The organism is Antarctobacter sp. (genome assembly GCF_034670325.1).
GTDB lineage: Bacteria > Pseudomonadota > Alphaproteobacteria > Rhodobacterales > Rhodobacteraceae > Antarctobacter.
The window spans coordinates 388,307-611,496 of sequence record NZ_JAXMNR010000001.1 but is presented as its reverse complement, the minus strand read 5'-3'; the positions used below and the strand labels follow the sequence as shown (position 1 = coordinate 611,496).

Genomic DNA, 223,190 nt, shown 5'->3' with positions numbered 1-223,190 from the left:
GGGGTAGATCGAGATAAATTCGTTGCGCCAGCCATAGTGCCGGATGACCGCCCATTTCGGATTGTCCGAGGTCGACCGCAGGTCCGCCGCCTCTGCCTGCAGGTTCGAGGTGTCGAACTTGAAATAGGGCGGCCAGCCCCATCCGGTGTCCTCGTTCCGATAGACCATGATCGAATCGTTGGCGCGCCGGGTCTGGATAAAGAACACGTCGCGCGGGGCCAGAGGATCGTCGCCGGTATCGGCCTGTGTCCAGAACCAGCGGTTCTCACCCGGATTCACGCGGGTTTCATAGGTATCGGTGATCCGCACCACGTCATGTTGCGGCAGCGTGTAGTGCAAAAACCCCGCCACAAGCGTCCAGAACAGAACGATCAGGGTCCATTTCACGTATTTCATGCGTGCGGCGCCTCTTAGTTGAAGTTGGTCAGATACACGATGAGGGTCACAAGGCAAAGAGGCACGATGTAGACCAGCAGCACAAGCATCCGATGCCGCCGCTTGTCGTGGTCTTCCAGACCGTCGCGCACGTAATCGTCCTGACTTCGGGTCTCGGACGGGTCGGCGGCCCAGTCGATTTCCAGCAGATCGCGCCGCCGCGACCTCAGGTAGAACCACAGTGATCCATAGACCACCGTAAGCACGACCGCCGCCATGATCAGGAACCGCGCCAGTGCGAACATGCCCCACCTCCTGTTATTGACGTGATACGGGTGGCGGCAAAAATCAACGGGGAATGCGGCGAAAGCCGTACAGCACGGCAGACTGGCGCAGACGGGTCACCAGACGGCGGTCTTCCAGCGGCGCGGCGCGGTGGTGACCACCAGCAACAGGATCGGTGCCCAGATCAACGCGGCACGGCCCCCCAGCCGCAGGAAATGCCCCGCAGAGGCGGTGGGCGCATCCCCCAGCAGCGTCAGAATCCGCGCGTCCTCTTGAACATACAGCAGGGCAAACCCGGCCGAGGCCAGCCCCCAGCACAGCAGCGCCGAGACCAGCGCCATCGCGGCAAGGCCAACCAGGGATTCCGGCACCAAAACCTCGACCCCGCGGGCGACAAGGACGGCCAGCAGCATCAGGCCCAAGGCGGGCAAAAGGAGATCTGCGATCATATTCTGAAGCATGGGGGCTGAATGCCGCCAATTCAACGGCAAGGCGATACCCGACCTTGCCTGAGTGCTGGCGTGTCTGACAGGATGGCCGGAGACATTCCAAGTAAGGAGATTTCCATGACCCGTGTTTTTGCCGTTCTGATGCTGTCCACGTTGGCCCTGCCAGCGCAGGCCGACGATGTGTCCGACCTGATGGAATCCGCGCTCAAGGCCTATCAGGATGGCGACATCCAATACGCCCTTGATGAGCTGGACATGGCGCGCCGCGCGCTGCTGGACATGAAGATCGCCAGCCTTGGCAGTTTTCTGCCCGAGGCCCCCGAGGGCTGGACCCGCGAGGTCAACACCGAGATGAGCACCGGGCTGGCGATGATGGGTGGCGGTGTCGGCGCAGAGGCCACCTATACCGACGCGGGCGGCGCGCGAGTCAAGATCACGCTGATGGCGGACAATCCGATGGTGATGAGCATGTCGGGCATGATCGCCAATGCCGCCGTCATGGGTATGAAGACAGAGCGCATCCAGCGTCAGAAATTCGCCATTCAGGACAAGCAGATGATGGCCTTGGTGGCGAACCGTATCCTAGTGCAGACCGACGGCGACCCGGACCAGACACGGCCCCTGCTGGAGGCGATGGACTTCGCCGACATGGCGAATTTCGGTCTGTAACTTTGGGCTTTCGTCGGCGCGGCCGGTGGCGGTGGGTTGAAAACCCACCCTACACCCGCCCGCGCCGACGGTGGCGGACCTAGCCGACCACGTTGAAATCCGGTCCGTAGGGGTAGCCGGTGATGTTTTCGTTGCCGTCTTCGGTGATGATCAGGATGTCGTGTTCGCGGTAGCCGCCCGCGCCGGGCGCACCCTCTGGGATTGTCAGCATCGGCTCCATGCTGATCACCATGCCCGGTTCCAGAACCGTGTCGATATCCTCGCGCAGCTCCAGACCCGCCTCGCGCCCATAGTAATGCGACAGGATGCCAAAGCTGTGGCCGTAGCCAAAGGTGCGGTATTGCAGCAGGTCACGTTCCGCGAAGAATGTGTTGATCTGCTCTGTCACCTCGGCACAGGACACGCCCGGTTTCAGCAGGCTCATGCCGTATTCATGAGCGGCCACATTGGCCTCCCATATCGCACGGCTGGCACCATCGACCTCTTGCACAAACAGCGTGCGTTCCAGCGCGGTGTAATAGCCAGAGATCATCGGGAAGGTGTTGAGGCTGAGGATATCTCCGCGCTGCAATTGGCGGGACGTGACCGGATTGTGCGCGCCATCAGTGTTGATACCGGACTGGAACCAGACCCATGTGTCGCGGTATTCGGCCTCGGGAAAGCGTGTGGCGATTTCCAGTTCCATCGCGTCACGGCCCGCCATGGCCACGTCGATTTCCCGCACGCCGGGTTTGATCGCCTCGCGGATCGCGTACCCCCCCACATCGGCCACCTGCGCGCCGTGGCGGATCAGGTCGATCTCGGCGGCGGATTTGTGCATCCGCTGGCGCATGGTGGCGGGGGCCACGTCGATTGCGCGGGTGGGGCGCAAGAAGTCATCCATCAGCGCCTTTTGCGCCAACGTCATGTGATCGGCCTCATATCCCAGCGCCTTGTCCGGGCCGGTGACAGAGGCAATCGCCCGCCAGTAATTGTTCCGCTCCCAGTCGGTGTAGGTGATGTTATCCCCGTGCCCGCGCCGCCACGGCTGCGCCGCGTCGATGCCAGCGCTGATGGTCACGCTGTCGGTGGGCGTCACGACAAGGGCGTAGGGACGGCCAAAGGCGCAATAGAGAAAGCCCGAGAAATAGGCGATGTTGTGCATCGAGGTCAGCACAACCGCATCCAGCCCCGATTGTGCCAAAGTCTGGCGCAGGCCCGTCAGCCGGGCGTCATACTCTTGCGGCGTGAAGGGGAGAACACGCTGCCCCTGATGAAAGCGGTGGAATTGCGGACGGTGCATGATGATCCTCCTGAGGCGCGGCAAATCTTTCCTCGCCGCGCTGGCAAAGTTAGATCCCGGCGTTCAGGACGGAATAGGGGCGCACAAGTGGCGACGCCATCGCCGGCCCCCGCGCAGAATGTCGGGATGCGGGCAGGCGCGCAAGTCTGTCAGCGGCGCGCGGGCGTCGTTTTCAGGAGCGAGGGGCCAGCCCCTCGCGCTCCCCGGGATATTTTCAGACAGAAGAAATTGATGAAAAAGAAAAGATCTGTCGGTTGCCGGGGGGCGGGTCTAGCTGCCCGCTGTCCTGAGCCAGATCTTGTAGTGCAGAACCGCCCCGTCCCGGCGCGCCCAGCCCAATTTCCGTTGCAAGAGCGCATAGGCCCGTTGCGGATCGCGGTGGTCGTCCCAGTTTTGACCCTCGGGGTCGTCGCCCAGGATTTCCCAGGACACGTCACGGGGCGGTTCCCGAAAGCGGGGGGCGATGGCCTCCATCATATGGACGCCCTCGCCGAATTTCAGCGCGTAGCGGGCCAGCGCATCGGCCTGCGCCGCCTTGAGCCAGGGCGATCCTTCGCCTTGGCGGGCGTCCTCGCGCCATGCCGCAAGATCGCGTTGCGACGGGCCGGTATCGGGCGCGAGGAGGCCGTTCATCACACGCTCATGCAGATGTATTTCATCTCAAGGTAGTCCTCTATGCCGTGGTGGCTGCCTTCGCGGCCAAGGCCGGATTGCTTGACGCCACCAAAGGGCGCGACCTCGGTCGAGATGATGCCGGTGTTCACCCCGACGATGCCGTATTCCAGCGCCTCGGCCACTTTGTAGACGCGGCTGAGGTCGCGGGCGTAGAAATAGGAGGCAAGGCCAAAGATGGTGTCATTGGCCATCCCGATCACTTCGTCCTCATCCTTGAACCGGAACAGCGGTGCCATCGGGCCAAAGGTTTCTTCCTGTGCGACCTTCATGTCCTGCGTGACGCCGGTCAGAATGGCGGGCGTGATGAAGGTGCCCTCCTGAACCTCGCCGCCGCACAGCAGGGTGCCGCCATGTGTGGTCACATCGGCGATATGCTCGCGCACCTTGTCGACAGCGCCCTGATTGATCAGCGGCCCCAGATCGGTGCCCGCCTCCAGCCCGTCGCCAACCTTAAGCTTGCCCACCGCCGCCGCCAGTTTCTCGGCGAAGGCGTCATAGACGCCGTCCTGCACGTAGATCCGGTTGGCGCAGACGCAGGTCTGGCCGTTGTTGCGGAACTTGCACAGGATCGCACCTTCGACGGCGGCATCCAGATCGGCGTCGTCAAACACGATGAAGGGCGCGTTGCCGCCCAGTTCCATCGAGCATTTCATCACCTGATCGGCGGCTTGCTTCAGCAGGATGCGCCCGACCTCGGTCGAGCCGGTGAAGGTCAGTTTGCGGACCTTGGGGTTCTCGCAGAATTCCTTGCCCACATCAGACGAGCGAGACGAGGTTACGATGTTGAACACCCCTGCCGGGATGCCCGCACGGTCTGCCAGTACGGCCAGCGCGGTGGCCGACAGCGGGGTTTCAGCGGCCGGGCGACCGACAAAGGCACAGCCTGCCGCCAGCGCCGGGGCGGCCTTGCGGGTGATCATCGCGGTCGGAAAATTCCACGGCGTGATGCTGGCGGCCACGCCGATGGGCTGTTTCAACACGGTGATGCGTTTGTCGCGCTGGTGGCCGGGGATTGTCTCACCGTAGATGCGCTTGGCCTCTTCGCCGAAGAATTCGACAAAGCTGGCGCCATAGGCGATCTCACCCTTGGCCTCGGCCAGCGGTTTGCCCTGTTCGGCGGTCATGATGGTGCCAAGGTCGTCCTGGTTTTCCATCATCAGGTCGAACCATTTGCGCAGGACAGCGGCGCGTTCCTTGCCGGTCCACTTGGCCCAGTCCTTTTGTGCAGCATAGGCAGCGTCCACGGCGCGCGCCACGTCCTCGCGGCTGAGGTCCGCGACCTCGGCGATCACGTCGCCGCGCGCCGGGTTGGTGACGTCAAAAGTGGCATCGCCGTTCATCCATGTGCCGTTGACGTAGGCACGTGGCTCCAGCAGGCTGGGGTCCTTCAGAAGGCTCTTGAGATTGGTCGCATCGTCGCGCATTCGATTAATCCTCCGTGCAGGTCTTGCCCAAGGCAAAACACCCGTTGCAGAGGAAGTATAGGGCCAAAATGGAGAAAGTGATGGACCTGACAGACGCCTACGCCAATGCGGCCCATATCCCGGGTAGTGACGCCTATCCCCCGCGCTGGGCCGCCGCCGCCGAGACCTATCGCAAGCGGCTGTCGGTCGCGGGACGGGCGCGTCTTGGGCTGATGTACGGTCATGGAACGCGCTGCGCGCTGGATTTGTTCCTTCCGGATGCGACTCCGAAGGGGGTCGTGGTCTTTGTGCATGGTGGGTACTGGCTGCGCTTTGACCGGTCCAGCTGGTCCCATCTGGCCGAAGGCGCGCGGGCGCAGGGCTGGGCGGTGGCGATGCCGTCTTATGACCTCTGCCCGAGGGTGCGCATTTCCGACATCACCCGGCAGGTCGCCAGTGCCGTGACCGTGGCGGCGTCTGAGATACCGGGGCCGGTGCGGCTGACCGGGCATTCGGCGGGCGGGCATCTGGTGGCGCGCATGGCATCGGCGCTGGAGCCGGATGTGGCCGCGCGTCTGGCCCATATCCTGCCGATCTCGCCGCTGTCGGACCTGCGGCCCCTGATGCAAACCGCGATGAACGCGGACCTGCGCATCGACGCCGCAGAGGCCCGGGCCGAAAGCCCGATCTTCTCGCCGCCGCCTGCCTGTCCGGTGACGGTCTGGGTCGGGGCCGACGAACGCCCCGCCTTGCTGGATCAGGCGCGTAAACTGTCCAAGGTCTGGGAGAGCGGGCTGGTGATGGAGGCAGACAAACATCATTTCGATGTGATCGACGCGCTGGCAGACCCCAACAGTAAGATGGTGGCGCGGCTGTTGTCCGACTGAGCCGCCTGTGGCGCGGTAGGATTGAGTATTTGGACCAAGAAGAAGCGCAAAGACAGGCGCAGATTTCGGCGGCGCGGTGAATACGCGAAAAAACTTGGTAAGGTATCCAAGGATTGCGGATCGGGGCGCGTCTCACTCATGTGATGCGCATGGAAGTCAGCGACGAATCCCTTGCCCGCGCGGCAGCAGACGGTGACCGGCAGGCCTTTGCCCTGCTGGTGGGCCGCGTCTATGACCGTGTCTATGGCTACGCGGTAAAGCTCACCGGCAGCCGGACAGAGGCAGAGGATCTGGCGCAGGACATCTGCGCCGCCTTGCCGGCCAAGCTGCAAAGCTATCGGGGTGAGGCCAAGCTGACCACATGGCTCTATCGCATCACGGTGAATGCCGCCCGGGACCGGTTCCGGCGCCACAGCACCCATGCCCGCGCCGCTGATGGCTGGGGCGACTGGGAACTGGCGCGCCGGGCCGAAATCTCGGAAACGGCAGAGCGGGTGGATTGGTTGATGGAGGCGATGAAAAGCCTCACGGTCGATCTGCGCGAAACCGTGGCGCTGGTTCTGGATGGGGTGACCCATGCAGAGGCGGCGCAGATCCTTGAGGTGTCCGAGGGGACCGTCAGCTGGCGGATCTCGGAGGCCAAGAAGAAACTGAAGGCGATGCAGGAGGCCGAGGCATGAGCGACGATCTGGACGATCTCAAGCGCGCATTCGACGCGGGCCTGCCCGGCCCCGACCCGGACAAGCGTGCCGCCGCCATTGCGCTGGCGATGAAAAATTTCGACCGTGCCCAAGAAACCGCCGATCTGGCGCGTCAGACCTCTGAGCCCACCGAGAAGGCGGGCATTTTCAGAGGAGCCAAAATGATGTTTGCCAAGATTTCAAACCGCGGACTTCTGACCGCAACCACGGCCATTGCTGCCGTCGCCATGGTGGCGTTGATCCCGGTATTGCAGGACAGCCAGCCGCCAGAGATTGGCCTGATCCCGGCCAGTAAGCCCGAGGTCACGCCGAAAGCCAAACCGGTCGTCAAACCTGTCGTCACGCCGGATGCCAAACCCGATGCTGCCCTCGATACCGTCATCGCCGCCGAGATCGTAGAGGAATTGAGCGATGACCTCGCCTTGGACGCCCCGGTTGCCTTGCCCGGTCGGACCGATGGCTATGCGCTGCCTAAGGGTCGTGAGGCCAAGATCGGCCGCCCGATGATGGCCCCCTCGCCGCAACCCGCGCCGCCCGCAGGCGACATGCGCCTGCGCTCGCTGGGGCCGACCTCGCTTGGCGCGGGCTCTGTCGTGATGGAAGGCGGCCCCCGGCTGGACCTGTCGCACAGTGCACCCAGCCCGATGCCGATGCCGTTTCCCGCCGATCCCATGATCATCGCGCCCGAACCCAACACAGAGGCCTTTCCGGAGGCAGAGGACAACCCGATCAAGGTCACCGCAGAGGCCCCGGTTTCGACCTTTTCCATCGACGTGGACACCGCGTCGTGGTCGATGATCCGCAACTCGCTCAGCCGGGGCATGCTGCCGCCCGAAGGCGCCGTGCGGATCGAGGAGATGGTGAACTACTTCTCCTACGACTACCCCGCGCCAGAGGGCGACGCGCCTTTCGCCACCCATGTCGGCGTGACCGACAGCCCGTGGATCGAGGGCACGCAGATTGTCCACATCGGCCTGCAAGGCATGTTGCCGGACACCCGTCCGCCGATGAACCTTGTATTCCTGATCGACACTTCCGGGTCGATGAACAACCCGACCAAACTGCCGCTGCTCAAGCAGAGCTTTCGGCTGATGCTGGGCCAGTTGGGGGAAAACGACACCATCGCCATTGTCACCTATGCCGGCAGCGCCGGTCTGGCGCTGGAGCCGACCAAGGCGACGGAACGCGACACCATCCTTGCCGCGCTGGAGTCGATGCACGCAGGTGGGTCGACTGCCGGGCAGGCCGGTCTGCAACAGGCCTATGCCACCGCCGCCAAGATGGCAAAGGACGGCGAAGAGGGGGCCGTCAGCCGCGTGATCCTTGCCACCGACGGCGATTTTAACGTCGGCATCAGCGATCCCGACGCGCTCAAGGATTTCATCGCCGATAAGCGCGATGAGGGCACCTATCTGTCGGTGCTGGGCTTTGGCCGGGGCAATCTGGACGACGCCACTATGCAGGCGCTGGCACAGACCGGCAACGGCATCGCGTCCTACATCGACACGCTGGCCGAGGCGCAAAAAGTGCTGGTGGACCAGTTGACCGGCGCGCTGGTGCCCATCGCCAATGACGTCAAGATTCAGGTCGAATGGAACCCGGCGCTGGTCGCCGAATACCGCCTGATCGGCTATGAAACCCGTGCGCTGAAGCGTGAGGATTTCAACAACGACAAGGTCGACGCCGGTGAGATCGGCGCAGGCCATCAGGTGACGGCGATCTATGCGATCACGCCGGTGGGCTCGCCCGCCCGCATGACTGACCCCCTGCGCTATGCCGCTGGCGACGCAGAGCCGATACCGGATGAGACCGGCGAACTGGGCTTTCTCCGCCTGCGCTACAAAACGCCGGGTGAGGACACCAGCAAGCTGATCGAAACCCCGATCAAGGCGGATGCCGCCCCGCTCTCCGAAGGCAACTGGGCGCTGGCCATCGCCGGTTTTGGCCAGATCCTGCGCGGTTCTGACCTGATCGGCGACTGGAGCATGGGCGACGCCATCGCATTGGCACAGGCCTCCAAGGGCGATGACCCCTTTGGCTATCGCCAAGAGGCGATCACCCTGATGCGCCTGACCGAAAGCCTGAAAAAGTGATCCACGCGCCCCGGGCTAGACCCGGGGCCTCACCCCCCCGTCACCTTTTAACCTTTCCGTCACATCTCCGTCACGCCCCTGTTACGTCCCGGCGTCACTGCCCCGAGTATTCACAAACTGGGGGACCCCATGCTTTTCCGCACCCTTTGCCTGACTTCGGCGCTGGCTCTGACCGCCGGCACCGCGATGGCAGACATGAACTTCAACCGCATCGCCTCGTTCGCGACCTACCTGAACATGGCTGATGGCGAAGACACCGCCCGCGAAACCTCGGCCGAGATCATCGCCGCCACCGCGGACGGCATGACGCTGGTCTACACCGACAGCCCGCTGGGCGTTCTGGGGCGCATCGACATCACCGACCCCGCCAACCCGGCCCCACTGGGCAACGTGGCGCTGAAGGGTGAGCCGACCGCCGTGGGCATCGTCGGCAGCACAGCCTATGTCGGCGTGAACACCTCGGACAGCTACACCGACCCCAAGGGCCACCTTGCCGTGGTCGACGTGCTGACCGGCGATATCACCGCCACCTGCGACCTCGGCGGCCAGCCGGATTCGGTCGCCGTGTCCAAGGACGGCACCCGCATCTCCATCGCGATCGAGAATGAGCGCGACGAAGACCTTGGCGATGGCCGCGTCGGCCAACTGCCCGCCGGTTTCCTTGTGATTGGTGAAATCAAGGACGGCGCGCTTGCCTGTGACGACCTCAAGACCATCGCCATGACCGGCCTCGCCGACATCGCCCCCGAAGACCCCGAACCCGAATTCGTCGACATCAACGCGCTGGGTGAAACCATCGTCACGATGCAGGAAAACAACCACCTTGTCGTGGTTGCCGCTGACGGGTCCATCCTCAACCACTTCTCCGCCGGTGCCGTCGACCTCGACCGGATCGACACGCTGGACGAACGCGGCGCGCTGAACTTTGACAAGTCACAGCCCGCCCGCAAGCGCGAACCCGATGCCGTCAAATGGATCGACGACACCCATTTCGCCATCGCCAACGAGGGTGACATGGACGGCGGCTCGCGCGGCTGGACCATCTTCAACAAGGACGGCACCGTCACCTACGAATCCGGCGCCTCGTTTGAGCACGCACTGATTCAGATCGGCCACTACCCGGACAAACGCTCTGACGCCAAAGGCGTCGAACCCGAATCCATCGAAACCGCCATTTTCGATGGCACACCGATGGTCTTTGTCGGGGCCGAGCGCGCCTCTGCCGTAGGTGTTTACGACGTGACCGACCCGACGGCCCCGGTGCTGAAACAGATCCTGCCCTCGGGCATCGGACCCGAAGGCTATGTCGCCATTCCGTCGCGCAACCTGCTGGTCTCCGCCAATGAGACCGACCTGATCGAGGACGGCGGCGTGCGTGCCCATGTCATGATCTTCGAATATCAGAACGCCGACGCGATGTACCCGACGCTGACCTCTGCAGGCGCGGACCGCCTGATCGGCTGGGGGGCCATCTCTGGCATGGTGGCCGACAAGGACGGTATCGTCTGGGCGGTGAACGACAGCTTCTATGGCTTCCAGCCGACGATCTTCAAGATCGACACCACGCAGACCCCGGCCCGGATCGTCGATGCCATCGTTGTGCACCGCGCCAACGGCGACCCGGCGCAAAAGCTGGATCTCGAAGGCATCACGCTGGATGGCAACGGCGGCTTTTACGTCGCCTCCGAAGGCCGGACAGAGCGCGGCATCCCGCACGCCATTTACCACGTCACCAAAGACGGGCTGATCAAGACCAACTCCGCCGAGATCATGATCCCGGCAGAACTGACCGCCGTCGAAAAACGCTTCGGGTTCGAAGGGATCACCAAGATCGGCGACACCCTCTGGATGGCCGTTCAGCGTGAATGGAAGGACGACCCCAAGAACCACGTCAAACTGGTCTCCTACAATATCGAGACCAAAGAATGGGGCGCAGTCCTCTACCCCAAGGCGGAACCGGCCAAAGGCTGGGTTGGATTGTCAGAGATCGTGGCTCATGGCGATTTTGTCTACGTGGTCGAGCGTGACAACCAGATCGGCGCGAATGCGGTGACCAAGAAAATCTACCGCATCCCCGTGGCCGACATGACCCCCGCCGCGCTGGGCACCGATTTGCCCGTCGTGACCAAGGAGGAAGTGCGTGACCTGATCCCCGACCTGAAATCCTACGGCGGCTATGTCGTGGACAAGGTCGAAGGTCTGGCCATCTTCGAGGACGGTACCGTCTGGGTCTCCACCGACAATGACGGCGTCGACGACAGCTCGGGCGAAACCTTCTTCTGGTCCTTCGGCAAGCTATAAGCTGCCTTCGCCCTGAAAACTGCGCCTCGCGGGACACTGCGGGGCGTTTTTCTGTATTCGGCCCCAATGCTTCTTCTGTCCAAAAATATCGCGGGAGGGGCGACCGCAGGGAGACAGAGGTCATGCTGCAAGCATGCCCTTGGCATGACGTCCCCATTACTTCGGTTGATGCAAAAGACCCGGCAGCGTGTCGGCCAACAGTTCCCAAACGATGCGCACTCGCGGGCTGGTCCGCAATTCGCGGTGCGCTACCAGCCAGACGGGATAGCGAAAGCGGACATCGGGCAGAACGCGCCGCATGTCCGAGGCCGCATCGCCCATCCCACAAGGCACCGTACCCAGCCCGATCCCGGCTCGAGCCATCTCCCAATGCACCGCATGGGAGGAGGCCAGCACCGGAAAGCTCGCAGGGGTCACCGGGATTCCACGTTTCCGCAGCGCCTCGGCAAAGTCCTCATTGTCCTTGAAGCCGATGAAATCGGCCCGCGCCAGATCCGCAGGTCCGGTGATCGCGCCAAGCCGGGACAGGTAGTCGAACGAGGCGTAAAACGTCCCCTCATCCTCGCCCACCATCTTGGCGATCAGGTCCGGTTCCTCGGGGCGGGCATTGCGGATGGCGATATCGGCCTCGCGGCGCTTGAGGTCGCGAATCTCGTTTGAGGCGACGACCTCCAGCGTGATGCCCGGCGCGACCTCGCGCAGGCGACGCGCGATCTGCGGCAACAGCCAGCTTGAATAGATTTCCGAGGCGGTGACCGCCACATGCCCCGATGCGGCCTGCGCCTGACCGGAGGCTGCCAATGAGACGCCCACCGCCGCCTCACCCATGGCGCGGACATGGCTCATCAATTGGGTGCCTGCCTGCGTCAGGACCAACCCCCGCCCGACACGTTCGAACAGGATCAGTCCCAGTTCTTCTTCCAGCGCGGTCACCTGACGGCCCAGCGTCGGCTGTGTCATGCCCAAGGCACGCGCCGCAGCCGACAACGACCCCTCCTCGGCAGTGACAAGGAAGGCCCGCGCGCGGTTCCAGTCAAAGGTAACAGAGCGCCAATCCATACGGCGATGCATGGACACCCCGCCGCCAAAGTCAATTGCTCATGCAAAAAGGCCCCGGAAAAACCGGGGCCTTGCGTTTCATGTCGCGCATCCAAGGACGCGCAATCGCGTCAGTTGACGGTTTCGGCGTCAACCACATCCTTTTGCACCGCCACGGCGGCCTGCGGACGCGCAATCGCGATCCGGCGCGGTTTCAGCGCCTCGGGGATCTCCCGCTTGAGGTCGATGTGCAGCATGCCGTTCTCATGCACCGCGCCTTGCACCCGGACGTGATCGGCAAGGTGGAAGCGGCGTTCAAACGCGCGCGTGGCGATGCCGCGATGCAGGAACGCCTTGGGCTCTTCGGCGTTCTCACCCTTGCGGGCAGAGACGACCAGCGCCTGTTCCTTCACCTCGACGAACAGTTCGTCTTCGGCGAAACCGGCCACCGCGATAGAGATGCGATATGCGTCGTCGGCGGTCTTCTCGATGTTGTAGGGGGGATAGCCCGGCTGCGCGGTCTCATTGGCAAGAACGCGGTCCATCATGTCGGCCATCTGGTCGAAACCGACAGTCGCACGGTAGAGTGGGGCAAAATCGAAATGTCGCATGGAATCCTCCGTTGAGCGATACCTTGAGTCTGTGCGCCTTCCCATCCGGGACAGGCACCTGATCAACCGGGACCCTGTTGCAGGCGTCCCGATGACATTGAATTTGGAAAGCGTGGGCGCGGATTCAAGACCCTCAGGGACGGACAAAACGCGCGCCGGTGCCGCTGCGGTCGCCCACACGCACGCGCCGTGCGCCGGTCCCGGCCTGCGGCTGGGCCTCTTCGCGCCGCAGACGGCTGCGCAGCCGCGCCACCTGATCGGGCAGCACCATGCCGTAGGCGCGCTGTTCCCCCGACGAGTCGGGCGCGATGGCCGAGATCACCGACAGGATGCGCAACCGCCCGTCGACCTTGGCCAGGACCGGCGATCCCGAAGAGCCGAATGTCACGTCGCAGTCGAACTCCAGCACCCCGCCCGTCATCCGGTTGGTCAAATCGCAGCGCCGCTGCCGCGACAGCACATCGGCGCGCCCCTCGCCATAGGACACCACGCTGACCGCGCTCTCTGCGATGGGGGTGTCATGGACAACCAGCGGGTCCGCCTCGGCGGCGTGAATGTCCCGGTCCAGTTGCAGCAGCGCCACGTCTCTTGCGATCATGAGCCCGCTCAACTTTCGTCCGCCGCCGCCGCGATACCCCTCGGCCACCACAAAGCGCCGGACACCCCGCGCGGCGATCTCTGTGCCCCGGTGATACCCGGCACGAAACCGCAGCCGCTCTGTCGGAACCTCTGTCCCGTCGCGGTCAAACACGCAATGCGCGGCGGTCAGCACCAGATCGCGCGCGATCAGCGTTCCGGTGCAGAAACTGCGCCCGGTGTCGATCCGCCCGACCGCTTCCCAGCCCAGCAACTCACCGCGCCGGTCCATCACGTCAAAGGCGGTCTGCGCCGCCGCCGGGGCGGCCAGCACTATCAAGAGCCATACCGCCAGCCGTCTCATGGGCGCACGAACTTGGCGCCGGTCTCGCGCCGCGCTCCTGCGGCCAGCCGGTCCAGCCCGGCACCGGGGTCGCGGTCCGCAGACAGCGCGCCGCGCAGGTCGTCCAGCGGCTCCTGCAACCGCGTGGCCAGCGCCACCGGCGCGCCATTGGCCTGCGCCTTTGACGAAACGACAGAGATAATCCGGGGCCGCCCATCCGGGCCAATGCGGAACACCGGCGATCCCGATGCGCCAAAGTCCACCGAACAGGACAGCACCAGCATCCCGTCCTGATGCGCCAGCACCTCGCAGGTTTCCTGCAACGACGGTGCCTCGGACCGGTCATGCGCGTAGGAGACCACGCCAACAGTATCGCCCTGTTCGGGACCGATGTCGGTGTCAAAAGGGGTGATGGTGGTGTTGCGGATCGGATGTTGCAGCTCGATCAATGCCAGATCGTAACGCACCCGGTCTTCGCCAGCCTCGCGGTCATAGACAAACCCCGGATGCGGCACCGCCTTGCGCACGCGCCGATAGGCCGCCGCCCGCCCGTTGCGCCACCCGGCAAGGAACTGCATCTGGTCCACCGGCACCCGCGCGCCGGTTTCCGGGTCAAACAGGCAATGCGCCGCCGTCACCACCAGACGCGGCCCGATCAGCGCGCCGGTGCAAAAAGAGGTGCCGGCAATCTCGATCCGACCGACCGCCTCCCATCCGCGACCGTCCTGGGCCGAGTCCATTTTGAACAGGCTCTGGGCCCCCGCCGAGGTGCCCAGCAGCCAGAGAGAAACAACCAAAAAGAGCCGCACGCGAAATCCCTATGCCTTTGAATATAAAATTCTCACGGCATCTGGGCAAAATTGAGGCAAACCCGCCGCAAGGACAGTCTGTTCTTGTCAGGTCAACGATCGCGGCTTTGGCCCACCCGTGGCCCAGTCCAGCAACTCGACCGTATGCACCACCGGCACCTCTGTCCCGCCGCCGATCTGCATCATGCAGCCGATATTCCCGGCGGCGATCACATCGGGCTTTTTCGCCTCCAGAGTCTGCACCTTGCGCGCTTTCAACTGCTTGGAAATCTCCGGCTGCATCAGGTTGTAGGTGCCTGCGCTGCCACAGCACAGATGGCTGTCCGCAGGTTCCACCACCTCGAAACCGGCGCGCTTCAGCAGGTCCTTGGGCGCGCTCTTCACCTTTTGCCCGTGTTGCAGCGAACAGGCGGCGTGATAGGCGACGCGCAGCCCCTTGGGCGCGCCTGCGGGGATCTCCAGTCGCGACAATAGCTCGCTGATGTCCATCGCCATGCCCGCCACCTTGGCGGCATCCCCGGCCAGCGGGTCCTGCGCAAACATGTGGCCGTAATCCTTGACCGTGGTGCCGCAGCCGCTGGTGTTGATCACGATGGCGTCCAGCCCCTCACCCGCCATCTCCGCCGTCCATGCGTGGATGTTCTTGGCCGCCGAAGCATGGCTCTCGTCGGTCTTGCCCATGTGATGGGTCAGCGCGCCGCAACAGCCCGCGCCTTTGGCCACCACCACCTCACAGCCCAGCCGCGTCAGCAGGCGGATCGTGGCATCGTTGATGTCGGTGTTCAGCGCCTTTTGCGCACAGCCCGTCATCAGCGCCACACGCATCTTTTTCTCGGTCTTGGGCGCAAAGCTTTGCGGGTCGTCGTTGCGGCTGACCGGCGGAATGGTATCCGGGGCCATGTCCAGCATGGCCCGCAGCCGCACATCGGGAATGAACCTGCGGAACGGCTTGCCGATCTTTGCCCCCAGCAGCGCCAGCCGGAACCGTCCCGGATAGGGCAGGATCTTGGCCAGCATCCAGCGCAGCGCCTTGTCGTGCCACGGACGGTCATAGTTCTTTTCGATGTATTCCCGCGCGTGATCGACCAGATGCATATAATGCACCCCCGACGGACAGGTCGTCATACAGGCCAGACAGGACAGGCAGCGGTCGATGTGCTTGACCGTGCGTTCGTCCGGCACCCGCTCATTCTCCAGCATGTCCTTGATCAGGTAGATACGCCCGCGCGGGCTGTCCAACTCATCGCCAAGGACCTGATAGGTCGGGCAGGTCGCGGTGCAGAACCCGCAATGCACACAGCTGCGCAGGATTTGGTTGGCGCGCGCGGTGCCCGCGTCTTTCAGTTGCTCTTCGGTAAAAGTCGTCTGCATGTCAGTCCATCATTTGGGCCGTGGCAAGGCCGAACCAGGGGAGGGGGGCGGCCATCAGCGCCCCCAGAAAGATCAATCGCCGGGCAGAAGGGCCGGGCAGGCGGCGGCGCAGGGCCTGCGCCACCATCGCCACGGCCACAACCCAGCCGAACCAAAAGGAGATCAGCGATCCCAGCGGGCTGCGGCTTTGCAACACAACCGCCAGCGCTGCCGTGCAGATCACCGCCAGAGACAGCGCCACCAAGACCGCCAAGGTCGCGGGCAGGCGTAACAACGCCGCCACCAGCAGCGGACCGGCCACAAAAGCCACCGCAAAACCGATGAGCGCCGGATGCCCCATCAGGCCATGATTCCGGGGTTCAGCACGCCTTTGGGGTCAAATCGCGCGCGGATGCCCTGCGTCAGGGCGGCAACAGCGGGCGGTTCGGGCTGAAACACCGGCAAGGTCAGGCGGGTCTCTTCCGATGCACGGATCAACGTGGCGTGCCCCTTGAACCCCTTGGGACGCAGGTCCGTCCCCGGCGCGCATTCCACCCAGATCAACCCGCCGGCCCAATCGTACAGCACCCGCGCAATGTCATGCCGCGCCCGCAGATCGGCCACCAGACCGGGCGCCTCGCTTGGCCGAACCGATAGCCGCCAGACATCACCATCCGAACCCTGCATCATCTCCACGTCGCGGACCCACCGCCAAAGCGTTGCCACATCCTCGGGGTCCGTCTTGATCCGCACCGCGTGGTCGTTGAACATCTCCTGCAACCGCCCCATGCGATAGCTGACCGACCCGGCAAACCCCTCGATCCGCAACAAGGTCAGCGGCTGTTCTCCCGGTCCCTCCGGCGCATGGGCCGCCCCGGTGATCTCGTAAGGAGAGGTGATCGCCCGGCTCATCGCCTTTTGCGCCTCTACTTCGGTCAACCCGTCGATCATCACGCAGGCAGAGGTGCTGGGCTGTGGCAGCACCTTCAGGCTGACCTCCGTCAACACCCCCAAAGTGCCCCAACTGCCGGTCATCAACTTGACCAGATCATAGCCGGTGACGTTCTTCATCACCCGCCCGCCATTCTTGACGATCTCGCCGGTGCCATCGACAAACCGCACCCCCAACATAAAGTCGCGGCAGGCCCCCGCCTGCACCCGGCGCGGCCCGCTGACATTGGCAGCCACAACGCCCCCGATCGTCGGCTCCCCGTGGGTGCCCAGCAATCCGCGGTGGTCCATCGGCTCAAACGCCAGCCGCTGCCCCTCGGCGGCCAGCGCCTCCTCGATCTCGACCAGCGGCGTCCCCGCCCGCGCCACCAGCGTCAAAGCGCCCGGCTCATACAGGGTGATCCCGGACAACTTGCCGGTCTTCAGCACCTTCGGCGCGGTGGTCACCCCGATCGCCCGCGTCCCGCCCCCCCGGATATGGAACGGCTCATGCGCCCCGGCAACCATCTCCGCCAGTTCCGCTTCGCTCTCAGGTTTCATGCGCCACGCTCCTGGCTTCTTCTTGGGTAAAATACTCCGGGGGAGTCGCCCTCAGGCGACGGGGGCAACGCCCCCACCGATTTTTCGCAGAAAAATCGTCTCTCATTCCGCCGCCATCCGCAGAACGCGCCGCCCCTCGGACGAGGCCAGCGGGAACACCTTGGCCGGGTTCAGCAGCCAGTCGGGATCAAACACATCCTTGATCGCCATCTGCGCCTCAAGGTCCGCCGTCGCGTATTGATCCACCATCAGGTCGCGTTTTTCGATGCCCACGCCGTGCTCACCGGTCAAACAGCCGCCCACCTCGACACACAGCTTCAGGATCTCCGCCCCGAACTGTTCGCACAATTCCAGATCGCCGGGCTTGTTGGCGTCGAACAGGATCAGCGGGTGCATATTGCCATCTCCGGCGTGGAACACATTGGCCACGTCCAGCCCGAATTCCTTGGACATCTCGCCGATCCGCTTGAGCACATAGGGCAGTTCGGTCACCGGGATCGTCCCGTCCAGACACATGTAATCGTTGATGTTGCCCATCGCGCCAAAGGCGGATTTACGCCCCAGCCAGATGCGCCCGGCCTCATCCGCATCCTTGGCCTCGCGCAGCTCCACCGGGTTGTGCTGCCGCGCGATCTGCAGGATCAGGCCCAGTTGCTCGTCGATCTCCGCAGGGCTGCCCTCGACCTCGACAATCAGCAGGGCCTCGCAATCGGGGTATCCCGCCTGCGCAAATTCCTCTGTTGCGCGAATACAGGGCCGGTCCATGAACTCGATGGCCACCGGCAAGACACCCGCCTTGATGATGTCGGACACACAGGCCCCCGCCACCTCATTGGAATCGAACCCCATCAGCACCGGCCGTGCCCCCTCGGGCTTGCGCAGGATGCGCAGCGTCGCCTCTGTCACCACGCCCAACTGGCCCTCGGACCCGCAGATCAGCCCCAGCAGGTCCAACCCGCCCGCGTCCAGATGCGCGCCGCCAACCTCGACCACGGTGCCGTCCATCTGCACAAGGGTCACGCCCAGCAGGTTGTTCGTCGTCACGCCGTATTTCAGGCAATGCGCCCCGCCAGAGTTCATCGCGATATTGCCCGCAATCGCGCAGGCAAGCTGCGAGGACGGATCAGGCGCGTAAAAGAAATCGTCTTCCTCGACCGCGCCGGTCACGCTCAGGTTGGTGCGCCCGGTCTGCACCCGGATAATGCGGTCGGCGTAGTCGACCTCCAGCACCTCGTTCATCCGCGCCACGCCCAAAATCACCGAATCCGCCGTCGGCAGCGCGCCCCCCGCCAGCGATGTGCCCGACCCGCGCGGCACCACTGGCACGCCCTCTTCATGGCAGATCTTCAAGACGGCAGAGACCTCCGCGGTCGTTGACGGCAACACGGCGGCCAGCGGCGGACAGCGATAGGCGGTCAGCGCATCGCATTCATAGGCGCGCGTTTCGGCCTCATCGGCAATCACCCGGTCGGCCGGCAGCACACCCCGCAGCCTCTCGACAATCCGGTCCTTGCGGGCAAGAACGGCCTTGTTCGGCTCTGGCATCTGCATGGGTTTTTCTCCTCTGCACGCAGCGATACGGGTCGATTGGTAAGAATATATAACCAAAATGCCGATTACGCCACCACGAATCCACTGGTGTCGGCGCGGCATCTTGCCATTTTATCGCCTAAAGGGTCAGGTGCGGACATGAATTGGGTCAAGATCATACACCTCCTGTGCGTCATGGGATGGATGACCTCCATCTTTGCCGTACCGCGCGCGCTGATCTACTGGAAGCGCGAACACGCACGGCTGGGCGAAAACGGCCCGCTGGGCGATCTCACCTATCGGCTGTACCGCTTTTCCGCCGGTCTGGGTGTGATCGCGGTTGCAACCGGGCTGTGGTTGGCGTGGGACTGGGGCTTTCCGGTCTGGACCCACGTCAAGATCGCGCTCGTGGCGCTGCTTGCGGGGCATTATGTCTGGACCGGGCGGCTGGTGGCGCGGGCAAAACACGGCACTTTCCGCGAAAGCGACATGTTCCTGCGCATCTTCAATGAGGTCAGCGTGTTCGGCGTCATCGCGATCCTCTGGGTCGTCGTGGTCAAACCCTTCTGATGGACTGGGCGACCCTCAGCGCCGGTTTCACCCTTTGGGATGTCGCCGCCCTGACACTGCTGGCGCTGTCATGGGCCGGGGCCACCCGCCTGATCGAACATCCGCCGAAAAACCGCCCCTCGACCTCTGTCCTGATGGCTGACTACCGGCGCGCATGGATGGAGGTCTTTATCACCCGCCAGCCGCGCATCTTCGATTCGCAGATCGTCGCCAGCTTGCGGCAGGGAACTGCCTTTTTCGCCTCCGCCAGCATGATTGCCATCGGCGGCGGCTTTGCCCTGCTGGGCAATGCCGACCAGTTGCGCGGCGTGGCGCAGGATCTGTCGCCCAGCGTCGACCCGGTGGTGGTGTTCGAGATAAAGCTGATGTTGATGCTGCTCTTCGCGGCCAATGCTTTTTTGAAGTTCGTCTGGTCGCATCGGCTGTTTGGCTACACGTCGGTGCTGATGGCGGCGGTCCCCGAAGACCCCGACGATCCGGCAACCCTGGTGCGCGCGCGCAAAGCCGGTGAAATCAACGTCACCGGCGGGCGCAGCTACAATCGCGGCCTGCGCTCGGTCTATTTCGGCATCGCGGCGGCGGGCTGGCTGTTGGGACCGTTTGTGCTGATGCTGACAACGCTGGTCACGCTGGCGGTGATCCTCCGGCGCGAGTTTGCCTCGCAGTCGCGCGCCGTCCTGCTGGAACCCGGCGACAAACCGCGGTTTGAGGCCTGACCGTCTCCCCTGCTCCGCCCTTCGTGTTCCCGACAGGCGGGGCGGTCTGCTAATCTGTCACCATGAGATACCTGATTCCCCTGCTGCTCCTCGCGGCCCCGCTCCACGCCGAAGCGCCGATGATCGAAGGGGCCACTGCCCAGCCCAGCGGCGACAGTTGGCGCGTGTCCGTCACCCTGCGCCACCCGGACACCGGCTGGGATCACTACGCCGATGGCTGGCGGGTAGAACTGCCGGATGGCACGGTGCTGGCCACGCGGGTTCTGGCGCATCCGCATGAAACCGAACAGCCGTTCACCCGCTCGCAATCTGGCATTCGTATCCCCGCAGGGACGACAGAGGTGCGCATCCGCGCCCGCTGTCTGGTGGATGGCTGGTCAGAGGAAACGCAGGCTCTGAACTTGCCGTAGGGCGGGGTTCACCCCGCCGCACCACCGTCGTGCTTTGGTGGTCATTTCCTAACGATTGGTAAAACCGTCTCTGCAACCCATTGATATTACGTGACCGGGAGGCTGTCCACACGTGGACACTCCCAAACCGTAGGCCGGGCTTCAGCCCGGCACACCCCCGTTTCAAAGGCCGTCAGCTCCGCCCCTCACGCAGCCAAGCCCCCACGATCAACCCCGCCGCCAGCAGCAGAACCAGCCATTCCGGGGCCAAGGGCGTCTGCCTCACATCCAGCGTCTGATAGGCCTCGCGCGGGGTCAGACCGATCCATCCCCGCCCCGCCGCAGGCCGCCCGGCCCGCACCTCACGGATCGAGGGCAGACCCTCTTCCAGCCGCATCACCCCGCCGCGCAGACCCTCGATCAAGGGCGTCAAAGCCGCTCCGCTGGCGATGGTCTGGATGAACTCACGCGGTGCCGAGGGGCCAAGGCCCACAACGGCTGACAGGGCGTTTTCCTCAAGCCGATACAGCCCGATCTCCGGGCCATCATAGATCGCTTCATAGCGGCCCGGACTGACCTCTTCCAACGGCACCTCAACCTCATCGCCCGAGGGCGTGATCACCGTCACAGAGCCGACAAACTCATTCAACGTCCGCCGAATGATCCGCATGGATTGCCCCGCAGGCTCGGCCCAGAGCGCCTCTTCCTCAAGCTCCGGCTCTTTCATCATCCAATGCGCCAACCGCCGCAGCAGGTCCAGCTGTGGCCCGCCGCCCTCATAGCCACGGTTCCACAGCCACGCCTGATCCGACGCCAGCAGCGCCACGCGCCCCTCGCCCACACGGTCGAGCACCAGCAGGGGGCGCTCATCGACGCCGGACATGACCACATCGCCCTTGATCGGCTCCACCTCGATCTGCCGCAGCCAGCGGCCCCATGTGTCCGCCCCCTGCAGGCCAGAGGTCACCGGATGGCGCAACCCAAGGTCCGTGACGGCAGGGCGATAGCCCTGATCCACCACGCGCGCCGTCGGCTCTGCCGGCAGGATATCCGCCAGCGGTGAGCGATAGATCGAATCCGCCGAGGCAAAATCAGGCCCCGCAGCTACCAGTACCGCGCCGCCCTGCTCGACATAGTTGCGCACGTTGTCGAGGTAGATCGCAGGCAGGATTCCGCGCCGTTTGTAGCGGTCAAAGATGATCAGGTCGAAATCGTTGATCTTTTCCAGAAACAACTCCCGCGTCGGGAAGGCGATCAGCGACAGCTCGTTCACCGGCACGCCGTCCTGCTTTTCCGGGGGCCGCAGGATGGTGAAATGCACCAGATCGACGCTGCTGTCGGATTTCAGCAGGTTGCGCCACGTCCGCCCGCCAGCGTGCGGCTCACCTGAGACCAGCAGCACCCGCAGCCGGTCGCGCACGCCATTGATCTGGACCAAGGCCTTGTTGTTGCGGTCGGTCAACTCGCCGGTCGCCTCTGGCACGGTGAATTCGATCACGTTGAGCCCGCCGTGGGGCAGGGTGATCGGCAAGGTCAGATCCTCGCCAATCGGGACCGTGTAGGCGTCCGGTGCCTCCCCATCGATCGAGATCAGGATTTGCGTGCTGCTATCCCCCGGCGACGCGCCGTCATCCTCGATCCGCAAGGTCAGTTCGACCTCTTCGCCAAGGATCGCAAAGGCAGGGGCGTTGCGCACGATCAGCCGCCGGTCCCAGTCCTCTTCCAGCCCTGTCATCAGCAGATGCATCGGCGCGGGCAGGTCGGGCGCGCGTTCAAGGTCATGCAGACGGCCATCGGACAACAGAACAACGCCCGCGATGCGGCCCCGCGGTTCCTCTGCCAGGGCATTGGACAGGGCCGTCATCAACAGCGTCCCGGCATCGCCTTCGCCATCGCGGACGGGGATGCGACGCACCTCTGTGTTGGGGCGGGCCAGCAGCCGCGCCTCCATCGTGTCGGCGGCCTCTGCTGTGATCTGCGCGCGTTCGGCCAGCATCTGAGAGGCGGTTTCATCCACCAGCATCAACACGATATCGGCGAGCGGCGCGCGGTCTTCGATCTGGTAGGACGGCTGCGCCAGCGCGCCGACCAGCACGATCCCGGCCAAAAAGCGCAGCGCCCAGCCCGACAGCCCGCGCCACAGCGCCAGCCCGGTGCCGATCAACGCCAGCGCCGCCAGCACGGCGATCACCGCCCAGGGCAGCAGCGGGTCGAATACGATCTGTCCGTTCATCTCTGCTCTCGCTTATTGGCCCAGTTTTATTGACCCAGGCGGTCAAGAAGGGCGGGGACATGAACCTGGTCGGATTTGTAGTTTCCGGTTAGCACATGCATCACAAGGTTCACACCAAAGCGGTAGGCGATCTCACGCTGGCGTTCGCCGGTAAAGCCGCTGCCCAGCGGCACCAGCGGGTTACCGCGCTCGTCCATCGCCCAGGCGGCGGCCCAGTCGTTGCCGCCGATCACCACCGGCGTCACGTTGTCGTTGAGATCGCGAAACGGCATGCCCTCGATCAGCTCAGCGTCCGGCGGCGCGGCCTCGACCCAGACCTCACGCCCGACGTAGCGGCCCGGGAAGTCCTGCAACAGGTAGAAGGTGCGGGTCAGGACGTGGTCCTCGGGCACCGGCTCCAGCGGCGGGATGTCCAGCGGGGCGGCCAGTTGTTGCAACTTGCGGCCCTGCGGGGTGGCAGCACCAAACCCGGCGATATCGGCGTCGCGGGTGTCGAACACGATCATGCCGCCGGTGCGCAGGTAAGTGTTCAGCTTGGCATATGCCTCACGCGAGGGTGTCGGCTGGCTGGCGGTGATCGGCCAGTAGATCATCGGGTAAAAGGCCAGTTCATCGGTTTCAAGGTTCACGCCCACGGGCGTATTCGGCTCGACCGAGGTGCGGAAATACAGCGTTTCCGACAGACCGCGCAGCCCGGCGAGGGACAAGTCGTCGACCGTGTCGTCGCCGGTGATCACATAGGCCAGCACCACCTCCGAGGTCGCGGCGATGGCAGCGCGTTCCTCGGCGGTTTGCGCCTGTCCGTCCTGCGGCACCAGCATCAGCGCCGCGAGGACAATCCCCGCCGACACCGCGCCGCGCAACCGGCCCGACAGCGCCAGAGAGGCGATCACATCGGCCAGCAGCAGCGCAATCGCCCCGGCCAGCAGCCAACCGGCCAAGGGTTTCTCCTGCGGGCGGGCGATGCCCTGCACCGGGATGCGTTCGGGCCAGACCATCGGGGTCAGTTCGGTGTCTGCGGTCACCACGTTGCGGGCAAGGCTGCGGTCCTCGCCCTGATAGACACCGGGGCGCAGGTCGGGGCCAAGCGGGGCCTCGATCAGGGCGGGACCATCGACGCCGGGTAGGGTGCCGGCCTCACGCGGGCGGCCAAAGGCGTCCAGCACGCGGATCGGCTGCCAGACGGTGCCTTCCATATCCTCTATCTCTGGCTGTGCGGCGGCGGACGACACGGCAAGCCGCTCCAGCATCTGCACAAACAGGCCAGACAGCGGCAGGGTCGACCATTCGGCGTTGGCGGTGACGTGGAACAGGACGATCTGCCCTTGGCCCACGGCTTTGCGCGTCACCAGTGGGGTGCCGTCCGACAGTTGCGCGGCCACGCGGGAGGCCAGCGTCGGGTCGGGCTGCGCCATGACCTGACTGTTGACGGTGACGTCCGTGGGCACAGGCAGGCCGAAAAACGGGCTTTCGGCGGGGAAGGGGGCCAGCGACTTGGGCTCTCCCCAGCTCATCGCGCCGCCCACGGTGCGGCCTCCGGCGCGCAGGCGCACCGGCATCAACGGGTCTTCGCGGTCGCGGCTGATGTCCGACGCCGCAAGGCGCGGCCCGGCAAACCGCAACAGCATCCCGCCCTTGTCCAGCCATTCCAGAACGGCGTCTTCCTCTGCTGCCGAAAGTGTCGCCACATCGGCCAGGATGATCACCTCCGGGTTGGCAGGAAGGATGTCCAGCAAAGCACCGTCCAGCAGGTCGGCGGTGGGGACCAGCGCCTTTTGAAGGTAATGCAGCGGCGACAGCAGCTCCAGCCCCTCACGGTCGGTGCTGCCCGCGATCAGGGCGACCTCACGGCGGCGCAGGCTGTCGTCGGGCAGGGTGACGGCCCCGGCGCTGCGGGTGCCTTCGATCTCAAACCGTTCGATGCGGGCGCGCAGTTCAGCGGGCAAGGCGATTTCGGTCGTCGTCTCCAACATCCCCGCCTCAAAAGTCAGCGTGTTGCGGGTCAGGACCGCCGGGTTGCCCGCCGGGTCCTTGCCGTGCCCGGCCAGCGTGACCTCGGTCGTACCGCCATCACGCAGGCGGCGCGCGGTGATCAGCAGATTGCCCTCTGACACCTGCGCCGGTTCCAGCGCGTAGAGCGTGCGGGGGGCCTCGAACACCGTAACGCGACCCTTGGACTCCAGCGCGTCCAACAGCGGTGCGCGGCCTTCGCGGTCCAGCGCATCGGACATCCAGTAGGTGTCAAAGCGTGTTTCGGGCAAAAATCCGATGGCGCGTTCGGTGCTTTCGGCATCGGGCTGCCACGGCTCTGGTTGAATGCCTGACAGGCGGGTGCGCAATACATCGGCGCTGAGGAATTGCACCGGCGTCGGGTCCGTCAGACGCATCAGCGCCACGGGGCGCGTGTCGCGCCCGGCCTCAGCCAGCAGCCCGTCCAGCGCGATCATCCGCCCGCGCCAATCGGCGGCAGAGGCCCAACTGGCATCCATCATGACCAGTAGCGGCGCATCGCCCGCGACCTCTCCATCGTTGTCCGGGTTCAGCACAGGCCCCGCCAGCCCGATAATCACCGCCGCAACCGCCAGCATCCGCAGCAACAATAGCCACCAGGGCGTGCGATCCGTGACCTGTTCCTCATCCTTGAGGCCCAGGAGCAACACCACGCCGGGAAACATCCGCCGGATCGGCGCGGGCGGCACCGCCCGCAGGATGATCCACAGGATGGGTAAGGCCAAGAGGCCCAACAGGAGCCAGGGCGTCGTGAAACCGATTAGACCGAAAAGCGTCATCCTTGGCTCCCGTCCAGTGCGCGATACACCCACAGAAGGGCCGATTGCGCGGTCTGGTCCGTGTGATGGGTGAAATGCTGCCAGCCGGTTACGCGACAAATCGCGTCCAGCCGCGCCTTGCGTTCGGCCAACCGTTGCAAATAGGTCTCTCGCAGGTCGCCCGCTTTTAGCGTTTCATGGCGCATCGTCTTGTTCACGCTTTCAAAGATGGTGCGCCCGTCAAAGGGGAACCCCTCTTCGGTCGGGTCGAGGACCTGCAACAACACGCCGCGCACACCGCGGTCTGCCGCCTTGGTCAGCGCCGCCTCGACGGGTTCTACATCGCTGAGAAAATCCGACACAAACAGCGCCTTGGCGTTGGGCAACATACCGCGCGCCTCGGGGGCGGCGTAATCGTCTTCGCCGTCTTCGGCGAACATCTCGGCCAGCCGCAGGGTCTGCAAATCGCCGCGCCGCGGCGGTAGTCGCCAGCCCGTCAGGCCGACGCGCTCCCCGCCCCGGATCAGCAGGATCGAGGCAGCCAGCGCCACCAGACGCGCACGGTCGGCCTTGGTCGGTAGGTTCTTGTGGCTGGAAAAACGCATCGAGGCACCGGGATCGACCCAGATCTGCACGCTTTGCGCGATCTGCCATTCGCGTTCCCGCACAAATTGCTCATCCCCACGGGCGGAGCGCCTCCAGTCGATTGACCGATAGCTATCGCCCGCCTGCAACGGGCGATACTGCCAGAAATCGTCACCCAGACCAGAGCGCCGCCGCCCGTGTTCGCCCAAAAGGACGGTGCCGGCCAGATGTTCGGCACGGGCCAGCAGCGCGGGAAAGCGTCCGGCCTCTTCTTGGGCGCGGGTGCGCAGATGGGCGACGGTGGCTGTCACGCTGCGGCCTCAGCCGGGCGCAGACCTGCGGCAACCTCGTCAATCAAAGCGCCCAGATCCTCCCCCCGCGCACGGGCCGAGAAGGACAGCGCCATCCGGTGCACCAGAACGGGTTTGGCCATGTTCAGCACATCCTCGGGCGAGGGGGCCAGACGCCCTTGCAACAGGGCGCGGGCCCGTACTGTCAGCATCAGCGCCTGCGCCGCACGCGGACCGGGGCCCCATGCGACGATGTCCCTGACCCGGTCGGGCGCAGAGGGATCATCCGGGCGGAACGCGCGGACAAGATCAAGGATCATCTCGACCACGGCATCGCCCACCGGCATCCGCCGCAACAGATGTTGCGCGGCGATCAGTTCCGGCCCGGTAAAGACGCCATGCGACTGCGCCTCTTCGGTGCCGGTGGTGGCCAGCAGAATGTCTCGCTCTGTCTCGCGGTCGGGATAGGCGACGTCGATCTGCACCAGAAAGCGGTCCAGCTGCGCCTCGGGCAGCGGATAGGTGCCCTCTTGTTCGATCGGGTTCTGGGTGGCCAGAACGTGGAACGGGGCCTCCAGCGTGCGGGTCTGACCGGCCACAGTGACCTGCTTTTCCTGCATCGCCTGCAATAGCGCCGATTGCGTCCGGGGCGAGGCGCGGTTGATCTCATCTGCCATCAGAAGCTGGCAGAAAATTGGACCTTGTATGAATTTGAATGTGCGGGTGCCGTCGCTGCCGGTCTCCAGTACCTCAGAGCCCAGAATATCGGCGGGCATCAGGTCCGGTGTGAACTGAACGCGGTTGCCATTCAGGCCCATGACCGTCGACAGCGTTTCCACAAGCCGCGTCTTGCCCAGACCGGGCAGGCCGATCAGCAGGGCGTGGCCGCCACACAGCAGGGCGGAGAGGGTCAGGTCGACGACCCGTTCCTGACCGATAAAGCGCGCGGTGATCGACTGCTTGGCGCGGGCCAGCTTGTCTTCCAGCGCCTCGATCTCGGCGACCAGATCCTCGGTCGAACCGGCGTGATCGGACATGTCATCTCTCCACTTCATGCTATCTCTTTGGGTAAGTATGTATCTACTGCGAGGAGAATGGCAAAAACTATGAGTGGACAAAATCTCGTGACCCCATCGGCAGAGGGCCTTGCAGCCTCCGCGCGCGCAGCCGGAAAAGGCAAGGGACTGCCGCCCGTTCACAAGTGGAATCCGCCCTTTTGCGGCGATCTGGACATGCGGATCGCCCGCGATGGCACCTGGTTCTACCTTGGCACGCCAATCGGCAGATTCGGGCTGGTGCGACTTTTCTCATCGATCCTGCGCAAGGATGGCGACGATTATTTTCTGGTCACGCCGGTCGAAAAGGTCGGAATTACCGTCGAGGACGCGCCTTTTGTCGCCGTGGATTTCGAAGCAGAGGGGACAGGTGAGTCGCAAATTCTGACATTCGAGACCCATGTCGGCGACTTTGCCGCCGCTGGTCCGGATCATCCGATCCGGGTAGTGCGCGATCCTGAGACAGGGGAGCCGTCGCCCTATGTGCTGGTCCGGGCCAATCTGGAGGCGCTGATCGACCGCAAGAGCTTTTACCGGCTGGTCGAGCGCGGCGCGCATCATGACGGATGGTTCGGGGTCTGGTCGGGCGGACAGTTCTTTCCGATCATCCCGTCCGCTGAGTTGGACTGACAGTCGGGCAGGAGGTCCCGGATCAGGTCCGGGACGGCGGCGCGCGGCCCGAAGGGTCAGTCGCCCAGCTTGGCGTGAACCTCGTCCAAGTCGATCTCTCCGACGGGCATCTTGTTGCCGGGATTGTCGAAATCGTATTTGAACAGGTCGAAATCGCGCCCGTACATTTCCTTGATCAGATGCATCGACATGTCGTCGAAGTAATCTTCGACCGGATGTGCGCGTTTCGGCCCGTGTCCTTCGGATTCGTTGAATCGGGGGATCACCGACAGGTCGACAGGATGCCGCGTCTGGATATTGTCCAGCACCTGCTGCATCCCCTCGTCAAAGGCCTCTGTCCAGACGATCTTGTTGTAGCGGCCGCCGTTGACGATGAAGGTGCCGACATGGCCGGACATGCCGGACCAATGAATGTCTGGCTCCATCGGGCGGCGCCAGCGGACAGTGTCGCGGGCGAACAGCAGGAACCGACGAAAACTGCGAATCTGGTCAAATTCGAAATCCGGGGCGTCGCCCACCTCGATCCCGTATTTCTGGATCAACAGCGGGACAAGGTTGCCGCGATAGCGTTTGCCGTTGCGCTGGATGCCGCAGATCTTGTCGAAAAAACTGGACAGGACGCGGGTGTATGGGTTGCGCACGCAGGTAAACGCATAGGCAGAGCGCGTCTTGACGTTGGCGCTGATGATCGGCTGGCTGGGCTCCAGCGCCCATTTGTGCAGGCCCTGTTGGGCGTCATGAATGTCGCCGTCGAAAAACGATCCGTGGTCGGAATAATAGAGAATCTGCCCGATCGTTGAACAGGCACATTTCGGCACCACACGGTACACAACGCTTTCACTCTCGGTCATCCAGGTGCCGGGAAATCCCATTTATACTACCCTTTTGGCCCCCGCTGCCGGTGAGACGGGGAAAAATTCCCGGCAAAGCAGGTTTATTCAACAGGTCTTCATCACTATCAACATAAACAATCGGGCTAAATTGGGGCGATTGATCACAACAATGGCAAAAATTGCCTTCATCCTGCTATGCCACAAGGATCCTGACGCCATCATCAAGCAGGCGCAGAGCCTGACCGCCGTGGGCGACTATATTTCGATCCATTTCGATGCCCGCTCTGGGTCAGAGGGATTTGGCCGCATCCGCAGCGCGCTGAAGGACAACCCAAATGTGGTCTTTGCCAAGCGGATCAAATGCGGCTGGGGCGAATGGAGCCTTGTGCAGGCGACCCTGAGCGCGGTCGAGGCGGCGGCGGATGCCTTTCCGCGCGCCACGCATTTCTACATGATGTCGGGCGATTGCATGGCGATCAAATCGGCGGAATACGCGCACAGTTTTCTGGACCGACGCGAATGCGACTATGTCGAGAGCTTCGATTACTTCAACTCGGATTGGATCAAGACTGGCTGGCGCGAAGAGCGGCTGGTGTATCGCCACTGGTTCAACGAGCGCACACAGAAGCGCCGGTTTTACGCAATGTTCGAGGCGCAGAAACGGCTGGGCCTGACGCGCGAGATCCCCGACGACATCGAGGTCATGGTGGGCAGCCAGTGGTGGTGCCTGCGCCGCCGCACCATCGAGGCGATTCTGGATTTTGTGAAAAAGCGCCGCGATGTTGTGCGGTTCTTCGCCTCTACATGGATTCCCGATGAGACGTTTTTCCAGACGCTGGTGCGCCATCTGGTCCCCGGCCCGGAGATCGAAAGCCGAACACTGACCTTTCTGCTGTTCACCGACTACGGGATGCCGGTGAATTTCTACAACGATCACTACGACCTTCTGCTGAGCCAAGACTATCTTTTTGCACGTAAGATCAGCCCGGAAGCCTCCGAATTGCGCCGCCGTCTGGGGGTGCTCTATGCCGCTGAAAAAGCGCAGTTCCGCATTTCGAACGAAGGGCGGTCCTTGTTCAGCTTTCTGACGGAACGTGGCCGGACCGGGCGGCGGTTCTCGCCGCGTTTCTGGGAGACCGAAAGCTCGCTGGGGCGCGAGCGTGAGTTGCTGATCGTGATCTGCAAGAAATGGCACGTCGCAAAGCGCCTGACCGATCGCATCCGGCAGATGACCAATATCCCGTGCATCGAATACCTGTTCAATGAGGACAGTTGCCCCTTGCCTGATCTGGGCGGCATTCAGTCGACCATGGGCAAACGCCATCGCCACCGGCGCGCGCTGATGCGGATGCTGTACGACTATTATGAAAGCGACAGGCTGGTGATCTGTCTGGACCCCGGCAGCCTTGACCTGCTGGAGGACTTTGCCCGCGATCGGGCACAAAGCCGGATGCTGGAAATCGAATGCCATTTCTCGGACGATTACCTTATCGGGCACGCGATGCGGTCCGGGCTTGCGGGGGACCGCACTCCGGCGGACACGCTGGCGCGATTGTTGCCGACGGTGCGCAACGACCTGCTGCATGAAAGTGACCGCATCCGGGACGCCAAGTTCGACAACCACTCCAGCCTGCGCGAGACCGACCCGCGCGAGGCCCATGCGCTGGCGGTCGAACACTTCCTGTCCGTGCCTGCCGCCGTGGCTCAGGACATCGTGTCGCTCGATCATCTGTTTGCCGACTGAAAGACAGGTCGCCGCCCACGATTCGGGTGGCGTTTCGCGCTGCAAAGGCTATGCCACGGGCGAAGCCCGCCCCGACGAGAGGGGCGTGGCGCAGAACAGCTCGGAGCGGTGCGGCATGGCCTATACCTACGACCCAAAGAACATCTTTGCGAAAATCCTGACCGGGGACATTCCCAACAAGACAGTGCTGGAGACCGAGCATACGCTGGCGTTTCGCGATATCTATCCGCAGGCTCCGGTGCATGTACTGGTGATCCCCAAGGGGGCTTACGTCTGCTACGATCATTTTGCGCAAGAGGCCTCGGACGCCGAAATCCTCGATTTCACCCGCACTGTCGGTGAGGTCTGCAAGATGGAGGGGCTGGAGGCGGACGGGTTTCGTCTGATCGCCAATGCAGGCGTGAACGGCGTTCAGGAAGTGCCGCACATGCATGTGCATATCCTGTCGGGCCGTCCGTTGGGCCGGATGCTGGAAAAAGCGTAATCCCATAGAGCGCCTTGCGGCGCGCAGGGTGACTTACCCTGCGGCCTCTGGCCTGCGGGTTCGGGGGAGTAGAGAGGCGATGCCCCACTGGGTGGGGTGCGCCGCCGGTTGGCCGGATATTGGAGTATTTGACCCAAGAAGAAACCCGATTGGTCGGTGTTTCGCCATCAGGCGGCGGTGCTGCGGGTCAGCGCGAGAAAGACATCCTCCAGATCCGGTTCCTCTGTGCGCAGATCGCGGATGCGGATGCCGGCTGCCTGCACGGCGGCAAGCACGTCTTCGGCGCTTGTCCTCGTCGAGCGGTAGGTCAGCGCGAGGCTGCCGTCAGGGCGGGTCGTGGTTTCGATCCCCGGGGCGTCGGGCAGAGTGACCGGGGTGGCGTCAGGCTGGATCACCATGGTGCGCGCATCAAGGCGGCCCAGCAGGTTCGCCGTGCTGTCCTGCGCCACCTTTTCGCCGTGGTTGATGATAGCGATCTCATCGCACATCTCTTCGGCCTCTTCGAGGTAGTGGGTGGTCAGGATGATGGTCATGCCGCGTTCGCGGTTGAGTTTGCGGACGTTCTGCCACAGCATCTGGCGCAGCTCGATATCGACCCCGGCGGTGGGTTCGTCCAGCACCAGCACTTGGGGACTGTGCACCAGCGCCTTGGCCAGCAGCAGACGTCGGCGCATCCCGCCCGACAGCGTGCGGGCATAGGCATTTGCCTTGTCGGTCAGGCCGACCATCTCAAGGATCTCGTCCGAGCGGCGCTGTGCCTTGGGCACACCGTAGAGACCGGCCTGCACCTCCAGCGCGTTGCGCGGGCTGAAGAACGGGTCGAGGTTCAGTTCCTGCGGCATGACGCCGATGGCGGCGCGGCTTTGCCGTGGATTGCGGTCCTGATCCCAGCCCCAGATGTCCACCTTGCCGCCTGTCTTGATTACCAGCCCTGCGAGGATGTTGATAAGTGTCGACTTGCCCGCGCCATTGGGGCCGAGCAGGCCAAAGACCGATCCGGCAGGCACGGTCAGATCGATCCCCTTCAGCGCCTGCTTGCCGCCTGCATAGGTTTTGGTCAGCCCCTCGATGCGGATTGCTGCGTCGCCCTGTCTGCTGTCCAACATCTTGCCCCCTTTAGCTGCATTGGTCATAAGGCAGATAGGCCAGAGCATCTCGAAAGGGAACCAGATGACGACCCAAGCGCCCGAGACGAAGATTGTCGAGAGCTATCGCATTGCCTGTGATGGTGGCGACGGCGCCCTTGGGCATCCGCGGGTCTGGTTGCAGATCCCGCATGAGGCCGGCTTTGTCGAATGCCCCTATTGCGACGCGAAATACGTTCACACGGATTTCGAAGGCAAGGTCTGACCGACCTCGCTTGGCGAAAATGTGACGGCGCGCACCATGGCTGTGCGGCGATGGCGCTTGGGCGGGGCGCTGTGACGCTCTATCTTTTGGCAAACGTGAACAGGAGTTTGCCATGACGTTTCGACCAGTCAGATCACAGTCGCACGCGCAGCCCACGATGGAGGGGGCCGGCGTGCATTTGCACCGCGTCTTTGGCTTTGGCGATCCGGGCGAGACCGATCCTTTCCTGATGATGGATGATTTCCGCAACGACGACCCGGCGCAATATGCGCGGGGGTTTCCGTGGCATCCGCATCGCGGGATCGAGACGATCACCTATGTCCTTGAGGGCGAGGTTAGCCACGGAGATTCGCTGGGCAATGAGGGCGTGCTGGGGGCCGGGTCGGTGCAGTGGATGACTGCCGGGTCGGGCATCCTGCATCAGGAGATGCCGCGCGGGAATGCCGCCGGGCAGATGCATGGCTTTCAGCTTTGGGCGAATTTGCCCTCCTCGCTGAAGATGACCGGCCCGCGTTATCAGGACATTCAGGGCGCGGATATTCCGGTGATCGTGGACGATGACGGCACGCGGGTAAAGATCATCACCGGCGCGTTCTGGGGCAAGCGTGGCCCGGTGGACGGGATCGCAGCCGATCCGTTGTATCTGGACGTGTCTGTGCCGCCGGGGGTGACCAAGGTGCTGCCGGTGGACACGCGGGCCAATGCCTTTGCCTATGTCTTTGCCGGGGCCGGGCGCTTTGCCGAGGCATCGGACCCGATGGGGGTGCGCGTCGAGAAGGAGTTTGGCGGGCAGGAGGTGAACATCCGTGACCTTTCGGGCAACCGGACGCTGGTGAAATTCGGCAACGGGGATGAGGTCAAGGTGACCGCCGGACCAGAGGGGGTGCGGTTCCTGCTGGTGGCGGGGCGGCCCATTCAGGAGCCTGTCGCATGGCACGGGCCGATCGTGATGAACACCCAGGCAGAGCTGATGCAGGCGATGAAGGACCTGCGCAACGGCACCTTTATAAAGCCCGCGCATTAGGGCTGTCCACGTGTGGACAGCTTTGCGTGATATAAAAATCAAGGGGTTACAGAGACGGTTTTACCTCTCTGTAACCTTTTAACCCGCATCCGGCCCCCCTGTGTGCGCGCGGTCACGACTTGCTTACCGTTTCGTGCCAAGCTGTTGAAATGACAGCCCGCTGCTATACCCTGATGATATGAGCGATCAAGGTCACACACCGCCGGTACCCATCACCGCCCCGCCGCGCGATTACAGCGCGGCGGAACTGACCAGCGACATGATCGTGCATCTGGCCGCGCTGGTGCTGGCGCTGGGCGCGGTGCCGGTGCTGATCACCCTGACGGCGGTCTGGCGCGGCGATGCCGCCGGGATTGTCGGCGTGTCGATCTACGGCGCGACGCTGATCGTGATGCTGACCGCCTCCTTGCTGTACAATCACGTCGGGCGACCGCATCTGTCGGACCTGTTCCGCCGGATCGACATGTCGGCCATCCACCTGAAAATCGCCGGCACCTATACGCCTTTTGCGCTGCTGACCGGCACCAGTTGGGGCCTGCTGACGGCAATCTGGGGGGCGGCGGCAGGCGCGGCGGCGGTCACGCTGCTGAACCGGCGGCTGCCCACCGGGGTGGCGGTGGCCATGTGCCTTGCCTCCGGCTGGGCCGTGGTGATCGGGGGGCGCGACCTGATGGGGGCGCTGCCGCTGTCGGTGATCGTTCTGATGGTGGTTGGTGGGGTGCTGTACTCTGCCGGGACGCCGTTTCTGCTGGCCTCGCGTCTACGGTTTCATAACACGATCTGGCATTCCATGGTGGTGGCCGCCTCTATCGTCTTTTTCGTCGCGGTGTTTTTGTGTGCTGCCATGCCGGGCGTTGTGGTGGCGTCGGGTTAATCCCCCGTCCGCCATTGCGCAGGAACCGGATCGCCCAGGCCGGGTCGCTTCCGCCAAGATCACAGCAGTTTCCATGAACGGAGAGATGCTGTGACCATTGCCAGAGGACTGACCAAATCTGAGGCTTTCGCCTATCGCGGCGGCGCGCCGGATGCCTATGGAAACGCGCCGGAACGGCTGGTGTCGGACGGCGTGGGGTTTCCCTGTCGCTGCTGCCTGCGCTACGTCCCCGCGGGGCAAGAGGTGTTGCTGGTCGCGCATCGCCCTTTTGATGCGTTGCACCCCTATGCCGAAACCGGCCCGATTTTTCTGTGTGCGCAGGAGTGCGCCCCTGATGACGATGCCCTGCCAGAGGTGCTGTGCAAGGCCCCGGACTATTTGCTCAAAGGCTATGATGCGGCGCAGCGGATCGTTTACGGCTCTGGCAAGGTGGTGCCGCAGGGCGATCTTGGCGGCTATGCCGAAACGCTGTTGGCGCAGAAGGGAATCGCCTTTGTCGATGTTCGGTCGGCGCGCAACAATTGCTGGATTGCGCGGATCACGACGGGCTGATCCCGCTGCCCGGTCTTGCGCAAAAGGACAACTGGCAAGATGATCCTGTTCATGGCAAACCGCTGCGAAACGGGAAGAAGGTGGGACAGTTATGGCGGACACATTCGGCAAGGGATGCCACCTGCATCTGATCGACGGATCGGCCTATATCTTTCGCGCCTTCCACGCGCTGCCGCCGCTGACACGCAAATCCGACGGGCTGCCCATCGGGGCGGTTTCGGGATTTTGCAACATGCTGCACCGCTATGTCGAGGGCAACACCGGCCCGGATGCGCCGACCCATGTGGCTGTTATCTTTGACAAAGGCAGCCATACCTTTCGCAACGACATGTACGATTTGTACAAGGCCAACCGTGAGGCGATGCCCGAGGATCTGCGCCCGCAGATCCCGCTGACGCGCCGCGCGACAGAGGCGTTCAACATCGCCTGCAAGGAAATCGAGGGCTTTGAGGCCGACGACATCATGGCGACGCTGGCGGTTCAGGCGCGTGAGGCCGGTGGGCGGGTGACGATCCTGTCGTCGGACAAGGATCTGATGCAGCTTGTGGGCGACGGCGTGGAAATGCTCGACCCGATGAAGAACAAGCGCATCGACCGCGAAGGGGTGATGGAGAAGTTCGGCGTTGGCCCGGAACGGGTGGTCGACGTGCAGGCGCTGGCCGGGGATTCGGTCGACAACGTGCCGGGCGCGCCGGGGATCGGGATCAAGACGGCGGCCTTGCTGATCAACGAGTTCGGCTCCCTTGAAGAGTTGCTGGACCGCGCCGAAGAGATCAAGCAGCCCAAGCGCCGCCAGACCCTGATCGAAAAGCGCGCGCAGATTGAGCTGTCGAAAAAGCTGGTGCAACTGGATGAGGGCATGGAGTTGCCCTTTACGCTGGACGACCTAGAGGTGCGTGACCCGGTGGCGGAGGACTTGTTGGGGTTCCTGTCAGAGATGGAGTTCCGCACCCTGACCAAACGGATTGCCGATGGTCTGGGCGTGGATGCGCCGGTGATGCCCGACACCACGCCAGAGGGGGCAAATCCCCGCACTGAGGACCCGGATTGGCCCGCCATCGACCCTGACCGCTATGAGACGGTCGCTGATCTGGCGGCTTTGCAAAAGTGGATTGACCGCGCCAATGAACGCGGCACCGTGGCGTTCGACACCGAAACGACGGGCCTGAATGAGATGACCTGCGATCTGGTGGGGCTTTCGCTGTGCGTCGATCCGGGGCACGCCTGTTACATCCCGCTGATCCACCGGGCCGAGTCCGGTGAGGGGCTGTTCGGCTCTGACGCGCTGGCCGAGGGGCAGATTCCGCTGGATCAGGCCTTGGCCGCGCTGAAGCCGCTGCTGGAAGACCCAGCGGTGATGAAGATCGGCCAGAACATGAAGTACGATGCCAAGGTCATGGCGCGGTACGGGGTTCAGATTGCGCCGATAGATGACACGATGCTGATGTCCTACGCGATGAATTCGGGCCTGCACAATCACGGGATGGACGCGCTGGCGGAACGCTATCTGTCGCATACGCCGATCCCGATCAAGGAGATCATCGGCACCGGGAAGAGCCAGATCACCTTTGACAAGGTGCCGATCGACAAGGCGACGCGCTATGCCGCCGAGGATGCGGATGTGACCCTGCGGCTGGCGCGGGTGTTCAAGCCGCAACTGCATGTGGCCCGCGTGACGCGGGTATATGAGGGGCTGGAACGTCCGCTGGTGCCGGTGCTGGCGCAGATGGAGATGACCGGCATCAAGGTGGACCGCGACGTGCTGAACAGCATGTCCAACGCCTTTGCGCAGAAGATGGTGCAGCTTGAGGAAGAGGTTCACGAGCTGGCGGGGGAAAAGTTCAACGTCGGCTCGCCCGCGCAACTGGGGGAGATCCTGTTCGACAAGATGAGCCTTGAGGGCGGCAAGCGCGGCAAGAACGGCAAGTATTCCACCGGCGCGGATATCCTGGAGGATCTGGCGACGGAGCATGAACTGCCGCGCCGGGTGCTGGACTGGCGGCAGTTGTCCAAGCTGAAATCGACCTACACCGACGCCTTGCAGGAGCATATCAACCCGGACACCGGGCGGGTGCATACGTCTTATGTTCAGACCGGTGCGAACACCGGGCGTCTGGCGTCGACCGATCCGAACTTGCAGAACATTCCGGTGCGGTCTGAGGAGGGGCGGCGCATCCGGACGGCGTTTATCGCGCCCGAGGGGCATGTGCTGGTGTCGCTGGACTATAGCCAGATCGAGTTGCGGATTCTGGCGCAGATGGCCGATATCGACGCATTGAAACAGGCGTTCCGCGAGGGGCAGGACATTCACGCGATGACCGCGTCGGAGATGTTCAACGTGCCTTTGGATGAGATGACCCCGGATATCCGGCGGCAGGCCAAGGCGATCAACTTTGGTGTGATTTACGGGATTTCCGGCTTTGGTCTGGCGCGGAACCTGCGGATTCCGCGGGCCGAGGCGCAGGGGTTCATTGATCGGTACTTTGAACGGTTCCCCGGTATCCGCGCCTACATGGATGCCACGGTGGAATTCGCCAAAGAACACAAGCGGGTAGAGACTCTGTTCGGGCGGCAGATCCACACGCCCGAGATTGCCGCCAAGGGGCCGCGTGCAGGCTTTGCCAAGCGCGCGGCGATCAACGCGCCGATCCAAGGGACGGCGGCGGATATCATCCGGCGCGCGATGATCCGGATGCCCGACGCCATCAAAGGGCTGCCCGCCAAGATGCTGTTGCAGGTCCACGACGAACTGCTGTTCGAGGTCGAGGAAGGCGCGGTGGATGACCTGATCGGCGTCGCGCGCGGGATCATGGAGAACGCCTGTGAGCCGGTGCTGAAACTGGATGTGCCTCTGGTGGTGGACGCCGGGCAGGGCGCAAACTGGGCCGAGGCGCACTGACGTGTCGGCCCGGCTCACCGGGCCGACAGCAGCCGTTCAGAACATGCTGGCCGAGGGGGCCTGCACCAGCCCGTGACCCCGGTCCAGCGGATCGGTTCCCGGGTTCAGCGGGGCCGTCACGGCGCTGGCGCGCAACCGCGCCTTTACCCCGTCAGAGGTGGCAGGCAGGGGCGCGGCGTTCAGCGCCTCCCACCAGAGCGCGGTCACACCGGCCACATGCGGGCAGGCCATCGAGGTGCCATTGAGCGCCCGCAACCCGCCGCCGGACCGGGCAGACACGATGTTGACGCCCGGCGCGGCAAGCACCGGATTGGTGTTCGAGAAATTCGCCACCGTCAGCCCGCCTGCGCCCTCACCCAAGGCCCCGACGGAAAACACGTCGAAGGCGGCGGCAGGAATGGAGGCGCTGACCTCAAAGTTCGGGTCGATCTGGCGACGGCTTTCGTTGCCCGAGGCGGCGCAGACCACCGTTCCGCCGTCAAAGGCCGCCTGCGCGCGGAACATGTCCATCAGCGCGTCGAACATGCGCAGGTTCATCCGGTAGGCCTCTAGCGCGATGGAGGTTGCCAGCAGCGGCGGGAAACCGTCCTGTTGCAGGCGTTCCCCCAACCCGGGGAAGTCGAAGCCAAGCGACATCGAAATCACCTTGGCATTCTCATCCGCGCACCAGCGCAGCGCCTGAAACAGCATTTCCGAACTGCCGGACCCGTCGTTGCCCAGCACCTTGCCGATCAGCGCATCGGTGACGCCGCGCGCCACGCCGATCCGGGTGCCGTCCACGTCGCGGCCAAAGATGGTGCCCGCGCAATGGGTGCCGTGGCCGTGGCCGTCATGGATACCATCACCGGAAAAGTCGTTTGTGTTTAGCGTGACCCCCGCGAAGGCGGGGTGCGCCTCATCTATGCCGGTGTCCAGCACGGCGACACGCACGCCGCTGCCGGTGGCATTGGTGGCCTCTGCGCCCACTGCGGTGATGCCCCATGTTGGGGTGGCGTCGGCGGCCCCGGCCTCTGGTTCCACCAACTTGGTCGGCATACTGCGCGCGATCACCCGGATCGACGGATCACGGGCGGCATCACGCAGATCGCGGGGGGCCAACTCTTCGGTGTCCAGTTGCGGTGCTGGTGGCACGTCAGAGCGCGGTGCGTCCAAAGACAGGGGCGACAGGCCCCGGGTGGTCACGCTGGCCATGGGACCGGTGCGAAACACGTCGTTTCTGTCCCGCAGAATTATGAATTTTGACATTGAAATGCTCCTGAAAATTGCGGTGCCAACACGCACCGCAAGTTCAAGAATACACCTTTTGAGAGATTATTTATATAGGTTAGCAACCTCTGGATGTTTATGCCCAGCCCCGTATTTTGATCAAGATATGGCAATGTTCCGGGTCGTTCGGACAAATAACCTATGTTTCGCAACACTTTACGCGGTTTGGATGGTCGCAGACCTGCTGGATGGCTCCGAACCGATCTTTAGTCCAGCTTGCCCATCGGTGCCTGCACCAGACCGCGTCCGCAATCGATGTAGGAGGCGCGCGGGCTGAGGGGGGCGTGGGTGGCGGTGCGGATCAGCTTGGCCGCCAGCGTCTGCGCGGTCACCGCCGTGTTGTCCTTGCGCATCTGTTCGACCCAGAGCGCGGCAATCCCAACCGCATGGGCCATCGCCATCGAGGTGCCGTTCAGCGTGCGCAGCCCACCGCCCAGACCGGCGGAAATGATGCCGACACCGGGGGCCACCAGCGCGGCCCCGGCATTGGTGAACGGGGCGGGGGTCAGCCCGTCCTCATCGGGTCCGCAGGCCCCGATCGCCAACACGCCCGCAGCCGAGGCCGGGGCAGAGGGGCCGGTTTCAAATTCCGGGGCGATGGTGCGCAGACAGTCGTTGCCAACCGCCCCCAGCAACAGGGGCACCTGACCTTTGCCAATCATCTGCAACAGCATCTCGCAGATCCGCAGGTTGCCGCGATAGGCATGTACGGCGGCCATCGTCGCCTGCGCGGCGGGGTAGCCTTCGCCGATCAGTGCCTCGATCTGTGCGGGCGTGTCGAACGCCAGCGCAAAGCCGATGATGTCGGCCTTGCCGCGCAGCGCCCATAGCACCGCGCGCAGGAAATCCTCGGATCGCCCGTGGCCGTTGTCGGCCAGTGCCTTGCCGACCAGCAGATCGGTTACGCCGCGCGCCACCCCGATCCGCGTGCCACCCAGATCACGCCCCAGAACCGTGGCGGAGATATGGGTGCCATGGCCATTGGCATCCGCGATGCCGGTGCCGGCAAAATCGCGCGCCTTGACGGAGACTCCGGCAAAGGCGGGGTGGCGGGCCTCGATGCCGGTATCGAGAAGGGCGATCCGCACACCCGCGCCGCTGACCGGCGTGTCGTCCGCCCCCGTCGCGCGCAAGCCCCAGCCGGGCACCGCATCGGCGGCGCGCAGTTCGTCCATCGGTTCGGGGGCGATCAATCGGGTCGGCATCGTCGGTTGGATGGTCAACAGCGTGCGGTCACCGGCGGCCTCGCGCAGATCTTGGGGGGACAGGTCGGCGACCTCAATATGCGGCCGGGCGGCGGCATTCGGGTCCTCGGGCGCGATGCCGCTGGCCAGCGGCACAGAGGGGCGGCGCCAGTTTCCGGCCTTGTCGCGCAGAAGGATGTAACGCGTCATGAACCGCTCCGAACCGACCACCGCACCTTGCAAGGCTAGCGCCGAGGCGGTGGGATCGGAACGGGGACAGCGTGAATGCGCCGTGAAATCGCCATGAAAACAAGGTGAAAACCGACCGCCTGCGCGGCGGTCGGCGGTGCGTGGCCTCAGATCAGGCCCTGAGCGCGGAACAGATCCTGCAGGTTTGCCTCTGGGCGCGGGCCCATGTGGCTGATGACCTCACGCGCCGCAACGCTGCCCATGCGGGCGGCTTTTTCCATGTCCGCGCCGGTGATGAGACCGTATAGGAATCCAGCGGCGAACTGGTCGCCCGCGCCGGTGGCGTCCACCGGCACGATCTTTTCGACGCTGACGTCGGCGCGCGTGCCCTCATGCAGGACGGACACGCCGTCACCGGACCGGGTGCAGACCACCAGCGGGCAGATCGCGCCCACGGCGCGCAGATCGGTTTCCAGATCGTCATTCTGGTAGAGCGAGCGAATTTCGGCCTCATTGCCGATGACAAAGTCCATCTCATTCTCGATCAGGGTGAGAAAGTCGGCGCGGTGCCGTTCGACGCAGAACGGGTCAGAGATCGCGATGCCGGGCTTGCCACCCGCCGCCTTGCAGGCGCGCGCGGCCTTCAGAAACGCCTCTTTGCCCTTGTCCTTGTCGAAGAGATAGCCCTCAAGGAACAGGATTTCCGCCTCACCTGCCACGTCTTCGGACACGTCGTCGGTGCCCAGTTCGGCGGAAATCCCGAGGTAGGTGTTCATCGAGCGTTCGCCGTCGGGCGAGACAAAGATCATGCTGCGCGAGGTGGGCAGTTCGCCGCCCGCCACCGGCGGGTTGACGAAATCGGTGCCGTCCTCGGCCATTGCGTCGGCATAGAAGCGGCCAAGCGCGTCGTCATGCACCCGGCCGATAAAGGCGGTGCGCAGGCCAAGGTTGCCGATCCCGGCAAGGGTGTTGGCGACAGAGCCGCCCGGCGCCTCGATCCGGCCTTCCATCGCGCCGTACAGGGTTTCCGCCCGGTCGCGTTCGACCAGTTGCATGATGCCTTTTTGAATGCCCATGTGGTCGAGGAAGGTATCCTCGGAACGGGTCAGAACGTCGACGATGGCGTTGCCGATACCGACAACCTGATATTTTTTCATGTTGTCTTTTCCTCGAAGGGGCAGAGATCGTTAATGATGCAGGCCTTGCACTTGGGTTTGCGCGCCACGCAGATATAGCGGCCGTGCAGGATCAGCCAGTGATGGGCGTGCTGCTGGAAATCGACCGGGATGTTGTCCTCTATCGCGCGTTCCACGGCGACGACATCCTTGCCCGGGCAGATGCCGGTGCGGTTGCCGATGCGAAAGATATGGGTGTCGACGGCCTGCGCCGGATAGTGCCACCACATGTTCAGCACGACATTTGCGGTTTTGCGCCCCACGCCGGGCAGGCCTTCCAGCGCGGCGCGGGAGTTGGGCACCTCACCGCCGTAGTCGTCCACAAGGATGCGCGCCATCTTGATGACGTTCTTGGCCTTGTTGCGGAACAGGCCAATGGTCTTGATGTGTTCGGTCACGCCCTCTTCGCCGAGGGCCAGCATTTTGGCGGGCGTATCGGCGATCTGGAACAGCTTTTCGGTGGCCTTGTTCACGCCCGCATCGGTCGCTTGCGCAGACAGGGCGACGGCCACCACCAGCGTATAGGCGTTGGTGTGGTTCAACTCGCCCTTCGGTTCCGGCTCGGACTCCTGAAAGCGCGTAAAGATCTGTCGGATCGTATGATAGTCAAGCTGCTTGGCCATGCGCCCCCTATGCCCGCAACGCCCATTTGCTGCAAGTCACGAGGCCTTCCAATCCGCGAGGCATTTTATCGCCGCGCGGTGTCGAGGATGAATTGGCATGGCCCGGAGTGAGGTCCGTCAGAGCGGACGGGGACCGCGCCTGCCCGGACGGCAAGCGGACTTCTCGCTGCGTTCCGAAAGCAGAACCCCCGGCGCGGGCGGCGCCGGGGGCTGATGCGTGGGTTTGCGACAGGCTCAGACGGCGTCGTCCAGCGTCTCTTCGGTGATCCCCAACCGCAGGCGCAGCGCCGGAGGCAGTTGGCGCTTGGCGGAGATCCGGGGCAGGTCCATTTCCGGGATGATCCGCTCTGTTCCGTAGGTCTCCAGGTATGCGCTATGGTTGTCGTATTTCGACCGGCCCAACACATCGCAGAAGCTTTCCGAGGCTGCGCCTTCGGCCAGCAGCGCCTCATGGCGCTCTGTCTCGACGTGGTAAACGGTGATCAGGTCGCCCATGTCCGAACGCGGCACAAAGCTGATCGTGCCGCCGTTGACCAGCGCACTGGCATTGACCAAGGCCCCGTCCAGCACCACTGCATGGTCGCCGGTCAGCACCAGATCGCGTTTCGGCAGGCCGTGGCCAAGCGCACCTGCGCTGATCCGCACCATGGTCAGGCTGCGCGCGAAACGGTGGTCGATGGTTTGTTTGCCCAGCCAGCGGACCGGTTCCAGACGGCCATCCGCCGTGCGCACCAGGTCGCCGGGGGCCAAGTCCTGCACCTCGGTCTCGCCGTGCTCTGTTGCGATGCGGGTGCCTGCGGAAAAGCAGTAGGTATACGTCGTCTCGACAAGATCCGGGTTAAAGTCGAAAGACGCCGGGAAGGTCGGTGTGGACAGATAGGTCGGAACCACGACGAGGATATTGCTGGCATCGGTAACCGGGTATGAGCCTGCCCCCGTGATCACAGGGTAGAGCACGCCACCGATATCAATCTGGCCGATGTAATGGTTGCCACCGCCTGTGACATCTTCGCCGACTTCGAAATCGTCATCGTTGTCGGCACCGGTGAATGGCCCCAACGCACCGACGTCATTGCTACCGTCGCCGATGACAGCATTGAAATTTCAGCCGCCGCTGGCAAAAGCGTCGTACTCTTTCCCCATAGTGATGCTTAAGGACATGCAGAGACCCTTTTCTCTATGACAGTTTTTATTTTTCTAAAAAGCAGGGTTTCAGGTGTCAAACATAGTTAACAGTCCGTTGTCGTCCCATCTTTGGTGTTGCTTTTGCGCATTTGCGCAACATTCGGATCGCATGCGATAATCGACAGGGCTAGTTTTCGGGCAAGGAGACGCACAATGCCCAAAGACGACGATCAGAGCTATCACTACCAGGTCATGGGCCGCGCCATCGAGGTTGTCGACCGGCTGGGCCCGCAGGCCACGTTGGAGCAGATCGCCGCAGAAATGGGCATGAGTGCTGCGCATTTTCAGCGTCTGTTTTCGCAGTGGGCCGGGGTCTCTCCCAAGCGGTATCAGCAATATCTGACGCTGGGCCACGCCAAGGCGCTGCTGGCCAGTCGGTTCACAACGTTGGAGACCGCGCTTGCCACCGGGCTGTCGGGCGGCGGGCGGCTGCACGACCTGTTTGTGCGCTGGGAGGCGATGAGCCCCGGCGATTATGCCCGCGCGGGGGAGGGCCAGACAATCTATTGGGGCTGGTTCGACAGCCCCTTTGGTCTGGCGCTGGTCATGGGCACCGACAAGGGCCTGTGCGGGATCGGCTTTTGCGCGGAAACCACCGAAGAGGCGGCGATGCAGGATCTGGTGAGCCGCTGGCCCAAGGCAGAGTTCGTCGAGGCTCCGGACCGGTTGCGCCCGTGGGTGCAGGCCGCCTTTGGCGTCAAGGCAGAGGGGCCGGTGCCGCTGTACATGATCGGCGCGCCGTTCCAGATCAAGGTTTGGGAGGCGTTGATGCAGATCCCGTCGGGCCATGTCACCACCTATTCGGAGATCGCGCAGGCCATCGACCATCCCAAGGCAGTGCGTGCCGTGGGCACGGCGGTGGGCCGCAACCCGATCAGCTACCTGATCCCCTGCCACCGGGCGCTGCGCAAATCGGGCGGGCTGGGGGGCTATCACTGGGGGATTCCGGTCAAGCGGGCGATCCTTGCATGGGAAGCCGCGCGGCTGGAGGCCTGAGGGGTCAGGCGCTGTAAACCGGAGGTGTTTGACGCCTGCCGCCGAGCCTCCGTGAGGTCATGCGCGGAGCTTTGCCGATTTTCCCCATGACAAGGCTGGGCGTTTGGCGGATGTTATTGCATATCGGCAGTGAAAGACCCCAATCAACTGGGGCAAACATCAAAAGAGGCTCATCATGATCCGGGCGAAATCCCCCATTCTTCTTTCCGTCGTGGCCGTTGTCGGGCTTAGCGCCTGCACCACGGGCCCGATGGTCAGCGACAACGACCCGAACAAAAAGGCCAAGCAGGGCGCGTTGATCGGTGCCTTGGGTGGTGCCGTCGCGGGCCGCCTTGCAGGCGGCAGCGATGTCGGTGAGCGCAACCGCGCCACGGTGGCCGGTGCGCTGGTCGGCGCCGCCGCCGGCGCCGCCATCGGCAACCAGCTGGACAAGCAAGAGGCCGAACTGCGCCAGCAGCTGGGCGACAGCGCGACGATCCGCAACACCGGCGACCGCCTGATTGTCACCATGCCGCAGGACATCCTGTTCGCCACCGACAGCGCGCAGTTGCGCTCGACGCTGGTGTCGGATTTGCGTGACGTGGGTCAATCGCTGCTGGCCTATCCGAACACCACTTCGCAGGTAATCGGTCACACCGACAGCGACGGCACGGCGGCCTACAATCAGGACCTGTCGCAGCGTCGCGCGCAGGCGGTGGCCAACGTGCTGCTGTCCGAAGGCGTGCCGCGCAGCCGCGTCTCTGTCATCGGTCGCGGTGAGGACCAGCCGATCGCGTCGAACCTGACCGCCGAGGGCAAGGCCCAGAACCGCCGGGTTGAGATCGTGATCCTGCCCAACGGCTGACCGGGCCGGGCGGGCCTGACCAAAGACCCGCACAGTTTCGCAAATCAAAGCGCCGCGCCTTGCCGCGGCGCTTTTTTATTGTAGGTCGGGGTATAGCAGAACGGAGACAACCGATGAGTGAGATGAACCTGGTGGGCCTGTGCGGGTCGCTGCGTGCCGAGTCGAGCAACCGCAAGCTGATGTTCGAGGCCGCCCGCCTGTTCGCGCCAAAGAGTTTCGCCGAGATCGACCTGCGGTTTCCCCTCTACGATCAGGATTTGCAGGACGCCGAGGGCCTTCCGCCCGCCGTGCAACAGGCCGCCGACCAGATCGCGGCGGCGGATGCGGTGTTGGTGGTGACGCCAGAGTACAACAAGGGCCTTTCGGGGGTTCTGAAAAACGCGCTCGACTGGATTTCACGCACTGAAAACAAGCCGTGGCGGGACAAGCCCGTGGCGCTGATGTCGGCGGCGGCAGGTCGTGCCGGCGGTGAGCGGGCGCAAAACATGGCGCGGCTGTGCCTGAACCCGTTCCGGCCGCGCCTGCTGACAGGCCCCGAGGTCATGTTGGCGCAAAGCCGCAAACGGTTCGATGAGGATGGCCGCCTGAACGACGATCAGGCGCGGGGATTCTTGCAGGAACTGATGGATGAATTGCGCGCCGATGTCCGGCGGATGGCGGGCTGAGCCGCACTCAGACCCGGTTGGAAATCTCGATCAGGGTGCCGTCCGGATCGCGCAGGTAGATCGACAGAATCGGCCCTGTGGCCCCGGTGCGGGCAACCGGGCCTTCCTCAATCCGGATACCCTGTGCGTCCAGATGCGTCTGCCAGACGGCCAGCGGCGTATCGCTGAGAAAACACAGGTCTGCCGATCCGGGGGCGGGGTTTGCGGCCTTGGGGTCAAACTCTTGCCCGGCGACGTGCAGATTGATCTTTTGCATCCCGAAGGTCAGCGCCCAGCGTGTGCTGCCGTCCGCCGGTTTGAACGACGTGGCCCGCATGCCAAGACCCCCCTCGTAGAAGGCCCGTGTCGCGGACAGGTCGGCGACGGTCAGCACCAGATGATCGAGCGACTGGACGGCGGGCGACATGGCTGGAATAACTCGCGCAAATTATAGGAGAAGCCCATGCAGAATGGCGTGCAGGCGGAGCGTCGTCAAACCGATGTAATGGACCCGGATCGGGCAAATGCGCTGGCGGTTGCGCTGGGCCTTGGGCGGGGGGTCGACGCGGGCGACGCCCTGCCGCCGTTCTTTCACCAGATCTATTTCTGGGAGGCGCAGCCGCCCGGTCTGCTGGGCCGCGACGGGCACCCCAAGGTCGGCACCGGGCTGATCCCGGATCTTGGCCTGCCCCGGCGGATGTGGGCCGGAGGGGCGTTGCACTTTCATGCCCCGCTGCGCGCGGGGTCTATGGCGGAAAAACGCTCTCGGGTGGCGGATGTGACGTTGAAACAGGGGCGCAGCGGGCCGCTTGGCTTTGTCACGCTGGCGCATGAAATCTGGCAGGGCGGGCAGCTTTGCGTGACCGAACGGCAGGACCTGGTCTACCGCGAGGATGCAGCGCCGGGGGGCACCCGGCCTACGCCGCCCAAGGCGCGCGACGACGAAGAGACCCGCCGCGCGATGGCGTTTTCCTCGACGCTGTTGTTTCGCTATTCGGCGCTGACTTTCAACGGCCACCGCATTCACTATGACATTGAATATGCGCGCGCGGTCGAAGGCTACGGTGGACTGGTGGTGCATGGGCCGCTGTTGGCGCAGGGTCTGCTGCTGATGGCCGAAGACGCCGCACCGGTGCGTGCGTTCACGTTCCGCGCAACCGCGCCCTTGATGCATGATGAGGCGGCGACTCTGTGCCGGTCCGGAGAGGACATGTGGGTGCGCGGGCCGGACGGGCGGCAATGTATGGTCGCGACCGTCGAACAGTGAGCGGGTTTGGACACGAGGCCCCGGCACGGAGGCCCGGGCGGGGTCAGCCTAGCAGCCGGTGCCGCGCAGCACCACGCGCACCGTCTTGAACAGCACCCGCAGGTCATTGAACAGAGAGAGCTGTTCCAGATAAGCGGTGTCGAACCCGGCGCGCTGGGCAAACGAGCTTTCGTTGCGCACAGACACCTGCCAGTAGCCGGTGATCCCCGGACGCATCGCGTAATAGGCGGTGCCTGGATAGATATCCCGCTGGCACGGCATCATCGGGCGCGGGCCGACCAGCGACATGTCGCCCTTGAGCACGTTGAACAGCTGCGGCAATTCATCAATCGAGGTTTTGCGGATCAGCCGCCCGATGCGGGTGATCCGTGGGTCATTGCGCAGCTTTTGCGCGCGATCCCATTCGGCGCGCGCCGCCGGGTTGGCCGCTAGGTGTTCGCTGAGCCGTTTGTCGGCGTCAGGCACCATGCTGCGCAATTTCCAGATGTCAAAGCTGCGCCCGTTCCGGCCGAGCCGTTTCTGGAAGTAGAACGGTGAATGACCGTCGCGCGCGATAATCAAGGAGACCAGACCGACGATCAGCAGGGTGGGCAGTGCCGCGACAAGCACAATCGCGATATCCAACGCGCGTTTGAACAGGTCACGATACAGGGTTGGCCCGGATTGGACGGTAAGGGCCTCTGTGATCAGCTTTTCGATCCGAGCCGATGGCAGCGGCTGGCGCAGATGCATTGTCACGATGACCTCCTGACGTCATGCGTTGACGAGAGCATGGAAAAGCGCGCGGATGCGTTTTGTAATTCGGACATAGCTTTGCCATGGCACGCAAATCGCGTGTCCCCCCAGATGGCGGATGGGCCGAAGCCCGGAACAATGTCACTGAATCTTTATTCGCAGATACCGCCGCAAACTTAACCAGATACTCCCAACGTGGAAGCACCAACCCCCAAGTGCCGTGTTAACCAGAATACGCCCAAATTGAGGCGGACGCATTCCACAAACAGGTTATGACGTGGTTGGGGTGGCTCCGTCAATGAGCGTGACGAGGCACAACTTAAAGATGAAAATCACGCGACAAGCGCAGGTTGCATGGCGTGTCAGCGGCCTGTCGGGGCGGCATCGGTTTGGATTTTCCCCGTGCGGAAAGTGCGCGATTGTGACTGGCAGGGGGACAGACTCAAAGCCTGTGCAGCGGCGTTGGCACCGCTGAATTTCGTGAAACAATTTTCCCAAAACATTGCGAAAATTGTTTCCAAGCGGGCGACAGTCCCTAATGAATCGTAAAACAATGCCAAAAGATTGTCCGATTAGATCGGCGGATCCCCGCGCATGAAAGGGCTGGATCGAACGCCGGAAACAATAGCGGGCAAGTGTCCGCTTAGCCGATCCCCGGTTTTGGGCGCTGAATCGCACAATGGCGCGCATTGAGGTGGTTGGCTGACCAAAGGGAATGCCGCGAGGTAATCTGAGAGCGCTCCGACAATCCTAGGGGGAGTCCCTGAGTTCACGGAATGTTTCAAAAGTGAGGAAAACGCGAGCGAGAAGCCATAATCCCGCCCGAATCGGGGCGTGATCCTGTCACCGATTCGCCCAATCGAGCCCCTGATTTGCCGCATTTTGGCCTTCAACCCACGAATTGTGGCCCGACGGTGGCGCAGGGCGGAGTTGAAAGCCACCGGGTGCGCGGATATGTCGGGCCGGTAAGACGGAGCGGAAAAAGGACGGATCGTGACAAATTATCTGTATCAGGGCGATTTGCCGGACGATCTGGATCTTGGGCCGGTGGTTGCCATCGACTGCGAGACCATGGGGCTGAACCCGCACCGGGACCGGCTGTGCCTCGTGCAGCTTTCGGGAGGCGACGGCAACGCGCATCTGGTGCAGGTCGCCAAAGGCCAGACCAAGGCACCGAACCTCGCGCGGCTGCTGACCGATCCGGAGGTGCTGAAGCTGTTTCACTTTGGGCGGTTCGACATCGCGGCCATGTACCATGCCTTTGGCGCGCTGGCGGCCCCGGTCTATTGCACCAAGATCGCCAGCCGTCTGGTCCGCACCTATACCGACCGGCACGGGCTGAAGGCGCTGACGCAGGAACTGCTGAGCGTCGATATCTCCAAGCAGCAGCAGTCAAGCGATTGGGGCGCGGCCGAGTTGACCGATGCGCAACAGGACTACGCCGCCTCTGACGTGCTGTACCTGCACCGCCTGCGCACCGCGCTGAACGGGATGCTGGAGCGCGAAGGCCGGAGCGACCTTGCGCAGTCCTGTTTCGACTTTCTGCCGACCCGGGCGATCCTCGACCTTGAGGGATGGCCGGAGACCGACATCTTTGCGCACGTCTGAGCCGGGGTAGGCCATGAGACGGGGCGACGGATTGTATTCACGGGTGATCGCCTGGCTGAAGATCCTGCTGCCGCTTGCCGCCCTTGCCATGCTGTCGACCCTGTTTCTGCTGTCGCGGTCGACCGAGCCGTTGCAGAACATTCCCTTTGTGGAGGAGTTGCAAAAGAGCGCCGCCGACGAACGGGTCAGCGCGCCATTTTTTGCCGGAACGACGCCACGGGGCGACGTACTGAGCGTGACCGCCAAAAGCGTGCGGCCCTTGGGCGGTGGCGAGATCCAGGCCGATGACCTTGCTGCACGGATGCGGCTGTCGGATGGCAGCGAGATATTGGTGGATGCCGTCGAGGCGATGCTGAACGACGGCGACGGGCAGGCGCTGATGCAGGGCGGGGTGCGGATCGAAAGCTCTCAGGGGTATGTGCTGTTGACCGAGGGGCTGGTGTCGAGCCTTGACCGGATCGAAGCCGAGAGCCTTGGGCCCGTGCAGGGAGACGGACCGCTAGGCCGGTTTGAGGCCGGACATTTGCGGATAGCCCCGGTCGGAGAGGACGGCGCGGTGCAATTGATGTTTTCCGGCGGCGTAAAGCTGGTATATCAACCGCCAGAACAAGAAAGTGCTGCCGAATGATCCGTTGCCTGTCTGTCGCCGTCCTGTTGTCCCTCGCGCCGCTGGGCGTTGCCGCACAAGGGGCGGAGGTCGCGTTTGGTGGAATGCGGCAGGATACCAGCGCCCCGGTCGAGGTGACCGCCGATGCGCTGCAGGTGAACCAGTCGGACGGCACGGCGCTATATACCGGGAACGTGTTGATCGCGCAGGGCCAGATGCGGCTTGCCGCGCCGCGGGTGTTGGTGGTCTATGCCCAGCAGGCCGGACGGATCAAACGCATGGAGGCCACTGGCGGCGTGACGCTGGTCAGCGGCTCTGAGGCGGCAGAGGCACAGCGCGCCGATTACGATATCGAGGGCGGCAAGGTCATCATGTCCGGCAACGTCCTGTTGACGCAGGGCCCCAGCGCCCTGACGGCGGAACGCATGGTCGTCGACCTGAAAGACGGCACCGCGCAGATGACGGGCCGCGTGCGCACCGTGTTGCAGCAAAGCCCGGACGGGACCGCGCCGCAGGGGCAACCGTAATGGCGCGTCCCGACCTGAGCGTGACCGAGGGCGACAGCGGCCTTCGGGTCAATCACCTGCGCAAAAGCTATCGCAAACGCGTGGTGATCCGCGACGTGAGTTTGCGGGTGGATCGCGGCGAAGTGGCGGCTTTGCTGGGGCCAAACGGATCAGGCAAGACCACCTCGTTTTACGCGATTGCGGGGCTGGTGAACCCGGAAGGCGGGCAAGTCCTGATCGACGGGCACGACGCGACCTTTCTGCCGATGTACCGCCGCGCGCGTCTGGGTATCGGCTATCTGCCGCAGGAAATGTCGATCTTTCGCGGGTTGAGCGTCGAGGACAATATCGGCGCCGTGCTGGATATCGCCGAAAAAAACGTCCACCGCCGCCGGGAACGGCTGGAAGAACTGTTGGGCGAATTTTCGATCGAGCATCTGCGCCGCGCCCCGGCGTTGGCCCTGTCGGGCGGTGAGCGGCGGCGGGTCGAGATCGCGCGCTGCCTTGCGGCCAATCCCAAGTATCTGCTGCTGGATGAGCCTTTTGCCGGGGTCGATCCGATCAGCGTGGGCGACATTCGCCACCTTGTGTCCGATCTCAAGACGCGGGGCATCGGCGTGCTGATCACCGATCACAACGTCCGCGAAACGCTGGAGATCGTCGACCGCGCCTATATCCTGCATGACGGTCAGGTGCTGATGTCCGGCACGCCAGAGGAAGTTGTCCAGAATGAAAACGTACGCCGGGTCTATCTGGGCGAAAACTTTCGCTTTGGCTAAGCGTCTGTGGGTGCAGACAAAGGTGGTCAGCAACACTTTGTCGCCAGATGTCTTGGTTTCCCGTAGCGGTTTCCATTGACAGCACCGGCGGTTTCCAAGTCAAATATCACTATGGTGCTTTGTAACGCGGCATGGCGACTTTGCGGGCTCCTCGGTTTCGAGGCTCTCTGCACGCATTCCGGGGCAATGCGCCTTCCCTGAACCTGTGACGTCGCGGCGGGGCCCGCTCCCCGTGTCGGCGTTCGGGTGCATAAGAAAAGGACAAATGATGCGCTATCAGATCACGGGAAAACACATCGACATCGGCGAGGCACTTCAGGTGCATGTCACAACCGAGCTGGGCAGCGTGCTGGACAAGTATGGCCAGCGCCCGACCGATGCGACGGTGGTTTTTTCGAAGGCGGCTCATGAATATAATTGCGAAGCGATTGTTCACCTGTCGAGCGGGCTGAACGCGGCCGCCAAGGGAAGTGCGACTGAAATTTATGCGGCGTTCGAGTCCTGCGCCGAAAAAATGGACAAACAGCTCCGTAGGTACAAACGCCGGTTGAAGGACCATCACAAGGATCGGCCCGACCCTGTTGAACATTTTGGGGCAGCCTCGTATATCCTCGCCACCGAAGCGGATTCGGGGGACAACGAGCCCGAGACGCTTCAGCCGATGATCGTGGCGGAGATGCAAACACAGATCCCGTCGCTGTCGGTTGGGGAGGCCGTGATGCAGATGGAACTGGCCGGAGCGCCGGTCCTTGTGTTCCGAAACGAAAAGAAGGATGGCGTGAACGTCGTATACCGGCGGGATGATGGCAACATCGGCTGGATCGATCCATAAGGATCACCCCACCGGACCCCGATCCGCGCGACGAATGCGCCTCAGACACAGGCAAGACCCATGAAGTTTGTCGATCTCATCAAGCCGACTGCTGTGAAAGTCGTATCTGCGACCTCCAGCAAGAAACGCCTGTTGCACGATGTCTCGGACCTTGCTGAAAGTGCCTATGGTCTCAGCGCCCCGCGTATCCTTGAGGCGCTGATGGAGCGTGAGGCACTGGGGCCGACAGGTGTCGGCCACGGTGTCGCGCTGCCGCATGCGCGGATCAACGGGGTGGAAGAGGTGACCGGGGTCTTTATCCTACTGGAACGGCCCATCGACTTTGACTCGGTCGATCGGCAGCCGGTGGATATCGTCTTTGGGCTGTTCGCGCCCGAAGAGGCCGGGGTCGAACATCTCAAGGCACTGGCGCTGGTGTCGCGCAGCCTGCGCAACCCCGGCTTGTGCGCCAAGCTGCGGGCCAATCCGGTGCCGACCACGCTGTACACTATCCTGACCGCTGCCGAGGCCGAAAAGGCCGCCTGAGGCATCGGGGCCACAGCGCCCCACAGGTCTGGAATTCCCCCGTTGGCGTTACGGTGCCAGCGGGGTATCCACTTGGCACACAGTCACACCCGATATCAGAAGGAGGGCCGCAGATGACCGCTATTCACATTGACGCCATTTCCTTGGATCGTCGGGGCCGCTGACCGTTCCGCCCTGCGGGGCGTTTTTCCAGCCCATCTGACGATCCGTCTTGCGGTCTTTTCGGCCGCTCATCTCTGCATGAGAAAGACGGAGCTATGGGCAATTTCCCCATTCAGACACCCGTGGGTGTCGCTGAATTCTATTCTGATGACGCCTGGATCGAAGGCCGGGCGGTCGATCAACTGCACGATGTTGCGGGCTGGCCCGGAATGCGCGCCGTGGCGGGGTTTCCCGACCTGCACCCGGGCCGTTTTGGCCCGGTTGGCGGGGCGTTTCTGGCCGACCGCCTCTACCCGCAACTCATCGGGCCGGACATCGGCTGCGGCATGGCGCTGTTCCGGCTGGACCTGCCACGCCGCAAGCTGAAGCTGGACAAGGCCGCGCGGCGGCTGGAGGCGCTTGAGACAGGCGTCGACGCCGACACCGGGGCCGCCGCGCTTGCCGGCACCTGCGCCGCGCAACTGGATGCTTACGGGCTGGGCACGCTGGGTGGCGGCAACCATTTCTGCGAGGTTCAGGTTGTCGACAAGATCACAGATCCCACGGCGGCCTCCGGTTTGGGAGTGCAAGCGGGGGACCTCTGCCTGCTGGTTCATACCGGGTCGCGCGGGCAGGGCGCGGGCGTGTTCACGGGCATCAGTGACACCTGGGCCGACGGCTTTTTGCCGGGAAGCGACGCGGCTGAAAGCTATGTGGCCTTGCACACTGCGGCACAGATCTGGGCGCGGGTGAACCGGGCGCTGATCGCCGGGCGCGCGGCAGAGGCGCTGCGCTGTGAGGCGCGGCTGATCTGTGACGCGCCGCACAACCATCTGGAACGTCGGCCCGACGGCTGGCTGCACCGCAAGGGGGCCGCTGCCCCGGACCGGGGGCTGGCCCCGCTGGCCGGATCGCGCGAGAGCCACAGCTATCTGATGGCGGTGCCAAAGGGCCCGCCGGAGGCGCTGGGCTCTGTCTCGCACGGGGCGGGGCGTCGGTATGACCGCGCCGCGATGCACGGGCGCATCCGGCGGGTGAAGTCAGAGCTGGAGGCGATGCGCAAGACCCGCTTTGGCGGGCGCGTGATCTGTACCGACCGCGATCTGCTGATCGAAGAGGCGGGCAGCGCCTATAAGGATGCAGGTGCCGTGCTGCGCGACCTCGAAGCCTTTGGTCTTGCCCGTGCGATCGCGGCCTTTGCGCCATTGCTCACCTTCAAGACCAGCAAAGGAGGCCGGGGATGACGACGCTATTGATCTCCAGCGGGAACGGCCCCGGAGAATGCCAGCAGGCTGTTGCGCATGTGCTGGCGCGCATGGCGCAAGAGGCCGCAGAGCGGGGCGTCACGCTGGATCTGGTTTGTCGCGCCGGGCGGAACGGGCCGGTCTCTGCGGTGGCGGTGCTGTCGGGGCGGTGCGCAGATGCGCTGGCCACGCGCTGGCAAGGCGCGCTGCTGTGGCGCTGCGCCAGCACGCTGCGGCCCCGGTACAGGCGCAAAAGCTGGTTCGTGCAGGTGTTCCGCCTGCCGGACGCGGCGGGCGGAGCGGCGATTGACCCGCGCGAGGTCGAGATGGTGGCGATCCGCGCCGGGGGGCCGGGAGGTCAGCACCAGAACAAGACCTCTAGCGCGATCCGCGCGCGCTGGGGCGATTATGCGGTTGTGGTGCGGGACGAACGCTCGCAGCACCAGAACCGTCGGCTGGCGCTTGCGCGCCTTCAGGCGCTGGCCGATGCAGATGCCGCCGAAGCGCAAGCCACCCGCGACGGGCAGGCGCATTGGTTGCATCATCAGGTGCAGCGCGGCGATCCGCTCCGGACCTTTGATGGGCCGGATTTTGTCGAACGGGGCAGCGCGTAGTTCAGGCCCAGTCGTCGAAGCCGAACATCACATAGTCGCGCTGATAGGCCTCGCGCCCCAGCGCCTCGATCTGGTTGTCGTAGATCTCCGCCAGTGAAAACGGCGCGCTGTTGGGGACGGCGACGGGGTCGGGCGGGTTCTGATGCCCGACCTGCAGGGCGAGGGCGGGCAGATATGCCTCCATCTCATCCTCGCGGACGATCATGTCGGGCAAGGTGAACTCGGCCATGCCCTCAAGGCACTGGGCCTGCGTGGCCCAGTGGCCATCGACGCGCAGCGCGGTCTGGCCGTTGAGGTTGGCCCGGACCCACGAAAGCCAGGCGGTGAAAGCCTCGCGGTGGGCATTCACGTCATAATCGGCCCCCGGCTCTCCCTCCGGGATGGGAAAGCTGTGGGCGCGGCGCAGCACCTTGCGGATGCCCGGAAAGCTGCCCTTTTCGGTGGTCAGGATCTTGGAGCAAAACGCATCATGCGCGCGCGCCAGAGGGTGCCGGATCACGGTAAAGCTGCGGTGGCCGGGGCGGTCACGTTTCCAGCCGCGCAAAGACCCTTGGGTGAACTTGTCAGACAGCTTGCCCGGCTTGACGCCGTCCAGCGCGGCCAGCCACTGACGGACCGCCCGTTCTGGTCCCGACCGGATCGGCATGTACAGCAGCGGGGTATCCTGTGCGGCGACATAGGTCGGGACCACCGGGCCGCGCCGGGGTTCAAAATTCGGCGTGCGAGACAGGTTGAACCGATCCAGCCGCGCCAAAGAGGCGGACATCTCGGCGTAGTTTTCGACCTTTTCCGCCGCCGGTTGCGGGTTCTGCCGTTTCAGCGCGGTGTTCAGGCTGTCCAGCCGCGACGAGATCCCCAGCCATTGCGCCAATCCGTTCATGACGGCGACGTCCTGCAAATCCTCATAAGCGACGTAAAAGGCGGTTTGCCCGTTGGTTTGCAGCGCGCGCAGCAGGGTCACCTGAAAGTCCTGAAGGGCAGCCAGATGCGCCTCAAACTCCGCAGCGTCAAACCGCGCCTGCGCATCCTTGCGCCGCTTGACGTTGGTCAGTTTCCACTGGCCGGTGGCCTGCGCGATCTTTTTGCTGACATAGCTGTCGACCGGATTCCGGGTCAGCACGATCTTGGCGGTGCGCGGGTTTTCCAGCAGCAGTTCCAGAACGCGGGGATCGTGGTCGTGAAAATAGCGAAACCCGCCCAGCCCCTCTGGCGTGCCGGTGCGGATGCGTTCCAGCAGCGCGGCGGGATTGCGATCACGCTCTTCCAGCGTGACATCAAGGATATGATCGGTGTTGGGATAGCCGATGAAATGCGGGTTGAACGCCTCACCGTGGCAGGTCAGTCCGTCAAAGGCGTTGAGATTGGCCTCTAGGAAATTCGACCCGGTCCGCATCTCGGCAAAGATCACGAAACAATCGAAACGCTGGGACATGGGGGATCATTTCCTGACGAGATAGGGTTTTCGGGATGTGCCGGGGCGGCTGTGTGGAACAGGGTCCACCGGGAAGTCGCCCATCAGATAGGGGTGCATCCCCTGATTCTTGAGGTCCTGAAGGAACTGGCCAAATCCGGTCAGGTCCACCATGCGCGGCGCCTCGGCCAGACGGCGGGCGTTCTTTTGCCCGATCTCGTCGATCAGGGTTTGCAGCGGCTCCATTGGGGCCTCGATGAAATCGGCCATCGTCCATGTCCGGATGCGCGCCTTGGTGTCGGGCCTGCGCAACTCATCCAGCATCTTGGCCTCTATCCGTTGCAGGCGCGCGGCCTCGGCCCGGATTTCCGCGAAGTCCGCCTTGGATTGATAGAGCGGCACCGCCCAAGCGCCCGAGATCACGCTGATCTGGGCGTTGGGGTCCAGCGTCATGTGTCGCAGCACGTCGGGGTTGTCCGATGGTCCGTATTGAAAGCACTGGCGCTCACCGCGCGTGTTCCACAGCAGGTTTGTCAGAAACGCCTTGGGATTGGCATCGCGCAACAGCGCATTGTCCGACAAGGCCCCGGCGACAACCGCTTCGCGGCCCGCAAATTCGGCCCGGTCGGGGGCATAGAGGTGGCCGTGAACCTGCGCCCCGGTCGACTTGGCCAGCCAGTTCTCAAACCCAAGAAACAGATCGGCAAAGCCCTGAAAAACAGAGTATTTTCCTGCCGTTACCCCGTTTTCCCAGCCAAGGCGCGGGAACCGGCTTTGCATGTACAGGCCGGGGCGGCCCCGGGTCCGGCGGTCCACCGCCTTGGCAAAGATGCGGTCAATCTTGCCCGGGTTCGGTTCCTGTCTCTGCTGGGCGCTGTTGGGATCGGTCAGGAACGCCTCATAAAGGCGGTTGGCGCGCGGCCAGATCTTGCGCGCGACAAAACAATCGGACCGGCGCAGGAGTTGCAGGTGATCGTCGTAGAAGATGTGCGGTTTGCCCTGAAAGTCGAACTTGGACAGGGTCAGCGAGCGGCTTTCGATCTGGGTCGAATAGAGCCGCGCAAGGGTCTGGAAATAGCTTTCGTCCGGAATCCAGACATGGCGGAAATAGCGGTCGTGGCGCGGGCGTTCCGGGTCTTTGAGAATGGCGGACAGGGTTTGGCGCGTCAGGCACCACCATTGGCTGCCCATATGCGGCGTCAGCCCGGCGGGGATGCGGCGGGCATAGCCAACGGCGCGTTGCAGATCGACGAATTTATCGAACAGGTAGCGGTGTTTGCGCCATGAAAACGGGAATTGCAGGGTAAAGCGTTCATGATCCAGCCCGCCCACGGTCCAGGGCACATCGGCAGTTGTCGCGCTTTCGATGAAGTCGGTGCGTGGGCGGTCGGCAAGGTAGTCGCACAGTTCGGCCACCGGACGCAGCGGCAGGCAAGAGCCGGAGGACAGGTAGACGTGGCGCACATCGGGAAACCGGTCCAGCATCAGTTCGGACGCGTCCTGACTGGCGGCGACCAGCCCCCAAGTCCCCCATTCGCAGCGGTGGCGTTTGGAAAACAGCACATCGGGCAGATCGGCAAGCGCCTGTCTGAAGGCCCGGAAACGGTCCTTGGGCACCTTGGCGTCGACATGGATCACCACCGGACAGCCGCCCTGCGCCCAGTGCCGGGCGGCCTGTTCGGCGCGGTCAAAGGCGGTGTGGACCAGCATGACGACTCCCACGCTCATGCCCAGTTGCCTTTCGACATCAGGCCAAGGATCTCAAGCTGGCGCCAGTTGATGTATTTCTCGGACCATTTGCACCACAGGTCCGGGTTGTCCTTCACCGCCTCGGCGTAGGCGATGTATTCGCGGCTGGCCCCATAGTGCTGGCTGCGGCTCAGTTCTTCTTCGGCTTTTTCGGTGAAGGTCGACAGGAACTTGGTGTGCAAAAGGATGCCGCTGGCCTTTTCGCCGCCCCATTCGTCATAAACCTGATTCAGCCCGCGTGGCAGCAGGTTGTGGGTAGAGGACACATAGGCATAGCGGCGGTCCCATTTCACCAGCGGAACCTTGTTCAGGGCCGGGGCAAGCTTGGGCTTGTCGGCAAAGAACACCCGCGCGCGCGGCCCGCCCTGAATCCACAGGTTGCCGAATTGCGGATTGCGCTGGATCGAATAATTGCCCGCGTCGAACCAGCTGGCGATTTCCAGCGGGTCCTGACCGGCGCGATAGGAATGCAGGTCGATCCGTCCTTTGGGGTACATGTCCAGCAGCATGGCCGAAAACGATTTGATCGACGAGGCATCCAGCCAGTCGGTCAGCGCGCTGAGCGGGCGGGTGTCGCAGAACGGGTACAAAAAGAATTCGTCCGGGTCGACGGTCAGTGCCCAATGGCCATGGGCGTGTTGCATCAGCAGCCAGTTCAGCCAGTCGACGCCAAACCGCGCGCGTCTATAGCTGGCCCGCGTGGTCCAGACCGAAACATCGGGCTGGTCGGCAAGGTAATTGAGTGAGCCATCCGTGCTGTCGTTATCGACAAAGAAAAAGTGGCTCACACCCATGTCGCGGTAATAGCGCAGGAAATAGGGCAGGCGGATGCCTTCGTTCCGTTGGGTCGAAAACAGCAGGATATCCGATGGGCGGATCAAATCGGTGCGGTTGGCGACCGGACGCAATTCACGCCGCTTGCGGAACGCGCGGATGCGCCAGCGTTTCCGCTGCATCCTGAGACGGTATGCCTGCCATGCGCCCAAAGATTTGCCTCTTGCCCCGCGCCGCATGGACGCCTTGTGCCGGTGTCGGCTATCAGGTCAGGGTTAAGACCACCTTGAAATGCGCCTCCCATGTGGGCGGGGCAAAGCGCGGTGCCTGTTCCGCGCGGGTCTGACCTGTCTGGTGATCCGCAGCCATCCGGTTGATTTGTTTGCGCCAAAGATAGCGGTCGGAGACATTTGCGTAAACGGGAATGTCGCCCAACACTTCGCGATAAATCGGCAGATCGTTTGCCAGAACCGGCACATTCAGCGCGGCGGCCTCGACCGGGGGCAGGCCATAGCCTTCGGCGAGGCTGGGAAACAGCAATCCGGCGGACCCCTGCAAGAGCGCGGCGACCTGCCCGTCGTCCAGCCCCGGCAGTTCATGAACGCGGGGCGGGCGGCTGTCGAGGCGGTCAAAGACGGCGTGGTTTTCCCAGCCGCGGCTGCCGCAGATCAGCAGGTGGGTCTCGGGGATGTCATCCCAGAGATCCAGCAACAAGGCATGGTTCTTGCGCGGCTCTATGGTGCCAAGGGTCACGAAATAGGGGGCGGTCCACGGCCCCTGCGGAGCCTGTGTCGGTTGCATCAGGTCAAGGCCAAGGGGGGCCGAGATCGTGGACGGCAGGCGACCGCCAGCCAGATGGCGCGCAAGATCGGCCTCTGTCTGGTGCGAGTTGCACAGGATCAGGTCGGCGTGCTGTGCCGTTCGCATCAGGAAATGGCGGAACCGTTCGACCGTGCCGGGGCGCTGGAACTGCGGCATGTCCAGCGGGATGGTGTCGTGGACAAAGACGGAAATGCGCGCGTCGATGCCGCGCAGCGCCGACAGCACACGGTCGGTCAGGTTGGTGTGGCCGGTGTTCACATAGGTCAGGTCGCGCGGCAGGTGGCGGCGCAGCATGGCCGACAGGCGCAGGGGCAGACACCGCGCGACACAGAGCCTGCGCAGGTCGGCCTCTGCCCGCGCGCGCATCGGGTCCAAGCCCCGCTTGATGCGCGACAGGCGGTCCGCCGGACCCCAGTCCTGCGACAGCAGTTTGTCCCGAAACGCGGCGCAGCCTGCGGCGTCCAGCAGCACGTACCCAAGCGAAGTTCGCACCAGCCCCCACAGCGGCCCGTGCCGCAACATATGAGTCAGATAGGCAAATTCGACACGGTCGACCCCCGTAAGGGGGCGGCCCGCCCGGCTGGTCAGCCGGGTCAGGTCCAACAGGCGGTTACGTCTCGTAGTGCCCATTATTGTGCCAGCGCCATGCATCGGCGATCATCTGCGGCATCGTCGAGCGGTGCGGCTCCCATCCCAGTTCTTCGCTTGCGCGACTGGAGCCGGAGACCAGTTTGGTCGCATCCCCGGCGCGGCGCGGGCCATCGGTGCAGGGCACGGCCATATTGGTGACATGGCCCGCCGCCTCGATCACCTCGCGCACGGAAAAGCCGCGCCCGGTGCCAAGGTTGAAGACCCGGCTGCCCTTGCAGTCCCGAAGCCATTTCAGGCCCAGAACATGCGCGTCCACCAGATCCATTACATGCACATAGTCGCGAATGCAGGTGCCGTCGGGCGTGTCGTAATTGGTGCCATGTACGGTCAGGCCGGGGCGTTTACCGTCAATCGCCTCCAGCATGACCGGGATCAGGTGGGTTTCCGGGCGGTGATGCTCACCTACCTCGCCGTCGGGGTCGGCGCCCGCGACGTTGAAATAGCGAAAGATCACCGATTTCAGACCGTGCGATGCGCCGAAGTCGCGCAGGATGTCTTCCACCGCGCGTTTAGAGGCACCATAGGCGTTCAGCGGTTCCTGCGGGGTGTTTTCGTCCAGCACGACGTTGTCATGCTCGCCGTAGGTGGCGCAGGTCGAAGAGAACACGAAGTTTAGGCAGCCTGCAGCGCAGGCAGACTCGATCAGGGTCAGCGAGCCTTCGACGTTGTTGCGCCAGTAGAGGCCGGGTTTGGCCATCGCCTCGCCGACCTGACTGAGGGCGGCGAAATGCATCACCGCCACCGGCTGCCATTTGGCAAAGACCTCATCCAGACGCGCGCGGTCTGACAGGGCACCCTGTTCGAAGGGGCCGAATTTGACCGCGTCCTGCCAGCCGGTGACAAGGTTGTCATAGGTGACAGGCGTATAGCCCGCCGCCCTCAGCGCCTTGCAGGCGTGGCTGCCGATATAGCCAGCCCCGCCCGTTACCAGAACATGCGACACGGCCCTTATTCCACCGCCTTGCGAGAGATCGCCAGTTCATCCAGGTAAGCGCCAAGATCGTCCTTGAGTTCGTCGCGGGCCAGACCGAAGGCCACGGTGGCCTGTAGGAAACCGGCCTTGGACCCGCAGTCGAACCGCTGGCCGTTGAAGCGGTAGCCATAGACGCCGCTGGCGTTGATTTCCTTGTCGATCGCGTCGGTCAACTGGATCTCGCCGCCGGCCCCGGTCTGCGGGTTTTCTAGGTGTTTGAATACCTCGGGTGTCAGGATGTAGCGGCCGATCACCGCGAGGTTGGACGGTGCCTTGTCGGCGGGCGGCTTTTCGACCATGCCCTTGACCTTGACCATCTGGCCCATGTCCTCTGAGATATCCAGAACACCGTAGGCGCTGACACGATCCTGCGGCACCTCCATTGCGGCGACCATGCAGCCGCCGGTCTGCTCATAGGCCTCGACCATCTGCTGAAGGCAGGGTTTCTCGGCGGCAATTACGTCGTCGGGCAGCATGACGGCAAAGGGTTCATTCCCGACCAGACGGCGTGCGCACCAGATGGCGTGGCCAAGGCCCAGCGCCTTGTGCTGGCGGATATAGGCGATTTCACCGCTGTCCATGTTGGTCGACAACAGAATGTCCAGCAGTTGATCCTTGCCCTTGCTGCGAAGTTCTTCCTCAAGCTGTGGGGCGACGTCGAAATAATCCTCAAGCGCGCCTTTGCCGCGCGAGGTGACAAAGATGAATTCCTCAATCCCGGCGGCGCGGGCCTCATCAATTGCGTATTGCACCAATGGGCGATCGACCAGCGTCATGATCTCCTTTGGAACGGATTTGGTGGCCGGAAGAAAACGGGTGCCAAGCCCTGCTACAGGAAAGATCGCCTTGGTGACCTTCTTTGTCATTTAAGTCTCCATCTGTTCTTGCCTTTTGGCCCGTTCGGCCGCCATTTGCGGTGGCCTTATCGCACGGGATGGCAAAAAACTTAGGTAAAGTTGTGTTCCCAATATGTCGTCGTGACGGGTTTGCGACCCGCAGAGGCGCACTAACCGCGCACTTTCTGCACTCGCATAATCTCTGATGCGAGGCGAGAAGAAAAGCGCCGCATGCGGATCACCGGACCGTTCCGTAGGCTCTGCCCAAAAAGCCCGCCGGATTGCTGCCATATCCCTTCGGAGGTGAAACCTACCCGGTGGCGTCGGGCGGTGGGGGCAAAGAGGAACAGGCTGACGATGGCACCTTCCGACGCGGCCCGCGCGGCCTTGGCGCGCAAGCGGGCGGCCTGCCATGGCCTGCCGGCCATGTGCTGGCGCGGGGCGTCGGGGCGTCCGGGGAAGGGGTGAAAGCCCTGTTGCGGCGCGGGCAGGGCAGGGGTTGCCCCAAAGGCGCGGGTGGTGCCGTCCTTGGCACCCCGTCGCAGTCCGCGCATCAGCCGCGCCACATCCAGCGGGTCCAAGGGGCCGCGTTGCAGGAACCGCAACAAACGCGCGCGCTGCCCGGCCTCAAAGGTGCGCCATGCGGTGTCGCGGTCTGGTTCTGGACAGTGTTTGCACAGGAAAACCATCTGAGAGGCCGCGATTTCCGTCAGATCGCGCGGGCTGCGGTCGCGGTTGCGGCGCATGCTTTCGGCGAAACCGTGATGGACCTGTGCCAGCGGCACCAGCGCGGTGCGATGGCCCGCAGCGGCCAGCCGAAGGTTCAGATCGGTCTCATCCAGATAAAAGCGGAACGCTGGGTCAAATCCGCCGAGCGCGGCCAGCACCTCACGCCGCACGGCCATGTTGGTGCCTTCGGTTTTGACGGCGTGGCCTTTGGGCGGTGTCGGAACCGCTGGCGCATCGCCGGTCAGGTTCAGCGGATGTGCCGCGCCGGTCCGGTCCACGCTGCGCGATGTCCACTGGAAGGAAATGCCATTGCGTCCAATCACGTAGCCGCCCGCGCAGGCGATCTGCGGGTCGGCAAATGGCGCGGTCAGGTGCCGCAGCCAGAGCGGCTCTGGCACCGCGTCATCGTCGATAAGGGCCACGACCTCGCCCGCCGCAGCGGCAATGCCAAGGTTGCGCGCGGCCGAGATATTGGCCTCATCATAGCGGATCAGCTTGATATGCGCGGCATCGGGTCGGGCCGCCGTGGCGTCGGCACCTGCGGGGCAGGCGACAACGATGACCTCAAAGGGCGCGTAATCCAGTTGGGCCACCCCGGTCAGGCATCGCATCAGGGCCGCCGGGCGGTCCCGGCTGACGATGACGATGCTGACCGGCGTGGTCATGGGCGGATTCAACCCTCTTTCAGATCCACACCCGGAGCGTAGGCGATGAAGAAGGGGTTGGCGAAGCCTTCCTTGCCGTAGGCCAGCGCGGTGTGATCGTCAAAGCGCACCACGCGACCGCCCGCGCCATGCAGAACCGCGTGACCGGCGGCGGTGTCCCATTCCATCGTGCGGCCAAGGCGCGGGTAAAGATCGGCCTCGCCGGTGGCGACAAGGCAGAATTTCAGCGACGACCCGGCGCTGGTCATGTCCTTGACGTCATACTTGGCGATGTAATCGTCGGTGGCCTGATCGCGGTGCGATTTCGACGCCACGACCATCAGTGCCGCGTTGTCGGGATCGGTGACTTTGATCGGCGTCGTTTCTCCGCGCGTCTCAAGGTCGAATGGGCCGGTCTCTTCGACCGACTTGCCGACGCTGTCGGTGTAGAACATGCGGCCCTTGGCGGGGGCGTAGACGACGCCGCGTGTCGGCACGCCATCCTCGACCAGCGCGATATTGACGGTGAAATCGCCGCGCCGCTTGATGAATTCCTTGGTGCCGTCCAGCGGGTCGACGATCAGAAAGGTCATGGCAGACACGTCATGGCTGTCGGACTGTTCCTCTGTCACCAGCGCCGTATCCGGAAACGCCGCGCGCAGACCCTCGGAGATCAGCGCATCGGCGGCCTGATCGGCAACGGTGACGGGGCTGTCGTCGGATTTGACCATGACCTCGAAATCGTCGGAGTTGTAGATCTCCATGATCTTCTCTCCGGCTTCCAGAGCCAGACGGCGCATCACGGTGGTCAGTTCTGAATAATTCATTGCAACGCTCCAAGACGCGCGGCCTGCGCGGATTTATTGATTTGAAAGCTCGCGCGCCTTATGGTGCCGGACAACAAGAACAGCAAGTGTGCGGCCTGTCGCGGGCACGCATCCGGAGCAGGCAGCATGTTTCAGGTTACTCGACCCCGGTCCCGGCTGGAATCCTTCGTCTATATCCTCGAACTGATTTATCACAATTCGGTCCGTTCGGTGCGCAAGACGCATGGCAACGCCTTCATGGCGATCTTCATGAACATGTTGCAGACGATCATCTTTGTCCTCGCCTTCTATTTCATGTTCCAGATCCTCGGGATGCGCAGCGCCGCCCTGCGGGGCGATTTCATGGTCTACATCATGACCGGCGTGTTCCTGTTCATGACCCATACCAAGACGCTGGGCGCGGTGTCCTCGTCCGAGGGGCCGGCCAGCCCGATGATGCAGCACGCGCCGATGAACACCGCCATCGCCATCATTTCGGCCATGGTGTCGACGCTGTATATCCAGATCCTGTCGCTGGTGGCGATTCTGTTTGTCTACGATGTGGCCTTCAACCCCTTCGTGATGGAGGACATTCATGACCCCATCGGCTGTCTGGCCATGGTCATCCTGTCGTGGTTTTCCGGCGCCGCCATCGGGCTGGTCTTTCTGGCGGTCAAACCGTGGTTTCCGACGCCTGTCAGCATCATCTCGACCGTGTACCAGCGGGCCAACATGATCGCCTCCGGCAAGATGTTCGTCGCCAACACGCTGCCCAGTTCCATGCTGGTCATGTTTGACTGGAATCCCCTGTTCCACACGATCGACCAGTCGCGGGGATACGCTTTTGTGGATTACAACCCCCGGAATTCCGACTGGGAATATGCATTTTATCTGAGTATCATTCTGGTGATGATTGGTCTCATGGGTGAGTTCTACACCCGCAAGCACGCCTCGGCCTCGTGGAGCGCGCGCCGCTGACGCGCCCGCTCTCCCCGCGGTTTTCCGGCGGATTTAGGGAAGAGTGAGAAGAGTGAAATGAATAAATTTGCAGCACTGCTTATTTGCCTCGCAGGGGCGGCTTCGGCGCAGGAATTTCCGGCGCTTTACCATGTGACTGGCGTCGACGAGGGCGATGTCCTGAACATGCGGACACGCCCCACAGAAAACGGCACCGTGATCGGCGCGCTGGGATTCGACGCCAAACATGTGGAGGTCGTCGAAGAGGATGACGGCTGGGGCCGGGTGAACGTTGAGGGCCTGTCCGGCTGGGTTCCGCTGGAGTCGATGGAACGGCAAGAGGGCACCGAACTGCCCACCGGGTATCAGTTCAAATGCTTTGGGACAGAACCGTTCTGGAGCGCGACCGTGGTGGGCGAAAACCTGACATTCACCCGCCCCGACGATGACGACAAGGCGTTCAAGGTGGGCGAACTGGCGACCGCGATCAGCCGCGACGCGCCACATGCGCTGCTGGGCAGCAAACTGGGTGAAAACGTCACGCTGGTGCTGAACCACACGCAATGCTCGGACGGAATGTCGGATTATGTCTTTGGCTTTTCCGGCTCCGTGGTGATCGGCGGGTATGACACGCAGGTCTACACCGGCTGCTGCTCTCTCGACATGAAGTGATCGGAGTGGTGGGGGTGTTGCGCTGTTTGTGTGTTCTGCTGCTGCTTGGCACCGCCGCCGCAGCCCAAAGCGAGTATCCGCGCCTGCACGATGTTGCAGGCGTGGCCTCAAACGACGTGCTGAATGTGCGCGCGGGTCCGGGGGCCAGTCATCCGATTGTCGGGGAACTGGCCTATGACGCCCGCGCGGTCGAGGTGATCCGGGTCGAAGGCAACTGGGGTCTGGTCAATGTCCCCGAAGCTGCGGGCTGGACCTCGATGCGGTATCTTGCGCCGCGTGTGGATGGCGACATCGGCAATGTGCCGCGACTGATCTGTGGCGGGACAGAGCCGTTCTGGGACATCGACATCCGGCAAGGCCAGAGCGCCACGGTCAAGACGCCTGTCAATTATGAGATTGGCGACATCTTTACCGTTGGACTCTTGCAGCGGGCATATAATCCGCTGGAGAAATGGGTTTTGCAGGGGGCGGACGGTGCCCGTGATCTGTCAGTGGTGGTGGTCCGGAGTTACTGCGACAACGGCATGTCCGACAATGAATACGGGTTTGACGCGACGGTCATCGTAACCGGGCCAGAGGGATATGTGTTGTCCGGGTGTTGCGAATTGTCGGAATAACGCACGGGGGCGGTGGCGGCCAAGCCGCATTGAAACGGCCTTTGTCTCAAGTCACCACCCGCAGTGTCAGGTTAATACGCCCGCCATTTGGCAGCAATGTCGATGATCCGAACCGGATTCGGTCGACGCCGTGATGCGCCAGCCGCGCAGTACCCCCCATAACCACCACGTCACCGGATTTCAGCCAGATCGATTCCGTCCGCCCGCTGCGCGCGATATTGCCCATGCGGAACAACCCGTCATCGCCCAGCGACACAGACACCACCGGGCAGGACAGGTCAGCCTCGTCCTCATCGCGGTGCAGGCCCATGCGGGCATCGGCGCCGTACCAGTTGATCAGACAGCACTCGGGCGCGCGGGCGCAGCCCGACACGGCCTGCCAGATCGCTGACACCTCGTCGGGGATCGGCGGCCATGGCGTCCCGTCCGGGTGCTGCGTGTCATAGCGATAGCCGCGTGCGTCGCTGATCCAGCCATACTTGCCCGCCGCGCTCATCCGCACCGACATCGGCCCGCGTCTTGTGCGCGGTATGAACAGCGGCGCTGTGGCCAGCACCTCGCGCAGCCGCACCACCAGTGCCTCCTGCGCCGCGCGGTCCAGAAAGCCGGGGTGGATGACAAAGCCTTTTTGCGTGATCGGTGCGGTCATAAGGCGGTTGTCAAGGATTGCCCTGTAGATGCCAAGCGGCCAGAGACAGAAAACCCGAGAATTGCCGCCATCACGACGCTTGCAGCCTCAAGGACCCCTCCTTATATGTCCTCCGAACGCCGGGCACGCCCTTTGCGGAGTGCCCAGCGACAATCCTTCGGGGCTGGATGCCGTAACGGGTCTGTTGCCTCGTGATATCGCCTTGAGAATGAAAGGGATCGAAACATGGGAAAAGTGATCGGTATTGACCTCGGCACGACGAACTCCTGCGTCGCCATCATGGACGGCAGCCAGGCACGCGTGATCGAAAACGCCGAAGGTGCTCGCACCACCCCATCCATTGTCGCCTTCACCGAAGATGAGCGACTGGTAGGCCAGCCGGCCAAGCGTCAGGCTGTGACCAACCCCGAAAATACCGTCTTTGCGGTCAAACGCCTGATCGGTCGCCGCGTGACCGACGGCGAAGTCACCAAGGATAAGGACATCGTTCCTTACAAGATCGTCGATGGCGGCAACGGTGACGCATGGGTCGAGATCCGTGGTGAGAAATACTCGCCCTCGCAGGTCTCTGCCTTCACGCTGCAAAAGATGAAAGAAACCGCCGAGAGCTATCTTGGTGAGGAAGTGACGCAGGCGGTCATCACCGTTCCTGCCTACTTCAACGACGCCCAGCGTCAGGCCACCAAAGATGCCGGCAAGATCGCCGGTCTTGAGGTGCTGCGCATCATCAACGAGCCGACAGCCGCTGCGCTAGCCTATGGCCTCGACAAGAAAGAAGCCAAAACCATCGCGGTCTATGACCTTGGCGGCGGTACATTCGACGTGACCATCCTTGAGATCGACGATGGTCTGTTTGAGGTCAAATCGACCAACGGCGACACCTTTCTGGGTGGTGAAGACTTTGACATGCGGATCGTCAACTATCTGGCGACCGAGTTCAAAAAAGAGCATTCGGTTGACCTGACCAAGGACAAGATGGCCCTGCAGCGCCTCAAGGAAGCTGCGGAAAAGGCCAAGATCGAACTGTCGAGCGCAACCCAGACGGAAATCAACCAGCCGTTCATCTCGATGGGTGCAAACGGTCAGCCGCTGCACATGGTCATGAAACTGACCCGCGCCAAACTGGAAAGCCTTGTCGGCGACCTGATCAAGGCCTCGATCAAGCCGTGTCAGGCTGCGCTCAAGGATGCCGGTATCTCCAAGGATGAGATCGACGAGGTTGTCCTTGTCGGTGGTCAGACCCGGATGCCGAAGGTCATGGAAGAAGTGACCAAGTTCTTTGGCAAGGAGCCGCACAAGGGTGTGAACCCGGACGAAGTGGTTGCCATGGGTGCGGCCATTCAGGCCGGTGTTCTTCAGGGTGACGTCAAAGACGTCGTGCTGCTGGACGTGACCCCGCTGTCACTGGGTATCGAAACGCTGGGTGGCGTGTTCACCCGCCTGATCGACCGGAACACCACGATCCCGACCAAGAAGTCCCAGGTCTTTTCGACTGCCGAGGACAACCAGTCGGCCGTGACGATCCGCGTCTTCCAGGGTGAGCGTGAGATGGCTGCCGACAACAAGATGTTGGGCCAGTTCAACCTTGAGGACATCCCGCCCTCGCCGCGCGGCATGCCGCAGATCGAAGTGACCTTTGACATCGACGCCAACGGCATCGTGTCGGTTGGCGCCAAGGACAAGGCAACCGGCAAGGAACAGCAGATCACGATCCAGGCTTCGGGTGGTTTGACGGACGACGACATCGACCGCATGGTCAAAGAGGCGGAAGAGAACGCCGAAGGCGACAAGGCCCGCAAGGAACTTGTCGAGGCCAAGAACCAAGCCGAAAGCCTCATCCACTCGACCGAGAAATCGATCGAAGAGCATGGCGAGAAGGTCGATCCGTCGACCGTCGAGGCGATCGAACTGGCCTTGGCCGCGCTGCGTGACGACCTTGAAAAGGACGATGTGTCCGCTGACAAGCTCAAGGGTGGCATCCAGAACGTGACCGAAGCCGCGATGAAGCTGGGCGAGGCGATCTACAAGGCGCAGGCCGACGAAGGCAGCGACGAACCGCATGGGGCCGATGCATCTTCGGGTCCGGCGGGCGACGATGACATCGTCGACGCGGACTTTGAGGATCTCGACGACAACAAGCGGGCCTGAGGCCATCGCCCTCGGAACCAATCTGGGGCCGGTCCGGACACCGGGCCGGCCTTTGACGTTCCGCAATGAGGAGGACAGCCATGTCCAAACGTGACTTTTATGAAGTGCTCGGCCTCTCGCGCGGCGCCTCGGCGGATGAGCTCAAGAAAGCCTATCGCGCGAAAGCCAAAGAACTGCACCCCGACCGGAACGCTGACAAGCCAGAGGCGGAAGCGCAGTTCAAAGAAGTGAACGAAGCCTATGAGGTTCTGAAAGACGCTGAAAAGAAGGCGGCCTATGACCGCTTTGGCCATGCCGCCTTTGAGGGTGGCATGGGCGGTGGTCCGCGTCCCGGCGGCGGGGGCATGGGCGGCAATGGCGACTTCGCCAGCGCCTTTTCCGATGTGTTCGACGATCTGTTCGGCGATTTCATGGGCGGACGGCAGGGTGGACGTCAGCGCGCCGCGCGCGGGGCTGACCTGCGGTATAACCTGCGCGTCTCGCTGGAGGATGCCTTTAACGGTCTGCAAAAGACCATCAAGGTGCCGACCTCGATTCAATGCGATGAGTGTCACGGATCTGGCGCGGAAGGCGGGGCAGAGCCCACAACCTGTCCCACCTGTTCCGGGCTGGGCAAGGTGCGCGCGACACAGGGTTTCTTTACGGTGGAACGGACCTGCCCGACCTGTTCGGGCCTTGGTCAGATCATCAAGAACCCCTGTAACGTCTGCAGCGGCGCGGGCCGTGTGCAGAAGGAACGCGCCCTGTCGGTTAACATCCCCGCAGGTGTCGAGACGGGCACTCGCATCCGGCTTGCCGGTGAGGGTGAGGCAGGGATGCGCGGCGGGCCTCCGGGCGATCTGTATATCTTTATCGAGGTCGAGCCGCATAAGATCTTTGAGCGCGACGGCGCGGAGTTGCACTGCCGTGTGCCGGTCTCGATGACCGTTGCGGCGCTGGGGGGTGACATCGAGGTGCCGACAATCGACGGCGGCCGCAGCCGGGTCAAGATCCCCTCGGGCAGCCAGTCGGGCCGCCAGATGCGCCTGCGCAACAAGGGCATGCCCGCGCTGCGTGGCGGAGCGACGGGTGACATGTTCATCGAGCTGGCGGTCGAAACGCCGGTCAACCTGACCTCCAAGCAAAAGGAACTCCTGCGTGAGTTCGAATCGCTGGCCGAGGACAACAACCCGGAAAGTTCGAGCTTTTTCCGCTCGGTCAAAAGCTTCTGGGACTCGATGAAGGGGTGAATTGACGAACCCGCGCCTCTTCGGCGCGGGCAAAACCTCCAGCGGAGGTTTTGGTTCATTCACGGGCGGAGCCCCGGGCCGAAGGCAATTGACGAACCCGCGCCCCTTCGGCGCGGGCAAAACCTCCAGCGAAGGTTTTGGTCAGTCCACGGGCGGTGCCGCGGGCCATGCGTCCGATCCCACGTTAACCTGCTGTTCACCATGACGGGCCACGATGTCACCATGACACGTGGCCCGCATTTTTCCGACTCACAAGCCGCCCTCTTCGATCTTGATGAGGCGGCGCGCCCTGCTGTGTCGGGCGCGGAAAAACTGCCATCCTACATTCGTGACCACCGCGCGCGCCTGCGTGAACGGTTCCTGATCGGCGGGGCGGATGCCCTGCCGGATTACGAAATGCTGGAACTGGTGCTGTTCCGGGCCATCCCGCGGCGCGACGTCAAACCGCTGGCGCGCCACCTGCTGGAAACCTTCGGGGACTTCAACGGCGTGCTCTCTGCTCCGCCGCATAGACTGCGTGAGGTCAAAGGCGTCGGGGACGCGGTTCTGACCGAACTCAAGATCATCGAGGCCGCCGCGCACCGGCTGGCGCAAAGTCGCATTCTGGGCAAACAAGTGCTTAGCAGTTGGGACGCATTGCTGGACTATTGCCAGACCACCATGGCGCACCGCGACACCGAACAGTTTCGCATCCTGTTTCTGGATCGCAAGAACGTGCTGATCGCCGATGAGGCGCAGGCGCGCGGCACGGTCGATCATGTGCCGGTCTACCCGCGTGAGGTGGTCAAACGTGCGCTGGAACTGAACGCCTCTGCGATTATCCTCGTGCACAATCACCCTTCGGGAGATCCGACGCCCAGTCAGGCGGATATCGACATGACGGCGCAGATCCAAATGGCGGCGGATGCCTTGGGGATCACCCTGCATGACCACCTTGTCATCGGAAAATCTCAGGAACTCAGTTTCCGCTCCGAAGGTCTGCTGTAGGCGGTTACTGCACCCAGACCTCGACCCGGCGGTTCACCTGTCGGCCCCATGCGCTGTCATCGCAGGCCATCGGCAGTGCCTCGCCAAAGGCCTCGACAGCGATGTCGATCCGGTCCAGATCGGCGGTTTCGGCGGCGGTCTCCACCGCGGCGCGCACGGCCTCGGCCCGCCGGTCAGCGATATCGAGGTTGGTTGACGCAGGTCCAACCCCATCGGAGAACCCGATAAACACCAGCCGCCGCCCGTCGTAGATCCCCGCCTCCATCGCCCGCGCCAGAGCCAGAACGTTTGACCGGGACTGCGCATCCAGCCGGGCAGAGCCCGCCTCGAACCGGAAGGTCACGGTCAGGCGTCGCATTGGGGCCAGCGCCTTGACCATGCCCTGCAACGCCGCCAACCCCTCTGGCCCTTCGGCGACGGCCACCGCGTTGGTCAGCCGGTCCCCCTGCAGGTCCACGGCGATCTCTTCGGGCGATTGATCGACGAAACCGGCTCGGCGGATCACGATCTGCGCGGGCGGGCTGTGGGTGTAGGTCAAAAACTCGCGCGCCAGCCTGGGCAGTCGCCGCGCCGGGACATAGAGGAACATCGGCGCGGTCAGCGGGTAATCTTCGGTCTTGATGCTGCGCCGCGCCGCGCGCAGCCGGAACCCGCAAGGGCCCGTCATCACCAACGGTTTGGTGTTTCCGATCTCTGAATAGCTCGCCATGCCCAGCCCGAAAGGATCATGAGCCACCGCGCGAATGAGATCGGGGTTGCTGTCATGCCGCAGCGCGCCATCAACCAGCGTGCGCCCCGAGGGGCGCAGCAGGCGGTCCTGCAACCCCTGCACCACGCCAGAGCCCTCGTCGCGCAGATGCACGGTGATTGGCGCATCTGGACCGCCAAGCGCCTTCCAGTTGTCGATGCGCCCGGACAGGATGTCGACCAGCTGGACGATTGACAGCGTCCCGACGGGGTTGTGGGAGGACACGATGGGCACCATGGCGTCCAGCGCCAGAACCCGCGAGCGGTTGGGCTGCGTCAGGTCACCTAACCCGGCGTTTTTGGCGGCGGTCACTTCGTCAGCGCGGATTTCGCGCAGGGCCATGACAATATCCGCCTCGTCGGCGACCAGATCGGCAAAGCCCTTGTCGGTGTTGGAGACGTGAAAGGTGAATTCGCCCACCAGCGGCCCGCCACCAAGTTCGCGCAGGGCGTAGACCGGGTCGCCATTGGGGCCGGTGGTGCGCTTGGCTTCCAGTCCGTTGCGCAGGGCAAAGCCCTCGATCAGCGCGGGCATCAGGATGCGGCCCAGCGTGGCGGACCCCGAGATGGTCACGCGCGCGACATAACCTGTCAGCGAGGGGCAGCCGACGCCGCTGCAGGACACGCCAGAGCCGTCCACCGTCAATTCGCCGAACCGCGTTTCGATGCGGTAGAATTCGCCGTCGAACCCCAGAAGCGTCCCGCTGAGCGAGATCGTTCCGTCACGCGATTTCAGCGTGATGTCCTGTGCAAAGGCGAAACCGGCCTGCACCGCAAAGAAAAGTGCGGCGAAAACCGCCGCACGCCCATTCCACATGAAGTCCCCGTCACCGCTTTTTATCTTGCAGCGATAGTCAGGTCTTCGACGAGGTTTTTCAACACCAGAAAGTCACCGACCGCGTCGCAGGCTGGCATATCCAGTGTCAGATCATGGGTGCGCAGGGGGCCGCCGCTGAGGATTTGCAGCGTCTGCGCCTCAACAGCCGCGCCGCAGTTCTTGGCCGTCACCTCGGCCTCGACCGAAAGCAGCACCTCGCCGCTGCGCCGTGCGGTTCCTGAGGGGAAAGAATAGACTTCGACGACAAGTGCCTCGGGGGCGTCCATCTGGCCGAGACGGGTCAGGAACCCGCCTTCGCCCTTTGCGGCGGCGGTCAGGTTGCCTGCGCTTGCGGCCCAGATGTGGCCTTGGGTGAAATACTCGGCCGAAAATTCGCGTGCGTGCAGTTGCAGACCCGCCTCGCCTTTCCACTGGACCGCCACGCGGTCGTAGAACGGCAGTGAACTGACCTCTGTTGTCGCCATCGCACCGTCGCCGCCCGCGAAAGAGGCGATAAAGATCGCCTGTTCGGCAAGCGCCGGAATGTCGATCGACAGCGTGCCGTCGGGTTGCATCACGTCGCTGAACATCATGCCTTGATGGTGCAGCGTCACCCGCTCGCTGGCGTGGCAGGGGGCAGACAGCGCCAGGTCGACCATGGCCCCTGCAATTGGTTCTGCGGTCATGGTGATGTCGCAGGCAAAGCCGGTTTCCTCCGGGGATTCGGGCAGTTGCGTCTCTGGCACATCGGTTTCAAAGGCGGCTTTGACCTCGACCGGCGCGTCGGGCAGGGGGTCTGCCATCGGCTGATCGGTCGGAAGCAGCGGGACCACCAAGGCCGAGGAGGTTGGCGTGATCGACGAAATCTCTAGCTGGACGTCCGCCGCCGGGCGCGCATTCGATTGCGGCAGGCCAAACCCGTACTGCATGACGTAGCCGGTCCCAAGCGCGCAGACCAGCGTCGCGCTTCCGAGAATGTAGCTGGTTAGCCGGGCCATGACGGACTCCTGTTGCGAAAAGCTTGGGTCGTAATCTGCACAGGAAACATGGCGCGCGTGGGGCGCATCCGGGGAGTCATTTGGGCCAATCCGCGGCGGGGATACGCAAAAAGCGACGCAGGCCACTGGGCTTGCGTCGCGCTATTCTGTACGCGGTTCATCGCGACGAGGTCAGCTGAGCCGACCGTGGCAATGCTTGAATTTCTTGCCGGACCCGCAGGGGCAAGAGTCGTTGCGACCGGGATTGCCCCAAGTTTCCGGATCGTTTTCGTCGAACCCTTCGGCGGCGACGCTCTCTGGGGCAACCGTCTCCCCCGCCGGAGCGGGAGCGGCGGCGGCCTGTTGCAAGTTGCGCTGCATTTCTTCCTGCTGACGGCGCATTTGCTCGACCATCGCCTTTTGTTCCTCTTCGGACATCGGGCGGACCCTGCTGAGCTGTTCGGTCACAGTCTCCCGCAGGCTGTCGAGCATGTTCTCGAACAGTTGGAAGGATTCGTTCTTGTATTCGTTCAGCGGATCACGCTGGGCGTAGCCGCGAAAGCCCACGACCGACCGCAGGTGTTCCAGCGTCAGCAGGTGGTCGCGCCACTTGCCGTCAATGGCCTGCAACAGCACCTGCTTTTCGATCTGGCGCATAGTGTTGGGGCCAAAGGCCTCGGTCTTTTCGTCCATCAACTTGTCGCTGGCCTCAGCAAGCCGTTCGCGCAGCACGTCCTGATCCACGCCATCCTCATCGGCCCAGCCGATGATCGGCAGGTCGAGGTCCAGCTTTTCCATCGCTGCGGCATAGAGCCCCGGCATGTCCCACTGGTCGGCATAGGCCTTGGGCGGCGCGTAGGCATCGACCAAATCGTCGATCACCTCATGGCGCATATCGGTGGTGATTTCGCTGACGTCCTTCGATTCCATGATCTCGCGGCGCTGGCTAAAGATCACCTTGCGCTGGTCGTTCATCACGTCGTCGAATTTCAACAGCTGTTTGCGGATGTCAAAGTTGCGGCCTTCGACCTTGGCCTGCGCGCGTTCCAGCGACTTGTTCACCCAAGGGTGGACGATGGCCTCTCCCTCTTTCATCCCAAGGCTGGACAGCACCTTTTCCAGCCGCTCAGAGCCGAAGATGCGCATAAGGTCGTCTTCGAGGCTGAGGAAGAAGGACGACCGACCGGGGTCCCCCTGACGGCCGGACCGGCCGCGCAACTGGTTGTCGATGCGGCGGCTTTCGTGGCGCTCGGTGGCCAGAACAAACAGGCCGCCAGCGTCCTTTACCGCCTGCTCGTCGCTCTTGTGCTGCTCTTCGATCTCCGAACGGATCTCATCGGGGTGGCGGTCGGGATTGGCGGTGATGGCCTCCATCACCTTGAACTCGACATTGCCGCCCAGTTTGATGTCGGTGCCGCGACCGGCCATGTTGGTGGCGATGGTCACCGCGCCCAACTTGCCCGCGTCAGCGATGATCTGCGCCTCCTGTTCGTGCTGGCGCGCGTTCAGGACGTTGTGCTTGAGCCCCGCCTGCGTGAGCATCTGGCTCAGCATCTCGGACTTTTCGATAGAGGTGGTGCCGACAAGAACCGGCTGGCCCTTTTCGTGTGCCTTGTGGATTTCAGTAACGATGGCGGCGTATTTCTCGGCGCCGGTGCGATAGACCGCGTCGTCGTCGTCGATCCGCGAAATCGGTACGTTTGTCGGCACTTCGACCACACCCAGGCCGTAGATCTCACCGAATTCCTCGGCCTCGGTGGCGGCGGTGCCGGTCATGCCCGACAGCCTGTCATACAGGCGGAAATAGTTCTGGAAGGTCACGCTGGCCAGCGTCACGTTTTCGGGCTGGATGTCACAGCCCTCTTTGGCTTCGATCGCCTGATGCAGACCGTCCGACAGGCGGCGGCCCGCCATCATGCGGCCGGTGAATTCGTCGATCAGCACAACCTCGCTGTCGCGGACGATGTAGTCCTTGTCCCGCGTGAACAGCTTGTGCGCCCGGATCGCCTGATTGACGTGATGGACGATGGTGGTGCTTTCCGGATCGTAGAGGCTCTGCCCCTCTTCCAGCAGGCCGCGGCCCTGCAACTGTTCTTCCAGAAATTCGTTGCCTTCATCGGTAAAGGACACGTTCCGGGTCTTTTCGTCGACGGTATAGTGCTCTTCGGTCAGGGACGGGATCAGCTTGTCGACGGCGACATACAGTTCCGACCGGTCCTGCGACGGGCCAGAGATGATCAGTGGTGTCCGCGCTTCGTCGATCAGGATCGAATCGACCTCGTCGACGACGGCGAAAAAGTGATCGCGCTGGAAAATCTGGTTCAGCTCGGACTTCATGTTGTCGCGCAGATAGTCAAAGCCCAGCTCATTGTTGGTGGCATAGGTGATGTCGCAGGCATAGGCCTGCTGCTTTTCATCATCGGGCTGGCGCGGGTAGATCACGCCTGTCGTCAGACCGAGCGCGCCGTAGACGTTGCTCATCCACTCGGCGTCACGCTTGGCGAGGTAGTCGTTCACCGTGACGATATGCACGCCTTTGCCGGTCAGCGCGTTCAGGTAGGCCGGGAAGGTCGCGACCAGTGTCTTGCCTTCGCCGGTCTTCATCTCGGCGATGTTGCCCTGATGCAGAAAGATGCCACCCATCAACTGCACGTCAAAGGCGCGCAGGCCCAAGGCGCGGCGGGCGCCCTCACGGCAGTTGGCAAAGGCCTCCGGCAGGAGATCATCCAGCCGCTCGCCTTTTTCGATCCGCTCTCTGAATTCTTGTGTCTTGGCGATCAGCCCGGCGTCGTCGAGCGCTGCGAACTCCGGCTCCAGCGCGTTGATCTTTTCCACCAGCGGGCGGACCGCTTTGATCTTACGGTCATTCGGGGAGCCGAATACCTTACGCGCGATTTTTCCGAGCATGGTCTGATGTACCTGTTTCCAGCGTCAAGTGCGGCATCTGCTTGCCCGCCTCGCACATGAGCCATATGACGGAACGAAAAGACCGGCCTCGCAGAGCCTTTCGGGCATGTAAGGGGACGGCCGAACAGTGTCAACGCCGCCCAGGGACGCGGCACCGATCAAGAGGAACTACCGATGTCGAAAACCCTCATGAAACTCTCCGCCGCAGCCCTTGCGCTGTGCGTCGCTTTTCCGGTGCAGGCCCAGGATACGCCCGCCGAAATCACCGTCGATACCGTGATCGCAACGGTCAACGGCACGGATATCACCTTTGGCCACATGCTGATGGCCCGCGCCTCATTGCCGGAACGGTTCAAGGGCGCGCCGACCACGGAACTGTGGGAAGGCCTGCTGGAACGTCTGATCCAGTACGAGGCGCTGTCGCAGTCCGACAAGGCCGAGGAAACTTACCGGGTCGCCCTGGCGCTGGACAACGAAAAGCGTGAGTTGATGGCCGCAGAGGCGATGCAGACCATCGCCGACGGTGCCGTCAGCGACGCCGCCATCGCCGAGGCCTACAAGGCCGGCTATGTCGATGCGGTGCAGGGCGTTGAATACAACGCGTCGCACATTCTGGTCGAGACCGAGGAAAAGGCCAAAGAACTGGTCGCAGAGCTGGAAGGCGGCGCCGATTTTGCCGAACTCGCCCGCGGGAACTCGACCGGCCCGACCGGCCCTAACGGCGGTTTGCTGGGCTGGTTCGGCAAGGGACGCATGGTTGCGGCCTTCGAAGAGGCTGTCGTCACGATGGAGCCGGGCGATCTGTCCGCCCCGGTGCAGACCCGCTTTGGCTGGCACGTTATCAAGCTGAACGAGACCCGCGCCGTTGACGCGCCGCCGCTCGAAGAGGTCCGCGCGCAGCTTGAACAGCAGATCAAGCAGGACGCCGTGCAGGCCTACATCAAGGAGCTGGTCGAGGGTGGCGAAGTGACGCGCCTCGACTACAAAGAGATCGACACCTCGATCCTCAACAACCTTGGCCTGTTGGCGGACTGACCAGATGCCCCCCCGGTCACCGCTTGCCCCCGCCGAATTTCCCGCGCTCCCGGTTATCGGGGGCGCACGGTTTGCCATTGCTGAGGCCGGTGTCCGCTACAAGGGCCGTCCGGATGTGATGCTGGCCCTGCTCGATCCGGGCAGCGTGGTGGCGGGGGTCTTTACCCGCTCCGCCACGCGGTCCGCCAACGTGCTGGATTGTCAGGCCAAAATCGGGACTGACAGCAGTGCCGGGGCGGCCATCATCGTCAATTCTGGCAACTCCAACGCCTTCACCGGTCGCGCCGGTGAAGGCTCTGTCGCGGCCATCTGCGAGGCTGTCGCCGAACAGACCGGCCTGCCCGCGACACGTGTGTTCACCTCCTCTACCGGGGTGATCGGCGAGCGCCTGCCGCACGACCGCATCACCGCCAAGCTTGAAGAACTGACCGGCAAGCTGGACGCCGCGACGCTGCCAGATGCGGCCCGCGCGATTATGACCACCGACACCTTCCCCAAGGCCGCCACGGCCCAAATCGAGGTGGACGGCAAGCCAGTCCAGATCGCCGGGATCGCCAAGGGGTCAGGCATGATCGCCCCGGATATGGCAACGATGCTGGTTTACATCTTCACCGACGCCAAAATCGCACGCGCCGATCTTCAGGCGCTGGTTTCGGAACTCAACGCCAAGACCTTCAACAACATCACCGTGGACAGCGACACCTCGACCTCTGACACGCTGCTGATGGCCGCGACGGGGGCCTCTGGCGTTGACGTGGCCTGGAACGCCGAGTTCACACAGGCGCTGTACGGCGTCATGCTGGACCTTGCGCACCAAGTGGTCCGCGATGGCGAGGGGGCGACGAAATTCGTCACCGTCCACGTCACCGGTGCCGCGTCAGAAGACGACGCACGCACCCACGCGCTGTCGATCGCCAATTCACCGCTGGTCAAGACCGCGCTGGCCGGTGAGGACCCGAACTGGGGCCGCATCGTCATGGCGGTTGGCAAATCCGGTGCCGCCGCTGACCGCGACACGCTGTCGATCAGCTTTGGCGAGCTATTGGTGGCGGAAAAGGGCTGGGTCGCGGAAAGCTATCGTGAAGAGGACGGGGCCGCCTATTTCAAACGCCCCGAGATCGAAATCCTCGTCGATATCGGTTTGGGGCAGGGGCAGGCCACCGTCTGGACCTGCGACCTGACCCACGGCTACATCCAGATCAACGCCGACTACCGGTCCTGACAGGGGCCAAGGCAGGGACGATTTTTCGTCGAAAAATCGTCCCTTGCCCCCCGGGAGCACATCCATGAAGATCATTCTCGTTTCTGCCGTGGCCCTCATCGACGCGGATGGCCGGGTCCTTTTGGCGCAACGCCCCGAGGGTAAGAGCATGGCGGGCCTCTGGGAGTTTCCCGGCGGCAAGGTCGAACCGGGAGAGACCCCGGAGGCCGCGCTGATCCGGGAGTTGCACGAGGAACTGGGGATCGAGACGTGGTCCAGTTGTCTTGCGCCGCTGACCTTTGCCTCTCACGCCTATGACGAGTTCCACCTGCTGATGCCGCTCTTTGCCTGTCGCAAATGGGGCGGCATCGTGCAATCGAACGAAGGGCAGGCGCTCAAATGGGTGCGCAAGCAGGAACTGCGCGACCACCCGATGCCGCCGGCCGATATTCCGTTGATCCCGATTCTGAGGGATTGGCTGTAGGCAATAGGCTCGCATCACGATACCCCGAAAATTCGCGGCCAAACTGCCGGATGCCAAAAATTAGAGCGGCGTTTCACGAAGTGTGATTGAATTTTGGTCAAAAGACAGGCGGGGAATCGTGGAATTGTTTCCAATACCGAATTAAGCTGTACGAAATTGAGACATTCAGGGGGAAAAATGCTCAAGACCATCGTAATCGGCAGCTGTGTTTCCGTTCAGGGACTGCTGGAAAAGACCTTTCCGGACGGTCGCGTTTCGGTCCGTGTCGGCAACGACGTGTTTGTCGGCAAACCGGCCTGACCAGGCGCCGCTGAACTCTGGGCAACCCTTTTTGCGGGTTCCAGTGTTCGCACGCACTCTCAGTGGTCCCGTAAAGATCCACAGAAAAAGGCCGGTGCATCGCACCGGCCTTTCTCTTGTTCAGTCTTTAGCGAGGGATCAAGAGAGCGACCGCTCGATCTCTTGCCGCTCAAAGATTTCGATGACGTCGTCGGGACGAATGTCGTCGTAATTCTCAAAGGCCATACCGCATTCCTGACCGGACTGCACCTCGGCCACCTCGTCCTTGAAGCGTTTGAGCGTCTTCAGCGTGCCTTCGTGGATCACCACGTCGTCGCGCAGCAGGCGCACACCGGCGGACCGGCGGGCGATGCCCTCGGTGACAAGACAGCCAGCAACCTTGCCGACGTTCGACACCTTGAAGACTTCCTTGATCTTCGCGTAACCGATAAAGTTCTCGCGGATTTCGTTCGACAGCAGGCCAGAGGCCGCCGCTTTCACATCGTCCACAAGATCGTAGATCACCGAATAGTAACGGATCTCCACGCCTTTCTGGTTGGCGCTGTTCCGTGCCGGCGCGTTGGCTCGCACGTTGAAGCCGATGACAGGGCAACCCGAGGCTTCGGCCAGGCCAACGTCGGTCTCGGTGATGGCGCCCACACCGTAGTGGATCACCCGCACGCGGACCTCGTCGTTGCCGATCTTTTCCATCGCTTGAACGATGGCCTCGGCAGAACCCTGCACGTCCGCCTTGACGACAATCGGCAGCTCGGAGACGTTTTCGTCTTCCTTGGCCTTTTGCATCAACTGGTCCAGCGTGGTTGCAGCACCGGCCGCGGCCCGCTTTTCCTTGGCCAGATTCGCACGGTATTCCGCGATTTCACGCGCCTGCGCCTCTGTTGCGACAACGTTCAGAACGTCGCCCGCCTCGGGGGTGCCGTTGAGGCCAAGAACCTCGACCGGAACCGACGGACCGGCCTCTTTGACACGGTCGCCCTTGTCGTTGATCAGCGCGCGGACCTTGCCGAACTGCTCACCGACGACAAAGATGTCACCCTGCTTCAGCGTGCCGTTCTGCACCAGAACCGTTGCGACAGGGCCGCGACCCACGTCCAGCTGCGCCTCGATCACGGCGCCTTCGGCGGCGCGGTCGGGGTTTGCCTTCAGTTCAAGGATCTCGGCCTGAAGCGCGATGGCCTCCAGCAGTTCATCAAGGCCCTGACCGGTGACGGCAGAGACTTCGACATCCTGCACGTCGCCCGAGAGTTCCTCTACGATCACCTCGTGTTGCAGCAGATCGGTGCGGACCTTGGTGGGGTTCGCACTGGGCTTGTCCACCTTGTTGATCGCAACGATCATCGGCACCTTGGCCGCCTTGGCGTGGTTGATCGCTTCGATGGTCTGCGGCATCACAGCGTCATCCGCCGCAACCACCAGAACCACGATGTCCGTCACCTGAGCACCACGAGAGCGCATCGAGGTAAAGGCCGCGTGGCCCGGCGTATCGAGGAAAGACAGCACCGCGCCGTTGTCGGTTGTCACCTGATAGGCACCGATATGCTGGGTGATGCCACCGGCCTCGCCCGCGGTCACCTTGGCATTGCGGATCGCATCCAGCAGCGAGGTTTTGCCGTGGTCGACGTGGCCCATGATCGTGATGACCGGCGGGCGACCAACGAGATCTTCGGGCTTGTCCTCGACCTCTTTGATCACGTCCTCGACGTCCGCATCCGACACACGGGTCACGCGGTGACCGAATTCCTCGATCACCAGTTCCGCCGTATCTGCATCAATCGACTGGTTCTGCGTCGCCATGATCCCCGCGTTCATCAGGGATTTCACAACGTCACCCACGCGTTCGGCCATACGGTTGGCCAGTTCGGCCACCGTGATCGCCTCGGGCAGTTTGACCTCGCGGACAACCTTTTCACGCTGCTGAACGCCGCCCATGGCTTTTTGCCGGGCGCGCTCTTGCTTGCGCTTCATCGCTGCCATCGACTTTTGCCGACCGCCTTCGCCGCCGGTCAGCGCCTGATTCAGGGTCAGCTTGCCAGAGCGGCGGGCACCATCGTCACGACCGCGACCACGGTTGCGGTTCTGATCGTCACGTTCCGGGGCGCGGCGCGGGGCCTCACCCTTTGAGGGCTTCGCACGTGCGGAATCATCTGCCTTGGGCGCAGGTGCCGCGGCTGCCACGGCGGCCGCCTTGGCGGCATCCTCGGCTTCGCGTTTGGCAAGCTCCTCGGCTTCGGCCTTGGCCTTGGCGCGCTCTTCGGCCTCGCGCTGTTCGCGCTCTTTGAGTTCCTTTTCGGCGCGCATACGATCGCGCTCTTCGGCACGTTCCTTTTCCTGCGCTTCGCGCTTGGCGGCTTCTTCGGATTCGCGTGCCTTTGCCGCTTGCAGCGCCTTCAGGCGACGCTCCATCTCGGCATCAGAGATGCCCGCCGGACGTTTGCCGCCCGACCCGCCAACCGAACCGCCCTTACCGCCGCCCGCAGCGCCACCGGCGCCGGGTTTGGGCACGACCACCCGCTTGCGCTTGGTCTCCACCACGACGTTCTTTGTGCGCCCGTGGCTGAAGCTCTGCTTCACGCTGCCCGAACGGGCCCCGCCACGCACACCCAATGTCTTTTTACCGTCGTTATCGCTCATGAAGTTTCTTCATCCTTTCCGGTGGCCCCTGCCACCGCGATCCGCGTCTGACACGACGCGTACACCCTTCAAGCGTTGGGCTTCCTCTACAATACGCGGCACCAGACCGCCAGAGCCAAGCGCGGCGTGTATCACAGTTTGTCGGCCAAAGGCCATGCCCAGTTCATCTGCCGTCAGCCATCCGATGTAGTTGCCACCGTATGGCGTCGACAGTTTCGACTTTCCGCGGCCAGATCCGTCTTCAGCCTGGATCAGGACCCGGGCCTCTTCGGATTGCAGCCAAGACTTGACCTTCTCATAGCCCGAGACGGCCTCGCCCGATTTCCGCGCCAGAGAAATCAGGTCCACAACCCGTTTCACCAGCATTTGCTCGATCAGATCGGCCAACCCGTCCGGGGCTTTCACGGGCTGTTTCATGGCCCGGCTGAACAGCCCCTTTGCAACGGCCTTTTCAATAGCCGCGCGGTTGGCGGCTACATATAGGCCGCGTCCTGGCAATTTACCAGCCAGATCCGGCACCATGCGACCGTCAGGACCCAGCACAAAGCGGATCAGCCCATCCTTGGGCTGAACTTCGCCCGAAACGATGCACTTTCGTTCCGGTCCGTCCGAATGATCCTTGGCCTGTCCGCCCCGCGTCATGCTGGTGTCACGCCTCCTGCTCGTCGTCGTCGGTCAGGTCTTCGCCCGCCTCTGCGTCGGCCTCTTCGGCTTCCAACTCGGTCGGATCGACCCAGCCCAGCAGAACGCGTGCGGTCATCACCATGGTCTGCGCCTCTTCGAGGTCGACCTCGAATTTCTCCAGCAGGCCGTCGTCCTTGACGCGCTTGCCGCCTTCGGTGGTCCAGCCGCCGGCCAGTTCCCAGTCCGCGCAGGTGGCGAAGTCCTCAAGCGTCTTGATGCCGTCCTCGGCCAGCGCCTCCAGCATCTGCGGCGTCAGACCTTCGAAGTTCACAAGGCTGTCGTCCACACCCAGTTCGCGCGCGTGCTCCAGCGCCTTGCGCGCCAGTTCTTCAAGGTTCTCGCGGGCCCGGGTCTGCAATTCTTCGGCGGTGCCTTCGTCAACACCGTCGATCACCAGCAGTTCGTCCAACTCGACGTAGGCCACCTCTTCGAGGTTGGTAAAGCCTTCGGATACCAGCAATTGAGCAAAGAATTCGTCGACATCCAGCGCGTCCATGAACAGCTTGGTGCGCAGTTCGAACTCGGCCTGACGGCGCTTTGATTCTTCTTCTTCGGTCATGATGTCGATGTCCAGCCCGGTCAGCTGTGACGCCAGACGCACGTTCTGACCGCGACGGCCGATGGCCAGCGACAGTTGCTCATCGGGAACGACAACCTCGATCCGCTCGGCGTCCTCGTCCAGAACAACCTTGGACACTTCGGCCGGTTGCAGCGCGTTCACCAGGAAGGTCGGCATGTCCTCGTTCCACGGGATGATGTCGATCTTTTCGCCCTGCAACTCGTTCACCACGGCCTGCACACGGCTGCCGCGCATACCCACGCAGGCACCAACCGGGTCGATGCCGCTGTCGTAAGAGACAACGCCGATCTTGGCGCGCGAGCCGGGGTCGCGGGCGACGGCTTTGATCTCGATGATGCCGTCGTAGATTTCCGGCACTTCCATCTTGAACAGTTCGGCCATGAACTGGGGGTCGGTGCGCGACAAGAAGATCTGCGGGCCACGGGCCTCGCGGCGCACGTCCTTGATGTAGCAGCGGATGCGGTCGCCGGGGCGATACGATTCGCGGCCGATCTTTTCGTTGCGTCGCAGGATCGCCTCGCCACGGCCCACGTCGACGATGACGTTGCCGTATTCCTCACGCTTGACGACACCGTTGATGATGGTGCCTGCGCGGTCCTGAAATTCCTCGAACTGGCGGTCACGCTCTGCTTCGCGGACCTTTTGCAGAATCACCTGCTTGGCCGACTGCGCTGCGATTCGGCCCAGTTCCACCGGCGGAACCTCTTCGGAATAGACATCGCCGATCTGCGGGTCGGCCATGTACTGCTTGGCCTGCTCGACGGTCAGTTCGGCCTGATAGTTCTCAAGCTCTTCTTCCTCGACGACGGTGCGAACGCGGGTAAAGGTCGCCTTGCCGGTGCGGCGGTCGATGCTGACACGAATGTCCATCTCCGCGCCGTAGCGGGATTTCGCCGCGCGGGCGAGGCTCTCTTCCATCGCTTCGACGACCAGACCGGGGTCGATCATCTTCTCGCGCGCCACCGCCTCGGCGGTTTGCAGGAGTTCCAGCTGGTTTGCAGAGGTGATTGCCATTGGTCTTAGTCCTCCTCGCGAGACGCATCGGCCTCGGTCTCGATTTCATCGAATTTCTGTTCGTCCAGCGCGGCCGCGTTCTTGCGCGCCTTCAGCATCTCACGGATCAACTCATCGGTCAGGACCAGTTTGGCGTCGGTGAGCCAGTCGAATTCCAGCCCGACGGTGCCTTCGTCCAGATTGACCAGAACCTCATTGCCCTCGACCCCGGCCAGCACGCCGCGAAAGCGTTTGCGCCCGTCGATCATCTCGGTGGTTTCCAGCTTGGCCTCGTAGCCTTCGTAGGTGTCGAAATCCTTCAGGCGGGTCAGCGGACGGTCGATGCCGGGGCTGGACACTTCCAGCGTGTAAGCGTCAAGGATCGGATCCTCGACATCCATCACCGCGCTGACGGCGGTCGAAATCTCGCCGCATTCATCGACCTCGATCCCGCCCTCGGGACGCTCGGCCATGATCTGCAACGTGGGCGTCTGTCCGCCCATCAGGCGGATGCGCACCAGCTCGAATCCCATGTCCTCGATCACCGGTTGGACGATCTCGGCCAGTCGGCGATCCATGCCGGTCTTGGCGATCAGCTCGTTCATTGGTCTCTTGCCTTTCGGGCACAAAAAAACGGGCCAGCGGCCCGTTGTCGAAAGCACGATGGGCGCCAGGGTCAGACCCTAACGCGCCGCTGTTAAGGGGCGTATAGGCGAGCATGGGACCGGACGCAAGCGGATTCGCGACACCACGTCCATGCACAAACCGTATGCATGGTTTGTGCATGGTCTGTGCATGCGGTGTGCATGCCGATTTCGGCCTGTCAGGTCATGACATCGGGCGAGGCACGCCCGGTCCGTTCGGACAAACCTGTCAGCGCGTTCACAGCCTTGGCCAAATCGACCAAGGCGGCCTGAGTCTCGCCCTCCAGATCACCGTCCGCGGGCTCATAGCGTTCCAGATAAACCCGGACCGTTGCGCCCTCGGTCCCGGTGCCGGACAGGCGCATCACCGCGCGGCTGTCATCGGCAAACAGCAGGCGCAGACCCTGATTGTTGCTGACCGATCCATCCACCGGATCAGTGTAGGAAAACTGGTCGGCGGCGGCGATGGTCTTGGGCGGATTGCCCACCTGTGTTCCGGGCAGATCGCCCAGACGCGCGTTCATATCCGCCATCATGGCCTCTGCGGCGGCGGCATCGACGGCCTCGTAGTCGTGCCGCGAATAGTAATCGCGGCCGTAGGTCCGCCAATGGTCCTTCAGGATGTCTTTTACGGAAACCTTGCGCTCTGCCAATATGTTAAGCCACAGGATCACGGCCCAAAGCCCGTCTTTCTCGCGCACGTGGTCGCTGCCTGTCCCGGCGCTTTCCTCACCGCACAGCGTCGCCTTGCCCGCATCCAGCAGGTTGCCAAAGAACTTCCATCCCGTCGGAGTCTCAAAGCTGGCGATGCCCAGCTTTTCTGCCACACGGTCCGCTGCGCGGCTGGTCGGCATCGACCGCGCCACGCCCGCCAGACCGCGTTTGTAGCCGGGGGCCAGATGCGCGTTCGCCGCCAGCACCGCAAGACTGTCCGAGGGGGTCACGTAAACGCCTTTGCCCAGAATCATGTTGCGGTCGCCGTCCCCGTCAGAGGCGGCCGCAAAGTCCGGTCCATCCTCGGACATCACCAGATCGACCAGCGGTTTCGCCCAGATTGGGTTCGGGTCCGGATGCCCCTTGCCAAAGTCCACCGACGGCGTGCCGTTCATCACCGTCCCTTCGGGCGCGCCCAGCATCCCTTCGAGGATCGCCTTGGCATAAGGGCCAGTGACCGCGTGCATCGCGTCGAACCGTAGGGTAAAGCCGCCTGCGATCAGGTCGGAAATCGCCTTGAAATCAAACAGTTCCTGCATGAGCGCGGCATAGTCTGTCACCGGGTCGACGATCTCGACCGTCATGCTGCCCAGCGCCACCTCACCCAGTGCCGACAGGTCCAGATCGGCACTGTCCAAAGTGGTGTATTCCGACACCGACTGCGTTTGCTCAAACATCGCCGCCGTCACGCTCTCAGGTGCGGGGCCACCGTTGGAGATGTTGTATTTCAGCCCGAAATCCGCGTCGATCCCGCCCGGATTGTGGCTGGCCGACAGGATCAATCCGCCATCCGCCTTGCGCTGGCGGATCAGGTTCGATGCAGCAGGTGTGGACAGCAACCCGTTCTGACCAACGATACAGCGCGCAGCCCCCTGCGCCGCCGCCATGCGCAGAATGGTCTGGATCGCTTCGGCGTTGAAGAATCGCCCGTCGCCGCCAACCACAAATGTCTTTCCGGCGACTCCGCCAATGGCGTTGAAGGTCGACTGCACAAAGGCCTCAAGATAACCTTCCTGCATGAAAACACGGGTCTTTTTGCGCAGGCCAGAAGTGCCGGGCTTTTGCCCTTCGAAGGGCGTCAGGGGGCGCGTGATGGGCGTCATTGGGTCGGTCCTTTCTGATCGGCGCTGCGGTCTGCGGGCATGAAAGCGCGGATGCGGTCTTGGGGCAACGCCTCTGACAGGCGTTCGACGGTGACGGGCAGGCGGCGGCGCCAATTGGGATGCTGGTCTATCGTCCCGGGCAGGTTCTGCGCCTCAAGCCCGCCCAGAAGGTCGTCCAGTTGCAGCGCCACCAGCGCCGAAGGGGCCGTGCAAAGCTGCGCCTGCACAGATTCGGCGATCTTCTCGGGCGTGGCCAAGGGCGGCAGGGTGCACATTGTGCGCAATCCCTGTCGCTGGCGCGCGCGCAGGTCGTGCCGCGCGCGGGTTTCTCCGCCCGACAGCCAGCCCATGCGCTGCCACCACGCGATGTCCTGACCGTACCAGAACCCCTTGAGCGTCGGCGTATCATGGGTGCCAAAACAGGCCAGCGCAAAGGGCCGCAGATCGCGCGGCGGGCAAAGCTGTCCGTCGCCGGGTGTCTCATATTGCCAGACCGCGTAGCTGAGCAGCCCTGCGCCGTTCAGCCTTTCGCGGAACCCGTCGGGCACAAGGCCCAGATCCTCACCCACAACCACACAGCGCGCCTGCGTCGCCTCGATCGCAATGACGGCCAGCAGGCTGTCAAAGGGCTGTGAGACATAGCCGCCGGGGCTGCCATCGTCGGGAATCCAAAAGCTGCGCAGCAGGCCAAGGGCGTGATCCACCCGCAGGATACCCGCCTTGGCCATCAGCTTGCGCAGCATGGCGCGCAAGGGACGGTATTGCGCAGCCCGCAACCGTGCAGGCGCGTGCGCGGCCAGGTTCCATGACTGGCCTTCGGGGTTCAGGTGATCGGGCGGCGCGCCGATGGTGACGCCTTGGGCGATGGTATCGCGGTGCATCCAGACCTCGGCCCCGCCGGGGCGCGCGCCCACGGCAAGATCAAGGTAGAGGCCAAAGTCCATCCCGGCACCCAAGGCCGCAGCCTGTGCGGCGTCAATCTGGGTCTCCGCCCGCCATTGTAGCCACTGGTGAAAGCCCACATCGCTGGATGCGGCCCGCGCCGCCTCTGCGCCGGGTCTTTGCAATGCCTTGGGCCACTTTCGGAAATCCTCGCCGTGGAGGGCACTTAGCGCCTCATATTGCGCGAAGGTATCCAGTACCGGACCACCTTGGGCGCGGTACACTTGAAAAGCCTTGCGTTCCGGTGCAGGCGCGGCGTCGAACCCGGCGTATTCGGCGCGCAGCGCGCTGCGCTGTCGGCGTCGAAATGTCGGGTAATCGACAAGATCGCCCTTGGGCGTCGGACCCAGCCCGGCGCGGGGCGCGATGTGATCGGTGCTGAAAAAGCCCCGGTGCGTAGGCGAATATGGGCTGATCATCTCATCGGCGGCCCAGCCGAGCGCGTGGATCGGGTTCAGGCCAAAAAACTGCGCGCCGCTTTTGGCCAGCGCGCGCAGGGCTGCGGGCAGATCGGCATAGCTGCCCAAGCCGCCGTTGTGTCCAGACCGCAAGCCGTACAGTGTCCCGCAAACGCCCCAGCCTTTGGCGCGCCCGGTCACATCCGGAACGGTCGGCGCATGGTGCGGTGCCGACAGCACCAGCGATTCGGTCCGGCGGTCCGGCGTGGCGGCGTGCAATGTGAAATACCCGACTGGCAGCGGTTCCATGTCGATGGTTTGCTCTGCGCGGCCTGCCATCACCTCGGCGCCGGTTTCATCCAAAACCAGCCAGTCGCAGGGCGCGGTGACCGGCAGGGTCACGCGAGTGCCAGCCTTCGCGATGATTTCCGCGGGCAGTTGCGTCTCATCCCGATGCGCGCGGGTCTCTGCCAGCGCCTCTGTCACGGCGGCGGGGGTCGTTGCGTCGACCCCCATCCCCCCCAGCAGCGCCCGCAGCGTTTCGGGCGAAGCGCCATGTTCCGTCCCCTGCAGATCGTGAAATCCCAGGTGAACTCCGTAGGCCTGTGCCAACTGGCGCAGATCGTCATGGGGGGCGGTCATGTCGTGCTCTCCGGAAAGCGGACAAAGCCCGCGACACTGAACGCGGCGACCGTCACGGTCGCCTCGGTGATCTCAGTCGGGGTCTGCTCTATTGTCGAGGTGTCGATCTCGCGTCGCCACGTGCCGGCCTCTGGCGTGGGCAGTTCAAGCGACTGGGCCGTGCCCTCGCGGTTGAAGGCCAGCAAGACCTCTTCGGCATCGGCGCAGCCCGCGGGGCTTTCGGCGCAGCCGCGCAGCAGTAGGCACAGGCTGGACAGGCCCGGGTCGCGCCAGTTCAGCGCGCTGCCGTCAAAGGCGCGCCACTCGACATCGGGCTTGCCGTCCTTGCGTTCGACCCCGTGCAGGAACCGCGTCTGGCGCAGCGCGCCATGCGCTTTGCGAAACCGCGACAGGGCAGCCGTGAACTCAATCAACTCCTCGTCCATCGTGTCCCAGTCGAGCCAGCTGATCTCATTGTCCTGACAATAGGCATTGTTATTGCCGCCCTGACTGTTGCCGCCTTCGTCCCCGGCAAGGATCATCGGCGTTCCCTGCGACAGCAGAACGGTTGCCAGCATGTTGCGCCGACGCTGGTGGCGCGCAGAGAGGATGTCGGGGTCGTCCGTCTCTCCCTCGGTGCCGAAGTTGTCGGAATGATTGGCGTGATGGCCGTCGCGGTTGCCCTCGCCGTTGGCCTCATTGTGGCGCAATGCGTAGGAGGTGACATCGGCCAGCGTGAAACCGTCATGCGCGGCGGCAAAGTTGACAGAGGACCACGCGCGCCGTCCCCGGGTGTCGAACAGGTCGGCGGTGCCCAGCAGGGCCGACCCAAGGTCCTGCGCCGCATGGCCGTCCCCGCGCCAGAACCGGCGCAGCGTATCTCGAAACCGGTCGTTCCATTCGGCGAATTCCGGCGGAAACTGTCCAAGGCGATAACCGCCGGGGCCAAGGTCCCAAGGTTCGGCAATCAGCTTGACCTGACTCAGCACCGGGTCCTGCCGTAGCGCATCCATGAACCCGCCATGCCGGTCAAAGCCATGCTTTTCGCGCCCAATCGTGGTGGCAAGGTCAAAGCGGAACCCATCGACGCCCATGCATTCGACCCAGAACCGCAGACTGTCCAGAACCATCCGCAGCACAAAAGGATGCTGCACGTTCAGCGTGTTGCCAGTGCCGGTGTCATTGACGTAGAACCGGGGCTGCCCTTCGACCAGTCGGTAGTAGGACGCATTGTCGAGCCCGCGAAAGCAGAAGGTCGGGCCAAGGTGGTCGCCCTCGGCGGAGTGGTTATAGACCACGTCAAGGATCACCTCGATCCCGGCGGCGTGAAACCGTTCGACCATGGCGCGGAACCCGGCCACGCCTGTGGGGCCAAGGTAGCGCGGTTCCGGGGCGAAAAAGGCAGCGGTGTTGTATCCCCAGTGGTTGACCAGCCCGCGCGCGGTCAGCGCATTCTCTGAGCGGATCGCCTGAACCGGCAGCAATTCCACCGAGGTGACACCCAGCCGCGACAGGTGGTCGAGCATTGGCTGCGAGGCCAGTCCTTCGTAAGTGCCGCGGATGTCTTTGGGCACATCGGGGTGTCGGATCGTGCTGCCCTTGACGTGGGTCTCATAGATCAGCGTGCCGTCCCAGCCGCGCTGCAACCCCTTGGCGTCCGGGGGAAAGTCGGCGGGATCCCAGACCACGGCCTTGGGGACATGCGGCGCGCTGTCGGAGGTGCTGAGCGACAGATCGGCCTCACTGGTGCCGACCGAATAGCCGAAGGTCGCGGGATGGGTGGTGAATTTGCCGTGCAGGATTCGCGCATAGGGATCCAGCAACAGCTTGTTGGGGTTGAACCGGTGGCCACGCTCGGGCGCGAAGGGGCCGTGAACCCGGTAGCCATACAGGGTGCCGGGACGCAGGCCGGGCACGTATCCGTGCCAGACCTCGCCGCTGCGTTCCGGCAGTGTCAGGCGCTGGATTTCCTCGGTCCCGTCATCGGAAAACAGACACAGTTCGACCCGATGCGCATGATCGGAAAACAGGGCGAAATTTGTACCTTCGCCGTCAAAGACCGCGCCCAGAGGGGTTGGCCGTCCTGACAGGATTTCATGAGGACCGGGGGCCTTCGAGGTCATGCAATCAGCGTCTCGTACATCTGGACATATTGGCGGGCGGAATCTTCCCAACCCACCTGTTGGCGCATCGCGGACACCTGCATTTTGCGCCACAGTGCGCGGTCCCCGTAGGCATCAAAGACCCGTCCAAGAACCGCTTCGATCCCGGCGACCGACACGTCGTCGAAAACGAACCCTGTGGCAACTCCGGCAGAAAGAGCCGCGTGGTTGGCATCCACGACCGTATCGGCCAATCCGCCCGTCCGCGCAACCACCGGCAAGGTGCCGTAGCGCAAACCGTAGAGCTGGGTGAGCCCGCAAGGTTCAAACCGCGACGGAATCAGGATGGCGTCTGACCCCGCCTGAATCAGGTGCGAAAACGCTTCGTCATAGCCGATGTGCACACCGACCTTGCCCGGAAACCGCTTGGCGGCCTGTTGGAATGCTTGTTCCAGTATCGGATCGCCCGACCCCAGCAATGCCAGTTGTCCGCCTCCTTCGACCAGCTTGGGCAGAACTCCTGCCAGCGCATCCAGCCCTTTTTGCAGGGTCAGCCGGCTGACAACGCAGAACAGCGGGCCGTCGTGATCTGGGTCAAGGCTCAGGCGCTTCGCGACCTCAGCACGGTTCTTGGCCTTGCCGTCCAGCGTTTTCGGGCCGTAGGGCGCAGCCAACGCCGGGTCCGTCATCGGGTTCCAGATGTCCACATCGATCCCGTTCAGAATACCCGATACATCGCCTGCGCGATTGTTGAGCACACCTTCCAGCCCCATGCCGAACTTGGGCGTCAGGATCTCTTGCGCATAGGTCGGGCTGACCGTCGAGATGCGGTCGGCATAGACCAACGCTGCTTTCAGAAAGCTGACATCGCCGTAATATTCCAACCCATTGGGATGGAACCAGTCGCTGCTCAGTTGCAGATCGCCCATGACATGCGGGCCGAACCGGCCCTGAAAGGCAATGTTGTGGATCGTGATGACCGACGCGGGCGGCCTGCGTCCGTCCTGTTTGAGATAGACAGGGGTCAGACCGGCCTGCCAGTCGTGCGCATGCACAACGTCCGGCACCCAGCCTGACAACCCGTCAAAGCTGATCCGGGCAGCGGCCTGCGACAAGGCGGCAAACCGGGCGTGATTGTCCGGCCAGTCCTTGCCGTCGGGCCCCGTGTAGGGCGCGCCGGGTCGGTCGAACAACTGCGGTGCGTCCAGCAACAACATGGTCACGCCCTCTGCCTTGACCTCGACCAGCCGTCCGGGACCGCCCGGAAGATCGCCAAAGCTGGCCACCTCTTTGCCCTGCGCCAGCAGCGGAAACAGGTCCGGGTAGGCGGGCAGGACGGTCTTGACCTCCACCCCCAGCGCCGCCAGTGCGCCCGGCAGAGCGCCCGCAACATCTGCAAGCCCGCCCGTCTTGATGAAAGGCGCGCACTCCGAGGTGACCATCAGCACCTTCATGTCACGACTCCAGCTTCTGGATCATCTCGTTGGTGATCAGGCAGATGCCGTTTTCGGTGCGTCGGAACCGCTTGGCGTCTAGCTCCGCGTCCTCACCCACGATCAGCCCCTCGGGGATTTTCACGCCACGGTCGATGATGGCGTTCTTGATGCTCGCGTGGCGGCCGACCTCTGCATAGGGCAGGGCGACAACACCCTCCATTTGGGCATAGGAATGGGTTTTGACCCCGGTGAACATCAGGCAGCGTTCCAGTGATGACCCGGAGATGATGCAGCCACCGGACACCATTGAGGACACGGCCAGCCCGCGACGGCCCTCTTCGTTGTGGATGAACTTGGCCGGGGCGGTCAGCTCTGAATAAGTCCAGATCGGCCAGTTGTTGGCGTAGAGGTCCAGCTGCGGTTCAAAGTCGGTCAGGTCGATGTTGGCCTGCCAATAGGCATCCAGCGTGCCGACATCGCGCCAGTAGGGTTTCTTTTCCAGCCCCGACATAACGCAGGACCGCCCAAAGGGATGCGCCACCGCGTCGCCGGTGGCCACCAGACCGGGGATGATGTCCTTGCCGAAATCATGGCTGGAGTCCGGGTTCTTGGCATCGGCTTCCAGCAGATCACACAGAAACTCTGTCTCGAAGACATAAATGCCCATCGACGCCAGCGACCGGGTCGGATCGCCCGGCATGGTGGGCGGCTCTGCCGGTTTTTCGACAAAGTCGAGGATCTTGTCGGTGTCGTCCACCGCCATGACGCCAAAGCCCTTGGCCTCTTCGCGCGGCACCTCGATACAGCCCACGGTCACCTTGGCGCCCGAGCTGACATGCTGTTCGATCATGAACGAGTAGTCTTGTTTGTAGATATGGTCCCCTGCCAGAATCAGGATGTATTTCGGACCGTATCCCCGAATGATCGAGATGTTCTGGGTGACCGCATCGGCGGTCCCCTTGTACCAGTTCTCTTCGTCAAGCTGCTGTGAGGCGGGCAGGATATCCAGCCCCTCGTTCCGTTCGGCCCGGAAGAAGGACCAGCCACGCTGCAGGTGACGGATCAGGCTGTGCGCCTTGTACTGGGTCGCCACGCCGATCCGCCGGATGCCGGAGTTGACCGCGTTCGATAGGGCAAAGTCGATGATCCGTGTCTTGCCGCCGAAATAGACTGCGGGTTTGGCGCGGATATCGGTCATCTCCTTCAGCCGCGACCCGCGACCGCCCGCAAGCACATAGGCCATCGTTTGCTGGGCCAGCGTGAACCTGTCGTTCTGCATGTGATCCTCCCCCGTGATCAGTTGTCCGATTATTTTTCTCCGGACAGTTTGAAAAATACCGTCGCCAGCGGCGGTACGGTGATCTCAATCGAATGGGCGCAGCCATGTGACGCCACAGGTTCAGCGGTCACGCCGCCACCGTTGACTTGGCCGCTGCCGCCGTAGACCGGCGCGTCGGTGTTCAGACGTTCCTGCCAATGACCGGCGGCAGGCACCCCGATCCGGTAGCCGGTGCGCGTGACAGGCGTAAAATTCGACACCACAAGGACGGGTGCCGCATCCTCTTCGCCCGTACGGACCCAGACAAAGATCGAATCCGCCGCGTTGCCGCCATCTATCCAGCGAAAGCCTTCGGCCTTGCTGTCCAATTGATACAGCGCGGGGGTCTCGCGGTAGAGCCCGTTCAGATCGCGCACAAGGTTTTGCATCCCCTTGTGAGGCTCTTGTTCCAGCAGATGCCAGTCAAGGCTCTGGTTGTGGTTCCATTCTTCGGGCTGGGCGAATTCGCAGCCCATGAACAACAGTTTTTTGCCCGGATGCCCGAACATGAAACCGAAATAGGCCCGCAGGTTGGCAAACCGCTGCCATTCGTCACCCGGCATCCGTCCCAGAAGAGAGCCTTTGCCATGAACAACTTCATCATGGCTGATCGGCAGCACAAAGTTCTCGGAGAACGCATAGTGCAGGCCGAACGTCATCTTGTCGTGGTGGTATTTGCGGTTGATCGGGTCCTCGGACATGTAACGCAGGGTGTCGTTCATCCACCCCATGTTCCATTTGAACCCAAAGCCTAGCCCGCCATGTGAGGTCGGCGCGCTGACACCCGGAAAGGCGGTGCTTTCCTCGGCCAGCGTCATCACGTCGGGATGCATGCCATAGACCTGCTCATTCATGCGTTGCAGGAAGGAAATCGCCTCTAGGTTCTCGCGCCCGCCGTGTTCGTTGGGCACCCATTCGCCGTCCTTGCGGGAATAATCGCGGTACAGCATCGAGGCCACGGCATCGACGCGCAGACCGTCGATGTGGAACTCTTCCAGCCAATAGCGGGCATTGGCGATCAGGAAATTCGACACCTCGGAGCGGCCATAGTTGTAGACCAGCGTGTTCCAGTCCGGGTGGTAGCCTTCCTTGGGGTCGCTGTGTTCATACAGGGCGGTGCCGTCAAAGCGGGCCAGCCCATGCGCATCGGTCGGGAAATGGCCCGGCACCCAGTCGATGATCAGGCCAAGACCCGCATCATGCGTCGCTTCGACCAGTGCGCGGAAATCGTCCGGCGACCCGAACCGTGACGTTGGTGCATACAGCCCGACAGGTTGGTATCCCCACGATCCGCCAAAGGGATGTTCGGACACCGGCGTCAATTCAATATGGGTAAAGCCCATGTCAGCGGCGTAGCTGACCAGCTGCTCTGCCATTTCGGTGTAGCTGAGAGAGCGGTTGTCGTCTTCCGGAACACGCCGCCAGCTTTCCAGATGGACCTCGTAGATCGAGACGGGCTGGTCGATCCGGTGTTTCTGCCAGCGGGTCGCCATCCAGGCGTGGTCCTGCCATCCGTATTGGGTCAGGTCGCGCACCACGGAGGCGGTGAGCGGCGGCACCTCAGAGCCAAAGCCAACCGGGTCGGCCTTCAGCGGCAAAAGCTGTCCGCTGGAGTCCAGAAGTTCATATTTGTAAACAGCGCCTTCGGCGACGCCGGGCACGAAAATCTCCCAGATGCCGGTGTCACCGCGGCGGCGCATGGCATGGCGTCGCCCGTCCCAGTCGTTGAAGGTGCCGACCACGGACACGCGGGAGGCATTGGGCGCCCAGACCGCGAAATGCACACCAGGCGCGCCGCCAAACGCAGTCAGATGCGCCCCTAGGGCGCGCCACAACTGGCCATGCGTGCCTTCGCCCAGCAGGTATTCGTCCATCTCGCCCAGAATTGGGCCATAGGCGTAGGCGTCTTCCTCTTCCCAAGTCGCGTCGGCGTTCGACAGGCGCAGGCGATAGTCGTAGCGCCCGACGACGCCGGGCAGGACACCTTCGTACAGGTCCGGTGCCCCGTCGACCGGGCTGAGTGTCCCCAAGACCATGTCGCTGCCACTGGCCAGCACCTCAACCAAGTCCACGTTTGGGCGAAAGACCCGTACGGATTGGGTGCCATCGGGCAGCGTATGCTGCCCCAAAACCGAAAAAGGGTCGCCGTGGCGTCCTTCGACGATTTGCCGTGCGGTCGAATGATCTAGGGGGGCTGTCATGCACTCTGCTCCAGTTCGCCGTCAATTGCGCTGCCAACATTCCAGATGTCGCGGGCGTAGCCACGAATCGTCCGGTCCGACGAGAACCAGCCGACGCTGGCGGTATTTGTCAGCGCCATTGCGGCCCAGGTTGACGGATGCGTAAAGGCCTGGTCGGCGCGGCGCTGGGTGTCGAAGTAGGTGTCGAAATCGCAGGACACGAGGAAGTGGTCGTGATCCCAGAGGTTGCCGACGATCCCGTGATAGCGACCGGGTTCCTCGGGAGAGAAACGGCCCTCGGCGATCTGGGCCAGAACCTTTTGCAAGCGCGGGCTTTTTTCGATGGCGGCGCGGGCATAGCCGTGGTGGCTGCGCCGTTCCGTCACCTCTTCGGCGGTCAGGCCGAACAGGAAGAAGTTTTCGGCCCCCACATGTTCGCGGATTTCGACATTGGCGCCGTCCAGCGTACCGATGGTCAGCGCGCCGTTCAGGGCGAACTTCATGTTGCCAGTGCCAGAGGCCTCTTTGCCTGCGGTCGAAATCTGCTCTGACAGGTCGGCGGCGGGGATCAGCATCTCTGCCATCGTCACGTTGTAGTTGGGCGGATAAACGATCTTGAGCAGGTCCTTGGTCACCGGGTCGTTGTTCAAAACCGTTGCCACATCGTTGATCAGGCGGATGATCTCCTTGGCGACGTGATACCCCGGGGCCGCCTTGCCACCAAAGATCTTGACCCGGGGTGTCCAGTTGCCGTTCGGGTTGGCGTGCATTTCATTCCAGAGCGCGATGGTCTCCAGAATGTTCATCAGCTGGCGCTTGTATTCGTGGATTCGCTTGATCTGGACGTCGAACATGGCATCGGGGTCAATCGCGATCCCGCAGTGTTCCTGCACCCAGTTCGACAAACGTTCCTTGTTAACCCGCTTGGCGGACATGAATTCCTGCAAGAACCCCTGATCGCCGCTGCGGTCGCGCAGGCGGCCAAGCTGGTCCAGATCCGCGGGCCAGGCATCGCCGATCTCACGCGTGATGAGCTGCGACAGGGCGGGGTTACACTCATACAGCCAGCGGCGCGGGGTGATCCCGTTGGTCTGGTTCACGATGCGCGTCGGGTGGATGCGGTGCAGATCGGCAAAGACGGTAGATTTCACCAGATCGGTGTGCAACGCCGAGACGCCGTTGACCTTGTGCGCCATGATAAACGCAAGCTCACCCATGTTGACGTTGCCGTGGTCAAGGATGCGCGGGCTGTCAGGGTGCTGCGTCTGCTGGCTGTCCTCGATCGACCGGATGATTTCCAGATGGCGGGGCAGGACACGGCCCAGCAGCCATTCAGGCCAGCGTTCCAGCGCCTCTGGCAGCAAGGTGTGGTTGGTATAACCGAGGCAGCGGCGGGCCAGTTCGATTGCCTCGGCCATCTCCAGCCCGTGGATATCGACAAGGATACGGACCAGCTCCGGCCCCGCGATGGCGGGGTGCGTGTCGTTCAACTGGATCGCAGCGGCATCCGGCAGCGCGCGGATATCGTCATGATCGATAAAGAACCGGCGCAGAAGGTCGTGGATCGAGGCAGCGGTAAAGAAATACTCTTGTTTGAGGCGCAGTTCCTTGCCGCTTTCGGTGGTGTCGTCCGGGTAAAGGACACGGCAAATGGTGCGCGCCAAAGCCTCGGACCGGCTGGCGGCAAGATAATCGCCGCGGTTAAAGCTGGCGAGGTCGAATTCCTTTTGCGGACGCGCCGACCACAGCCGAAGCGTGTTGCCCCAGCGGCCCTGCCAGCCGACGACCGGCGTGTCAAAGGCGGTGGCGATCACGGTCTCATGCGGGTGCCATTTGGTCTTGCCCTCATGGTGGTGAACATGCCCGCCAAAGCCGACCTTGTAGCGGACTTCGGGGCGCTCAAATTCCCAGGCATGGCGCTGTTCCAGCCATGTCTCGGGCTTTTCGATCTGCTGGCCTTCCACGAAATCCTGCTCAAAGAGGCCGTGCTCATAGCGGATGCCATAGCCCATCGCCGGGATGCCCAGCGTGGCCAGGCTGTCCATGAAACAGGCGGCAAGACGGCCAAGGCCACCATTGCCCAGCGCGGCGTCGGGTTCGTCATGAACCAAGGCGTCATAGTCCTGACCCAGTTCCGTCACCGCTGCGCGCGCTTCGTCCGTCAGGCCGATGTTGGCGGCGACGTCCTCGACCAGACGGCCGATGAGGAACTCCATCGAGAGGTAGTAGACCCTCTTCTTGTGACCGGCATAGCTGGTCCGGGTACTTTGGTACCACGAATCCACCATTCGGTCGCGCAGGCTAAGCGAAAGGGCCATGCGCCAGTCGTAGAGGGAGGCGTGTTCGGCATCTTTGCCGAGCGAGTAGCGCAGATGCGCGAGAATTTCGTCTTTCATAGGGTCGGTCCTGTCCTGTCTATCGGGCCGCGTGGCGCGCGCCGCCGACCGGTCCTCCCGCTGACCGGGCCGCGCATGTTATCGCTAACGGTAAAGATCAACCAAAGGCCAGACCCGACGTCAGTTTACTGTAACCCGTGCATTCGCTGTTGCAAGCGGGTGTCAGTGGGCGGCTGCCTTTCCCGTCGGGAAGGGGCGGCCGCCGCTGTTTCATGCCGCGACCTTGGGCGTGAGCTGTTGCTCTTCGATCGGCGGCGGTTCCATTGCGCCGGTCATGATCGCGACCGCGTCGGACATCGAGATTTTGGCCGGATCGACCACCGCATGCCGCTTGCCCAGACGGTGGATATGGACGCGGTCCGCCACCTCGAAGACGTGCGGCATGTTGTGGCTGATCAGAATGATCGGGATGCCCTTGGACCGCACGTCCTGGATCAGTTCCAGCACCCGGCGGCTTTCCTTGACGCCCAGTGCGGCCGTCGGCTCATCCATGATGATGAACTTGTTGGCAAAGGCGGCGGCGCGGGCCACGGCCACGCCCTGACGTTGACCGCCCGACAGGGTTTCCACCGCCTGATTGATCGACTGGACGGTCATCAGGCCCAGTTCGGTCAGCTTGTCGCGGGCGAATTTCTCCATCGCCTTCTTGTCGAGTTGGCGAAAGACCTTGCCCATGAAGCCGGGTTTGCGCAACTCGCGCCCGGCGAACATGTTGTCGGCGATGGACAGGGACGGAGACAGCGCAAGCTGTTGATAGACGATCTCGATTCCCATTTCGCGGGCTTGCAACGGCGAGGTGAAGTGTACCGGCTTGCCCTCGATCTTGATTTCGCCTTCGTCGGCTTGCACCGCGCCGCAGATCGCCTTGACGATGGACGATTTGCCCGCGCCGTTGTCGCCGATCACGGCCAGAACCTCACCGGGGTACAGGTCAAAGTCCGAGTGGTCGATGGCGGTCACGTGGCCATAGCGCTTCACGATACCGCGGCCTTGAACGATTGGTTGCACAGACATTATCCCGAAACCTTTCTGATCCATTGATCGACAGAGACCGCCGCGATGATGAGTACGCCAATCAGCAGGTAGGTCCATTGCGCGTCCGCCCCCATCAGGCGCAGACCCAAGGTGAACACGCCGACAATCAGCGCCCCGAAAAGAGACCCCAGAACAGAGCCGCGTCCACCGAACAGAGAGATGCCCCCGATCACCACGGCGGTGATGGATTCGATGTTTGCAAGCTGGCCAGAGGTCGGTGAAACCGATCCGATGCGCCCGATCAGGGCCCAGCCGGCAAAGGCGCAGATGAGACCGGACAGGGCGTAGACCGACACCAGAACCTTGTTCGCTTCCATACCCGAAAGCTCTGCCGCTTCCTTGTCGTCGCCCACCGCATAGACATGTCGGCCCCATGCCGTCTGTGTCAGCGCATAGGTTAGCACCGCGAACAGCAGCAGCATGAAGATGATACCATAGGTCAGGCGGGCGCTGCCAATTTGCAGCGTGGTCCCGAAGAATTGCAGGATCGCCGCGTTCTGCTCGATGTCCTGCGAGCGGATGGTTTCGTTCGCCGAATAGAGGAAGTTGGCCGCCAGAACGATCTGCCACATGCCCAGCGTCACGATGAAGGGCGGCAGTTTCATCCGCGTGACCAGAAGGCCGTTGATCGCGCCGATGGCGGTGCCCACGGCCAGTCCGCACATCACAGAGATGAACGGTGGGATGCCATAGCGAAAGGTGAACTGACCCATCACGACCGAGCTCATGACCATGATCGCGCCGACCGACAGGTCGATGCCAGCGGTCAGGATCACAAGGGATTGGGCGGCTGCCACAATGCCGACGATCTGAACCTGTTGCAGGATCAATGTCAGCGCAAAGGGTGAGAAGAATTTCGATCCCAGCAGTACACCAAAAACAATGATGGACAGGACCAGAACGATGAGCGGGACAAGCGCGGGGTTCGTGTGCAAAGCGTTTTGAAGCTTATGAACAAAGCCTTGCGGCTTTTCGAACTCGGCAACCTGATTGGTGGCCGCGGACAACGACGATTCGTAGTCCTGCCCCTTCGAGGCAGACTCGGTCATGTGGGATCCTCCCGATTGATTTGGGTGCGTTCTGATGCGCGTTTTGGTCCAGCCTAAGCGACAAGGTGTCCGCGCGTCCATAGTGAAGGGGCGGTGCCCGCCCCTTCAGATTTTCTAGACCTTTGGGGTTAGCCCCAGCAGCGGTCGGTGCCTTCCTGGACACTGATCGAGTCGACGCCGTCGACCGGCTGATCGGTGACCAAAGACACGCCTGTGTCGGTGAAGGCTTTGCCCTCGGTCGGCTCCGGCTTGACGCCTTCATCGGCCCATTTCTTGATGGCTTCGATGCCCAGCGACGCCATGAGCAGCGGGTACTGCTGCGAGGTCGCACCGATCACACCGTCGGCCACGTTCTTGATGCCGGGGCAACCGCCGTCGACCGAAACGATCAGAACGTCGTTTTCGCGGCCGATCGATTTCAGCGCCTCATAGGCACCGGCAGCGGCGGGTTCGTTGATGGTGTAGACCACGTTGATCATGGGGTCCTGCGCCAGCAGGTTCTCCATCGCGCGGCGGCCGCCTTCTTCGTTGCCTTGCGTCACGTCGTTGCCGACAATGCGCGGGTCGGTTTCGTCGCCCCACTTGTTCGGGTCGCCCAGATCAATGCCAAAACCCTGCAAGAAGCCCTGGTCGCGCAGAACGCCGACGGAGGGTTGCGACACGGCCAGATCCAGCATGCCGATCTTGGCGTCGGCTGCGGCATCGCCCAGCTTGCCCGCGGCCCATTTGCCGATCAGCTCACCGGCGAGGAAGTTGTCGGTGGCAAATGTGGCGTCTGCGGCGTCGATGGGCTCCAGCGGCGTATCCAGCGCGATGACAAGGATGCCCGCGTCGCGCGCCTGCTGTACGGCGGGAACGATCGACGACGTGTCGGAGGCGGTCAGCAGGATGCCTTTGGCGCCGTCCGCGATGCAGGTTTCAATGGCCTGAACCTGAGTTTCGTGGTCGCCGTCGACCTTACCGGCAAAGGATTTCAGTTCGATGCCCAGCTCTTCGGCCTTGGCGGTCGCGCCTTCTTTCATCTTGACGAAGAAGGGGTTTGTGTCAGTCTTGGTGATCAGGCACGCGCTGAACGAATGGCCGGCGGCGTTGGCGCCGGTCGACACTGCGGCGGCGGTCAGAGCAATGGCCGTGCCAGTCAGAAACTTTTTCATGGTATCCTCCCAAAATCCGCGGGGTCCAACGCGGCAGTTCTAGCAGACCCAAGAGCCGGGATGAATTCCGACCCTTCGACGTCTAGAAACCCGATTCGGCCTATTCTTGTCAACATAAATCATTCCAGTTTATTTATTATTGACATGAGGCGTCGGAAAGAGAAATCTGCCTATAGAAGACGCGCGACACCAAAGCGTCTGGGAGGAACATGATGGACAGCACTCACAGAGGCGGTGACCCGGCCAACCTGCCGTCAGACAGCGTGCGCGGCTCTAATCAAAGCGGTGTTCGGGCACATAACGAACGGCTGGTTCTGTCGCTGGTCCGGCAATACGGACCGCTCCCCAAGGCCGAGATCGCCCGGCTGACCGGCCTGTCGGCGCAGACCGTGTCGGTCATCATGCGCGCCCTTGAAAAAGAGGGTCTGCTGAAAAAGGGCGAGCCGGTGCGCGGCAAAGTCGGCCAGCCTTCCGTGCCGATGAGTCTGGCGCGGTCAGGGGCATTTTTTCTGGGTCTCAAGGTGGGGCGTCGGTCGTTGGATCTGTTGCTGACCGATTTCAACGGACATGTCGAAGGGCGCGTGCACCTGTCCCATCGTTATCCCACCCCCGACAGCGTGGTGAAATTCGCAAACGGGGCGATTGCGCAACTGCTTGACCAGCTGTCGCCAGAGCATCGCGCCCGCGTCGCCGGATTGGGCATCGCCACGCCCTTCCGGATCTGGGATTGGGCGAAACCGCTTGGCCTGCCGGCCTCGGAATTAGAGGCGTGGCGCGACCGAAAAATCGCAGATGAACTGGCCGAGGCATGGGACTTTCCGGTCTACCTGCGCAATGACGGCTCTGCCGCGTGCGGGGCTGAACTGGTCTTTGGCGACCAGAACAAACCGCGCGATTTCCTGTATTTTTTCATCGGGTTCTTCGTGGGTGGCGGTCTGGTGATCGACAATACGCTGTTCACCGGACGCACCGGAAACGCCGCCGCCTTGGCGTCGATCCCGATTGGCATCAAGGGCACAAAGGTCAACCAACTGGTCGATGTGGCCTCGATCTACACGCTGGAACGGCTGGTAATCGATGCGGGCGGCGACAGTGGTATGATCTGGGACAATCCGGCCCAATGGGATTTGCCCGAAGGCGTTCTTGACGCTTGGATATCTCGCGCCGCCGAAGGGTTCGCCTATGCCATTCTGTCCGCGACCTGCCTGATCGATTTCGAATGCGTGGTGATTGACGGATGGCTGCCGGACCCGGTGCGCGCTGCGCTGGTCTCACGGACCGCGCAACGCCTGAATGAAATCCGGGTGGCGGGGATCGAGGTGCCAGAGCTTCGCGAGGGCAGCATTGGCCGGGACGCGCGCGCGCTTGGCGCGGCCAGCCTGCCTTTGTCGGACAAGTTTCTGGTCGACCGGAACGCGTTTCTCAAGGGCTGACAACACTCCGACCGCGCCCGGTCGGCGGTTGCTCCGCTTGTCGGAGAGCGTGATGCGCGCGTCCCATTTGCCATCGTTCACCGTTCCCAAGACAAGGCGCAAACTGACCTGGCGCGCCGCTTCGAGGGCGTTGGTCGCATTGCGGTCCGCAAGTTTGCATAAGAACAGCGTTCGGTTCAACGCGGGTGAGATAATCGGGCGCGAATGCAATTGACCGCTGTCGATCATTTCGCGCGCAAACAGATGAATTCATATAGCACAGCCCAAACCCTCGGCCAGAGTACCTAAAATCCCCCGAGCAAAGTAATGGTCAGGACCCATCGCTCCCGGGAAGCTGCATGATTCACCGCTGGAAAAACGAGCGATGACATGTCTGATCTTTTCTGGTTGAGCGATGCGCAGATGGCGCGTCTGGAACCTTTTTCCCGAAGTCCCACGGCAAGCCACGTGTCGACGACCGACGCGTGCTGAGTGGGATTATCGTCATCAACCGCAATGGTTTACGGTGGCGTGATGCGCCGTGGGAGTACGGTCCTTACAAGACGCGCTACAACCGTTGGAAGCGCTGGAGCGATAAAGGCATCTTTGCGCAGATAATGGTTGGTCTGGCTGCCAACCACGGCGAAGAGAAGACCGTGATGTTCGACGCAACCTATCTCAAGGCCCACCTGACAGCGACCAGCATGGGCGTAAAAAAGGGGGGCGTGGACGCCTGATTGGCCGGACCAAAGGCGGCATGAACACCAAGTTGCACGCCATCTGCGACAGTCAGGGGCGGCCACTCAACTTGTTCGTCACCGCTGGACGGTCAGCGACTAGATCGGGGCACGGGCCTTGCTGAGCAGCTTGCCCAAGGTCGAATGGTTGCTTGGGGATCGAGGCCATGACGCCGACTGGTTCAGAGACGCGTTGAAAGACAAAGGGATAAGATCATGTATCCCCGGTCGGAAACAGCGCAAGATCCCTGTCAAATATGACAAGCGCCGCTACAAACGCCGGAACCGGATCGAGATCATGTTCGGCAGTCTCAAAGACCGGAGACGCGTGGCCACACGATACGACAGAGGCCCCAAGGTTTTCCTCTCCGCAATCGCACTCGCCGCCATGGTCATCTATTGGTTATGAGTCCGGAGCCTAGTGGTGCACGATTTCACGCCGGGTTATGCCCTCAGGCGTCCGCCGAGTGGCATAGACCTTGGTTCTCTCATCAACTCGCATACGTTTAAAAGATACCCGGTAGAAGGCGACGTTGGCTTGCCGATAGCCATCTCGGTTCAGACCCATCCGGTTTGTCTTGCCGCTGGACACCGAGATCGGGCAGACACCACATTGGAGCTGCCCCGATTTTGTCCCGGTCGTCCCCGCGATTTATTCGGATCTGAACGGATACTTGGGCTGCGGACCGGCATGATAAGATGAGGTGGGAGATATTCCAGGCAGGATACAATTGGCGTCGACGTTCCCAAGACCATGCTTGATGCGTTTGGCTCATTGATAAGGTGAACACTGGAAATCCCGGTAGGCCCAGCGGTTTGCACAAGCCATCAGGCGTGTAGCCAAGACGGACAGAATCGACACCGAGATGCTTGCCAGGATGGCAGTAGCACTGCAATTCGAGCCGAAGGCGGTGCTTTCGGAAGGCGTCGTCCGCCTACGTGAACTGTTGGTGTTTCGCTGTGTCCTGATCAAGGATAGCACTGCGGCAAAGACGCGCCTCAAGACCGCTATTCGGGCCATGCAGTGGTGGCTCCTCGCGCAACGTCAGGCGATCGCACGATGGATAATCTTCGGAATTGCCCGTTCGCTCAAGCGCTGTGGTCTGGAAAGTCGAAACGCGCCTGGCACCGCTCGCCGCAAGGTGGGCAGAAAGGTGGATTGGAGGTCGAAAGAAACACTTTTTTCCCATTTTTACAGATGCTTGTGGGAATTTAGTGGTGCCCAGGAGAGGACTCGAACCTCCACGGCCTTGCGGCCACTGGCACCTGAAGCCAGCGCGTCTACCATTCCGCCACCTGGGCTCAGGTGCGTGAGGAGGGCATTTACGCTTGCCTGCGCGGGGTGTCAACGCGGTTTCTCAAAGATTTTTCGCGCGGCAAACGGGCGCCTTGCCGGGGCGGCTTTGGCCCGGTATTCCTGCAGCGCAAGCTTGGCTACAGGAGAGCCCCCCATGTCCAAACTCGTCACCATCTACGGCGGCTCGGGATTCGTCGGGCGTTACATCGCCCGCCGCATGGCCAAGGAGGGGTGGCGCGTCCGCGTCGCTGTCCGACGCCCCAACGAGGCGATCTTTGTGCGCCCCTACGGCGTTGTCGGCCAGGTAGAGCCGGTTTTCTGCAACATCCGCGATGATGACAGCGTGCGCAGCGTGATGCATGGCGCGGATGCGGTGGTGAACTGCGTCGGCACCTTCGACAAATCCGGCAAGAACAACTTCGACGCGGTCCAGAACGAGGGCGCGGAACGAATCGCCCGCCTCGCCACTGAGGAGGGAGTCGCCCGGTTGGTGCATGTTTCGGCCATCGGTGCCGATACCGAAGGCTCCAGCCTGTACGCCCAGAGCAAGGGCAAGGGCGAAGAGGGCGTTCTGCAGAACTTTCCGCAGGCCGTCATCCTGCGTCCATCGGTGATTTTCGGCCCCGAGGACCAGTTTTTCAACCGGTTCGCCGGGATGACTCGTCTGGGACCGGTCCTGCCGGTCGTCGGGGCGGATACCAAATTCCAGCCGGTCTATGTGGATGACGTGGCGCTTGCCGCCGTCAAGGGCGTGCTGGGAACGGCACAGCCCGGCATCTATGAACTGGGTGGTCCGGACGTCATGACCTTCCGCGCCTTGATGCAGTTGATGCTGAAAGTGATCCGCCGCCGCCGCCTGATCCTGAACATCCCCTTCTTTGCGGCCTCCGTGATCGGGTCGGTGTCGGATCTGGTGCAAAGCATATCACTGGGACTGGTTCCGGCGCAGATCACCGCCGATCAGGTCCGCAGCCTGCGCCACGACAATGTGGTATCGTCAGAGGCCAAGGGCTTTGCCGATCTGGGCATGACGCCCACCGCGGCGGCGGCGGTGCTGCCTGACTATCTCTGGCGCTTCCGGCCCTCGGGTCAGTACGACGCGATCAAGGAATCGGCCCAGAATTTGCGCCCACACTGATCCCCGCCGGGCAGCCAGCCGGACATTGGCTGCCCGCGATTAGACCAATAGACACTACTCACAAAAACGCCCTGCCGGACGGGCTTTAGACGCGCCGCCTCAGGTCCGTCAGAATCGTGCTGTTACAACAGCCCGGCGGCGGCGACGGGGTCAGGGTGGTCTGTTCGGCCAGCCAGTTCTCACAGGCCGCGACCAAGGCGCACCCCCGGCAGCGGGTGACCATGCCCGCATAGGTGTCGGGCGCAAGACTGCCGGTGTTCATTGCCGCGTTCAGGTTCAGGCCCATGACGCGCGCGACGCTGCGCGTCATGAAAAAATGCCGGGCGGGATCGCCAAGCGTCAGGGTCATCATATCTCTCCTAGGGCGCAGGATCTTGCATCGCGTCCTTCAACGTGGCAAGCCGTTTGCGGTTGATACAGGTGTCCGGCAGGGGCCGGTCGTCCTCTACCGGGGCGTCCAGCCAGCGCCCACAGCCATCGGCCCATGTGCAGCCTCGGCACCGGGTCACGATTCGCGCCCAGTCAACTTGCGTCAGCAAACCGTCTTCGACGGCGCGAACAAGGTCCACGCCAGTGGCCTTGGCCATCCGTTGAACAAGCCAGTAATGCTCAACCTCATCGCCAAGGGGCTTCGGGGCGGGTGGACGCGAACCGGTCATGGATCACTCTTGCTCCATGGCGCGAAACAGGGCCGCGTTGCGACAGTACTCTGGCACATCCGGGGCCGGGTCGGTCTGCGTTTTCAACCAGTGTTCACAGGTATCGGCAGAGGTGCAGGCCGTGCACCGTAACACCGCGTCCTCCAGTTCCGAGATCGTCAGCTTGCCGCGCAGCATCTGCTCTTCAAGATCGACGCCGCGGGCCTGTGCCATATTATCGACCAGCGCCGCGTGCCGTTTGAGTGTGGTCTGACTTTGCATGAGTCCGTCCCCTTGGTCCTGATCCGATAGCGGTCAGGATGACGGTTCGGGGCGTGGGTTGCCTTGATACAGGTCAACGTCGCGTCAGCAGGCCTATTGCGCGGCCAGCGCCTTTGCGGTGTCAGCCACGATCCGCAGGCGGGCGGCGTTGGGCGGGTGGCTGCCAAGGAACCTGTTGCCCGGATCGGGGATGCGGGCAAAGAAAGCCGCGCCGTTCACCGGGTCAAAACCCGCGCGATAGGCGATGATGGTGCCCAACTGGTCGGCTTCCAGCTCAAACTCCTTGGAATAGGTGCGCGCTCCGACGGCAGCCCCCAGCTGTTCGGCATTGCGCACCGCCTCGGCCTCTGCTCCGCTGATGGCTGCGATCCCGGCAAAGACCACAGCGCCGATGGTGGCGCTTTCGCGGGTCTTGGCCAGATGGTCCTGAATGTGATGCGCCGCCTCGTGCCCCATGACAAAGGCCAGTTCGTCGGCGTTGCGGACCGAATTGATCATGCCGATGTTGAACGCCAGAATCGGCCGCCCGAACCGGTCCACCGTCTGAAAGGCGTTGGGTGCAAGGTCGGCCCGGTCGTCGATGACGATCTGGAAATCGCAGTTCATCCCCGTGGTGCGCTTGCGGCACTCGCGTTCCGCCACCGGCTCGACCGTCTGGACAACCTCGACAAACTGCCGCGCGGCGCGATTGGCGCGCAACTGCGCCTCTGATCCACCGGCGACTGAGGGCGCAGGAGTCGGCAGAGACATCGGCGCGCAGGCAGAAAGCAGCGCAAAAGCGAAAAGCAGGGTCAGGCGATACATGAACGGTCCAGACAACGAAGAGTGCTAGGAATACGTAGGCTGCATTCGCCCCCTGCGCCAGACGGTCACGTTCACTTGGCGGTGTTGCGCCGGTGCCCTACGTCTACGGCATGACCGAAAAGCTCACCGTCATCTACAACGATACCTGCCCGATCTGTTCGCGTGAGGTGGACGGCTATCGCCGCATGACCCCGCGTGCGGGGGCAGAGATCACCTATTGCGGCCTCTCTGGCACGGGTCAGGCGGATCACGGCCTGACAGAGGACGCGGCGGCGCGGCGGTTTCACGTGATCCATGACGGCGCGTTGCTCAGCGGGATGCCCGCCTTTGCCGCGCTCTGGGATCAGATGCCGCGCCTGCGCTGGCTGGCATGGCTGGTGCGGCGACCGGGCCTGCGCCAACTGACAGTGGGCCTGTATGATCACTTGGTGGGCCCAGTGCTCTACCGGATGCACCTGCGCCGCACGCGCCGTCAGAATTCGGTTTCCGGCCCCGCCGGGTCGCGATAAGCTGCACATATGTTCAGTGTAGAGCACGATTTCGACGCCACCGTGGTGACCCTTGTGGATGAGGGCAAAGCGCCTCTGAAAGAGGACGTTGTCATCTCCAGCTTTGAGGAATGTGTGACGGTCGAACAATACGACCCGCGCACTGATCGGGTGGAAAAGATCACCCTGTCGATTTCCCAGATGCACGACCTTGTCGCTGCCGTCAGCATGCCCGAAGGGGTCTACCGCCGGGACGAGTGACAGCGTCAGTCCGCGATCCGGAACAGCTTGTCGCGTGAGGTGTCGCCGCGCACCAGCTCCAACCGGCTTTTCGGGACGCCCAGCGCCTTTGCCAGCAGCTTGATCACCGCCGCGTTGGCCTTGCCGCCTTCTGGCACGGTGGTCACGGTCACGCGCAGCCCGGTGTCGTCGCGCAGGACGCCATTGCGCGCCGCCTTGGGCGTGACGCGCACGGCAATTGTGGTGCCGGGAATGGCGAGGTCGCTCAGATCGGGCAGTTTCATGGCCCTTCGCATACAGGCTGTGTGGCGATGCGCAAGAAAAGCGGTTGAATCCCGCGCCGCGCGGCCTGACATAACACGCGAGTGACCGAAGGAGACGCCATGCCCACCCCAAATCCTGCCGCGATGGAGTTTCTGCTCAGCCGCCGCTCACGCCCTGCCAAGACGCTGACCGGCCCCGCCCCGGACGACGCGGCGCTGATGCCGCTGCTGACGGCGGCGGCACGCACCCCCGATCATGGCAAGCTGGAGCCTTGGCGCTTTATCGTGCTGCGCGAGGGCGCGCTGCGGCGGTTGGCGGGGGAGGTCGCGGCCTGCGGCGAACGGCTGGGCAAAAGCGCCGAGGACATCGCCAAGGCGCGCGATGCCTATGACCGCAGCCCGCTGGCCGTGGTGGTGGTCGAGGTGCAGGTGGACAGCCCCAAGATCCCGCCGTTGGAACAGACCTATTCCGCCGGGGCCGCCTGTCTGGCGCTGCTGAACGCGGCGCTTGCCTCGGGCTGGGGGGCGAACTGGCTTTCGGGCTGGGCAAGCCACGACCGTGGCTTTGCCGAGGGCGCGCTGGGTCTGGCCCCGCATGAGAAAATCGCAGGCCTGATTCATATCGGCACAGAGGGGTCGGCACCGCCCGAACGCCCGCGTCCGGATATCGCGGCCATCACCACATGGGTTTCGGAATGATCTTCGACGCGGTGTCGCGGGCCATCGCGCAATTGCCGGACCCGCGCTTTCGCGGTGTGCTGATCCGCGGGATCGGCATTACCCTTGCGTCCCTGATCGCGGCGATTTTCGTGGTTTTTCAGGTGGTCGGCTGGCTGATCGGCGACAACCCAAGCCTGCCATGGATCGGCAGCGTGTCCTGGCTGGACGATGCCGCCAGTTGGGCCTCTGTGCCGGTGATGCTGGTGTTCTCGGCTTTCCTGATGATCCCGGTCGCCTCGGCTATCACCTCGCTGTTTCTCGAAGAGGTCGCGCAGGCCGTCGAGGATCGCCACTACCCCGGCCTCGGCCCCGCCTCCCCGGTCAGCTTTGCCGACGGGTTACGCGATTCGCTGGGGTTTCTGGGCACACTGATCGTGGCCAACCTGCTGGCGCTGGTGGTCTACCTGCTCTTTGCCCCGCTTGCGCCGTTCATCTTTTGGGCGCTCAACGGCTTTCTGCTGGGGCGGGAATATTTCACCCTCGCCGCCATGCGCCGCGTGGGCCGCGCCGAGGCCCGCAAGCTGCGCCGCCGCCACATCGCCGCGATCTGGGCGACCGGGGTGATCATGGCCGTGCCGCTGACCATCCCGGTCGTCAACCTGCTGGTGCCGGTGCTGGGCGCCGCCGCCTTCACCCATGTCTTTCACCGGGTGACCGCGCGCTGACGCCCTTTGTCCTCACTTGACGTGAGAGGTGCCGTCCATCCGGTTGAACATCCAGCTGTCGATGTCGCGCACCGTCACCACCTCGAAAATGATGATCGAGGCCACAACCGCCCAGATCACCGCCGCAATGCCGGTGGTGATCCATGCCTTGCGCTTGAGGTTGTGAACCTCGGGGCTGCCGGCATGGGTGCCGGGCACCACTTCGCCCATGTCGCCTTGGGTCTTCAGCCGGATCGGGATCGCGACCAGAAAGGTCATGAACCAGATCACCGCAAACAGAACGATCCCCGAGGTAATGCCCATCAGACCTGCTCCAGCTCGACAAGGCAGCCGTTGAAATCCTTCGGGTGCAGGAACAGCACCGGCTTGCCATGCGCGCCGATTTTCGGCTCGCCGGTGCCCAGCACCCGCGCGCCGGTTTCCTTCAGGTGGTCGCGTGCGGCGATAATGTCATCGACCTCGTAGCAGACATGGTGAATCCCGCCCGAGGGGTTCTTTTCCAGAAAGCCGTTGATCGGAGAGTTCTCTCCCAGCGGATACAGCAGCTCGATCTTGGTGTTGGGCAATTCGATGAAGATCACCGTTACGCCATGATCCGGTTCGTCCTGCGGCGCGCCCACCTTGGCCCCCAGAGCGGTGCGATACTGCGCTGCGGCGGCGTCAAGGTCGGGTACGGCGATGGCCACGTGATTCAGGCGTCCGATCATCTCAATTACTCCATGGCAAGTGTTGCCAGAGGTTATGGCGCTAAGGCCACCACCGGACAAGACGGTGCGACCCTTAACCGCTTGTTCACCGTGTCACGCCAATCTGGTGGACGACTCGGATAGGAGCGCCTGCCATGGACGACACACAAAAGCTTTCACCACACTTGCGTCCCACCGCGACGCGACCCCTGTTGGGGCTGACGATCCTCGTGGTTGAGGACAGTCGATATTCCTGCGATGCGATGCGCCTGCTCTGCTTGCGCTCGGGCGCGCGCATCCGGCGGGCGGATTGCCTGAAATCGGCCCGCCGCCATTTGCAGGTCTACCGCCCCAGCGTGGTGGTCATCGACCTTGGCCTGCCGGACGGATCGGGGGCCGAACTGATCGCCGAACTGGGCGTCGCTTGTCCGCGTGTCGATGTGATCCTTGGCACCAGCGGCGACATCTTTGCCGAAGAGGTGGCGCTGGCCGCCGGGGCGGACGGGTTCCTGGCCAAACCGGTGTCCTCCGTCGTCGCCTTCCAGAACGCGATCCTCAGCGCGCTGCCGGTCGAACGGCGGCCCACCGGCCCGCGCCTTGTCTGCGATGAACCTGTTCTGCCTGATCCGTTGGCGTTTCGGGACGACATGGTGCATGCCGCCGACGTGCTCTCGGTTGCGCCGGGCGATGACCGCAACCTTGCGTACCTGACGCAATTCCTCGCCGGGGTGGCCCGCAGCGCGGGGGACGGCGTTCTGCAAAAGGCGGCAGAGGATCTGGCTGATGCCCGCGCCGCTGGGCAGCCGGTCAAATCCAGTCTCGCCCGGATCTCTGCGCTGGTGCAGGACCGCGTCGCCGACCGCATCGCGATCTGATCCGCCGTAATGGCAACAGCCCCGTGTCTTCGCCGATGTCCAGACTGGGAAAGATCGTGGTCTCCAGCGCGTTGCGCGCGACCCCGTAGAGACTGCGTACCAGCCACGCCAGATGCGCCCGCAGGTCGCGCGTCGGCATGACATCGCGGCGCTTGTACAGCGCCGCCTCGTCCAGTCCGGGCCAGTCGGCGATCACCCGTCCGCTGCGCATCGCACCGCCCGCCAGCACCATCACCCCGCCAGTGCCGCGCCGGGCCTCTGTCGGTCTGTTCCGGTCATCATGCCGCCGCCATAGGCCTTGCCCATCACGGTTTCCGGTCCCGGTTCCGCCAGCGGCGGGCGAAACACGGTGCCCGCCTGTTCGGAAAACACCAGCCCGGTCAGCAATTCCGCCAGTTGGCGCACGTCTCCTTGGGTATATGGCGCGTCGACGCCAAAAGTGTGCAGTTCCAGCAACTCCCGCGCGAGGTTTTCGCACATGCCTGTCTTGCCGGGAAACCGCCGCGCCTGTGGAGGATTCGGCCCGGCAGAGGCCTGCTGATCAAGGGAGTGCAGCATCAAGGGGCGGATGGCCGATTCGAGTTACGGAGAGGTCGCCACATGCATCACGCTGGCTTTGCCTTGTGCGGTGATCCGGGGGAAACGACCGCAGCCAAACCGGATAGCGGCAAGTACGGGATCAACCATGGGTCTGCCTCAACGCTGTTGCCATCCGTGTTGAGGATGCGGGGCAAAGATGCATTGCCCCGCAAGTCAGTGTGACCGTCGTGTCGGCGGAAGGGTGCCTTGGGTCGCCATCAATCCTGAGGAATGACGCGTAGCCCCAGTTCCATCAACTGCTCCGAGGACGGATCGGAGGGCGCGCTCATCATCAGGTCTTCGGCGCGCTGGTTCATCGGGAACATGATGACCTCACGGATGTTCGACGTGCCCGCCAGCAGCATCACGATCCGGTCGATGCCCGCAGCACAGCCCCCGTGCGGCGGCGCGCCGTAGTGGAAGGCGTTGAACAGTGCACCAAACCGCGATTTGACCTCATCCGAGCCGTAACCGGCAATTTCGAACGCCTTCAGCATCACTTCGGGCTTGTGGTTACGGATCGCGCCGGACACCAGTTCATAACCGTTGCAGGCCAGATCGTACTGGAAGCCTTTGACCGCCAGCGGATCGGCCTCCAGCGCCGCCATCCCGCCCTGCGGCATGGAAAACGGGTTGTGCTCGAAATCGATCTCGCCTGTTTCCTCGTCCTTTTCGTAGATCGGGAAGTCCACGATCCACGCAAAGGCAAAGCGGTTCTCGTCGATCAGCTTTAGCTCATGGCCCAGCGTATCCCGCGCCTTGCCCGCCACCCGCTGGAACGCCGCCGGTTTGCCGCCAAGGAAAAACGCCGCATCGCCGACCCCAAGGTCCAGCTGTTGACGGATCGCCTCGGTCCGTTCCGGGCCGATGTTCTTGGCCAGCGGGCCTGCGGCCTCGATGCCCTCGCCCTGATCGCGCCAGAAAATATACCCCATCCCCGGCAGACCCTCTTTCTGGGCCCATGCGTTCATGCGGTCACAGAACTTGCGGCTGCCGCCCCCCGGCGCGGGAATGGCGCGGATCTCGGTGCCGTCCTGCTCCAGCAGCTTGGCAAAGATGGCAAAGCCGGAACCTGCGAAATGCTCGGACACAACCTGCATCTCGATCGGGTTGCGCAGGTCGGGCTTGTCGGTGCCGTATTTCAGCGCCGCCTCAGCGTAGGGGATCTGCGGCCAGCTTTCAGGCGCATCCACCGACTTGCCGCCGCCGAATTCCTCGAACACACCGGCAATCACCGGGCTGACCGTGTCGAACACGTCCTGCTGGGTGACAAAGCTCATCTCCATGTCCAACTGGTAGAAGTCGGTCGGAGAGCGGTCGGCGCGCGGGTCCTCGTCGCGGAAACAGGGCGCGATCTGGAAATACTTGTCGAACCCGGACACCATGATCAACTGCTTGAACTGCTGCGGGGCCTGCGGCAGGGCGTAGAACTTACCCGGCTGCTGGCGCGACGGCACCAGAAAGTCACGCGCACCCTCGGGCGATGACGCGGTGATGATCGGTGTCTGATACTCGCGGAAATCCTTCGCCCACATCCGCTTGCGGATGGACGCCACAACATCGGACCGCAGCGTCATCGAGGTCTGCATCGCCTCGCGGCGCAGGTCCAGATAGCGGTACTTCAGGCGGGTTTCCTCGGGGTATTCCTGATCGCCGAACACGATCAACGGCAGTTCATCGGCGCTGCCCAGAACCTCCAGTTCGCGCACGAAGACCTCGATCTCGCCGGTGGGCAGGTTCGGGTTCACAAGGCTGGCGTCACGCGCCAGCACGTTGCCGTCGATACGGATACACCATTCCGAGCGCACCTTTTCCAGTGCGGCAAAGGCCGGGCTGTCCGCGTCGGCGATCACCTGCGTGATGCCGTAATGGTCGCGCAAGTCGATGAAAAGCACGCCGCCGTGGTCGCGGATGCGATGAACCCAGCCTGCCAGGCGGACGGTCTCGCCCACTTGGTCCTTGGTCAGGTCGGCGCAGGTGTGGCTGCGATAGGCGTGCATGTCGGGCCCCTTTGGATATGCGCAAAAGACAGGCGCGATACATCCCGAGGGGCGCAGGAAGTCAAGGGAGCAGGCTTTAATTGGCGAGAATCAGAGGGCCCTTCCCCCCGCGCGGACCGGCGAACAGGCCGCAAAAGGCGCAAAACCGGCGCCGACCCGGCCGGATCAACGGCCCCCTAGAACGGGCGCACCACGTTGCCCGAATAGAAAAAGACACCCAGACCCAGCGCAAACAGGATCACACCGGACAGCGAGTGCAGCACAACCGCCTCGGCGAAACTGCCGCGCCGCTCATAGGCCCATGCAAAGATCAGCCCACCGGAAAAGGTCATCGCCGCGACGATCCAGTTCCAGTACATCAGATGCGCAAAGGAAAAGAGCGCGGCGTTCAGCACCAGCGGGGCCCAGTCACCGCGTGGCAGCAGCCCGCCGTAGCGGCGAAAGAACAGCGGCCGGAACACCAGTTCCTGCGGCAGCGCCGACAGCACCGGATACAGCAGCGCAATCATCAGCATCAGCAGCGGGTTGATGCGCAGCAGGGCAAAGGCCGCCTCTGGCGCGGTCAGCAGGACCACGGCCAGCCCGATTGCGGTGGTGGCCGCGCCGAACCCCGCCACCAGACGCCAGTCGATCCGGCCCGCACCCAGGGCCAGTGACCGCCATTCAAATCCCGGCGTCAGATGCAGCAGAACCAGACCCAGCGCGGTAAAGCCGAACAACAACGGAAACATCACATTCGGCGGAAAGGCCACGGCGATCACCAGCGGGATCACCGCAAACAGCCCGATGAACTCGACCCACAGCCGCAGCCGCCGCAGGGCGGGGTCGCTTTCGTCTGACACAATGGACACGCGGGCCGCTCCTTGCTCTGGTCGCCTGCCACAGATAGGTGCGACGCTGCGGCGTACCACCCCGTTCGAGGCTTGCGCTCGAAGGCGCGCCGCGTATAACGCCGACAATTTGCCACGTGACACCCCCCGCGACCCCCGCATCCCGGGGCTAAAATGGAGCGCCCGATGCCCAAGAGAACTGACATCCAGTCCATCATGATCATCGGAGCCGGCCCTATCATCATCGGGCAAGCCTGCGAATTCGACTACTCGGGCGCACAGGCCTGCAAGGCGCTGCGCGAAGAGGGCTACCGGGTCATCCTCGTGAACTCGAACCCGGCGACGATCATGACCGACCCCGGTCTGGCCGACGCCACCTATATCGAACCGATCACCCCAGAGGTCGTCGCCCGCATCATCGAGAAAGAGCGCCCCGACGCGCTGCTGCCCACGATGGGCGGTCAGACCGGCCTGAACACCTCGCTCGCGCTTGAGGAAATGGGCGTACTGGAGAAATTCGGCGTCGAGATGATCGGGGCCAAGCGCGCCGCCATCGAGATGGCCGAGGACCGCAAGCTGTTCCGCGAGGCGATGGACCGCATCGGCCTTGAGAACCCCAAGGCCACCATCGTCACCGCCCCCAAGAACGCCAAAGGCAAGTTCGATCTGGATGCCGGCGTGTCGATCGCGCTGGAAACGCTGGAATATGTCGGCCTGCCTGCCATCATCCGCCCCGCCTTTACCCTTGGCGGCACCGGCGGCGGTGTGGCCTACAACCGCGAGGACTACATCCACTACTGCCGCACCGGCATGGATGCCTCACCCGTGGGTCAGATCCTCGTGGACGAGTCGCTGCTGGGCTGGAAAGAGTTCGAAATGGAGGTCGTCCGCGACAAGGCGGACAACGCGATCATCGTCTGCGCGATTGAGAACGTCGATCCGATGGGCGTCCACACCGGCGATTCGATGACCGTGGCCCCGGCCCTGACGCTGACCGACAAAGAATACCAGATCATGCGCAACGGCTCGATTGCCGTCCTGCGTGAGATCGGCGTGGAAACCGGTGGCTCCAACGTGCAGTGGGCCGTGAACCCGGAAAACGGCCGCATGGTGGTGATCGAGATGAACCCGCGTGTGTCGCGCTCCTCGGCGCTGGCCTCCAAGGCAACGGGCTTTCCCATCGCCAAGATCGCGGCCAAGCTGGCCGTGGGCTACACGCTGGACGAGCTGGACAATGACATCACCAAGGTCACGCCTGCCAGCTTTGAACCGACCATCGACTATGTTGTCACCAAGATCCCGAAATTCGCGTTCGAGAAATTCCCCGGCTCCAAGCCCTATCTGACCACCGCGATGAAATCCGTGGGTGAGGCGATGGCCATCGGCCGCACCATCCACGAATCGCTGCAAAAGGCGCTCGCCTCGATGGAATCGGGCCTGACCGGTTTTGATGAGGTCGAAATCCCCGGCGTCGGCGTCGATGCATGGACCCTTGCGCCTGACAAATCCGCCGTCATCAAGGCCATCGGCCAGCAGACCCCCGACCGGATGCGCACCATCGCGCAGGCCATGCGCCACGGCCTGACCGACGACGAAATCCACGGCGTCACCATGTTCGACCCGTGGTTCCTTGCCCGCATCCGCGAGATCGTCGAGGCCGAGGGCGAGATCCGCACAAACGGCCTGCCGCAGGACGCGGACGCCATGCGCACGCTCAAGATGATGGGCTTTACCGATGCCCGCCTCGCCAAACTCACCGGGTTTGCCGAAAAGGACGTCCGCAGCCGCCGCCACGCGCAGGGCGTGACGGCTGTGTTCAAACGCATCGACACCTGCGCCGCCGAGTTCGAGGCGCAAACCCCCTACATGTACTCCACCTACGAAGAGCCCATGATGGGCGAGGTGGAATGTGAGGCCCGCCCCTCTGACCGCAAAAAGGTGGTCATCCTTGGCGGTGGCCCCAACCGCATCGGGCAGGGGATCGAGTTTGACTATTGCTGCTGCCACGCCTGCTTTGCGCTGACCGACGCGGGCTATGAAACCATCATGATCAACTGCAACCCCGAAACCGTGTCGACCGACTACGACACCTCGGACCGGTTGTACTTTGAGCCGCTGACCTTTGAACACGTCATGGAAATCCTGCGGGTCGAGCTGGAAAACGGCACCCTGCACGGCGTCATCGTCCAGTTCGGTGGCCAGACCCCGCTGAAACTCGCCAACGCGCTAGAGGCAGAGGGCATCCCGATCCTCGGCACCACGCCCGACGCCATCGACCTTGCCGAAGACCGCGAGCGTTTTCAGGCGCTGGTCAACCAGTTGGGCCTGAAACAGCCGCGCAACGGCATCGCCTCGACCGACGCGCAGGCGCTGGCCATCGCCGAGGACATCGGCTTTCCCCTCGTGATCCGTCCCTCTTACGTCTTGGGTGGCCGCGCGATGGAAATCGTCCGCGACATGGACCACCTGCGCCGCTACATCTCAGAGGCGGTTGTGGTCTCGGGCGACAGCCCGGTGCTGCTGGACAGCTACCTGTCCGGTGCCGTGGAACTGGACGTTGACGCGCTCTGCGACGGGCAAAACGTCCACGTCGCCGGCATCATGCAGCACATCGAAGAGGCGGGCGTGCACTCGGGCGACTCCGCCTGTTCCCTGCCGCCCTATTCGCTGGACAAGGCGATCCTGAAACAGATCGAAGAGCAGGCCCACGCGCTGGCCAAGGCATTGAACGTCGTCGGCCTGATGAACGTGCAGTTCGCGATCAAGGACGGCGAGATCTACCTGATCGAGGTGAACCCAAGGGCCAGCCGCACCGTGCCTTTCGTCGCCAAGGCGACCGACAGCGCCATCGCCTCCATCGCCGCCCGCATCATGGCCGGAGAGCCGCTGTCCAACTTCCCGCTGCGCGCGGGCTATGCCGAAGACACCGACTACGACACCGATGTGCCGATGGCCGACCCGATGACGCTGGCCGATCCCAACATGCCGTGGTTCAGCGTCAAAGAGGCGGTGCTGCCCTTCGCCCGCTTCCCCGGCGTCGACACGATCCTTGGCCCGGAAATGCGCTCGACGGGGGAGGTCATGGGCTGGGACCGCTCCTTCCCGCGCGCCTTCCTCAAGGCGCAGATGGGCGCGGGCAACGATCTGCCGACCTCTGGCGCGGTGTTCTTTTCGATCAAGGACGACGACAAGACCCCCCAGATCGCCGAAACCGCGCGGGTTCTGGTGGACCTCGGCTTCACCATCGTGGCGACCCAAGGCACCGCCAGCTTCCTTGAGGCGCACGGGATCACCTGCGAACTGGTCAAAAAGGTCTACGAAGGCCGCCCCAACGTGGTCGACCTGATGAAGGACGGCGGCATCCAACTGGTGATGAACACCACCGAAGGCGCCGCCGCCGTGGCCGACAGCCGCGAAATCCGCTCTGTCGCGCTCTACGACAAGATCCCCTACTACACGACTGCAGCGGGCGCCCATGCGGCCGCGCTGGCAATGAAAGAGCGTGAAGAGGGTGAGTTGGTGGTGAAGTCGTTGCAGGGGTAAGCGGTACTAACTATCCTGCCTAGTAACGTATTAAAGTCGGGGGAAACAAAAGGGAGGGCAAGGCGTGCACTTACTCGGTTTCCTTCTGACTTCCATAGTCGCACTTCTTCTTGCACAGCGCATGACTTACAGGGAGGCGTCTGCATTGATCCGAAACCAACGCGCCCTGCCTCAGTTTAAGCGCGCTGTTGTTCGGGCTATGCTCCGCCGAACGTTTATTCTCAATTTCATCGGAAACGTGTTGTTCCTCTTTGTGTTGGTATTCACGGGTGACGGCTGGTTCTTTGTTGCCTTGCCTGAAATTGCTCTCGTCGCGATATTAGTGCTTGCTTTGCTGTGTGTTCCGGCGCTTGTGCTGGCAGTGTTCTTGGCCAGGAAAATTGCTTGGGAAATCCGTTTCGGAGAGTAGATCTGATTTTGGGATCCAACACCCTGAATGCTTGGCTCCCACACCCAAACTTGGTTTCAAATGATGGCGGCCACACCAAGCGAATGGCGATGCCAAAGGCGAGACGGGCAGGCGCGCACTCGGCTCCTTGCTCCCTCCGTAGGGCGGGGTTCACCCCGCCTCCCGCCGAAACCTCTGCACCCCCCAGATCATCGCCAAATTCGCCACGCCAAACCCCACCGGCGGCACCAACATCGACGCCATTGCCAATGGCAAACTCACCCATCCAATATGCGGCAAGGCCCATGCCTCGACCGCGTAGCGCAGCCAGATCGACAGGGTAAAGAACGACACCGCTGCACAGATCATCAGGATCACCGACACCACCCGCACCCATCGCGGCAAGGGACCGGCCTTGGGTCGGACGCGCGGTTCCGGCGCTGCACTCTCCACCCGTCGGGCCTTTCGCCAGCGCGGCACCATCGGCACGATCAAGCATCCGGCAAAGAACAGCAGGAACATCCACGCCAGCGCCATGCTCCGGCTTTCGAACAGCGGGTCCACCAAGACGGACTCGGGATCGTCTGGCAAATAGCGCAGCGGTATGCGCGCGCCCGGCTCCACCGACCTCAGGAAATCCCGCGTGACCTGCGTCTCCACCGTCATCCTGCGCCCTGCTGCCTCAAACCGGACCGTGGCGAAATACCGAAGGCGGGGCGGCTTGTCCGGTTGCGTGTTGGTCCGCTGCGTGCGCCCGGACACAAAGACCGCTGTCGTGTCCACCCCGTCCCGCTCAAACCGCGCGGCGCGGGTCGAGGCGCTGTAGATCAGCGCCACCAGCACAAGCAACAGCAGCGCGATCAGCCCGGTCACGATCAGCGGGATCGGTTTGCGCGTCTCCATCAAACGGTCCTGTTGCGGGTCTTTGGAAAATCGGATGGTCTGGCGTCGGCCGGTGACCGCTGCCAGACTATCAACGAAACCGGTGAAATCCACCAATGCCGGGTGGCAAATCGCCGCCCAAATCCTAACGCTTTGTAAATTCGTCTCTGTAACCCATTGATTTTGCGTGTGCGCGCCCTTGTCCACGCGTGGACAGCCGGGATGTTATCCCTCTCCACATCTGATCGCCGCGCTGCTAAACCGATCCCAGCAGCATTTCCGGAGGGCCATCCCATGAAACCCGTCATCCTCACCATTCTCGACGGCTGGGGCCTGCGCGAGGACGCGGCCAACAACGCCCCCAAGCTGGCCAATACCCCCACGATGGACCGCCTCACCGCGACCTGCCCGCATGCCACGCTGATCACCCACGGCCCCGACGTCGGCCTGCCCACCGGCCAGATGGGCAACTCCGAGGTGGGCCACACCAATATCGGCGCGGGCCGGGTGGTTGCCATGGACCTCGGCCAGATCGACCTCGCCATCGAGGATGGGTCGTTCTTTCAGAACAAGGCCATCTTCAGCTTTGCCCAGACGGTGAAACAGGCGGACGGGACGGCGCACATTATGGGGCTGACCTCGGACGGCGGGGTTCATTCCCATAGCAGCCACGCCCTTGCCGCCGCCAAGGCGCTGACCGACCAGGGGTTGCGGGTGGCCGTCCACGTCATCACCGATGGCCGCGACGTGGCCCCCACCTCTGCCGCAGAGCAGGTTGCCGCCTTTGAGGCCGCCCTTCCCGAAGGCGCAAGCATCGCCAGCGTCACGGGGCGTTATTATGCGATGGACCGCGACAACAGGTGGGAGCGGGTTGAGAAAGCCTATCGCAGCATGGTCGAGGGCGACGCCCCCGCCCAGCCCGACGCCGTGACCGGGATCAAGGCCAGCTATGCCGACGACAAGGCGGACGAATTTATCCTGCCCTTCGTTGTCGATGGCTATAAAGGCGTCGCGCCCGATGATGGCATCTTTTTCCTCAACTTCCGCGCCGATCGCGCGCGTGAGATCCTTACCGCCATCGGCGCGCCGGAATTTGACGGCTTCACGCGTAAGAAAAAGGACCTCTCGGCGCTGCTGGGCATGGTCGACTACTCCAAGGAACACGCCGCCTACATGACCACCGCCTATCCCAAGCAGACCATCGTCAACACGTTGGGCGAATGGGTGGCGAAGCAGGGCAAGACGCAGTTCCGGCTGGCGGAGACAGAGAAATATCCGCATGTCACCTTCTTCCTGAACGGAGGCAAGGAAACGCCGGAGCCGCATGAGGACCGCTTTATGCCCAAGTCGCCAAAGGTGGCGACCTATGACATGCAGCCAGAGATGTCGGCGGGTGAGGTGACGGAGAAATTCCTTGAGGCCATCGACCACGGCTATGACCTGATCGTTGTCAACTACGCCAACCCCGACATGGTCGGTCATACCGGTGATCTACAGGCCGCGATGAAGGCCTGCGAGGCGGTGGATGCAGGGCTGGGGCAGGTGGTGGCCAAGCTGGAACAGACCGGCGGCGCGCTGCTGGTCATCGCCGATCACGGCAACTGCGAAACCATGGTGGACCCCGAAACCGGCGGGCCGCACACAGCGCATACCACCAACCTTGTGCCGGTGGTCCTGTTCGGTGCGCCCGACGGCACGGCGCTGCGGGACGGACGGCTGGCGGATGTTGCGCCGACGCTTCTGCAATTGATGGAGCTGCCGCAGCCCGAAGAAATGACCGGGGTGAGCCTGATCAAGTGAAACGCCTTGCGCTGATCCTTGGGCTATGGGCTGCACCGTTGACCGCACAGGACGCGGGGGCGCAGGCGCGTGCCGCGGCAGAGGCGTTGGAGGCGGCCTCTGTCCTGCTGGGCACGGCCGAAGAAGCACAGGACCGCGTGGCGGCGCTGACCGACACGGTCCGCGCCTATGAGGACGGCATGGCGGCGATGCGCGAAGGTCTGCGCGCCGCGACGATCCGAGAAACCGAACTCAGCCGCAAGCTGGCCGCGCAAGAGGCCGAGGTGGCCCGCTTGCTGGGGGCGCTTATGGCCGTGGGGGACAGGGCCGCCGCGCGCACGCTTGTCCATCCCAGGGGGCCGCTGGGCGCGGCGCGCTCTGGCATGTTGGTGGCCTCTGTCACGCCGGGGCTGGCCGACAAGGCCGCCACCCTGCGCGCCGACCTTGAAGAGGTCACCGCCTTGCGCGCCTTGCAACAGAACGCTGCCGACACGCTGCAAGAAGGGCTGACCGGCGTACAGGCCGCCCGCACCGCGCTGAGCCAGGCCATTGCAGACCGAACCGACCTGCCGCGCCGCTATACCGACGATCCGATCCGCACCGCGATCCTGATTTCGGCGACCGAGACCCTTCAGGGATTTGCCTCTGGTCTGGCGGAAATCTCCGAGGACGATGGCGCGCCACCGTTGCCGCCGATCGAGGACCGCAAAGGCACGCTGCCGCTGCCGGTACGGGGGGTGGTCCTGCATGAGGCGGGGGACCGCGATGCCGCCGGTGTGTCGCGCCCCGGGATCGTTCTGGCCACGCGCCCCGGTGCGTTGGTCACAACGCCCACCGCCGCGACGATCCGTTATGCCGGCCCGCTGCTGGACTACGGTCTTGTCGTGATCCTTGAACCGCAGGCCGACCTGATGTTTGTTCTGGCCGGACTGGATACGACATTTGGCGAAATCGGTCAGGTCCTGCCCGGCGGGTCACCGGTCGGGCTGATGGGAGGGGCGGCAGGCAATAATATGTCACCTTCAGGTGAGGGGGCTGGCGCAGGCCGGTCCGAAACGCTCTATATAGAGGTCAGAGAGGGCGACGTGCCCGAAGATCCACTGCGGTGGTTCACAACCGACAAGGGATGATTGAGGTATGAAGAAATTCGTGATGGCCGCGGTGGGCGGCACTCTGGCGTCCGTCGTGGCGACCACCCAATTGGTGGGGCCGCTGCTGGCGCAGGAAGGGGCCCGCCCGCAAAGCGTCTATGAGCAGCTCGACCTGTTCGGCGATATCTTTGAGCGTATTCGCGCGCAATACGTCGAGGAAGTCGATGAAAAGGACCTGATCGAGGCGGCGATCAACGGGATGCTGACCTCGCTTGATCCGCACTCGGGCTATCTGGCCCCCGATGATGCCGCCGACATGCGCGTGCAGACACGGGGTGAATTCGGCGGTCTGGGCATCGAGGTCACGCAGGAAGACGGTTTCGTCAAAGTGGTCTCGCCGATGGACGGCACCCCGGCGGACGCGGCAGGCATGGAAGCGGGCGATTTCATCACCCACGTCGATGGCGAAAGCGTGCTGGGCCTGACATTGGACGAAGCCGTGGACATGATGCGCGGGCCGGTCGGCTCTGAGATCGTGATCACCGTGGTGCGCGAAGGCGTCGATGAGCCTTTTGACGTCTCGATCATCCGCGACACCATCAAGCTGACCGCCGTCCGCTCGCGGACAGAGGGTGAGACCGTGGTGCTGCGGATCACCACCTTCAACGATCAGACCTTTCCCAACCTTGCGGACGGACTGGCCAAGCAGGTCGAAGAAGCGGGCGGGATCGACAAGGTCAACGGCTTTGTCGTCGATCTGCGCAACAACCCTGGCGGTCTGCTGAATCAGGCGATCATGGTGTCGGATGCGTTCCTTGACAAAGGTGAGATCGTGTCGACCCGGGGCCGCGATCCGGCCGATGGCGACAGGTACAATGCCCAGCCGGGCGATCTGGCACAGGGCAAGCCGCTGGTGGTGCTGATCAACGGTGGCTCTGCCTCGGCCTCCGAGATTGTCGCAGGTGCGTTGCAGGATCATCGCCGCGCCATCGTCGTGGGTACGAAATCCTTCGGGAAAGGCTCTGTCCAGACGGTGATGCCGCTGCGTGGCAATGGTGCGATGCGCTTGACCACCTCGCGCTACTACACGCCCTCGGGCCGGTCGATTCAGGCGCTGGGCGTCTCGCCCGATATCGTGGTCGAACAGCCCCGCCGCGACCCCAACGCAGAGGTTGAAGAGGAACCGGCGAACCCTTTCCGCCGCTCCGAAGCGGACCTGCGCGGCAGCCTCGACAACGATTCGCTGACGCCTGAGGAGATCGAACAGATTGAGGCCGACCGGGCCAAGGCAGAGGCCGCTGCCAAGCTGCGCGAAGAGGATTACCAGTTGGCCTACGCCATCGACATCCTCAAAGGCCTTGCCGCACTGGGCCCAAAGGACTGAGGCGACATCTCAGAACATCTGGAAACCGGCGGCCCCTTGGGTCGCCGGTTTTGCTTTGCCCGCAGGGGGGGGGGCGGACGCGCGCCGCTGGACGCGTTACGTGCGCCCCGAAGTGGGGTTTCGAACAACGCGCCCCTGCGCTAGCTTTCACTCAGATCAACCCGACAAGGCCCGCCATGACACCGCAAGAGATCGCCGCCCTGCCATACCGCCGCAATGTTGGCGTCATGCTGGTCAACGCCGACGGCCATGCCTTTGTCGGCCAACGGATCGACAGTGAGATCCCGGCATGGCAGATGCCGCAAGGCGGGATCGACAAGGGCGAAGACCCGCAAGAGGCCGCGCTGCGCGAACTCGAAGAGGAAACAGGCGTGTCCCGCGATCTGGTCACCGTCGAGGCCGAGACCGACGGCTGGATCGCCTACGACCTGCCGCATGAGATCGTGCCAAGGATCTGGAAAGGCCGCTACAAGGGGCAGGAACAGAAATGGTTCCTGCTGCGCTTTCACGGGACCGATGATCAGGTGCGGCTGGACGCGGACGACCATCAGGAGTTTTCCGAATGGTGCTGGCTGCCTGCAGATGAGGTTGTCTCGCAGATCGTCCCGTTCAAACGCACGGTCTACGAACGGGTGATTGACGCGTTCCGGGGACATCTGTGATGCGCTGGCTGGCTTTTGCGCTGACCTTTCTGGCAAACCCGGCACTGGCGCTGTCCTGCCTGCCGCCGGACCCGGTGCGGGACTTCCAGGCGGCGGAGGCGGATGATGCCCGATGGGGCATCGCGGTTGGGCGGCTGGACTTCGACGAGGGGCGCGTGCCCAAGGTTGACTGGAACCGTCAGGACGCCGTGCCGCCGCAGACCGATCTGCGGGCGACGATGGTAGGCCACGCGCTGGACCCCAGCGGGTACAACACGGTGTTTCAGGCAAATGTAACCCTGCGGGTGCTCTGCTTTGGCCCGTGGTGCGCCAGCCCCAAAAGCGGCGCGCGCTACCTTGCCTTCATCAAACATGAGGGCGGCAAACGTGTGGTGCAGGCGGACCCCTGCGGCAACTGGCTGTATATCAATCCGCGGCGTGAGGATCTGGACCGGGTTCACAAATGCCTTGTCGGGGGCCCCTGCAAAGAGCGGGGCTTTCCGCTCCCCTGAGTGGCGCGAGCGTGCCGGTTTCTTCTGTCCAAAAATATCCCGGGGGGTCCGGGGGGCAGCGCCCCCCGCCGGATCGCCGGGCCGCAGGCACGGCGAACGACTTATCGCAGCCGCTTCAGGATGGCAGGTGAGGCATAGCCGTCCGGCACAAGCCCCTTGGACCGCTGAAAATTGCGTACCGCCTCGACGGTAAGCGGGCCGATCTTTGCGTCGATCCCTTCGGTGTCAAAACCAGCGGCGGTCAGACGTTTTTGCAGCTCAACCCGCTCTTCAAAAGTCAGCGCCCGGTCCGCGCGTGGCCAGCTTCCCTTGATCGGCGCGCCGCCTGCAATCCGGTCGGCCAGATGGCCAACCCCGATCACGTAGGCGTCGGCGGTATTATAGGTCTCGATCACCTCGAAATTGTCGAAAATCAGGAACGCAGCCCCCTGATGCCCGGCCGGCAGCAGCACAGAGGCGGGACCAAAGTCCTTGACCGGCTGGCCGTCCAGTCCGACCACCCCTTTGCGCGCCCAGGCCGAGGGCAGCCGGGTGACTTCCCGCTTGGCCTCAAGGTAGTCGAATCCCTTTGGCAGCGTCACCTCGACACCCCAGGGCACGCCGGTTTTCCAGCCGTTCGATTTCAGGTAATTCGCGGTCGAGGCCAGCGCGTCGGCGGGATCGTCGTCCCAGATGTTGCGCCGCCCGTCGCCGTTGTGATCGACGGCAAGCCGCTGGAAAGAGCCAGGCATGAACTGCGTGTGACCCATGGCCCCGGCCCATGATCCTTGCAGCTTGTCCGGTGTCGTGTCGCCCTGTTGCAGGATCTTCAGCGCGTCGATCAGCTGCTCCTCAAAGAATTCCCCACGTCGCGCGTCGTAGGCAAGGCTCGCCATGCTCTGAATCACCGGGGTCGACCCGCGAAAGGTGCCATAGGCCGACTCCAGCCCCCAAATCGCCACGACGATCTCTTTCTGGACGCCGTAATCCGCCTCGATCCGGTCCAGCAGCTTGGCGTTCTTGCGCAGGGCCGCCTTGCCGTTGCGCACCCGCGCGTCCGAGGCGGCACTGTCGAGGTACACCCAGATCGTCTTGGTGAACTCAGACTGGTTACGGTCACGTTCCACCACCTTGCGGTTGAAATCGACGCCTTTGAACGCCCGATCAAAGGTTTCGGCGCGGATGCCCTGTTCCAGCGCGCGGGGGCGAAAGTCTTTGACCCAGGCGCGGAAACCGGCCTGCGTGCCGGTGATCTCTTTCGAAAACAGGGCCTCCACCTTGACGCCTGCGGGGCGCAGCGTCGGGCGCAGCGACAGCGTCGGGGCCAGCGCGCTGGTTGTCAGGGTGGCCGCGCGGGCGACCACCTCTTCCTCTACCTCGGGCGGGGGATCTGCGGGCGTCAGGCGCGTCTCACCCCGGGCCACCGGGCGCAACGAGGTGTCCACCGCCTCTGCCGCGGCCGCATTGGCCGTCAGAAGCAGGGCGATCAGCCCGGAAAACGCGCGACACATCATGGTTACGATCCTGCTGCTCTTTTGTTTTACAGCAGATTAACGCGGGCAAGGCGGCTTGCGAAGTCGGAACACGCTCGGTTCGCGGTTTCCTGCCGCACCTGACCCGTGCGCCACAGCGGTTGGACCAGAACCTTTGCCAACTGTTCGCGGCCTCACCCAAAAATCGACCGCGAAAACCGGTCCGCAGCGTGTCAGGTCACATTTGCAACGGTTCAGTTCTTTTCCCGTCGCTGCCGCGTCACCTTACGCTTGGTCTTGGCGTCCTTGGCCTTGGCCTTGGCCAGTTTGCGGCGGGGCGAGGTCCCCGGCTTGCCACGCCCGCGTCCGCGCGCCTGACGCCCGCCCTGCACGCTCTGGTATTCCTCATCGTCGAGTTCCAGCAGTTCAAAGGCAATGCCACCGGTCACGGGCGCGGCCTCGACCAGTTTCACTCGCGCGCGCATCCCCAGACCGATGATCCGCCCGGTGCTGCCGCCCATAAGCGTGCCTGCGTCGCGGTCAAAGTGGAAATACTCGTTGCCCAGCGTACCGATGGGCACCAGACCGTCAGCGCCGGTTTCGTCCAGTTTGACGAAAAGGCCGAACTTGGCGATGCCCGACACCCGTCCGGTGAATTCCGCCCCCACCCGATCTGACAGGTAGGCCGCCAGATAGCGGTCGGTCGTGTCGCGTTCGGCCATCATCGACCGGCGTTCCGTATCGCTGATGTGCTGCGCGGTGGCGTCCAGCCGATCAATGTCCTGCACGCTCAGGCCATCGTCGTCCCATTTGTGCGCGCTGATCAGGGCGCGGTGCACGATCAGGTCCGAATAGCGCCGGATGGGAGAGGTGAAATGCGCATAGTTTTGCAGCGCGAGCCCGAAATGGCCAAAGTTCTTGGGGCTGTAGTAGGCCTGCGTCATCGACCGCAGGGTGGCGATGTTGATCAGTTCCGCCTCGCCGGTCTTGGCGGCCTGATGCAACAGCTGGTTCAGATGGCGGGTTTTCAGCACCTGCCCCTTGGCCAGCGTCAGACCAGCGGCCTCTGCGGTGTCACGCAGCGTTTCCAGTTTGTCGACGGGCGGTTCCTCGTGGACGCGGAACAGCAGCGGCGTGTCCTTGGCGATCAGGGTTTCGGCGGCGGCGACATTCGCCAGCACCATGAATTCCTCGATCAGCTTGTGCGCGTCCAGACGGTCTGCAAAATCGACCGATGTGACATTGCCGTCGTCATCCAGCTTGATCTTGCGTTCCGGCAGGTCGAGGTCGAGCGGCTGGCGCCGTTCACGCGCGGACCGCAGTGCCGCATAGGCGGCGTAGAGCGGTTGCAAGACCGGCTCCAGCAGCGGGCCACATTTGTCGTTTGGGGTGCCGTCGATGGCCTCCTGCACCTCCGCGTAACTCAGCGAGGCGGGTGAGCGCATGAGGCCGCGATAGAACCTTTGACCCAGCTTGTTGCCCTCGGCGTCGATGCGGATTCGGGCGGCGATACAGGCGCGCGGCACGCCTTCGTGCAGCGAACACAGGTCGCCCGACAGCCGGTCGGGCAGCATCGGCACAACCCGGTCGGGAAAATAGGAGGAGTTGCCGCGGGCCTTTGCCTCGCGGTCCAGAGCAGAGCCTGGGGTGACGTAATGGGCCACATCGGCGATAGCGACCCAAAGGATATGACCGCCCGCGTTCTGCGGGTCCTCGTCCGGTTCGGCAAAGACGGCGTCGTCGTGGTCGCGGGCGTCGGATGGATCGATGGTGATCAACGGCAGTTCGCGCAGGTCCTTGCGGCCCTTGAGGCCTGCGGGCTTCATCCCGTCGGCCTCGGCGATCACGTCTTCGGGGAAGTCGTCGGGGATGCCGTGCTGATGGATCGCGATGAGGGACACGGCGCGCGGTGCGGTCGGGTCGCCCAGCCGCAGCACGATCCGCGCCTTGGGCAGGCCCAGGCGGCCGCGCGCGGGGCCTGCCTGTTCGGCCTCGACCAGTTCGCCCTCTTGCGCGCCGCCGGTGGCATCGGGGGCCACCATCCATTCCTTGTCCGCGCCTTTGTCGAGGGGCAGGATGCGTCCGCCCTCGGCCCCCTTGCGAAAGATCCCCACGACGCGGCGCGGTGCGGTGCCGATGCGGCGGATCAGGCGGGCCTCGTAGTTGTGATCGGCGTGGTGGACCACCTGCAGGCGGGCGAGGATGCGGTCGCCTTCGCCCAGCGCGGGGTCGCTGGCGCGGGCGATGATCAGGACGATGGGTTCCACGCCTTCGCCGTGCCATTCCAGCGGGCGGGCGAAGAGGTCGCCATTGGCGTCGGGGGCCTTGATCTGCAGCACGCTGACGGGCGGCAGGCGGTCGGGGTCGCGGTAGGTCTTGTGGCGCTTTTCAAGGTGGCCCTCGTCCTCAAGCTCGCGGAGGATGCGCTTGAGATCGATGCGGTCAGCCCCCTTGATGCCAAAGGCCTTGGCGATGTCACGTTTCGAGGTGAGGGTCGGGTTCGCGGAGATCCAGTCGAGGACATCCGCCTTGGTGGGCATCTGGCTCATGGGGATGAGGTAGCACGGGCGTGTGGCGGCGTCATGTCGATTCCGCAGAAGGGCCAAAAGTGGTGTCCACGCGTGGACAGCGTTGCGGGTGTTATAAATCAATGGGTTACAGAGGCGTTTTTACCATTCGTCAACACTTTGACGTTTCGCGGACGGAAGGTCAGCGGTGGATTTCCGCACGATTTTGCGCCCCCGGCGATCCGGCGCGGTGCAGGTCGGTGGCGGTGTCCACATCCCGAAGCCTGTCCACAAGCGCGATGCGTGCGTCGGGGATCGAGGCGATTGTGTCCGCCAGCGCGTGTTTGGTGGACCAGCGTACGCCGTCGAACAGCGTGGCGGGGACTTGGGCCGCGTTGCGTGATCCGACCAGCCAGTAACCGCCATCCTCTGCCGGGCCAAAAACCGCGTCGGCCCCACCTAATGCGCGAAAGGCGCGCCAGATGGCGGGCCGGGTGACGGCGGGAATGTCCGCGCCGATGACGCAGACCGGGCCGGGGGCGGTGGCGCGCATGGCGCGGGCCATGCGGTCACCCAGATTGCCGCCGCCCTGGGCCACGCGCGGCAGATCAGCAGGCCACACGCGGCTGGCAAGCGCCGCGCGGTCGGGGCTGACCGCCAGCACCAGATGCCAGCGCGGATCGCGCAGGCGGCGCAGCAAGCGTGCGGTTTGGTGGCGGAACCACCACGCGGCGGCGACGGTGCCGATGTCGCGCGCCAGCCGGGTTTTCACCCGACCGGGGCGTGGTTCCTTGACCATGACGATCAGGGTGGGTTTCACACCTGCGCCCGCATGTCCTGATGCGGGATGCCCGCGTCGTCATAGACCGGGCCAAAGGCGGCAAAGCCGAGTTTCTCGTAGAACGGCAGCGCGTGGCTTTGTGCGCCCAGCACGACAGAGGTCACGCCGGGCTGGCCCCTGAACCAGTCTACCCCGAACCGCACCAGCGCCGCGCCAAGGCCGGTGCCGCTCGCCTGTGACAGCACGCAGACCCGTCCAATGCGGCCTTCTTCGCCCAGCTGCCGCAGGCGGGCGGTGCCAAGCGGGGTGTCATCGACATAGGCCAGCAGATGCACCGACTGCGCGTCCAAGTCATCCCATTCATCTGCCTCTGGAATGCCCTGTTCGTCGATAAACACGGCGCGCCGCAGCGCGTGACAGGTGGCAAGGTCGGTGGTCTGTTCGATCCGGATCATGCGAAATAATCCTGAAGGATGCGGGTATAGATCGCCTTGAGCTGATGCACATGGGCGATTTCGACCCGTTCGTCGACCGCGTGCATCCGTTTGCCCACAAGGCCAAATTCCACCACCGGGCAGTGGTCTTTGACAAAGCGCGCGTCGGATGTGCCGCCGGTGGTGGACAGTTCCGGCGTGATGTTGGTTTCCAGTGCGACGGCGCGTGAGACCAGATCGGACAGCGGGCCGGGCGGGGTGAGAAAGCTTTCGCCCGAAATCTTGATCTGCACCTCTGTTGTGGTGCCGTATTCGGCGTCCACCTTGGCCGCCTCGGCGCGCAGCCAGTCCGACAGGGCCGCGCCGGTGTGGGTGTCATTGAAGCGAATGTTCACGGTGGCGCGGGTTTGCGCCGGGATCACGTTGGTGGCGGGGTTGCCGGTGTCGATGGTCACAACCGCCAGCGTCGAGGGATCAAAATGGTCGGTGCCCTCGTCCAGCGTGTGACTGGCGAGGCGGTCCATCAGGCGGGCCATTGCGGGCATCGGGTTCAGCGCGCGGTGCGGATAGGCGGAATGACCCTGTTTGCCGGTCACGGTGAACCACGCCGACAGCGACCCGCGCCGCCCGATCTTGATCATCTGGCCCATGTGGTCGGGGGAGGTCGGCTCTCCGACCAGACAGTCGGTCATCTGTTCGCCGGTCGCGGCCATCCAGTCCAGCAGGGCGGTGGTGCCGTCCACGGCGTCGCCCTCTTCGTCGCCGGTGATGGCAAGGATCACGGCCCCGTCGGGCGGTGTGTCGCGGACAAAGTCGATAGCGGCGGCGGCAAAGGCGGCGACGCCGGATTTCATGTCGGTCGATCCGCGCCCGTAGAGATAGCCATCGTCGATTTCCGCGCCGAAGGGATCAAAGGTCCAGTCGTCGCGGTTGCCGATGGGGACCACATCGGTGTGGCCGTTAAAGCCAAAGGTGCGGGCGTGGCCCTTGTCGCCCCAGCGGGCAAACAGGTTGCAGATGCCGCCCCGGTCGACGCGGAAGCAGGTGAATCCCGCGTTATCCAGCAGTTCATGCAGCAGGATCAGCGCGCCGCCCTCTTCGGGTGTGACAGAGGGGCATTGCACAAGGCGGGCGGTGAGGTCGACCGGATCGGTCATTGGCGGCTCCTGAGGTGGCGGGCGTTTTGGTAGGGCTAGCGCGCCTTGGGACGCTTGGCAAATGGCGCAGGGGCAAAGGGCGTGCTAGGCCTGTGCGAACGGTAAGGGGTGCGGGGCAAGATGGGCTGGATTGCGGTATCGGGGGCGGGCGCGCATTGGGTCGATCCGGACTGGGCGGCGGGGGCGGCGGACCGTTTGTTGCCGCGCGGCACCGTGATGGTCGAGGCCCGTTTGGCGGGCGGTGCGCGGCCAGAGCGGCTGGTGTCGATTGACCGGGTGACGCCCTGGCCCGGCAGCCTGTCTTTGACGATGGTGTCAGGGCAGGGGCTGGCGCTTGTGATCTCCCAAGGGGCGGATGTGTTCCAGAGCGTATTGCCCCTGCCCGCCGAGCGGCGCGAAGAGGTGCTGCGCATCAGCTTTGCCTGGGACAGTCCGGCGCGGCGCGGGCGTTTCGCGGTCGAGCGGGCGGACGGCACCGTGCTGGCGCTGCAAGAGACCGCAGCGCCACCGCCGCTGACCGGGGGCGATGTGCTGGCCTTGCAGGGCGCGGGGTGTTGCGCGCTGTCGGATGAGGTCGAGCCGCTGGGGCCGGTGCCGACGCTGGCGGGGGATACGCAGGTGGTGACGCCGCAGGGGCCGCGCCGGGTGGCGGACCTGCGCTGCGGCGACACGGTTGTGACCCATGCGGGCGCGGTGGTGCCGGTGCTGGCGCAGGTGTCGCGGCGGGTTCCGGCGCAGGGGACGTTCCGGCCGGTGCGCTTGCAGGTGCCGTACTTTGGGCTGCGTGAGGATCTGATCGTGGCCCCCGGTCAGTGCCTTGTCGTGGCCGGGGCGGACGTGTCCTACCTATTTGGATGCGAGGCAGTGCTGGTGCCTGCCGCCGGGCTGGTGAACGGACGCGCGGCGGTGTTCGAGGACAGCGGCCCGCTGGTCACATGGCATCAGGTGCTGTTGCCGGGGCACGAGGCGCTGGTCTCGGCGGGCGCGGGCATCGAGAGCCTGTATGTCGGGCGGTTGCGCCGTCGCCGCGACTTTTTGCGCGATACGCTGCTGGCGGATGTACCTGCGGGGCTGATGCCGGAACACGGCGGCACCGCGCTGAAGGTGCTGGCCCCGTTCGAGGCGGTGACGCTGGCCGAGAGCCGCGCCGCCTGAGCGCGCCGCGCGTCAGTCGTTGAAGGGCGTCACCTGAGCGACGATCACGGCGTTTTCCGCCCGCGCGCGGTCCATCAGCGCGGCCTCTTCGTCGTCGATCTCGTGGCCTTGGGCCTCACGCTCTTCGCGGGTGCCGTAGCCGGTGACGTCCAGCGGGGCCATGTCGGCCTGTTTCAGGATCGCCACGGTTTCGCGCACGGCCTCTGCCTCATCCACGCCGGAGGCATAGCACATCAGCGCCGCCCCGGTGGATTTGGCGGGCAGGCCATCGCCGGTCTTGCGCCCGACCTCGACCAGCAGGGTGTAGACCTGTTGCGGCTTCTTGTCGGCTTTGGGCTTTTTGTCGGCCATGGCGGCACCCCCTTTGGTTGCGGCGAGAGCGATGCGCTTTTGCGCCCCAGCTGTCAAGCGGGCTGCGTGGCATATCGGCCACGGGCGGTGGCGTCGGGAATTCCCGACTTGGCGCGAATCGGGGTTGGGCCGTATCAGGCGGCACCCAGAGAACCTCAGAGGAAAGGAGGGCGACGATGACGAACCATACGCAACCAGACGCCCTTCGCGGCGTCCACGGATAACCCCGCCCGCCCCAGACACGGGGCCGATTTCCCAAGAGCGGCGCCATGCGCGCCGATGGATTTATGGACAATTTCCTGAGCGATATGCTCACCCGCGCGGTGGGCAGTGATTTCTTTGCCGGTGGTCTGGCGCTGGGCGTCTTCGGTGCGGCCATCGGTGTGTTGCGGATGGTCTACGGGCTGGCCCGCGCGCAGGCGCAGCGCCGGTGGGCGGTGTCGCTGACGGTCGACAACCGCTCTGACGCGTATCGGCACCTTTACCTGTGGCTGGACCACAAGGGCGCACTGCGGCGCATCCGGCAGGTGCAAACCACCGGCGTGACGGCGGGCGGGGCCGAGATATTTGCCCCGGTCGAGGGGCGGCACTGGTTCTTTCACGGCGGGCGGCTGTGCGCGTTTGAGCGGACGATGCGAGAAAAGACCCGCGTCGGCGGTGGCGGTGGCCCGTTGGAGGTGCTGACCCTCACCATGCTGTTCGGACGAACAGAGCGGTTGCGCGCGTGGATCGACGAGGGGGCCGCCCTGTGTGCCGTCGAGGACGAAGAGGCACCGGACCTGTATGTGCTGAAAGGCGACTGGTGGGATCACGTCTGCGATCTGTCCCGGCGCGGGCTGGACACGATCGTGGCCGAGGACGACCGGATCACCCGGCTGCGTGACGACATGGCGTGGTTCTACGCCAATGAGGATTGGTATCGCACGCGCGGCGTGCCGTGGCGGCGGGGCTATCTGCTGTACGGTCCGCCGGGCACCGGAAAATCCAGCTTGATCCGGGCGCTGGCCTCTGACCTTGGCAAGGATCTGGCCAGCATCAGCCTGACCAGTGCGGGCCTGAGCGATGAGGATCTGCGCAGCGGGCTGTCCTCTGCCCCCAAAGGCGCATTCCTTGTGCTGGAAGACATCGACGCCGCTTTTGCCGGGCGGTCCGAGGGTGAGACCAAGACCGGCATCAGCTTTTCCGGCCTGCTGAACGCCATCGACGGGGTGGCGGCGCAGGAGGGGCGGGTGCTGGTGATGACCACCAATCACCCCGACAGGCTGGACCCGGCGCTGATCCGACCGGGCCGCGCCGATCTGCATGTCGAACTGGGGCCGGTCCCGGCGCGGGTGGCGGCAGAGCTGTTCCTGCGCTTCTTTCCCGGTGAGGACGCCCACGCGCACCGCTTTGCCGAGGCGCTGGGCGCGCGGCGCATGGCCCCCGCCGCGCTGCAAGGCTGGTTGCTGGCGAATGCCCAAGACCCGCAGGCCGCCGCGACGGCGGCGGGCCTGATACAAGAGCCAGTGTCGGCAGTGGCCGCCGAGTAACGCCCGGCGGCCACGAATTTCTGGAATTGTGACGGTCGGCATAGCCGAAGGGCAACTCTTTTGATATCGCACGGATTGAATGTTGCCTGTCCTGTGTATGCTGTGGCAAATGCGTTCGCCCGGCGGTTCGCCAGGGATCGCGCAGTCCGGAGAAATGATGACCGCAATGTTCCGTAGCTTTGCCCTGTTCCTGACGCTGCTTCTGATGCCGGTGTCCGCCGGAGCGCAGACGCTGGTGTTTTCCACCGTAGAGCGCCCGCCGTTTTCGATTGGCTCCACCGAGCATGACGGATTCAGCATCGCGCTGATGCGTATGATTGCGGAGCGGCTGGGCCAGGACGTCGAGTTCGAGACTGCGACAAGTTTTGGCAAAATGCTGGAGCGAGTGCGGGACGGTGAAGTTGACGGGGCCATCGCCAATATCTCGATCACCGCCGTGCGCGAGGCGACGATGGATTTCACCCTGCCGATTTTTGAAAGCGGGGTGCAGATCATGGTCGCCGGCACCGCCGAAAACTCTTTCTGGCAGCAGATTTTCACGCTGGAGGTGGCGGCCTACGTGCTGTTGGCCTTTGCCGTTCTGTTTGGCGGCGGGATGCTGATGTGGGTCTTTGAGCGGCGCGCCCAGCCCTATTTCGAGCGGCCTGCACGGGAATCGATGTTTCCGAATTTCTGGTGGGCGCTGAACCTTGTGGTGAATGGCGGGTTCGAAGAGCGGATGCCGCGGTCGGCCTTTGGTCGCGTGCTGGGGGTGGTGATGGTGGTGGCAAGCCTGTTTGGCGTGTCGATATTCGTGGCGCGGATCACCGCCGCCATGACCGTGACCGCCCTGACCAGCACCATCGATTCGATCAGCGATCTGGACCGGCGACGGGTGGGCAGCGTGGAAGGCTCGACCGCCGCGCTGTTCCTGGAGGGGCGCGAAGTGCGCCACAGCACCTATCCCGGCTTTGCCGAGATGATCACCGCCTTCGAGGAAGGCGAGGTCGAGGCGCTGGTCTTTGACGGGCCGTTGCTGAAATACTACCTGCTGCGGTCGCCGCACAGCGATGCCTACCTGCTGGACCGGGTGTTCCGGTCTGAGGATTACGGCATTGCCCTGCCCACCGGCAGCCCGCTGCGCGAATCGATCAATCAGGCCATCCTGCAACTGCGCGAATCCGGCGAATACGGTGCGCTGGTGGATGCGTGGTTCGAGGATCGCTGAAGGGACGGGGGCGCAAGGCCCCCGCCGCTTGGATTTGTCGTGGATCAGTCGCGCAGCAGTTCGTTGATGCCGGTTTTTGAGCGGGTCCGCTCATCCACGCGTTTCACGATCACGGCGCAATACAGGTTGATGCCGTTCTTGGAGGGCATGGAGCCTGCAACCACGACGGAATAGGGCGGAACCTCACCATACATGACTTCGCCGGTTTCGCGGTCGACGATCTTGGTCGACTGGCCGATGAAGACGCCCATGCCAAGCACCGATCCTTCGCGGACGATGCAGCCCTCGACCACTTCGGACCGGGCGCCGATAAAGCAGTTGTCCTCGATGATGGTGGGGCCGGCCTGCATCGGTTCCAGCACGCCGCCGATGCCGACGCCGCCCGAAAGGTGGACGTTCTTGCCGATCTGCGCGCAGGAGCCGACGGTGGCCCAGGTGTCGACCATGGTGCCCTCATCGACATGGGCGCCGAGGTTCACAAACGACGGCATCAACACCACACCGGGCGCGATGTAGGCGGATTTGCGGACGATACAGTTGGGGACGGCGCGGAAACCGGCGGCCTTCCACTGGTTGTCGCCCCAGCCCTTGAACTTGCTGTCGACCTTGTCCCACCAGCCCGCACCCTGCGGGCCGCCGTCCTGCTGTTCCATGTCCTTGATGCGAAAGCCCAGCAGCACGGCCTTTTTCGCCCACTGGTTGACGTGCCATGTGCCATCGTCGCCGCGTTCGGCCACCCGCAGCTTGCCGCTGTCGAGCGCGTTCAGCGTGTCCTCGATGGCGTCGCGGGTCTCACCTGTGGTGGCTGGCGTGATCTCGGCGCGGTTTTCCCAGGCGGCCTCGATGGCGGTTTCAAGCTGTGCGTTGGACATGGTGCCCTCTCCCCTCGGGTTGTCGGTTGGGGTGGGCTATAGCGGTCCCGCCCCGGGCCGACAATGGTCCGGCGCGCCGAGGCGAAGATTGACAGGGCGCGGCGCGGCGGGGAGGCTGCACACCTGTAGGGTTGATTCGACGTTATCGTTTACACGTATTGGTATTTTCATAGAGGAGGCGCGTATGGCGGGCCAGCGCAAGAACATCCTGTTGATCATGACGGATCAGCAGCGGGCCACGGAATTGTTTCGCGAAGAAGAGATACTGGACCTGCCGGCGATGCGGCGGCTGCGCAAGCACGGGCTGAGTTTCCGAAACACGGTGTGCAACAGCTGCATGTGCTCGCCCAGCCGGTCGACCCTGTTTACCGGCACCTATCCGGCGACCCACGGGGTAACACAGACGCTGAGCTATGGCGGGATCTACGCGGTGGGGCAGCATTCGCTGGACCCGTCGTTGCCGAACATGGGCAATATCTTTGCCAAGGCGGGATATGATGTGCAGTACCGGGGCAAGTGGCATCTGTCCAAGGCAAAGAACCACCCGGAAAACCCCAATGCGCTGACCGCGGCGGAGGTGGCCTTGTTCGGGTTCAAGGGGTGGATACCGCCCGATGCGGGTGAGGACGCGGAGCCAGAGCATTTCGGCGGCGGCTGGCCCGATCAGGACGCGCGCTATATCTCGGAGGCGCGGGCGTGGATCGAGGCGTATCGCGACAGCGGGCGGGACGATCCGTTCCTGATGGTGCTGTCGCTGGTCAATCCGCATGACGTGCTGGCCTACCCGTCGCGCTGGGAATACGGCTATACGGTCAAGGATTTCCACAAGGGCCGGGTCGAGCTGCCCGCGACGGTGCATGAGGATCTGCGCACCAACAACAAACCCACAGCACAGGCGCAATTGCTGGCGGTGTCGGCGGTGGGGCTGGGGCCGTTGGAGACGGACGCCAAGCGCGAGAACTATCTGCGGTTCTACGCCCATCTGTGTGAAAAGATCGACGGCCAGATCGACGGGTTGCTGGATCTGTTCTTTGACGGCGACGACCCCAACGACCTGTTCCGGGACACGATCATCATCCGCACCTCGGATCATGGTGAGATGGGGATGAGCCACGGCGGCCTGCGGCAGAAAGCCTATAACGTCTACGAAGAGACGATGCGCGTGCCGATGATCTGGGCGAACCCCGAGTTGTTCGAAACGCCCGCCGTCACCGATGAGCTGTTTTCATTGGTGGACGTGCTGCCGACACTGGTCGGCTCACAGCTGGGCTGGGCGATGGAGGCCTATACCAAGGGCAGCTTTGCCGGGACCGATTGCAGCGCGCTGCTGGACGATCCCAAGGCCCGTGTGCAGGAAAACGTACTGTTCACCTTCGACGACATTCGCGCCTCATCGGCCACGCAGGAGGTGGTGGTCCATGCGCCAGACCGCATCCGCTGTGTGCGTGGCAAGCGCTGGAAATACGCCGAGTATTTCAGCGCCGATTCCAGTTATGCGCCGCAATTTGAACTGTATGATCTGGACACGCCGGTGCCGGTGCCCGGCACCGACAAGACGGCGATCGAGTATCACAACCTGTATTACGACAAGGACGGGAAAGAGAACCCGGACCCCGACGTGCAGGATCAGATCGCCCGGATGCGCAAGGAGTTGCACCGGCAGATGACCGAAAAGCTCTGGACCTGAGCACTAGCCCAGCGGATCGGGGGCGATGTTGCCCCCACAAAGCAGCACCGCCACCCGTTCGCCGGGGGCGGGCACATAAGCGCCGCTGGTCAGCGCGGCCAGCGCGCAGGCCCCGGCGGGTTCGACCAGCAGGCGGTGCGCTTGCCACAGCAGGCGCTGGGCGTCGGTGATGGCCTCGTCGGTGACGGTGACGACCGGCGTGGTCTGCGCCTGCGCAAGGTCAAAGCAAATCTGACCGATGCGGCGCGCGCCAAGCGCGTTGGCGGCCACGCCAGAGACACTGACATCCACCGGCGCGCCTGCGGTCAGCGCCGCGCCCAGCGTGTTGCAGGCGGCGGGTTCGACAGCGACGATCTTGCGTCTGCCCATGGTCCATGCCAGCGCCCCGCCGATCAGCCCGCCGCCGCCCACGGCGATCAGCACGGTGTCGGCCTCCAGCCCCTGCGCCTCCCATTCGCGCATGAGTGTGCCCTGACCTGCGACGGTGTGCGGGGCGTCGTAGGCGTGGACCTGCATGGCGGCCTGCTCTTGCTCATAGCGTTTGGCCATGTCCAGCGCGTCGGCATATTCGCCCGGCACCACCGTCAGGTCGGCCCCGGTGCGTTCGATCAGAGCGATCTTGGCCGGGCCTGCGATCTCTGGGACGAAGATGCGCGCCCGATGACCCAACCTGTGCGCGGCATAAGCCACCGCCGCGCCGTGGTTGCCGCCCGAGGCCGCCACCACCCCGCCCGTCGGCACCTGAAGCGCGCGCAAGGTGTTGAACGCGCCGCGCGCCTTGAAGCTGCCTGTGTGCTGGAGCTGCTCCAGCTTCAGCGCGACAGGATGCGTCCACAGCACGTCCGAGGTCATGACAGGGGTTGTCACGGTATGGCCGCTGATCCGGTCGGCGGCTTTGTCGATCTCGGTTTTCCAATTCATAGGCGTGTCCTGCGGTGATGGCGCGCGCGTGTATGCGGCAACTGGCGCTTTGGAGCGGCACGCTATAGTCCTGAGGAAAGGCGAACAAGGAGCCGCGACATGAAAGACGACCGCCGCAGCCCGCTGCGCAACGCGCATACGGACCGCGATACCGCAAAACAGATTCCGGAAACCCCGCAGACGTTGTCACCCAGCTATCGGCTGGCCTTTGCGGATGATGAATTTCTGTACCGGGATGAACTGCGGCCGGTGCGCCTGCAACTGGAACTGCAAAAGTTCGAGATGCTGATGGACGAGCACGGCATCGATTCGACCATCGTGCTGTTTGGCGGGGCGCGTATCCCCGCACCTGCGGACAAGGAGAAGGCGCGGACCAAGACGCTGGCCGATCTGTCGCGGTTCTACGATGAGGCGCGGGAATTTGCACGGCTGATGACGATCAAGTCCAAGGCCAGCGGCAACCGCGAGTTTGTCATCGTGACCGGCGGGGGGCCGGGTGTCATGGAGGCGGGCAACCGCGGTGCCCATGATGAGGGCGGCAAGTCGGTCGGGTTGAACATCGTGCTGCCGCACGAGCAGGCCCCGAACCCCTATGTGACGCCGGATCTGGCCTTTAACTTTCACTACTTCGCCATCCGCAAGATGCACTTTCTGATGCGGGCGCGGGCGATCTGCGTGTTCCCGGGCGGGTTTGGCACGCTGGATGAGTTGTTCGAGACGCTGACCCTGATCCAGACGGGACGGATGCAGCGGGTGCCGCTGCTGCTGTTCGGGCGTGAATTCTGGGAAAAGATCATCAACTGGGACGCGCTGGCGGATGCCGGGACGATCAGCCCGGAAGATCTGGACCTGTTCCGCTATGTCGAAAGCGCGGCAGAGGCGGCGGATCTGGTCGAGAACTGGGGGCCTGCGGTTGCGCGGACCGATTTGCCGGACCGCTGAAGACTGAAGGGCGAGGCGAATTTTCGGCGAAAATTCGTCTCAGCCTGATGGGTCAGCTGGACTGGGCCGCTTCGTCCAGTTCGGCCTGTTCGACCCAGCGCGAAATCACCGCGCGGGCCGCGCCCTCATCATGGGTCTCGATCGCTTGCCGCAGGTCCTTGAGCGCCGTGGCCATCTCAAACTCCGACAAAAAGCTTTCCTGCGCGCGCAGGATCTTGGTGTGCGGCGTGGTCAGCATGTCGGGGGAAATCAGCAGTTCTTCGTGCAGTTTCTCACCGGGGCGCAGACCTGTGATCTGAATCTCGATCTCGCCATTGGGGGTGTCGTCGTCGCGCACGGCGAAACCGGCGCCTTCGATCATCTGGCGCGCCAGTTTGCGGATCGGCACCGGGTCGCCCATGTCGAGCACAAAGACATCGCCGCCACGGGCAAAGGACCCGGCCAGCAGGACCAGCCGCGCCGCCTCGGAGATGGTCATGAAATAGCGCGTGACCTGCGGGTCGGTCAGCGTCACCGGGCCGCCGCGCAGGATCTGTTCCTCAAACAGCGGAATGACAGAGCCGGACGACCCCAGCACATTGCCGAACCGCACCATCGAAAACCGGGTGCCGGGGGTGCGCGCGGCAAGGTCCTGAATCACCAGTTCGGCGAGCCGCTTTGATGCGCCCATCACATTGGTCGGGCGCACCGCCTTGTCGGTCGAGACAAGGATAAAGCGATCCACCCCGGCGGACCGGGCGGAATCGGCAAGGATCTTGGTCCCCAGCACGTTGTTGCGCAGCCCGGAAAGCACGTTGGTTTCGACCAGCGGCAGATGTTTGTAGGCGGCGGCGTGCAGCACGACGTCGATGTCGTTTGCAACCAGCACGTCGCGCATCAGGCGTTCGTCCAGAACCGAACCCAGCACCGGCACGATGTGCAGCCCGTCGCCGATGTCGCGCAGCTCCTTGTCGATGTTGTAGAGCGCCAGTTCCGAGTGATCGACCAGCACGACGCAGTCGGGCTTGCACGCGATCAACTGGCGGCAGAGTTCAGAGCCGATAGAGCCGCCCGCGCCGGACACAAGGATGCGGCGGCCGGAATAGACATGGCTGACGCCGGGCAGTTCGCTTTCCAGACGGCTGCGGCCCAGCAGGTCCTGAATCGAGACGGGGGTGACTTGTTTGCGGATTTCGCCCTCACCGACCATGGCGGCGAAGGAGGGCAGGGCGTGGACCTCACAGCCGATATGGCGCAGCTTATGCGCGATGCGCGCCAGCGCGGGCTGGCTGATCGAGGGCATGGCCAGCACAACGCGGTCGATGTCCTTTTCCAGCACCAGCTTTTTGAGGCTGGAGGGCGCGTGGACACGCAGGCCAGAGACGATCAGGCTTTGCAGGGTGGGGTTGTCGTCGATGAAGGCCACCGGCAGGATCGCATCGTCATGGCGCAGCGCGGCGACAAGCTGTTGGCCGGTCTGCCCGGCACCGTAGATCAGCACCCGCATCCGGTCCTTGCCGTGACGGTAGATGTTCAGCGTGACCTGTCGCAGGATGAGCCGCCACGCAGCGGAGACAACCAGCAAGAGCAGCGCGAAGATCACGAAGGCCCCGACTGGCAGTCCGATTCCCATGACCATATTCAGGGCAAGCCCCAGAACCCCCAGAAGCGCGGCATAGGTCGCGGTGCGGATCACGCCGCGCATTTCGTAGGCGTTCAGCGTGATGCGCGTCAGCCCCAGCCACCAGCCAGCGCCGACAGCCGTGCCGGTCAGCAGGATCATCATGGGCATGATGGCAAGGAGGGCCGTTCTGTCCGTGGTGCCCGGCGCCAACAGCGCCAGCGCGGCAATCATGGTAAGGGGAACCACCGTGGCATCCATCAGGATGAAAAGCATCTGCTTTTGCGTCCGGGACAACGCCATCACGAGTTTGTAGAACATTCAGCCTTGTCCCTCGCAGATACTATGCGGGAGCTTGTCCGCAGGAAAACGAAACGTCACCGGTCTTGCGCCAACCTGATCGTTTTGCCCCTTTGGAATGCTCCGCTTCATCATGTCTTAGGTTAATCAACCGCAAGCAGGCAAGCCGCTTATTTCTGCGGTTGCGAGTACCGGCGGATTACCACCGGGGCAAGATGCCGAAAAATAGAGCGGAATTGAGCGTGAACCGGGCGGTTTGCCCGTTGAAGCGGCGGTATCGAACCGAATGGGGGCTTTCGTCTATGCTGCGCCTGCGATAAGAAACGCGCCATTCCGCTGGCCGCGCGATCCGCGTGTGGGTGGCGGCGCAACCCCTAAGGAGGGCCATATGGGCTACCGTATTGTCGTCGTTGGTGCCACGGGCAACGTGGGCCGCGAAATGCTCAACATCCTCGCCGAACGGGCATTCCCCGTCGACGAGATCGCCGTACTCGCCTCGCGCAAATCGCTGGGTACAGAGGTGAGCTTTGGCGACAAGACCCTCAAGACCAAAGACCTTGCCACTTTTGACTTTACCGGCTGGGACATGGCGCTGTTTGCCGTCGGCTCTGGCCCGACGAAAGAGTTTGCGCCCAAGGCCGCTGCTGCGGGCTGTGTGGTGATCGACAACTCTTCGCTGTATCGCTACGACCCGGACGTTCCGCTGGTGGTGCCAGAGGTGAATGCCGACGCGGTCATGGGCTACACCAAGAAGAACATCATCGCGAACCCCAACTGTTCGACCGCGCAGATGGTTGTCGCGCTGAAGCCGCTGCATGACCGCGCGCGGATCAAGCGCGTCGTCGTCTCGACCTACCAGTCGGTGTCGGGTTCGGGCAAAGAGGGCATGGACGAGCTGTGGGAACAGACCAAGGCCGTCTATAACCCGACCAAGGACGTGCCGCCGAACAAGTTCACCAAGGAAATCGCCTTCAACGTGATTCCGCACATCGATGTCTTCATGGAAGACGGCTCTACCAAGGAAGAGTGGAAGATGGTGGCGGAAACGAAAAAGATCGTCGACCCCAAGATCAAGGTCACGGCGACCTGTGTGCGGGTGCCGGTCTTTGTCGGTCACTCCGAGGCGATCAATATCGAGTTCGAAGACTACCTTGACGAGGACGAGGCGCGCGACATCCTGCGCGAAGCGCCCGGCGTCATGGTGATCGACAAGCGTGAGGACGGTGGCTACGTCACCCCCAAGGAATGCGTTGGCGATTTTGCCACCTTCATCAGCCGCATCCGGCAGGACAGCACCATCGACAACGGCCTGAACCTGTGGTGCGTCAGCGACAACCTGCGCAAGGGCGCGGCACTGAACGCCGTTCAGATCGCCGAAGTGCTGGGCCAGAAGGCGCTTAAAAAGGGCTGATTGCCCGCATCCGCGCGCCACAGCGGCGCGACGTGAGACTGACCTGCAACAGGCCCGCGCCCCCCGGCGCGGGCCTGTTACCGCTTTACGGGAAATCCTTACCAAGGGCGCGAGGCTGCCGCAGTTTCGCCGCATTTGCGTGCCACGCTTGAAAAATCGGTAAGGAGGCGGTGATGCTTCATGCTGCAATTTCCCAGGCCAATTGGCCAAATGTTCCCAAAACATCGGGCCTTCCAAGGCCACTCGATAGCGAGGCGCTTGCGCTGTTGCGGCTGTTTCTGTCGCCGATCCTTGAAGGGGCCAAAAGCTGGCAAACCCTGTCCGAGCAATTGGCGCGCAAGGGGTTTCGGGTGACGTTCCGGCTGGGCCATATGGTGATCCTGAACGATACTGGCGAAGGGCTGTGTACCGGCAGTGATCTGGGCGTCCCGCTGGCCCGGTTGGCGGAACGCATCGGTCGGCCCCGCGTTCGGGCGCACCGCGAGGGGCAGGCCGGTGAGCTTGCGGCTGCAGGTCGAGGCGGGCGGTCCTAAAACCGCTCGGCGCGCACTACCTCGCAATCGCTGATCGACACCACGCCGATCTGCCGTTCAACGACGGCAAACACATGTTCGAGCAGTGGATCCAGCTTTTCCGGGCGAATGAGGCACACCACCTGAACCAGCCCGGTCCCCCGGCTGATCTGGCCTTCGCGGCTCCATTCTCCGGACCGGCCTGATCCACCAAGGATCGGCAGAACGGACCATCCTGTCACGTCGGCGCGTTTCATCGCCTCTGTCAGGCGGTGTTCCATTACCCGTTCGATGATGATCTCGACGCGTTTTGCCTTGTGGGTCTGCATGGTCAGCCTCCGGTCATGATCCGGGCGGTCGCCAGATACAGCGGCAGGCCCAGAGTGAGGTTGAAGGGAAAGGTCACCGCCAGCGACAGGGTGAGATAGATCGACGGATTGGCCTCTGGAACAGCGACACGCATTGCTGCGGGCACGGCGATATAAGAGGCCGAGGCCGACAGGGTCATCATCAGCATCACGCCCCCGGTGGACAGCCCAAGAACCAACCCGGCACCAAGACCGGCGGCGGCCCCGATCAGGGGCATCACGACGCCAAAGACGACGGCCCCGCGATCCAGCACCCCAGCAGAGCGCAGCCCCCGACCGGCGATCAGGCCCATGTCCAGCAGAAAGATGCACAGCACGCCCTGAAACGGACTGACGATAAAGGGGGCGATGCTGTCCAACCCATCCTGACCGGTTGTCATGCCTATCAGGAACGCGCCCAGCAACAGCACGATAGACCCGTTGAGCAGGATCTCACGCCACAGGTCGCTGTCCATATTGGTATTCTGGTCCCCGCGCGACAGCAGCCATAGCGCCGAGAGAATCGCGGGGGCCTCCATCGCAGCGGCGACGGCCACCATGTAGCCTTCGGCGGTCAGGCCAGCGTTGGCCAACAAGGTTGTCGCGGCGACAAAGGTTACAATCGAGATCGAGCCATAGTGCCCGGCCACGGCGGCGGCATCGACACGGGACATGCCTGACAACACGCGCAGCAGCCCGAAGGCCGCAAAGGGCAAGGCAAAGGACAGCACCAGACCGGCGAGGATTGTTGCGGCAAGGCGCGGTTCGAACCCATGCGCCGCGACCCCGGCGCCGCCTTTGAAACCGATGGCGAAAAGCAGGTAGAGCGAGATGCCCTTGGCCACCGCCTCTGGGACCGAAAGGTCAGATCGGGCCAGCGCCGCAAACAGCCCCAGTACAAACGACAGCACGATTGGCGACAGCAGGTTATTGGCGGCAAGGTCCAGCATGGCATCCCTCTGAGCAAGGTTTGGATCGCTGGATCTCTATTTTATGAACAATCGTTCAGTTATCAAGGCGCGGCTTTGCAAAAACTGCGATTCCGGGAGCGTTTTGTGCCAGAACGCCCCCTGAAATCGCTTTAGATTGCAACAAATGCCCCGGTCTTGCCGTCCAGCGAGTGTAGGCCGCCTTCGCCGATGTCGACCCAAAGGCCATGCAGGCTAAGCTGGCCGGATTCGACCGCCTCGCGCACAAAGGGAAAGCTCATGAGGTTGCGCAAAGAGACCGACACCGCCTCTTTTTCCAGCGCGTGCGGCATGTCCGCGTGGCCCTTCACCGCCTCATAGCCGGGGCGCAGGATATCCATCCAGCGGCCCACAAAAGAGGCGGTTTCCTCCAGTTCCGGCGCGCGACCTTCGCACATGTCCAGACAGCCCTGCACACCACCGCAGTTAGAGTGGCCCAGCACGATCAGATGCGCCACTTTCAGCGCCATGACCGCATATTCCACAGCCGCCGAGGTGCCGTGGTGCTGGCCGTCGGGTTCATAGACCGGGACAAGGTTGGCGATGTTGCGGTGAATAAAGAACTCGCCCTGATCGGCACCAAAGATCGAGGTGACATGCACGCGGGAATCGCAGCACGAAATCACCATTGCGCGGGGACGCTGGCCCTCGCTGGCAAGGCGGCGATACCATGCGCTGTTTTCAGCGTGGGTCGTTGCTTTCCAGCCGTGGTAGCGTTGTGTTAGAAAGCCGGGCAAGGGGCGAGCGAATTCCATCTAAGTCTCCGGTCGTCTGGTTGGGTTGCCCCAAGTACGACGAATTCAGAGGAAATTCGAGCGAAAACACCACCCTGGGATAACCTTTTGGGAACCCGCCCAGTTCATGTTGCCCCTGCGTGGGAGCACATGAATGGGGTGAAACGTGAAAGAGGTTACGTATCTGGCACCGGCCGAACGTCCAGCGATGGACACGGCCCAGATAGAGACGCTGTGTACCGATCTGGGACGGAATGCCGCCGAGGGTGTGGTTTGCCGTGCAATGGAAGAATTGGCCCAGCGGATGTGCCAGTTGCAGGCGCAGGCGCTGTCCGGTCCGCGCGAAGAAATGCACAAGGGATTGCGGGCGCTTGCGGCCATCGCGGACCAGATCGGTCTGTGTTCACTCAGCAAGGTGGCGCATGACGTGACAGCCTGCATTGAAATGGGCGATGCGGTGGCCGAGGCGGCGACACTGGCCCGATTGGCGCGCATCGGCGAACGCTCGTTGACGGCGCTTTGGGACATCAATGAGTTCTCTGTCTGAGCCGCCGGGATGGCGGGCGGTGAAATCCACTTGCGGCGGGGCGTGCAGGCAATACGGTAAAGGCACCCTGTCAATGGAGCCTTCATGTCCGCCAGTTTCGCCGCCCCCGACTCGCCCGCCCTGCCACTGCACCTGATCGAACCCGATGGGCTGGAAATCTGGCTGGACGGGCAGGATGCGCGGGTGCGCGCCTGGGTCAAAGCCAGCGGGTTCACCGGAGCGCTGAACACGGCCCTGATGGTGCCGGGGGCGGATGGCACGCCCGAGGCGGCGCTGGCGGGGTATGGAACAGCGGCGCAGCGCGCGCGCCAGAGATTTGTGCTGGCCGGGGCGCTGCCCGGGCTGGCACCGGGGACCTACCGGATCGCTTCTGGCCTGCCGGACGACTGCGCCGAGACTGAGTCGCTGGGCTGGTTGCTGGCGGGCTATCGGTTCACCCGCTACGTCGCGGACAGTGACGTGACCAAGCTGCTGGTCGCGCCCGAAGGCGTGGATGCGACGCGAATCGAAACGCTGGCCGAGGCCGAGGGGCTGACCCGCGATCTGGTGAATACACCGACATCGGACCTCGGACCCGAGGAACTGGAGGCGGTTGCACGGGACCTCGCCCAGAGGTTCGGCGCGTCGATCGAGGTGATCACCGGCGACGCCTTGCTGGAACGGAACTTTCCCATGATCCATGCAGTCGGGCGCGCGGCAGAACACGCGCCGCGCCTGATTGATCTGCGCTGGGGCGATGCGGGGCCGACGCTGACGCTGGTGGGCAAGGGGGTCTGTTTCGACACCGGCGGGCTGAACCTCAAACCTGGCGCGTCGATGGGGCTGATGAAAAAGGACATGGGCGGCGCGGCGAATACACTGGGTCTTGCGCAGATGATCATGGCGCTGGGCCTGCCGGTGCGGTTGCGGCTGCTTATCCCGGCGGTGGAAAACAGCGTGGCGGGCAACAGTTTCCGCCCCGGCGATATCCTGACCTCGCGCAAGGGGCTGACGGTTGAAATCAACAACACCGACGCCGAGGGGCGGTTGGTGCTGGCCGATGCGCTGGCCTACGCCGATGAGGAAACGCCCGATCTGATGATCTCGATGGCGACGCTGACGGGGGCGGCGCGTGTGGCGGTTGGTCCCGACCTTGCGCCCTTCTACACCGACGCCGAGGATTTCGCCGCCGCCTTGTCGCAGGCGGCACCCGGCGCTGCCGATCCGGTCTGGCGGATGCCGTTTCATGACCCCTACGAGGCGATGATTGAACCGGGGATTGCCGATCTGGACAACGCGCCCTCCGGCGGGTTCGCCGGGTCGATTACCGCGGCGCTGTTCCTGCGCCGCTTCACCGGGCAAGCGGCGCGTTATGCGCATTTCGACATCTACGCATGGCAACCCGCCGCCGCCCCGGGCCGCTCCAAAGGTGGTCTGATGCAGGGGCCGCGCGCGATCCTTGCGGCGCTGCCAAAGGTGCTGGGCCTATGATGGACCGGCGTTTGCTGCGCAGCAACGGGCGGGTGGCGCACGACAGCCTGCGCGAGCAGGTAGAGGCCGATATCTTTACCCCGGGCATCCGCCACCGCGCCAACCTTGGCGTGGTTGATATGCTGGACGCACCGGGGGGAAAACGCGACTGCCAGTTGCGGCTGGGTGAGGCCTTTGTCGTGCTCGAGACCACAGACGACATGGCCTTCGGCTTTGCGGAACGCGACGGCTATGTGGGCTGGGTGGCGGCTCCGCTGCTGCGAGAGGACCGCACGCCGCCGACGCACAGGATCAGGGTGGCGCGCAGTATCGGGCTGGACAACCGGGACGTCAAACAGCCCGGGCACCCGGAAATCCTGTCCATGGGCAGCCTTGTCCGGCTCGCCCGGCAAGACGGCGACTGGTGCAACATCCACCTGCGCATGGCCCACATGGGCGTCAACAAATGGATACGCACCGCGCATCTTGTGCCGATGGACCAGACCGAAACGGACCCGGTCGCCGCCGCCGAACGGTTGATCGGCACCCCCTATCTCTGGGGCGGCGATTCTGCATTTGGCATTGACTGTTCCGGGCTGGTTCAGATCGCGCTGCATGCCTGCGGGCAGTCCTGCCCGCGCGACAGCGACATGCAAGAGGCGCTGGGGACGGCGCTGCCCACCGGCACGCCGCCACAGCGCGGCGACCTGTTGTTCTGGAAAGGCCATGTGGCCTGGGTCTCGGACCCCGACACCATACTACACGCCAACGCACACGCCATGGCGGTTGCCTTTGAGCCGATCAATCAGGCCATCGACCGTATCGAAAAACAGGGGGACGGGCCGGTCATTCGCCACGCGCGCCTGTCTTCTTCTGTCTGAAAATATCCCGGGGAGCGCGAGGGGCTGGCCCCTCGCACCCGCAACCGCAGGAGCAAGCCTTGTCTGATTCCTTCTTTCATCCGGTTTCCGGGTTCGATCTGCCGCGTTTTGCCGGTGTGCCGACCTTCATGCGCCTGCCCTATGTCCCGGCGGATCATCCCCGGTTTACGGAGGTGCAGGTGGGGCTGATCGGCGTGCCTTGGGACAGCGGCACAACCAACCGCCCCGGTCCGCGACATGGCCCTCGCCAGTTGCGCGATGCCTCCACCATGATCCGCGCGCAACATGCGGCCAGCGGGATGCGCCCGTTTGAGGCGGTCAATTGCGCCGATCTCGGCGACGTGGGGCCGAACCCGGCGGACATTCAGGACAGTATGGCGCGCATCACGGCGTTTTACGATCAAGTCGTCGCGGCGGGCATCCGGCCGCTGACGGCGGGCGGCGATCACTTGACCTCGCTTCCGGTGCTGCGGGCGCTGGCCAAGGACGGGCCGTTGGGGATGATCCATTTCGACAGCCACACCGACCTGTTCCACAGCTATTTCGGCGGCACCATGTACACGCATGGCACACCCTTTCGGCGCGCGGTGGAAGAGGGCCTTCTGGACCCGAAACGGGTGATCCAGATCGGCATTCGCGGTACGATGTACGACACCGAGGATCGTGATTTCGCCGCCGCCAACGGCATCCGCATCGTGACGATCGAAGAGTTCTTTGAGCGCGGGATTGCGGATGTGATGCAAGAGGCGCGCACCATCGTGGGCAGCGCTCCGACCTATGTCAGCTATGACATTGATTTCGTCGATCCGACCTTTGCGCCCGGCACCGGCACGCCGGAGGTGGGTGGGCCGAACAGCTATCAGGCGTTGCAGGTGTGCCGCGAACTGAACGGGGTGAACATCGTCGGCGCGGATCTGGTCGAGGTCTCGCCGCCCTTCGACCAAAGCGGCAACACCGCCTTTCTGGGGGTGTCGATCATGTTCGAGATTCTCTGCGCGATGCTTTCCCCGGCGAACGGTTGATGGGGGCGCACGACTGACCGGTGGGGCGATTTTTCGTCGAAAAATCGTCTTTCACTGCACCGAGCGGATCAGCTTGCGTTCCAGCACACGCAGCACTGCGCGCAGGTCGTGCCCGCGTTTCAGCACCTGCCCTTCCATGCCGAAAATCGCGTATTCGCCCTGTTTGCTGCGCAGTTTGGGGCGTTTCTCAATCCGGTACAGCGGGTTCTCGGCGGTACGGCGGAAGATCGAAAACACCGCAACCTCGCGCAGCGAGGAGATGCCGTAGTCGCGCCATTCACCGGCGGCCACCATGCGTCCGTAAAGCGAGAGAATGACGTTGAGCTCGGCCCGCTGAAAGGCTGTCACCTCTGGCGCGGGCCCCTGACCGGGGAAGGGCGTCAAGCTGTTCATGACCTCAGAGTTGCGCTCTTCGGCCCATAAATCAAGGGGGTAGAGGAGGGGTTTCAATTTACTTGACCGCGCGGTCGGTTTTAGGCAGTGTCGCGCCATCGAGGGAGGAGCAAGATGACACCGCAGGAACGCGCCACACGCGCGGCAGAGGCCATGTGGGCCGGTGACGCCGCAAGCCAGCAGATGGGCATGCGCATCGAAGAGATCGCGCCCGGTCGAGCCGTCCTGTCGATGGAGGTGCAGACGCATCACCTGAACGGGCACAAGATCTGCCACGGCGGTTTCATCTTTACCCTTGCCGACAGCGCCTTTGCCTTTGCCTGCAACAGCTACAATCGCTTGACCGTCGCGCAGGAAAACCAGATCACCTTTCTGGCCCCCGGCCAGCCGGGCGAGCGGCTGACTGCGACGGCGCAGGAACAGGCGCTGACCGGGCGGTCCGGTGTCTATGACGTGACCGTGACCGGCGGCGACGGGCGCAAGGTGGCGCTGATGCGCGGCCTGTCGCGCACCATAAAGGGCCAGCTGTTCCCCGAAGACGAATCGACCCTGCAAGACGGCGCTTGACGCGCCCGCCGTTCCCATCCCGGAGGAGACCCGATGGAAGACCTCACCCCGTCCAAGGAAAGCCTTGATGCAATCGAGATTGCCTCGCGCGATGAAATTTCCGCCCTGCAACTGGACCGCCTGAAATGGTCGCTGCGCCACGCCTATGACAATGTCGCGCATTACCGCGACAGCTTTGACGCGGCGGGGGTGCATCCGGACGACCTGACCAGCCTCGCGGATTTGGCGAAGTTTCCCTTTACGGTGAAATCCGACCTGCGCGCGACCTATCCCTTTGGCATGTTTGCCGTGCCGCGCGATCAGGTGCGGCGCATTCATGCCTCCTCCGGGACCACAGGGCAACCGACCGTTGTGGGCTATACCGCCAATGATCTGGACAGTTGGGGCACGGTTGTTGCCCGGTCGCTGCGGGCGGCGGGTTTGAAACCCGGCGATGTACTGCACAACGCCTATGGCTATGGGCTGTTCACCGGCGGCATGGGCATCCATCTGGGCGCGGACAAGCTGGGCCTTGCCACGGTGCCGATTTCTGGCGGCATGACACAGCGTCAGGTGCGCCTGATCGAGGATTTCGGGGCGACGGGCATCACGGTCACGCCGTCCTATTCGCTGTCGATCATTGATGAATATGTGGCGCAGGGGCTGGACCCGCGCAAATCGCCGCTCAAGGTCGGGATCTTCGGGGCAGAGCCCTGGACCAACGCCATGCGGCTGGAGATCGAAGACGCCTTTGATATGCACGCGGTCGACATCTACGGATTGTCAGAGGTGATGGGGCCGGGTGTTGCCAGCGAATGCGTCGAGACCAAGGACGGCCTGCACATCTGGGAGGATCATTTCTACCCTGAAATCATTCACCCTGAAACGGGTGAGGTTCTGCCGGACGGCGAATTGGGCGAATTGGTCTTTACCTCTCTGACCAAAGAGGCGTTTCCGGTGATCCGCTACCGCACGCGCGATCTGACGCGGCTGTTGCCGGGGACGGCACGCACGATGCGGCGGATGGAAAAGGTGACGGGGCGGTCAGACGACATGATCATCCTGCGCGGCGTCAACGTCTTCCCGACCCAGATCGAGGAACAGTTGATGACGGTGCGCGAACTGGCCCCGCACTTTCAGCTGGAACTGAACCGCGTCGGTCACAAGGATGAAATGCGCGTCAAGGTCGAGACCTTGCCCGACACGGTCGAACTGGGTGATCAGGCGGGCCGCGATCTGGCGGCGCGGGTCAAGCAGGTGGTCGGTGTCTCGATCAAGGTGGATGTGGCCGCGCCGGGTGGCGTGGAACGCAGTCAGGGCAAGGCCGTGCGGATCGTGGACAACCGCCCCAAGGAATAAGCGATCGGCGCCCCGCAGACGGGGCGCCGGAACCCTTGTTCAGCGGAACTCCTCGGGAACGGATGTGCGGGCCTTCTCCAGCAATTCGGCCTCGTCCCAGCCGGTTAGGCGCGCCAGCGTGCGCGCCTCATCCAGCACGCGGGCGCGGGTGCGCAGGACATAGTCCTTGCCCGCCTCGCAGGTGGTTTCCCCGGTGTAGGGGTGGTTCATCACATAGCGCCCTTGAAAGTTCTGCCGGTCTTCGGTGGCGCGAAAGAACACGTCTTCGGCCATCTGGTCGCCCTCATAGCGGGCGTGCAGTCGCGTGACATAGACGTTTTGGCCGGACAGCGGCCCGGTCCCGGTCTCTTCGGGCAGCCAGTCGACCCCCAGTTCCGCCAGTTGCGCATTGGTCAGCGGATCGGCGGCGCAGGGGTCGCACCATGCCATGTCCCATGCGTATTCGACCACGATCCCTCCTTCATCCGGCGCGGCCTGCGCAAAGAGCGCGCGGTAAAACGCGCCAAACTCTTCTTCGACAAACAGCGGGACATCCATGTTGCTGGGCAGTTGGACGGGGACATAATTCGTCGGCACCACACGGCCCGTGCGCGACAGCATGAAGAACAGCGCATCCTGCGGACCGTCGGCGTTCAGCTTGCCCAGTTGGATCGGCAGCATGAAATCCTTGGAGGTGAATTCAATCTGGAGCGGCGGCAGTTCCTTGGTGTCGGCGGCCTCATGCCGTTCAAGGTTCACTCCGGCGACAAAGAATTTCATCCCGCCGTCGATGTACTGCTGAAGCGTGGCTTCGCCGCCCTCGGGCATGTTGTAACCCTCTGCGGTCAGGAAGGTGACCAGCCCATCTGATTGTTCAGCGCCAAGGATCAGGATGTCATAGGTGCCGACAGCGTATTCCGCCTCGATCGTCACGCCCAGTGCGCGGGCGCGCACGGCCAGCGGCGGCGCGGCCTCATTCACGACGGCGGTCATGGAGATCATCGGCAGCGGGACGGGCGAGCACGGGTCGCGGTCGTGATATTCGACAAGGCGCGGTGCGGTGTAATCGTCCAGATGTTTGACGGTTTCCGCCTCGACGGTGCGAATCTGGTCGCGCAACAGGACGCGGGGCGTGGGCACGATCAGGGCGAAATCCTGAGGTTCACCGCGATAGTCCGAAGACATGGTGATCACGGACCGGTCGCCGTCGCGGACAAAGACGACCTTTGAGCTTTCGTTGAACAGCGATCCATCCGCCTTGGCGACGTAAAAGCCGCAAAAGGCCTGCGCCGAGGCGGCAAGGGTTGAGAACAATAGGGCAAGAAAAATGCGTGTCATGAAGACCTCCGGGAAGGGCATAGGACCACAGCCTAACACAAGAGCCGCGTTCGATAAGGGATTCGCTGATGGCGTGCCCGGACGGGCGGTTTGTTTCCGATGCGCGTCGCGCGTGGGATGCCGGTGCTGGAATCCGACGCAATGGGCCCGGAATCCGACGTGAATCCGACTTGCCGCCACGTGGGCCGTGGCGTAGATGCGTCCGTGGGACACCCCTCCCCAACGAGGGGCATCTATCTGGAAGGTTAGCAGATATGACCATGACTGCACCGGCAACGCGGCCGGCTAATCCGCGTTTTTCCTCTGGCCCCTGCGCCAAGATCCCCACATTCACGCTTGAAAAGCTGGCAGATGCCGCGTTGGGCCGCTCGCACCGTGCGAAGATCGGCAAGGACAAGCTGAAGGCTGCGATCGAAGAGACGCGTGACATTCTGAACATTCCTGCCGACTACCGGATCGGTATTGTGCCCGCCTCGGACACCGGCGCCGTTGAGATGGCGATGTGGTCGCTGCTGGGCGCACGCAAGGCGACGATGGTCGCTTGGGAAAGCTTTGGCGCGGGCTGGGTCACGGATGTGATCAAGCAGTTGAAGATCGACGCCGAAGTGAAGACCGCCGACTACGGCGAGATCGTCGACATGGCGGCGCTGGACTACAACACGGACGTTGTGTTCACATGGAACGGCACCACCTCTGGCGTGCGGATGCCGTCTGGCGACGCAATCCCGGCGAACCGCGAAGGTCTGACCATCTGCGATGCGACCTCTGCCGCTTTTGCGATGGACCTGCCGTGGGACAAGCTGGATGTGACCACCTTCTCCTGGCAAAAGGTGCTGGGCGGTGAAGCGGCGCACGGTATGCTGATCCTGAGCCCCCGAGCCGTTGAGCGGCTGGAAAGCTACACCCCCGCATGGCCGCTGCCCAAGATTTTCCGCCTGACCAAAGGCGGCAAGCTGATCGAGGGCATCTTTGTCGGTGAGACCATCAACACGCCGTCGATGCTGGCGGTCGAGGATTACCTTGTGGCGCTGGACTGGGCGCGCTCTGTCGGCGGCCTCAAGGGGTTGATCGCACGGGCGGATGCCAATGCGAAAGCCATCTGGGATTTCTGCGAAGCGCGCGACTGGATCGACAATCTTGCCGTGGACGCGGCGACGCGGTCGAACACCTCTGTTTGCCTCAAGTTCACCGATGCGCGCATCACCGACGGTCCGGTCTTTGCCAAGGCCGTCGCCAAGCGGCTGGAGGCCGAAGGCGTGGCGCTGGACGTGGGCGCCTATCGTGATGCACCTGCCGGTCTGCGGATCTGGTGCGGTGGCACGGTTGAAACCTCGGACGTCGAGGCGATGCTGCCGTGGCTGGAATACGCCTTTCACGCCGAGATCGAGGCGCTGTCGCAGGCGGCCTGACACCACATGCCCCGGGCGTGACCCGGGGCCTCTTTCCCATTCCATCCTTCCAGCAGGAGGCCCCGGATCAAATCCGGGGCGCGTAGCACATGACCGCACCCAAGGTTCTCATTTCCGACAAACTCTCTGACGCCGCCGTCCAGATCTTTCGCGATCGCGGCATCGACGTGGATTTCCTGCCAGATGTGGGCAAGGACAAGGACAAGCTGGCCGAGATCATCGGTCAGTATGATGGCCTTGCCATCCGGTCGGCAACCAAGGTGACGCCGACGATCCTTGAGCACGCGACCAAGCTCAAAGTCGTGGGCCGCGCTGGCATCGGCACCGATAACGTCGACAAGGAAGCCGCGTCCAAGAAGGGCGTGATCGTGATGAACACGCCTTTCGGCAACATGATCACCACCGCCGAGCACGCCATCGCGATGATGTTCGCCGTGGCGCGCCAGATCCCCGAGGCCAGCGCCTCGACCCATGCGGGCAAGTGGGAAAAGTCCAAGTTCATGGGCGTGGAACTGACCGGCAAGACGCTGGGCGTGATCGGCGCGGGCAACATCGGCGGCATCGTCTGCGACCGCGCGCGCGGCCTCAAGATGAAGGTTGTGGCCTATGACCCCTTCCTGAGCGAGGAAAAGGCCAAGCAGATGCAGGTCGAAAAGGTCGATGATCTGGATGAGCTGCTCAAGCGCGCCGATTTCATCACCCTGCACGTGCCGTTGACCGACCAGACCCGGAACATCCTGTCCAAGGAAAACCTTGCAAAGACCAAGAAGGGCGTGCGGATCATCAACTGCGCCCGTGGCGGTCTGGTCGACGAGGTTGCGCTGGCCGAGTTGATCAAGTCCGGTCATGTCGCCGGTGCAGGCTTTGACGTCTTCGCCGAGGAACCGGCCAAGGAAAACCCGCTATTCGGTCTGCCGAACGTGGTTTGCACCCCGCATCTGGGTGCCTCGACCTCTGAGGCACAGGAAAACGTGGCGCTGCAAGTGGCCGAGCAGATGGCGGATTACCTAATGACAGGTGCCGTTCAGAACGCGCTGAACATGCCGTCGGTGACCGCCGAAGAGGCCAAGGTCATGGGCCCGTGGATCAAGCTGTCCGAGCATCTTGGGGCCTTCATTGGCCAGATGACCGATGAGCCGATCAAGGCGATCAACATCCTGTACGATGGTGAGGCCGCGACCATGAACCTGCAGGCGCTGAACTGCGCCGCCATCGCGGGTATCATGAAGCCGATCAGCTCCGAGGTGAACATGGTCTCTGCGCCGATCATCGCCAAAGAGCGCGGCATCAAGATCTCGACCACCAATCAGGCGCAGTCCGGCGCGTTTGAGGGTTATATCAAGGTGACGGTTGTGACCGACAAGCGCGAGCGGTCGATTGCGGGCACGGTGTTCAGCGATGGCAAGCCGCGCTTCATCCAGATCAAGGGCATCAACATCGACGCCGAGGTGGGTGCACACATGCTGTACACCACCAACAACGATGAGCCGGGCATCATCGGTGCGCTGGGTCAGACCATGGGCGCAAACGGTGTGAACATCGCGAACTTTACCCTTGGCCGTAAAGACGCGGGCGGTGAGGCCATCGCGCTGCTCTATGTAGATGAGCCGGTCCCGGCCGAAGCGCGGGCGCAACTGGCCGAAACGGGTCTGTTCAACCAGATCAAGCCGCTGCAATTCGACGTGGCCTGAGCCTGACGCATCCTTTTGGGGACGCATCGACCCTCCTCCGCCTCGCGCGGAGGGGGGTTTTTCTTTGCGCCGGTCAGCCCTGCGCCGCGTATTCGGCCATGAGCCCCTCGAACTGGTCCATCGGCGGCCATTCTGGATAGCTGTGCTGCACGGGTATATCGACCCAAGGAAACTTGGCGCTGGTCATGGTCTCGATAAACGGGACGTACCACGCGGTGTTGTCGAACATCGTCGGGCGGACGTTCACAAACCCGTCGAAGCCGGTGATGCGGGTGAACATCCATGTCATGCAATAGGGGCAGGCCATATGGTCCTGATCGGGCCCGTGGGTGCCACAGACCACCGGCTCTCCTTGGGTGACTTCCAGCGCACCGGCGGGCACCATGGCGGTCAGGGAAAAGGCGCTGGAGGACATTTTCTGACAGCCACGGCAATGGCAGGCGGCGGTCATCAGCGGTGCTGCGGTGATGCGAATGTGGACGCGGCCACAACGGCACGACCCGTTGAGGGGCAGGGAAGGCGCAGGCATGTGGGGACTCCTTGGCGATCTAATGCCGGCAGCCTAAGCTTAGTGCCGCGGGTGTTCCAGTGGCGCGACGCCAAATGCCCGGAATGACGGCACTGTCGGCAGCTGGTGGCGGCGCGGTCTGGTCGCGCGGCGGGGATCATGCTAGGCGGCAGGCATGACTGATACGATCTACGCCATCGGCGACATTCACGGCCAGTTGGCCATGCTGGAAGACGCACTGACTCGCATCGAACGCGACAGCGGCGGCGGCGCGCGCATCGTCTTTCTGGGTGACTATGTCGACCGGGGGCCGGAGTCGCGCGGGGTGATAGACCTGCTGCGGACCGGGCTGGCCGAGGGGAACAACTGGATCTGCCTGAAGGGCAACCATGACCGACTGTTCGAATGGTTCGTGGCCCCACCCGAGCCGCGGCAGGATTCGCATTTGCTGGTGGGCTATCACTGGTTTCATGAGCGGATCGGCGGGCTGGAAACGGCGCAGTCCTACGGTGTCGATGTGCCGGACCGGATCCGCCAGAAAGAACTGGCCGCCGAGTTTCGCGCGGCGCTGCCCGAGGGACATCTGGGGTTCTTGCAAAACCTCCAACTGTCCCACCGCGAGATGGGAAAGTTCTTTGTTCATGCGGGGGTGCGCCCGGGCGTGCCGCTGATCGAGCAGGATGAAGAAGACCTGCTGTGGATTCGACAGGAATTCCTCAAGGACACACGCGACCACGGCGCGCTGATCGTGCATGGCCACACGCCAGTCGATGCGCCGGACCTGAAGCCCAACAGGCTGAATCTGGACACCGGAGCGGGCTATGGCCGCCCGATGTCCATTGCTGTTTTCGAGGCGGACGAGATTTTCGCCCTTGAGGCGTCAGGCCGCGTCCGTCTCTGAGGTGTCCGGGGCGGGCGTCTGCGGTCGCGCCAACGCTTGCCATGCGTCGTATTGCGACTGAAAGACCCGGCCCGTTAGTTCGTCCAGAAAATGCGACCTTTGCAGGCGGTCCATCACCGGGCCTTTGACCTCTGACAGGTGCATCTTGATGCCCATTTCCGACAGGCGGCGGTTCAGTTCCTCAAGGGTTTCCAGCGCGCTCATGTCGACCTCGTTCACGGCCGGGAACATCAGCACCACATGCTCGATGGGTTCATCGCAGGTGACGCGGCCCAGCACGTAATCCTCAAGGAACCGGGCGTTGGCGAAATACAGGCTTTCATCAACGCGCAGGGTGATCAGGTGCGGCTGGGTGTCAACCTTGTGGCGCTTGATATTGCGGAAATGGTGGGTGCCCGGGACAAGGCCGACCTCTGCCACATGCGGGCGCGATGTCTTGTACAGGTGCAGGCCGATAGAGATCAGCACCCCCGCCGAAACACCCAGTTCGACGCCAAAGCCAAGCGTCAGGGCGATGGTGGCAAAGACAGCGGCGAAATCGACCTTGGAATAGCCCCATGTCTTTTTCAGGATCGAAAAGTCGACAAGGCCCAGAACCGCGACGATGATCGTGGCGGCCAGCGTGGCCTTGGGGAGGAAGAACAGCAGCGGGGTCAGCAGCAGCGCCGCGATGCCGATGCCGATGGCGGTGAAGGCGCCCGCTGCCGGGGTCTCGGCTCCCGCGTCGAAGTTCACAACCGAGCGGGCAAAGCCGCCGGTGACAGGATAGCCGCCCGACACGGCGGCGGCGACGTTCGACGCGCCTAGACCGATAAGTTCCTGATCAGGCTGGATGCGCTGGCGTTTCTTGGCGGCCAGCGTCTGCGCGACGGACACAGATTCAACAAAGCCGATGATCGAGATCAGCACGGCGGACAGGAACAACTGGTTCCAGAGGTCCGGCGACAGCGAGGGCATGGTCAGCGGCGGCAGGCCGGTGGGCACCTCGCCCACAATCTTGACGCCAGTGTTTTGCAGGCCGAACAGCCATGTGACGAGTGTGGTCACGGCCACGGCACCAACCGGCCCGGCCTTGGCAAGCACATCCGCAAGGCGCGGTTTCAGCCCCGCAGCCAGCAGGCGTGGCTTTAGCCCCTTGCGGACCCAGAACAGAAAGGCGGTCGCGCCGGTGCCGATCACGAGCGTGATAAAGCTGGTATGCGACAGGTTCTCGAACAGCGAGCCGATGACCATGATCAGCGTGTGGCCATGCGCCTCGATCCCGAAGATATGTTTCAGCTGTGAGGCCGCGATCAGCACGCCAGAGGCGGTGATGAAACCGGCAATCACCGGATGTGACAGAAAGTTTGCCAGAAAGCCCAGCCGCAACACACCCAGCACCAGCAGCAAGACGCCAGAGATAAAGGCCAGCGTCCCGGCGGCCAGCGCGATTTGTGCGGGGTCCGACAGGCCAAGATTGCCGATGGCGGCAGCGGTCATCAACGAGACGACCGCCACTGGACCGACTGCCAGCGCCCGGCTGGTGCCAAAGATCGCATAGGCCACCAGCGGAAGGATCGACGCATAAAGCCCCATCTCGGCGGGCAGGCCGGCCAGCAGGGCATAGGCCAATGACTGCGGGATCAGCATGATCGTGACGATCACGGCGGCAAGAATGTCCGATGAGGCAGTGTCACGGTTGTACGCTTTCGCCCATGTCAGGATGGGCAGGTACTGCGTAAAGGTCTGGGCCGAAATGCGGGGCATGGCGTATCCTGGGTCCGGGTCGGGGAGGCCCCCGAGTCGCGTTTGAGCGCTATATATATTCAAAAATTAGAATTTAAAAGGGGGCCAGTGCCGCCATGGCCTCGGCCCCCGTCCGAAAATGCGCTCACAGGTCAGCGGGCGCTGACGCTTTCGGGCTTGGCCATCCATTCCTTGCCGCGCAGCATGGCCTTCCAATAGACCGGCGGCAAGATCTGCTCCTTGAGCAGCCAGGCCGCGCGGGTGGGTTTGGTGCCGTCCAGCAGCCATGTCGGGAAAGAGGGCAGCAGCGCGCCGCCATAGCCGAACTCTGCCAGCACGATCTTGCCTTTCTCCACCGTCAGCGGGCAAGAGCCGTAGCCGTTGTAGACCGCATGGGGGCTAAGACCGCGTGTGTCAGCGACGACGTTTTCGGCCACAACGGGCGCCTGCATCCGGGCGGCGGCGGCGGTCTTGGCGTTGGGCGCGTTCATCACGTCGCCCAGTGACCAGATGTTGTCATAGGTCTTATGTCGCAGTGTGGCCTGATCGACATCGACCCAACCCGCCGCATCGGCCAGCGGCGACACGCGAATGAAATCGGGGGCGGTCTGTGGCGGGCAGACGTGCATCATGTCGAAATCGACGGTGACCTCTGACACGGCTTCGTCCGGCTTGGCCACCTTGAAGGTCGCCTGTTTCGCGGGGCCATCCACCGCGATCAGGGTGTGGAAGAAATTCAGCGAGGCATCGTACTTGCGGATGTAATCCATCAGCGCGGGGACGTAATCCTTGACCCCGAACAACACGCCACCGGCGTTCATGAACTGGATGTCGATGTCTTTCAGCCGCCCGGTGCGGAACCAGTGGTCGCCAGACAGGTACATCGCCTTTTGCGGCGCGCCGGCGCATTTGATCGGCATTGGCGGCTGGGTGAACAGCGCGCGGCCCTCACGCATCTTGCTGACCAACTCCCAGGTGTAGGGGGCAAGGTCGTAGCGATAGTTCGAGGTGACGCCGTTCTTGCCCAGCGTGTCCACCAACCCCTCGACCCCGTGCCAGTCTAGCTTGATCCCCGGGCAGACGATCAGCCGGTCGTATTTCACCACGCGGCACCCGTCGAGGACGACAGCGTTGTTCTGCGGTTCAAACGCCGCGACGGCGGATTTGATCCAGTGGACGTCCTTGGGGATCAGGCTGGCCATTGTGCGGGCCGTGGTCGATGCCTCAAAGATACCGCCGCCGACCATCGTCCAGCCGGGCTGGTAATAGTGAACATCCGCCGGATCGAGGATGGCAATGTCCAGCGACGCTTTGCGGGACTTCAGGCTGGAGGCCACGGCGATGCCTGCCGCGCCACCGCCCACGATGACCACATCGAATTTCGCGTCCCCCTCATCGGTCGGGGTCTTGCCACCGTTGACGATGCGCCGCACGACGCCCGCCATGTCATAGCCCGCGCCCTTGGTCGCGGCGAGGATGGTCGAGGAGTCCAGTGCGCTGGCCTGACTCAGCGACCAGAGCGTGGCGGATCGTGTCCCGCTGCGGCAGTAGGCAAAGACCGGCCCCGGCAGGTCGCGCAGCAGTTTGCCAAAGCTGTTGGCGTCTTCGTCCCTGACCTTGCCGCTGACAATGGGCAGGTAACGCGCCTCGATCCCCTTGGCCCGCGCGGCCTCGGCGATCTCGTCGAATGTCGGCTGGTCGGCGCCTTCGCCGTCTGGCCGGTTACAGATGATGGCGCGATATCCGGCCTCCGCGATGGCCTGCAAATCCTCTGGCGTGATCTGCGGCGATACGGTGATGTCTTCGGTGATCTTGCGGAATTCCATGGCGCGCTCCTCCGGCAGGCGGGAATCAGGGTCGGCGAAGGTATACATTCGCGGGACTGAATGCGTTATGAGCCAGAGGGTCGCAGCAGGTTTCCGTTAAGCGCGAAATTCAGCGTGTCCGCGCAATTTTGACGAAAATATTACATCCGATACGGAAATCCGGGAAAACCGGGAGGTCAGCTGGGGCAATTCGGTAAAATTGCCCGCGGCGCTGCTGATAGCCTTCTCTCAGCCGAAAGGCGGAACAGGGAAGAAGGATAATCAAGAATGACGGACAGGTTTGTCGTCGGATACGACGGCAGCGAAGCCGCGCAACGCGCGCTGGATTTCGCTTTGGAACGCGCGGCAGCGCAAGGGGCGATCGTGGTCATCGCACATGTGCTGGAATGGTCGCCCTATTCGTTTTTGACGCCGACAGAACTCGAAGAGCGCCACAAGCGGCGCACAGAGGAACTGGACCGCGCCGAAAAATCGCTGATCGCGCCCGCAAAGGCGGCTGTCGAGGGCCGGGGTGTCCCGGTCGAGACGGTTCTGCGCTATGGCCACATCGCCGATACGCTGTGTGATGTCGCCAAGAAACAGGGGGCCGCGCAGTTGTTCATCGGACGCAACGGCCATTCGCCCTTTGGCAGCCGGGTTTTCGGATCGGTCGCCGGATCGCTGGTGCAGACCGCGCCAGTGCCCTGCACCATCGTTCCCTGAAGCGCCGACCAGAACAGGACAATCACATGAAACGATTTGCATCTCGCCTGGCGCTTGCCGCTTTGGCTCCAACCTTGATGGCGGGCGCGGCCGCCGCTCAGGAAGCCTCAATCGACCAAAAGGTCAACGACATCTTTGCCGGGGCGACCGGCTGGTTCGTGAATTTCATCTTCAGTCCCTTTCCGGGCACCAGTTTTCCCTGGATCGTGGCCTGGCTGGTGGTCGCGGCGACGGTCTTTACCCTGTATTTCGGGTTTATCCAGTTCCGCGGCTTTGGGCATTCCATTGCGCTTGTCAAAGGCGACTATTCCGATCCGAACGACGCGGGTGAGGTCAGCCACTTTCAGGCGCTGGCAACCGCGCTGTCGGGCACCGTGGGTCTGGGCAATATCGCCGGGGTGGCTGTGGCCGTCGGCATTGGCGGTCCGGGGGCGACCTTTTGGATGATCCTCGCGGGCCTGATGGGCATGGCGTCGAAGTTCACCGAATGTACGCTGGGCGTCAAATACCGCAATGAATATCCGGACGGCACCGTGTCCGGTGGTCCGATGTATTACCTGACCAAGGGCTTTGCCGAGCGTGGCCTGCCGGGGGGCAAGATCCTCGCCGTGCTGTTCTCGATCTTCTGTATCCTCGGCGCCTTTGGTGGCGGCAACATGTTCCAGGCCAACCAGGCGCATCAGGCCATCACCGGCGTTGTCGGTGACTACCCCGGTTTCGTCACCGGGCTGGTCTTTGCGGTCATCGTCTTTGTCGTGATCGTGGGCGGTCTGAAATCCATCGCCTCGGTGACGGAAAAGGTCGTGCCCTTCATGGCCGTGATCTATGTCGGTTCGGCGCTGATCATCCTGATCATGAACGCCAACATGATCGGCTGGGCCTTTGGCCAGATCTTTGCCGGGGCCTTTACCGGACTGGGCGTCGCGGGCGGTATGGTCGGCGCGCTGATCCAAGGGTTCAAGCGGGCGGCCTTTTCGAATGAGGCGGGCGTCGGTTCGGCGGCCATTGCACACTCTGCCGTGCGCACCAAAGAGCCGATCACAGAGGGCTTTGTGTCCCTGCTGGAGCCGTTCATCGACACGGTTGTGATCTGCACCATGACGGCGTTGGTCATCATCATCACCCAACAGCTGGTGATCGACGAGGCAACTGGCATCTACCTGCTGAACGAGGCCGGTACGGCGATCAAGACGGTTGGCGACACATCCGGCGTCGGTCTGACAGCGGCGGCCTTTGGCAGTGCCTTCAGCTGGTTCCCGACGGTCCTTGCCGTTGCCGTGATCCTCTTTGCCTTCTCGACCATGATCAGCTGGTCCTACTACGGGCTGAAGGCCTGGACCTACCTGTTCGGTGAGGGCAAGACCAAGGAAATCACCTTCAAGGTCATCTTTTGCGTCTTCGTGATCATCGGCGCTTCGGCCAACCTTGGTCCTGTGATCGACTTCTCGGACGCGGCGATCTTTGCCATGGCCGTCGTGAACGTCTTTGGCCTGTATTTCCTGATGCCGATCGTCAAGCGTGAGGTGGACAGCTACCTGTCCCGGCTCAAGACGGGCGAGATCAAGAAGTTCACCGAGTGATGTTCGGAGTAATATGAAACGGAAAGGGGCCGCCTGTTGGGCGGCCCTTTTTTGTGTCTGCCCGGCTTGCTTCAGGCCGCCGCAAACCCCTTGTCGAGGGCGCTCAGGATGGTGTCGATCTCTTCTGCGGTGATGGTCAGTGGCGGGGACATCAAGATGTTATGGGCGCCAAGGCGGACCATCGCGCCTGCCTCGTAGGCGGTTTGGTGGATACGCTTCATGGTGTCGTTGTCCATCGGCGTCTTGGCGGTCCGGTCGCTGACAATCTCGATCCCGGTCATCAACCCGTGCCCACCGCGCACATCGCCGATGATGTCGTGTTTCTCAGCCAGCCGCAGAACGCCTTCATGCAGTTGCGTGCCGCGCGCGGCGGCATTTGTTTTGGTGTCCAGCCGAAGAGTCTCTTCAAGGCAGGCGATGACCGCCGCCGCGCCCACCGGATGCGCGGAATATGTGTAGCCGTGATAGATTGCCCCCTCTGCGCCGGAGGTCTCAAACACCTCCGCCACCTTGCCAGAGATCAGCGCGGCCCCAACCGGGAAATACCCCGAGGTGATGCCCTTGGCGGTGCACATCATGTCCGGTTTTACGCCCCAGTGCCGCGCGCCCGACCAGTCGCCGGTGCGGCCAAAGCCGGTGATGACCTCGTCCGAGATCAGCAGGATACCGTGCCGGTCACAGACTTCGCGCATCAAAGGCATGAAGGTCGCGTCAGGCAGGATCACCCCGCCTGCGCCCTGAATCGGCTCCATGATAAAGGCGGCGATGGTGTTTGCGCCCTGAAACTGGATCTCGTCCTCCATCGCCTGAGCGATGAGTTGCGCCAGTTTGGCCGGGTCCGTCTGATTGAACGGGTTGCGATAGGTGTAGGGCGCAGGCAGGTGGAAACAGCCGGGCAGCAGCGGCTCATAGCCGATACGAAAGCGGTTGTTCCCGTTGACCGATGCACCGCCGAAATGGGTGCCGTGGTAGCCCTTTTTCAGGCTGAGAAACTTGGTGCGCGTCGGCTCGCCCCGCAGGCGGTGATACTGCCGCGACAACCGCAGGCAGGTTTCGACCGAATCCGAGCCGCCGGAGGTGAAAAAGACCCGTTCGATCCCGTCGGGGGCAAAGAACTCCTGCACCTTGTAGGCCGCCTCGATCGCGGGCGGGTTCGAAGTGCCTGCAAAGGCCGAGTAATACGGCAACTCAAACAGCTGATCAGCGATGGCCTGCTTAACCTTGTCGTTGGAATAGCCAAGGTTGACGCACCAGAGCCCGCCCACCGCATCCACCGCACTGTGGCCGTCGATGTCGGTGATGGTGCTGCCCGCCGCGCCCTTGATGATCTTGGGCGGGTTGACCTGCGCATCGCCGGGATGTCCCATCGGGTGCCATAGCTGACGGGCATTGTTTTCCTTGAGAAAGTTCTCGTCCTTCATGGCGCGACTCCGCTGAGAATTTTGATCAAATCTGGCAGGGCAGGCGGGGGCTGTCCAGAGGGCGGCTGTGAGTGAGCGTTGCGCCGTAGCGCAAACGGTTTGGGCGAATGAACCAGTGCCGTGTTAGGGTCGCTTTGTTCGGATTGTCAGGAGGATTTTCATGCGCCTTGTTCTTGCTGTTCTTTCGGCGCTGATCGGGTCGGTCGCGGCATTGGCTGACCCCGCGCCGCTCAGCGTCCCCGGAGAGATCATCGTGCCATTGAAAGGCGTGGATCAGTCCTCATTGCGCGGGTTTGCGCAGGACCGGATCACGCATATCACCTTTCACCACGAAGGCTTTGCCGGGACGGATGCCGACCTGTTCCGCCGGGCCAGTGCAGCGCGTGACCGGCAGACCATCGACCAGCGGGTCCGCAACATTCACGCCTATCACGCCGGAGAGGCGGGGCTGGGGATGTTTGCCTACCACTACGCGGTCGACAAGGCGGGCAATATCGCCAAGGGGCGGCCCGTGTCGCTGAAACCCTCGACCCGGTCGACAGAGATTGGATCGCGCAAGCTGGCCGACTTCGACGGGCATTTTGCGGTGATGGCGCTGGGTGACTTCAACCACGAAACCCTGACCCCTGCGGGGCGACTGGCCTATGTGCGGGTCATGTCAGAGGCGCAGCGCGCCTACCGGGTGCCGACAGCGCAGATCCAGCCGCACAAGCACCACGCCGCGACCTCCTGCCCCGGCACGCATATCCTGAAAGAGGCGGGGGCCTTGCAGGAGATGGTCCGGCACTACAGCCTTCAGGCGGAACTGGTGGCGCGGGGCTGTCTGAACGATACACCGGACGGGAAGTGGGGGCCGAAAAGCCGTCGTTCCCTGCGTGCCTTTAGCAAGGCCAACCGGGGAGCGGTGGCGTCCCCCGAGGTCAGCGACGCGGCCCTGTTCGGGATGCTGGACGCACCGGGCGCGACCTGTCGCTGATCCGCTGCTATTCCCGGGCGCTCAACGAAAAACGCCGCCCCGAGGGGCGGCGTTTCAAAACCGAAAGGTGTTGGATCAGAAACCCAGGCCTTCGTACTTTTTCTTGAACTTCGACACGCGGCCACCTTGGTCGAGGATGCGGCCGGTGCCGCCGGTCCATGCCGGGTGAACCGTGGGGTCGATGTCGAGGACGAGCGTGTCGCCTTCTTTGCCCCAGGTCGAACGTGTCTGATATTCGGTCCCGTCGGTCATCTTGACGTTGATGATGTGGTATTCGGGGTGCAGGTTCTTTTTCATGTCACGGGTTCCTTACGCGTCTGCGCCAGCGCTCTTGGTCTTGAGCGGCTTGTAGGTGGAGTCCTCTGCGATCCGGGCCGATTTGCCACGGCGCGCGCGCAGGTAGTACATCTTGGCGCGACGGACGCGGCCACGACGGACGACTTCGATGCTTTCGATGTTGGTCGAGTACAGCGGGAACACACGTTCCACGCCTTCACCAAAGGAAATCTTGCGAACCGTGAACGAGGCGGCGATGCCCTTGCCGTTCTTGCGGCTGATGCAGACGCCTTCGTACATCTGGACCCGCGACCGGGTGCCTTCGGTCACTTTGTAACCCACGCGAACGGTGTCGCCGGGTTTGAAATCGGGAATGGTCTTCCCGAGCGAGGCGATCTGTTCGGCCTCGAGCTGTGCGATCAGGTTCATCTGACCTTCTCCTATATGCGTCGCGGTTTTCCCGCGGAGATGTCTGGCGATTGCTTTCTTCCCAACCGGGAAAAGAGATGCGCCAGCTTTTGTTTGTTCTGCGGCGGTCCCGTGAACGGTCCCACAAACTCAATCGGCGCCGAGTCGCCCCGGCACCGAAAGATGCGCGTGTGTACGGGCGCGGGCGCCGCAAATCAAGGGCAAAGACAGATGTGGATCAGCCGTCTTTCGCCTGTATTCATGGGCTCTGGCCCGGCCTTGCGCGCCCGCGCGGCGGTGGACCGTCCGCAAAACGACGTGCCTTTAGTAGGTCGAACACTCGTCCAGCGTGACGCCGTTCAGCGTGGTGGCGTTCAGGTTGGCCACAAGCGTCACGTTTGTACCGACTTTGCCCGCAGCGGAGGCGAGTTTCCGGAGGCAGTCGCCGGTGCCCAGATCAGCCTCGATCATAACGACGACGGACCCGGACTGCGGATGCGACAACGAGACGTTCAGAACCTCCGGGTCCTCATCGTAAGCCGGTTCTGTAACGGAATATGAAACGATTTCATGCCCCTGAAAGGTCCATGTTACGTAGCTGCCCTGAGTGGAGTGCTTCCATGCGAGGGCAGGGGTGGCGGTCATCAGGACAGCAAGGCAAAGGGATAGGATCGGCTTCATGGCGCTACTGCTCCGTTTGAGGTGGGCAAGCGTTGCACGGGGCAGGCCCCCTGTAAAGCGCGCCGACCGGCGGGCCGGAATGTGCGCCAGACCCGCAAAACGGCACAGGCCGCCTCCTGCAGAGGCGTCCTGTGGCTGCGTCCTGCCATGGCGTCAGAGGACGGGGCCGTCGACCAACGGGCGCATGTCGGACCAGAAATATGCGGACAAAAAGCGCGCGCTGACCCATCCTGTCTGACCGTCCGCGCGCACCTGCATCCAGACCCCCTGAACGTCGTCGACGATGCGGCAGTCGCTGACCTCGACCTTTTGCTCGGCGCGTAGCCGCCCGGCGATGGCGGCATCCAGAGAGGGTTGCGCCCGCATGTTGACCTCACGGACGGCAGTTTGCGTCGGGTCGTTGTTGTTGACGTAATCGGAGGCACCGTTCAGGTCGCCGGACCAGAACTGCCCCTGCCGTGTCAGACTGCCGGAATGACAGCCATAGGTGTCGGCCAACAGCGCTACCGGCGCAGAGCGGGGCCGGAACCTGTCTACCGGCAAGGCGCAGAACTGACGCCCGCCCGCCTGACAGGGCGGCGACCCGGCGCGCATGTCGAGCCCGATGGTGCCATCGTCGAACAGTTCCACCACGCAATGCGCGGCCCCGTTCAGACTGCCCGCGATGCGGCGGCTGCCCAGCAGGCTGGTCATCTCCTCAAGGCTGGTGGTGACCGGGTCCGGGTTGCTGCCGTCGATGTAGCCGAATTCATAGTCGACAAAGGACCGCCGGATATCCGGCGCGGCCACAAAGGCGGTGCGGCACAGCCCGGCCACTGTATCCATCATCAGCGCCGATTTATGGATCGGGCGCGACAGGATCGGCGGACCGACCGGGGTCAGGCGCATGGCATGGGTGCGGATGCCGCCCCGCAGGTAGAAAAAGCTGTTCGCGTCGCGATGCTCCAACGCCTCGGACAGCAGGATCGGCGGGGCGACACCGCCCATGATCAGTGAGGTATAAGCCTGCACGATGTCATAGGTGACGTTCATCATCTGCCGCGCCTCGACGGCCTGCGTGGCCTGCGCCTCTGGCAAGAGGCCCATGTGAAACCCCAGTTGCGCGCCGTGTTCGACAAAGCGGGAATCGTCGCCATAGGCAATGTCGCGGGTCGAGGTGGCCAGCGCCACGGCCAGCGCGCAGGCGGACAGGCACGGACCGTCGCGCAGGACAAAGATACCGTAAATGTCCGGGTCCTGACTTTCCAGAATACCTTTGAGGTAGTGCCCAAGGGCGATGCCCTCGACAAAACTGCCGCCGGGGCTGTCGATCACGATCAGCTTGCCCCAAGTGGATTGCAGCGTCTCGCGGATGCGATCGGTGTCGCCTGGGTTGATCCGCCCCGACAGGTGAAAGACCGTCGCGTCCCGGATGCCTTCATTGAACCTGTCAGGTCCCCAGTTGGCGGAATAGATCGACTGCAACTGCATCAGACGCGGCATAAGATCGGGGCGCTTTTCTGCGTCCATTGCGGCGGCGGCGACCGGCAAAAAGAGGCTCAGCGCGCACAGCAGCTTTCTGAGAATGGTCATTCGGGAAAATCCTTCTTGTCGGAAATGCAGTGTCAGTCCTTGCGGTCCTTGAACGCCTGCCAAAGATCGGGGCGCCGTTCACGTGTCAGCGCCTCACTCTGTTCGCGTCGCCAGTCGGCCACAGCGCCATGATTGCCTGACAACAGAACCGGCGGGATCGGGCGGCCCTGCCACTCGGCGGGGCGGGTGTATTGCGGATGCTCCAGCAAGCCGTCGGAAAAGCTTTCCTCTTCGGTCGACTCCGCATTCCCGAGGACACCGGGCAGTAGCCGTACCACCGCGTCCAACATGACTTGCGCGGCCAGTTCGCCACCGGTCAGGACGTAGTCGCCAATCGACACTTCGGCGATGTCGAACTGGTCGATCACGCGCTGGTCCAGCCCTTCGAAGCGACCGCAGATCATCGTGACACCGGGACGGGTGGCCAGATCACGCGCCATGCCCTGCGTGAACGGGCGACCACGCGGCGACAGGTAGATCAGTGGCGCGCCCGCGTGCTGGCTGGCGCGTGCGGTGACGATGGCGGCGGCCATGACATCGGGGCGCAGGACCATGCCTGCCCCGCCACCGGCGGGAGTGTCGTCGACGTTCCTGTGCTTGCCCTCACCGAAGGTGCGCAGCGGAACGGTGTTCAGTTGCCACTTGCCTTCCTTCAGCGCCTTGCCGGTCAGCGACAGACCCAGCGTGCCGGGAAACGCCTCTGGGAAAAGCGTGATGATCTGCGCCCGAAAGGCGCGCGCCAATTCCGGGTCCTGTTCCATCAGGTCGCGCGGTTGCAGCGTCGGGCGGATGGTTTTGCGGCCATGTGACCGGCTGGGAGGTGTCTTGTCTGACATGGGAAGTCCTGCTGTTCCGCCCCTGTTACCGCGAGGCAAGGGCGCGGGGCAAGCAGGCGGCGTCAGAGATAGTCGGAACGATTGGGCGCCGCGACCGGACGCCCCTTTGCAAGGTCCCAGGCCGGGCGCGGGCGGGGTTTGTGGCCCTCCAACACCGTGAACACACATTGCGGGTCCGGCCAGCGGGCAGTGTCGCTGAGGCTGGCCAGCGCGTCGAGTTCGGCAGTCAGCCGCCTGGCCGCGTCCGCAGCGGGGACATAGACCAGCCCATGATGGCGATAGACGCCAGTGTTGCAGTTGGCGATGATCCTGCGGACCTGATCAAGGAAGGCCGTATCGCCCTCGATATACGCGTTCTGTAGCTGCGCACCATCGGCAAGGCGCGATAGGTAGGCCGCCACGCTCGCCTTGTCGCAATCGGGTTGTGCAGCGCACCACAGCGCGGCGTCCCGCTGGGCGGGCTCCTCTGGGTCATGGTCCGTCACGATGCGATGCCACAGATCAATGTCGGGGGTGTTCAGGCTTTGCAGGGCTTCGACAAGGCTACGGGGGGCTGGGTCGGCGGCCTGCACCACCTGTGTTGCCTGAAAGGCGGCGAAGGCGCGGTCGTATGCCGCGCGGGTTTTTGCAATGGCGTCGATTTCCTGACGCAGGCCAAGCACCACATCGGGACGTTGGAACATCTGGGCAATGCGTCCCGCCTCACCGGGGTCGGCGTTCAGGCACCGCTCCAGCAGCGTGAGGGCAAGCGTCACATCCTTTGGCAAAGACGCGATGTCGGTCATGTTCCAACTGTCCAGAAGGCGCGACAGGATGCGGGCGACAGCAGTGGCCCGGGTCGGCGGCGAGTCGGGTTCGGCCCGCAGGTCAACCGCAGCAACCAGCGCATTGGCAATCGCCAGCCGCTGATCATCAAGAGAGGGTAGATCCGGTTCGGGACGACGCAAAGCGGCCCGGCGCAAAAGGGCAGGACCACGACGGCGCGGGCTGTTCCCACGCAGCGAGGTCATCAGCGCAAAGACGCTGCCAGCACCGCCGATGACCATACCAACGGGCAGGATGGCCGACGTTACCGGCACGGCGATCAGGATAGCCGCGGGACCAAGAGCCACTGCCGCAAGGACAAGGCGATAAACCAAGGCGTCCATGAAATCCCCCTCAAAACCAATTCGATTGCGGCTAAAATTAGACAGAAATTATGGCGGCAAAGTGGTCTGAAAGGTGCCATTTCTCCCCGGGCGGTTTCCTGTCTGTGGACAGTGTGGGGGTTGCGCGATGGCTGTCGCCCCAAACGGTCAAGTCATCGCGGGGGGGTGGGAGATCTGTGTATCCGGGTGGCGAAATCCGGGCAGATTCGCGTCAACCACTATGATTGCAGGGGCTTGTGGGCACCACAATTTTGACGGTAGCGAGGCGACTACGCCTCGTCGAACAAACCCTCGGGGGGATCGGCGACGATGCGACCTGCGGTCAGGTCGATTGTGGGCACGACAGCCATGGTAAAGGGCAGCAGCACGGTGCGGGACAGGCCGGGCACCTGAAGCTCCAGCAGGTCGGTTGCTCCGTGGTTGTGGACCGCATGGACCGTGCCCAACGGCGCACCACCGGTATCGAACACCGCAAGGCCGATTAAATCGGCATGGTAATATTCGTCATCCGGCAGGTTGGGCAGGCGGTCGCGCGGGGCGAAAAGACGGGTGCCGCGCAGGGCGTCTGCCTGTTCCTTGGTGGTGACGCCCGATATTTCGGCAGCGAAACCGTTCTTGACCTCGCGCAGGATCTGAATCTCGAAGCTGCGAGAGCCGTCCTCGGTTGTCAGGGGGGCATAGTCCTCGACCGCGTAGGGATCGGCGGTGAAGCTCTTGAGGCGCACTTCGCCGTGGACACCGAAAGCGCCCGCAATGGCGCCGACGCAGATCGTATCAGTCATTGTGATATGTCGAAACAGACGCCACCGCGTGCCTCGCCTCCCCGGGTTTCGCAGCGGTCATGCCACGTGATCTCCGAATACAGAAAGCCTGCGGTGAACGCCACGGCCAGAAGGATGACAAGGCGGATCAGGCGGAACATGGAACCGCCGGGTTGGCGGGACGGGACTCGTGCTGTTGCACATCGCCCGCCCACCAACCCGTCCACCGGGGCCCGGCAGGGCCACGGACCGGCTGGGGATCTTTCCGCTGGAAAGATCCCATGACCGAGGGAGGCATCTGCCAGGGTCCCCGCGCCGCGATCAGTCGGCGGCGGGCTCTGCGGCCGCTTCGGCAGCCGCTGCGGCCTTGGCGGCCTTCTCTTCTGCGCGGTCCTGAGCTTTCTTGCCCGGGGCACCCTTCTTGGGGTTGCTGCGCTCTTTTTTCTCAATGATGTCGGCGGCTTCGAGGAAACGCGACACGCGGTCGGTTACCTGTGCGCCTTGGCCCAGCCAGTACTGGATGCGCTCGACGTCCATCTTGACGCGGTCTTCGCTGTCTTTGGCGAGGAGCGGGTTATAGGTGCCGAGCTTTTCGATAAAGCGACCGTCGCGGGGCATACGGCTGTCCGCTGCCACGATGCGGTAGAAGGGACGCTTTTTCGAGCCGCCACGGGCGAGACGAATTTTGACTGCCATTGGTTTTCTCCTTGGATGGCGTGTGTGACGGAAGGTCCGTCAGGATTGGTGTTGCTTGTGGTGCTGGATGACTTCCTGAATGACGAAGTTCAGGAATTTCTTGGCGAATTCCGGGTCGAGATCGGCCTGGAGTGCCAAATCCTGGAGCCGCGCGATCTGCTTGTCTTCGCGCGCGGGGTCGGATGGGGGGAGGTCGTGCTGCGCCTTGAGGACGCCCACGGCCTGCGTGTGCTTGAACCGCTCTGCGAGCGTGAAAACGAGGATCGCATCGAGACGGTCGATCGACTCGCGGTGTTCCTTGAGCAGGTCAGCAGCGCGGGAAACGGTGTCGTTCATCGGGCGGTCCTTTTGGTCGAATTGGGCGATGCACAGGCCATGCACAACCCATGCACAACCGATGCGCACAAGATGCGCGGACCGCAGGCAACGGCGGCGCGGGAAAGGGTGTCAGTCAATGGCCCAGCCTTTCGGTTTGAACAGGGGATCCTGATAGTGAGCGATTTCCATGGCGATGCCATGGCCCACCTGTCCGCCCAGATTTTCCGGTGCGGGGTGGCGATAGACCGCGTCGCTGCCGTCAATGGTCGGTGCGTCATGGTCCTTGGTGCAGCCAAGGCGCTCTGCCAGGCGAATGGAATCGAGGTTCTTGGGGTCGATGTAGCTGACCGCCGTTGTCCAGCCGCGATCGAGATACAGATGGCGGCGCACCCGGTCGGTGGCCTCCAGCGCGAAGCCCTTGCCCGCCTGTTCCGGCCAGATGATCCACGCGATTTCCCGCTCTGGCCATTTGGCAGGGAACCAGCCGCCCGCCATGCCGACGGTATCGCCGGTCTCACGCAGGTGAACCATCCACATGCCAAAGCCGCGGATTTCCCAATGGCCGATCTCGGCCGCGTAAAGCATCCAGGTCTCATAGGCATTGAGCGGGCCGCCCATGAACCGCGAACGGTAAGAGGCAAAGGTGGCCTTGAAGTCGGGATAATCCTCTGGCTTGGGGCTGCGCAGCACCAGCCGCTTTGTCTCAAGCACGGGAATGTCACGGTGGCCCATCAGACGGCCTCCTTGAGGTGGCGGTAAACATGGGTCTGGCCGGTCAGTTCCGCCTCGGCATAGGCGTCGCGGCGGGCCCCTAGCCGGGTCATCAGCGCGATGCAGCGGGCGTTCTCCGGCGCGACGTAAGAGACGACGCTGTCCCAGCCCAGAACCTCGAAGGCGTGGGCGCGCACAGCTTCGAGTGCCTCGAAGGCATAGCTTTCGCCCTCGATTTCTGCGGTGAGAAAGATACCCATCTCGGGTTCCGGGTCTTCGTATTCGAACCCCAGCAGCGCAAACCCGGCAGACGGCGTGGTGCTGGCGTCGATGGTCCACAGGCCAAAGCCGTGCAGCAGCCAGCAGGCCGTGTAGTTGGTAAAATCCGCCCATGCGGCGTCACGGCTGAAAGGACCGCCCATATGGGTGGCGCGCTCTGAGCACAGAATGCCGGCGTAGGCGTCAAAATCATAGATGCGCGGCCCGCGCAGTTGCAGCCGCCGCGTGTCCAGCACAGGCAACCGGCCACCCAGACGGGCGGCGGCGCGGGCACCGGGGCCGGGCGTGTGTTTTTCGCAGGGCGCGTTCATATGGGCCCCCCGGTGTGGCGCCAGACCTGCGCCGGATGGCCCAGCAGGTCGCGGTCCCGCTCATGCGTGGCACCAAGCCGTTCGGCAACGCGGCGCGACGCGATGTTTTCGGGGTGAACATAGGAAATGAGCGGGCCAAGCCCGCGCTCTGCCCCGGCCCAGTCGCGCACGCAGGCCGCCGCCTCTGTGGCATACCCCTTGCCTTCGAACCCGTCGAAGATGTGCCAGCCCAGTTCCGGTTCGTCCCACATGATATGGTTGACCACGCCGACGCGCCCGACCTTTTGACCGTTGTGCAAGACCATGAAGAACCCGTAGCCACGCAACGCCCAGTGGCCAAAGCCGGACAAGAAGCCGCGCCACTGTGCGAAATCATCCTGAACCGGACCGCCGACAAAGCGCGCCCGCGGCGAGGCCATAAAGGCGGCGACCGGCGCGAAATCTTCTTCCAGCGGGGTGCGCAGGGTCAGGCGGTCGGTGGTCAGGGTGATCTGGGGGATCATGCCAGATCCTCCGGTCCCGGATGGCGCCAGAGTTCGTCCTCACCCATGTTCTCATTGTGGTAAGTGCGCTCATACTGCGCGCCAAGGCGCTGGGCCAAGGCGGCAGAGCGGGTGTTGCCCGGTACGATATTCGACGTCAGCGTGGTAAAGCCAAGGTCGTTATAGGCCCAGGCGCGGGCGCGCTCTGCGGCCTCGCGGGCGATGCCCTTACCCTCAAAGCCATCGAAGACGACCCAGCCCAGTTCCGGTTCGGGCCAGGTTTCGGGAAACCAGATGCCACAGATCCCGGCGGCCTGACCGGTGTCCTTCAGCTCGATGACGAAATAGCCGAAACCGTGCCAGTGCCAGTGGCCGACGTTCATGGTGAACCAGCGCCACGCGTCACCGCGCAGCGGGATGTGACCAAACCCTTCGGAGCGCAGGGGATCACGCAGGAAGGCGATGACCGCCTCGGCGTCGGCCTTTTCAGGTCCGCGCAGGATCAGCCGGTCGGTTTCGATGCGGGGGGCGTTGGTCAGGCTCATGCGTAGGCCTCCGGTCCGCCGTCTGTGTCGGGGCTGTGCCGGTAGACCACGTCGACGGTGTCATAGGTTGCGGCCTGCGGGTCCAGTTCGGCGCCCAGCCGCCGCGCCAGAGCGATAGAGCGGGCGTTGCGATGGTCGATATAGGACACCAGCGTCGGCATCCCCTGTTCCCACGCCCAATGCAGCGCGACGGAGGCGGCCTCAAAGGCGTAGCCGCGGCCTTCGAACCCGTCGAAGATGATCCAGCCCAATTCACGCTCGGGGAAATGCGGGGGGTGGGTGATGGCGACCTGACCGGCCAGTTGGCCGTCCACGTCGATGGCCCATGCGCCAAAGCCCATCAGGTCCCAGCTGCCAACCTCGGAGGAAAAGCCGTACCACAGGTGGGTCCGGTTCTTGGGGGCGTCCATAAACGTGGCCCGCGTCGAGGCATAGAATGCCTCGAACCCGTCCATGTCCGACAGGACATGCGGGCGCAGCGTGGCGCGTGGTGTCTGGAGCGTCGGGGCAGGCATCGAGACTACTTTTTCTTGCCAAGGCCCGAAAGGCCGGGGGGCAGGGCCGCGCCGCCGCCCATGCCGCCCATGCCGGGCAGGCCGCCGGGCAACTTGGCGCCCAGTTGTTTGGCCGCCGCTTCCATCGCGGCGGGATCCATCTGCGAGGGGTCCATGCCGGGGGGCATGCCGCCCTTGCCGCCGAACATGCCTTTCATGGCCTGTTTCAGCATCCCGCCTTTGCCCATCTTGCCCATCTTCTTCATCATGTCGGACATCTGGCGCTGCATCTTGAGCAGCTTGTTGAGGTCAGACACGTCCATGCCCGCGCCCTTGGCGATTCGTTTTTTGCGGCTGGCCTGCAGGATCTGCGGGTTGGCGCGCTCTTTCTTGGTCATCGACTGGATCAGGGCGATCTGCTGTTTCAGCACCTTGTCGTCCATGCCGGCCTCGGCCGCCTGTTTCGACAATTTGCCCATGCCGGGCATCATCGACATCATGCCCTCCATGCCGCCCATCTTGATCATCTGTTCCAGCTGCATCTTGAGGTCGTTCATATTGAACTGACCTTTTTGAAAGCGCTTCATCATCCGCTCGGCCTGTTCGGCCTCCAGCGTCTGTTGCGCCTTTTCCACCAGCGCGACGATGTCGCCCATGCCAAGGATGCGGCCCGCGACGCGGTCCGGCTCGAACGTTTCAAGCGCGTCCATCTTTTCGCCAAGGCCGACGTATCTGATCGGCTTGCCGGTGACGGCGCGCATCGACAGCGCGGCACCGCCGCGGCCATCGCCATCCATCCGGGTCAGCACGACGCCGGTGATGCCGATGCGGGTGTCGAAATTCTCTGCCGTGTGGACGGCGTCCTGACCGGTCAGGCCGTCAACCACCAGCAGCGTCTCACGCGGGTTGGCGACATCGCGCACCGCCTCGACCTGTGCCATCAGCTCTTCGTCGATGGACAGACGACCGGCGGTGTCCAGCATGTAGACGTCATAGCCGCCCAGACCGGCCTGCGTCTTGGCGCGTTTGGCGATGGCGACCGGGTCCTCACCCTTGACGATGGGCAGGGTGTCGACGCCGATCTGGGTGCCGAGGATCTGCAACTGTTCCATGGCGGCGGGGCGGTTGACGTCCAGTGAGGCCATCAGGACCTTCTTGCCGTCGCGCTCTTTCAGCCGTTTGGCCAGCTTGGCGGTGGTGGTTGTCTTGCCGCCACCCTGCAGGCCGACCATCAGGATCGGCGCGGGCGGGTTATCGATGCGCAGCTTGCCCGGGTCGCCATCTTCGCCCGCCAGCACCGCGATCAGTTCATCGTGGACGATCTTGACGACCTGCTGGCCGGGGGTGACGGATTTCGTCACGGCAGCGCCGGTGGCCTTTTTCTCGACCGCCTTGATAAAGTTGCGCGCCACGGGCAGCGAAACGTCCGCCTCCAGCAGCGCCACGCGGACCTCACGCAGGGCGGTGCGGACGTCATCCTCGGACAGGGCGCCCTGCTTGGTCAGCCGGTCAAAGACGCCACCAAGGCGTTCTGAGAGATTTTCGAACATGAGGGCAGGCCCTCCTTCTCTTCTATCTGTGCCCCTGAAAGGTAGGGGGCCTCACCCGGTGACTCAATCGCGGATGGACAATGCGCGAAATCCCCCGTGGGCTTTCGTCAAACGGGTGCGCCCCCGTGGGCGCAACGCGCTGACGGAGGGCGATCCCGGGCATAGCCCACAGGACCGGAAGTCTGCAAAGGCTTCCGGGGTTCCGGATCGGATAGGGGAAGGCGCGCGCCGAGTCAAGTCTGCGGGCGGTAAGGGTCTGTTAGCCAAGTTGCGGCTAGTGTCGCACATCAAGGCGACGGCCTCATGCCGCAGTTGCCCCTTCTGCCCGGTCTGTGTCAGAGACACCAGCAATCCGAAGCCGTTCGAAAAGGACCTGCGTACACTATGCCTGCCACGTACCGCGTCTTGCCTCATCTCAATATTGTGCTGGTCCTGTTCCGTGGCGATATCACCGTGGATCAGAATATCGAAACTCTGCTGCGGTATCGGTCCGACCCGATGTTCGACGGTGGGCAGCACATCCTGCTGGATGTCATGGACTGCAAGTTTCCTGAGGGCTTCTTTGCCGAAACGGCGCGTTTGGCAAACCGCCTTACGTCGTATTATGAGGCCCGCGATCCGCGCGCGCGCAGTTCAATCTTTGCACCCGGCAAAGTGAATTACGGCATCTGCAAGCTCTACCGCGATGCGGTTCAGGCCAAGATGCCCTATCCGGTGGACGTGTTCCGCGATCCCGAATCGGCCCTGCTTTATGCAGAGCTTGATCCGAGGGACCGCGAGGTGCAGGGGCTGTTGGGGCAAGTCGCGCTTGGATTCGCGTCCAACTGACCGGTTATCAGAGCCATCGGTCTGGCGCTGATGGCCCTGGGCGTGATCACCGCCTGCGATGAAACTCGGTGCTCCGGTCAGATGTTTTCGCGAGGTCGGAAGACCCCGCGAAAACCAGACCGTTTCAGGCGGCCAGTTTGGCAAGATCCTCATCGGCGCGGGCCTTGGACGCTTCGGCATCGACCATCAGGCGATCCGACCGCACAACCTGCACGTCGGTGATGCCGACAAACGCCATCACATGGCGCAGCCAAGGCGTGGCAAAGTCGATCGGGCCGTCAACCTCGGTGCCGCCCGATGCGATGGTAAAGATCACGCGCTTGCCTTCGAGCAGGCCAACCGGGCCGGTCTCTGTGTATTTGAACGTGACGCCGGCGCGCGCGATCATGTCCACCCATGCCTTGAGGCTGGAAGGCACGCCGAAGTTATAGATCGGTGTGGCGATCACGATGGTGTCGGCGGCGCGGACCTCTTCGATCAGCTTGTCCGACAGCGCCAGCGTGGCGCGCTGATCTTCGGTGCGGTTGTCGGCGGGGGTCATGTTTGCCGCCAGCCACGTGCCGTCGATCTGCGGTACGGTTTGTGTCAGGTCGCGCGAGACAACCTGCGTCGGGGCGATGCGGTCGATCACGGCATCAGCCAGTTGGCGGGTGACGGAACCTTCGGTGCGGGCGGAGGCATCAATGCGAAGTACGGTCTTGGTCATGGGTCGGGTCCTATTGAGAAAGATGTCTGTTACATCCCTCATTTGATCATTGCATTATCGAACGCAATTCCACACAAAGCGCAGGTAGTGTGCGCATTCGCGCAGCGAAATCGAGGGACGTCAGATGGACAACTGGGATGAAATCCGCACGGCCTTTCAGGTGGCGCGACTGGGGACGGTCAGTGGGGCGGCAGAGGTGCTGGGTGTGCACCACGCCACCGTGATCCGCCATATCGATGCGCTGGAGGGGCGGCTGGGCGTCAAGCTGTTCCAGCGTCATGCCCGTGGCTACACCGCCACCGAGGCGGGCACGGACCTGATGCGCGTGGCGAAAACCACCGACGAACAGTTGCAGCAACTCGAAGGCCGGATCAAAGGCCGTGGCAATGAGGTGGCGGGCGATCTGTTGGTGACGTCCCTCATTGCCTTTGCGCCGCTGGTGGTGCCCGCGTTGAAAACCTTCCGCGAGCGGTATCCGGACGTGATCGTGCGGTTCCTGACTGATGACCGTGTCTTTCGGCTGGAATACGGCGAGGCGCATGTGGCGCTGCGGGCCGGGCCCGCGCCGCAGGAACCTGACAACGTGGTGCAGGCCTTTTCGCGGCAGGATATCGCGATGTACGCGCATCGCGATTATGTGCAGGCCCATGGCATCCCCGAAGACGAAGCGGCGATGAAGGATCACTATTTTGTCGGGCACGACGATCCCGACAGCCGCGCGCCGTTTCAGCGCTGGCTGATGGCGCGGGTTCCCTATGATCGCATCGTGTTCCGCACCAGCGACATGCGGGTCGGAGAGACGGCGGTGATTGGCGGGGCGGGCATCGGCTTTCTGGGCACGCGCGAGGCGTCGTTGCACCCGGATCTGGTGCAGGTCATGCCCCCGCGTGAGGATTGGACCGCGCCGCTGTGGCTGGTCACGCACGTGGATCTGCACCGCACCGCCAAGGTGCAGGCGTTTTTGAACCACCTCAAGGACTTCTGCGGCGAGGCATCGGCCCGATGACAGAGGCGCGTCGCGGACACCTTGCGATGCTGTGTTTTGCCATGCTGGTGTCGGGATCGTTTTCGCTAGGCGCGATGGCCGCGCCCCACATCGACCCGGCGGCCCTGAACGCGGTGCGCTTTGTCCTTGCCGGGGCGGTGCTCTGGGCGGTGGCGCTGGCGACGGGCAAGGTGAGCCGCGCGGTCTTTGCCGCGCCGTGGCGGTATGTCGTTCTGGCGGCGCTGTTCGCAATCTACTTTGTCACCATGTTCGAGGGTCTGAAGACGGCAGAGCCGGTCAGCATGGCGGCGGTCTTTACCCTGAACCCGGCGTTGACGGCGGTGTTTGGCTATTTGGTGGTGCGGCAGATCACGACGCCGCGCATGGCGCTGGCGATCATGGTGGGTGGCGTGGGCGCGCTTTGGGTGATCTTTGACGCCGACCTGTCGGCGCTGTTGCGGTTCGAGGTCGGGCGCGGCGAGGCGATCTATTTCTGGGGCTGCGTGACGCACGCGCTGTATGCGCCGATGTTGCGCAGGCTCAGCCGGGGAGAGCCGGGTTTGGCATTCAACGCGGTCATCCTGACGGCGGGGTCTGTGATGCTGTGTCTCTGGGCGGGACCGGAGTTGCTCTCGATGGACTGGGCGGCGCTGCCGGTCATCGTCTGGTGGACCATCCTTTACGTCGCGCTGGCGGCGACGGCGGTGACCTTTCTGATCCTGCGCTATGCGACGCTGCGCCTGCCTGCGGCCAAGGTGATGGCCTATACCTATATCGTGCCAAGCTGTGTGATCCTGTGGGAACTGGCGCTGGGCCGGGGCGTGCCGACGGCGATGATCCTGCCGGGGGTGGCGCTGACGGCGTTTTCGTTGCTGCTACTGCTGAAGGATGAGGACAAGCCGGTGGTGCTGTCAAAGACATGAAATGGCGTGTCACCCGAAGGGGTGTCCACGCGTGGACAGGATTGCGGCTTATATAAATCAAGGGCTTACAGAGACGGTTTTACCATCTGTTAGGAAATGGGGCCTGCGCGAAGGGGCGCGGACGGGGTGGTCCGCGCCTGTCTGATCCGGCCCGGTCCCGCCCGGTCCGGCGGGGCGTCAGTCGCTGGTGGCGATGGTGACAAAACGCTCCAGCGCGGCCTGCATCCGCGTGACGTCAGGATCGTCTGCGGCCAGCCCGTGCGAGGGCGCGATCCCCGCCGGGTCATCATAAAGCGCCCATGTCTGCCCTTGGGCATCCTCGAAGAACAGCACCCGCAGCGGCAGATATAGCGCCATCGTCTGGCCGGTCTGAAGCGCGGAGGAGTGGTCGACGTCATGGGCGCTGGCGATGTTGATGCGGTCGGCCATGGCGGCTCTGGCGGTCAGGATCACGTCGCGGCGGTGGCGCATTTCCGGTCCGTGCTGGCGCGGGGGCAACTGGTGCGGGCGCTGGTGGAACAGGGGTTGGTTGAGGATGCCTTGGCGGCCAGCGGGTTGGGGGGATTACGCCTCTGGCGGCTTTTCTGTTGGTCGTTCTGCTGAGTCGTCCTGAGCGGGCAGTTCCTGTTCCAGAAACCGCTCAAAGGCGTCGAGGTTCACCGGCTCGAACTGGCCAAAGCCCTGCATCCAGACAGAAGCCTCGCGCAGGGCGTCGGGTTCCAGTTTGCACCATTTCACCCGCCCGCGTTTCTCCTGACTGATCAGGCGGGCGTTGGTGAGCACGGTGAGGTGTTTGGAGATCGCCGCCAGCGACATCTCGAACGGTTCGGCCACGTCGGTGACGGCCATGTCATCCTCCAGCAGCATCGCAAGGATGCGGCGGCGGGTGGGGTCCGCGAGCGCGGCAAAGGCAGAGTCGAGGCGATCGGTCATCGCGGCCCTAGGATAAACGCGCCGATCCGTTCGGCAAGACCGGGGGACAGGGGCAGCGCGGGGTCGGAATAGGTCGCCAGATTGGCCGGGCGGGTGTCGTCCTTGGCGGTCTTGAGTGTATGGGTCATGCCCTCGACGATGTAGAGCGTGCCTTGCGGCAGGGCCTCGGCAAGGGTGCGGGCGTCGCCCTCGGCCATCTGGAGGTCGGCGGTGCCCTGCACGACCAGCGCGGGCAGGTCGATTGTGCGCGCCTGTTCCGCCGGATCGACGGCAAAGAGATCCATCAGAAAGGGCTGAATCGGCGGGGCAAAGATGGCGGACAACGGGCCGGGCAGGGCCTCTGGCGGCACCGGGCTGCCGGCGATCAAGGAGATCATCGCCTTTTCCAGCGCCTGTTGGTGCTGCGCCAGCGCGGACACGCCGCGCAGTTGTTCCAGCAGAATTTGGCTGATGGGGCGGCCCGGCGCGGCCAGCAGGACCAGCCCGCAGATGTCGTCGCGGCTGCGCGCCAGTTCAAAGGCGACCAGCCCGCCCTCGGAATGGCCGATCAGCCAGACGCAGGACTGCCCGCTGCGGTCCTTGGCAAGGTCGATCCAATGGCCCGCGTCCTGTGCGTAGAGCCCAAGGCTAACCGCGTTGGGGTTGCCGGTGCTTTGCCCGATGCCGCGTTTGTCGGCGCGCAGGGTGGCGATGCCTTGGGTTCGCAGCGCTTCGGCGAGCAGGCGGTAGGCATCGGTCGACAGCCCCTGAGTGGAGTTGGCGTTGCGGTCCGTCGGCCCCGATCCGGGCAGGATCATCGCCAGAGCGGCGGGGGTCTCAGCGGCCAGATATGTCCCCTGAAGCGTGGCGTCGGGCAGGGGGATCTGGATCTCTTCGGCGGCCAATCGGGTCGCCAGAGGGGCGGCCAGCAGGGTCAGCCAGAGGCCAAGGCAAAAGGCGGGGCGCATGGGCGTCTCCTGTCGCGGTTTGAGGAGGTGTGGGCGGGGGCGGAGGAAAACTCAACCGGAAAGTTGAATGTGCATTTGCAGCGTATCTGGCACCACGGCGGGCTGCGGCGGAATGACCGGCGTGGGCGAGGGGCCGCGAAAACTGTTTCAGGACAATGGGTTGGCGCGTGGTCTGACCGGCTTTCACGCGTGTTGACTCAGGCCCCGCCGCGACATAGCACAAAGGCGAACCTGAGCGGAGCCGAACGCGACGTGAGCGACCCTGATCCCAAGCGCAAGCTGGACGACCTGGACGCCAAGCTGGCCGCCTATAAGGCGGGTCAGAAAGTCGAGAAAGCCCATCAGGAAGAGCACTACAGTCAGGCCAATATCGCCTGGCGCATGGTGACGGAAATGGTGGCCGGTCTGGGGATCGGTTTCGGGATCGGCTTTGGTCTCGACGCCCTGCTGGGCACCAAGCCGTTCCTGATGGTGGTGTTCGCACTTCTAGGCGTCGCCGCGGGCATCAACGTGATGCTGCGCACGGCAAAAGAGGTGCAGGCGAGTATGAGCCCCGGCACGACCGGGACAGGCCCCGGCGGGGCCACAGGCAAAAGCCCCGGCGAGGGCAAAGAGAACAGCGCCCGGGTCACCGGAGCGGATGAGGGGAAAAGAGATGGCGACTGAGACGCACGGTGCAGATCATGCCGCGGAAAGCGGTGCCCTGGTGTTCCACCCGATGGACCAGTTCATCGTCAAGCCGCTGTTCGGCCATGGCGAAGTGGGCCTGTTCACAATCACCAACGTGACCCTCTGGCTGTTCCTTTCGATCGTCGCCGTTGTCCTGCTGATGGTCATCGGCACCTCGCGCCGCGCCATCGTGCCGTCGCGGTCGCAGTCGGTTGCCGAACTGGCCTATGGTTTCGTCTACAAGATGGTCGAGGACGTCTCCGGCAAGGACGGGTTGAAGTACTTCCCCTACATCATGACCCTGTTCATGTTCATCGTCTTCGCCAACTTCCTTGGCCTGCTGCCGATGAGCTTTACCACCACCTCGCATTTTGCCGTGACCGTGGTGTTGGCGATGGCGGTCTTCCTGACCGTGACCATTCTGGGCTTTGTCAAGAACGGCGCCGGGTTCCTTGGCCTGTTCTGGGTGTCGAGCGCGCCGCTGGCGCTGCGTCCGATCCTGGCCCTGATCGAGCTGATCTCGTACTTTGTGCGCCCGGTCAGCCACTCTATTCGTCTTGCGGGCAACGTCATGGCCGGTCACGCGGTGATTAAGGTCTTCGCCGGTTTCGCAGCCATCGCCGCGATCTCGCCGATCTCGATCCTCGCGATCACCGCCATGTACGGGCTGGAGATTCTGGTGGCCTTTATCCAGGCCTATGTCTTCACGATCCTGACCTGCGTGTACCTCAAGGACGCGCTGCACCCGCATCACTAAGGGCGGTGGGTTGAAAACCCACCCTACCCAACGAACAACCCGAATACTCAACTTCCAATCGTAAGGAGAATCTCAATGGAAGGCGATCTCGCACACATCGGCGCAGGCCTGGCAGCAATCGGTTCCGGCGCAGCCGCAATCGGGGTGGGCAACGTGGCAGGCAACTTCCTGTCCGGCGCACTGCGCAACCCGTCGGCCGCCGCTGGCCAGACTGCTACTCTCTTCATCGGCATCGCATTCGCAGAAGCGCTGGGCATCTTTGCCTTCCTCGTTTCGCTGCTGCTGATGTTCGCCGTCTAAACCACGGAACTTAACGATCCTTACGCGCGGGCGGTCAGGCAGTCCTGACCGCCCGATGTAGAGACAAGTTCCGACGGAGGACAACATGGCGACCGAAACTCACGGGTCCGAGCCTGTCAGCGCATGCGTCGACGCCGGCGGCAGCGCCGTCGGGATGCCGCAGCTCTGCGGCGACTGGATCGGAAACCAGGTCTTCTGGCTGTTGATCACGCTTGTCGTGATCTACTTTGTGCTGGCCCGTATCGCCCTTCCGCGCATCGCTGCGGTTCTGGCGGAACGTCAGGGGACCATCACAAACGACATCGCCGCCGCCGAAGATCTGAAGCGCAAGGCGCAAGACGCCGAAGCCGCATATGACAAGGCGCTTGCCGATGCCCGGGCCGAGGCCCAGACCATCGCGCAAAAAGCGCGGGACGAAATCAAGGCTGACCTGAACGATGCACTCGCCAAGGCGGATGCAGAGATCGCGGCCAAGGCTGTCGAATCGGAGAAGGCAATCTCCGAGATCCGCGAAAGCGCCATGGCCCATGTCGAGACCGTGGCAAAGGATACCGCCGGGGCCATCGTGGCCGCGCTGGGCGGTGCTGCAGATGACGCCAAGATCGCAAGTGCGGTCGATGCGCAGCTGAAAGGGTAAGGCCATGAAAAAGATCATCCTTCCCGTTCTGGCCGCGCTGTCGGCCACGCCTGCCGCCGCTGCGTCGGGTCCGTTCTGGTCACTGGGCAACACCGACTTTGTCGTGCTGCTTGGTTTCCTGCTGTTCATCGCGGTCCTGATCTACTTCAAGGTGCCGGGCATGTTGAGCGGTCTGCTGGACAAGCGGGCCGAGGACATCCAGAGCGAACTGGACGAAGCACGCCTGCTGCGTGAAGAAGCCCAGACCCTGCTGGCCAGCTATGAGCGCAAGCAGCGCGAAGTGCAGGCTCAGGCGGATCGCATCGTTGAACATGCCAAGCAGGAATCCGAACTGGCCGCCAAGCAGGCCAAGGCGGAGATCGCCCAGTCGATCACCCGCCGCCTTGCTGCCGCCGAGAGCCAGATCGCCTCTGCCGAAGCAGCGGCCATCCGCGAGGTGCGCGACCGCGCCGCCGCTGTGGCCGTGGCCGCCGCGCGCAGCGTTGTGGCCGAGCAGATGACAGCGGACAGCGCTGGCAAGCTGATCGACGACGCCATCGCCGAAGTGGGCGCCAAGCTGCACTGATCGCGACCACATGAATTGCGGCGAGGCCCGGCCAAAGCGCCGGGCCTTGCGCGTTCCGGCCCCTTTGCGGGGGCCCATACAAAGAACAACGGACCACGGGACAGCCGTGGCGCAACGGACAAGAGGCACAGGCGTGGCACATATTATCGTTGTCGGGAACGAAAAGGGCGGCGCGGGCAAGTCGACCATCGCGATGCATGTCGCCACGGCGCTGGCGCGGATGGATCACCGGGTCTGGACCCTTGATCTGGATTTGCGGCAGCAAAGCCTTGGCCGCTACCTCGCCAATCGGCGGGCCTGGCTGAAAAAGGAAGAGCGCGACCTGCCGGTGCCCGGCTACATGCAGTTGCCAGAGGCCGATCCCGCCGCCGTCGCCGCCGGAGAGCAGGCCGCAGACAACCGGCTGAACCGCGCGGTGGCGGAGCTGGAAGAGAAATCCGATTTCATCATCATCGACTGCCCCGGCTCTTACACCCGGCTGGCACAGGTGGCGCATTCGCTGGCCGACACGCTGATCACCCCGCTGAACGACAGTTTCGTCGATTTCGATCTGCTGGCGCGGATCGAGGGAGATGGCGAAAAGATCCTTGGCCCCTCGGTTTATGCCGAGATGGTCTGGTCGGCGCGGCAGTTGCGCGCGCAGGCGGGGCTGTCGCCGATGGACTGGATCGTTTTGCGCAACCGGGTTGGGGCGCAACAGATGATCAACAAGGCCAAGATGGAAAAGGCCGTCGCCACCCTGGCCAAGCGGATCGGGTTTCGCGTGGGGCCGGGGTTTTCCGAACGCGTGGTCTTTCGCGAGTTGTTTCCGCGCGGCCTGACCCTGCTGGATCTGCGCGACATTGGTGTGCGCAGCCTGAGCCTGTCGAATATCGCGGCGCGGCAAGAGGTGCGCGATCTGGTCAAATCGCTCAAGCTGCCCGGTGTCGAGGTCAATTTCTGACCGGCTTCGGGGGCGGAGTCTGAAAAAGAAGGGCCGAACCCGCAGGTCCGGCCCAGAAACGGCCAGGTAACAGGAGGAGCGTTACTCGGCCGGAACGGCGGCAGGGGTCGCCCGCGTAAAGTGTTGCCGGTTCAGGCGCAGCACCAGCGCGATGGCGACGATCTGCGAGGCGATGGCAAGCCCGGTCATGCCCCAGTAGGCGATGTCGTACTTGGCGATCACATCCGCCGCGACGAGACCCTTGTTGGTGAAGAATTGCAGCATCACCGCAAGCGCCACAAAGGGGCAGACCAGTGCATAGGAGCCGGGTGAGGTCTTGGACCCGAAGACGAAGTCATCCAGATAGCCCTGCGCCCGCAGCACCACCACGCCCAGCCCGAGGAAGGCCAGTTGGATGGCCAGCAGGCGGGCGAGGAACACCATTGTCTCACCGGCGTTGGCATGGGCGTCAAAGGTGGTGTGCAGCCCGTGTTCCTGTCGCAGGAACATGATGCCCAGAACGGTGACGATCGGCACGATGATCATCAGCGTCGGACCGGCCTCACGCGCGGTGCCGTGTTGCAGCATCGAACCAAAGGCGGTGATCGCCGCGACGACCGTGTAGATGATCGCGATGGTGCCCAGCAGGGTCGACAGAACCATCGCAACGCCCACGGTGGTGGGATTGGTGCTCATCGCGACGGGGGCGGCAAAGCCGACGGCCACCATCGAGATGGCAAAGGCCGGGGTGAGCTGCGCAAAGGAGTTATGCGCGGTCACGTCGAACAGCCCGCCCTTGGCCAGCACGCGGCCAAGGAAATCGCCGATCAGGCGGAAGGCCATCACACCGATCAGGCCAAACGCGACCATCGCCAGAGGAAAGAGGTATTCGACCACGCTCCAGAGTTGGGGAACAAAGACCATCCCGAGGATAAAGCCCACGTTCACCGTCATGGCCAACGCCAGCGGCATCGCCAGCAGGGTGGTTTCCGCGTTGGAGGCGCGCAGGGTGGCGTAGGCCGGTGTCTTGCGGAAGGCGCTGTAGGACTGGAGGTTCCACACCAGCGACTTGATGTTCAGAAACGCAAAGAAGGCGATCCCGGACATGGCGACCGCGATGGCCACCTGTTTGGGCAGACCGCCCTTGGCCCATGCGGCCATGATGTCCTCGAACACCGGAACCGGCTGTGTCGGGTGCGGCACCCAGAAGAGGAGGAACATGAAGAAGGTGACAACAATGCCGCCAGCGCCCAGCGAGGCGAGGAAATAGAGCGGCGAGTAGCTGTCTGCGGGTCGATGCGCTGTTTGGGCCATGGGGGCCTCCTGTACCATGCGACGTATTCTGAATGATGAATGTAATATGCATTCCAAAATTAGAATGTAAAGAGAAATCTGCGCCCGAGGGTCTCTTGCCAGACGCCGCCGTTAACCTCCTGGTAATCAGTTTCCGGCAAGCTTGGTCATGCGTTGGTTATCATGTGTTCTCCTCCTGCTTGGCCTCGCCGCATGTGATGCGGCGGGGCCAGGTTTCTACGGGGCCGAAAAACGCATCCGCGAGGTCGAAGGGGCGCGCTTTACCCTGCGCTTTCAGGGCAATCTGGTGGAGGCGACGCGCACCAATCCGGAATGGCTACCCCGATTCCCGGATGTCGCCCGAAAAGCCGGGATTGCCGCGCAGATCGAAAGCGGATGCCGCGCCGACTGGGTCGAAGGCGACCCGGCGATGATGTGGATCGGACTGTCCTGCGACGGCAAACCCGCCCCGAAAAGGCCGCGCCGACCCAAAACCATTTTTTGCGATATCGGTGACATAACGCGGCGGGGCGCGACCTATGCCGGTGCCCTGAACTGTCGAAAGTAAGGCGCGCAGCCCCAATATCTTGTGGAGAAGTGGCGATTGCCCGCCATATGAGCCACGGTTTTCTTGACTCACTCCGACAGGACAGGGCAGGCTGGAGTCCATCACGGAATCGGACCTGAACCCTTGCGCTTTTCCAAAATCAGACTGACCGGCTTTAAAAGCTTTGTGGATCCCACGGATCTGGTCATCCATCCCGGGCTGACCGGGGTGGTGGGGCCGAACGGCTGCGGCAAGTCCAACCTGTTGGAGGCGCTGCGCTGGGTCATGGGCGAAACCCGCGCCAAGGCGATGCGCGGCGGCGGGATGGAGGACGTGATCTTTGCCGGGGCCGCCTCGCGTCCGGCGCGCAACTTTGCCGAGGTCAGCCTGCATATCGACAACGCTGACCGGCTGGCCCCCGCAGGGTTCAATGACAGCGACCATCTGGAAATCGTCCGCCGGATCACCCGTGACGTCGGCTCTGCCTATAAGGTCAACGCCAAGGACACCCGTGCGCGCGATATCCAGATGCTGTTTGCGGATGCGGCGACCGGGGCGCATTCCCCGGCGCTGGTGCGGCAGGGGCAAATTTCGGAACTGATCAACGCCAAGCCCAAGAACCGCCGCAAGGTGCTGGAGGATGCCGCCGGGATCGGTGGCCTGTACCAGCGCCGTCACGAGGCGGAGTTGAAGCTGAAAAGCACCGAGGCGAACCTGCTGCGCGTCGATGATGTGGTCGAGCAACTGGCGGGGCAATTGTCGCAACTGGCCAAGCAGGCCCGTCAGGCGGCGCGCTATCGCGCCATCGGGTCGGAGCTGCGGCAGGCCGAGGGGATGCTGCTGTACCGCCGCTGGCGCGAGGCCGATGAGGCGCGGGCCGCGGCAGAGGCCGCGCTGCGCGAGACGGTGACAAAGGCCGCGCAGGCGGAATCGGCGGCGCGGGCGGCGGAAAAGACCCGCGGCACCTATGAGGAGGCGCTGCCGCCGCTGCGCGAGGAAGAGGCCATCGCCGCCGCTGTCCTGCAACGGCTGATCGTGCAGCGCGACACGTTGACCGGGCAGGAGAAACAGGCGCTCGCCCGGATCGAGACCTTGCAGAATCGCATCGCGCAACTGGTCCGCGACATGGACCGCGAGGCCGGTCTGAACCGCGACGCCGGAGAGACGATCGAACGGCTGGAATGGGAAGCGCGCGAGCTGCAAAAAGCCTCGGAAGGGCATGACGAGCGACTGGCAGAGGCGCATGAGGCGGCGCGTGAGGCCGCCAGCGTCTTGCAGATGCGTGAGGCGGATCTGGAGCAGCAGACAGAGGATGTGGCCCGGCTGGCCGCGCGGCACCAGTCGGCGCAACGCTTTCTTGCGGATTGCCGCAAGACCCTTGAACGCAATGAAAACGAGGCGGTCCGGGCGCGCGGCATGGTCGAGGCCGCAAAGGAAACGCAACTGTCGTCGCGTGAGGCGGCGGACCTTGCACAGGACCGGCTGGAAGAGGCGCACGCCGCCGCAGAAGAGGCCGAAGAGGCCCTGACAGAGGCGGAAACCGCCCGCACCGAGACACAGGCCCGCGAGGCCGAGGCACGCGGCGAGCGGTCCGAGGCGGAGGGCCAGATGAACGCCCTGCGCGCCGAGGTGACAGCTCTGGCCCGCCTGCTGGATCGCGATACCGCCGAGGGCGGGCAGATCCTTGACCGTCTGCAAGTGGAGCAAGGGTTTGAAAAGGCGCTGGGGGCCGCGCTGGCGGATGACCTGCGTGCCCCCGAGGTCGAGGGCGATGGGCCGACCGGCTGGGTCGTTCTGGCGGCCTATGACGACACCCAGCCCCTGCCCGAGGGCGCAAGCCCGCTGGCGGGGCATGTGTCCGTCCCCGACGTGTTGGCGCGCCGTCTCAGCCAGATCGGGCTGGTCGAGGCCGAGGATGGCCCGCGCCTGCAAGCCTTGCTGAAACCCGGTCAGCGGCTGGTCACGCTGGAGGGCGATCTGTGGCGCTGGGACGGTTACCGGGCCTGGGCCGAGGATCAACCCTCGACTGCCGCGCTGCGGCTGGAACAACTCAACCGGCTGGAGGGGCTCAAGCAGGAGATGGCCGAGGCCTCGGCCCGGCTGGACGGCACGCTGGCGGCGCACGAATCGCTGGTGGTGCGGCTGCGGGAGTTGACGGAGGCGGACAAGAGCGCGCGCATGGCCCGGCGGGCGGCGGATCAGGCGGTAGCGGATGCGGCGCGCGCGCTAAGCCGCGCCGAGGCCGACCGCGACATGGCCGAGGGCAAGGTGGAAAGCGCGGCGCTGTCAGTCAAACGCTATGAGGATGAGGCTGGCGCCGCGCGCGGGCAACTGGCCGAGGCGCAGCGCGGGGTCGACACGCTTGATGATCTCGAAGAGGCGCGGGCGCAGGCCGAAGACGTCAAGATGACGGTCGAGGCGGCGCGCATGACGATGATGGCCAAGCGGTCGGCGCATGATGAATTGCGCCGCGATGGCGACGCGCGCAAGGGGCGCTCGCAGCAGGTGACCAAGGACCTGTCCGGCTGGCGGCACCGTCTGGAAACCGCCGAGAAACGCGCGACCGAACTGGCCGAACGCAAGGCGGACAGCGAGGCGGAGCTGGCCGAGGCGCAGGACGTTCCCGGCGCGCTCGAGGATCAGCGCGGTGAGTTGACCGACGCGATGGAGACCGCAGAGGCGCGCAAGGCCGAGGCCAGCGATGCGCTGTCGACTGCAGAGGGCGCGCTGCGCGAGGCCATCGCCACCGAGCGCGACGCCGAGCGGCAGGCCGGTGAGGCCCGCGAGGCCCGCGCCCGCGCCGAGGCCCGTGCCGAGGCAGCGCGCGAAACCGTGACCTCGGCGGCAGAGCGGATCGCGGACGAGATGGACCTTGCCCCGGCGGCGCTGCTGACGCAGCTGGACACCGACCCCGATGAGATGCCCGCCTCTGACAGGATCGAGGCCGAGGTGTCCCGCCTGAAACGTCAGCGTGACGCCTTGGGCGCGGTGAACCTGCGCGCCGAAGAGGATGCGAAAGAGGTTCAGGAAGAGCACGACACGCTGGTGTCGGAGAAATCGGACCTTGAGGAGGCCGTCAAGACGCTGCGCTCTGGCATTGCCAGCCTGAACCGCGAGGGGCGCGAGCGGCTGTTGACGGCGTTCGAGCAGGTGAACAGCAACTTCTCGATGTTGTTCACCCATCTCTTTGGTGGCGGCGAGGCCAGCCTGATGATGGTCGAAAGCGATGATCCTCTGGAGGCGGGGCTGGAAATCATGTGCCAGCCGCCGGGCAAGAAGCTGTCAACGCTGTCGCTGATGTCGGGCGGAGAACAGACGCTGACCTGTCTGGCGCTGATCTTTGCGGTGTTCATGGCCAACCCCTCGCCGATCTGCGTGCTGGACGAGGTCGACGCGCCGCTGGACGATGCCAACGTGACCCGGTTCTGCGACATGCTGGACGAGATGTGCCGACGCACCGACACGCGCTTTCTGATCATCACCCACCACGCGGTGACGATGGCGCGTATGGACCGGCTGTTTGGCGTGACGATGCAAGAGCAGGGCGTCAGCCAGTTGGTGTCGGTCGATCTGAAGCGGGCCGAGAGTCTGGTGGCCTGAGGGGCGCCGCGTCGCCGGGCTGCAACCGTTGTCGCGATGGGCGCGTCGTAACGGGCAGGTGACTTGTGTCTTTGGAGGACAATGGCGCAGGGTGCCGCCTGTCGCCCCGGATGATCCAACCTGAGAGCCTGAATGCGTTTAGTCCTGCTGATTGCGCTGACCATGGTCGCCTTTGCGGCCAATTCTGTCCTGAACCGCGCGGCCTTGGCCGGTGGCGGCATTGATGCGGTGAGCTTTGGCACCATCCGGCTGTGGTCCGGGGCGGTGGTGCTGGTTCTGTTGGGGCTTGCGCTGCGCAGGCGGGTGGCGTTGGGGGGGCCGGGCCGGGTGGCCGGGGTGCTGGGGCTGGTTCTGTATATCTACGGCTTTTCGGTTGCCTATGTGGCGCTGGATGCGGGGCTGGGCGCGCTGATCCTGTTCGGGACCGTGCAGGTGACGATGTTTGGCGGCAGTCTGATCGGCGGTGAGCGGCCGCCCGTGCTGCGCTGGCTGGGGGCGGCGATGGCCTTTGGCGGGCTGGTCTGGCTGCTGTGGCCCGGTGGTGGCATTCAATTGAGCCTGCTGCATGGCGCGGCGATGGTTTTGGCCGGGCTGGGCTGGGGGATCTATTCGCTGGCCGGGCGGCGGGCGAGCGATCCGCTGCTGGCGACGGGGGCGAATTTCGTGCTGGCCGCGCCGATCGGGTTCCTGATTGGGCTGGCGCTGCCGGTCAGTCCGGAGGCGATGGCGCCAGAAGTGTCTGGCATCGGTCTGGCGGTGATTTCCGGGGCTGTGACCTCGGGGCTGGGCTATGCGCTTTGGTATCATGTGCTGCCGCAATTGACGGGCAGTGTGGCGGCGGTGGCGCAGTTGACCGTGCCGGTGATTGCGATGGCCGGGGGCATGGTTTTTCTGGGTGAGGCGTTGACGGCGGATTTTGTGGTGGCGGCCCTTGTGGTGCTGGGCGGCGTGGCGCTGTCGGTGCTGCGCAGGTAGCCGTCCACGTGTGGACAGCCGCGCGGGTATGAAAGATCAATGGGTTACAGAGACGGTTTTACCCTTTGTTAAGACCGAGCCCCGCCCGGACCTAGCGCTGGATCGGTTCCAGCGGGTCGTAGGTGAACCCCGCGCCCCATGCTATCTCGGGCAGGCTGGAAGGTTTCAGGCGCAGGGCCGCCACCTCGGCCCGGGTGAAAAAGCGGCGGGTGTGAACGATGCCTTCGGGGTCTTTCCAGTGGTCCGAAATCGCCCCGGCGGTGATCGTGGCGCGAAAAAACACCTCGACCTGATGAAAGCGGCCCTTGGGGTCGTGAAATTCATTCACCAGACAGGGCGCACCGACGGCGATGGACAGGCCGGTTTCCTCAAACACCTCGCGGATCAGATTGTCCGGCAGGCTGGCGTGCGGCTCGGCCCCGCCGCCCGGGGCGCACCACAGATCGGACCGCGCGTCGCGCCATGCGTTGACCAGCAGCAGCCGGTCCTCATGCAGGATCACGGCGCGGGTGGCGAGACGGGGGCTGGGCATTGGACATTCCTTTGGTCCTTTTCTAGGCGCTGCACCGGCGCTATGCCAGCGGCATGAAATGGCTGCTGCTGTCCCTCCTGACCTTGTTCCCTGTTGCCGCGCGTGCCGGGGACTGTGTGATCCTGTTGCACGGGCTGGCGCGGACCGAGTATTCCATGGCGGTTCTGGGGCTGGTTCTGGAGGCGCGCGGCCACCGGGTGATCATTCCCGGATACGACTCCACCTCGGACCGGGTCGAGCGGCTTGCCAATGAAACCCTGCCCGAGGCGGTGGCGGACTGCGGCCCGCAAGAGGTGCATTTTGTCACCCATTCCATGGGCGGCATCCTGTTGCGGTACTGGCTAAAGGATCATCGGCCAGAACGGCTGGGTCGTGTGGTGATGCTGGGGCCGCCCAACAGTGGCAGTGAGTTGGTCGATGTGATGGGCGGCTGGGAAATCTTTGAGTGGTTCAACGGGCCTGCGGGTCTGCAACTGGGCACCGGACCGGACAGCCTGCCCGCGCTGTTGCCGCCCGTTGATTTTCCGCTGGGGGTCATTGCCGGGTCGCAGACGCTGAACGCGGCGACCAGTGCGATTATTCCGGGGCTGGATGATGGCAAGGTTTCTGTCGCCTCGACCCGCGTGGCGGGAATGCAGGACCACATCGTTTTGCCGGTCACGCATACGTTTATGATGCAGGCCCCCGAGGTCATGGTGCAGGTGGTCCTGTTCCTTGAGCAGGGGCATTTTGACGGGGACGTGGATTGGCGCGTTCTGCTGGGAGAGGCGGCGCTGTCCTGCCTGACGGGGGGAGAGTGCGATGTCGATTGAACTGGACCTGCGTGGCGCGCGGGTGATGCGGCCCGGTGGCTGGGACCCTGCGCCTTTGTCGGTGGCGGGGGGGATGATTGCGGACGGCCCCGTCGGGCGGGTGGTGGACCTGTCGGGCTATGATCTGCTGCCGGGGATTGTGGATGTTCATGGCGACGGGTTCGAGCGGCACATGGCCCCGCGCCGGGGCGCGTTGCGCGAGCGGGATTCGGGCATGGTGGCGGTGGCCGCCGAACTGGGGGCCTGCGGCATCACCACCGCCGTGCTGGCGCAGTTCTGGTCATGGGAAGGCGGCATGCGCGGGCCGGAGTTTGCGCAGGAGGTCTTTGCCGCCGTGGATGCGGTGGCGCCAAGTGTGCCGGTGGACCTGCGGGTGCAGATGCGGTTGGAGACCCATTTTACCGAGAGTTTTGCCGGGGCGGAGGCGGCGCTGGACCGTTGGGGCATCGGTTATGTGGTGTTCAACGATCACCTGCCGCACAAGCGGCTGGCCGAGGGGCGCACCCCGCCGCGCCTGACCGGGCAGGCGCTGAAATCGGGGCGCAGTCCGGAGACGCATCTGGCGCTGATGCAGCGGTTGCACGCGGCGGGGGCCGAGGTGCCTGCCGCGCTGGAGGCGTTTTGCGCGCGGCTGGCCGCAAAGGGTGTGCGGATGGGCAGCCATGACGACCAGACGGCTGAGGGCCGGGCCGAGTGGCGGCAGCGCGGGGTGTTTGTGTCGGAGTTTCCAGAGACGCTGGAGGCGGCGCAGGCGGCGCGGGATGTGGGCGAGCCGGTGGTTCTGGGCGCGCCCAATGTGGTGCGGGGGGCGAGCCATGCGGGCAATGTCTCGGCCTTGGAGTTGATTGGCGCGGGGCTGTGCGATGCGCTGGCGTCGGACTATCACTATCCGTCGCCCGCGCGGGCGGCGTGGCGCTGTGTGGAGCTGAGACTGATGGAGGAGGCGGCGGCCTGGGCGCTGGTGTCCGAAGGGCCGGCGCGGGTGCTGGGCCTGACGGATCGCGGGCGGCTGGAGCCCGGATTGCGGGCCGATGTGGTGGTGATGGAGCGGGAGACGCGGCGCATTGTGGCGGTGATCGCGGGCGGGCAGGTGGCGTTTATGAGCGGCCCTGTGGCGGCGCGTTTCATAACCTAGCGGGGCGCTGCGCGCGCAGGGTGGTTTGCGTTCAGGCCACGCAGGCCTGGGGGGGGGGGGGGGGCTCCTCAAACTCCACCCGGGATATTTCTGGACAGAAGAAGCCGGGGGTCAGGCCCGCGGAATGAAAAAGTTGGCGTGGCCCATCTTGCGGCCCGGTTTGGTGTCGGATTTGCCATAGAGGTGCAGGGCGCAGGTGGGGTCGGCGGCGAGGGATGGCACGCGGTCCATGTCATCGCCGATGAGGTTTTCCATGCGAATGTCGCTGTGGCGGCTGCCGTCGCCCAGCGGCCAGCCCGCGACGGCGCGGATGTGCTGTTCGAACTGGTCGGTCATGCAGCCATTTTGCGTCCAATGGCCGGAATTGTGCACGCGTGGGGCGATTTCGTTGATGAGCAGCCCGCCGGGGGTGACGAAAAACTCCACGCCGAGGACGCCGACGTAATCCAGCGCGTTCAGGATGCGGCCTGCGGTCAGGACGGCGTCGGTGAGGGTGCGGTTGGGCAGCGGGGCGGGCACGGTGGTGGTGCGCAGGATGCCGTCCTTGTGGACGTTCTGGCCGGGATCGAAGGCGGCGACGCGACCATCTGTGCCGCGCGCGGCGATGACGGAGATTTCGGCGGTGAAGTCGACGAAGCCTTCGAGGACAGCGGGGGCGCCTTGCAGGGCTGCGAGGGCGGTGTCGGCGTCGGCGGGGGAGGTCAGGCGGGCCTGTCCCTTGCCGTCATAGCCGAAGCGGCGGGTTTTCAGGATCGAGGGGGTGCCGATGGCGTCGATAGCCCAGGCGAGGCTGGCGGCGTCGTCCACCGGGGCGAAGGGGGCGATGTGCAGGCCGAGGTCCTGCAGGAAGGTCTTTTCGGTCAGGCGGTCCTGACTGATGCGCAGCGCCTCGCGGCCCGGGTGGATGGGGCGGAGAGTTTCGAGGATGTCGAGTGCCGTCGTCGGGATGTTCTCGAACTCATAGGTGATGGTGTCGACGGAGTTTGCGAAGCGTTCCAGCGCCTTGGCGTCGTCGTAATCGGCCTGAAGGTGATAGTTGGCCACGTGGGAGGCGGGGCAGTCTGCGCCCGGCTCATAGATGCAGGTCTTGAAGCCGAGGCGGCTGGCGGCGACGGAGAGCATGCGGCCAAGCTGGCCACCGCCAAGGATGCCGATGGTGCTGCCGGGGAGGAGGGGGGCGGTCATGGGAGTACCTGCGTTTGGGATATGGTCAGTCGCGGGTCGGTTCCTCGGCGATGGAGGCCGAGAGATCGGTGCGCCACTGGTCGAGACGGGCGGCCAGCGCGGGGTCTTGCAGGGCGAGGATGCCGGCGGCCATGAGGCCCGCGTTTTTCGCACCCGCCGCGCCGATGGCCATGGTGGCGACCGGAAAGCCGCGGGGCATCTGGAGGATGGAATAAAGGCTGTCGACACCGTTTAGGGCGCGCGTCTGAACGGGCACGCCAACCACCGGCACGCGGGTCTTGGAGGCCATCATGCCGGGCAGGTGCGCGGCACCCCCCGCGCCTGCGATGATGACCTGGAGGCCGCGCGCCACCGCCGTCTTGCCGTAGTCCCAGAGGCGGTCCGGGGTGCGGTGGGCCGAGACGATGCGGGTCTCATAGGCGACGCCGAGTTCGTCGAGAATATCGGCGGCCTCGACCATTGTGGGCCAGTCCGACTGGCTGCCCATGATGATGCCGACCTTGGGGCTGTCCATCTGTCCCTCCGCGTTAAGAGGGTTTCGTTATACGGGATGCGGAGGGGGGTGCAATGGGGGCGCTTGGACGCGCGCTCAGGCGATGATGTCGGGCAGCAGCCGGTCCTCGATCTGGGCGATCTTGTCCTTGAGTTTCAGCTTTTTCTTCTTCAGCCGTTGCAGGGTCAGCTGATCGGCGGTGCCGGTTTGCTGCAACGCACGGATTGCGTCGTCGAGGTCGCGGTGTTCGCGGCGGAAAACCTCAAGCTCGACCCGCAGGACATCGTCGTTCTTCATCGAGATATCGGTGGGCGCGTTCATGTGCCAAGTCCCCTGTCGGTCGTCCGGACCCTCAAGATAGCGATTCGAATGCTTTGCGCAAAGCCCCTTGCGCGTTTTAGACACGGTGCCCATATTTCGAGGGTCGCGGTCGCCAAACGTGGGGCCCGGTGTGACGGTCGCTTGTGCAAAGGACGTGTCGATGAGCAAACTCACCTTGGGATCTTATCCCCATATGCTTGGCTTTGAGCAGTTGGAGCGCTTGTTGGAGCGCACTGCCAAGACCAGCGAAGGCTATCCGCCGTTCAATATCGAACAGACATCGGATCATTCCTATCGCATCACTCTGGCCGTGGCCGGATTCTGCGAACGTGACCTGTCGATCACCGTGGAGGACCGGCAGCTGGTCATCCGGGGCCGACAGGGCGACGATGGAAGCGACCGAATCTTTCTGCATCGCGGGATCGCCGCGCGCCAGTTCCAGCGCTCTTTCGTGCTGGCCGATGGTGTCGAGGTCGGCGAGGCCGTCATGGAGAACGGGCTGCTGCACGTGGATCTGACGATGACGCGGCCAGAAACCGTGGTTCAGACGATCAGCATCAGGAAAGGATAATTTCGATGCATGCCAAGTATGATTTTGACAAGCTGGTCGCCGGAAAGACTGTCTATGTGCGCCCGGTGAAAACGGCGGATTTGCCGGACGACTTGCGCGAGCAGGTGGCCGGGCAGGAGACGCTGTATGCGGTCCACCGCGCCGATGGCGAGCGTCTGGCGCTGGTCAAGGACCGCTCTTTGGCCTTTGTGCTGGCGCGGCAGAACGATCTGGCGCCGGTGACGGTTCACTAGCGTTTGAGAGCGTGAGACTGTATTGAGGGGGCAAGGGGGCGTCATGCCCTAGGGATGCTTGCAGCATGACCCCCGTCTCCTTGCGGTCGTCCCCCCCCGGGATATTTTTGGACAGAAGACACCGTGGCCGCGGTGTGCGGATGCGGAATCACCGCTAGCCGCTGATGTGGCAGGAGGGTGGCGGGGCGGTTCCGGTCCATGTCCTGAGCCGTTTTGCCGTAGCCAAGAATCCCGATACCCCAAAGGTTTGGGCTTGGGCGCGCGTCGGATGGCCGGTCGCGGTCTTGACAGACCGCGCGCCGCTGGGCGTCACTGGGTGGATTGCAGTCAGCAGATTGGAGTCCCGGATGCCAAGATGGGGAGCGGCCGCTTTGGCGGTTCTGTGCCTTTTGCTGCCCGCCTCGCGGGCCGAGGCGGGCGACGTGCATGTGGCCTGTGTGCAGGGGCAGCTGGTGGCGCTGGGTCATGAGCCGGGGCCGGTGGACGGGTTGAACGGGCCGCGCACCCGCGAGGCCTTGCGCGCATATGTGGACACACTGGACGCGGCGCGGCGCGGGGTTCTGGACGCCCTACCGGCGTTCAATGCGCGCAGTTCCGTGGGCTGGTGCCGCGAGATCGGGTTGAGCGCGCCAGTGGCGCGGGCTGTGATGCCCTCATCGACGCCGCCGCAGGTTTTTATCGGGCCGGATGTCCATCCAGAGATCGCCGACCACGTCATGACCGCCTTTCTGGAGGCCGAAGAGTTCCTGTATCGCCGTTATGGTGTGCAGGTGGCCAGTCAGGTCAGGATCATCGTGGCCACCAATGCCGACGCCTGGCAGCGGTTGGTGAAAGAGGCGGGCACGATGGAGTTGCAGGCCTGGGCCGATGTGCGGGCGCGGGCGCGGCGTGACTGCGAGACGGAGTTTGGCCTTGGGGCCAGCGCCTCTCGGGATGGGTTGTCGTTCTGCGGCACCACGCTGGCGCTGCGGACCCCGGCGCTGGGTGAGTTGTACCGGATGGTTCTGTCGGTCACGATGACACATGAGGTGGTGCACAACGCCCAGCGCGAATTGAGCTATGACAAGGTGCCGCGCTGGACCAATGACCCGGACGGCGTGCGGCCCCGCATGGGGCCGGCATGGATGGTCGAAGGGTCGGCGCAGGTGATCGAACAGGCCTTTATGGAAGAGAAATACGGGCGGTTTGTGCCGGGGCTGCATGCGATGCGCACGCTGGCGGCGGGGTCGGACCTGACGCTGCGACAAATCCGGCTGGCGCAAGAGGTGCGCGAGTCCGAGGCCTATGACGTGTCGGCCTACGCGGTGGCGATGCTGGTGGAGCGCTATGGCGAGGAAACGCTGTTCCGGTTCTGGCACGTGGTGGGAGAGACCGACAACTGGTTCACCGCCTTTGAGCAGGTCTACGGCATGACCGTGCAAGAGTTCGAGGGGCTGTATACCACGCTGCGCGACGACCGCATGGCGCAGCGTGAGTTTCTGGCGGATCGCGACATGAACGGTGACCAGATCCTTGCCCATCGTCCGCTGACGGAGGCGGAACTGGGGCAATGAGGCGGCGCGCGCAGGGTACGATTCCCCTGACTTGCCGGGCGGGCCATCCGTTTCTACCTTTGGTGCCAGATAGCATCAGGGGATCAAGCCCATGACGATCACACGGATGATTTCAGCACTGGCCCTTTGTCTGGGGGCAACGGCGGGAGCCGCCGCGGCCTCTGACACGCATGTGACCTGCGTGCAGCAGCAACTGGCGCGGCTGGGTCTGGACCCTGGTGAGGCGGATGGCGTCACCGGCGTGCAGACGCGCCGCGCGGTGGCGGAATTCGTGCAGCGTCTGGAGGGCGAAGAGGCCCATGCGGTGTTCAACGCGCTGCCCGAGTTCTCAGAGCGCGCGGCGGTCGGCTGGTGCCGTGAGATTGGCTCTTATGCGCCGCAGGCGGCCGAGGTCATGCCCTCGGCAGAGCCGCCGCTGATCCTGACCAAGGACAATATCTCTCCGGTGATCCGCGGCTATATCGAGCGGTCCTATGAGGAGGCGCGCCAGACCTTTGCGGTCGAATACGGCATCACCACGGCGAGCAAGCCGGTGCTGATCGTGGCCTTTGGCCGCGACGACCTTGAAGACCTGCTGCGGCTGCCGGTGCCGGGGATCGACGATCTGTCGCCTTCGGCGGCAGAAGAGACGGCGGACGATCTGTGTGTCGGGGTCGAGCGGGTGATGGGCAGCGCCTATCGCAACCGGATCGCGCTGTGCATGCCGTCGGGCGATCAGGACGCTGTCACCTCATACGAGATCTGGCAGGGGCGCTATCAATACGTGATGCTGCACGAATACATGCACCATGTTCAGCGCGAGATGAGCTATGACAAGGTGCCCTTTGACGGGTTCGGGCGTCGCCGCATGGGGCCGTCGTGGATGGTCGAGGGCAGCGCCTATCTGGCGCAGATCAAGTCCCGCGAAGGCCCCACGCGCACGGTATCGGTGCCGATGCTGGTGTCGTTGCAGTCGCGCGATGCAGAGGACCCGATCCCGCTGGATTTCATCCGCAAGAAGCAGTCGGTGCGCAGCGATGCGGAATACTCGGCCTCGAACCTTGCGGCGGCGCTGCTGGCGCTGCGCTTTGGCGAGGACCGCATGGTCGTCTTCTGGCGCGCGGTGGGCGAAGAGGACGACTGGGATGCGGCCTTCGAGGCGGCCTACGACATGCGGATGGATGATTTCGAGGACCTGTTCGAAGACATGCGCCACGATCTGACCAAGCTGGTGAAATTCGCCCGCGCAGAGGCGCCCTACGGGGCGGACATGTTGAGGGGCTCGTCGTCGGGGCCAAGCCGGTCGGGCCATGGGGCGCGGGTGCGGTTGCGGGGCTAGTCGCAAACAGGTGGCGCGCGGTGGCCGGTCCTGACCCTAGTCATTGCCAAAGCGCAGCAAGCGCATCTCGCCGGTTGCAAGCTGCACGGCGTAGACGCGGTGCGGGTGGGGGCCGGGGCCGGCGCTGTCTTGGGTGGCCACAGCTTTGAGCAGCAGCCATCCGTCACGGTAGACATGGGGTGTCAGCGGCGGGCCGTGTTCATTGCCGTAGTCGAACAGGTCGGTCAGTCCGGGAAACCCCGTGGTCGGGATGAAGACCGAAGACCGGCTGCCGTCCAGACCAAAGACCCGAATGTCGCCCGGTCGTGAAAACGCGCCGGTCAGGATCAGTTGGCGTGTGTTCGGGTCATAGAGCAACCCGGCGGCGTCGTAGTCGTCCAGACTGGTGATCACCGACCAGTTTCCGGTCCGCGCATCGACAGCATACAGGTATCCCTCTGCCCCGACAGTGATGCAGTAGATCATCTGCGACGCCGGGTCATACACGCCTGTCACCGGCAGGAGGATCGGGGGTATGCCGGGGGTCGCGGGGAACCGCTGCGCGCCGGATGGCCCGGTCAGGCTGACCCCGGTCTCATCGAACGCGACGGTGAAATCCCCGGAATGGTTGTGGTTCTCAGTCCAGTTGCGGATGTCCGGCGAGAGGTCGTCTCCGGCGTCTAACAAGGGCGACAGGTAGTCCCGTGCGAGGGCGGCGGTTGTCGTATTGACGGACGCGACCCTCAGCGGTGCTGCGGGCGCCTTGTGCCTCGCCTGAAAGCTGCTGATACGGTCTGTTCCCGACCTGTCCGCGACACTGTCGATCAGCTGCCGGAAATCATGCCCCCACGGATTGAAGACCAGCGGCAACCCCGAGACCTGTACGCCCATCATCGGGATTCCGTACAGGGATACCTTGCTGTCCGTTGAATCCGGGCCGCTTCGGATGATGTCGCTGATGAGAGTTCCGGCGGTGGCCTCGACCTTCCAGTGCAGGATGCCGCCGTCCAGCAGCACCAGACTGACATCGCGGCCCGGTCGATCCACCAGAACACGGGCCTCTGGCAGGGCAAAGGTATCCTTGGACGGCTGCCCGCTGCCGACCGCAACAACGTGGATTTCCGGCTGTGCCAGACCCGGCGTGGCCAGTCCCAGACAGAGGAAGATCAGAAAGCTGAATCCCGTTTTACGCATCGGCATCTCACGCGGCGATCAAGCGCCAAACCGTTGCGGGGCGCAGGTCGCCGGATTGGTCGCGAGTGTACCCACGCCGCCCGGTTCCGTCGAGTCGGGGGCCGAAGGCCGCTGTGCGCCCGCCGGTCAGGGTCAGTTTCGGGGCGCAAACGAAAAAGGCCGGGCAGAGTGCCCGGCCTTACGCATGTCTTAAGGGGCCGCTTATTGCGCGGCGATCAGGCCCATCGACTCCAGCTTCAGGATGACCTGATGCGCGCAGTTGTCGACGTCGACATTCTCTGTTTCGACGATCAACTCGGCATTTGTGGGCGCTTCATAAGGGTCGGAGATGCCGGTGAATTCCTTGATCTTGCCTTCGCGCGCCAGCTTGTACAGGCCTTTGCGGTCGCGGCGCTCACATTCCTCCAGCGAGGTTGCGACGTGGACCTCGGTGAAGGCACCGTATTCCTCGATCATCTCGCGCACGGCGCGGCGGGTCGCGGTGTAGGGCGCGATGGGCGCGCAGATCGCGATTCCGCCGTTTTTGGTGATCTCGGAGGCGACATAGCCGATGCGTTTGATGTTCAGGTCGCGGTGCTCTTTCGAGAAGCCCAGTTCCGACGACAGGTGTTTGCGCACCACGTCACCGTCCAGCAGCGTCACCGGGCGACCGCCCATTTCCATCAGCTTGACCATCAGCGCGTTGGCGATGGTCGACTTGCCCGAGCCGGACAGGCCGGTGAAGAAGACGGTGAACCCTTGGTTAGAGCGCGGCGGCTTGGTCTTGCGCAGTTCGGTGACCACCTCGGGGAAAGAGAACCACTCGGGGATTTCCAGACCTTCGGCCAGACGGCGGCGCAGTTCGGTGCCCGAGATGTTCAGGATCGTGACGTTGTCCTTGTCTTCGATCTCATCGTTGGGTTCGTACTGGGCGCGTTCCTGCACATAGACCATGTGTTTGAAGTCGACCATTTCGATGCCCATTTCTTCCTGATGGGTGCGGAAGAGGTCCTGTGCATCGTAGGGGCCGTAGAAGTCTTCGCCGGCAGAGTTCTTGCCGGGGCCAGCGTGGTCGCGGCCAACGATCAGGTGGGTACAGCCGTGGTTCTTGCGGATCAGTCCGTGCCAGACCGCCTCACGCGGGCCTGCCATACGCATGGCCAGCGGCAGCAGCGACATGGTTGTGGTCGAGGCCGGGTATTTGTCCAGAACCGCCTCATAGCAGCGCACGCGGGTAAAGTGGTCAACGTCGCCCGGTTTGGTCATGCCGACAACAGGGTGGATCAGCAGGTTGGCCTGTGCCTCTTTCGCGGCGCGGAAGGTCAGTTCCTGATGCGCGCGGTGCAGCGGGTTGCGGGTCTGGAAGGCGACAACCTTGCGCCAGCCCAGCTTGCGGAAATAGGCGCGCAGTTCATTGGGTGTGTCGCGGCGGGCGCGGAAGTCATAGTGCACGGGCTGCTGGATGCCGGTCACCGGGCCGCCAAGGTAGACGTCGCCTGCGGTGTTGTGCAGGTAGTTGACCGCCGGATGGGCCAGATCGTCGGCGCCAAAGACCATTTCGGCCTCACGCGCCTTGTTCGGCAGCCATTTGTCGGTGACGGTCATGGTGCCGAGGATCACGCCCTCTTGGTCGCGCAGGGCGATGTCCTGACCGATCTCAACAGTGTCGGCGAAGGCCTGATTGACGTCGAGGGTGATCGGCATCGGCCACAGGGTGCCGTCCGCAAGGCGCATGTTTTCCACGACGCCGTTGTAGTCTTCCTCGGACAGGAAGCCCTTGAGCGGGTTGAAGCCGCCGTTCATCAGCAGTTCCAGATCGCAGATCTGGCGCGGGGTCAGGTCGTGGCTGGTCAGGTCAGCGGCTTCGACCTTGAGCTTTTGCGCGCTGTCATAAGAGACGTAGAGCTCTTGAATGGGGGCGAGGTTGTTCTGCATGAGTTTGCTCCTGTACTTCAAGGGGATGAGACCGCTTGCGCTGCCGGTCAATTCGGCATGAAGCGCGTCGTATTCGGCGAATTTGCGGGCGAGAAACTGGTCGGCGAGCCGGATCTTTTCGTCAGCGCCAAAGGGGGTCAGCGCATAGGCAAAGCGTTGACGCCGGTCGGGGCCGGACCGTTCGGTGACCTTGACCAGACCTGCGTCCGTGGCGGCGCGCAGGTAGGTGTTGAGCCGTCCCAGAGAGATGCCGATGGCCTCTGCCGTCACCCGCTGCGAAGCCTCTGGCGCGCGGTCAAGCTGACGCAAAAGGCGAAAGAGCTGGTCTTCTTCCGGCAGATTGGATGGCAGGGTGGCGGCGGGCATGTCAGGCGACTCAAAGTGTGTTCAGTGCTGAACGCATCGCACGCTTTGCACTTGCAGAAAAGACAAAGTTCGCTGCTATGGGGGATTTCCGCCGGCGTGACGTTTGCGCAACGGGGCGGATTGGCGCTTAGGCCAAAGTCCCGAACCCCTTGGGCAGGAAGCGGACCATGGCTTCGGGGCCTTTCGGATCAAGTTGGAAGAGGTGTGGGCGTTTGCTCAGGTAGCCGCGCCAGGTCTTTTCGGGGCGCGAGCTGATCTGTGCGCCATGGCTGGTGCGCATTTTGACGCTGAGGTCGGTGATCCGCATGCCCCGGCCTTGCTGGCTGTGCATGGCAATCATGCTGCGGATTTGCTGGTCAAATCCGGTGACCTCCATTTCGCAGGTCGGGGCGTCCAGCAATGCAAACCCGGCACAGGCCGCGCGAAAACCGGGCGGGGCTTTGGCTTCGCCGATACCCTGCACTTGGTGGCCAAGTTCGCGCAACCGCAGTGCAAGGTGGGTGAAATCAGAATCCGAACTGGCAAGGATAAAGGCACTGATTCCGGACGTCAGGGCCAATTCCATCGCGTCGATTGTCAGCAGAATATCGGCGGCGTTCTTGCCGGTTCCGGTGTGAAGGAGCCGATACCCTACCGTGTCCTGCCAATTCGAAAAGCCCTGGGTGTTCGCATACACGCGTGCGACCGTCACGCGGCCATGTTTCGCGGCGAAGGCCAGCACCTGCTCTGCATGGTCGGCTGCGACGTTGTCGCCATCGACCAGCACCGCAAGGGCGGGGCGGTCGGGCTTCAGAGGCTGATCGTGTAACATGTGGTTCGAAACGGCTGCTATCGAGGAATATGCCTAGCAGACTTCGTTTCGGCCCGAATTTCAATATGCGGGTTCGAAAATGAACAAAGCCCCGACGCATCATCCGGAGCCTTGGCCTTTCTATCCGCAGGTAGTGGGGTGTTATGCGCTTTCGGGTTCGTTTGCCGCATCAGGGGCGGGTTCGGCGGCTTCGCCATGTTCGGCCAGCCAGCGTTCCGCCTCCAGCGCGGCCATGCAGCCCATGCCCGCGCTGGTCACCGCCTGCCGGTATTTGTGGTCGGTCAGGTCACCGGCGGCAAAGACACCGGGAATCGAGGTGGCGGTGCTGTCGGGTTTGGTCACGACGTAGCCGCCCATGTGGGTCTCAAGGACATCCTTGACCAGTTCATTGGCGGGCGCGTGGCCGATGGCGACAAAGACACCGGCGCAGGGGATCTCGGTGATCTCACCGGTCTTGACGTGTTTGACGCGCACGCCGGTCACGCCTTTGGGCATGTCGTCGCCCACGACCTCTTCAAGTTGGTGGAACCACAGCGGTTCGATCTTGGGGTTTTTCATCAGGCGGTCGATCAGGATTTTCTCAGCCCGCAATTCGTCGCGGCGGTGGATCAGCGTGACCTTGGAGGCGAAGTTGGTCAGGAACAGCGCCTCTTCGACGGCGGTGTTGCCGCCGCCGATGACGACTATTTCCTTGCCGCGATAGAAAAAGCCGTCACAGGTGGCGCAGGCGGAGACGCCAAAGCCCTTGAACGCCTCTTCCGACGGCAGACCCAGCCATTTGGCGCGCGCGCCGGTGGCAAGGATGATCGAATCCGCCGTGTAGGTGGTGCCGCTGTCGCTGCTGGCCACAAACGGGCGCTGGTCGAAATCGACCTTCGAGATGATGTCGCCGATGATCTCAGTGCCCATGGCGCGGGCGTGTGCCTCCATCCGGACCATCAGGTCGGGGCCTTGCACCTCTGTGTCACCGGGCCAGTTTTCGACCTCTGTGGTGGTGGTCAGCTGGCCGCCGGGTTCCAGCCCCTGCACCAGGATCGGGTCCAGCATCGCGCGGCTGGCATAGACGCCGGCGGTGTAGCCGGCCGGGCCGGAGCCGATGATAAGGACCTTGGTGTGGCGTGTCTGGGACATGAAAGCTCTCCTAAGCGGCGGTGCCGTCGTCATATAGCCGCGTCGGGGGGATGAAAAAAGAGGGCGCGCGCCGTGCCGCAGGGATGGCAAGCGGCGCAAAAGAATCTTGCGCCGGGTTGAAATATTATTGCGCAGGGCCGGTAGGCTGCTATAACAATCGCGAATATGACGGGGGAGACGATGGCAGGTCACCGGCTTGATCCGATCGATCGCAAGATTCTGGCAGAACTGCAAGCCGATGGTCGGATGACCAATGTCGAACTGGCCCGACGCGTGGGCATTTCGGCCCCGCCCTGCCTGCGCCGTGTGCGTGTGCTGGAGGAGCAGGGCTATATCCGCGGATACCACGCGGATGTCGACAGCCGGTCGCTGGGGTTTGAGGTGCAGGTGTTTGTCATGGTCGGGCTGCAAAGTCAGGCCGAGGTGGACCTGAGCGCCTTTGAGGAACGCTGTCGCGCGTGGCCGCTGGTTCGGGAATGCCACATGCTGAACGGCGAGGTGGATTTCATCCTGAAATGCGTCGCCCCGGACCTGTCAACGTTCCAGAGTTTTTTGACCGGCGATCTGCTGACCGCGCCCAACGTGGCCAGCGTCAAGACCTCGCTGGTGATCCGCAACGCCAAGGATGATCCCGGCGTGCCCTTCGAGGTGCTGGAAGAACGGTTGAGCCGCTCCGCGTGACGTGGGCGGGCGAGGGGTCAGCCCCTCGCGCTCCCCGGCGGATTTGGACAGAAAAGAAACGCAGCCGTGCGTTCCGTCAGACGTTGACCAGACGGTCCACGACCTCACGCGCGGTGCGGGTCATGTCGACCTGTCCGAAATCGTCGAGATCGGTGATGTTGGGGAACATGCTGAGGTAGAGGGCGCGCATGTTCTGACCCAGCGCCTGACCGGCGGTGTTGCCGGGGTGATAGGTTTCCAGTTCCACGCCGCCGACGCGGATTGTCGTGTGGCGCTGCACCATCAGGTGGAAAAGCTGTACCGTCCCCATCGGCGTCACCTGCAAATAGCGGTCGCCGTCCACGTAGTCGCGCACCGGCGCAAGCACGCAGTCCTTGCCCAGCAGATCCTCCAGCCGAGGGTGGCGCACCACCATGCGGGCCGCAGGACCCAGTAGCAGGTCCATTGTTGGCTGGCCCATGCCAAAGGCATCTGCGGTGATCCGCGTCATATGCGTCAGGGTTGTGGCCGCATCATCGTGACCCGGCACATAGGTGGTGGAGCCGATCCATGTGACTGGTTCGCTGCCGCGTGCGGTTTCGATGTAGTCGCCGGGGACCATGTCCTCGATCGCGACAGCGCCGCGCACCGTTTCGATCAGCGTGCCGCGCGCAAAGGCGGTGGCGCATTCCTCGAAAAATGGCGAGGCGGGGGCCACGTGCTGTGTGAAAGACAGCGTGAGATCGGGGAGCAGGGCGGCGACCTCGTATTTGCGCATGAGAGAGCCTGCGCGACGAGGCCGCCCGTCCGGAGAGACCTCCTGATCCGGCTGGACAGGAGGAGAATAGGCATGATCGGCCATCGGGGCACGGCCCGAGAGGCCGCGGTGGAGACGGGTCATGTGAACACCCTTGCAACGGGTCACATCCGTGTTGGCCCCCACCAACAACGACAGACGGACGGTTTGAATAAACGCATCTGACTGGTGACAATCTGGCCGCAATTGGTGCGCTCTGTCAAAATTGGCGCAGGCCATGCGTGTTCATGCGCGACAATGCGGCAGGGTGTTGATGATTGTCGGGGTAAAATGGACGATCCCGCCACATTTTACCGCCAAGCGCGGCGAATCTCAGGTCCTGAGCGGCGCTTTGGCTGGTGGTGTCGGGCAAGGCGCGGCGGTGCCGCCTTGCCCCGGTCTTGGTTGGTGGAGCCCCTGCCTCAGGCGCGCTTGGCGGTTGCCGGGCGAGGTTGGAGAGCTTCGGTCCGGCGCGAAATCATCTCTGTCCGAGGCGCGCCGCGTTCAAAAGGCAGCCGGGGCGCACCCGCTTTGGCGGTGGTGATGATGGACGCGATAAAGCGGCGTTGCGGTTTCATGGGAGGCTCCTCTTTACTGTGCCGACTGGGACTGTCGTTACAGTTCGCAGCAAATTACGGCAGCATTGGGACAATCCCGTGCGGATAGGTGGATTGTTTCCGAAATCTCCGGTGAATGCGTCCCGCCGGGATCAGAGCCGGATGACAGAGATCAGTCTGCCGTAGTCCGCCTCACGCGCATGGGTGGTGCGGCGGTAGGAGTAGAACAGCTCCGGGTCGGAATAGGTGCAATGGCGGGTCCATTCCGCCTCTACCCCGGCCTCGCGCAGGCGGTGGAGCCCATAGGCGGGCAGGTCGAACATCATGCGGTCGTCGGTGCCGCCTGCGAAAAACCGCGTGTTGGCCGGGTCTTCGGCGACGAAATCCTCAAAGAACTCCGGGCCGACCTCATAGGCGCGCTGGCTGATGGTGGGGCCGATGACGGCACGGATGCCGTCGCGGGTGGCGCCAAGGGCGATCATGGCCTCGATGGTGGATTCCAGCACCCCGTCGCGCGCGCCGCGCCAGCCCGCGTGGGCCGCGCCGACGACGCCTGCGCCGGGATCGGCAAAAAGCACCGGCTGGCAATCGGCGGTCAGCACTGCCAGCGCCACGCCCGGCGTCGCAGTGACCAGCGCGTCGGCCTTGGGGCGCGGATCGGACAGCGGGCCGTCGACGGTGATGGCGTCGGCGGAATGGACCTGATGCACGGTGGCCAGATGCTGTGGCGCGACCTCGACCGCGTCGGCCACGCGGGCGCGGTTGATCGAGACGATTTCGGCCTGATCGGTGGACCCGGTGCCGCAGTTCAGCCCGGCAAAGATGCCCGACGACGCGCCGCCCTTACGGGTAAAGAACCCGTGGCGGAACGGCGCGAGGCTGTTCGAGGTGATGATCTGGAGCGTCATGACAGGGGGCGTATCTCCAGTCCGGGGGGTGGCGGGGCACCCTTTGGCAGCAGGGCGAGTGTCTTGAACAGTGATCCCATTTCGTCCGGGTGCGTCAACCGGCGATGTGCGGCGATGTGGCTGTCGAGCGCCGCGCCGCTGAGCGATTTGGCCAGCGCCTGTGCGCGTTGGGTGATGCCGAGGCGTTCCAGAAAGACGCCCTGCGGCGTCAGCAATGTGTGCTGGGCTGGGGCAGCGGCGCGGGCCAGGGCCTCAAAATCCACATGGGTGGTCAGGTCGGATGTGCCCGGAAGTGCAAATGGATCGACGGGTGCGTGGCCCTTGAGCGCCTGCAACGTGTCGCCGAGGGACCGCCAGTCGCCATAGTCTATCACCAGGGCGACGCCGCCCTGTGCCGCGATGCGCGCACCAAGCACGGCGGCGATGGCCTGACCGGGGGCGCAGGTTTCGACAATGTCGCCATCTTGCGTGTCATCCAGCCGGTGGCTGAGGCCGGGCTGCGGGGCGGGGGCGGCGAGGCCGAGTTTGAGGCGGTTGTCGTGCAGGCCGACGACGCGTTCGCGCCAGTCCTCTCCTGCGCGTTGGAACTGGCGGACCGGCAATGCGTCGAAAAACTCATTGGCGACGAGGAACAGCGGCCCCTCGGGCAAGGTCTGGACCACATCGTGCCAAGTTGCCTGCGGCAGTCGCTTGGACTGTTCGGCACGCAGACTGGGCGAGGTCTCGACCAGATGCAGATGGGCGGCGGCGTGAAAGCCGGGGACGCGGGCGGTGGCGCGCAGGACGTCGGCCATCAGCGTGCCGCGCCCCGGTCCCAGTTCGGCTAGGACAAAGGCGGCAGGCGCGCCCTGATCCAGCCATGTCTGCGCCAGAGAGAGGCCCAGCACTTCGCCGAACATCTGGCTGATCTCGGGCGCGGTGGTGAAATCGCCACCTGCGCCCAGCGGGTCACGGGTGCTGTAATAGCCGTGCTGCGGATGCATCAGGCAGGCCGCCATGTAGTCGGCCAGCGTCATCGGCCCGGTGGTGGCAATCTGACGGGCAAGGATATCGGCGAGGGGCGTGGTCACGTCGCCGGGTCTGGCGTTGTTGCGGTGCGGGCGCGGCGCAGGGCGACCCAGATCGCCAGCGCGCCGCCCGCAATCATCGGCAGCGTAAGCAGTTGCCCCATCGTCAAACCGTAACCGTTCACATGCAGGGCAAGGCCAAGCGGGTTGCCCACGGTCTGAAACTGAACGTCAGGCTGGCGAAAGAACTCGACGATAAAGCGGCCAAAGCCGTAGCCCATGAAAAAAGTGCCTGCCACAGCGCCGGGGCGTTTCAGCCAGCCGCGATGCACCATCACCAGCAGCACGATCAGCAGCACCAGCCCCTCTAGTGTGGCCTCATACAGCTGCGAGGGGTGGCGGGCGCACAGTTCTCCCAGAGGCTGGCCGCAATCCTGCGCCAGTTGGCCGGGAAAGATCACCGCCCAAGGCAGGTCAGAGGGGCGGCCCCACAGTTCGGCATTTATGAAATTGGCGATGCGGCCCAGCAGCAGGCCCGCCGGTGTTGCCAGCGCCAGCATGTCAGAGGCGGAGGCCAGCGGCACCTTGTTGCGCGCGCAGAACATCCAGACGGCAAAGACCACGCCCAGCAGCCCGCCGTGAAAGGCCATGCCGCCCTGCCATATCATAGGGATTTCCAGCGGGTTCGAGAGGTAATAGCCCGGCATGTAGAACAGCACAAAGCCCAGCCGCCCGCCAAGGATGATGCCCAGGATGACCCACGTCAGCAGATCCTCGATCTGGCGGGGGGGCATCGGCGGGGTGTCATTGGCCCAGAGGTCGGCGCGTTTGACCGCCCAGACGGCCAGCCGCCAGCCGATCAGGATGCCCGCGATATAGGCCAGCGCGTACCAGCGCAGCGCAAATTCGAAACCGAAGAGCGCGATGGAAAAGACCTCGGACGAGAGGTCGGGGAAGGGGATAACTGCGTGCATGCGTCCTGTTGCCTCTTGTCTGGCGGCAAAGTCAACCTTGAGGGTTGAGCCTTGGGGGACCATATAGGAACGGAATGCAACGTCGGAGTGACCCATGCAGACGCGTAACAAGGTTTTCGAGGATCTGAGCCAGCTGATGACCAACGCCATGGGCGTGGCGCAGGGGGCCAAGGAAGAGGCGGAGACCGCGATGAAATCGCTGGTGGATCGCTGGCTGGCGGATCGCGATTTTGTGACCCGTGAAGAGTTCGACGCGGTGCGCGCCATGGCGCAGAAGGCCCGCGAAGAGAACGAGGCGCTGAAGGCGCGGCTGGACGCGCTGGAGAAGGGCTGAGGCCTGATCGTTCAGGGCTGGATGTTTGCGCCCGATACGACGGACTTTGTTAGTGCGCCCGATACGACGGGCTTTGGTTAGTGCGCCCGGTGCGACGGGCTTTGGTTAGTGCGCCCGGTACGACGGACTTTGTAGTGCGCCCGGAACGACGGGCGACGCTGTTCCCGGCCTTTGGCCGGAAAGACGCCCCGCCCGCCGTCCCTTTGACGTGGCGCGCGATGAGGGGAATCTCTCAGGAATTTGATATCGCGGCGCGACGCTTGCAGGGATGCAAGGTTGCGCCTTTTTTCCGGGCCACAATTTGACAGTCTCCCCTTTGTTCGTTTTCGTGAGCGCCAACACGGGAGGGTGATCATGTTTATCGGGCTGGATCTGGGGACTTCGGGGTTACGCGCCCTGCTGGTCGATGGCGACGGCGTGCCGTTGGGCAGCGCGCAGCGGGCCTATGCGCCGGTCCATCCGCATCCCGGCTGGTCCGAGCAGGATCCGGCGGATTGGGTTGCCGCCGTGGACGCTGCCTTGGTTGAACTGGCCGCCACGCATCCGCAGGCGATGGCGCAGGTGCGTGGCATCGGCGTGTCCGGCCACATGCATGGGGCAACCTTGCTGGATGACAGCGGCGCGGTACTGCGGCCCTGTATCCTGTGGAACGACACCCGCAGCGCGGCCGAGGCCGCGGAACTGGACGCGGCGGACGGGGCGCGCGCGCTGTCGGGCAATATCGTTTTTCCCGGCTTCACCGCGCCCAAGCTGCTGTGGGTCGCGCGGCATGAGCCGGAGGTGTTCGCCCGTGTCGCCTCTGTCCTGTTGCCGGCGGCCTACATGAACTTTCACCTGACCGGCGTGCGGTTCGCCGACATGTCCGACGGCGCGGGGACCGCGTGGCTGGACGTGGGCGCGCGCGACTGGTCGGCACGCCTGCTGGAGGTGTCGGGGATGCGCGCGGATCAGATGCCGCGTCTGGTCGAGGGTTGTGAGGGCGGCGGCACGCTGCGGCCCGAACTGGCCGCGCGTTGGGGCATATCCCGAGAGGTGGTCGTGGTCGGCGGGGCCGGGGACAACGCGGCCTCTGCCTGCGGCGTGGGGGCCATGCGTGAGGGGACGGGGTTTGTGTCTCTGGGCACCTCCGGCGTGGTTCTGGCCGGGCGCGACGGCTATGCGCCCCTGCCCGAAAGTGCGGTGCATACGTTCTGCCACGCGGTGCCGGGGCAGTGGTATCAGATGGGGGTGATTTTGGCCGCGACAGACAGTCTGAACTGGCTGTCGCGGGTGACGGGGGCCTCACCGGCGGAGTTGTCGCGTGAGGTCGGGGAGACGCTGGACGGGCCGGGGGAGCTGCGGTTCCTGCCCTATCTGTCCGGTGAGCGGACGCCGCACAACGACAGCGACATCCGGGGCGGGTTTCTGAACATCGGCGTCGGGACGGACCGGCGCGACATGACGCGTGCGGTGATGGAAGGCGTGGCCTTTGCCCTGCGCGATTGCGCCGAGGCGCTGAGGGCGTCGGGCGCGCGGCTGGACCAGATGCTGGCCATCGGCGGCGGCGCGCAGTCGCGTTACTGGGTTGAATTGCTGGCGACGGTGCTGGGCGTGCCGTTGGGGCTGCCCGAAAAGGGCGATTTTGGCGCGGCGCTGGGCGCGGCGCGGCTGGCCATGGTGGGTGCGGGCGCGGGCAGCGTCGATGCGGTCATGGCCCCGCCGCCAATCCGCGAGACCATCGCGCCGAACACGGCGCTGACAGCGGCCTATGACGCGGCCTACGCGTCGTGGCATGAGATTTATCCGGCAGTGAAGGGGCTGACATGAGCACGGGATTTTTCGAGGGCATCACGCCGATCCGCTATGAGGGACCGGACAGCGATAACCCGCTGGCCTATCGCCACTACAACCCTGACGAAGAGGTCATGGGCAAGCGGATGGAGGACCATCTGCGCTTTGCCGTGGCGTGGTGGCATTCGTTTGCATGGGAAGGCGGCGATCCCTTTGGCGGGCAGACCTTTGTGCGTCCGTGGCACCCGCAGGACGATATGGGCCGCGCCAAGCAAAAAGCCGATGTGGCGTTCGAGATGTTCGACCTGCTGGGCCAGCCGTTCTATTGCTGGCACGACGCGGATATCCGGCCCGAACAGGGCAACTATGCCGACAACCTGTCAACGCTGGAAGAGATCACCGACTATATCGGGACCAAGCAGGAGGCGTCGAAGGCGCGGCTGCTTTGGGGCACGGCCAACCTGTTCTCGCACCGGCGGTTCATGTCGGGGGCGGCGACGAACCCGGACCCGGATGTCTTTGCCTTTGCGGCGGCCACGGTGAAGGGCTGTATCGACGCCACGCAAAAGCTGGGCGGTCAGAACTACGTCCTGTGGGGCGGGCGCGAGGGCTATGAGACGCTGCTGAACACCGATCTGGGGCGCGAGGCCGACAATATGGCGCGGTTCCTGTCGATGGTGGTCGATTACAAACACAAGATCGGCTTTCAGGGTGCGATCCTGCTGGAGCCGAAACCGCAGGAGCCGTCGAAGCACCAGTATGACTACGACGTGGCGACCTGCATCGGCTTTCTGCGCAAATATGGTCTGGAAGGCGAGATCAAGCTGAACCTCGAACAAGGGCACGCGATCCTTGCGGGGCATTCGTTTGAACACGAATTGGCGCTGGCGGCGTCCGAGGGGATGCTGGGGTCGATCGACATGAACCGGAATGACTACCAGTCAGGTTGGGACACGGATCAGTTTCCCAACAACGTGCCGGAGGTGGCGCTGGCCTATTATCACGTGCTCAAGATGGGCGGGTTCACCACCGGCGGCACCAATTTCGACGCCAAGCTGCGGCGGCAGTCGCTGGACGCCGAGGATCTGATCGCCGCCCACATCGGTGGAATGGATGTCTGCGCGCGCGGCCTGAAGGCGGCGGCGGCCATGCTGGAGGATGGCGGGCTGGAGACGGCCCTGGCCGACAGATACGCGGGCTGGGACACGCCGGGCGCCCAGGCCATGCTGGACAGCGATCTGGGGGCCATACAAGATCGGGTGCTGGCCGAGGGGATCAATCCGGAGCCTCGATCCGGGCGGCAAGAGCGGCTGGAGAACTGGGTCAACCGGTTCGTCTGAATCGGGGTGTCCACGCGTGGACAGCTTTTGGTCCGAGTAAAATCAGAGGGTTACAGGGGCGTTTTTACCTTTTGTAAAGGGATGCCCCTGTCCCTTTGGCCCGTCAGACCTGCCAGTTTGCGCCGGTGTCTTCGTCGATCTGGTCTATCCAGACCTCGAACCCGGTCAGGTCGTGACGCCCAAAGCTGTGGACCATGGGCACATCCGCCGCATCACAGCCGCGCGCGACCAGCACGCGGCCAAAGCGGGTGTCGTTGTTGCGCGGGTCGAATGTCCACCACTGGCCGCCCAGATAGACCTCCATCCATGCGGCGAAATCCATCGGGCGGATCGGGTTGGGCAGGCCGATATCGCTGACGTACCCGGTGCAATAGCGCGTGGGAATGTTCAGCGCCCGGCACAGCGCCACCGCCAGATGGGTGAAATCCCGGCAGACGCCGACCCCCTCGTTCAGCGCCTCGACAGCGGTGCGGGTGGGGCGGGAGTGTTCATAGCCAAAGTGGATATGCCCGTGCACAAAGTCGCAGACCGCCTGCACCCGCGCCCAGCCGGGGGGGGTCTGGCCAAACCTGTCCCAGGCAAAATCCGACAGCACGTCGCTTTCGCAATAGCGGCTGGGCAGCAGAAAGCCGAGCTCATCGCTGGGCAGGTGCTCGACCGGGATCTGCGGCGCATCCAGCCCGACCGGATCGGACAGGCCCGCGTCCTGCATGGTGCCATCGGTCGACACGGTCATCTGGCCCGGCGGGGCAACAAGGCGCGAGCACCAGTTGCCGAACACGTCGCGGTATGCCTCGACCGGGACGGCGGGATCGGTGCGCAGCAGGTCGGGCCGTTCCAGATCGCTGGCGCGCGAATAATGAACGTTGAGCAGAAAGATCATCGGCGTCGGTGCCGCCACCTCGAAAGAAATCCGGCATCCTAGTTTGATACGCATGGCGTCACGTCCGATCTGTGGTCGGTCCGGCCTCTGGGTCCCGCCGAGTGGCAGAATGCCCGGGCGCGGTTACGGTGGAGTCATCCAAACACTATTCGGCCCCCGCGAAAAGGCAAAGGGCGCAGATCGTGGGATAATCATCGGATAATGCTGGAAAACTGCGCCTTGAGGTGGCGGGCGCGGGGGGGAAGGGCCGCGTATCGGCTCAGGACTGGCGCTGTGCCGGGATGATTTGTTGCGCGATGCCCGCGAACAACAGGTAGACCGAGGTGACCAACAGCCCCCAGTGCGCCCAGCTGGCCGGATGGAAATTCACCCAGGCCGCCCATCCGGCAAAGATCGTCCATGCCAGCGCCACCGGCAACGACACCGAGCGCCACCGCTCTGTCCGGACCGGGTGGATGAACTTCAGCGGCAGGAACATTGCCACGGCCAGCAGCGTGACCAGCACAAGGATCACCCAGAACCCCGGAGCGATGGCGAACAGCACCAACACCAGCATGTTCCAGCAGCCGGGAAACCCGTGAAAGGAATTATCCGCCGTCTTCATCCGGTTGTCGGCGAAATACATCGCGCTGGAAAAGGTGATGAGGATGATCGCAAACCATCCGGTCCACCCCGGCAACAGGCCGGACTGAAACAGCGCAAAGGCCGGGATAAAGACATAGGTGAGATAGTCGATGATCAGGTCCAGCAGCACCCCGTCAAAGCGCGGCGCATGGGTCTTGACGTCGTATTTGCGCGCCAGCGGCCCGTCGATCCCGTCCACCGCAAAGGCCACCACCAGCCACAGGAACATCAGCGACCACTCTTCCCGCACTGCCGCCAGCATGGCCAACATCGCAAAAACCGCGCCGGTTGCCGTCAGCAGGTGGACGGAGAGGGCACTTGTTTCGGGTTTGATACGTGGCGTCATGAGACCGTCATGGCGCAAATGCGCGAGGGTTGCAATTGTCCCGGCGTGCGGTGTGGCTTGCATCGTGCGGAGGCGGGGGACATATCCTAGGGGTCCGGAGCAAGTCGGAGAGATTTGATGTTCAGAGCATTTGTTTGTTTCATTCTGCTGGCCCTGCCGGCGGGGGCCCAGGAGCCGCGCATCCCGCAAAGCCCTGCCGAGATTTCCCTGAGTTTCGCGCCGCTGGTCAAACAGGCCGCGCCCGGCGTGGTCAATATCTATGCCCGCCGCATCGTCGACGCGCGCAGCCCCTTTGCCGACGATCCGGTCTTTGGCAATCTCTTCCGCGAGTTCCAGTCGCGCCCGCGGGTGCAGAACTCGCTGGGGTCGGGCGTGATCCTGTCGGCGGACGGGATCGTGGTGACGAACTATCATGTTGTCGGGCAGGCGACCGATATCCACGTTGTCCTGAACGACCGGCGCGAATTCGACGCCGAGATCCTGCTGGCGGATGAGGACTCGGATCTTGCCATCATGCGGCTGGCGGGGGCCAGCGACATGCCGCACCTGACGCTGCGCGACAGCGATACGGTCGAGGTCGGCGAACTGGTGCTGGCCATCGGCAACCCCTTTGGCGTGGGGCAAACCGTGTCGTCGGGGATCGTGTCGGGGCTGGCGCGCTCTGGCACCGCCACCGGCAATGCGCGCGGCTATTTCATCCAGACTGACGCGCCGATCAACCCCGGCAACTCTGGCGGGGCGCTGATCGACGTGGCGGGGCGGCTGATCGGGGTGAATACCTCGATCCTGACCCGCTCCGGTGGCTCGAACGGCATCGGCTTTGCCATCCCGTCGGCGTTGGTGGCGCAGTTTCTTGAGCAGGCGCAGGACGGCCACCGCCGGTTTCAACGGCCTTGGGCGGGCATGGTTGGCCAGCCGGTGACCGCAGAACTGTCCGACAGTCTGGGCCTGACGGTGCCGGGCGGCGTGGTGATCGCCGAACTGCGCCCCGGCAGCCCCTTTGACGCGGCGGGTCTGCAAGTGGGCGACGTGGTGGTGCGGGTCGACCGCGCGCCGGTCAACACCCCGGCAGAGATGCTGTTTCGCATGTCGGTGCGCGGCATCGGCCGCGCGGCAGAGGTGATCTATGTCCGGCAAGGTCAGGAAAAGATCGCGCTGGTCGACATGATCGCGCCGCCTGACTCGCCGCCGCGCGACACTGTCGATCTGGGAGAGTTGAACACGCTGCCCGGCCTGCGGGTGGCGCGGGCGAACCCGGCGGTGATCGCGGAACTGGGCCTGCCGCATGACGCCGAGGGCGTGGTGGTGTTGGACCCCGGCCCCTACGGCACACAGGTCGGTCTGCAAACCGGCGACCGGATCGTGGGCATCAACGGTCGCCGGATTGACGCGCCGCGCGATGTTGGCCAGATGCTGCGCGGCGGCGGCGGTCGGGTGCAGATCGAGGTACAGCGCGGCACGCGCCGCCTGCTCTTGCGGTTCCGGGCCTGAACGGTTTGGCCGATCTCTTCGACACAGCGGGCAGCACGCCCGAGACGCAGGCGCGGGCCGACAAGGCCCCGCGCCCTCTGGCCGATCGCCTGCGCCCGCAGACGCTGGACGAGGTGATCGGCCAGCGTCAGGTGCTGGGGCCAGAGGCCCCGCTGGGCGTCATGCTGGCGGCGGGCACGCTGGGATCAATCGTGTTCTGGGGACCGCCCGGGGTGGGCAAGACCACCATCGCGCGGCTGCTGGCCGATGCCACCGACCTGCATTTTGTCCAGATCAGCGCGATCTTTTCCGGCGTGCCGGAACTGCGCAAGGTGTTCGAGGCGGCCAAGCTGCGCCGCCGTACCGGTCAGGGCACGCTGCTGTTCGTCGATGAAATCCACCGCTTCAACAAGGCCCAGCAGGACAGCTTTCTGCCGCATATGGAGGACGGGACAATCCTGCTGGTCGGCGCGACCACGGAAAACCCCTCGTTCGAACTGAACGCCGCCTTGCTCAGCCGCGCGCAGGTGCTGGTGCTGGAACGGTTGGGGACGGACGACCTCGCCGCACTGGTGGCGCGGGCGGAGACCGTGCTGGACCGAACACTGCCGCTGGAGGCGGACGCGCGCGCCGCCTTGCTGGACATGGCGGACGGTGACGGGCGGGCGCTGCTGAACCTTGTCGAACAGGTCACCTCTTGGCGGCTGGACGCGCCGCTGGACGTCAAGGGTCTGAAAACCCGGTTGATGAAACGCGCCGCCGTCTACGACAAATCGGGCGACGGCCACTACAACCTGATCTCGGCGCTGCACAAATCAGTGCGCGGGTCGGACCCCGACGCCGCGCTCTACTGGTACGCGCGCATGCTGGAGGCGGGCGAAGACCCGCGCTACCTCGCCCGCCGCATCACCCGCATGGCGGTCGAGGATATCGGGCTGGCCGATCCGCAGGCGCAGGCGGTCTGCCTGCAAAGCTGGGAAACCTATGAACGCCTCGGCTCTCCCGAGGGCGAACTGGCCATCGCGCAGGCGCTGGTCTACATCGCGCTGGCCCCGAAATCGAACGCCGCCTATGTCGCCTACAAGGCGGCGCGCCGCGCGGCCAAAGAGACCGGCAGCCTGATGCCCCCCAAACATATCCTGAATGCGCCCACGTCGCTGATGAAGGATCAGGGGTATGGCAAGGGCTACGCCTATGACCACGACGCCGAAGACGGGTTCTCCGGTCAGGACTATTTCCCCGACGAGATGGAGCGCGCCGCCTACTACGACCCTGTCGAACGCGGGTTTGAACGTGACCTGCGCAAGCGCGTCGACTATTTCACCCGCCTGCGCGCCCAGCGGACAGAGGACTGACCCCGGGCTTCTTCTTGGTCCAAATACTCCCGGGGGTTTGGGGGCAGCGCCCCCATTCCATCCATCAGGTTGACCCGTGCCAGTCGTGATCAAGCCGCTCCAGCCAATCCCGCAGCAGGCTTTGCACCAGACCGGCCCGTTCGAACATCACCCCATGTCCGGCCGCGTCCAGCACACACAGCGTCGCGCGCGGGAATTGCGGCAGCAGGTCCATCGCATCCAGATAGCCCGAGATACTGTCCTGACGCCCCGCGATGATCAGGCTGGGACCGTCGCACACCGCCGACTCTCCGCGCCGATGAAAGCTGAAGTCAAAGGCGTCGAAGACCCGCGCGTCCTGTTCCGCATCGAACAGGGCTTTGGCGGGCACTGAGACCCGCCGCGCCGTGTCCAACAGGTCCCGGCGTTGAACCACCATGAAATTGTCAAAACGCCAGACCTCATCGTCGGTCAGTTCCGCCCGCATCGACGGGTCCGCCTGCATGACTTGATGAGCGGGCAGGCGGGCCGGGTCCGTGCCGGGATTTCCGCCGGGAACGATCAGCGCCACCCCGGCGATTTGCGTGGGCCGCACATGCACCATCCCGCGCGCGATATAGCTGCCGCGCGACAACCCGATGACACCAAAGCGTTGGCCGGGCAAAACTGCGTCCGCAAACGCCAGAACCGACGCCAACAGGTCATCCTGACTGGCGATTTCGGGCCGCGGCGGGCTTTGGCCATGACCGGGCATGTCGGGATAGATCCTTTGCCAGCCGTCCAGCCCGTCGAAAACCGGCTCTACCGCCTCCATCATGTAGCGATGATCCAGTGACACGCCGTGCAGGATGATCAGCGGTTTGCCGGTTCCGACGGTGATATGATGCAGCATGAGTTATCCTTCGGCGGTGATGGGGCGTGAGGCCGGGTCAGACTACCATGAAACGGCGTCATTCGCTGGTCTGCCGATCCCGCAGGCCGCTTGACTTCCGCATCCCGCACCGCCATGTCCGCGCGCATGACACCCATTCTGCAAGTCGCCCTTGGCGGCGCTCTTGGCGCATCCGCCCGCTACATGACCGGGATCGCGACCGCGCGCCTGCTGGGCAAGGGGTTTCCCTGGGGCACGTTGACGGTGAATATCCTTGGGTCTTTCCTCATGGGGGTGCTCGTCGTGGCGCTGCTGCATTTTAATGCCAACCGTTTTGCGCCGCTCCTGATGACTGGCGTTTTGGGCGGTTTCACCACTTTTTCGGCCTTCTCGCTGGACGCGGTCACGCTGTATGAGCGGGGACAGGTCGGGGTTGCGGCGGGCTATGTTGCGGCGTCTGTTGTTCTGTCCATCGCCGCCCTGATGGCCGGTTTGATCCTTGCAAGGAGTGTCACCACATGAGCCGTGTTCAGACCGTGACCGTAGGGCCGGGCGACGGTGATCAGCGCCTTGACCGTTGGTTCAAACGTCATTTTCCGCATGTCGCCCAAGGCCGCATCGAAAAGATGTGCCGCAAGGGAGAATTGCGCGTCGATGGCGCGCGGGCCAAGGCCTCGACCCGGGTCGAAGTTGGCCAGCAGGTGCGCATCCCGCCGCTGCCCGAACCGGGTGAGGTCGAAAGCGCCCCGGTCAAACCCAAAGTGTCCGATCAGGATGCCGAGCTGATCCAGTCCTGCGTGATCTACCGCGACGACCACCTGATCGCCATCAACAAGCCGCCCGGTCTGGCGACGCAGGGCGGCAGCAAGCAGACCCGCCACGTCGATGGACTGTCAGAGGCGCTGAAGTTCGGCTACGACGAAAAACCGCGCCTTGTGCACCGGCTGGACAAGGACACTTCGGGCGTGCTGGTGCTGGCCCGCACGCGAGAAGCGGCCAAGGCGCTGACCGACGCGATCCGGCACAAGCTGACGCGCAAGATCTACTGGGCGCTCGTCGCCGGTGTGCCGGTGCCCTATCTGGGCGAGATTCGCTATGGCCTTGTCAAGGCACCGGGTCACGGCCATCACGGCGAGGGCGAAAAGATGCTTTGCGTCCACCCGCGCGACATGAACGCGACCGAGGGGGCCAAGCGGGCGCATACGCTGTATGCGACGCTCTACCGGGTCGCGGGCCGCGCGTCGTGGGTCGCACTGGAGCCGATCACGGGGCGCACGCACCAATTGCGCGCGCATATGGCAGAGATCGGGCACCCGATCATCGGTGACGGCAAGTACGGTGGCTCGGGTCAGGAGAACCTTGGCGACGGCTGGGGCGCGCAACTGGGCGGGGACATCTCGCGCAAGCTGCACCTGCACGCGCGGTCGATGCGGTTCGAACATCCCTTCACCGGCAAGCCGCTGGCCCTGACGGCCAAGTTGCCCAGCCATATGGCGCACAGCTGGGACACGCTGGGCTGGGAAGAAAGCTTTGCCGCCGACGACCCCTTTGAGGAATTGCAATGACCCTGCGGCTGGTGATCTTTGACGTCGACGGCACGCTGGTCGACAGTCAGGGCGATATTCTGGGGGCGATGAGCGCGGCCTTTGCCTCTGAAGGGCTGAACCGGCCCGCGCGCGAAGAGATTCTTGCCATTGTCGGCCTGTCCTTGCCGCAGGCGTTTTCCGCGCTGGCGCCGGAAATGGGTCCGGTGCAACGCACGCGGCTGGTCGAGACCTACAAAGAGGCCTACGCCGATCTGCGGATGAAGGGCGGGCCCGAAGCCTCGCCTTTGTATCCCGGCATCCCCGCCCTGCTGGACACTCTGTCCGCCCGCGATGACGTGTTGCTGGGGATCGCCACGGGCAAATCGCGGCGCGGGCTGACGGCGCTGTTGGAAAGCCACGGGCTGACGCAGCGTTTTGTCACCCGGCAATGCGCCGATGACAACCCGTCAAAACCGCATCCCGCGATGCTGTTCACCGCAATCGACGAGGCCGGGGTTGAGGCCGAGCACGCGGTGATGATCGGCGACACCAGCTATGACATGGAAATGGCGCGCGCCGCGGGGATCGCGCGGATCGGCGTGACATGGGGCTATCACCCGCGTGAGGCACTGGCCGATGCACAACAGATCGTCGATGACGCGGC

219 protein-coding genes, 1 tRNA gene and 2 pseudogenes (2 of these 222 running past the window's edge) are annotated in these 223,190 nt (G+C 63.7%); 100 read left to right on the top strand and 122 right to left on the bottom strand.

Annotation, left to right across the window (positions count from 1 at the left end; all coding sequences use genetic code 11):
* The 3 genes from VOI21_RS03040 to VOI21_RS03030 form a co-directional block, all read right to left on the bottom strand.
* Positions 1-396 carry the 5' portion of a DUF1523 family protein gene (locus tag VOI21_RS03040; protein WP_323767557.1) on the bottom strand. 219 nt of this gene lie to the left of the window's left edge, so the window shows 396 of its 615 coding nt (coding positions 1-396); the start codon lies at positions 394-396; its stop codon lies beyond the left edge, outside the window.
* A gap of 14 nt (positions 397-410) precedes the next feature.
* Positions 411-680: a hypothetical protein gene (locus VOI21_RS03035; RefSeq protein ID WP_323767555.1), complete on the bottom strand. Its 270-nt coding sequence runs from the start codon at positions 678-680 to the stop codon at positions 411-413.
* A 96-nt stretch (positions 681-776) separates the two neighbouring features.
* Positions 777-1,109, bottom strand: coding sequence for a hypothetical protein (locus VOI21_RS03030; protein WP_323767553.1), 333 nt, complete (start codon positions 1,107-1,109; stop codon positions 777-779).
* A gap of 117 nt (positions 1,110-1,226) precedes the next feature.
* Between VOI21_RS03030 and VOI21_RS03025 the strand changes: the two genes are divergently transcribed.
* Complete coding sequence (locus VOI21_RS03025; protein WP_323767551.1) at positions 1,227-1,778, top strand: hypothetical protein; 552 nt, start codon at positions 1,227-1,229, stop codon at positions 1,776-1,778.
* Positions 1,779-1,857: 79 nt separating this feature from the next.
* On the opposite strand, the gene VOI21_RS03020 is transcribed toward VOI21_RS03025, so the two are convergent.
* The 3 genes from VOI21_RS03020 to VOI21_RS03010 form a co-directional block, all read right to left on the bottom strand.
* Positions 1,858-3,060, bottom strand: coding sequence for an aminopeptidase P family protein (locus tag VOI21_RS03020; RefSeq protein WP_323767549.1), 1,203 nt, complete (start codon positions 3,058-3,060; stop codon positions 1,858-1,860).
* Between the two features lie 270 nt (positions 3,061-3,330).
* The gene (locus VOI21_RS03015) at positions 3,331-3,693 is read right to left on the bottom strand and encodes a hypothetical protein (protein WP_323767547.1); all 363 of its coding nucleotides are present in this window, start codon (positions 3,691-3,693) and stop codon (positions 3,331-3,333) included.
* The gene (locus VOI21_RS03010; protein ID WP_323767545.1) at positions 3,693-5,159 is read right to left on the bottom strand and encodes an NAD-dependent succinate-semialdehyde dehydrogenase; all 1,467 of its coding nucleotides are present in this window, start codon (positions 5,157-5,159) and stop codon (positions 3,693-3,695) included. The genes VOI21_RS03015 and VOI21_RS03010 overlap by 1 nt, the downstream gene beginning before the upstream one ends.
* 80 nt (positions 5,160-5,239) lie before the next feature.
* On the opposite strand from VOI21_RS03010, the gene VOI21_RS03005 reads away from it, so the two are divergent.
* The 4 genes from VOI21_RS03005 (at position 5,240) to VOI21_RS02990 (ending at position 11,120) form a co-directional block, all read left to right on the top strand.
* Complete coding sequence (locus tag VOI21_RS03005; RefSeq protein WP_323767543.1) at positions 5,240-6,025, top strand: alpha/beta hydrolase; 786 nt, start codon at positions 5,240-5,242, stop codon at positions 6,023-6,025.
* 149 nt (positions 6,026-6,174) lie between these two features.
* Entirely contained in the window at positions 6,175-6,705 is a 531-nt protein-coding gene (locus tag VOI21_RS03000; RefSeq protein WP_323767541.1) for an RNA polymerase sigma factor, read from the top strand.
* Positions 6,702-8,819, top strand: coding sequence for a VWA domain-containing protein (locus VOI21_RS02995; protein WP_323767539.1), 2,118 nt, complete (start codon positions 6,702-6,704; stop codon positions 8,817-8,819). The genes VOI21_RS03000 and VOI21_RS02995 overlap by 4 nt, the downstream gene beginning before the upstream one ends.
* 129 nt (positions 8,820-8,948) lie before the next feature.
* Positions 8,949-11,120 carry an esterase-like activity of phytase family protein gene (locus VOI21_RS02990; protein WP_323767537.1) on the top strand — a complete coding sequence of 724 codons (2,172 nt, stop codon included), beginning with the start codon at positions 8,949-8,951 and terminating at the stop codon, positions 11,118-11,120.
* Between the two features lie 156 nt (positions 11,121-11,276).
* Here VOI21_RS02990 and VOI21_RS02985 read toward each other — a convergent pair whose 3' ends face one another.
* The 8 genes from VOI21_RS02985 to VOI21_RS02950 all read right to left on the bottom strand — a co-directional run bounded on the left by VOI21_RS02985 (position 11,277) and on the right by VOI21_RS02950 (position 18,889).
* The gene (locus VOI21_RS02985) at positions 11,277-12,191 is read right to left on the bottom strand and encodes a LysR family transcriptional regulator (protein WP_323767535.1); all 915 of its coding nucleotides are present in this window, start codon (positions 12,189-12,191) and stop codon (positions 11,277-11,279) included.
* 98 nt (positions 12,192-12,289) lie between these two features.
* Entirely contained in the window at positions 12,290-12,769 is a 480-nt protein-coding gene (locus tag VOI21_RS02980) for an Hsp20 family protein (protein ID WP_323767533.1), read from the bottom strand.
* A 133-nt stretch (positions 12,770-12,902) separates the two neighbouring features.
* Positions 12,903-13,709 (bottom strand): trypsin-like serine peptidase, encoded by an 807-nt coding sequence (locus tag VOI21_RS02975; protein ID WP_323767531.1) that lies wholly within the window; start codon positions 13,707-13,709, stop codon positions 12,903-12,905.
* Complete coding sequence (locus VOI21_RS02970; RefSeq protein ID WP_416358953.1) at positions 13,706-14,428, bottom strand: trypsin-like serine peptidase; 723 nt, start codon at positions 14,426-14,428, stop codon at positions 13,706-13,708. The genes VOI21_RS02975 and VOI21_RS02970 overlap by 4 nt, the downstream gene beginning before the upstream one ends.
* A 156-nt stretch (positions 14,429-14,584) precedes the next feature.
* Complete coding sequence (gene glcF / locus VOI21_RS02965) at positions 14,585-15,868, bottom strand: glycolate oxidase subunit GlcF (protein WP_323767527.1); 1,284 nt, start codon at positions 15,866-15,868, stop codon at positions 14,585-14,587.
* Between the two features lies 1 nt (position 15,869).
* A complete protein-coding gene (locus tag VOI21_RS02960) occupies positions 15,870-16,208 on the bottom strand; it encodes a hypothetical protein (RefSeq protein ID WP_323767525.1) in 339 nt (112 codons plus the stop codon).
* Positions 16,208-17,338 carry an FAD-binding protein gene (locus VOI21_RS02955; RefSeq protein ID WP_323767523.1) on the bottom strand — a complete coding sequence of 377 codons (1,131 nt, stop codon included), beginning with the start codon at positions 17,336-17,338 and terminating at the stop codon, positions 16,208-16,210. Before VOI21_RS02955 ends, VOI21_RS02960 begins: the two co-directional genes overlap by 1 nt.
* Before the next feature lie 102 nt (positions 17,339-17,440).
* Complete coding sequence (locus VOI21_RS02950; RefSeq protein ID WP_323767521.1) at positions 17,441-18,889, bottom strand: FAD-linked oxidase C-terminal domain-containing protein; 1,449 nt, start codon at positions 18,887-18,889, stop codon at positions 17,441-17,443.
* A 138-nt stretch (positions 18,890-19,027) separates the two neighbouring features.
* Between VOI21_RS02950 and VOI21_RS02945 the strand changes: the two genes are divergently transcribed.
* The 3 genes from VOI21_RS02945 (at position 19,028) to VOI21_RS02935 (ending at position 20,564) form a co-directional block, all read left to right on the top strand.
* Entirely contained in the window at positions 19,028-19,438 is a 411-nt protein-coding gene (locus VOI21_RS02945; RefSeq protein WP_323767519.1) for a CopD family protein, read from the top strand.
* On the top strand, positions 19,438-20,154 hold the full coding sequence (locus VOI21_RS02940; RefSeq protein ID WP_323767517.1) for a DUF599 domain-containing protein: 717 nt from the start codon (positions 19,438-19,440) through the stop codon (positions 20,152-20,154). The genes VOI21_RS02945 and VOI21_RS02940 overlap by 1 nt, the downstream gene beginning before the upstream one ends.
* A 62-nt stretch (positions 20,155-20,216) precedes the next feature.
* Positions 20,217-20,564, top strand: a complete 348-nt coding sequence (locus tag VOI21_RS02935) for a hypothetical protein (RefSeq protein ID WP_323767515.1) — start codon at positions 20,217-20,219, stop codon at positions 20,562-20,564.
* Positions 20,565-20,736: 172 nt separating this feature from the next.
* On the opposite strand, the gene VOI21_RS02930 is transcribed toward VOI21_RS02935, so the two are convergent.
* The 4 genes from VOI21_RS02930 to VOI21_RS02915 are packed head-to-tail and all read right to left on the bottom strand — an operon-like array spanning position 20,737 to position 27,456.
* Complete coding sequence (locus tag VOI21_RS02930; RefSeq protein WP_323767513.1) at positions 20,737-22,776, bottom strand: glutamine amidotransferase; 2,040 nt, start codon at positions 22,774-22,776, stop codon at positions 20,737-20,739.
* A 26-nt stretch (positions 22,777-22,802) separates the two neighbouring features.
* A complete protein-coding gene (locus tag VOI21_RS02925) occupies positions 22,803-25,565 on the bottom strand; it encodes a DUF4159 domain-containing protein (protein ID WP_323767510.1) in 2,763 nt (920 codons plus the stop codon).
* Complete coding sequence (locus VOI21_RS02920; protein WP_323767508.1) at positions 25,562-26,440, bottom strand: DUF58 domain-containing protein; 879 nt, start codon at positions 26,438-26,440, stop codon at positions 25,562-25,564. The genes VOI21_RS02925 and VOI21_RS02920 overlap by 4 nt, the downstream gene beginning before the upstream one ends.
* On the bottom strand, positions 26,437-27,456 hold the full coding sequence (locus VOI21_RS02915; RefSeq protein ID WP_323767507.1) for a MoxR family ATPase: 1,020 nt from the start codon (positions 27,454-27,456) through the stop codon (positions 26,437-26,439). The genes VOI21_RS02920 and VOI21_RS02915 overlap by 4 nt, the downstream gene beginning before the upstream one ends.
* A 69-nt stretch (positions 27,457-27,525) precedes the next feature.
* Here VOI21_RS02915 and VOI21_RS02910 point away from each other — a divergent pair, with 69 nt between their 5' ends.
* Positions 27,526-28,104, top strand: coding sequence for a DUF1285 domain-containing protein (locus tag VOI21_RS02910; protein WP_323767506.1), 579 nt, complete (start codon positions 27,526-27,528; stop codon positions 28,102-28,104).
* Positions 28,105-28,160: 56 nt separating this feature from the next.
* Here VOI21_RS02910 and VOI21_RS02905 read toward each other — a convergent pair whose 3' ends face one another.
* A complete protein-coding gene (locus VOI21_RS02905; protein WP_323767505.1) occupies positions 28,161-28,976 on the bottom strand; it encodes a sulfotransferase family protein in 816 nt (271 codons plus the stop codon).
* A gap of 130 nt (positions 28,977-29,106) precedes the next feature.
* Here VOI21_RS02905 and VOI21_RS02900 point away from each other — a divergent pair, with 130 nt between their 5' ends.
* Both VOI21_RS02900 and VOI21_RS02895 read left to right on the top strand, forming a co-directional pair.
* The gene (locus VOI21_RS02900; RefSeq protein ID WP_323767504.1) at positions 29,107-30,681 is read left to right on the top strand and encodes a DUF5928 domain-containing protein; all 1,575 of its coding nucleotides are present in this window, start codon (positions 29,107-29,109) and stop codon (positions 30,679-30,681) included.
* A gap of 115 nt (positions 30,682-30,796) precedes the next feature.
* Positions 30,797-31,165: an HIT domain-containing protein gene (locus VOI21_RS02895; protein WP_323768414.1), complete on the top strand. Its 369-nt coding sequence runs from the start codon at positions 30,797-30,799 to the stop codon at positions 31,163-31,165.
* Positions 31,166-31,332: 167 nt separating this feature from the next.
* Here the strand turns inward: VOI21_RS02895 and VOI21_RS02890 are convergent, their stop codons facing one another.
* Positions 31,333-32,271 carry an ABC transporter ATP-binding protein gene (locus VOI21_RS02890; protein ID WP_323767503.1) on the bottom strand — a complete coding sequence of 313 codons (939 nt, stop codon included), beginning with the start codon at positions 32,269-32,271 and terminating at the stop codon, positions 31,333-31,335.
* A 64-nt stretch (positions 32,272-32,335) separates the two neighbouring features.
* On the opposite strand from VOI21_RS02890, the gene VOI21_RS02885 reads away from it, so the two are divergent.
* The 5 genes from VOI21_RS02885 to polA all read left to right on the top strand — a co-directional run bounded on the left by VOI21_RS02885 (position 32,336) and on the right by polA (position 37,864).
* Positions 32,336-32,515 carry a zinc-finger domain-containing protein gene (locus VOI21_RS02885; RefSeq protein WP_323767502.1) on the top strand — a complete coding sequence of 60 codons (180 nt, stop codon included), beginning with the start codon at positions 32,336-32,338 and terminating at the stop codon, positions 32,513-32,515.
* A 112-nt stretch (positions 32,516-32,627) separates the two neighbouring features.
* Entirely contained in the window at positions 32,628-33,539 is a 912-nt protein-coding gene (locus VOI21_RS02880) for a pirin family protein (protein WP_323767501.1), read from the top strand.
* Positions 33,540-33,717: 178 nt separating this feature from the next.
* Positions 33,718-34,413: a PAQR family membrane homeostasis protein TrhA gene (gene trhA / locus VOI21_RS02875; protein WP_323767500.1), complete on the top strand. Its 696-nt coding sequence runs from the start codon at positions 33,718-33,720 to the stop codon at positions 34,411-34,413.
* A gap of 90 nt (positions 34,414-34,503) precedes the next feature.
* On the top strand, positions 34,504-34,965 hold the full coding sequence (locus tag VOI21_RS02870; protein ID WP_323767499.1) for a DUF1203 domain-containing protein: 462 nt from the start codon (positions 34,504-34,506) through the stop codon (positions 34,963-34,965).
* Between the two features lie 91 nt (positions 34,966-35,056).
* Positions 35,057-37,864 carry a DNA polymerase I gene (gene polA / locus VOI21_RS02865; RefSeq protein WP_323767498.1) on the top strand — a complete coding sequence of 936 codons (2,808 nt, stop codon included), beginning with the start codon at positions 35,057-35,059 and terminating at the stop codon, positions 37,862-37,864.
* 36 nt (positions 37,865-37,900) lie between these two features.
* On the opposite strand, the gene VOI21_RS02860 is transcribed toward polA, so the two are convergent.
* The 5 genes from VOI21_RS02860 to VOI21_RS02840 all read right to left on the bottom strand — a co-directional run bounded on the left by VOI21_RS02860 (position 37,901) and on the right by VOI21_RS02840 (position 43,360).
* Positions 37,901-39,109 carry a S8 family peptidase gene (locus tag VOI21_RS02860; RefSeq protein ID WP_323767497.1) on the bottom strand — a complete coding sequence of 403 codons (1,209 nt, stop codon included), beginning with the start codon at positions 39,107-39,109 and terminating at the stop codon, positions 37,901-37,903.
* Between the two features lie 227 nt (positions 39,110-39,336).
* Positions 39,337-40,524, bottom strand: a complete 1,188-nt coding sequence (locus VOI21_RS02855) for a S8 family serine peptidase (RefSeq protein WP_323767495.1) — start codon at positions 40,522-40,524, stop codon at positions 39,337-39,339.
* A gap of 146 nt (positions 40,525-40,670) precedes the next feature.
* Positions 40,671-41,660 carry an adenosine kinase gene (locus VOI21_RS02850; RefSeq protein WP_323767493.1) on the bottom strand — a complete coding sequence of 330 codons (990 nt, stop codon included), beginning with the start codon at positions 41,658-41,660 and terminating at the stop codon, positions 40,671-40,673.
* Positions 41,657-42,301, bottom strand: coding sequence for an endonuclease III (gene nth, locus VOI21_RS02845; RefSeq protein ID WP_323767490.1), 645 nt, complete (start codon positions 42,299-42,301; stop codon positions 41,657-41,659). The genes VOI21_RS02850 and nth overlap by 4 nt, the downstream gene beginning before the upstream one ends.
* Positions 42,302-42,535: 234 nt before the next feature.
* Positions 42,536-43,360: a Hint domain-containing protein gene (locus VOI21_RS02840; protein WP_323767488.1), complete on the bottom strand. Its 825-nt coding sequence runs from the start codon at positions 43,358-43,360 to the stop codon at positions 42,536-42,538.
* Positions 43,361-43,639: 279 nt separating this feature from the next.
* On the opposite strand from VOI21_RS02840, the gene VOI21_RS02835 reads away from it, so the two are divergent.
* The 3 genes from VOI21_RS02835 (at position 43,640) to VOI21_RS02825 (ending at position 45,991) form a co-directional block, all read left to right on the top strand.
* Entirely contained in the window at positions 43,640-44,482 is an 843-nt protein-coding gene (locus tag VOI21_RS02835) for a methylated-DNA--[protein]-cysteine S-methyltransferase (protein WP_323767486.1), read from the top strand.
* A gap of 175 nt (positions 44,483-44,657) precedes the next feature.
* Positions 44,658-45,326: an OmpA family protein gene (locus VOI21_RS02830; protein ID WP_323767484.1), complete on the top strand. Its 669-nt coding sequence runs from the start codon at positions 44,658-44,660 to the stop codon at positions 45,324-45,326.
* Between the two features lie 113 nt (positions 45,327-45,439).
* Positions 45,440-45,991 (top strand): NADPH-dependent FMN reductase, encoded by a 552-nt coding sequence (locus tag VOI21_RS02825; protein ID WP_323767482.1) that lies wholly within the window; start codon positions 45,440-45,442, stop codon positions 45,989-45,991.
* A gap of 7 nt (positions 45,992-45,998) precedes the next feature.
* Here VOI21_RS02825 and VOI21_RS02820 read toward each other — a convergent pair whose 3' ends face one another.
* Positions 45,999-46,397 (bottom strand): VOC family protein, encoded by a 399-nt coding sequence (locus tag VOI21_RS02820; protein ID WP_323767480.1) that lies wholly within the window; start codon positions 46,395-46,397, stop codon positions 45,999-46,001.
* Between the two features lie 36 nt (positions 46,398-46,433).
* Between VOI21_RS02820 and VOI21_RS02815 the strand changes: the two genes are divergently transcribed.
* Positions 46,434-47,237 carry an FAS1-like dehydratase domain-containing protein gene (locus VOI21_RS02815; protein ID WP_323767478.1) on the top strand — a complete coding sequence of 268 codons (804 nt, stop codon included), beginning with the start codon at positions 46,434-46,436 and terminating at the stop codon, positions 47,235-47,237.
* A 48-nt stretch (positions 47,238-47,285) separates the two neighbouring features.
* Here the strand turns inward: VOI21_RS02815 and VOI21_RS02810 are convergent, their stop codons facing one another.
* Positions 47,286-47,975 carry a sugar transferase gene (locus VOI21_RS02810; RefSeq protein WP_323767476.1) on the bottom strand — a complete coding sequence of 230 codons (690 nt, stop codon included), beginning with the start codon at positions 47,973-47,975 and terminating at the stop codon, positions 47,286-47,288.
* A 990-nt stretch (positions 47,976-48,965) separates the two neighbouring features.
* On the opposite strand from VOI21_RS02810, the gene VOI21_RS02805 reads away from it, so the two are divergent.
* From VOI21_RS02805 to VOI21_RS02770, 8 genes are all read left to right on the top strand, one after another.
* The gene (locus VOI21_RS02805) at positions 48,966-49,580 is read left to right on the top strand and encodes a ribonuclease D (protein WP_323767474.1); all 615 of its coding nucleotides are present in this window, start codon (positions 48,966-48,968) and stop codon (positions 49,578-49,580) included.
* A gap of 13 nt (positions 49,581-49,593) precedes the next feature.
* On the top strand, positions 49,594-50,208 hold the full coding sequence (locus tag VOI21_RS02800) for a hypothetical protein (protein WP_323767472.1): 615 nt from the start codon (positions 49,594-49,596) through the stop codon (positions 50,206-50,208).
* Complete coding sequence (gene lptA, locus VOI21_RS02795; RefSeq protein WP_323767470.1) at positions 50,205-50,714, top strand: lipopolysaccharide transport periplasmic protein LptA; 510 nt, start codon at positions 50,205-50,207, stop codon at positions 50,712-50,714. The genes VOI21_RS02800 and lptA overlap by 4 nt, the downstream gene beginning before the upstream one ends.
* Complete coding sequence (lptB, locus tag VOI21_RS02790) at positions 50,714-51,472, top strand: LPS export ABC transporter ATP-binding protein (RefSeq protein WP_323767468.1); 759 nt, start codon at positions 50,714-50,716, stop codon at positions 51,470-51,472. The genes lptA and lptB overlap by 1 nt, the downstream gene beginning before the upstream one ends.
* Positions 51,473-51,740: 268 nt before the next feature.
* Positions 51,741-52,304 carry a ribosome hibernation-promoting factor, HPF/YfiA family gene (hpf, locus tag VOI21_RS02785; RefSeq protein WP_323768412.1) on the top strand — a complete coding sequence of 188 codons (564 nt, stop codon included), beginning with the start codon at positions 51,741-51,743 and terminating at the stop codon, positions 52,302-52,304.
* A 60-nt stretch (positions 52,305-52,364) separates the two neighbouring features.
* Positions 52,365-52,829, top strand: a complete 465-nt coding sequence (locus tag VOI21_RS02780; protein WP_323767467.1) for a PTS sugar transporter subunit IIA — start codon at positions 52,365-52,367, stop codon at positions 52,827-52,829.
* Positions 52,830-53,086: 257 nt separating this feature from the next.
* Positions 53,087-54,214 carry an RNA ligase RtcB family protein gene (locus tag VOI21_RS02775; RefSeq protein WP_323767465.1) on the top strand — a complete coding sequence of 376 codons (1,128 nt, stop codon included), beginning with the start codon at positions 53,087-53,089 and terminating at the stop codon, positions 54,212-54,214.
* Positions 54,211-54,828, top strand: coding sequence for a peptide chain release factor-like protein (locus VOI21_RS02770; RefSeq protein ID WP_323767463.1), 618 nt, complete (start codon positions 54,211-54,213; stop codon positions 54,826-54,828). The genes VOI21_RS02775 and VOI21_RS02770 overlap by 4 nt, the downstream gene beginning before the upstream one ends.
* A 1-nt stretch (position 54,829) precedes the next feature.
* Here the strand turns inward: VOI21_RS02770 and VOI21_RS02765 are convergent, their stop codons facing one another.
* The 8 genes from VOI21_RS02765 to cysQ all read right to left on the bottom strand — a co-directional run bounded on the left by VOI21_RS02765 (position 54,830) and on the right by cysQ (position 64,244).
* Complete coding sequence (locus tag VOI21_RS02765; RefSeq protein ID WP_323767461.1) at positions 54,830-56,260, bottom strand: sulfotransferase family 2 domain-containing protein; 1,431 nt, start codon at positions 56,258-56,260, stop codon at positions 54,830-54,832.
* Between the two features lie 6 nt (positions 56,261-56,266).
* Positions 56,267-57,967, bottom strand: a complete 1,701-nt coding sequence (locus tag VOI21_RS02760) for a beta-1,6-N-acetylglucosaminyltransferase (RefSeq protein WP_323767459.1) — start codon at positions 57,965-57,967, stop codon at positions 56,267-56,269.
* Positions 57,964-58,944: a glycosyltransferase family 2 protein gene (locus VOI21_RS02755; protein ID WP_323767457.1), complete on the bottom strand. Its 981-nt coding sequence runs from the start codon at positions 58,942-58,944 to the stop codon at positions 57,964-57,966. Before VOI21_RS02755 ends, VOI21_RS02760 begins: the two co-directional genes overlap by 4 nt.
* Before the next feature lie 82 nt (positions 58,945-59,026).
* Positions 59,027-60,214, bottom strand: coding sequence for a glycosyltransferase family 1 protein (locus VOI21_RS02750; RefSeq protein ID WP_323767455.1), 1,188 nt, complete (start codon positions 60,212-60,214; stop codon positions 59,027-59,029).
* Entirely contained in the window at positions 60,195-61,178 is a 984-nt protein-coding gene (gene galE, locus VOI21_RS02745) for a UDP-glucose 4-epimerase GalE (RefSeq protein ID WP_323767453.1), read from the bottom strand. The genes VOI21_RS02750 and galE overlap by 20 nt, the downstream gene beginning before the upstream one ends.
* 5 nt (positions 61,179-61,183) lie before the next feature.
* Positions 61,184-62,074 carry a UTP--glucose-1-phosphate uridylyltransferase GalU gene (gene galU, locus VOI21_RS02740; protein WP_323767451.1) on the bottom strand — a complete coding sequence of 297 codons (891 nt, stop codon included), beginning with the start codon at positions 62,072-62,074 and terminating at the stop codon, positions 61,184-61,186.
* 140 nt (positions 62,075-62,214) lie between these two features.
* Positions 62,215-63,438 (bottom strand): glycosyltransferase family 2 protein, encoded by a 1,224-nt coding sequence (locus VOI21_RS02735; RefSeq protein ID WP_323767450.1) that lies wholly within the window; start codon positions 63,436-63,438, stop codon positions 62,215-62,217.
* 8 nt (positions 63,439-63,446) lie between these two features.
* On the bottom strand, positions 63,447-64,244 hold the full coding sequence (gene cysQ / locus VOI21_RS02730; protein WP_323767448.1) for a 3'(2'),5'-bisphosphate nucleotidase CysQ: 798 nt from the start codon (positions 64,242-64,244) through the stop codon (positions 63,447-63,449).
* A 126-nt stretch (positions 64,245-64,370) separates the two neighbouring features.
* On the opposite strand from cysQ, the gene VOI21_RS02725 reads away from it, so the two are divergent.
* Genes VOI21_RS02725 through VOI21_RS02715 form a run of 3 tightly spaced genes read left to right on the top strand, consistent with a single transcriptional unit; the run spans position 64,371 to position 66,469 of the window.
* On the top strand, positions 64,371-65,201 hold the full coding sequence (locus tag VOI21_RS02725; RefSeq protein ID WP_323767446.1) for an ABC transporter permease: 831 nt from the start codon (positions 64,371-64,373) through the stop codon (positions 65,199-65,201).
* A 57-nt stretch (positions 65,202-65,258) separates the two neighbouring features.
* Positions 65,259-65,852 (top strand): COG3650 family protein, encoded by a 594-nt coding sequence (locus VOI21_RS02720; protein ID WP_323767444.1) that lies wholly within the window; start codon positions 65,259-65,261, stop codon positions 65,850-65,852.
* Between the two features lie 14 nt (positions 65,853-65,866).
* Positions 65,867-66,469 carry an SH3 domain-containing protein gene (locus VOI21_RS02715; protein WP_323767442.1) on the top strand — a complete coding sequence of 201 codons (603 nt, stop codon included), beginning with the start codon at positions 65,867-65,869 and terminating at the stop codon, positions 66,467-66,469.
* Positions 66,470-66,515: 46 nt separating this feature from the next.
* Here VOI21_RS02715 and VOI21_RS02710 read toward each other — a convergent pair whose 3' ends face one another.
* Positions 66,516-67,118: an alpha-ketoglutarate-dependent dioxygenase AlkB gene (locus tag VOI21_RS02710; RefSeq protein WP_323767440.1), complete on the bottom strand. Its 603-nt coding sequence runs from the start codon at positions 67,116-67,118 to the stop codon at positions 66,516-66,518.
* A gap of 225 nt (positions 67,119-67,343) precedes the next feature.
* On the opposite strand from VOI21_RS02710, the gene dnaK reads away from it, so the two are divergent.
* The 3 genes from dnaK to radC all read left to right on the top strand — a co-directional run bounded on the left by dnaK (position 67,344) and on the right by radC (position 71,482).
* On the top strand, positions 67,344-69,266 hold the full coding sequence (dnaK, locus tag VOI21_RS02705) for a molecular chaperone DnaK (protein WP_323767438.1): 1,923 nt from the start codon (positions 67,344-67,346) through the stop codon (positions 69,264-69,266).
* A gap of 80 nt (positions 69,267-69,346) precedes the next feature.
* Positions 69,347-70,495, top strand: a complete 1,149-nt coding sequence (gene dnaJ / locus VOI21_RS02700) for a molecular chaperone DnaJ (RefSeq protein WP_323767436.1) — start codon at positions 69,347-69,349, stop codon at positions 70,493-70,495.
* Between the two features lie 222 nt (positions 70,496-70,717).
* Positions 70,718-71,482, top strand: a complete 765-nt coding sequence (gene radC / locus VOI21_RS02695) for a RadC family protein (RefSeq protein WP_323767434.1) — start codon at positions 70,718-70,720, stop codon at positions 71,480-71,482.
* Positions 71,483-71,486: 4 nt separating this feature from the next.
* Here radC and VOI21_RS02690 read toward each other — a convergent pair whose 3' ends face one another.
* The 3 genes from VOI21_RS02690 to secA form a co-directional block, all read right to left on the bottom strand.
* Positions 71,487-73,046, bottom strand: a complete 1,560-nt coding sequence (locus tag VOI21_RS02690; protein ID WP_323767432.1) for a phosphate ABC transporter substrate-binding/OmpA family protein — start codon at positions 73,044-73,046, stop codon at positions 71,487-71,489.
* 20 nt (positions 73,047-73,066) lie between these two features.
* Complete coding sequence (locus tag VOI21_RS02685; protein ID WP_323767430.1) at positions 73,067-74,044, bottom strand: translocase; 978 nt, start codon at positions 74,042-74,044, stop codon at positions 73,067-73,069.
* Positions 74,045-74,215: 171 nt separating this feature from the next.
* Positions 74,216-76,930 carry a preprotein translocase subunit SecA gene (secA, locus tag VOI21_RS02680; RefSeq protein ID WP_323767428.1) on the bottom strand — a complete coding sequence of 905 codons (2,715 nt, stop codon included), beginning with the start codon at positions 76,928-76,930 and terminating at the stop codon, positions 74,216-74,218.
* Positions 76,931-77,104: 174 nt separating this feature from the next.
* On the opposite strand from secA, the gene VOI21_RS02675 reads away from it, so the two are divergent.
* From VOI21_RS02675 to VOI21_RS02660, 4 genes are all read left to right on the top strand, one after another.
* Positions 77,105-77,965, top strand: a complete 861-nt coding sequence (locus VOI21_RS02675) for a peptidylprolyl isomerase (RefSeq protein ID WP_323767426.1) — start codon at positions 77,105-77,107, stop codon at positions 77,963-77,965.
* A gap of 4 nt (positions 77,966-77,969) precedes the next feature.
* A complete protein-coding gene (gene argJ, locus VOI21_RS02670) occupies positions 77,970-79,187 on the top strand; it encodes a bifunctional glutamate N-acetyltransferase/amino-acid acetyltransferase ArgJ (protein WP_323767424.1) in 1,218 nt (405 codons plus the stop codon).
* Between the two features lie 64 nt (positions 79,188-79,251).
* Complete coding sequence (locus tag VOI21_RS02665) at positions 79,252-79,650, top strand: (deoxy)nucleoside triphosphate pyrophosphohydrolase (protein WP_323767422.1); 399 nt, start codon at positions 79,252-79,254, stop codon at positions 79,648-79,650.
* Positions 79,651-79,827: 177 nt separating this feature from the next.
* Positions 79,828-79,950 (top strand): hypothetical protein, encoded by a 123-nt coding sequence (locus VOI21_RS02660; protein ID WP_323767420.1) that lies wholly within the window; start codon positions 79,828-79,830, stop codon positions 79,948-79,950.
* Between the two features lie 138 nt (positions 79,951-80,088).
* On the opposite strand, the gene infB is transcribed toward VOI21_RS02660, so the two are convergent.
* The 14 genes from infB to VOI21_RS02590 form a co-directional block, all read right to left on the bottom strand.
* Positions 80,089-82,581, bottom strand: coding sequence for a translation initiation factor IF-2 (gene infB / locus VOI21_RS02655; protein WP_323767419.1), 2,493 nt, complete (start codon positions 82,579-82,581; stop codon positions 80,089-80,091).
* Between the two features lie 9 nt (positions 82,582-82,590).
* A complete protein-coding gene (locus VOI21_RS02650) occupies positions 82,591-83,223 on the bottom strand; it encodes an RNA-binding protein (RefSeq protein WP_323767417.1) in 633 nt (210 codons plus the stop codon).
* Between the two features lie 7 nt (positions 83,224-83,230).
* Positions 83,231-84,859 (bottom strand): transcription termination factor NusA, encoded by a 1,629-nt coding sequence (nusA, locus tag VOI21_RS02645; protein WP_323767415.1) that lies wholly within the window; start codon positions 84,857-84,859, stop codon positions 83,231-83,233.
* A 5-nt stretch (positions 84,860-84,864) separates the two neighbouring features.
* Positions 84,865-85,443 (bottom strand): ribosome maturation factor RimP, encoded by a 579-nt coding sequence (rimP, locus tag VOI21_RS02640; RefSeq protein ID WP_323767413.1) that lies wholly within the window; start codon positions 85,441-85,443, stop codon positions 84,865-84,867.
* 218 nt (positions 85,444-85,661) lie between these two features.
* Positions 85,662-87,299 carry an alpha-D-glucose phosphate-specific phosphoglucomutase gene (locus VOI21_RS02635; RefSeq protein ID WP_323767411.1) on the bottom strand — a complete coding sequence of 546 codons (1,638 nt, stop codon included), beginning with the start codon at positions 87,297-87,299 and terminating at the stop codon, positions 85,662-85,664.
* Complete coding sequence (gene malQ, locus VOI21_RS02630; RefSeq protein ID WP_323767409.1) at positions 87,296-89,281, bottom strand: 4-alpha-glucanotransferase; 1,986 nt, start codon at positions 89,279-89,281, stop codon at positions 87,296-87,298. The genes VOI21_RS02635 and malQ overlap by 4 nt, the downstream gene beginning before the upstream one ends.
* Positions 89,278-91,383, bottom strand: coding sequence for a glycogen debranching protein GlgX (gene glgX / locus VOI21_RS02625; protein WP_323767407.1), 2,106 nt, complete (start codon positions 91,381-91,383; stop codon positions 89,278-89,280). The genes malQ and glgX overlap by 4 nt, the downstream gene beginning before the upstream one ends.
* Positions 91,380-92,816 (bottom strand): glycogen synthase GlgA, encoded by a 1,437-nt coding sequence (gene glgA, locus VOI21_RS02620; RefSeq protein WP_323767405.1) that lies wholly within the window; start codon positions 92,814-92,816, stop codon positions 91,380-91,382. Before glgA ends, glgX begins: the two co-directional genes overlap by 4 nt.
* 1 nt (position 92,817) lies before the next feature.
* Positions 92,818-94,077, bottom strand: coding sequence for a glucose-1-phosphate adenylyltransferase (gene glgC / locus VOI21_RS02615; protein WP_323767403.1), 1,260 nt, complete (start codon positions 94,075-94,077; stop codon positions 92,818-92,820).
* A 29-nt stretch (positions 94,078-94,106) separates the two neighbouring features.
* Entirely contained in the window at positions 94,107-96,317 is a 2,211-nt protein-coding gene (gene glgB / locus VOI21_RS02610; protein WP_323767401.1) for a 1,4-alpha-glucan branching protein GlgB, read from the bottom strand.
* On the bottom strand, positions 96,314-98,692 hold the full coding sequence (locus VOI21_RS02605) for a glycogen/starch/alpha-glucan phosphorylase (RefSeq protein ID WP_323767399.1): 2,379 nt from the start codon (positions 98,690-98,692) through the stop codon (positions 96,314-96,316). The genes glgB and VOI21_RS02605 overlap by 4 nt, the downstream gene beginning before the upstream one ends.
* A 210-nt stretch (positions 98,693-98,902) precedes the next feature.
* Complete coding sequence (locus VOI21_RS02600) at positions 98,903-99,730, bottom strand: ATP-binding cassette domain-containing protein (RefSeq protein WP_323767397.1); 828 nt, start codon at positions 99,728-99,730, stop codon at positions 98,903-98,905.
* Entirely contained in the window at positions 99,706-100,776 is a 1,071-nt protein-coding gene (locus VOI21_RS02595) for an ABC transporter permease (protein ID WP_323767396.1), read from the bottom strand. Before VOI21_RS02595 ends, VOI21_RS02600 begins: the two co-directional genes overlap by 25 nt.
* A 128-nt stretch (positions 100,777-100,904) precedes the next feature.
* Positions 100,905-101,930 carry a sugar ABC transporter substrate-binding protein gene (locus tag VOI21_RS02590; protein ID WP_323767394.1) on the bottom strand — a complete coding sequence of 342 codons (1,026 nt, stop codon included), beginning with the start codon at positions 101,928-101,930 and terminating at the stop codon, positions 100,905-100,907.
* A 212-nt stretch (positions 101,931-102,142) separates the two neighbouring features.
* Here VOI21_RS02590 and VOI21_RS02585 point away from each other — a divergent pair, with 212 nt between their 5' ends.
* Positions 102,143-103,363 carry an ROK family transcriptional regulator gene (locus VOI21_RS02585; RefSeq protein ID WP_323767392.1) on the top strand — a complete coding sequence of 407 codons (1,221 nt, stop codon included), beginning with the start codon at positions 102,143-102,145 and terminating at the stop codon, positions 103,361-103,363.
* Between the two features lie 369 nt (positions 103,364-103,732).
* Positions 103,733-104,488, top strand: a pseudogene (locus tag VOI21_RS02580) (IS5 family transposase).
* 9 nt (positions 104,489-104,497) lie between these two features.
* Here VOI21_RS02580 and VOI21_RS02575 read toward each other — a convergent pair.
* Positions 104,498-104,731: a transposase gene (locus VOI21_RS02575; RefSeq protein ID WP_323768410.1), complete on the bottom strand. Its 234-nt coding sequence runs from the start codon at positions 104,729-104,731 to the stop codon at positions 104,498-104,500.
* A gap of 169 nt (positions 104,732-104,900) precedes the next feature.
* Between VOI21_RS02575 and VOI21_RS24190 the strand changes: the two are divergent.
* A pseudogene (locus VOI21_RS24190) lies at positions 104,901-105,080 on the top strand (IS110 family transposase); the annotation flags it as partial.
* A 215-nt stretch (positions 105,081-105,295) separates the two neighbouring features.
* Here the strand turns inward: VOI21_RS24190 and VOI21_RS02570 are convergent.
* Positions 105,296-105,381, bottom strand: a tRNA-Leu gene (locus tag VOI21_RS02570).
* 149 nt (positions 105,382-105,530) lie between these two features.
* Between VOI21_RS02570 and VOI21_RS02565 the strand changes: the two genes are divergently transcribed.
* A complete protein-coding gene (locus VOI21_RS02565; RefSeq protein ID WP_323767390.1) occupies positions 105,531-106,514 on the top strand; it encodes a complex I NDUFA9 subunit family protein in 984 nt (327 codons plus the stop codon).
* Positions 106,515-106,599: 85 nt separating this feature from the next.
* On the opposite strand, the gene VOI21_RS02560 is transcribed toward VOI21_RS02565, so the two are convergent.
* From VOI21_RS02560 to VOI21_RS02545, 4 genes are all read right to left on the bottom strand, one after another.
* Positions 106,600-106,863, bottom strand: coding sequence for a DUF6455 family protein (locus tag VOI21_RS02560; RefSeq protein WP_323767388.1), 264 nt, complete (start codon positions 106,861-106,863; stop codon positions 106,600-106,602).
* A gap of 10 nt (positions 106,864-106,873) precedes the next feature.
* Positions 106,874-107,173 (bottom strand): DUF6455 family protein, encoded by a 300-nt coding sequence (locus VOI21_RS02555; protein ID WP_323767386.1) that lies wholly within the window; start codon positions 107,171-107,173, stop codon positions 106,874-106,876.
* Between the two features lie 3 nt (positions 107,174-107,176).
* Positions 107,177-107,434, bottom strand: a complete 258-nt coding sequence (locus VOI21_RS02550) for a DUF6455 family protein (RefSeq protein WP_323767384.1) — start codon at positions 107,432-107,434, stop codon at positions 107,177-107,179.
* A 93-nt stretch (positions 107,435-107,527) separates the two neighbouring features.
* Positions 107,528-108,238 (bottom strand): M48 family metallopeptidase, encoded by a 711-nt coding sequence (locus VOI21_RS02545; RefSeq protein WP_323767382.1) that lies wholly within the window; start codon positions 108,236-108,238, stop codon positions 107,528-107,530.
* A gap of 92 nt (positions 108,239-108,330) precedes the next feature.
* On the opposite strand from VOI21_RS02545, the gene VOI21_RS02540 reads away from it, so the two are divergent.
* Both VOI21_RS02540 and VOI21_RS02535 read left to right on the top strand, forming a co-directional pair.
* A complete protein-coding gene (locus VOI21_RS02540) occupies positions 108,331-108,747 on the top strand; it encodes a DUF393 domain-containing protein (RefSeq protein WP_323767380.1) in 417 nt (138 codons plus the stop codon).
* A gap of 9 nt (positions 108,748-108,756) precedes the next feature.
* Entirely contained in the window at positions 108,757-108,987 is a 231-nt protein-coding gene (locus tag VOI21_RS02535) for a hypothetical protein (RefSeq protein WP_323767378.1), read from the top strand.
* Between the two features lie 5 nt (positions 108,988-108,992).
* Here VOI21_RS02535 and VOI21_RS02530 read toward each other — a convergent pair whose 3' ends face one another.
* On the bottom strand, positions 108,993-109,250 hold the full coding sequence (locus VOI21_RS02530) for a DUF167 domain-containing protein (protein ID WP_323767376.1): 258 nt from the start codon (positions 109,248-109,250) through the stop codon (positions 108,993-108,995).
* A 99-nt stretch (positions 109,251-109,349) separates the two neighbouring features.
* Between VOI21_RS02530 and VOI21_RS02525 the strand changes: the two genes are divergently transcribed.
* Positions 109,350-109,928 carry a nitroreductase family protein gene (locus tag VOI21_RS02525; protein ID WP_323767374.1) on the top strand — a complete coding sequence of 193 codons (579 nt, stop codon included), beginning with the start codon at positions 109,350-109,352 and terminating at the stop codon, positions 109,926-109,928.
* Complete coding sequence (locus VOI21_RS02520) at positions 109,925-110,614, top strand: EI24 domain-containing protein (protein ID WP_323767372.1); 690 nt, start codon at positions 109,925-109,927, stop codon at positions 110,612-110,614. The genes VOI21_RS02525 and VOI21_RS02520 overlap by 4 nt, the downstream gene beginning before the upstream one ends.
* Positions 110,615-110,626: 12 nt before the next feature.
* Here VOI21_RS02520 and VOI21_RS02515 read toward each other — a convergent pair whose 3' ends face one another.
* The gene (locus VOI21_RS02515) at positions 110,627-110,917 is read right to left on the bottom strand and encodes a DUF1467 family protein (RefSeq protein ID WP_323767370.1); all 291 of its coding nucleotides are present in this window, start codon (positions 110,915-110,917) and stop codon (positions 110,627-110,629) included.
* On the bottom strand, positions 110,917-111,321 hold the full coding sequence (gene mce, locus VOI21_RS02510; RefSeq protein WP_323767368.1) for a methylmalonyl-CoA epimerase: 405 nt from the start codon (positions 111,319-111,321) through the stop codon (positions 110,917-110,919). The genes VOI21_RS02515 and mce overlap by 1 nt, the downstream gene beginning before the upstream one ends.
* A gap of 134 nt (positions 111,322-111,455) precedes the next feature.
* Between mce and VOI21_RS02505 the strand changes: the two genes are divergently transcribed.
* The gene (locus VOI21_RS02505) at positions 111,456-112,175 is read left to right on the top strand and encodes a response regulator (protein WP_323767366.1); all 720 of its coding nucleotides are present in this window, start codon (positions 111,456-111,458) and stop codon (positions 112,173-112,175) included.
* Here the strand turns inward: VOI21_RS02505 and VOI21_RS02500 are convergent.
* The 4 genes from VOI21_RS02500 to VOI21_RS02485 all read right to left on the bottom strand — a co-directional run bounded on the left by VOI21_RS02500 (position 112,108) and on the right by VOI21_RS02485 (position 115,605).
* Positions 112,108-112,407, bottom strand: a complete 300-nt coding sequence (locus VOI21_RS02500; RefSeq protein ID WP_323767364.1) for a hypothetical protein — start codon at positions 112,405-112,407, stop codon at positions 112,108-112,110. The two genes, VOI21_RS02505 and VOI21_RS02500, sit on opposite strands and share 68 nt — an antisense overlap.
* Positions 112,407-112,745 (bottom strand): DUF1800 family protein, encoded by a 339-nt coding sequence (locus tag VOI21_RS02495; RefSeq protein WP_323768408.1) that lies wholly within the window; start codon positions 112,743-112,745, stop codon positions 112,407-112,409. Before VOI21_RS02495 ends, VOI21_RS02500 begins: the two co-directional genes overlap by 1 nt.
* A 227-nt stretch (positions 112,746-112,972) precedes the next feature.
* Positions 112,973-114,754: an aspartate--tRNA ligase gene (aspS, locus tag VOI21_RS02490; RefSeq protein ID WP_323767362.1), complete on the bottom strand. Its 1,782-nt coding sequence runs from the start codon at positions 114,752-114,754 to the stop codon at positions 112,973-112,975.
* 176 nt (positions 114,755-114,930) lie between these two features.
* Positions 114,931-115,605 (bottom strand): type II CAAX endopeptidase family protein, encoded by a 675-nt coding sequence (locus VOI21_RS02485; protein ID WP_323767360.1) that lies wholly within the window; start codon positions 115,603-115,605, stop codon positions 114,931-114,933.
* Positions 115,606-115,770: 165 nt separating this feature from the next.
* On the opposite strand from VOI21_RS02485, the gene carB reads away from it, so the two are divergent.
* Positions 115,771-119,127: a carbamoyl-phosphate synthase large subunit gene (gene carB / locus VOI21_RS02480; protein WP_323767358.1), complete on the top strand. Its 3,357-nt coding sequence runs from the start codon at positions 115,771-115,773 to the stop codon at positions 119,125-119,127.
* A 64-nt stretch (positions 119,128-119,191) separates the two neighbouring features.
* Positions 119,192-119,536 carry a hypothetical protein gene (locus VOI21_RS02475; protein ID WP_323767356.1) on the top strand — a complete coding sequence of 115 codons (345 nt, stop codon included), beginning with the start codon at positions 119,192-119,194 and terminating at the stop codon, positions 119,534-119,536.
* A gap of 150 nt (positions 119,537-119,686) precedes the next feature.
* Here VOI21_RS02475 and VOI21_RS02470 read toward each other — a convergent pair whose 3' ends face one another.
* Entirely contained in the window at positions 119,687-120,418 is a 732-nt protein-coding gene (locus tag VOI21_RS02470; RefSeq protein ID WP_323767354.1) for a DUF3592 domain-containing protein, read from the bottom strand.
* Between the two features lie 273 nt (positions 120,419-120,691).
* Here VOI21_RS02470 and gpmI point away from each other — a divergent pair, with 273 nt between their 5' ends.
* From gpmI to VOI21_RS02445, 5 genes are all read left to right on the top strand, one after another.
* Positions 120,692-122,197 carry a 2,3-bisphosphoglycerate-independent phosphoglycerate mutase gene (gene gpmI / locus VOI21_RS02465; protein WP_323767352.1) on the top strand — a complete coding sequence of 502 codons (1,506 nt, stop codon included), beginning with the start codon at positions 120,692-120,694 and terminating at the stop codon, positions 122,195-122,197.
* Positions 122,194-123,306 carry a peptidase M23 gene (locus tag VOI21_RS02460; RefSeq protein ID WP_323767350.1) on the top strand — a complete coding sequence of 371 codons (1,113 nt, stop codon included), beginning with the start codon at positions 122,194-122,196 and terminating at the stop codon, positions 123,304-123,306. Before gpmI ends, VOI21_RS02460 begins: the two co-directional genes overlap by 4 nt.
* A 7-nt stretch (positions 123,307-123,313) precedes the next feature.
* A complete protein-coding gene (locus tag VOI21_RS02455; protein ID WP_323767348.1) occupies positions 123,314-124,651 on the top strand; it encodes a S41 family peptidase in 1,338 nt (445 codons plus the stop codon).
* A gap of 176 nt (positions 124,652-124,827) precedes the next feature.
* Positions 124,828-125,313: an RNA pyrophosphohydrolase gene (locus VOI21_RS02450; RefSeq protein WP_323767346.1), complete on the top strand. Its 486-nt coding sequence runs from the start codon at positions 124,828-124,830 to the stop codon at positions 125,311-125,313.
* Positions 125,313-125,804: a hypothetical protein gene (locus VOI21_RS02445; protein WP_323767343.1), complete on the top strand. Its 492-nt coding sequence runs from the start codon at positions 125,313-125,315 to the stop codon at positions 125,802-125,804. Before VOI21_RS02450 ends, VOI21_RS02445 begins: the two co-directional genes overlap by 1 nt.
* Before the next feature lie 101 nt (positions 125,805-125,905).
* Here VOI21_RS02445 and VOI21_RS02440 read toward each other — a convergent pair whose 3' ends face one another.
* From VOI21_RS02440 to dapE, 5 genes are all read right to left on the bottom strand, one after another.
* Positions 125,906-127,297: a lytic murein transglycosylase gene (locus VOI21_RS02440; protein WP_416358947.1), complete on the bottom strand. Its 1,392-nt coding sequence runs from the start codon at positions 127,295-127,297 to the stop codon at positions 125,906-125,908.
* A 212-nt stretch (positions 127,298-127,509) separates the two neighbouring features.
* Positions 127,510-129,804 carry a ribonuclease R gene (gene rnr, locus VOI21_RS02435; RefSeq protein ID WP_323767341.1) on the bottom strand — a complete coding sequence of 765 codons (2,295 nt, stop codon included), beginning with the start codon at positions 129,802-129,804 and terminating at the stop codon, positions 127,510-127,512.
* A 160-nt stretch (positions 129,805-129,964) separates the two neighbouring features.
* Positions 129,965-130,582, bottom strand: a complete 618-nt coding sequence (locus tag VOI21_RS02430; protein ID WP_323767339.1) for a TIGR04282 family arsenosugar biosynthesis glycosyltransferase — start codon at positions 130,580-130,582, stop codon at positions 129,965-129,967.
* Positions 130,579-130,995 carry a GNAT family N-acetyltransferase gene (locus VOI21_RS02425; RefSeq protein ID WP_323768404.1) on the bottom strand — a complete coding sequence of 139 codons (417 nt, stop codon included), beginning with the start codon at positions 130,993-130,995 and terminating at the stop codon, positions 130,579-130,581. The genes VOI21_RS02430 and VOI21_RS02425 overlap by 4 nt, the downstream gene beginning before the upstream one ends.
* Positions 130,995-132,134, bottom strand: coding sequence for a succinyl-diaminopimelate desuccinylase (gene dapE, locus VOI21_RS02420; protein ID WP_323767337.1), 1,140 nt, complete (start codon positions 132,132-132,134; stop codon positions 130,995-130,997). Before dapE ends, VOI21_RS02425 begins: the two co-directional genes overlap by 1 nt.
* 120 nt (positions 132,135-132,254) lie before the next feature.
* Between dapE and VOI21_RS02415 the strand changes: the two genes are divergently transcribed.
* Positions 132,255-133,289: a Hint domain-containing protein gene (locus tag VOI21_RS02415; RefSeq protein WP_323767335.1), complete on the top strand. Its 1,035-nt coding sequence runs from the start codon at positions 132,255-132,257 to the stop codon at positions 133,287-133,289.
* A 12-nt stretch (positions 133,290-133,301) separates the two neighbouring features.
* On the opposite strand, the gene VOI21_RS02410 is transcribed toward VOI21_RS02415, so the two are convergent.
* Positions 133,302-133,640, bottom strand: coding sequence for a hypothetical protein (locus VOI21_RS02410; protein ID WP_323767333.1), 339 nt, complete (start codon positions 133,638-133,640; stop codon positions 133,302-133,304).
* Between the two features lie 269 nt (positions 133,641-133,909).
* Between VOI21_RS02410 and VOI21_RS02405 the strand changes: the two genes are divergently transcribed.
* A complete protein-coding gene (locus VOI21_RS02405) occupies positions 133,910-135,169 on the top strand; it encodes an AAA family ATPase (RefSeq protein ID WP_323767331.1) in 1,260 nt (419 codons plus the stop codon).
* Positions 135,170-135,326: 157 nt separating this feature from the next.
* The gene (locus tag VOI21_RS02400; protein ID WP_323767329.1) at positions 135,327-136,376 is read left to right on the top strand and encodes a transporter substrate-binding domain-containing protein; all 1,050 of its coding nucleotides are present in this window, start codon (positions 135,327-135,329) and stop codon (positions 136,374-136,376) included.
* Positions 136,377-136,420: 44 nt separating this feature from the next.
* Here VOI21_RS02400 and dapD read toward each other — a convergent pair whose 3' ends face one another.
* A complete protein-coding gene (dapD, locus tag VOI21_RS02395; RefSeq protein WP_323767327.1) occupies positions 136,421-137,248 on the bottom strand; it encodes a 2,3,4,5-tetrahydropyridine-2,6-dicarboxylate N-succinyltransferase in 828 nt (275 codons plus the stop codon).
* Between the two features lie 184 nt (positions 137,249-137,432).
* Between dapD and VOI21_RS02390 the strand changes: the two genes are divergently transcribed.
* On the top strand, positions 137,433-138,935 hold the full coding sequence (locus VOI21_RS02390) for a sulfatase-like hydrolase/transferase (protein WP_323767325.1): 1,503 nt from the start codon (positions 137,433-137,435) through the stop codon (positions 138,933-138,935).
* Positions 138,936-138,938: 3 nt separating this feature from the next.
* Here the strand turns inward: VOI21_RS02390 and VOI21_RS02385 are convergent, their stop codons facing one another.
* A complete protein-coding gene (locus VOI21_RS02385; RefSeq protein ID WP_323767323.1) occupies positions 138,939-139,856 on the bottom strand; it encodes a threonine/serine dehydratase in 918 nt (305 codons plus the stop codon).
* A 99-nt stretch (positions 139,857-139,955) separates the two neighbouring features.
* On the opposite strand from VOI21_RS02385, the gene VOI21_RS02380 reads away from it, so the two are divergent.
* Positions 139,956-140,798: an LOG family protein gene (locus VOI21_RS02380; RefSeq protein ID WP_323767321.1), complete on the top strand. Its 843-nt coding sequence runs from the start codon at positions 139,956-139,958 to the stop codon at positions 140,796-140,798.
* Positions 140,799-140,850: 52 nt separating this feature from the next.
* On the opposite strand, the gene VOI21_RS02375 is transcribed toward VOI21_RS02380, so the two are convergent.
* Positions 140,851-142,719, bottom strand: a complete 1,869-nt coding sequence (locus VOI21_RS02375; RefSeq protein ID WP_323767319.1) for a nucleoside-diphosphate sugar epimerase/dehydratase — start codon at positions 142,717-142,719, stop codon at positions 140,851-140,853.
* 367 nt (positions 142,720-143,086) lie between these two features.
* Here VOI21_RS02375 and VOI21_RS02370 point away from each other — a divergent pair, with 367 nt between their 5' ends.
* On the top strand, positions 143,087-144,109 hold the full coding sequence (locus tag VOI21_RS02370; protein ID WP_323767317.1) for an aspartate-semialdehyde dehydrogenase: 1,023 nt from the start codon (positions 143,087-143,089) through the stop codon (positions 144,107-144,109).
* Positions 144,110-144,282: 173 nt separating this feature from the next.
* Positions 144,283-144,642 carry a hypothetical protein gene (locus VOI21_RS02365; protein WP_323767315.1) on the top strand — a complete coding sequence of 120 codons (360 nt, stop codon included), beginning with the start codon at positions 144,283-144,285 and terminating at the stop codon, positions 144,640-144,642.
* On the opposite strand, the gene VOI21_RS02360 is transcribed toward VOI21_RS02365, so the two are convergent.
* The 3 genes from VOI21_RS02360 to VOI21_RS02350 all read right to left on the bottom strand — a co-directional run bounded on the left by VOI21_RS02360 (position 144,639) and on the right by VOI21_RS02350 (position 146,691).
* A complete protein-coding gene (locus VOI21_RS02360; protein ID WP_323767313.1) occupies positions 144,639-144,950 on the bottom strand; it encodes a P-II family nitrogen regulator in 312 nt (103 codons plus the stop codon). The two genes, VOI21_RS02365 and VOI21_RS02360, sit on opposite strands and share 4 nt — an antisense overlap.
* A 2-nt stretch (positions 144,951-144,952) precedes the next feature.
* The gene (locus tag VOI21_RS02355; protein WP_323767311.1) at positions 144,953-145,918 is read right to left on the bottom strand and encodes a sodium-dependent bicarbonate transport family permease; all 966 of its coding nucleotides are present in this window, start codon (positions 145,916-145,918) and stop codon (positions 144,953-144,955) included.
* Positions 145,919-146,049: 131 nt separating this feature from the next.
* Positions 146,050-146,691 (bottom strand): carbonic anhydrase, encoded by a 642-nt coding sequence (locus VOI21_RS02350; RefSeq protein WP_323767309.1) that lies wholly within the window; start codon positions 146,689-146,691, stop codon positions 146,050-146,052.
* A 145-nt stretch (positions 146,692-146,836) separates the two neighbouring features.
* Here VOI21_RS02350 and VOI21_RS02345 point away from each other — a divergent pair, with 145 nt between their 5' ends.
* The 4 genes from VOI21_RS02345 to speB all read left to right on the top strand — a co-directional run bounded on the left by VOI21_RS02345 (position 146,837) and on the right by speB (position 150,569).
* The gene (locus tag VOI21_RS02345; protein WP_323767307.1) at positions 146,837-147,217 is read left to right on the top strand and encodes a hypothetical protein; all 381 of its coding nucleotides are present in this window, start codon (positions 146,837-146,839) and stop codon (positions 147,215-147,217) included.
* 84 nt (positions 147,218-147,301) lie between these two features.
* Entirely contained in the window at positions 147,302-148,687 is a 1,386-nt protein-coding gene (locus VOI21_RS02340) for a leucyl aminopeptidase family protein (RefSeq protein WP_323767305.1), read from the top strand.
* A complete protein-coding gene (locus tag VOI21_RS02335) occupies positions 148,684-149,547 on the top strand; it encodes an NlpC/P60 family protein (RefSeq protein WP_323767303.1) in 864 nt (287 codons plus the stop codon). The genes VOI21_RS02340 and VOI21_RS02335 overlap by 4 nt, the downstream gene beginning before the upstream one ends.
* A gap of 59 nt (positions 149,548-149,606) precedes the next feature.
* Positions 149,607-150,569: an agmatinase gene (speB, locus tag VOI21_RS02330; protein ID WP_323767301.1), complete on the top strand. Its 963-nt coding sequence runs from the start codon at positions 149,607-149,609 to the stop codon at positions 150,567-150,569.
* 51 nt (positions 150,570-150,620) lie between these two features.
* On the opposite strand, the gene VOI21_RS02325 is transcribed toward speB, so the two are convergent.
* Positions 150,621-150,962, bottom strand: a complete 342-nt coding sequence (locus VOI21_RS02325; protein WP_323767299.1) for a DUF2794 domain-containing protein — start codon at positions 150,960-150,962, stop codon at positions 150,621-150,623.
* Positions 150,963-151,076: 114 nt separating this feature from the next.
* Between VOI21_RS02325 and paaI the strand changes: the two genes are divergently transcribed.
* Together paaI and paaK are read left to right on the top strand one after the other, a co-directional pair.
* Complete coding sequence (gene paaI / locus VOI21_RS02320) at positions 151,077-151,529, top strand: hydroxyphenylacetyl-CoA thioesterase PaaI (protein ID WP_323767297.1); 453 nt, start codon at positions 151,077-151,079, stop codon at positions 151,527-151,529.
* Between the two features lie 33 nt (positions 151,530-151,562).
* Complete coding sequence (gene paaK / locus VOI21_RS02315) at positions 151,563-152,867, top strand: phenylacetate--CoA ligase PaaK (protein ID WP_323767295.1); 1,305 nt, start codon at positions 151,563-151,565, stop codon at positions 152,865-152,867.
* A gap of 39 nt (positions 152,868-152,906) precedes the next feature.
* On the opposite strand, the gene VOI21_RS02310 is transcribed toward paaK, so the two are convergent.
* A complete protein-coding gene (locus VOI21_RS02310; protein ID WP_323767293.1) occupies positions 152,907-154,184 on the bottom strand; it encodes a DUF2330 domain-containing protein in 1,278 nt (425 codons plus the stop codon).
* A gap of 254 nt (positions 154,185-154,438) precedes the next feature.
* On the opposite strand from VOI21_RS02310, the gene VOI21_RS02305 reads away from it, so the two are divergent.
* On the top strand, positions 154,439-155,593 hold the full coding sequence (locus tag VOI21_RS02305; protein WP_323767291.1) for a phosphoserine transaminase: 1,155 nt from the start codon (positions 154,439-154,441) through the stop codon (positions 155,591-155,593).
* A gap of 89 nt (positions 155,594-155,682) precedes the next feature.
* Positions 155,683-157,284, top strand: a complete 1,602-nt coding sequence (gene serA, locus VOI21_RS02300; RefSeq protein ID WP_323767289.1) for a phosphoglycerate dehydrogenase — start codon at positions 155,683-155,685, stop codon at positions 157,282-157,284.
* A gap of 73 nt (positions 157,285-157,357) precedes the next feature.
* Here the strand turns inward: serA and VOI21_RS02295 are convergent, their stop codons facing one another.
* Positions 157,358-157,813 (bottom strand): GFA family protein, encoded by a 456-nt coding sequence (locus VOI21_RS02295; RefSeq protein WP_323767287.1) that lies wholly within the window; start codon positions 157,811-157,813, stop codon positions 157,358-157,360.
* Between the two features lie 154 nt (positions 157,814-157,967).
* Here VOI21_RS02295 and VOI21_RS02290 point away from each other — a divergent pair, with 154 nt between their 5' ends.
* Positions 157,968-158,693 (top strand): metallophosphoesterase family protein, encoded by a 726-nt coding sequence (locus VOI21_RS02290; protein WP_323767285.1) that lies wholly within the window; start codon positions 157,968-157,970, stop codon positions 158,691-158,693.
* Here the strand turns inward: VOI21_RS02290 and VOI21_RS02285 are convergent.
* Entirely contained in the window at positions 158,673-160,439 is a 1,767-nt protein-coding gene (locus VOI21_RS02285; RefSeq protein WP_323767283.1) for a SulP family inorganic anion transporter, read from the bottom strand. The genes VOI21_RS02290 and VOI21_RS02285 overlap by 21 nt on opposite strands.
* Before the next feature lie 131 nt (positions 160,440-160,570).
* On the bottom strand, positions 160,571-162,244 hold the full coding sequence (locus tag VOI21_RS02280) for a TIGR01244 family sulfur transferase (protein ID WP_323767281.1): 1,674 nt from the start codon (positions 162,242-162,244) through the stop codon (positions 160,571-160,573).
* A gap of 267 nt (positions 162,245-162,511) precedes the next feature.
* Between VOI21_RS02280 and VOI21_RS02275 the strand changes: the two genes are divergently transcribed.
* Positions 162,512-162,946 (top strand): universal stress protein, encoded by a 435-nt coding sequence (locus tag VOI21_RS02275; RefSeq protein ID WP_323767279.1) that lies wholly within the window; start codon positions 162,512-162,514, stop codon positions 162,944-162,946.
* Between the two features lie 77 nt (positions 162,947-163,023).
* Positions 163,024-164,526, top strand: a complete 1,503-nt coding sequence (locus VOI21_RS02270) for an alanine/glycine:cation symporter family protein (RefSeq protein WP_416358952.1) — start codon at positions 163,024-163,026, stop codon at positions 164,524-164,526.
* 71 nt (positions 164,527-164,597) lie between these two features.
* Here VOI21_RS02270 and VOI21_RS02265 read toward each other — a convergent pair whose 3' ends face one another.
* Entirely contained in the window at positions 164,598-165,947 is a 1,350-nt protein-coding gene (locus VOI21_RS02265; RefSeq protein ID WP_323767274.1) for an aminotransferase class III-fold pyridoxal phosphate-dependent enzyme, read from the bottom strand.
* A gap of 160 nt (positions 165,948-166,107) precedes the next feature.
* On the opposite strand from VOI21_RS02265, the gene VOI21_RS02260 reads away from it, so the two are divergent.
* Positions 166,108-166,923 carry a hypothetical protein gene (locus tag VOI21_RS02260; protein WP_323767272.1) on the top strand — a complete coding sequence of 272 codons (816 nt, stop codon included), beginning with the start codon at positions 166,108-166,110 and terminating at the stop codon, positions 166,921-166,923.
* 75 nt (positions 166,924-166,998) lie between these two features.
* Here VOI21_RS02260 and rpmE read toward each other — a convergent pair whose 3' ends face one another.
* The 16 genes from rpmE to ffh all read right to left on the bottom strand — a co-directional run bounded on the left by rpmE (position 166,999) and on the right by ffh (position 177,991).
* Positions 166,999-167,220 (bottom strand): 50S ribosomal protein L31, encoded by a 222-nt coding sequence (rpmE, locus tag VOI21_RS02255; protein WP_323767270.1) that lies wholly within the window; start codon positions 167,218-167,220, stop codon positions 166,999-167,001.
* A gap of 12 nt (positions 167,221-167,232) precedes the next feature.
* Positions 167,233-167,628 carry a 50S ribosomal protein L19 gene (rplS, locus tag VOI21_RS02250; protein ID WP_323767268.1) on the bottom strand — a complete coding sequence of 132 codons (396 nt, stop codon included), beginning with the start codon at positions 167,626-167,628 and terminating at the stop codon, positions 167,233-167,235.
* A gap of 303 nt (positions 167,629-167,931) precedes the next feature.
* Entirely contained in the window at positions 167,932-168,288 is a 357-nt protein-coding gene (locus tag VOI21_RS02245; protein ID WP_323767265.1) for a hypothetical protein, read from the bottom strand.
* A gap of 153 nt (positions 168,289-168,441) precedes the next feature.
* Positions 168,442-169,860 (bottom strand): SH3 domain-containing protein, encoded by a 1,419-nt coding sequence (locus tag VOI21_RS02240; protein ID WP_323767263.1) that lies wholly within the window; start codon positions 169,858-169,860, stop codon positions 168,442-168,444.
* A 32-nt stretch (positions 169,861-169,892) separates the two neighbouring features.
* Positions 169,893-170,696, bottom strand: a complete 804-nt coding sequence (trmD, locus tag VOI21_RS02235; protein WP_323767261.1) for a tRNA (guanosine(37)-N1)-methyltransferase TrmD — start codon at positions 170,694-170,696, stop codon at positions 169,893-169,895.
* 62 nt (positions 170,697-170,758) lie between these two features.
* Positions 170,759-171,844 carry a hypothetical protein gene (locus tag VOI21_RS02230; protein ID WP_323767259.1) on the bottom strand — a complete coding sequence of 362 codons (1,086 nt, stop codon included), beginning with the start codon at positions 171,842-171,844 and terminating at the stop codon, positions 170,759-170,761.
* 269 nt (positions 171,845-172,113) lie between these two features.
* Complete coding sequence (gene rimM, locus VOI21_RS02225) at positions 172,114-172,626, bottom strand: ribosome maturation factor RimM (RefSeq protein WP_323767256.1); 513 nt, start codon at positions 172,624-172,626, stop codon at positions 172,114-172,116.
* Positions 172,623-172,766 (bottom strand): hypothetical protein, encoded by a 144-nt coding sequence (locus tag VOI21_RS02220; RefSeq protein ID WP_323767254.1) that lies wholly within the window; start codon positions 172,764-172,766, stop codon positions 172,623-172,625. The genes rimM and VOI21_RS02220 overlap by 4 nt, the downstream gene beginning before the upstream one ends.
* Positions 172,767-172,926: 160 nt before the next feature.
* A complete protein-coding gene (gene rpsP, locus VOI21_RS02215) occupies positions 172,927-173,301 on the bottom strand; it encodes a 30S ribosomal protein S16 (RefSeq protein ID WP_323767252.1) in 375 nt (124 codons plus the stop codon).
* A gap of 39 nt (positions 173,302-173,340) precedes the next feature.
* Entirely contained in the window at positions 173,341-173,637 is a 297-nt protein-coding gene (locus VOI21_RS02210; RefSeq protein WP_323767250.1) for a chorismate mutase, read from the bottom strand.
* 111 nt (positions 173,638-173,748) lie between these two features.
* Entirely contained in the window at positions 173,749-174,351 is a 603-nt protein-coding gene (locus VOI21_RS02205) for a GNAT family N-acetyltransferase (RefSeq protein WP_323767248.1), read from the bottom strand.
* Complete coding sequence (locus tag VOI21_RS02200; RefSeq protein WP_323767246.1) at positions 174,351-174,920, bottom strand: GNAT family N-acetyltransferase; 570 nt, start codon at positions 174,918-174,920, stop codon at positions 174,351-174,353. Before VOI21_RS02200 ends, VOI21_RS02205 begins: the two co-directional genes overlap by 1 nt.
* On the bottom strand, positions 174,917-175,423 hold the full coding sequence (locus VOI21_RS02195) for a GNAT family N-acetyltransferase (protein ID WP_323767244.1): 507 nt from the start codon (positions 175,421-175,423) through the stop codon (positions 174,917-174,919). Before VOI21_RS02195 ends, VOI21_RS02200 begins: the two co-directional genes overlap by 4 nt.
* Positions 175,420-175,947, bottom strand: a complete 528-nt coding sequence (locus tag VOI21_RS02190; protein WP_323767242.1) for a GNAT family N-acetyltransferase — start codon at positions 175,945-175,947, stop codon at positions 175,420-175,422. Before VOI21_RS02190 ends, VOI21_RS02195 begins: the two co-directional genes overlap by 4 nt.
* Positions 175,944-176,462 carry a GNAT family N-acetyltransferase gene (locus VOI21_RS02185; RefSeq protein ID WP_323767240.1) on the bottom strand — a complete coding sequence of 173 codons (519 nt, stop codon included), beginning with the start codon at positions 176,460-176,462 and terminating at the stop codon, positions 175,944-175,946. The genes VOI21_RS02190 and VOI21_RS02185 overlap by 4 nt, the downstream gene beginning before the upstream one ends.
* A gap of 5 nt (positions 176,463-176,467) precedes the next feature.
* Entirely contained in the window at positions 176,468-177,991 is a 1,524-nt protein-coding gene (gene ffh / locus VOI21_RS02180) for a signal recognition particle protein (protein ID WP_323767238.1), read from the bottom strand.
* Between the two features lie 384 nt (positions 177,992-178,375).
* Between ffh and VOI21_RS02175 the strand changes: the two genes are divergently transcribed.
* Entirely contained in the window at positions 178,376-178,819 is a 444-nt protein-coding gene (locus VOI21_RS02175) for a hypothetical protein (protein ID WP_323767236.1), read from the top strand.
* Positions 178,820-178,943: 124 nt separating this feature from the next.
* On the opposite strand, the gene VOI21_RS02170 is transcribed toward VOI21_RS02175, so the two are convergent.
* Complete coding sequence (locus VOI21_RS02170) at positions 178,944-179,525, bottom strand: FMN-dependent NADH-azoreductase (protein WP_323767235.1); 582 nt, start codon at positions 179,523-179,525, stop codon at positions 178,944-178,946.
* 124 nt (positions 179,526-179,649) lie between these two features.
* On the opposite strand from VOI21_RS02170, the gene VOI21_RS02165 reads away from it, so the two are divergent.
* Both VOI21_RS02165 and VOI21_RS02160 read left to right on the top strand, forming a co-directional pair.
* The gene (locus VOI21_RS02165) at positions 179,650-180,531 is read left to right on the top strand and encodes a LysR family transcriptional regulator (protein ID WP_323767233.1); all 882 of its coding nucleotides are present in this window, start codon (positions 179,650-179,652) and stop codon (positions 180,529-180,531) included.
* Positions 180,528-181,433 carry a DMT family transporter gene (locus tag VOI21_RS02160; RefSeq protein ID WP_323767231.1) on the top strand — a complete coding sequence of 302 codons (906 nt, stop codon included), beginning with the start codon at positions 180,528-180,530 and terminating at the stop codon, positions 181,431-181,433. Before VOI21_RS02165 ends, VOI21_RS02160 begins: the two co-directional genes overlap by 4 nt.
* 177 nt (positions 181,434-181,610) lie before the next feature.
* Here VOI21_RS02160 and VOI21_RS02155 read toward each other — a convergent pair whose 3' ends face one another.
* From VOI21_RS02155 to VOI21_RS02145, 3 genes are all read right to left on the bottom strand, one after another.
* The gene (locus VOI21_RS02155; protein ID WP_323767229.1) at positions 181,611-181,904 is read right to left on the bottom strand and encodes a DUF302 domain-containing protein; all 294 of its coding nucleotides are present in this window, start codon (positions 181,902-181,904) and stop codon (positions 181,611-181,613) included.
* Between the two features lie 93 nt (positions 181,905-181,997).
* Entirely contained in the window at positions 181,998-182,366 is a 369-nt protein-coding gene (locus VOI21_RS02150; RefSeq protein WP_323767227.1) for a metalloregulator ArsR/SmtB family transcription factor, read from the bottom strand.
* On the bottom strand, positions 182,363-183,313 hold the full coding sequence (locus VOI21_RS02145) for an alpha/beta hydrolase (RefSeq protein ID WP_323767225.1): 951 nt from the start codon (positions 183,311-183,313) through the stop codon (positions 182,363-182,365). The genes VOI21_RS02150 and VOI21_RS02145 overlap by 4 nt, the downstream gene beginning before the upstream one ends.
* A gap of 252 nt (positions 183,314-183,565) precedes the next feature.
* On the opposite strand from VOI21_RS02145, the gene VOI21_RS02140 reads away from it, so the two are divergent.
* From VOI21_RS02140 to VOI21_RS02115, 6 genes are all read left to right on the top strand, one after another.
* Positions 183,566-183,979: an AtpZ/AtpI family protein gene (locus VOI21_RS02140; protein ID WP_323767223.1), complete on the top strand. Its 414-nt coding sequence runs from the start codon at positions 183,566-183,568 to the stop codon at positions 183,977-183,979.
* Entirely contained in the window at positions 183,969-184,739 is a 771-nt protein-coding gene (locus VOI21_RS02135) for a F0F1 ATP synthase subunit A (protein ID WP_323767220.1), read from the top strand. The genes VOI21_RS02140 and VOI21_RS02135 overlap by 11 nt, the downstream gene beginning before the upstream one ends.
* 75 nt (positions 184,740-184,814) lie before the next feature.
* Complete coding sequence (locus VOI21_RS02130; protein ID WP_089276753.1) at positions 184,815-185,039, top strand: F0F1 ATP synthase subunit C; 225 nt, start codon at positions 184,815-184,817, stop codon at positions 185,037-185,039.
* An 85-nt stretch (positions 185,040-185,124) separates the two neighbouring features.
* On the top strand, positions 185,125-185,676 hold the full coding sequence (locus tag VOI21_RS02125; protein WP_323767217.1) for a F0F1 ATP synthase subunit B': 552 nt from the start codon (positions 185,125-185,127) through the stop codon (positions 185,674-185,676).
* 4 nt (positions 185,677-185,680) lie between these two features.
* The gene (locus VOI21_RS02120; RefSeq protein ID WP_323767215.1) at positions 185,681-186,241 is read left to right on the top strand and encodes a F0F1 ATP synthase subunit B; all 561 of its coding nucleotides are present in this window, start codon (positions 185,681-185,683) and stop codon (positions 186,239-186,241) included.
* Positions 186,242-186,374: 133 nt separating this feature from the next.
* The gene (locus VOI21_RS02115) at positions 186,375-187,184 is read left to right on the top strand and encodes a division plane positioning ATPase MipZ (protein WP_323767213.1); all 810 of its coding nucleotides are present in this window, start codon (positions 186,375-186,377) and stop codon (positions 187,182-187,184) included.
* 81 nt (positions 187,185-187,265) lie between these two features.
* Here the strand turns inward: VOI21_RS02115 and VOI21_RS02110 are convergent, their stop codons facing one another.
* Positions 187,266-188,477: a TsoY family (seleno)protein gene (locus VOI21_RS02110; RefSeq protein WP_323767211.1), complete on the bottom strand. Its 1,212-nt coding sequence runs from the start codon at positions 188,475-188,477 to the stop codon at positions 187,266-187,268.
* Between the two features lie 148 nt (positions 188,478-188,625).
* On the opposite strand from VOI21_RS02110, the gene VOI21_RS02105 reads away from it, so the two are divergent.
* The 3 genes from VOI21_RS02105 to VOI21_RS02095 all read left to right on the top strand — a co-directional run bounded on the left by VOI21_RS02105 (position 188,626) and on the right by VOI21_RS02095 (position 193,578).
* Positions 188,626-189,024, top strand: a complete 399-nt coding sequence (locus VOI21_RS02105) for a hypothetical protein (RefSeq protein ID WP_323767209.1) — start codon at positions 188,626-188,628, stop codon at positions 189,022-189,024.
* Between the two features lie 123 nt (positions 189,025-189,147).
* Positions 189,148-192,603 carry a chromosome segregation protein SMC gene (smc, locus tag VOI21_RS02100; RefSeq protein ID WP_323767207.1) on the top strand — a complete coding sequence of 1,152 codons (3,456 nt, stop codon included), beginning with the start codon at positions 189,148-189,150 and terminating at the stop codon, positions 192,601-192,603.
* Between the two features lie 132 nt (positions 192,604-192,735).
* Positions 192,736-193,578: a DMT family transporter gene (locus VOI21_RS02095; RefSeq protein WP_323767205.1), complete on the top strand. Its 843-nt coding sequence runs from the start codon at positions 192,736-192,738 to the stop codon at positions 193,576-193,578.
* Between the two features lie 91 nt (positions 193,579-193,669).
* On the opposite strand, the gene VOI21_RS02090 is transcribed toward VOI21_RS02095, so the two are convergent.
* Positions 193,670-194,110, bottom strand: coding sequence for an NUDIX hydrolase (locus VOI21_RS02090; RefSeq protein ID WP_323767203.1), 441 nt, complete (start codon positions 194,108-194,110; stop codon positions 193,670-193,672).
* 53 nt (positions 194,111-194,163) lie between these two features.
* Here VOI21_RS02090 and VOI21_RS02085 point away from each other — a divergent pair, with 53 nt between their 5' ends.
* A complete protein-coding gene (locus tag VOI21_RS02085; protein WP_323767201.1) occupies positions 194,164-194,922 on the top strand; it encodes an alpha/beta fold hydrolase in 759 nt (252 codons plus the stop codon).
* Positions 194,912-196,057 (top strand): alpha-D-ribose 1-methylphosphonate 5-triphosphate diphosphatase, encoded by a 1,146-nt coding sequence (locus VOI21_RS02080; protein WP_323767199.1) that lies wholly within the window; start codon positions 194,912-194,914, stop codon positions 196,055-196,057. Before VOI21_RS02085 ends, VOI21_RS02080 begins: the two co-directional genes overlap by 11 nt.
* Positions 196,058-196,168: 111 nt before the next feature.
* On the opposite strand, the gene VOI21_RS02075 is transcribed toward VOI21_RS02080, so the two are convergent.
* The 3 genes from VOI21_RS02075 to VOI21_RS02065 form a co-directional block, all read right to left on the bottom strand.
* Complete coding sequence (locus VOI21_RS02075; RefSeq protein ID WP_323767197.1) at positions 196,169-197,242, bottom strand: 5-(carboxyamino)imidazole ribonucleotide synthase; 1,074 nt, start codon at positions 197,240-197,242, stop codon at positions 196,169-196,171.
* Positions 197,243-197,267: 25 nt separating this feature from the next.
* Entirely contained in the window at positions 197,268-197,756 is a 489-nt protein-coding gene (gene purE / locus VOI21_RS02070) for a 5-(carboxyamino)imidazole ribonucleotide mutase (protein WP_323767195.1), read from the bottom strand.
* 75 nt (positions 197,757-197,831) lie between these two features.
* Positions 197,832-198,056, bottom strand: a complete 225-nt coding sequence (locus VOI21_RS02065) for a YdcH family protein (protein WP_323767193.1) — start codon at positions 198,054-198,056, stop codon at positions 197,832-197,834.
* A gap of 160 nt (positions 198,057-198,216) precedes the next feature.
* On the opposite strand from VOI21_RS02065, the gene VOI21_RS02060 reads away from it, so the two are divergent.
* The 4 genes from VOI21_RS02060 (at position 198,217) to VOI21_RS02045 (ending at position 201,731) form a co-directional block, all read left to right on the top strand.
* Positions 198,217-198,627 carry an Hsp20 family protein gene (locus VOI21_RS02060; RefSeq protein ID WP_323767191.1) on the top strand — a complete coding sequence of 137 codons (411 nt, stop codon included), beginning with the start codon at positions 198,217-198,219 and terminating at the stop codon, positions 198,625-198,627.
* Positions 198,628-198,632: 5 nt separating this feature from the next.
* Entirely contained in the window at positions 198,633-198,860 is a 228-nt protein-coding gene (locus VOI21_RS02055) for a DUF1150 family protein (RefSeq protein ID WP_323767189.1), read from the top strand.
* Positions 198,861-199,207: 347 nt separating this feature from the next.
* Positions 199,208-200,413 (top strand): peptidoglycan-binding domain-containing protein, encoded by a 1,206-nt coding sequence (locus VOI21_RS02050; protein ID WP_323767187.1) that lies wholly within the window; start codon positions 199,208-199,210, stop codon positions 200,411-200,413.
* A 91-nt stretch (positions 200,414-200,504) separates the two neighbouring features.
* Positions 200,505-201,731, top strand: coding sequence for a peptidoglycan-binding domain-containing protein (locus VOI21_RS02045; RefSeq protein WP_323767185.1), 1,227 nt, complete (start codon positions 200,505-200,507; stop codon positions 201,729-201,731).
* A 36-nt stretch (positions 201,732-201,767) separates the two neighbouring features.
* Here the strand turns inward: VOI21_RS02045 and VOI21_RS02040 are convergent, their stop codons facing one another.
* The 4 genes from VOI21_RS02040 to trxB all read right to left on the bottom strand — a co-directional run bounded on the left by VOI21_RS02040 (position 201,768) and on the right by trxB (position 207,126).
* Entirely contained in the window at positions 201,768-202,904 is a 1,137-nt protein-coding gene (locus VOI21_RS02040; protein ID WP_323767183.1) for a hypothetical protein, read from the bottom strand.
* 201 nt (positions 202,905-203,105) lie between these two features.
* Positions 203,106-205,184, bottom strand: a complete 2,079-nt coding sequence (locus VOI21_RS02035; RefSeq protein WP_323767181.1) for a bifunctional sulfate adenylyltransferase/adenylylsulfate kinase — start codon at positions 205,182-205,184, stop codon at positions 203,106-203,108.
* 127 nt (positions 205,185-205,311) lie between these two features.
* Positions 205,312-205,995, bottom strand: coding sequence for an NYN domain-containing protein (locus tag VOI21_RS02030; protein ID WP_323767179.1), 684 nt, complete (start codon positions 205,993-205,995; stop codon positions 205,312-205,314).
* 141 nt (positions 205,996-206,136) lie between these two features.
* Complete coding sequence (trxB, locus tag VOI21_RS02025; protein ID WP_323767176.1) at positions 206,137-207,126, bottom strand: thioredoxin-disulfide reductase; 990 nt, start codon at positions 207,124-207,126, stop codon at positions 206,137-206,139.
* Positions 207,127-207,306: 180 nt separating this feature from the next.
* On the opposite strand from trxB, the gene VOI21_RS02020 reads away from it, so the two are divergent.
* Positions 207,307-207,807 carry an Lrp/AsnC family transcriptional regulator gene (locus VOI21_RS02020; RefSeq protein ID WP_089276733.1) on the top strand — a complete coding sequence of 167 codons (501 nt, stop codon included), beginning with the start codon at positions 207,307-207,309 and terminating at the stop codon, positions 207,805-207,807.
* Positions 207,808-207,883: 76 nt separating this feature from the next.
* Here VOI21_RS02020 and VOI21_RS02015 read toward each other — a convergent pair whose 3' ends face one another.
* The 5 genes from VOI21_RS02015 to lgt form a co-directional block, all read right to left on the bottom strand.
* Positions 207,884-208,687, bottom strand: coding sequence for a Hint domain-containing protein (locus tag VOI21_RS02015; RefSeq protein ID WP_323767174.1), 804 nt, complete (start codon positions 208,685-208,687; stop codon positions 207,884-207,886).
* 317 nt (positions 208,688-209,004) lie between these two features.
* Entirely contained in the window at positions 209,005-209,160 is a 156-nt protein-coding gene (locus VOI21_RS02010) for a hypothetical protein (protein WP_323767172.1), read from the bottom strand.
* 131 nt (positions 209,161-209,291) lie between these two features.
* Complete coding sequence (pgeF, locus tag VOI21_RS02005; protein WP_323767170.1) at positions 209,292-210,047, bottom strand: peptidoglycan editing factor PgeF; 756 nt, start codon at positions 210,045-210,047, stop codon at positions 209,292-209,294.
* On the bottom strand, positions 210,044-211,063 hold the full coding sequence (locus tag VOI21_RS02000; protein WP_323768402.1) for a class I SAM-dependent methyltransferase: 1,020 nt from the start codon (positions 211,061-211,063) through the stop codon (positions 210,044-210,046). Before VOI21_RS02000 ends, pgeF begins: the two co-directional genes overlap by 4 nt.
* Positions 211,064-211,113: 50 nt before the next feature.
* On the bottom strand, positions 211,114-212,028 hold the full coding sequence (lgt, locus tag VOI21_RS01995; protein ID WP_323767168.1) for a prolipoprotein diacylglyceryl transferase: 915 nt from the start codon (positions 212,026-212,028) through the stop codon (positions 211,114-211,116).
* A gap of 94 nt (positions 212,029-212,122) precedes the next feature.
* Here lgt and VOI21_RS01990 point away from each other — a divergent pair, with 94 nt between their 5' ends.
* From VOI21_RS01990 to xylA, 3 genes are all read left to right on the top strand, one after another.
* Positions 212,123-212,362, top strand: coding sequence for an accessory factor UbiK family protein (locus VOI21_RS01990; protein ID WP_323767166.1), 240 nt, complete (start codon positions 212,123-212,125; stop codon positions 212,360-212,362).
* Positions 212,363-212,716: 354 nt separating this feature from the next.
* On the top strand, positions 212,717-214,168 hold the full coding sequence (xylB, locus tag VOI21_RS01985; protein ID WP_323767164.1) for a xylulokinase: 1,452 nt from the start codon (positions 212,717-212,719) through the stop codon (positions 214,166-214,168).
* Positions 214,165-215,472 (top strand): xylose isomerase, encoded by a 1,308-nt coding sequence (gene xylA, locus VOI21_RS01980; protein WP_323767162.1) that lies wholly within the window; start codon positions 214,165-214,167, stop codon positions 215,470-215,472. Before xylB ends, xylA begins: the two co-directional genes overlap by 4 nt.
* Positions 215,473-215,575: 103 nt before the next feature.
* On the opposite strand, the gene VOI21_RS01975 is transcribed toward xylA, so the two are convergent.
* The gene (locus VOI21_RS01975; protein ID WP_323767160.1) at positions 215,576-216,409 is read right to left on the bottom strand and encodes a transglutaminase family protein; all 834 of its coding nucleotides are present in this window, start codon (positions 216,407-216,409) and stop codon (positions 215,576-215,578) included.
* Between the two features lie 205 nt (positions 216,410-216,614).
* A complete protein-coding gene (locus VOI21_RS01970; RefSeq protein WP_323767158.1) occupies positions 216,615-217,325 on the bottom strand; it encodes a CDP-alcohol phosphatidyltransferase family protein in 711 nt (236 codons plus the stop codon).
* A gap of 117 nt (positions 217,326-217,442) precedes the next feature.
* Between VOI21_RS01970 and VOI21_RS01965 the strand changes: the two genes are divergently transcribed.
* Positions 217,443-218,816 carry a trypsin-like peptidase domain-containing protein gene (locus VOI21_RS01965; protein WP_323767156.1) on the top strand — a complete coding sequence of 458 codons (1,374 nt, stop codon included), beginning with the start codon at positions 217,443-217,445 and terminating at the stop codon, positions 218,814-218,816.
* 5 nt (positions 218,817-218,821) lie between these two features.
* Positions 218,822-220,150, top strand: coding sequence for a replication-associated recombination protein A (locus tag VOI21_RS01960; protein ID WP_323767154.1), 1,329 nt, complete (start codon positions 218,822-218,824; stop codon positions 220,148-220,150).
* Positions 220,151-220,214: 64 nt separating this feature from the next.
* Here the strand turns inward: VOI21_RS01960 and VOI21_RS01955 are convergent, their stop codons facing one another.
* Entirely contained in the window at positions 220,215-221,021 is an 807-nt protein-coding gene (locus VOI21_RS01955; protein ID WP_323767152.1) for an alpha/beta hydrolase, read from the bottom strand.
* Between the two features lie 126 nt (positions 221,022-221,147).
* Between VOI21_RS01955 and crcB the strand changes: the two genes are divergently transcribed.
* The 3 genes in view from crcB to VOI21_RS01940 are tightly spaced (each overlapping or abutting the next) and all read left to right on the top strand, a layout consistent with a single transcriptional unit that may run on beyond the window.
* The gene (crcB, locus tag VOI21_RS01950) at positions 221,148-221,522 is read left to right on the top strand and encodes a fluoride efflux transporter CrcB (RefSeq protein WP_323767150.1); all 375 of its coding nucleotides are present in this window, start codon (positions 221,148-221,150) and stop codon (positions 221,520-221,522) included.
* On the top strand, positions 221,519-222,565 hold the full coding sequence (locus tag VOI21_RS01945) for an RluA family pseudouridine synthase (RefSeq protein WP_323767148.1): 1,047 nt from the start codon (positions 221,519-221,521) through the stop codon (positions 222,563-222,565). Before crcB ends, VOI21_RS01945 begins: the two co-directional genes overlap by 4 nt.
* Positions 222,562-223,190 carry the 5' portion of an HAD-IA family hydrolase gene (locus VOI21_RS01940; protein ID WP_323767146.1) on the top strand. The gene runs 46 nt beyond the window's last position, so 629 of the gene's 675 nt are visible here — the first part of the coding sequence; the start codon lies at positions 222,562-222,564; the stop codon falls past the right edge of the window. Before VOI21_RS01945 ends, VOI21_RS01940 begins: the two co-directional genes overlap by 4 nt.

What these genes read in the sequence shown, in the direction of transcription:
- VOI21_RS02750 (WP_323767455.1), bottom strand. Translation starts at nt 60,214, where the DNA reads ATGGGCACTACGAGACGTAACCGCCTGTTGGACCTGACCCGGCTGACC.
- glgA (WP_323767405.1), bottom strand. Translation starts at nt 92,816, where the DNA reads ATGAAGGTGCTGATGGTCACCTCGGAGTGCGCGCCTTTCATCAAGACG.
- VOI21_RS02830 (WP_323767484.1), top strand. Translation starts at nt 44,658, where the DNA reads ATGATCCGGGCGAAATCCCCCATTCTTCTTTCCGTCGTGGCCGTTGTC.
- pgeF (WP_323767170.1), bottom strand. Translation starts at nt 210,047, where the DNA reads ATGACGCTCCAGATCATCACCTCGAACAGCCTCGCGCCGTTCCGCCAC.
- VOI21_RS02910 (WP_323767506.1), top strand. Translation starts at nt 27,526, where the DNA reads ATGAGTGGACAAAATCTCGTGACCCCATCGGCAGAGGGCCTTGCAGCC.
- VOI21_RS02095 (WP_323767205.1), top strand. Translation starts at nt 192,736, where the DNA reads ATGCGTTTAGTCCTGCTGATTGCGCTGACCATGGTCGCCTTTGCGGCC.
- lgt (WP_323767168.1), bottom strand. Translation starts at nt 212,028, where the DNA reads ATGCACGCAGTTATCCCCTTCCCCGACCTCTCGTCCGAGGTCTTTTCC.
- ffh (WP_323767238.1), bottom strand. Translation starts at nt 177,991, where the DNA reads ATGTTCGAAAATCTCTCAGAACGCCTTGGTGGCGTCTTTGACCGGCTG.
- VOI21_RS02220 (WP_323767254.1), bottom strand. Translation starts at nt 172,766, where the DNA reads ATGTTCCGCCTGATCCGCCTTGTCATCCTTCTGGCCGTGGCGTTCACC.
- VOI21_RS02210 (WP_323767250.1), bottom strand. Translation starts at nt 173,637, where the DNA reads ATGAACGACACCGTTTCCCGCGCTGCTGACCTGCTCAAGGAACACCGC.
- VOI21_RS02205 (WP_323767248.1), bottom strand. Translation starts at nt 174,351, where the DNA reads ATGGGCCACCGTGACATTCCCGTGCTTGAGACAAAGCGGCTGGTGCTG.
- VOI21_RS02270 (WP_416358952.1), top strand. Translation starts at nt 163,024, where the DNA reads ATGGCGGGCGCGGCCGCCGCTCAGGAAGCCTCAATCGACCAAAAGGTC.
- VOI21_RS02130 (WP_089276753.1), top strand. Translation starts at nt 184,815, where the DNA reads ATGGAAGGCGATCTCGCACACATCGGCGCAGGCCTGGCAGCAATCGGT.
- paaI (WP_323767297.1), top strand. Translation starts at nt 151,077, where the DNA reads ATGACACCGCAGGAACGCGCCACACGCGCGGCAGAGGCCATGTGGGCC.
- VOI21_RS02020 (WP_089276733.1), top strand. Translation starts at nt 207,307, where the DNA reads ATGGCAGGTCACCGGCTTGATCCGATCGATCGCAAGATTCTGGCAGAA.
- VOI21_RS02665 (WP_323767422.1), top strand. Translation starts at nt 79,252, where the DNA reads ATGAAGATCATTCTCGTTTCTGCCGTGGCCCTCATCGACGCGGATGGC.
- VOI21_RS02415 (WP_323767335.1), top strand. Translation starts at nt 132,255, where the DNA reads ATGGGCTGGATTGCGGTATCGGGGGCGGGCGCGCATTGGGTCGATCCG.
- VOI21_RS02010 (WP_323767172.1), bottom strand. Translation starts at nt 209,160, where the DNA reads ATGAAACCGCAACGCCGCTTTATCGCGTCCATCATCACCACCGCCAAA.
- VOI21_RS02045 (WP_323767185.1), top strand. Translation starts at nt 200,505, where the DNA reads ATGACGATCACACGGATGATTTCAGCACTGGCCCTTTGTCTGGGGGCA.
- VOI21_RS03010 (WP_323767545.1), bottom strand. Translation starts at nt 5,159, where the DNA reads ATGCGCGACGATGCGACCAATCTCAAGAGCCTTCTGAAGGACCCCAGC.
- VOI21_RS02190 (WP_323767242.1), bottom strand. Translation starts at nt 175,947, where the DNA reads ATGAGCCTGACCAACGCCCCCCGCATCGAAACCGACCGGCTGATCCTG.
- VOI21_RS02165 (WP_323767233.1), top strand. Translation starts at nt 179,650, where the DNA reads ATGGACAACTGGGATGAAATCCGCACGGCCTTTCAGGTGGCGCGACTG.
- VOI21_RS02175 (WP_323767236.1), top strand. Translation starts at nt 178,376, where the DNA reads ATGCCTGCCACGTACCGCGTCTTGCCTCATCTCAATATTGTGCTGGTC.
- VOI21_RS02445 (WP_323767343.1), top strand. Translation starts at nt 125,313, where the DNA reads ATGCGCTGGCTGGCTTTTGCGCTGACCTTTCTGGCAAACCCGGCACTG.
- VOI21_RS02555 (WP_323767386.1), bottom strand. Translation starts at nt 107,173, where the DNA reads ATGACCGGTTCGCGTCCACCCGCCCCGAAGCCCCTTGGCGATGAGGTT.
- VOI21_RS02775 (WP_323767465.1), top strand. Translation starts at nt 53,087, where the DNA reads ATGGGCAATTTCCCCATTCAGACACCCGTGGGTGTCGCTGAATTCTAT.
- VOI21_RS02440 (WP_416358947.1), bottom strand. Translation starts at nt 127,297, where the DNA reads ATGATGTGTCGCGCGTTTTCCGGGCTGATCGCCCTGCTTCTGACGGCC.
- xylA (WP_323767162.1), top strand. Translation starts at nt 214,165, where the DNA reads ATGAGCACGGGATTTTTCGAGGGCATCACGCCGATCCGCTATGAGGGA.
- gpmI (WP_323767352.1), top strand. Translation starts at nt 120,692, where the DNA reads ATGAAACCCGTCATCCTCACCATTCTCGACGGCTGGGGCCTGCGCGAG.
- VOI21_RS02060 (WP_323767191.1), top strand. Translation starts at nt 198,217, where the DNA reads ATGAGCAAACTCACCTTGGGATCTTATCCCCATATGCTTGGCTTTGAG.
- VOI21_RS02275 (WP_323767279.1), top strand. Translation starts at nt 162,512, where the DNA reads ATGACGGACAGGTTTGTCGTCGGATACGACGGCAGCGAAGCCGCGCAA.
- rnr (WP_323767341.1), bottom strand. Translation starts at nt 129,804, where the DNA reads ATGAGCCAGATGCCCACCAAGGCGGATGTCCTCGACTGGATCTCCGCG.
- VOI21_RS02170 (WP_323767235.1), bottom strand. Translation starts at nt 179,525, where the DNA reads ATGACCAAGACCGTACTTCGCATTGATGCCTCCGCCCGCACCGAAGGT.
- VOI21_RS02055 (WP_323767189.1), top strand. Translation starts at nt 198,633, where the DNA reads ATGCATGCCAAGTATGATTTTGACAAGCTGGTCGCCGGAAAGACTGTC.
- VOI21_RS02735 (WP_323767450.1), bottom strand. Translation starts at nt 63,438, where the DNA reads ATGACCACGCCGGTCAGCATCGTCATCGTCAGCCGGGACCGCCCGGCG.
- VOI21_RS02195 (WP_323767244.1), bottom strand. Translation starts at nt 175,423, where the DNA reads ATGATCCCCCAGATCACCCTGACCACCGACCGCCTGACCCTGCGCACC.
- dapD (WP_323767327.1), bottom strand. Translation starts at nt 137,248, where the DNA reads ATGTCCAACGCACAGCTTGAAACCGCCATCGAGGCCGCCTGGGAAAAC.
- VOI21_RS02110 (WP_323767211.1), bottom strand. Translation starts at nt 188,477, where the DNA reads ATGGCCCAAACAGCGCATCGACCCGCAGACAGCTACTCGCCGCTCTAT.
- VOI21_RS02035 (WP_323767181.1), bottom strand. Translation starts at nt 205,184, where the DNA reads ATGCCCGCCGCCACCCTGCCATCCAATCTGCCGGAAGAAGACCAGCTC.
- VOI21_RS02915 (WP_323767507.1), bottom strand. Translation starts at nt 27,456, where the DNA reads ATGTCCGATCACGCCGGTTCGACCGAGGATCTGGTCGCCGAGATCGAG.
- crcB (WP_323767150.1), top strand. Translation starts at nt 221,148, where the DNA reads ATGACACCCATTCTGCAAGTCGCCCTTGGCGGCGCTCTTGGCGCATCC.
- VOI21_RS02760 (WP_323767459.1), bottom strand. Translation starts at nt 57,967, where the DNA reads ATGAGCGTGGGAGTCGTCATGCTGGTCCACACCGCCTTTGACCGCGCC.
- argJ (WP_323767424.1), top strand. Translation starts at nt 77,970, where the DNA reads ATGCCCCCCCGGTCACCGCTTGCCCCCGCCGAATTTCCCGCGCTCCCG.
- VOI21_RS02065 (WP_323767193.1), bottom strand. Translation starts at nt 198,056, where the DNA reads ATGAACGCGCCCACCGATATCTCGATGAAGAACGACGATGTCCTGCGG.
- VOI21_RS02825 (WP_323767482.1), top strand. Translation starts at nt 45,440, where the DNA reads ATGAGTGAGATGAACCTGGTGGGCCTGTGCGGGTCGCTGCGTGCCGAG.
- VOI21_RS02040 (WP_323767183.1), bottom strand. Translation starts at nt 202,904, where the DNA reads ATGCGTAAAACGGGATTCAGCTTTCTGATCTTCCTCTGTCTGGGACTG.
- VOI21_RS02975 (WP_323767531.1), bottom strand. Translation starts at nt 13,709, where the DNA reads ATGAGACGGCTGGCGGTATGGCTCTTGATAGTGCTGGCCGCCCCGGCG.
- VOI21_RS02595 (WP_323767396.1), bottom strand. Translation starts at nt 100,776, where the DNA reads ATGACCGAGTCTGCCTCGAAGGGGCAGGACTACGAATCGTCGTTGTCC.
- VOI21_RS02820 (WP_323767480.1), bottom strand. Translation starts at nt 46,397, where the DNA reads ATGTCGCCCGCCGTCCAGTCGCTCGATCATCTGGTGCTGACCGTCGCC.
- galU (WP_323767451.1), bottom strand. Translation starts at nt 62,074, where the DNA reads ATGACAAAGAAGGTCACCAAGGCGATCTTTCCTGTAGCAGGGCTTGGC.
- VOI21_RS02960 (WP_323767525.1), bottom strand. Translation starts at nt 16,208, where the DNA reads ATGGGGCATCCGGCGCTCATCGGTTTTGCGGTGGCTTTTGTGGCCGGT.
- VOI21_RS02725 (WP_323767446.1), top strand. Translation starts at nt 64,371, where the DNA reads ATGTTTCAGGTTACTCGACCCCGGTCCCGGCTGGAATCCTTCGTCTAT.
- dapE (WP_323767337.1), bottom strand. Translation starts at nt 132,134, where the DNA reads ATGACCGATCCGGTCGACCTCACCGCCCGCCTTGTGCAATGCCCCTCT.
- VOI21_RS02895 (WP_323768414.1), top strand. Translation starts at nt 30,797, where the DNA reads ATGGCCTATACCTACGACCCAAAGAACATCTTTGCGAAAATCCTGACC.
- VOI21_RS02880 (WP_323767501.1), top strand. Translation starts at nt 32,628, where the DNA reads ATGACGTTTCGACCAGTCAGATCACAGTCGCACGCGCAGCCCACGATG.
- VOI21_RS02850 (WP_323767493.1), bottom strand. Translation starts at nt 41,660, where the DNA reads ATGAAAAAATATCAGGTTGTCGGTATCGGCAACGCCATCGTCGACGTT.
- VOI21_RS02885 (WP_323767502.1), top strand. Translation starts at nt 32,336, where the DNA reads ATGACGACCCAAGCGCCCGAGACGAAGATTGTCGAGAGCTATCGCATT.
- radC (WP_323767434.1), top strand. Translation starts at nt 70,718, where the DNA reads ATGACACGTGGCCCGCATTTTTCCGACTCACAAGCCGCCCTCTTCGAT.
- VOI21_RS03020 (WP_323767549.1), bottom strand. Translation starts at nt 3,060, where the DNA reads ATGCACCGTCCGCAATTCCACCGCTTTCATCAGGGGCAGCGTGTTCTC.
- purE (WP_323767195.1), bottom strand. Translation starts at nt 197,756, where the DNA reads ATGGACAGCCCCAAGGTCGGCATCATCATGGGCAGCCAGTCGGACTGG.
- VOI21_RS02230 (WP_323767259.1), bottom strand. Translation starts at nt 171,844, where the DNA reads ATGGACGCCTTGGTTTATCGCCTTGTCCTTGCGGCAGTGGCTCTTGGT.
- VOI21_RS01970 (WP_323767158.1), bottom strand. Translation starts at nt 217,325, where the DNA reads ATGACGCCACGTATCAAACCCGAAACAAGTGCCCTCTCCGTCCACCTG.
- VOI21_RS02155 (WP_323767229.1), bottom strand. Translation starts at nt 181,904, where the DNA reads ATGCGCCACCGCCGCGACGTGATCCTGACCGCCAGAGCCGCCATGGCC.
- VOI21_RS01965 (WP_323767156.1), top strand. Translation starts at nt 217,443, where the DNA reads ATGTTCAGAGCATTTGTTTGTTTCATTCTGCTGGCCCTGCCGGCGGGG.
- polA (WP_323767498.1), top strand. Translation starts at nt 35,057, where the DNA reads ATGGCGGACACATTCGGCAAGGGATGCCACCTGCATCTGATCGACGGA.
- VOI21_RS02600 (WP_323767397.1), bottom strand. Translation starts at nt 99,730, where the DNA reads ATGGATCAGAAAGGTTTCGGGATAATGTCTGTGCAACCAATCGTTCAA.
- VOI21_RS02780 (WP_323767467.1), top strand. Translation starts at nt 52,365, where the DNA reads ATGAAGTTTGTCGATCTCATCAAGCCGACTGCTGTGAAAGTCGTATCT.
- VOI21_RS02015 (WP_323767174.1), bottom strand. Translation starts at nt 208,687, where the DNA reads ATGACCCGTCTCCACCGCGGCCTCTCGGGCCGTGCCCCGATGGCCGAT.
- VOI21_RS02995 (WP_323767539.1), top strand. Translation starts at nt 6,702, where the DNA reads ATGAGCGACGATCTGGACGATCTCAAGCGCGCATTCGACGCGGGCCTG.
- VOI21_RS02530 (WP_323767376.1), bottom strand. Translation starts at nt 109,250, where the DNA reads ATGAAACTGCCCGATCTGAGCGACCTCGCCATTCCCGGCACCACAATT.
- VOI21_RS02050 (WP_323767187.1), top strand. Translation starts at nt 199,208, where the DNA reads ATGCCAAGATGGGGAGCGGCCGCTTTGGCGGTTCTGTGCCTTTTGCTG.
- VOI21_RS02375 (WP_323767319.1), bottom strand. Translation starts at nt 142,719, where the DNA reads ATGTTCTACAAACTCGTGATGGCGTTGTCCCGGACGCAAAAGCAGATG.
- VOI21_RS03000 (WP_323767541.1), top strand. Translation starts at nt 6,175, where the DNA reads ATGGAAGTCAGCGACGAATCCCTTGCCCGCGCGGCAGCAGACGGTGAC.
- VOI21_RS02985 (WP_323767535.1), bottom strand. Translation starts at nt 12,191, where the DNA reads ATGCATCGCCGTATGGATTGGCGCTCTGTTACCTTTGACTGGAACCGC.
- VOI21_RS02690 (WP_323767432.1), bottom strand. Translation starts at nt 73,046, where the DNA reads ATGTGGAATGGGCGTGCGGCGGTTTTCGCCGCACTTTTCTTTGCGGTG.
- VOI21_RS02185 (WP_323767240.1), bottom strand. Translation starts at nt 176,462, where the DNA reads ATGCCTGCCCCGACGCTCCAGACACCACGCGCCACGCTGCGCCCGCAT.
- VOI21_RS02685 (WP_323767430.1), bottom strand. Translation starts at nt 74,044, where the DNA reads ATGGCCCGGCTAACCAGCTACATTCTCGGAAGCGCGACGCTGGTCTGC.
- hpf (WP_323768412.1), top strand. Translation starts at nt 51,741, where the DNA reads ATGCGCTATCAGATCACGGGAAAACACATCGACATCGGCGAGGCACTT.
- paaK (WP_323767295.1), top strand. Translation starts at nt 151,563, where the DNA reads ATGGAAGACCTCACCCCGTCCAAGGAAAGCCTTGATGCAATCGAGATT.
- VOI21_RS01945 (WP_323767148.1), top strand. Translation starts at nt 221,519, where the DNA reads ATGAGCCGTGTTCAGACCGTGACCGTAGGGCCGGGCGACGGTGATCAG.
- trxB (WP_323767176.1), bottom strand. Translation starts at nt 207,126, where the DNA reads ATGTCCCAGACACGCCACACCAAGGTCCTTATCATCGGCTCCGGCCCG.
- VOI21_RS02765 (WP_323767461.1), bottom strand. Translation starts at nt 56,260, where the DNA reads ATGTCCCAGCGTTTCGATTGTTTCGTGATCTTTGCCGAGATGCGGACC.
- VOI21_RS02605 (WP_323767399.1), bottom strand. Translation starts at nt 98,692, where the DNA reads ATGAAAGACGAAATTCTCGCGCATCTGCGCTACTCGCTCGGCAAAGAT.
- VOI21_RS02935 (WP_323767515.1), top strand. Translation starts at nt 20,217, where the DNA reads ATGAGATACCTGATTCCCCTGCTGCTCCTCGCGGCCCCGCTCCACGCC.
- VOI21_RS02080 (WP_323767199.1), top strand. Translation starts at nt 194,912, where the DNA reads ATGTCGATTGAACTGGACCTGCGTGGCGCGCGGGTGATGCGGCCCGGT.
- VOI21_RS02340 (WP_323767305.1), top strand. Translation starts at nt 147,302, where the DNA reads ATGTCCGCCAGTTTCGCCGCCCCCGACTCGCCCGCCCTGCCACTGCAC.
- VOI21_RS02455 (WP_323767348.1), top strand. Translation starts at nt 123,314, where the DNA reads ATGAAGAAATTCGTGATGGCCGCGGTGGGCGGCACTCTGGCGTCCGTC.
- VOI21_RS02390 (WP_323767325.1), top strand. Translation starts at nt 137,433, where the DNA reads ATGGCGGGCCAGCGCAAGAACATCCTGTTGATCATGACGGATCAGCAG.
- VOI21_RS02200 (WP_323767246.1), bottom strand. Translation starts at nt 174,920, where the DNA reads ATGAACGCGCCCTGCGAAAAACACACGCCCGGCCCCGGTGCCCGCGCC.
- glgX (WP_323767407.1), bottom strand. Translation starts at nt 91,383, where the DNA reads ATGACCTCGAAGGCCCCCGGTCCTCATGAAATCCTGTCAGGACGGCCA.
- rpmE (WP_323767270.1), bottom strand. Translation starts at nt 167,220, where the DNA reads ATGAAAAAGAACCTGCACCCCGAATACCACATCATCAACGTCAAGATG.
- VOI21_RS03030 (WP_323767553.1), bottom strand. Translation starts at nt 1,109, where the DNA reads ATGATCGCAGATCTCCTTTTGCCCGCCTTGGGCCTGATGCTGCTGGCC.
- VOI21_RS02855 (WP_323767495.1), bottom strand. Translation starts at nt 40,524, where the DNA reads ATGACGCGTTACATCCTTCTGCGCGACAAGGCCGGAAACTGGCGCCGC.
- VOI21_RS02075 (WP_323767197.1), bottom strand. Translation starts at nt 197,242, where the DNA reads ATGACCGCCCCCCTCCTCCCCGGCAGCACCATCGGCATCCTTGGCGGT.
- VOI21_RS02355 (WP_323767311.1), bottom strand. Translation starts at nt 145,918, where the DNA reads ATGCTGGACCTTGCCGCCAATAACCTGCTGTCGCCAATCGTGCTGTCG.
- VOI21_RS02835 (WP_323767486.1), top strand. Translation starts at nt 43,640, where the DNA reads ATGCCCAAAGACGACGATCAGAGCTATCACTACCAGGTCATGGGCCGC.
- VOI21_RS02135 (WP_323767220.1), top strand. Translation starts at nt 183,969, where the DNA reads ATGGCGACTGAGACGCACGGTGCAGATCATGCCGCGGAAAGCGGTGCC.
- rplS (WP_323767268.1), bottom strand. Translation starts at nt 167,628, where the DNA reads ATGAACCTGATCGCACAGCTCGAGGCCGAACAGATCGCCTCGCTCGGG.
- lptA (WP_323767470.1), top strand. Translation starts at nt 50,205, where the DNA reads ATGATCCGTTGCCTGTCTGTCGCCGTCCTGTTGTCCCTCGCGCCGCTG.
- mce (WP_323767368.1), bottom strand. Translation starts at nt 111,321, where the DNA reads ATGATCGGACGCCTGAATCACGTGGCCATCGCCGTACCCGACCTTGAC.
- VOI21_RS02310 (WP_323767293.1), bottom strand. Translation starts at nt 154,184, where the DNA reads ATGACACGCATTTTTCTTGCCCTATTGTTCTCAACCCTTGCCGCCTCG.
- dnaJ (WP_323767436.1), top strand. Translation starts at nt 69,347, where the DNA reads ATGTCCAAACGTGACTTTTATGAAGTGCTCGGCCTCTCGCGCGGCGCC.
- VOI21_RS02535 (WP_323767378.1), top strand. Translation starts at nt 108,757, where the DNA reads ATGTTCAGTGTAGAGCACGATTTCGACGCCACCGTGGTGACCCTTGTG.
- VOI21_RS02635 (WP_323767411.1), bottom strand. Translation starts at nt 87,299, where the DNA reads ATGACGCCCATCACGCGCCCCCTGACGCCCTTCGAAGGGCAAAAGCCC.
- VOI21_RS03015 (WP_323767547.1), bottom strand. Translation starts at nt 3,693, where the DNA reads ATGAACGGCCTCCTCGCGCCCGATACCGGCCCGTCGCAACGCGATCTT.
- VOI21_RS02365 (WP_323767315.1), top strand. Translation starts at nt 144,283, where the DNA reads ATGCTTCATGCTGCAATTTCCCAGGCCAATTGGCCAAATGTTCCCAAA.
- VOI21_RS02335 (WP_323767303.1), top strand. Translation starts at nt 148,684, where the DNA reads ATGATGGACCGGCGTTTGCTGCGCAGCAACGGGCGGGTGGCGCACGAC.
- glgC (WP_323767403.1), bottom strand. Translation starts at nt 94,077, where the DNA reads ATGCAGAACGACAGGTTCACGCTGGCCCAGCAAACGATGGCCTATGTG.
- VOI21_RS02860 (WP_323767497.1), bottom strand. Translation starts at nt 39,109, where the DNA reads ATGTCAAAATTCATAATTCTGCGGGACAGAAACGACGTGTTTCGCACC.
- aspS (WP_323767362.1), bottom strand. Translation starts at nt 114,754, where the DNA reads ATGCACGCCTATCGCAGCCACACCTGCGCCGACCTGACCAAGGACCAA.
- VOI21_RS02970 (WP_416358953.1), bottom strand. Translation starts at nt 14,428, where the DNA reads ATGGACTCGGCCCAGGACGGTCGCGGATGGGAGGCGGTCGGTCGGATC.
- VOI21_RS02105 (WP_323767209.1), top strand. Translation starts at nt 188,626, where the DNA reads ATGCGTTGGTTATCATGTGTTCTCCTCCTGCTTGGCCTCGCCGCATGT.
- VOI21_RS02890 (WP_323767503.1), bottom strand. Translation starts at nt 32,271, where the DNA reads ATGTTGGACAGCAGACAGGGCGACGCAGCAATCCGCATCGAGGGGCTG.
- VOI21_RS02675 (WP_323767426.1), top strand. Translation starts at nt 77,105, where the DNA reads ATGTCGAAAACCCTCATGAAACTCTCCGCCGCAGCCCTTGCGCTGTGC.
- VOI21_RS02260 (WP_323767272.1), top strand. Translation starts at nt 166,108, where the DNA reads ATGCGCCTTGTTCTTGCTGTTCTTTCGGCGCTGATCGGGTCGGTCGCG.
- VOI21_RS02160 (WP_323767231.1), top strand. Translation starts at nt 180,528, where the DNA reads ATGACAGAGGCGCGTCGCGGACACCTTGCGATGCTGTGTTTTGCCATG.
- VOI21_RS02905 (WP_323767505.1), bottom strand. Translation starts at nt 28,976, where the DNA reads ATGGGATTTCCCGGCACCTGGATGACCGAGAGTGAAAGCGTTGTGTAC.
- VOI21_RS02295 (WP_323767287.1), bottom strand. Translation starts at nt 157,813, where the DNA reads ATGCCTGCGCCTTCCCTGCCCCTCAACGGGTCGTGCCGTTGTGGCCGC.
- VOI21_RS02000 (WP_323768402.1), bottom strand. Translation starts at nt 211,063, where the DNA reads ATGACGCTGGCCGACTACATGGCGGCCTGCCTGATGCATCCGCAGCAC.
- VOI21_RS02245 (WP_323767265.1), bottom strand. Translation starts at nt 168,288, where the DNA reads ATGAAGCCGATCCTATCCCTTTGCCTTGCTGTCCTGATGACCGCCACC.
- xylB (WP_323767164.1), top strand. Translation starts at nt 212,717, where the DNA reads ATGTTTATCGGGCTGGATCTGGGGACTTCGGGGTTACGCGCCCTGCTG.
- VOI21_RS02285 (WP_323767283.1), bottom strand. Translation starts at nt 160,439, where the DNA reads ATGCCCCGCATTTCGGCCCAGACCTTTACGCAGTACCTGCCCATCCTG.
- VOI21_RS02585 (WP_323767392.1), top strand. Translation starts at nt 102,143, where the DNA reads ATGGACAGCACTCACAGAGGCGGTGACCCGGCCAACCTGCCGTCAGAC.
- VOI21_RS02385 (WP_323767323.1), bottom strand. Translation starts at nt 139,856, where the DNA reads ATGAATTGGAAAACCGAGATCGACAAAGCCGCCGACCGGATCAGCGGC.
- dnaK (WP_323767438.1), top strand. Translation starts at nt 67,344, where the DNA reads ATGGGAAAAGTGATCGGTATTGACCTCGGCACGACGAACTCCTGCGTC.
- VOI21_RS02290 (WP_323767285.1), top strand. Translation starts at nt 157,968, where the DNA reads ATGACTGATACGATCTACGCCATCGGCGACATTCACGGCCAGTTGGCC.
- carB (WP_323767358.1), top strand. Translation starts at nt 115,771, where the DNA reads ATGCCCAAGAGAACTGACATCCAGTCCATCATGATCATCGGAGCCGGC.
- VOI21_RS02325 (WP_323767299.1), bottom strand. Translation starts at nt 150,962, where the DNA reads ATGAACAGCTTGACGCCCTTCCCCGGTCAGGGGCCCGCGCCAGAGGTG.
- VOI21_RS02590 (WP_323767394.1), bottom strand. Translation starts at nt 101,930, where the DNA reads ATGAAAAAGTTTCTGACTGGCACGGCCATTGCTCTGACCGCCGCCGCA.
- lptB (WP_323767468.1), top strand. Translation starts at nt 50,714, where the DNA reads ATGGCGCGTCCCGACCTGAGCGTGACCGAGGGCGACAGCGGCCTTCGG.
- VOI21_RS02940 (WP_323767517.1), top strand. Translation starts at nt 19,438, where the DNA reads ATGGACTGGGCGACCCTCAGCGCCGGTTTCACCCTTTGGGATGTCGCC.
- nusA (WP_323767415.1), bottom strand. Translation starts at nt 84,859, where the DNA reads ATGGCAATCACCTCTGCAAACCAGCTGGAACTCCTGCAAACCGCCGAG.
- VOI21_RS02955 (WP_323767523.1), bottom strand. Translation starts at nt 17,338, where the DNA reads ATGAAACCTGAGAGCGAAGCGGAACTGGCGGAGATGGTTGCCGGGGCG.
- VOI21_RS02370 (WP_323767317.1), top strand. Translation starts at nt 143,087, where the DNA reads ATGGGCTACCGTATTGTCGTCGTTGGTGCCACGGGCAACGTGGGCCGC.
- rimP (WP_323767413.1), bottom strand. Translation starts at nt 85,443, where the DNA reads ATGAACGAGCTGATCGCCAAGACCGGCATGGATCGCCGACTGGCCGAG.
- cysQ (WP_323767448.1), bottom strand. Translation starts at nt 64,244, where the DNA reads ATGAATTATTCAGAACTGACCACCGTGATGCGCCGTCTGGCTCTGGAA.
- VOI21_RS02450 (WP_323767346.1), top strand. Translation starts at nt 124,828, where the DNA reads ATGACACCGCAAGAGATCGCCGCCCTGCCATACCGCCGCAATGTTGGC.
- VOI21_RS02720 (WP_323767444.1), top strand. Translation starts at nt 65,259, where the DNA reads ATGAATAAATTTGCAGCACTGCTTATTTGCCTCGCAGGGGCGGCTTCG.
- rimM (WP_323767256.1), bottom strand. Translation starts at nt 172,626, where the DNA reads ATGACTGATACGATCTGCGTCGGCGCCATTGCGGGCGCTTTCGGTGTC.
- VOI21_RS02305 (WP_323767291.1), top strand. Translation starts at nt 154,439, where the DNA reads ATGACCATGACTGCACCGGCAACGCGGCCGGCTAATCCGCGTTTTTCC.
- VOI21_RS02565 (WP_323767390.1), top strand. Translation starts at nt 105,531, where the DNA reads ATGTCCAAACTCGTCACCATCTACGGCGGCTCGGGATTCGTCGGGCGT.
- VOI21_RS02980 (WP_323767533.1), bottom strand. Translation starts at nt 12,769, where the DNA reads ATGCGACATTTCGATTTTGCCCCACTCTACCGTGCGACTGTCGGTTTC.
- VOI21_RS02400 (WP_323767329.1), top strand. Translation starts at nt 135,327, where the DNA reads ATGACCGCAATGTTCCGTAGCTTTGCCCTGTTCCTGACGCTGCTTCTG.
- VOI21_RS02660 (WP_323767420.1), top strand. Translation starts at nt 79,828, where the DNA reads ATGCTCAAGACCATCGTAATCGGCAGCTGTGTTTCCGTTCAGGGACTG.
- VOI21_RS01990 (WP_323767166.1), top strand. Translation starts at nt 212,123, where the DNA reads ATGCAGACGCGTAACAAGGTTTTCGAGGATCTGAGCCAGCTGATGACC.
- VOI21_RS02950 (WP_323767521.1), bottom strand. Translation starts at nt 18,889, where the DNA reads ATGCAGATGCCAGAGCCGAACAAGGCCGTTCTTGCCCGCAAGGACCGG.
- VOI21_RS02900 (WP_323767504.1), top strand. Translation starts at nt 29,107, where the DNA reads ATGGCAAAAATTGCCTTCATCCTGCTATGCCACAAGGATCCTGACGCC.
- VOI21_RS02560 (WP_323767388.1), bottom strand. Translation starts at nt 106,863, where the DNA reads ATGACCCTGACGCTTGGCGATCCCGCCCGGCATTTTTTCATGACGCGC.
- VOI21_RS02380 (WP_323767321.1), top strand. Translation starts at nt 139,956, where the DNA reads ATGAAAGACGACCGCCGCAGCCCGCTGCGCAACGCGCATACGGACCGC.
- VOI21_RS02125 (WP_323767217.1), top strand. Translation starts at nt 185,125, where the DNA reads ATGGCGACCGAAACTCACGGGTCCGAGCCTGTCAGCGCATGCGTCGAC.
- trmD (WP_323767261.1), bottom strand. Translation starts at nt 170,696, where the DNA reads ATGTCAGACAAGACACCTCCCAGCCGGTCACATGGCCGCAAAACCATC.
- VOI21_RS02280 (WP_323767281.1), bottom strand. Translation starts at nt 162,244, where the DNA reads ATGGAATTCCGCAAGATCACCGAAGACATCACCGTATCGCCGCAGATC.
- VOI21_RS02930 (WP_323767513.1), bottom strand. Translation starts at nt 22,776, where the DNA reads ATGAACGGACAGATCGTATTCGACCCGCTGCTGCCCTGGGCGGTGATC.
- VOI21_RS02815 (WP_323767478.1), top strand. Translation starts at nt 46,434, where the DNA reads ATGCAGAATGGCGTGCAGGCGGAGCGTCGTCAAACCGATGTAATGGAC.
- VOI21_RS02120 (WP_323767215.1), top strand. Translation starts at nt 185,681, where the DNA reads ATGAAAAAGATCATCCTTCCCGTTCTGGCCGCGCTGTCGGCCACGCCT.
- VOI21_RS03035 (WP_323767555.1), bottom strand. Translation starts at nt 680, where the DNA reads ATGTTCGCACTGGCGCGGTTCCTGATCATGGCGGCGGTCGTGCTTACG.
- VOI21_RS02265 (WP_323767274.1), bottom strand. Translation starts at nt 165,947, where the DNA reads ATGAAGGACGAGAACTTTCTCAAGGAAAACAATGCCCGTCAGCTATGG.
- VOI21_RS02090 (WP_323767203.1), bottom strand. Translation starts at nt 194,110, where the DNA reads ATGCCCAGCCCCCGTCTCGCCACCCGCGCCGTGATCCTGCATGAGGAC.
- VOI21_RS03025 (WP_323767551.1), top strand. Translation starts at nt 1,227, where the DNA reads ATGACCCGTGTTTTTGCCGTTCTGATGCTGTCCACGTTGGCCCTGCCA.
- secA (WP_323767428.1), bottom strand. Translation starts at nt 76,930, where the DNA reads ATGCTCGGAAAAATCGCGCGTAAGGTATTCGGCTCCCCGAATGACCGT.
- glgB (WP_323767401.1), bottom strand. Translation starts at nt 96,317, where the DNA reads ATGACAGCCCCCCTAGATCATTCGACCGCACGGCAAATCGTCGAAGGA.
- VOI21_RS02405 (WP_323767331.1), top strand. Translation starts at nt 133,910, where the DNA reads ATGCGCGCCGATGGATTTATGGACAATTTCCTGAGCGATATGCTCACC.
- VOI21_RS02710 (WP_323767440.1), bottom strand. Translation starts at nt 67,118, where the DNA reads ATGACCGCACCGATCACGCAAAAAGGCTTTGTCATCCACCCCGGCTTT.
- VOI21_RS02650 (WP_323767417.1), bottom strand. Translation starts at nt 83,223, where the DNA reads ATGACGCGGGGCGGACAGGCCAAGGATCATTCGGACGGACCGGAACGA.
- VOI21_RS02500 (WP_323767364.1), bottom strand. Translation starts at nt 112,407, where the DNA reads ATGGTGCTGGCGGGCGGTGCGATGCGCAGCGGACGGGTGATCGCCGAC.
- VOI21_RS02150 (WP_323767227.1), bottom strand. Translation starts at nt 182,366, where the DNA reads ATGACCGATCGCCTCGACTCTGCCTTTGCCGCGCTCGCGGACCCCACC.
- VOI21_RS02350 (WP_323767309.1), bottom strand. Translation starts at nt 146,691, where the DNA reads ATGGAATTCGCTCGCCCCTTGCCCGGCTTTCTAACACAACGCTACCAC.
- VOI21_RS01975 (WP_323767160.1), bottom strand. Translation starts at nt 216,409, where the DNA reads ATGCGTATCAAACTAGGATGCCGGATTTCTTTCGAGGTGGCGGCACCG.
- VOI21_RS02145 (WP_323767225.1), bottom strand. Translation starts at nt 183,313, where the DNA reads ATGCGCCCCGCCTTTTGCCTTGGCCTCTGGCTGACCCTGCTGGCCGCC.
- VOI21_RS02945 (WP_323767519.1), top strand. Translation starts at nt 19,028, where the DNA reads ATGAATTGGGTCAAGATCATACACCTCCTGTGCGTCATGGGATGGATG.
- nth (WP_323767490.1), bottom strand. Translation starts at nt 42,301, where the DNA reads ATGGCCAAGCAGCTTGACTATCATACGATCCGACAGATCTTTACGCGC.
- glcF (WP_323767527.1), bottom strand. Translation starts at nt 15,868, where the DNA reads ATGCAGACGACTTTTACCGAAGAGCAACTGAAAGACGCGGGCACCGCG.
- infB (WP_323767419.1), bottom strand. Translation starts at nt 82,581, where the DNA reads ATGAGCGATAACGACGGTAAAAAGACATTGGGTGTGCGTGGCGGGGCC.
- VOI21_RS02925 (WP_323767510.1), bottom strand. Translation starts at nt 25,565, where the DNA reads ATGACGCTTTTCGGTCTAATCGGTTTCACGACGCCCTGGCTCCTGTTG.
- VOI21_RS02755 (WP_323767457.1), bottom strand. Translation starts at nt 58,944, where the DNA reads ATGCAGCGGAAACGCTGGCGCATCCGCGCGTTCCGCAAGCGGCGTGAA.
- VOI21_RS02505 (WP_323767366.1), top strand. Translation starts at nt 111,456, where the DNA reads ATGGACGACACACAAAAGCTTTCACCACACTTGCGTCCCACCGCGACG.
- VOI21_RS02545 (WP_323767382.1), bottom strand. Translation starts at nt 108,238, where the DNA reads ATGTATCGCCTGACCCTGCTTTTCGCTTTTGCGCTGCTTTCTGCCTGC.
- VOI21_RS03005 (WP_323767543.1), top strand. Translation starts at nt 5,240, where the DNA reads ATGGACCTGACAGACGCCTACGCCAATGCGGCCCATATCCCGGGTAGT.
- VOI21_RS02515 (WP_323767370.1), bottom strand. Translation starts at nt 110,917, where the DNA reads ATGGGCATTACCTCGGGGATCGTTCTGTTTGCGGTGATCTGGTTCATG.
- VOI21_RS02030 (WP_323767179.1), bottom strand. Translation starts at nt 205,995, where the DNA reads ATGTTACACGATCAGCCTCTGAAGCCCGACCGCCCCGCCCTTGCGGTG.
- VOI21_RS02410 (WP_323767333.1), bottom strand. Translation starts at nt 133,640, where the DNA reads ATGGCCGACAAAAAGCCCAAAGCCGACAAGAAGCCGCAACAGGTCTAC.
- serA (WP_323767289.1), top strand. Translation starts at nt 155,683, where the DNA reads ATGACCGCACCCAAGGTTCTCATTTCCGACAAACTCTCTGACGCCGCC.
- VOI21_RS02800 (WP_323767472.1), top strand. Translation starts at nt 49,594, where the DNA reads ATGAGACGGGGCGACGGATTGTATTCACGGGTGATCGCCTGGCTGAAG.
- VOI21_RS02360 (WP_323767313.1), bottom strand. Translation starts at nt 144,950, where the DNA reads ATGCAGACCCACAAGGCAAAACGCGTCGAGATCATCATCGAACGGGTA.
- malQ (WP_323767409.1), bottom strand. Translation starts at nt 89,281, where the DNA reads ATGACCGCCCCCCATGACGATCTGCGCCAGTTGGCACAGGCCTACGGA.
- trhA (WP_323767500.1), top strand. Translation starts at nt 33,718, where the DNA reads ATGAGCGATCAAGGTCACACACCGCCGGTACCCATCACCGCCCCGCCG.
- VOI21_RS02550 (WP_323767384.1), bottom strand. Translation starts at nt 107,434, where the DNA reads ATGCAAAGTCAGACCACACTCAAACGGCACGCGGCGCTGGTCGATAAT.
- VOI21_RS02990 (WP_323767537.1), top strand. Translation starts at nt 8,949, where the DNA reads ATGCTTTTCCGCACCCTTTGCCTGACTTCGGCGCTGGCTCTGACCGCC.
- VOI21_RS02525 (WP_323767374.1), top strand. Translation starts at nt 109,350, where the DNA reads ATGCCCACCCCAAATCCTGCCGCGATGGAGTTTCTGCTCAGCCGCCGC.
- VOI21_RS02520 (WP_323767372.1), top strand. Translation starts at nt 109,925, where the DNA reads ATGATCTTCGACGCGGTGTCGCGGGCCATCGCGCAATTGCCGGACCCG.
- VOI21_RS01955 (WP_323767152.1), bottom strand. Translation starts at nt 221,021, where the DNA reads ATGCTGCATCATATCACCGTCGGAACCGGCAAACCGCTGATCATCCTG.
- VOI21_RS02470 (WP_323767354.1), bottom strand. Translation starts at nt 120,418, where the DNA reads ATGGAGACGCGCAAACCGATCCCGCTGATCGTGACCGGGCTGATCGCG.
- rpsP (WP_323767252.1), bottom strand. Translation starts at nt 173,301, where the DNA reads ATGGCAGTCAAAATTCGTCTCGCCCGTGGCGGCTCGAAAAAGCGTCCC.
- VOI21_RS02085 (WP_323767201.1), top strand. Translation starts at nt 194,164, where the DNA reads ATGAAATGGCTGCTGCTGTCCCTCCTGACCTTGTTCCCTGTTGCCGCG.
- VOI21_RS02240 (WP_323767263.1), bottom strand. Translation starts at nt 169,860, where the DNA reads ATGACCATTCTCAGAAAGCTGCTGTGCGCGCTGAGCCTCTTTTTGCCG.
- VOI21_RS02770 (WP_323767463.1), top strand. Translation starts at nt 54,211, where the DNA reads ATGACGACGCTATTGATCTCCAGCGGGAACGGCCCCGGAGAATGCCAG.